This is a genomic window from Cobetia sp. 2AS, assembly GCF_029846355.1.
Lineage (GTDB): Bacteria > Pseudomonadota > Gammaproteobacteria > Pseudomonadales > Halomonadaceae > Cobetia > Cobetia amphilecti.
The window spans coordinates 1-230,686 of the sequence record NZ_JARWKQ010000005.1; the positions used below are offsets into that span (position 1 = coordinate 1).

Annotated in this window: 194 protein-coding genes, 1 tRNA gene and 1 other RNA gene (1 of these 196 cut by a window edge); 93 read left to right on the forward strand and 103 right to left on the reverse strand. The window is 63.0% G+C overall.

Features of this window, described 5'->3' with window-relative positions:
• Positions 1-149 precede the first annotated feature (149 nt).
• Positions 150-3,092: an FAD-binding and (Fe-S)-binding domain-containing protein gene (locus QD356_RS13325; RefSeq protein WP_225996591.1), complete on the reverse strand. Its 2,943-nt coding sequence runs from the start codon at positions 3,090-3,092 to the stop codon at positions 150-152.
• A 436-nt stretch (positions 3,093-3,528) separates the two neighbouring features.
• Here QD356_RS13325 and QD356_RS13330 point away from each other — a divergent pair, with 436 nt between their 5' ends.
• The 3 genes from QD356_RS13330 (at position 3,529) to QD356_RS13340 (ending at position 8,314) form a co-directional block, all read left to right on the forward strand.
• Entirely contained in the window at positions 3,529-4,299 is a 771-nt protein-coding gene (locus tag QD356_RS13330; protein ID WP_192838977.1) for an FCD domain-containing protein, read from the forward strand.
• A gap of 83 nt (positions 4,300-4,382) precedes the next feature.
• Entirely contained in the window at positions 4,383-6,782 is a 2,400-nt protein-coding gene (locus tag QD356_RS13335) for an ATP-binding protein (protein ID WP_192838978.1), read from the forward strand.
• Entirely contained in the window at positions 6,779-8,314 is a 1,536-nt protein-coding gene (locus tag QD356_RS13340) for a sigma-54 dependent transcriptional regulator (RefSeq protein ID WP_225996592.1), read from the forward strand. The genes QD356_RS13335 and QD356_RS13340 overlap by 4 nt, the downstream gene beginning before the upstream one ends.
• 71 nt (positions 8,315-8,385) lie before the next feature.
• Here the strand turns inward: QD356_RS13340 and QD356_RS13345 are convergent, their stop codons facing one another.
• From QD356_RS13345 to QD356_RS13355, 3 genes are all read right to left on the reverse strand, one after another.
• Positions 8,386-9,093: a metal-dependent hydrolase gene (locus QD356_RS13345; RefSeq protein ID WP_052384803.1), complete on the reverse strand. Its 708-nt coding sequence runs from the start codon at positions 9,091-9,093 to the stop codon at positions 8,386-8,388.
• A 270-nt stretch (positions 9,094-9,363) separates the two neighbouring features.
• A complete protein-coding gene (locus QD356_RS13350) occupies positions 9,364-9,906 on the reverse strand; it encodes a gamma carbonic anhydrase family protein (protein WP_153636693.1) in 543 nt (180 codons plus the stop codon).
• Positions 9,907-10,103: 197 nt separating this feature from the next.
• Positions 10,104-11,447: a sodium-dependent transporter gene (locus QD356_RS13355; protein WP_054556322.1), complete on the reverse strand. Its 1,344-nt coding sequence runs from the start codon at positions 11,445-11,447 to the stop codon at positions 10,104-10,106.
• 270 nt (positions 11,448-11,717) lie between these two features.
• On the opposite strand from QD356_RS13355, the gene prlC reads away from it, so the two are divergent.
• A complete protein-coding gene (gene prlC, locus QD356_RS13360; protein ID WP_192838979.1) occupies positions 11,718-13,766 on the forward strand; it encodes an oligopeptidase A in 2,049 nt (682 codons plus the stop codon).
• Positions 13,767-13,913: 147 nt separating this feature from the next.
• A complete protein-coding gene (locus tag QD356_RS13365) occupies positions 13,914-14,165 on the forward strand; it encodes a YheV family putative zinc ribbon protein (protein WP_043335719.1) in 252 nt (83 codons plus the stop codon).
• 135 nt (positions 14,166-14,300) lie between these two features.
• On the opposite strand, the gene sodC is transcribed toward QD356_RS13365, so the two are convergent.
• Together sodC and metF are read right to left on the reverse strand one after the other, a co-directional pair.
• Positions 14,301-14,870 (reverse strand): superoxide dismutase family protein, encoded by a 570-nt coding sequence (gene sodC / locus QD356_RS13370; protein ID WP_192838980.1) that lies wholly within the window; start codon positions 14,868-14,870, stop codon positions 14,301-14,303.
• Between the two features lie 159 nt (positions 14,871-15,029).
• Positions 15,030-15,881, reverse strand: coding sequence for a methylenetetrahydrofolate reductase [NAD(P)H] (gene metF / locus QD356_RS13375; protein WP_192838981.1), 852 nt, complete (start codon positions 15,879-15,881; stop codon positions 15,030-15,032).
• 385 nt (positions 15,882-16,266) lie between these two features.
• Here metF and QD356_RS13380 point away from each other — a divergent pair, with 385 nt between their 5' ends.
• A complete protein-coding gene (locus tag QD356_RS13380; protein ID WP_054556323.1) occupies positions 16,267-17,196 on the forward strand; it encodes an AEC family transporter in 930 nt (309 codons plus the stop codon).
• A 3-nt stretch (positions 17,197-17,199) separates the two neighbouring features.
• Here QD356_RS13380 and QD356_RS13385 read toward each other — a convergent pair whose 3' ends face one another.
• From QD356_RS13385 to QD356_RS13395, 3 genes are all read right to left on the reverse strand, one after another.
• Positions 17,200-18,075, reverse strand: coding sequence for a UDP-2,3-diacylglucosamine diphosphatase (locus tag QD356_RS13385; RefSeq protein ID WP_225996593.1), 876 nt, complete (start codon positions 18,073-18,075; stop codon positions 17,200-17,202).
• Between the two features lie 178 nt (positions 18,076-18,253).
• A complete protein-coding gene (locus tag QD356_RS13390) occupies positions 18,254-19,402 on the reverse strand; it encodes a diguanylate cyclase (RefSeq protein WP_192838982.1) in 1,149 nt (382 codons plus the stop codon).
• 210 nt (positions 19,403-19,612) lie between these two features.
• Positions 19,613-21,088 carry an NCS1 family nucleobase:cation symporter-1 gene (locus QD356_RS13395; RefSeq protein ID WP_192838983.1) on the reverse strand — a complete coding sequence of 492 codons (1,476 nt, stop codon included), beginning with the start codon at positions 21,086-21,088 and terminating at the stop codon, positions 19,613-19,615.
• Positions 21,089-21,461: 373 nt separating this feature from the next.
• Between QD356_RS13395 and QD356_RS13400 the strand changes: the two genes are divergently transcribed.
• Positions 21,462-22,202, forward strand: coding sequence for an aspartate/glutamate racemase family protein (locus QD356_RS13400; protein WP_192838984.1), 741 nt, complete (start codon positions 21,462-21,464; stop codon positions 22,200-22,202).
• Positions 22,203-22,301: 99 nt separating this feature from the next.
• On the opposite strand, the gene QD356_RS13405 is transcribed toward QD356_RS13400, so the two are convergent.
• The 3 genes from QD356_RS13405 to metK form a co-directional block, all read right to left on the reverse strand.
• A complete protein-coding gene (locus QD356_RS13405) occupies positions 22,302-23,573 on the reverse strand; it encodes a sodium:proton antiporter (protein WP_192838985.1) in 1,272 nt (423 codons plus the stop codon).
• 153 nt (positions 23,574-23,726) lie between these two features.
• The gene (locus QD356_RS13410) at positions 23,727-24,230 is read right to left on the reverse strand and encodes a M48 family metallopeptidase (RefSeq protein ID WP_318833291.1); all 504 of its coding nucleotides are present in this window, start codon (positions 24,228-24,230) and stop codon (positions 23,727-23,729) included.
• Positions 24,231-24,363: 133 nt separating this feature from the next.
• Positions 24,364-25,584: a methionine adenosyltransferase gene (gene metK, locus QD356_RS13415; protein WP_043335733.1), complete on the reverse strand. Its 1,221-nt coding sequence runs from the start codon at positions 25,582-25,584 to the stop codon at positions 24,364-24,366.
• 508 nt (positions 25,585-26,092) lie between these two features.
• Here metK and tkt point away from each other — a divergent pair.
• The 8 genes from tkt to QD356_RS13455 all read left to right on the forward strand — a co-directional run bounded on the left by tkt (position 26,093) and on the right by QD356_RS13455 (position 35,065).
• Complete coding sequence (gene tkt / locus QD356_RS13420; protein WP_043335737.1) at positions 26,093-28,087, forward strand: transketolase; 1,995 nt, start codon at positions 26,093-26,095, stop codon at positions 28,085-28,087.
• A 461-nt stretch (positions 28,088-28,548) separates the two neighbouring features.
• Positions 28,549-29,658: a glyceraldehyde 3-phosphate dehydrogenase NAD-binding domain-containing protein gene (locus tag QD356_RS13425; RefSeq protein WP_225996594.1), complete on the forward strand. Its 1,110-nt coding sequence runs from the start codon at positions 28,549-28,551 to the stop codon at positions 29,656-29,658.
• Complete coding sequence (locus QD356_RS13430) at positions 29,655-30,818, forward strand: phosphoglycerate kinase (protein ID WP_192838987.1); 1,164 nt, start codon at positions 29,655-29,657, stop codon at positions 30,816-30,818. The genes QD356_RS13425 and QD356_RS13430 overlap by 4 nt, the downstream gene beginning before the upstream one ends.
• A gap of 119 nt (positions 30,819-30,937) precedes the next feature.
• Positions 30,938-32,002: a class II fructose-bisphosphate aldolase gene (gene fba, locus QD356_RS13435; RefSeq protein ID WP_043335741.1), complete on the forward strand. Its 1,065-nt coding sequence runs from the start codon at positions 30,938-30,940 to the stop codon at positions 32,000-32,002.
• Positions 32,003-32,187: 185 nt separating this feature from the next.
• Positions 32,188-32,562, forward strand: a complete 375-nt coding sequence (locus QD356_RS13440; RefSeq protein WP_043335744.1) for a translation initiation factor Sui1 — start codon at positions 32,188-32,190, stop codon at positions 32,560-32,562.
• Positions 32,563-32,613: 51 nt separating this feature from the next.
• Positions 32,614-33,066: a YbaY family lipoprotein gene (locus tag QD356_RS13445; RefSeq protein ID WP_192838988.1), complete on the forward strand. Its 453-nt coding sequence runs from the start codon at positions 32,614-32,616 to the stop codon at positions 33,064-33,066.
• A gap of 92 nt (positions 33,067-33,158) precedes the next feature.
• Positions 33,159-34,079 (forward strand): nuclease-related domain-containing protein, encoded by a 921-nt coding sequence (locus tag QD356_RS13450; RefSeq protein WP_192838989.1) that lies wholly within the window; start codon positions 33,159-33,161, stop codon positions 34,077-34,079.
• 149 nt (positions 34,080-34,228) lie between these two features.
• Complete coding sequence (locus tag QD356_RS13455; protein ID WP_107335810.1) at positions 34,229-35,065, forward strand: hypothetical protein; 837 nt, start codon at positions 34,229-34,231, stop codon at positions 35,063-35,065.
• 109 nt (positions 35,066-35,174) lie between these two features.
• Here QD356_RS13455 and QD356_RS13460 read toward each other — a convergent pair whose 3' ends face one another.
• The 6 genes from QD356_RS13460 to glnA all read right to left on the reverse strand — a co-directional run bounded on the left by QD356_RS13460 (position 35,175) and on the right by glnA (position 44,149).
• The gene (locus tag QD356_RS13460) at positions 35,175-36,926 is read right to left on the reverse strand and encodes a BCCT family transporter (RefSeq protein WP_043335751.1); all 1,752 of its coding nucleotides are present in this window, start codon (positions 36,924-36,926) and stop codon (positions 35,175-35,177) included.
• Between the two features lie 418 nt (positions 36,927-37,344).
• Positions 37,345-38,682 carry a deoxyguanosinetriphosphate triphosphohydrolase gene (locus tag QD356_RS13465; protein ID WP_043335753.1) on the reverse strand — a complete coding sequence of 446 codons (1,338 nt, stop codon included), beginning with the start codon at positions 38,680-38,682 and terminating at the stop codon, positions 37,345-37,347.
• A 151-nt stretch (positions 38,683-38,833) separates the two neighbouring features.
• A complete protein-coding gene (ntrC, locus tag QD356_RS13470; protein WP_043335756.1) occupies positions 38,834-40,243 on the reverse strand; it encodes a nitrogen regulation protein NR(I) in 1,410 nt (469 codons plus the stop codon).
• Positions 40,240-41,334 carry a nitrogen regulation protein NR(II) gene (gene glnL, locus QD356_RS13475; protein ID WP_264158090.1) on the reverse strand — a complete coding sequence of 365 codons (1,095 nt, stop codon included), beginning with the start codon at positions 41,332-41,334 and terminating at the stop codon, positions 40,240-40,242. The genes ntrC and glnL overlap by 4 nt, the downstream gene beginning before the upstream one ends.
• A 263-nt stretch (positions 41,335-41,597) precedes the next feature.
• Positions 41,598-42,290 (reverse strand): DUF4124 domain-containing protein, encoded by a 693-nt coding sequence (locus QD356_RS13480; RefSeq protein ID WP_225996596.1) that lies wholly within the window; start codon positions 42,288-42,290, stop codon positions 41,598-41,600.
• Positions 42,291-42,742: 452 nt separating this feature from the next.
• A complete protein-coding gene (gene glnA, locus QD356_RS13485; RefSeq protein WP_192838990.1) occupies positions 42,743-44,149 on the reverse strand; it encodes a glutamate--ammonia ligase in 1,407 nt (468 codons plus the stop codon).
• 643 nt (positions 44,150-44,792) lie between these two features.
• Between glnA and typA the strand changes: the two genes are divergently transcribed.
• The 3 genes from typA to rnk all read left to right on the forward strand — a co-directional run bounded on the left by typA (position 44,793) and on the right by rnk (position 48,794).
• Positions 44,793-46,601 carry a translational GTPase TypA gene (gene typA, locus QD356_RS13490; RefSeq protein ID WP_043335760.1) on the forward strand — a complete coding sequence of 603 codons (1,809 nt, stop codon included), beginning with the start codon at positions 44,793-44,795 and terminating at the stop codon, positions 46,599-46,601.
• A 650-nt stretch (positions 46,602-47,251) separates the two neighbouring features.
• Positions 47,252-48,142 carry a WYL domain-containing protein gene (locus QD356_RS13495; RefSeq protein ID WP_043331776.1) on the forward strand — a complete coding sequence of 297 codons (891 nt, stop codon included), beginning with the start codon at positions 47,252-47,254 and terminating at the stop codon, positions 48,140-48,142.
• Between the two features lie 238 nt (positions 48,143-48,380).
• Positions 48,381-48,794, forward strand: a complete 414-nt coding sequence (gene rnk / locus QD356_RS13500) for a nucleoside diphosphate kinase regulator (RefSeq protein WP_192838991.1) — start codon at positions 48,381-48,383, stop codon at positions 48,792-48,794.
• Positions 48,795-48,800: 6 nt separating this feature from the next.
• Here rnk and QD356_RS13505 read toward each other — a convergent pair whose 3' ends face one another.
• Positions 48,801-50,414 carry a coniferyl aldehyde dehydrogenase gene (locus QD356_RS13505; RefSeq protein ID WP_225996597.1) on the reverse strand — a complete coding sequence of 538 codons (1,614 nt, stop codon included), beginning with the start codon at positions 50,412-50,414 and terminating at the stop codon, positions 48,801-48,803.
• A 253-nt stretch (positions 50,415-50,667) separates the two neighbouring features.
• A tRNA-Arg gene (locus QD356_RS13510) sits at positions 50,668-50,744 on the reverse strand.
• A 144-nt stretch (positions 50,745-50,888) separates the two neighbouring features.
• Between QD356_RS13510 and QD356_RS13515 the strand changes: the two genes are divergently transcribed.
• Positions 50,889-51,383: a c-type cytochrome gene (locus QD356_RS13515; RefSeq protein WP_192838992.1), complete on the forward strand. Its 495-nt coding sequence runs from the start codon at positions 50,889-50,891 to the stop codon at positions 51,381-51,383.
• A 30-nt stretch (positions 51,384-51,413) separates the two neighbouring features.
• Here QD356_RS13515 and rep read toward each other — a convergent pair whose 3' ends face one another.
• The 4 genes from rep to pyrE all read right to left on the reverse strand — a co-directional run bounded on the left by rep (position 51,414) and on the right by pyrE (position 55,458).
• Positions 51,414-53,495: a DNA helicase Rep gene (gene rep, locus QD356_RS13520; protein ID WP_054556336.1), complete on the reverse strand. Its 2,082-nt coding sequence runs from the start codon at positions 53,493-53,495 to the stop codon at positions 51,414-51,416.
• Positions 53,496-53,550: 55 nt separating this feature from the next.
• Positions 53,551-54,024, reverse strand: coding sequence for a tRNA (uridine(34)/cytosine(34)/5-carboxymethylaminomethyluridine(34)-2'-O)-methyltransferase TrmL (gene trmL / locus QD356_RS13525; protein WP_192838993.1), 474 nt, complete (start codon positions 54,022-54,024; stop codon positions 53,551-53,553).
• A gap of 143 nt (positions 54,025-54,167) precedes the next feature.
• On the reverse strand, positions 54,168-54,728 hold the full coding sequence (locus QD356_RS13530; RefSeq protein ID WP_192838994.1) for a YfaZ family outer membrane protein: 561 nt from the start codon (positions 54,726-54,728) through the stop codon (positions 54,168-54,170).
• A gap of 55 nt (positions 54,729-54,783) precedes the next feature.
• Positions 54,784-55,458 carry an orotate phosphoribosyltransferase gene (pyrE, locus tag QD356_RS13535; RefSeq protein ID WP_107335804.1) on the reverse strand — a complete coding sequence of 225 codons (675 nt, stop codon included), beginning with the start codon at positions 55,456-55,458 and terminating at the stop codon, positions 54,784-54,786.
• An 86-nt stretch (positions 55,459-55,544) separates the two neighbouring features.
• On the opposite strand from pyrE, the gene QD356_RS13540 reads away from it, so the two are divergent.
• Entirely contained in the window at positions 55,545-56,312 is a 768-nt protein-coding gene (locus tag QD356_RS13540; protein ID WP_043331765.1) for an exodeoxyribonuclease III, read from the forward strand.
• 184 nt (positions 56,313-56,496) lie between these two features.
• On the opposite strand, the gene rph is transcribed toward QD356_RS13540, so the two are convergent.
• The gene (gene rph, locus QD356_RS13545) at positions 56,497-57,243 is read right to left on the reverse strand and encodes a ribonuclease PH (RefSeq protein WP_043331764.1); all 747 of its coding nucleotides are present in this window, start codon (positions 57,241-57,243) and stop codon (positions 56,497-56,499) included.
• A 194-nt stretch (positions 57,244-57,437) separates the two neighbouring features.
• Here rph and QD356_RS13550 point away from each other — a divergent pair, with 194 nt between their 5' ends.
• From QD356_RS13550 to QD356_RS13560, 3 genes are all read left to right on the forward strand, one after another.
• Positions 57,438-58,301: a YicC/YloC family endoribonuclease gene (locus tag QD356_RS13550; RefSeq protein ID WP_192838995.1), complete on the forward strand. Its 864-nt coding sequence runs from the start codon at positions 57,438-57,440 to the stop codon at positions 58,299-58,301.
• 24 nt (positions 58,302-58,325) lie between these two features.
• Positions 58,326-59,183 carry a DUF3883 domain-containing protein gene (locus tag QD356_RS13555; protein WP_199852280.1) on the forward strand — a complete coding sequence of 286 codons (858 nt, stop codon included), beginning with the start codon at positions 58,326-58,328 and terminating at the stop codon, positions 59,181-59,183.
• 99 nt (positions 59,184-59,282) lie between these two features.
• On the forward strand, positions 59,283-59,711 hold the full coding sequence (locus QD356_RS13560; RefSeq protein ID WP_054556341.1) for an organic hydroperoxide resistance protein: 429 nt from the start codon (positions 59,283-59,285) through the stop codon (positions 59,709-59,711).
• A gap of 93 nt (positions 59,712-59,804) precedes the next feature.
• Here the strand turns inward: QD356_RS13560 and QD356_RS13565 are convergent, their stop codons facing one another.
• On the reverse strand, positions 59,805-61,385 hold the full coding sequence (locus QD356_RS13565) for a BCCT family transporter (RefSeq protein WP_054556342.1): 1,581 nt from the start codon (positions 61,383-61,385) through the stop codon (positions 59,805-59,807).
• A gap of 253 nt (positions 61,386-61,638) precedes the next feature.
• Complete coding sequence (locus tag QD356_RS13570) at positions 61,639-63,294, reverse strand: BCCT family transporter (protein ID WP_192838996.1); 1,656 nt, start codon at positions 63,292-63,294, stop codon at positions 61,639-61,641.
• A 265-nt stretch (positions 63,295-63,559) separates the two neighbouring features.
• On the opposite strand from QD356_RS13570, the gene QD356_RS13575 reads away from it, so the two are divergent.
• The gene (locus tag QD356_RS13575) at positions 63,560-64,597 is read left to right on the forward strand and encodes a GlxA family transcriptional regulator (RefSeq protein WP_192838997.1); all 1,038 of its coding nucleotides are present in this window, start codon (positions 63,560-63,562) and stop codon (positions 64,595-64,597) included.
• 136 nt (positions 64,598-64,733) lie between these two features.
• Here the strand turns inward: QD356_RS13575 and QD356_RS13580 are convergent, their stop codons facing one another.
• Positions 64,734-65,921 carry an MFS transporter gene (locus tag QD356_RS13580; RefSeq protein WP_153636713.1) on the reverse strand — a complete coding sequence of 396 codons (1,188 nt, stop codon included), beginning with the start codon at positions 65,919-65,921 and terminating at the stop codon, positions 64,734-64,736.
• 583 nt (positions 65,922-66,504) lie between these two features.
• On the opposite strand from QD356_RS13580, the gene gmk reads away from it, so the two are divergent.
• The 4 genes from gmk to QD356_RS13600 all read left to right on the forward strand — a co-directional run bounded on the left by gmk (position 66,505) and on the right by QD356_RS13600 (position 70,726).
• Positions 66,505-67,161, forward strand: coding sequence for a guanylate kinase (gene gmk / locus QD356_RS13585; RefSeq protein WP_052384319.1), 657 nt, complete (start codon positions 66,505-66,507; stop codon positions 67,159-67,161).
• 385 nt (positions 67,162-67,546) lie between these two features.
• Positions 67,547-67,798: a DNA-directed RNA polymerase subunit omega gene (gene rpoZ, locus QD356_RS13590; RefSeq protein WP_043331755.1), complete on the forward strand. Its 252-nt coding sequence runs from the start codon at positions 67,547-67,549 to the stop codon at positions 67,796-67,798.
• Positions 67,799-67,910: 112 nt separating this feature from the next.
• Positions 67,911-70,076, forward strand: coding sequence for a bifunctional (p)ppGpp synthetase/guanosine-3',5'-bis(diphosphate) 3'-pyrophosphohydrolase (locus QD356_RS13595; protein WP_192838998.1), 2,166 nt, complete (start codon positions 67,911-67,913; stop codon positions 70,074-70,076).
• Positions 70,077-70,336: 260 nt separating this feature from the next.
• Positions 70,337-70,726 (forward strand): RidA family protein, encoded by a 390-nt coding sequence (locus QD356_RS13600; RefSeq protein ID WP_043331752.1) that lies wholly within the window; start codon positions 70,337-70,339, stop codon positions 70,724-70,726.
• 227 nt (positions 70,727-70,953) lie between these two features.
• On the opposite strand, the gene QD356_RS13605 is transcribed toward QD356_RS13600, so the two are convergent.
• Positions 70,954-71,841, reverse strand: coding sequence for an SDR family oxidoreductase (locus QD356_RS13605; protein WP_043331750.1), 888 nt, complete (start codon positions 71,839-71,841; stop codon positions 70,954-70,956).
• Between the two features lie 71 nt (positions 71,842-71,912).
• On the opposite strand from QD356_RS13605, the gene QD356_RS13610 reads away from it, so the two are divergent.
• The 4 genes from QD356_RS13610 to QD356_RS13625 all read left to right on the forward strand — a co-directional run bounded on the left by QD356_RS13610 (position 71,913) and on the right by QD356_RS13625 (position 76,406).
• On the forward strand, positions 71,913-72,878 hold the full coding sequence (locus QD356_RS13610; RefSeq protein ID WP_052384315.1) for a hydrogen peroxide-inducible genes activator: 966 nt from the start codon (positions 71,913-71,915) through the stop codon (positions 72,876-72,878).
• Positions 72,875-75,016 (forward strand): ATP-dependent DNA helicase RecG, encoded by a 2,142-nt coding sequence (gene recG, locus QD356_RS13615; RefSeq protein WP_192838999.1) that lies wholly within the window; start codon positions 72,875-72,877, stop codon positions 75,014-75,016. Before QD356_RS13610 ends, recG begins: the two co-directional genes overlap by 4 nt.
• Positions 75,017-75,204: 188 nt before the next feature.
• A complete protein-coding gene (locus QD356_RS13620) occupies positions 75,205-76,113 on the forward strand; it encodes a hypothetical protein (protein WP_192839000.1) in 909 nt (302 codons plus the stop codon).
• On the forward strand, positions 76,110-76,406 hold the full coding sequence (locus QD356_RS13625) for a hypothetical protein (protein ID WP_192839001.1): 297 nt from the start codon (positions 76,110-76,112) through the stop codon (positions 76,404-76,406). Before QD356_RS13620 ends, QD356_RS13625 begins: the two co-directional genes overlap by 4 nt.
• A gap of 61 nt (positions 76,407-76,467) precedes the next feature.
• On the opposite strand, the gene yccS is transcribed toward QD356_RS13625, so the two are convergent.
• Positions 76,468-78,720, reverse strand: coding sequence for a YccS family putative transporter (yccS, locus tag QD356_RS13630; RefSeq protein ID WP_192839002.1), 2,253 nt, complete (start codon positions 78,718-78,720; stop codon positions 76,468-76,470).
• A gap of 190 nt (positions 78,721-78,910) precedes the next feature.
• Between yccS and QD356_RS13635 the strand changes: the two genes are divergently transcribed.
• A complete protein-coding gene (locus tag QD356_RS13635; RefSeq protein ID WP_192839003.1) occupies positions 78,911-79,327 on the forward strand; it encodes a hypothetical protein in 417 nt (138 codons plus the stop codon).
• Positions 79,328-79,480: 153 nt separating this feature from the next.
• Here QD356_RS13635 and QD356_RS13640 read toward each other — a convergent pair whose 3' ends face one another.
• The 3 genes from QD356_RS13640 to QD356_RS13650 form a co-directional block, all read right to left on the reverse strand.
• A complete protein-coding gene (locus tag QD356_RS13640; RefSeq protein WP_054556348.1) occupies positions 79,481-79,837 on the reverse strand; it encodes a hypothetical protein in 357 nt (118 codons plus the stop codon).
• 173 nt (positions 79,838-80,010) lie between these two features.
• Positions 80,011-80,286 (reverse strand): HU family DNA-binding protein, encoded by a 276-nt coding sequence (locus QD356_RS13645; protein WP_024952843.1) that lies wholly within the window; start codon positions 80,284-80,286, stop codon positions 80,011-80,013.
• Positions 80,287-80,536: 250 nt separating this feature from the next.
• Positions 80,537-81,736, reverse strand: a complete 1,200-nt coding sequence (locus QD356_RS13650; RefSeq protein ID WP_192839004.1) for an FAD-dependent oxidoreductase — start codon at positions 81,734-81,736, stop codon at positions 80,537-80,539.
• 339 nt (positions 81,737-82,075) lie between these two features.
• Between QD356_RS13650 and QD356_RS13655 the strand changes: the two genes are divergently transcribed.
• The 4 genes from QD356_RS13655 (at position 82,076) to phoR (ending at position 85,834) form a co-directional block, all read left to right on the forward strand.
• Positions 82,076-82,633, forward strand: coding sequence for a chorismate lyase (locus QD356_RS13655; RefSeq protein ID WP_279878196.1), 558 nt, complete (start codon positions 82,076-82,078; stop codon positions 82,631-82,633).
• Positions 82,634-82,700: 67 nt separating this feature from the next.
• The gene (gene ubiA, locus QD356_RS13660; protein WP_192839006.1) at positions 82,701-83,591 is read left to right on the forward strand and encodes a 4-hydroxybenzoate octaprenyltransferase; all 891 of its coding nucleotides are present in this window, start codon (positions 82,701-82,703) and stop codon (positions 83,589-83,591) included.
• A gap of 223 nt (positions 83,592-83,814) precedes the next feature.
• A complete protein-coding gene (gene phoB / locus QD356_RS13665; protein ID WP_043331741.1) occupies positions 83,815-84,504 on the forward strand; it encodes a phosphate regulon transcriptional regulator PhoB in 690 nt (229 codons plus the stop codon).
• 7 nt (positions 84,505-84,511) lie between these two features.
• Entirely contained in the window at positions 84,512-85,834 is a 1,323-nt protein-coding gene (gene phoR / locus QD356_RS13670; protein WP_043331740.1) for a phosphate regulon sensor histidine kinase PhoR, read from the forward strand.
• A gap of 202 nt (positions 85,835-86,036) precedes the next feature.
• Here the strand turns inward: phoR and cysZ are convergent, their stop codons facing one another.
• The 6 genes from cysZ to QD356_RS13700 form a co-directional block, all read right to left on the reverse strand.
• Entirely contained in the window at positions 86,037-86,765 is a 729-nt protein-coding gene (gene cysZ, locus QD356_RS13675; protein WP_192839007.1) for a sulfate transporter CysZ, read from the reverse strand.
• A 196-nt stretch (positions 86,766-86,961) separates the two neighbouring features.
• Complete coding sequence (phoU, locus tag QD356_RS13680) at positions 86,962-87,687, reverse strand: phosphate signaling complex protein PhoU (protein ID WP_043331737.1); 726 nt, start codon at positions 87,685-87,687, stop codon at positions 86,962-86,964.
• 219 nt (positions 87,688-87,906) lie between these two features.
• A complete protein-coding gene (gene pstB / locus QD356_RS13685; protein WP_084589238.1) occupies positions 87,907-88,752 on the reverse strand; it encodes a phosphate ABC transporter ATP-binding protein PstB in 846 nt (281 codons plus the stop codon).
• Positions 88,749-90,554, reverse strand: coding sequence for a phosphate ABC transporter permease PstA (gene pstA / locus QD356_RS13690; protein ID WP_192839008.1), 1,806 nt, complete (start codon positions 90,552-90,554; stop codon positions 88,749-88,751). The genes pstB and pstA overlap by 4 nt, the downstream gene beginning before the upstream one ends.
• A complete protein-coding gene (locus tag QD356_RS13695; RefSeq protein WP_192839009.1) occupies positions 90,551-92,827 on the reverse strand; it encodes an ABC transporter permease subunit in 2,277 nt (758 codons plus the stop codon). Before QD356_RS13695 ends, pstA begins: the two co-directional genes overlap by 4 nt.
• Positions 92,828-92,940: 113 nt before the next feature.
• Positions 92,941-94,041 (reverse strand): phosphate ABC transporter substrate-binding protein, encoded by a 1,101-nt coding sequence (locus QD356_RS13700; RefSeq protein ID WP_213115068.1) that lies wholly within the window; start codon positions 94,039-94,041, stop codon positions 92,941-92,943.
• A 455-nt stretch (positions 94,042-94,496) separates the two neighbouring features.
• Between QD356_RS13700 and QD356_RS13705 the strand changes: the two genes are divergently transcribed.
• Positions 94,497-94,931 (forward strand): acyl-CoA thioesterase, encoded by a 435-nt coding sequence (locus QD356_RS13705; RefSeq protein ID WP_054556356.1) that lies wholly within the window; start codon positions 94,497-94,499, stop codon positions 94,929-94,931.
• 190 nt (positions 94,932-95,121) lie between these two features.
• Here the strand turns inward: QD356_RS13705 and QD356_RS13710 are convergent, their stop codons facing one another.
• From QD356_RS13710 to hexR, 3 genes are all read right to left on the reverse strand, one after another.
• The gene (locus QD356_RS13710; protein ID WP_043331733.1) at positions 95,122-96,222 is read right to left on the reverse strand and encodes a TRAP transporter substrate-binding protein; all 1,101 of its coding nucleotides are present in this window, start codon (positions 96,220-96,222) and stop codon (positions 95,122-95,124) included.
• Positions 96,223-96,441: 219 nt separating this feature from the next.
• Positions 96,442-98,664 (reverse strand): DNA helicase II, encoded by a 2,223-nt coding sequence (uvrD, locus tag QD356_RS13715; RefSeq protein WP_043331731.1) that lies wholly within the window; start codon positions 98,662-98,664, stop codon positions 96,442-96,444.
• A gap of 173 nt (positions 98,665-98,837) precedes the next feature.
• Positions 98,838-99,704 (reverse strand): transcriptional regulator HexR, encoded by an 867-nt coding sequence (gene hexR, locus QD356_RS13720; protein WP_043331730.1) that lies wholly within the window; start codon positions 99,702-99,704, stop codon positions 98,838-98,840.
• 166 nt (positions 99,705-99,870) lie between these two features.
• On the opposite strand from hexR, the gene QD356_RS13725 reads away from it, so the two are divergent.
• Complete coding sequence (locus QD356_RS13725; protein ID WP_043331728.1) at positions 99,871-100,095, forward strand: hypothetical protein; 225 nt, start codon at positions 99,871-99,873, stop codon at positions 100,093-100,095.
• A 605-nt stretch (positions 100,096-100,700) separates the two neighbouring features.
• Here QD356_RS13725 and QD356_RS13730 read toward each other — a convergent pair.
• Together QD356_RS13730 and QD356_RS13735 are read right to left on the reverse strand one after the other, a co-directional pair.
• Positions 100,701-102,068: a sodium-dependent transporter gene (locus QD356_RS13730; protein WP_043331727.1), complete on the reverse strand. Its 1,368-nt coding sequence runs from the start codon at positions 102,066-102,068 to the stop codon at positions 100,701-100,703.
• Positions 102,069-102,418: 350 nt separating this feature from the next.
• Complete coding sequence (locus QD356_RS13735) at positions 102,419-103,321, reverse strand: DUF72 domain-containing protein (protein ID WP_192839010.1); 903 nt, start codon at positions 103,319-103,321, stop codon at positions 102,419-102,421.
• 230 nt (positions 103,322-103,551) lie between these two features.
• On the opposite strand from QD356_RS13735, the gene QD356_RS13740 reads away from it, so the two are divergent.
• A complete protein-coding gene (locus QD356_RS13740) occupies positions 103,552-104,238 on the forward strand; it encodes a YitT family protein (protein ID WP_192839011.1) in 687 nt (228 codons plus the stop codon).
• Here QD356_RS13740 and rluF read toward each other — a convergent pair.
• From rluF to argC, 23 genes are all read right to left on the reverse strand, one after another.
• Positions 104,235-105,575: a 23S rRNA pseudouridine(2604) synthase RluF gene (gene rluF, locus QD356_RS13745; protein ID WP_192839012.1), complete on the reverse strand. Its 1,341-nt coding sequence runs from the start codon at positions 105,573-105,575 to the stop codon at positions 104,235-104,237. The two genes, QD356_RS13740 and rluF, sit on opposite strands and share 4 nt — an antisense overlap.
• Positions 105,576-105,744: 169 nt before the next feature.
• Positions 105,745-107,592 (reverse strand): glutamine--fructose-6-phosphate transaminase (isomerizing), encoded by a 1,848-nt coding sequence (gene glmS / locus QD356_RS13750; protein WP_192839013.1) that lies wholly within the window; start codon positions 107,590-107,592, stop codon positions 105,745-105,747.
• Between the two features lie 11 nt (positions 107,593-107,603).
• Positions 107,604-108,383, reverse strand: coding sequence for a DeoR family transcriptional regulator (locus QD356_RS13755; RefSeq protein WP_043331724.1), 780 nt, complete (start codon positions 108,381-108,383; stop codon positions 107,604-107,606).
• Between the two features lie 221 nt (positions 108,384-108,604).
• Positions 108,605-109,975 (reverse strand): bifunctional UDP-N-acetylglucosamine diphosphorylase/glucosamine-1-phosphate N-acetyltransferase GlmU, encoded by a 1,371-nt coding sequence (gene glmU / locus QD356_RS13760; RefSeq protein ID WP_192839014.1) that lies wholly within the window; start codon positions 109,973-109,975, stop codon positions 108,605-108,607.
• 327 nt (positions 109,976-110,302) lie between these two features.
• Positions 110,303-110,725, reverse strand: a complete 423-nt coding sequence (locus QD356_RS13765; RefSeq protein ID WP_054556360.1) for a F0F1 ATP synthase subunit epsilon — start codon at positions 110,723-110,725, stop codon at positions 110,303-110,305.
• A gap of 29 nt (positions 110,726-110,754) precedes the next feature.
• Complete coding sequence (gene atpD, locus QD356_RS13770; protein ID WP_043331716.1) at positions 110,755-112,128, reverse strand: F0F1 ATP synthase subunit beta; 1,374 nt, start codon at positions 112,126-112,128, stop codon at positions 110,755-110,757.
• 56 nt (positions 112,129-112,184) lie between these two features.
• A complete protein-coding gene (gene atpG / locus QD356_RS13775) occupies positions 112,185-113,051 on the reverse strand; it encodes a F0F1 ATP synthase subunit gamma (RefSeq protein ID WP_043331714.1) in 867 nt (288 codons plus the stop codon).
• A 67-nt stretch (positions 113,052-113,118) separates the two neighbouring features.
• Positions 113,119-114,663: a F0F1 ATP synthase subunit alpha gene (gene atpA, locus QD356_RS13780; RefSeq protein WP_043331712.1), complete on the reverse strand. Its 1,545-nt coding sequence runs from the start codon at positions 114,661-114,663 to the stop codon at positions 113,119-113,121.
• 16 nt (positions 114,664-114,679) lie between these two features.
• On the reverse strand, positions 114,680-115,222 hold the full coding sequence (locus QD356_RS13785) for a F0F1 ATP synthase subunit delta (RefSeq protein ID WP_043331710.1): 543 nt from the start codon (positions 115,220-115,222) through the stop codon (positions 114,680-114,682).
• 13 nt (positions 115,223-115,235) lie between these two features.
• Positions 115,236-115,706, reverse strand: coding sequence for a F0F1 ATP synthase subunit B (locus QD356_RS13790; protein ID WP_043331708.1), 471 nt, complete (start codon positions 115,704-115,706; stop codon positions 115,236-115,238).
• Positions 115,707-115,770: 64 nt separating this feature from the next.
• A complete protein-coding gene (gene atpE, locus QD356_RS13795; protein ID WP_011508579.1) occupies positions 115,771-116,019 on the reverse strand; it encodes a F0F1 ATP synthase subunit C in 249 nt (82 codons plus the stop codon).
• Between the two features lie 101 nt (positions 116,020-116,120).
• Positions 116,121-116,984: a F0F1 ATP synthase subunit A gene (gene atpB, locus QD356_RS13800; protein WP_043331706.1), complete on the reverse strand. Its 864-nt coding sequence runs from the start codon at positions 116,982-116,984 to the stop codon at positions 116,121-116,123.
• Between the two features lie 9 nt (positions 116,985-116,993).
• Entirely contained in the window at positions 116,994-117,398 is a 405-nt protein-coding gene (locus QD356_RS13805; RefSeq protein WP_043331819.1) for an ATP synthase subunit I, read from the reverse strand.
• Positions 117,399-117,803: 405 nt separating this feature from the next.
• Positions 117,804-118,751, reverse strand: coding sequence for a ParB/RepB/Spo0J family partition protein (locus QD356_RS13810; protein ID WP_043331703.1), 948 nt, complete (start codon positions 118,749-118,751; stop codon positions 117,804-117,806).
• A gap of 18 nt (positions 118,752-118,769) precedes the next feature.
• Positions 118,770-119,537 (reverse strand): ParA family protein, encoded by a 768-nt coding sequence (locus tag QD356_RS13815; protein ID WP_043331702.1) that lies wholly within the window; start codon positions 119,535-119,537, stop codon positions 118,770-118,772.
• 149 nt (positions 119,538-119,686) lie between these two features.
• Positions 119,687-120,337 (reverse strand): 16S rRNA (guanine(527)-N(7))-methyltransferase RsmG, encoded by a 651-nt coding sequence (gene rsmG / locus QD356_RS13820; protein ID WP_043331700.1) that lies wholly within the window; start codon positions 120,335-120,337, stop codon positions 119,687-119,689.
• Positions 120,334-122,256 carry a tRNA uridine-5-carboxymethylaminomethyl(34) synthesis enzyme MnmG gene (gene mnmG, locus QD356_RS13825; protein WP_054556362.1) on the reverse strand — a complete coding sequence of 641 codons (1,923 nt, stop codon included), beginning with the start codon at positions 122,254-122,256 and terminating at the stop codon, positions 120,334-120,336. The genes rsmG and mnmG overlap by 4 nt, the downstream gene beginning before the upstream one ends.
• Positions 122,257-122,273: 17 nt before the next feature.
• Positions 122,274-122,558, reverse strand: coding sequence for a hypothetical protein (locus QD356_RS13830; protein ID WP_192839015.1), 285 nt, complete (start codon positions 122,556-122,558; stop codon positions 122,274-122,276).
• Between the two features lie 1,073 nt (positions 122,559-123,631).
• A complete protein-coding gene (locus QD356_RS13835; RefSeq protein WP_054556363.1) occupies positions 123,632-124,378 on the reverse strand; it encodes an amino acid ABC transporter ATP-binding protein in 747 nt (248 codons plus the stop codon).
• Between the two features lie 109 nt (positions 124,379-124,487).
• Positions 124,488-125,159, reverse strand: a complete 672-nt coding sequence (locus QD356_RS13840; RefSeq protein ID WP_107335776.1) for an amino acid ABC transporter permease — start codon at positions 125,157-125,159, stop codon at positions 124,488-124,490.
• 150 nt (positions 125,160-125,309) lie between these two features.
• Positions 125,310-126,017, reverse strand: a complete 708-nt coding sequence (locus QD356_RS13845; RefSeq protein ID WP_225996613.1) for a transporter substrate-binding domain-containing protein — start codon at positions 126,015-126,017, stop codon at positions 125,310-125,312.
• A 303-nt stretch (positions 126,018-126,320) separates the two neighbouring features.
• Entirely contained in the window at positions 126,321-126,674 is a 354-nt protein-coding gene (erpA, locus tag QD356_RS13850) for an iron-sulfur cluster insertion protein ErpA (protein WP_043331693.1), read from the reverse strand.
• Positions 126,675-126,821: 147 nt separating this feature from the next.
• The gene (argC, locus tag QD356_RS13855; protein WP_192839016.1) at positions 126,822-127,865 is read right to left on the reverse strand and encodes an N-acetyl-gamma-glutamyl-phosphate reductase; all 1,044 of its coding nucleotides are present in this window, start codon (positions 127,863-127,865) and stop codon (positions 126,822-126,824) included.
• A gap of 253 nt (positions 127,866-128,118) precedes the next feature.
• Between argC and QD356_RS13860 the strand changes: the two genes are divergently transcribed.
• The 6 genes from QD356_RS13860 (at position 128,119) to QD356_RS13885 (ending at position 135,136) form a co-directional block, all read left to right on the forward strand.
• Complete coding sequence (locus tag QD356_RS13860; RefSeq protein WP_192839107.1) at positions 128,119-129,870, forward strand: chloride channel protein; 1,752 nt, start codon at positions 128,119-128,121, stop codon at positions 129,868-129,870.
• Between the two features lie 169 nt (positions 129,871-130,039).
• Positions 130,040-130,471, forward strand: coding sequence for a protoporphyrinogen oxidase HemJ (gene hemJ / locus QD356_RS13865; protein ID WP_043331686.1), 432 nt, complete (start codon positions 130,040-130,042; stop codon positions 130,469-130,471).
• Between the two features lie 14 nt (positions 130,472-130,485).
• Positions 130,486-131,325 carry a hydroxymethylpyrimidine/phosphomethylpyrimidine kinase gene (locus tag QD356_RS13870; RefSeq protein ID WP_192839017.1) on the forward strand — a complete coding sequence of 280 codons (840 nt, stop codon included), beginning with the start codon at positions 130,486-130,488 and terminating at the stop codon, positions 131,323-131,325.
• 251 nt (positions 131,326-131,576) lie between these two features.
• Complete coding sequence (gene hemL, locus QD356_RS13875) at positions 131,577-132,869, forward strand: glutamate-1-semialdehyde 2,1-aminomutase (RefSeq protein ID WP_043331681.1); 1,293 nt, start codon at positions 131,577-131,579, stop codon at positions 132,867-132,869.
• A 211-nt stretch (positions 132,870-133,080) separates the two neighbouring features.
• Positions 133,081-134,601 (forward strand): bifunctional aminoglycoside phosphotransferase/ATP-binding protein, encoded by a 1,521-nt coding sequence (locus QD356_RS13880; RefSeq protein WP_225347450.1) that lies wholly within the window; start codon positions 133,081-133,083, stop codon positions 134,599-134,601.
• Positions 134,602-134,725: 124 nt separating this feature from the next.
• On the forward strand, positions 134,726-135,136 hold the full coding sequence (locus tag QD356_RS13885) for a hypothetical protein (protein ID WP_192839018.1): 411 nt from the start codon (positions 134,726-134,728) through the stop codon (positions 135,134-135,136).
• Positions 135,137-135,286: 150 nt separating this feature from the next.
• Here QD356_RS13885 and QD356_RS13890 read toward each other — a convergent pair whose 3' ends face one another.
• The 7 genes from QD356_RS13890 to QD356_RS13920 all read right to left on the reverse strand — a co-directional run bounded on the left by QD356_RS13890 (position 135,287) and on the right by QD356_RS13920 (position 141,325).
• A complete protein-coding gene (locus tag QD356_RS13890) occupies positions 135,287-136,393 on the reverse strand; it encodes a hypothetical protein (protein ID WP_192839019.1) in 1,107 nt (368 codons plus the stop codon).
• 312 nt (positions 136,394-136,705) lie between these two features.
• Complete coding sequence (locus QD356_RS13895) at positions 136,706-137,194, reverse strand: hypothetical protein (protein WP_131431072.1); 489 nt, start codon at positions 137,192-137,194, stop codon at positions 136,706-136,708.
• A 362-nt stretch (positions 137,195-137,556) separates the two neighbouring features.
• A complete protein-coding gene (locus QD356_RS13900; RefSeq protein WP_054556370.1) occupies positions 137,557-138,390 on the reverse strand; it encodes a CsgG/HfaB family protein in 834 nt (277 codons plus the stop codon).
• A gap of 26 nt (positions 138,391-138,416) precedes the next feature.
• The gene (locus QD356_RS13905) at positions 138,417-138,830 is read right to left on the reverse strand and encodes a curli assembly protein CsgF (protein ID WP_192839020.1); all 414 of its coding nucleotides are present in this window, start codon (positions 138,828-138,830) and stop codon (positions 138,417-138,419) included.
• A 76-nt stretch (positions 138,831-138,906) separates the two neighbouring features.
• Entirely contained in the window at positions 138,907-139,410 is a 504-nt protein-coding gene (locus QD356_RS13910) for a CsgE family curli-type amyloid fiber assembly protein (protein ID WP_192839021.1), read from the reverse strand.
• A gap of 11 nt (positions 139,411-139,421) precedes the next feature.
• Positions 139,422-140,105, reverse strand: coding sequence for a LuxR C-terminal-related transcriptional regulator (locus QD356_RS13915; protein WP_043331668.1), 684 nt, complete (start codon positions 140,103-140,105; stop codon positions 139,422-139,424).
• Between the two features lie 581 nt (positions 140,106-140,686).
• Positions 140,687-141,325, reverse strand: coding sequence for a LuxR C-terminal-related transcriptional regulator (locus QD356_RS13920; RefSeq protein ID WP_052384307.1), 639 nt, complete (start codon positions 141,323-141,325; stop codon positions 140,687-140,689).
• A gap of 482 nt (positions 141,326-141,807) precedes the next feature.
• Here QD356_RS13920 and rdgB point away from each other — a divergent pair, with 482 nt between their 5' ends.
• The 4 genes from rdgB to rlmJ all read left to right on the forward strand — a co-directional run bounded on the left by rdgB (position 141,808) and on the right by rlmJ (position 146,327).
• On the forward strand, positions 141,808-142,428 hold the full coding sequence (gene rdgB / locus QD356_RS13925; RefSeq protein ID WP_192839022.1) for an RdgB/HAM1 family non-canonical purine NTP pyrophosphatase: 621 nt from the start codon (positions 141,808-141,810) through the stop codon (positions 142,426-142,428).
• Positions 142,428-143,627 carry a radical SAM family heme chaperone HemW gene (gene hemW, locus QD356_RS13930; RefSeq protein WP_192839023.1) on the forward strand — a complete coding sequence of 400 codons (1,200 nt, stop codon included), beginning with the start codon at positions 142,428-142,430 and terminating at the stop codon, positions 143,625-143,627. The genes rdgB and hemW overlap by 1 nt, the downstream gene beginning before the upstream one ends.
• 85 nt (positions 143,628-143,712) lie before the next feature.
• Positions 143,713-144,375 (forward strand): OmpA family protein, encoded by a 663-nt coding sequence (locus tag QD356_RS13935; protein WP_043331663.1) that lies wholly within the window; start codon positions 143,713-143,715, stop codon positions 144,373-144,375.
• Positions 144,376-144,602: 227 nt separating this feature from the next.
• Entirely contained in the window at positions 144,603-146,327 is a 1,725-nt protein-coding gene (gene rlmJ / locus QD356_RS13940; protein ID WP_192839024.1) for a 23S rRNA (adenine(2030)-N(6))-methyltransferase RlmJ, read from the forward strand.
• 126 nt (positions 146,328-146,453) lie between these two features.
• On the opposite strand, the gene QD356_RS13945 is transcribed toward rlmJ, so the two are convergent.
• The 6 genes from QD356_RS13945 to rpmH all read right to left on the reverse strand — a co-directional run bounded on the left by QD356_RS13945 (position 146,454) and on the right by rpmH (position 154,263).
• Positions 146,454-148,271, reverse strand: a complete 1,818-nt coding sequence (locus QD356_RS13945; RefSeq protein WP_225996599.1) for an ABC transporter transmembrane domain-containing protein — start codon at positions 148,269-148,271, stop codon at positions 146,454-146,456.
• Positions 148,268-150,163 carry an ABC transporter transmembrane domain-containing protein gene (locus QD356_RS13950; protein ID WP_192839025.1) on the reverse strand — a complete coding sequence of 632 codons (1,896 nt, stop codon included), beginning with the start codon at positions 150,161-150,163 and terminating at the stop codon, positions 148,268-148,270. The genes QD356_RS13945 and QD356_RS13950 overlap by 4 nt, the downstream gene beginning before the upstream one ends.
• Positions 150,164-150,314: 151 nt before the next feature.
• Positions 150,315-151,733, reverse strand: coding sequence for a tRNA uridine-5-carboxymethylaminomethyl(34) synthesis GTPase MnmE (mnmE, locus tag QD356_RS13955; RefSeq protein ID WP_192839026.1), 1,419 nt, complete (start codon positions 151,731-151,733; stop codon positions 150,315-150,317).
• 210 nt (positions 151,734-151,943) lie between these two features.
• Entirely contained in the window at positions 151,944-153,608 is a 1,665-nt protein-coding gene (gene yidC / locus QD356_RS13960) for a membrane protein insertase YidC (RefSeq protein ID WP_192839027.1), read from the reverse strand.
• 119 nt (positions 153,609-153,727) lie between these two features.
• Positions 153,728-154,117, reverse strand: coding sequence for a ribonuclease P protein component (gene rnpA / locus QD356_RS13965; RefSeq protein ID WP_052384306.1), 390 nt, complete (start codon positions 154,115-154,117; stop codon positions 153,728-153,730).
• Positions 154,118-154,128: 11 nt separating this feature from the next.
• Positions 154,129-154,263 (reverse strand): 50S ribosomal protein L34, encoded by a 135-nt coding sequence (gene rpmH / locus QD356_RS13970; protein ID WP_043331656.1) that lies wholly within the window; start codon positions 154,261-154,263, stop codon positions 154,129-154,131.
• 887 nt (positions 154,264-155,150) lie between these two features.
• On the opposite strand from rpmH, the gene dnaA reads away from it, so the two are divergent.
• The 4 genes from dnaA to gyrB all read left to right on the forward strand — a co-directional run bounded on the left by dnaA (position 155,151) and on the right by gyrB (position 161,586).
• The gene (dnaA, locus tag QD356_RS13975; RefSeq protein WP_043331654.1) at positions 155,151-156,638 is read left to right on the forward strand and encodes a chromosomal replication initiator protein DnaA; all 1,488 of its coding nucleotides are present in this window, start codon (positions 155,151-155,153) and stop codon (positions 156,636-156,638) included.
• A 145-nt stretch (positions 156,639-156,783) separates the two neighbouring features.
• Positions 156,784-157,887, forward strand: coding sequence for a DNA polymerase III subunit beta (gene dnaN / locus QD356_RS13980; RefSeq protein ID WP_043331653.1), 1,104 nt, complete (start codon positions 156,784-156,786; stop codon positions 157,885-157,887).
• 176 nt (positions 157,888-158,063) lie between these two features.
• Positions 158,064-159,149: a DNA replication/repair protein RecF gene (gene recF, locus QD356_RS13985; RefSeq protein ID WP_192839109.1), complete on the forward strand. Its 1,086-nt coding sequence runs from the start codon at positions 158,064-158,066 to the stop codon at positions 159,147-159,149.
• A 19-nt stretch (positions 159,150-159,168) separates the two neighbouring features.
• Positions 159,169-161,586 (forward strand): DNA topoisomerase (ATP-hydrolyzing) subunit B, encoded by a 2,418-nt coding sequence (gene gyrB / locus QD356_RS13990; RefSeq protein ID WP_192839028.1) that lies wholly within the window; start codon positions 159,169-159,171, stop codon positions 161,584-161,586.
• Positions 161,587-161,745: 159 nt separating this feature from the next.
• Here the strand turns inward: gyrB and QD356_RS13995 are convergent, their stop codons facing one another.
• The 5 genes from QD356_RS13995 to glyQ form a co-directional block, all read right to left on the reverse strand.
• On the reverse strand, positions 161,746-162,675 hold the full coding sequence (locus tag QD356_RS13995; protein WP_192839029.1) for an alpha/beta fold hydrolase: 930 nt from the start codon (positions 162,673-162,675) through the stop codon (positions 161,746-161,748).
• 155 nt (positions 162,676-162,830) lie between these two features.
• On the reverse strand, positions 162,831-163,343 hold the full coding sequence (gene luxS / locus QD356_RS14000) for an S-ribosylhomocysteine lyase (RefSeq protein WP_043331647.1): 513 nt from the start codon (positions 163,341-163,343) through the stop codon (positions 162,831-162,833).
• 137 nt (positions 163,344-163,480) lie between these two features.
• Positions 163,481-164,110 (reverse strand): D-glycero-beta-D-manno-heptose 1,7-bisphosphate 7-phosphatase, encoded by a 630-nt coding sequence (gene gmhB / locus QD356_RS14005; RefSeq protein ID WP_153634999.1) that lies wholly within the window; start codon positions 164,108-164,110, stop codon positions 163,481-163,483.
• A 376-nt stretch (positions 164,111-164,486) separates the two neighbouring features.
• Positions 164,487-166,556 carry a glycine--tRNA ligase subunit beta gene (gene glyS / locus QD356_RS14010; RefSeq protein ID WP_054556379.1) on the reverse strand — a complete coding sequence of 690 codons (2,070 nt, stop codon included), beginning with the start codon at positions 166,554-166,556 and terminating at the stop codon, positions 164,487-164,489.
• A gap of 2 nt (positions 166,557-166,558) precedes the next feature.
• Complete coding sequence (gene glyQ / locus QD356_RS14015; RefSeq protein ID WP_107335756.1) at positions 166,559-167,515, reverse strand: glycine--tRNA ligase subunit alpha; 957 nt, start codon at positions 167,513-167,515, stop codon at positions 166,559-166,561.
• A gap of 169 nt (positions 167,516-167,684) precedes the next feature.
• Between glyQ and rfaD the strand changes: the two genes are divergently transcribed.
• The 3 genes from rfaD (at position 167,685) to QD356_RS14030 (ending at position 170,716) form a co-directional block, all read left to right on the forward strand.
• A complete protein-coding gene (gene rfaD, locus QD356_RS14020; RefSeq protein ID WP_054556380.1) occupies positions 167,685-168,641 on the forward strand; it encodes an ADP-glyceromanno-heptose 6-epimerase in 957 nt (318 codons plus the stop codon).
• A gap of 147 nt (positions 168,642-168,788) precedes the next feature.
• Positions 168,789-169,808 (forward strand): lipopolysaccharide heptosyltransferase II, encoded by a 1,020-nt coding sequence (gene waaF / locus QD356_RS14025; RefSeq protein WP_192839030.1) that lies wholly within the window; start codon positions 168,789-168,791, stop codon positions 169,806-169,808.
• Positions 169,805-170,716: a hypothetical protein gene (locus QD356_RS14030; RefSeq protein ID WP_192839031.1), complete on the forward strand. Its 912-nt coding sequence runs from the start codon at positions 169,805-169,807 to the stop codon at positions 170,714-170,716. Before waaF ends, QD356_RS14030 begins: the two co-directional genes overlap by 4 nt.
• Before the next feature lie 178 nt (positions 170,717-170,894).
• Here the strand turns inward: QD356_RS14030 and QD356_RS14035 are convergent, their stop codons facing one another.
• The 4 genes from QD356_RS14035 to QD356_RS14050 form a co-directional block, all read right to left on the reverse strand.
• On the reverse strand, positions 170,895-172,028 hold the full coding sequence (locus tag QD356_RS14035) for a glycosyltransferase family 4 protein (RefSeq protein ID WP_192839032.1): 1,134 nt from the start codon (positions 172,026-172,028) through the stop codon (positions 170,895-170,897).
• A gap of 2 nt (positions 172,029-172,030) precedes the next feature.
• Positions 172,031-172,876, reverse strand: a complete 846-nt coding sequence (locus tag QD356_RS14040; RefSeq protein WP_082388690.1) for a glycosyltransferase family 2 protein — start codon at positions 172,874-172,876, stop codon at positions 172,031-172,033.
• A gap of 72 nt (positions 172,877-172,948) precedes the next feature.
• Positions 172,949-174,955, reverse strand: a complete 2,007-nt coding sequence (locus QD356_RS14045) for a DUF3413 domain-containing protein (protein WP_192839033.1) — start codon at positions 174,953-174,955, stop codon at positions 172,949-172,951.
• A gap of 177 nt (positions 174,956-175,132) precedes the next feature.
• Positions 175,133-175,921 (reverse strand): 3-deoxy-D-manno-octulosonic acid kinase, encoded by a 789-nt coding sequence (locus tag QD356_RS14050; RefSeq protein WP_192839034.1) that lies wholly within the window; start codon positions 175,919-175,921, stop codon positions 175,133-175,135.
• Between QD356_RS14050 and QD356_RS14055 the strand changes: the two genes are divergently transcribed.
• The 3 genes from QD356_RS14055 to waaA are packed head-to-tail and all read left to right on the forward strand — an operon-like array spanning position 175,920 to position 179,838.
• On the forward strand, positions 175,920-177,083 hold the full coding sequence (locus tag QD356_RS14055) for a glycosyltransferase family 9 protein (RefSeq protein WP_084589231.1): 1,164 nt from the start codon (positions 175,920-175,922) through the stop codon (positions 177,081-177,083). The two genes, QD356_RS14050 and QD356_RS14055, sit on opposite strands and share 2 nt — an antisense overlap.
• Positions 177,083-178,513: a bifunctional D-glycero-beta-D-manno-heptose-7-phosphate kinase/D-glycero-beta-D-manno-heptose 1-phosphate adenylyltransferase HldE gene (gene hldE / locus QD356_RS14060; RefSeq protein ID WP_043331637.1), complete on the forward strand. Its 1,431-nt coding sequence runs from the start codon at positions 177,083-177,085 to the stop codon at positions 178,511-178,513. Before QD356_RS14055 ends, hldE begins: the two co-directional genes overlap by 1 nt.
• Before the next feature lie 2 nt (positions 178,514-178,515).
• Entirely contained in the window at positions 178,516-179,838 is a 1,323-nt protein-coding gene (gene waaA / locus QD356_RS14065; RefSeq protein ID WP_192839035.1) for a lipid IV(A) 3-deoxy-D-manno-octulosonic acid transferase, read from the forward strand.
• 136 nt (positions 179,839-179,974) lie between these two features.
• On the opposite strand, the gene QD356_RS14070 is transcribed toward waaA, so the two are convergent.
• Complete coding sequence (locus QD356_RS14070) at positions 179,975-180,751, reverse strand: DeoR/GlpR family DNA-binding transcription regulator (RefSeq protein ID WP_054556386.1); 777 nt, start codon at positions 180,749-180,751, stop codon at positions 179,975-179,977.
• 319 nt (positions 180,752-181,070) lie between these two features.
• On the opposite strand from QD356_RS14070, the gene QD356_RS14075 reads away from it, so the two are divergent.
• Together QD356_RS14075 and QD356_RS14080 are read left to right on the forward strand one after the other, a co-directional pair.
• Positions 181,071-182,339 carry a NupC/NupG family nucleoside CNT transporter gene (locus QD356_RS14075; protein WP_043331634.1) on the forward strand — a complete coding sequence of 423 codons (1,269 nt, stop codon included), beginning with the start codon at positions 181,071-181,073 and terminating at the stop codon, positions 182,337-182,339.
• 349 nt (positions 182,340-182,688) lie between these two features.
• Complete coding sequence (locus QD356_RS14080; protein WP_082388693.1) at positions 182,689-183,543, forward strand: outer membrane protein OmpK; 855 nt, start codon at positions 182,689-182,691, stop codon at positions 183,541-183,543.
• Between the two features lie 119 nt (positions 183,544-183,662).
• Here QD356_RS14080 and QD356_RS14085 read toward each other — a convergent pair whose 3' ends face one another.
• The gene (locus QD356_RS14085) at positions 183,663-184,382 is read right to left on the reverse strand and encodes a DUF3157 family protein (protein WP_192839036.1); all 720 of its coding nucleotides are present in this window, start codon (positions 184,380-184,382) and stop codon (positions 183,663-183,665) included.
• A gap of 9 nt (positions 184,383-184,391) precedes the next feature.
• On the reverse strand, positions 184,392-185,063 hold the full coding sequence (gene rpiA / locus QD356_RS14090) for a ribose-5-phosphate isomerase RpiA (RefSeq protein WP_054556388.1): 672 nt from the start codon (positions 185,061-185,063) through the stop codon (positions 184,392-184,394).
• A gap of 237 nt (positions 185,064-185,300) precedes the next feature.
• Between rpiA and ilvA the strand changes: the two genes are divergently transcribed.
• Positions 185,301-186,824, forward strand: a complete 1,524-nt coding sequence (gene ilvA, locus QD356_RS14095) for a threonine ammonia-lyase, biosynthetic (RefSeq protein ID WP_279878201.1) — start codon at positions 185,301-185,303, stop codon at positions 186,822-186,824.
• 760 nt (positions 186,825-187,584) lie between these two features.
• Here ilvA and QD356_RS14100 read toward each other — a convergent pair.
• From QD356_RS14100 to QD356_RS14110, 3 genes are all read right to left on the reverse strand, one after another.
• Positions 187,585-188,301 carry a 5-formyltetrahydrofolate cyclo-ligase gene (locus QD356_RS14100; protein WP_192839037.1) on the reverse strand — a complete coding sequence of 239 codons (717 nt, stop codon included), beginning with the start codon at positions 188,299-188,301 and terminating at the stop codon, positions 187,585-187,587.
• A gap of 22 nt (positions 188,302-188,323) precedes the next feature.
• A non-coding RNA gene (gene ssrS, locus QD356_RS14105) (6S RNA) lies at positions 188,324-188,506 on the reverse strand.
• Between the two features lie 73 nt (positions 188,507-188,579).
• Complete coding sequence (locus QD356_RS14110) at positions 188,580-188,957, reverse strand: cell division protein ZapA (RefSeq protein ID WP_064503224.1); 378 nt, start codon at positions 188,955-188,957, stop codon at positions 188,580-188,582.
• A gap of 260 nt (positions 188,958-189,217) precedes the next feature.
• Here QD356_RS14110 and QD356_RS14115 point away from each other — a divergent pair, with 260 nt between their 5' ends.
• From QD356_RS14115 to QD356_RS14130, 4 genes are all read left to right on the forward strand, one after another.
• Positions 189,218-189,859, forward strand: a complete 642-nt coding sequence (locus tag QD356_RS14115) for a UPF0149 family protein (RefSeq protein WP_192839038.1) — start codon at positions 189,218-189,220, stop codon at positions 189,857-189,859.
• A 134-nt stretch (positions 189,860-189,993) separates the two neighbouring features.
• Positions 189,994-191,337, forward strand: a complete 1,344-nt coding sequence (gene pepP / locus QD356_RS14120) for a Xaa-Pro aminopeptidase (protein WP_192839039.1) — start codon at positions 189,994-189,996, stop codon at positions 191,335-191,337.
• A 4-nt stretch (positions 191,338-191,341) separates the two neighbouring features.
• Positions 191,342-192,604, forward strand: coding sequence for a 2-octaprenyl-6-methoxyphenyl hydroxylase (gene ubiH / locus QD356_RS14125; protein ID WP_192839040.1), 1,263 nt, complete (start codon positions 191,342-191,344; stop codon positions 192,602-192,604).
• Positions 192,605-192,795: 191 nt separating this feature from the next.
• Positions 192,796-194,121, forward strand: a complete 1,326-nt coding sequence (locus QD356_RS14130) for a UbiH/UbiF/VisC/COQ6 family ubiquinone biosynthesis hydroxylase (protein WP_153635012.1) — start codon at positions 192,796-192,798, stop codon at positions 194,119-194,121.
• 212 nt (positions 194,122-194,333) lie between these two features.
• Here the strand turns inward: QD356_RS14130 and QD356_RS14135 are convergent, their stop codons facing one another.
• From QD356_RS14135 to gpmI, 3 genes are all read right to left on the reverse strand, one after another.
• Positions 194,334-195,728: a S41 family peptidase gene (locus QD356_RS14135; RefSeq protein ID WP_279878146.1), complete on the reverse strand. Its 1,395-nt coding sequence runs from the start codon at positions 195,726-195,728 to the stop codon at positions 194,334-194,336.
• A gap of 226 nt (positions 195,729-195,954) precedes the next feature.
• The gene (locus QD356_RS14140) at positions 195,955-197,124 is read right to left on the reverse strand and encodes a peptidoglycan DD-metalloendopeptidase family protein (protein ID WP_043331626.1); all 1,170 of its coding nucleotides are present in this window, start codon (positions 197,122-197,124) and stop codon (positions 195,955-195,957) included.
• A 118-nt stretch (positions 197,125-197,242) separates the two neighbouring features.
• On the reverse strand, positions 197,243-198,805 hold the full coding sequence (gpmI, locus tag QD356_RS14145; protein ID WP_043331623.1) for a 2,3-bisphosphoglycerate-independent phosphoglycerate mutase: 1,563 nt from the start codon (positions 198,803-198,805) through the stop codon (positions 197,243-197,245).
• A 444-nt stretch (positions 198,806-199,249) separates the two neighbouring features.
• Between gpmI and QD356_RS14150 the strand changes: the two genes are divergently transcribed.
• From QD356_RS14150 to QD356_RS14200, 11 genes are all read left to right on the forward strand, one after another.
• On the forward strand, positions 199,250-199,669 hold the full coding sequence (locus tag QD356_RS14150; protein WP_043331622.1) for a rhodanese-like domain-containing protein: 420 nt from the start codon (positions 199,250-199,252) through the stop codon (positions 199,667-199,669).
• Positions 199,670-199,794: 125 nt separating this feature from the next.
• Positions 199,795-200,298: a protein-export chaperone SecB gene (secB, locus tag QD356_RS14155; RefSeq protein ID WP_043331620.1), complete on the forward strand. Its 504-nt coding sequence runs from the start codon at positions 199,795-199,797 to the stop codon at positions 200,296-200,298.
• 165 nt (positions 200,299-200,463) lie between these two features.
• Entirely contained in the window at positions 200,464-201,210 is a 747-nt protein-coding gene (locus QD356_RS14160; protein ID WP_192839041.1) for a 16S rRNA (uracil(1498)-N(3))-methyltransferase, read from the forward strand.
• A gap of 212 nt (positions 201,211-201,422) precedes the next feature.
• A complete protein-coding gene (gene gshB, locus QD356_RS14165) occupies positions 201,423-202,394 on the forward strand; it encodes a glutathione synthase (protein WP_192839042.1) in 972 nt (323 codons plus the stop codon).
• 108 nt (positions 202,395-202,502) lie between these two features.
• Entirely contained in the window at positions 202,503-203,417 is a 915-nt protein-coding gene (locus QD356_RS14170; RefSeq protein ID WP_192839043.1) for a TonB family protein, read from the forward strand.
• A gap of 15 nt (positions 203,418-203,432) precedes the next feature.
• Entirely contained in the window at positions 203,433-203,990 is a 558-nt protein-coding gene (locus tag QD356_RS14175; RefSeq protein ID WP_043331610.1) for a YqgE/AlgH family protein, read from the forward strand.
• Positions 203,983-204,438 (forward strand): Holliday junction resolvase RuvX, encoded by a 456-nt coding sequence (gene ruvX, locus QD356_RS14180; RefSeq protein WP_054556397.1) that lies wholly within the window; start codon positions 203,983-203,985, stop codon positions 204,436-204,438. Before QD356_RS14175 ends, ruvX begins: the two co-directional genes overlap by 8 nt.
• A gap of 98 nt (positions 204,439-204,536) precedes the next feature.
• The gene (gene pyrR / locus QD356_RS14185) at positions 204,537-205,070 is read left to right on the forward strand and encodes a bifunctional pyr operon transcriptional regulator/uracil phosphoribosyltransferase PyrR (RefSeq protein ID WP_192839044.1); all 534 of its coding nucleotides are present in this window, start codon (positions 204,537-204,539) and stop codon (positions 205,068-205,070) included.
• Complete coding sequence (locus QD356_RS14190; protein WP_192839045.1) at positions 205,067-206,119, forward strand: aspartate carbamoyltransferase catalytic subunit; 1,053 nt, start codon at positions 205,067-205,069, stop codon at positions 206,117-206,119. Before pyrR ends, QD356_RS14190 begins: the two co-directional genes overlap by 4 nt.
• Positions 206,116-207,381, forward strand: a complete 1,266-nt coding sequence (locus tag QD356_RS14195) for a dihydroorotase (RefSeq protein ID WP_192839046.1) — start codon at positions 206,116-206,118, stop codon at positions 207,379-207,381. Before QD356_RS14190 ends, QD356_RS14195 begins: the two co-directional genes overlap by 4 nt.
• 299 nt (positions 207,382-207,680) lie before the next feature.
• Complete coding sequence (locus QD356_RS14200) at positions 207,681-207,866, forward strand: tautomerase family protein (RefSeq protein ID WP_043331603.1); 186 nt, start codon at positions 207,681-207,683, stop codon at positions 207,864-207,866.
• A gap of 289 nt (positions 207,867-208,155) precedes the next feature.
• Here the strand turns inward: QD356_RS14200 and serA are convergent, their stop codons facing one another.
• Positions 208,156-209,406 (reverse strand): phosphoglycerate dehydrogenase, encoded by a 1,251-nt coding sequence (gene serA / locus QD356_RS14205; RefSeq protein WP_043331602.1) that lies wholly within the window; start codon positions 209,404-209,406, stop codon positions 208,156-208,158.
• A 321-nt stretch (positions 209,407-209,727) separates the two neighbouring features.
• On the opposite strand from serA, the gene xseB reads away from it, so the two are divergent.
• From xseB to QD356_RS14230, 5 genes are all read left to right on the forward strand, one after another.
• Positions 209,728-210,012 carry an exodeoxyribonuclease VII small subunit gene (gene xseB / locus QD356_RS14210; RefSeq protein WP_043331600.1) on the forward strand — a complete coding sequence of 95 codons (285 nt, stop codon included), beginning with the start codon at positions 209,728-209,730 and terminating at the stop codon, positions 210,010-210,012.
• Positions 210,012-210,944: a farnesyl diphosphate synthase gene (locus QD356_RS14215; protein WP_192839047.1), complete on the forward strand. Its 933-nt coding sequence runs from the start codon at positions 210,012-210,014 to the stop codon at positions 210,942-210,944. Before xseB ends, QD356_RS14215 begins: the two co-directional genes overlap by 1 nt.
• 12 nt (positions 210,945-210,956) lie before the next feature.
• Positions 210,957-212,879, forward strand: a complete 1,923-nt coding sequence (dxs, locus tag QD356_RS14220) for a 1-deoxy-D-xylulose-5-phosphate synthase (RefSeq protein ID WP_192839048.1) — start codon at positions 210,957-210,959, stop codon at positions 212,877-212,879.
• Positions 212,880-213,118: 239 nt separating this feature from the next.
• Entirely contained in the window at positions 213,119-213,748 is a 630-nt protein-coding gene (locus tag QD356_RS14225) for a glutathione S-transferase family protein (protein WP_192839049.1), read from the forward strand.
• Between the two features lie 674 nt (positions 213,749-214,422).
• Positions 214,423-215,724 carry a DUF4172 domain-containing protein gene (locus QD356_RS14230; protein WP_192839050.1) on the forward strand — a complete coding sequence of 434 codons (1,302 nt, stop codon included), beginning with the start codon at positions 214,423-214,425 and terminating at the stop codon, positions 215,722-215,724.
• Positions 215,725-215,882: 158 nt separating this feature from the next.
• Here QD356_RS14230 and QD356_RS14235 read toward each other — a convergent pair whose 3' ends face one another.
• Together QD356_RS14235 and ribA are read right to left on the reverse strand one after the other, a co-directional pair.
• On the reverse strand, positions 215,883-216,692 hold the full coding sequence (locus QD356_RS14235; RefSeq protein ID WP_192839051.1) for a hemolysin III family protein: 810 nt from the start codon (positions 216,690-216,692) through the stop codon (positions 215,883-215,885).
• A 135-nt stretch (positions 216,693-216,827) separates the two neighbouring features.
• Positions 216,828-217,463 carry a GTP cyclohydrolase II gene (gene ribA, locus QD356_RS14240; RefSeq protein WP_043331593.1) on the reverse strand — a complete coding sequence of 212 codons (636 nt, stop codon included), beginning with the start codon at positions 217,461-217,463 and terminating at the stop codon, positions 216,828-216,830.
• A 324-nt stretch (positions 217,464-217,787) separates the two neighbouring features.
• On the opposite strand from ribA, the gene hemE reads away from it, so the two are divergent.
• The 7 genes from hemE (at position 217,788) to QD356_RS14275 (ending at position 225,362) form a co-directional block, all read left to right on the forward strand.
• Entirely contained in the window at positions 217,788-218,885 is a 1,098-nt protein-coding gene (gene hemE, locus QD356_RS14245) for a uroporphyrinogen decarboxylase (protein WP_043331592.1), read from the forward strand.
• 109 nt (positions 218,886-218,994) lie between these two features.
• The gene (locus tag QD356_RS14250) at positions 218,995-219,381 is read left to right on the forward strand and encodes a VanZ family protein (RefSeq protein WP_192839052.1); all 387 of its coding nucleotides are present in this window, start codon (positions 218,995-218,997) and stop codon (positions 219,379-219,381) included.
• A 287-nt stretch (positions 219,382-219,668) separates the two neighbouring features.
• On the forward strand, positions 219,669-220,532 hold the full coding sequence (speE, locus tag QD356_RS14255) for a polyamine aminopropyltransferase (RefSeq protein ID WP_043331591.1): 864 nt from the start codon (positions 219,669-219,671) through the stop codon (positions 220,530-220,532).
• 430 nt (positions 220,533-220,962) lie between these two features.
• Positions 220,963-221,988: an amino acid ABC transporter substrate-binding protein gene (locus QD356_RS14260; RefSeq protein WP_153635024.1), complete on the forward strand. Its 1,026-nt coding sequence runs from the start codon at positions 220,963-220,965 to the stop codon at positions 221,986-221,988.
• A 241-nt stretch (positions 221,989-222,229) separates the two neighbouring features.
• Positions 222,230-223,420 (forward strand): amino acid ABC transporter permease, encoded by a 1,191-nt coding sequence (locus QD356_RS14265; RefSeq protein WP_043331589.1) that lies wholly within the window; start codon positions 222,230-222,232, stop codon positions 223,418-223,420.
• A 10-nt stretch (positions 223,421-223,430) separates the two neighbouring features.
• A complete protein-coding gene (locus tag QD356_RS14270; RefSeq protein WP_043331588.1) occupies positions 223,431-224,555 on the forward strand; it encodes an amino acid ABC transporter permease in 1,125 nt (374 codons plus the stop codon).
• Positions 224,556-224,633: 78 nt separating this feature from the next.
• Positions 224,634-225,362 carry an amino acid ABC transporter ATP-binding protein gene (locus QD356_RS14275; protein ID WP_043331784.1) on the forward strand — a complete coding sequence of 243 codons (729 nt, stop codon included), beginning with the start codon at positions 224,634-224,636 and terminating at the stop codon, positions 225,360-225,362.
• Positions 225,363-225,505: 143 nt separating this feature from the next.
• On the opposite strand, the gene QD356_RS14280 is transcribed toward QD356_RS14275, so the two are convergent.
• Positions 225,506-226,054, reverse strand: a complete 549-nt coding sequence (locus tag QD356_RS14280; RefSeq protein WP_192839053.1) for a hypothetical protein — start codon at positions 226,052-226,054, stop codon at positions 225,506-225,508.
• A gap of 335 nt (positions 226,055-226,389) precedes the next feature.
• Between QD356_RS14280 and QD356_RS14285 the strand changes: the two genes are divergently transcribed.
• A complete protein-coding gene (locus QD356_RS14285) occupies positions 226,390-228,333 on the forward strand; it encodes a methyl-accepting chemotaxis protein (protein WP_192839054.1) in 1,944 nt (647 codons plus the stop codon).
• Between the two features lie 256 nt (positions 228,334-228,589).
• On the forward strand, positions 228,590-229,018 hold the full coding sequence (locus QD356_RS14290) for a host attachment protein (protein ID WP_043331587.1): 429 nt from the start codon (positions 228,590-228,592) through the stop codon (positions 229,016-229,018).
• A 144-nt stretch (positions 229,019-229,162) separates the two neighbouring features.
• Here the strand turns inward: QD356_RS14290 and QD356_RS14295 are convergent, their stop codons facing one another.
• Positions 229,163-230,110, reverse strand: coding sequence for a LysR family transcriptional regulator (locus tag QD356_RS14295; protein ID WP_192839055.1), 948 nt, complete (start codon positions 230,108-230,110; stop codon positions 229,163-229,165).
• Between the two features lie 286 nt (positions 230,111-230,396).
• Here QD356_RS14295 and QD356_RS14300 point away from each other — a divergent pair, with 286 nt between their 5' ends.
• Positions 230,397-230,686, forward strand: the beginning of a protein-coding gene (locus QD356_RS14300; protein WP_043331585.1) for a ferredoxin--NADP reductase. The gene runs 487 nt beyond the window's last position; 290 of the gene's 777 nt are visible here — the first part of the coding sequence; it begins with the start codon at positions 230,397-230,399; its stop codon lies beyond the right edge, outside the window.

The following is a 230,686-nucleotide window of genomic DNA, read 5'->3' on the forward strand; positions in this document are numbered from 1 at the left end:
GCAAAACAATCGCCTGCAAACCTCTTTCACCGCTGGTAACGCCATGCGTCCCCGGCAGCGGATGCGTACTTTACGCACGAACCGCCGTGAGGGCAAGGGCTTTTTCAAGAGATTGTCATCAGGGTGTCATGCATCTCGAACACCTCCCATCACCTTGGTGCCGATGCTCTATCGACCAGACCGAGAATCGATTGATAGCTGAGCCCGGAGTGCTCACTCAGCCCTATCTCGCAGGTGCGCGAATTGGAAACCCCGTAGTCGCAATCGGCCACTACCTCCTTCAGTCCCTTCAGCGCCGAGGCATTGAGCTCCGGTGTACTGAAGCCCTTGTCGCCGGCGAAGCCGCAGCAGGTGACCTCTTCCGGCACGACGACTTCACTGGCGCACTGCCGCGCCAGCGCCACGAACTGCTCTGCCAGCCCCATGCGGACACTGGAGCAGGTGACATGCACCGCGACTCTCGCCTTGAGCGGTGTGATCGAGAGATAGGGCAATAGATAGTCGAGTACCAGCTGCACCGGCTCGACCAGAGTCAGCGACACCTCGAGATGCTCGCCCGCATAGGCCTGAGCCTGTGCCAGGCACGGACTGGTATCACAGAAGATCGGCAGCCGTCCGCCGTCGCTCGCCTCCACCAGCGCCGCTGCCAACTCGGCGGCCTTGGCATCTCCCGCCTCGAACTGCCCCTTGGACTGGAAGGCCATGCCACAGCACAGCGCATCCACCCCTTTCGGCAGCACGACCTCGAAGCCTGCCTTGTCCATCAAGGCCAGCGCCATCTCGGTGACACTGCGCGGATCGCGATCATCAGCAGCGACCCCGAAGACACGCGTGGCGCAGGACGGGAAGTAGACGACATGCCCATTGGGCGCTGCACTGCGCCCCAGTGGCTGTGCGAGATGCTTGAGATAATCACGCGCAGCGGCGGCCGGCATGCTGGGAGTCCATTGCTGCACCCTGTCACCGGACACCTTGCGAGCGGCCTGGGTCAGGCGACGCATGTTGCGCGTACCGACGGCGCCATGCAGCCCATCCGCCAGCCTGAGCACGCCACGCATGCCACTGGTGACACGTGTGAAGTGCTCGCCGGCCCAATGCGCCACCTTCATCTTGCCTGGATGATCGGCACCGGCGTTCTCCTCATGACGCAGCCCCCGGATCAGATCACCGGTATTGATGCCGACCGGACACTGGGTCGCGCACAGGCCATCGCCCGCACAGGTCTCCATGCCCTGATAGGCATATTCCTTCCTGAGCACTGCCAGCTGGTCGCGCTGTGCATCATCCGGCGCCTCGAGCGCTGCCAGGCGTGCGATCTCCCGTCGGATGACGATGCGCTGGCGCGGCGTCAGGCTCAGGTTCTTCGACGGACAGACCGACTCACAGAAACCGCACTCGATGCAGCGGTCCACCAGCGGGTCCGCCGCCGGCAATGGCTTGAGGTTTTCCAGATGCAGGCGAGGATTGCGCGTCAGGATCACTTCCGGGTTGAGCAGATTGTCCGGATCAAAGGCCTCCTTGATACGCCACATCAGGGCATAGGCATCCTTGCCCCACTCAAGCTCTACATAAGGCGCCATGTTGCGACCAGTGCCATGCTCGGCCTTGAGCGAGCCACCATATTCCTGCCCCACCAGCTGCGCGACGTCATCCATCAGCGCCTGATAGCGCGCCACCTCGCCTTCGCGTTCGAAGCCCTGCGGGAAGACGAAGTGAAGATTGCCCTCCAGCGCGTGGCCAAACAGGATCGCCTGGGAGTAACCATGCCGCTGGAAGACCTCCGTCAGCGCACCGACGCCTTCCGCCAGCCGCTCGATGGGGAAGGCGACATCCTCGATGATCACGGTGGTCCCCAGGTCACGCACTGCACCGACCGCCGGGAACAGCCCCTTGCGGATCTTCCAGTACAGCGCATAACGCTGCGCATCCTGAGTGAAGGCCCACGACTCGCAGGTCTCGATGCCTTCCAGCACGCGGGCAACCTCGGCCATGCGCGCCTCCAGCTCCTGATGATGCGCGCCCCGCACATCCACCAGCAGCGCGACCGCCTCTTCCGGCAGGGTGCGCAACACGTCCGGCATGCCCGGTGCGTCCTCCACGGAGCGCAGCGCCGCGCGGTCCATCAGCTCCACCGCCGCGACCGGTGCCGTCTTCAGCAACATGGTGGCGCGACAGGCCGCATCGATGTTCGGGTAGTACACCAGCGCCGCCGCCTTGTGTGGCTCCTCGATCACGGTGCGATAGGTAATGGAGGCGATGAAGCCCAGCGTGCCTTCCGAACCGATCATCAGATGCTTGAGGATCTCGAGACCATCGGCATAGTCGACCAGCGCATTGAGACTATAGCCGGTGGTGTTCTTGAGCCGGTACTTGTGGCGGATGCGCTCGGCCAGCTCAGGGTCGGCGCGCACACTGGCCGCCATGCGCTCCAGCTCCGCGAGCAGACCACCATGACTGGCGCGAAAGGCCTGCACGCTCTCCGGCGACGCCGTATCCAGGCAGGTGCCATCGGCGAGAATGACGCGCAGGTCCTCGACGGTGCGATAACTGTTGTGTGCCGTGCCGCAGCACATGCCGGACGCATTGTTGGCCGCGATACCGCCGATCATGCAGCTGTTGATCGAAGCCGGGTCCGGGCCGATCTTGCGCCCGAAGGGTGCCAGCAGCTGATTGGCACGCGCCCCGATCACCCCCGGCTGCAGGCAGATGCGACTGCCCTGCTCCAGCACCTGCGCCCCTCGCCACTCACCGCCCAGCTGGATGAGCACCGAATCCGTCAGCGCCTGACCGGACAGCGACGTCCCTGCCGCACGGAAGGTCACCGGCAACTTGCGCGCTCGGCACTCGCGCAACACATGCCCCAGCTCCTGCTCGTCATGCACCCGCACCACCAGCTGCGGCACCAGCCGATAGAAGCTGGCATCCGTGCCGTAGGCCAGGGTGCGCAGCGGATCATGGATCAGGCGCTCACCGGGAATGTGCTGCGCCAACGTCTCGCGCAGAGCGTCATAGGCAGCAGCACGCGCCTGGGGTGAGGCATGCCCGCCCATGGCAGGGTGAGCAGTGGAGTCAGGGGCAGCAGCGACGGTCATGGCCAGTCTCTTTATCAGTCAGGATGTCTTTCAGGGTATCAGTCAGCACGGATCACGCTTACGAGGACTCGGGGGTTGGCGCACCCTTGGGTCAGGCCTTCCGATAAATTGGTCATACCAATTTACCCTTCTGTGCTTCGGCATAATCTAGGCGTCGCCTCGAAAGGGGTCAAACATCATGTAGTACAAGGTATCTAGACATTGGTCAAAGCAGCTTCATTGCATAAAATTGGTCTTACCAATTATTGATAGCACTCATCTCCCACGCGAGGCGTGGTTATCACACATATTGGTAAGACCAATGTCGGCTGTGGCGTGGAATGCCCACGGGCCACACTGATCATCGGCAGCGCCGCAAGCGCCCCTCTCTTGCATGCCGCGCTCTGGCTTTCCAGCGTTCGGTGCCGCCTTTCACCTTTGCCGCAAGGACACTTCCATGCGTTACGCCCCCGTCCGCCAACCCCGTATCGCCGATGTACTCACCGAGCGCCTCGAAAGCATGATCATCGAAGGCAGCCTGAAACCCGGCGAGCGCCTGCCACCGGAGCGCACCCTGGCCGAGCAGTTCGAGGTCTCGCGCCCCTCCGTGCGGGAGGCCATCCAGAAGCTGGCCGCGCGCGGACTGCTGACCTCACGCCAGGGCGGCGGCACCTATGTCTCTGAAGAGCTGGCGCGCGCCTGGTCGGACCCGCTCAGCGCGCTGCTGGGTCGCCACGGCGAGTTCAATCTCGACCTGCTGGAATTTCGCGATGCGCTGGAGGGCATCAGCGCCTACTACGCCGCCATGCGCTCCACCCCTGCCGACAAGGCAATGCTTCGCCAGCGCTTCGAGGACCTGGAGAAGAGCTTCGAGGGACGTGACCCGGAGCGCGAGGCCGGTGCCGATGCCGCCTTCCACCTCGCCATCGCCGATGCCGCGCACAACGTGGTGCTGCTGCACTCGATGCGCAGCCTGTTCCAGTTGCTGGAGAAGAGCATCGTGGCCAACCTGCGCCACCTGTTCGAGAAGCCGGAATCACGCCCGCGCCTGATCCAGCAACACCGCAGCCTGTTCGAGGCGATCATGGAAGGCCGCGCCGAAGATGCACGCAACGCCGCCCATGAGCATCTGGTATTCGTCGAGGATTCGCTGCTGGAACTGGAACGCGCCGAGACTCGTGCCCAGCGCGCCTTGCGCCGTGCCCAGGCGGCGCCGGATGACTCATGACACTCCGTCATGACGCTCTGGCTGAATATGAAGATCCGGATATGCAGTGCTTGAGATGAGGGCCTTAACATGAAGGCTTGCCGATGAAGGACACGCGCCTGCCCCAGCTGTGGCGTCTCGTACTGGCGGTCGCGCTACCGCTGGGGCTGATGCTGTGCGTGTGGCAGGCGGTCTCGATGGCGCGCAGCCAGGGTCTGGAGCGCCTGGGGCATGAGGCAGACAACGAACTGCGTCTGACCGCCGCCAGCCTGCGCGGACAGCTGAATCGCCACGCCTATCTGCCCAGACTGGTGGCAGAGAATGGCCAGCTGCGCGACTTTCTCGATCACCCAGAAGACCCCAGCGCGGAAGTGGCACTCAATCAGCGACTGGACCGCATGCGTGAGCTGGCCGGCATCTCGGACCTCTATCTGGTCGATGACACCGGCACGACCATCGCCGCCAGCAACTGGCGTTCCGCCAATACCTTCATCGGCCAGAACTATCGCTTCCGCCCCTACTGGCAAGACGCCATCAACGGCGGCGAGGGGCGCTTCTACGGGCTGGGCACCAGCTCCGGTGAGCGCGGTTACTTCTTCAGCGCTGCCGTCACCAGCCCGCAGGGCCGACGTGGCGTGGCCGTGGTCAAGGTGCAGATAGAGGCGCTGGAGGCGGCGTGGCTCGACCAGAATGCCGACATCATGGTCACTGATCCGCATGGCGTGATCTTCATCGCCAGCCAGGCGCAGCGGGTATTGCGCACGCTGGAGCCACTCAGCGAGGAGACACGCAACCGGCTGCTCGACACCCAGCGCTATGCCAATCAGCGCCTGCGCCCGCTGCGCCTGCATCACCGCGAGGCGCTACCGGAGCTGCTGGGCTCGTCCTTTGAGTCGCGCCGAGACACGACCTCCATCGAGCTGTTGCAGCTGACACCGGGGGATCTCTGGCAGCACGCCTGGCTGAGCCTGTCCCAGCCACTGCCGGACATCGGCTGGCGCCTGCATGTGCTCAAGCCACTGGCACCGCTGCGCAGCGGTATCTGGCAAGCGGCCGGACTCGCGGCCGGTGGCTATGCCTTGCTGTGTCTGCTGGCAGGGCTGGGCTGGCAGCGACTGCGCATCCTGCGTGAGCGTCGCCTGTTTGCCGAGCGCGAGCGCCAGAATCTCGCCAGTAGCCAGCAACGGGTGCGCGGCATCATCGACCGCACTCAGGCTGGCCTGTGCATCCTCGATGAGCGGGTCCGGCTGGTGTATCTCAATCCGACGGCCATCGCGCTGTTCGGCTCGCCCTTGAGTGCCGATGCCTCACCGGACGACTCACCCCGCCAGCCCAGCGCCCGCGAAGGGCGTGATCTGCGCGAGCTGTTCCTGCCGGCCGAGCGCCACCTGCTGGACCGCCTGACCCAGGCCCGCTCCGTCGGCCCACTGGAAGTGCATGGCCTGCGCGAGGGTGTCGCGGTGCCACTGGAGCTTTCCTGCTCTCCGCTGCCCAGCCCCAACGGTCCGCGCTGGCTGGTCACGGTCTTCGATGTCAGCGAACGCCGTGCCCAGGCCGAACAGCTCGCCCAGGCACGCGATGCCTTCGAGCAACGGGTGGTCGAACGCACCCGCGACCTCGCCGCCAGCAACACGCGCCTGAGTGCCGAAGTCGAGGAGCGCACCCGCGCCGAACGCGAGCTGCGCGAGACGCGTGATGAATTGATCCAGACCGCCAAGCTGGCGGTACTGGGGGAACTGGCCGCCGGCATCAATCACGAACTCAATCAGCCATTGGCCGCCATCCGCGCCTATGCCGAGAACGCGACCGCCTTCCTCGCCCGCGCCCAGACCTCCCAGGTCGAGAGCAACCTGCGCCAGATCACCGAGCTGACCCAGCGCATGGGCGAGATCAGCGCGCAGCTGCGTCAGTTCTCACGCAAGAGCGGTGACCGCCTGGAAGCCATCGATCTCACCACCAGCCTCGACTACGCCCTGCGCCTGCTGCATGCACGTTGCGAGGCACTCGGCGTGGCCCTCATTCGCGAAGCGAGTCCAAAGCTTGACCGGGTGCGCGCCGAGCCGGTACGTCTGGAGCAGGTGTTGGTCAACCTGATCGGCAATGCACTGGATGCGCTTGCCGACATGCCCCCCGAGCGCACGGAGCCCCCCAGCATCCAGCTCAACCTGCATGAGCAAGCGGGCAGCGCCGGCAATCAGGTCGTGCTGGAAGTCCACGACAACGGCCCCGGCCTTGAGCCATCGCAACTGGTGCGCGTGTTCGAACCTTTCTATACCCAGCGCGCCGACGGCCAGGGGCTCGGGCTGGGGCTATCGATCAGCGCGCGTATCGTCGCCGACCTCGGCGGCACCCTCGAGGCGCATCCCTCGCCGCTGGGTGGCGCACTGTTCCGGCTGACGCTGCCGGCACTCTCGATACACTCACTTGCGACGCCCTCACATCAGCCGTCGCCCTCACAACCCCCGATGCCACCCACCGCCAACCATTCACAGGAGCCGTCATGAGCGACGTCACGAATACCGACATGCAGGTGCTGGTGGTGGATGACGAACCGCACCTGCGCGACAGCCTGAGCCAGAGCCTGATGCTGGCCGATTACCGCACTCGCCCGCTGGCCAGTGCCGAGCAGGCACTGGCGATCCTGCGCGCCGAAGCGCCCTTCGAAGGTGTGGTGGTCACGGACATTCGCATGCCGGGCATGGATGGCCTGAGCCTGCTGCACGCGACGCATGCCGTGGATGACGAGCTGCCGGTGATCGTGATGACGGGGCATGGCGACATCGATACCGCCGTCGCGGCCATGCAGGCCGGTGCCTGGGATTTCATCGAGAAGCCCTTCGATCGCGAGCGCATGCTCGATGGCGTGCGGCGTGCGGTGGCCGCTCGCCGGCTGGCGCTGGAGAACCGCTCGCTGCGCGAACAGCTGGATACCCAGCGCAACAGCGCCGGCCCCAGGCTGGTCGGCAGCAGTGACATCATGCAGCGCCTGGATGCCCAGGTATCACGCCTGGCGGTGGTCGATGCCGACACCCTGCTGTATGGCGAGACCGGCGCCGGCAAGGACCGTGTCGCCCGCTGCCTGCACGAGCGCAGCGCCCGCGCCAGCAAGCCCTTCGTGGCGCTCAACTGTGGCGGCATGCCGGAGACGTTGATCGAGTCGGAACTGTTCGGCCATGAGAAAGGCGCCTTCACCGGTGCCAGCGAGCGCCGCATCGGCAAGCTGGAACACGCCGACGGCGGCACCCTGTTTCTCGATGAGATCGAATCGATGCCGATGTCGTTGCAGATCAAGCTGTTGCGGGTGCTGCAGGAGCGCAGCATCGAGCGGCTCGGCAGCAATACGCCACGCCCCATCGATATCCGCGTCATCGCCGCCACCAAGCGGGATCTGCGTGAAGCGGCCAGCGCCGGCGAGTTTCGCGAAGACCTCTACTACCGCCTGAACGTGGTCACGCTGTATCTGCCGCCACTGCGCGAGCATGCCGAGGATATCCTGCAGCTGTTTCGGCACTTCGCGATTCTGGCCAGTGAACGCACCAGTCTGGAAGTCCCGCCGCTGGATGCCACCACCCTGCAGGCGCTGCTGGCGCATGACTGGCCGGGCAACGTGCGTGAGCTGAGAAACTGTGCGGAACGCCATGTGCTGCTGGGCGGGCTGGAGGGCAACATCGGCGACAGCATGGCGGAAGGGCGACCGCTCACCGCGGGCACGAGTGGCCCGGCCGTGAACAGCACGGAAGCCGCAAGAGAGGCGGTCAGAGAAGGCATCACCGCCGGCATGGGCGAGCGGGATGCATCAGGCGAACCGAGGGACTCAGGCGAGCTGGGGGAACTGGAGTACAACGTGAAGGCAGCCACGCAGGCGCAATCGCTGCCGCAGCGCATGGAGGCGTTCGAAGCCGCGCTGATTCGCGAGGCCCTGGCGGCCAGCAAAGGTCAGGTGGTGATGGCCTGCGAACAGCTGGGACTGCCGCGCAAGACGCTCTACGACAAGCTCAAGAAGCACGGCCTGAGCGCCGAGCCCTATCGTGCCTGATGCATCACAACCAAGGCATCACAACCAAGGCATCGCAACGGAGATTCGCGCCGGCCTTCAGCCAGACGGCATCAGACGCCGGCCATCAGCCGTGACAGGCCTGCACCAAACACGGACAGCGGCCCCTGCAGGTGCATGATGTCCACCAGTACCGACAATGGTGGCAGCCAGGGCGTCATGGCGGCAATCACCGCCACCATCGCCAGCGAGTTGCCCGGCTCACGATAATCGAACAGCTTGAAGGCGGTGCCGAAGCTGCGTTTCAGGCGTGCCCCGACCATGTCGACGCTGTACATCTCATCGAGCAGCAGGTGGATCATGGCGCCGAACAACAGGGCCGCACCCTGCCACCAGGCCTGCTCTTCACTCTGGCCCAGCACATGCAGGCTGGCAGCCGTCACGCCCAGCGAGCACAGCAGTGACGCCAGCAGCGAGTGCCAGATACCGCGATGGACGGTGAAGCGCTTGAAGATGGCGCTGGCCACATAGCGCACGCCCAGATAGGTGGCGCCGCCCGCCATCATCAGCGGCCCTGCCAGCAGGCGGTCCTGCAGCAACAGCACGCAGGCCATGGTCGCCAGTACCGCAAACAGCGTGAACAGGATACGGATGGCGCGCGAGTTGTCGGAGTCGATATCCGGCAGGATACCGCCGAAGGTGGTCAGGCTCGCCAGCGGAACCCCCTCCGCCAGCGACCACAGGCCGCCCTGCCAGCCCGCCGCCGCGACGATGCCGCCGGCGAAGGCCGCTACGGTGATATGGGTACGAAAATTGGCCATGAAATACGGGTCGCGAGCCCTCGACGATGTCACTGGACCAGACGCCACACGCTGGCACTGGATATACGTCCAGATTATGACGCAAGCATTTCATGAAAAACAATGGCTTGTCCTGGTTTGTGCGCACCACTGCCACCTCTGCCTTCTGGATCTTGTGAAAAACCGACCCTGGCTTGCGGCAAATCCGGCCCTGAAACGAGCACTCCCCCACCGGCCTGAGCCGACGGGGGAGTGATCATTGCTGCGTCTGCCAATCTCCGCAATGGAGGTTCAGTCAGCGTAGTCTTCGGCCAGATGCTGATCCTTCAGCTTGACGTAGTTCACCGCCGAATAGGTGAAGAACTCACGCTCACTGTCCTTGATCGGGCGCAGCGCCTTGGCCGGGTTGCCGGCATACACATGCCCACCCTCGAGACGCTTGCCCGGCGGCACCAGCGCACCGGCCGCGATGATGACTTCATCTTCCACCACCACGCCGTCCATCACGATGGCGCCCATGCCGACCAGCACGCGGTCGTGAATGGTGCAGCCATGCAACACGGCCTTGTGACCGATGGTGACGTCATCACCGATTTCCAGCGGATAGCCGCCCGGATTGAAATCACTGGCGTGGGTGATATGCAGTACCGCGCCATCCTGCACGCTGGTGCGCGCGCCGATGCGGATACGGTGCATGTCGCCGCGAATCACCGCCAGCGGCCATACCGAGCTGTCATCCCCGAGGGCGACATCACCCAGCACCACACTGGCCGGATCGACGAAAACCCGCTCGCCCAGTCGCGGCGTCAGGCCCTTGAAGGATCTAATGCTCATGCCTTACCTCCTGAATTAGGCAACCAGCCTACTGCGCCAAACACCGGGATGCCAATAGCGCAACGGCCTGACTCGCGTTGCGATGTTTTCGACACCCCGTCCCGACGCCCCGCTTGCCGGCTCAACATGCCCCGCGCACCGCGCCGCGCCGTGCGCTGACTCAACGCAAGATTCACGTACCGATTACGCAAGCGCGCTTACTTGAAGAAGCTCCAGCCCAGCACGACGACGACCAGCGGAATCGAGATCCAGCGCAGCACCCAACGCCAGGTGCGGAAGAAGCCACGCGAGGTGCCGAGGCCTGCCAGCGCACGATTCTGCGGCATCACCCAGGCCGCGAAGATGGCGATCAGCAGCCCGCCGATCGGCAGGAAGAAGTCCGGCGGAATCGTCGTCACCGCATCGAAGACATTCATCTCGCCCAGCACGTGCACGTCCTTGAGGCTCGAGAAGGACAGCACCGACAACAGCCCCATCGCCCACACCGAGACACCGACCACCAGCGCCGCGTGGCGACGCTTGAGACCCCAGCCCTCCAGCACCTCGACGATGGGCTCGGCGATGTTGATCGAGCTGGTCCAGGTCGCCAGCAACAACAGCAGGAAGAACAGCGCCAGCAGCACGCTGCCACCCGGCAGATTGGCGAAGGCGATCGGCAGGCTGACGAACATCAGGCCGGGGCCGGAGGCCGGGTCCATGCCCTGGCTGAAGACCGCCGCGAAGATGGCGATACCCGCCAGCAGCGCCACACCGATATCCAGCGCCGCCACGGCGATCGCGGCCGTCGGCAGGCTCTGGCGCTCCGGCATGTAGGCGCCGTAGGCCATCAGGGCACAGGCACCGACCGCCAGAGTGAAGAAGGCATGCCCCATGGCATTGAGCATCACGTCCAGCGTGATGGCACTCGGGTTGGGCATGAACAGCCAGCTCAGCGCGGGGCCGAAGCCGGGCGTGCTGATGCTGTAACCGGCCAGCGCCAGCAACAGCACGTAGAGCAGCGGCATCATCAGGTTGTTGAGGCGCTCGAGCCCGGAAGAGATGCCGGCGGCCACCACGCTCATCGTCATCAGCATGAAGACGGTGTGGTTGAAGGTCATCGTGACCGGGTCTTCCAGGAAGGCACCGAAGGAAGCGCCGATCTCCGGCGGGCTCATGCCGCTGAAGTCACCCTTCAGCGAATCGACCAGATACTCGATCGACCAGCCCGACACCACCGAATAGAACGACAGGATGAAGAACATGGTGATGGCGCCGAACAGTCCCAGCCAGCGCCAGTGCGGGGTGCGGCCACCGCTGACGGCCAGATGGGCCAGCGCCTGCATCGGTCCGCGGCGTCCGGCGCGCCCGATCATGATCTCGGCCATCATCACCGGCAGCCCCAGCAACAGCACGAAGCCGATATACAGCAGCAGAAATGCCGAACCGCCGTTCTCACCGGTCATATAGGGGAAGCGCCAGATATTGCCCAGCCCGACGGCGGCGCCGGTCACGGCCAGAATGAAGGCTCGGCGACTGCCCCAGCGTTCGGTGGTTTCGCTCATGTCTGCTCTCGTGGTCTCGGTACGGGGAAGGATACGGGCCCCACTCAGGGGCCAAGGCCAGCAAGATAGCAGCCGTACCGGCCTCGGCCAATGCGACATGCGCGTGGCAACGCCCGCCTATCGAGGCGATAGATTGAATAACACGCGCCGAGGCCTCACATTCTAGGTATCCCCGCGGCAGCGGTGACGCCGTTTTCACGGCGCTATTGATGCGCAAGTTCTCCTTTACCGCTCACCGCTGCCGCCCACCCGAATGACGCGAGGTACATGATGTCGATCAATCCCCTGCTGGAACGCAACACCCTGCCCCCCTTCGACACCCTCAAGGCCGAGCACGTCGAGGACGCGATCAGCGAACTGCTGGAGCACAACCAGCAGGAGATCGAACGCCTGATCGAGGCCACCCGCGATGACACGCGCTGGGACAACTTCGCCGCGCCGCTGGAAGCGCTGGGTGATCGCCTGAGCCAGGCCTGGTCGCCGGTCTCGCACCTCAACTCGACCATGAACTCGCCCAAGCTGCGCGAGGCCTATCAGGCCTGTCTCGCCAAGCTGTCGGCCTACTCCACCTGGGTGGGCCAGAACAGCGACCTGGCCGCGGCCTATCAGCGCCTCGCGGACAGCGATGAGTTCGCAAGCCTCGATGAAGCCCAGCAGAAGGCGATCACCAACAGCCTGCGCGACTTCCGCCTCGCCGGTGTCGACCTGCCGCAAGACAAGAAGCAGCGCTACGGCGAGATCCAGGCGCGCCTGTCCGAGCTCTCCAACACCTTCTCCAACCATGTGCTGGATGCCACCCAGGCCTGGCACAAGGATGTCGGCGAAGAGGCGCTGGCGGGCGTACCGGAAAGCGGCCTTGAAGCGCTCAAGGCCAATGCCGAAGCCAAGGGCCTGGAAGGCTATCGCATCACCCTGGACTTCCCGAGCTTCTTCCCGGTACTCAGCTATGCCGACAACCGCGAGCTGCGCGAGGAGGTCTACACCGCTTTCGTCACGCGCGCCTCGGAGAAGGGTCCCAACGCCGGTGAGTTCGACAACGGTCCGGTGATCGAGGAGATTCTGGCCCTGCGTCAGGAGCTGGCCGCGCTGATCGGCTTCGACGACTACGCCTCGCTGTCGCTGGCGACCAAGATGGCCGACTCGCCGGCGCAGGTCATCGCCTTCCTGGATGACCTCGCCACCCGCGCCGTGCCGCAGGCGCGTGAAGAGTTCAACGAGCTGGCGGCCTACGCCACCGAGAGCCTCGGTATCGACGACCTGCAGCCGTGGGATGTCGGCTACGCCAGCGAGAAGCTGCGCGAGTCGCGCTACGCGATCAATCAGGAGCAGCTGCGCCCCTACTTCCCGGCGCCGCAGGCCATCGACGGGCTGTTCGAGGTCGTCAACCGCCTCTACGGCATCACCTTCAAACAGCGCGAAGTGCCGGTCTGGCACGAGGACGTCAGCTACTACGAGGTGATCGAGAATGACACCCCGATCGCCGGCTTCTATCTCGACCTCTACGCGCGTGAAGGCAAGCGAGGCGGTGCCTGGATGGATGAGTGCCGCGTCCGTCGCCGCCGCGAGGATGGCAGCCTGCAGTTGCCGGTCGCCTACCTGACCTGCAACTTCACCCGCCCGGTGGGCGATCGCCCGGCGCTGCTGACCCACGATGAAGTGGTCACGCTGTTCCACGAGTTCGGTCACGGCCTGCATCACATGCTGACCCGTCAGGAAGTCGCCGAAGTCTCCGGCATCAACGGCGTGGCCTGGGATGCCGTCGAGCTGCCCAGCCAGTTCATGGAGAACTTCTGCTACGAGCGTGAAGGGCTGGATCTGATCGCACGTCACGTCGACACCGGCGAGCGCCTGCCCGATGACATGCTCGAGCGCCTGCAGGCAGCCCGCAACTTCCAGGCGGCGATGACCATGGTCCGCCAGCTGGAGTTCTCGCTATTCGACTTCCGCCTGCATCATGAGCTCGACAAGCCGTCGGCCAGCGATGTCCAGGCACTGCTCGACGAGGTGCGCAGCAAGGTCGCCGTGGTGCCGGCGGTCGAGTTCAACCGCTTCCAGAATGGCTTCAGCCATATCTTCGCCGGCGGGTACGCCGCGGGTTACTACAGCTACAAGTGGGCCGAGGTGCTATCGGCGGACGCCTTCAGTGCCTTCGAGGAAAGCGCGGTCTTCGATACCGCCACCGGCCAACGCTTCCGTGACGAGGTACTGGCTCGTGGTGGCTCGCGTGACGCCGCCGAGCTGTTCCGCGCCTTCCGTGGCCGTGACCCGCAGGTCGATGCCCTGCTGCGTCACTCCGGCATCGGTGCCCAGGCGGCCTGACCTCGCCCCGTCTCGTGATGGCGCAAGCCTGACCACGAGCTGCTGACCATGCGCCCCTGACCTTTACCGGTCGGGGGCGTATCATATGGCGCATCATCCGCCCGAGGCGGGATTGCCAGACCTACCCTGACCCTGACTGGAGGCACCATGTCTACCATCAAGCGCTTCATCGCCGGTGCCGTCTGCCCGCGCTGCGGAGCAATGGACCGCCTGCGCACCTGGGAGCAGAACGAGACCCGCTACCGTGACTGCGTGTCCTGCGACTTCTTCGAACAGCAAGCCATCGAGGAACCGCCGACCCTCGCCGAGATTTCCACGCGCGTGAGCGACCCCCGCGAGACGCCGGCGAGCGATGAGGTTCAGCCGGTGCGCATTCTGGACCCAGGCAAGCTGCACTGACATCTGCTGTAGCGCTGCGACATGAAAAAGCCCCGCCAATTGGCGGGGCTTTTTCATGTCATCTCGGCAGGATGATCAATCGACCACAGACCAGACTACCGCAGATATTTCGATCACCGTTCAATCGACCATCGTTCAGTCGACCACACCGCAGGCAACGCGCGAGCCGCCACCGCCCAGCTTGGGCGTATCGGTGTAGTTGTCACCACCGGAGTGGATCATCAGCGCATGGCCGCTGAGATCGCTTTCCTTGAGGCGCGGTGCCAGCACCGGCAGCGCGATCTTGCCATCGGCATCGACGCTCAGTGCCGGAAGGTCACCGAGATGGCCATCACCGTAGGGGCCCTGGTGGGTGCCGGTCTCTTCTGGATCGAAGTGGCTACCTGCCGCGGCCGCGGCGACGGTCTCGCCCTCCTTCTCGGCCGGTTCGCAGCTGGCATTGGCATGCAGGTGGAAGCCGTGGATGCCGCTCTCGAGCCCCTCGATCTTCGGCGTCAGCAGCAGACCATCATCGGTATCCTCGGCCATGACACTGCCGACGGACTCACCGACGCCATCACTGCTGACGCGATGCATTTCCACCTCGGTGGCGGCCTGGGCGACGCCGCCGAACAACCAGGCGCCGAGCGCCACCGTCGCGGCGGTCTTGAGGGACTTTCTGGACGAGGTCGTAAAGGATGCCGTGTGCTGTGTCTCGTGATTCATGAGCAATCTCTCCATCACTGAGGCCGGCGTCACTGCCGACGCCTTGAGTGGCTTGCGGGCCGCTGTCACAAGCGGCTACCCGTCAGACCTCAGGGCGAGCGACGCCACATTCAATGCCGCTGTGCCAATTACTTGTCGCGCACGCTCGGAACGCATGACTCAACGAGAAGAGATCCCCAGATTTTCCAGCACCTTGAGACACGGCTCGGCCTGATTGAGAGTATAGAAGTGCAGGCCCGGCGCGCCGCCATCCAGCAGACGCTGACTCATGCGCGAGATCACCTCGGTGCCGAAGGCCTGGAGGCTCTCGCTGTCATCGCCGTAGCTCTCGAGCTGCCGGCGTAGCCAGCGCGGGATGTCCGCCCCGCAGGAATCGGAGAAACGCGCCAGCCTGGTGTAGTTGGTGATCGGCATGATCCCCGGGATGATCGGCTGCTCGATGCCGGCGGCACGCGCGCGCTCCACGAAATGGAAGTAGGCATCGGCATTGAAGAAGTACTGGGTGATGGCGATATCGGCGCCGGCCTGCATCTTGCGCGCGAAGTTCTCGAGATCGCTGTGGTAGTTGTCGGCCTGCGGATGGCACTCCGGATAGGCCGCCACCGCGATCTCGAAGTGATCGCCGGTCTCCTCGCGCACGAACTCGACCAGCTCGTTGGCGTAACGCAGCTCGCTGCGCGAGCCCATCCCGGAGGGCAGGTCCCCGCGCAACGCCACCAGGCGCTTGACGCCCTGCTCGCGATATTGCGCCAGGATCTCGCGCAGCTCGCCGCGGTCACTGCCGACACACGACAGGTGCGGCGCGGTACAGATGCCGCTGGCGCTGACCGACTGCACGGTGTTGAAGGTACGCTCACGCGTGGAGCCGCCCGCGCCATAGGTGACGGAGAAGAACTCCGGCTCCAGCGCCGCCAGCTGATCGCGAACCCCCTTGAGCTTTTCACGCCCGGCCTCGGTATTCGGCGGAAAGAATTCGAAGCTGATCCCTGACGGATGTTCGCTTGCACTCATGGGGCGGCCCTCGTGGTCGTCGTGTCCGGCATTGATGTCGTTATCGCCGCACACTTCGCGGTGTGCGTGCAGCAATACACGTCCGGCGCGTCACGCCACCGCCCCTGTACTGCATGTCGAGCATTCTGACCGCCGCCGCCGACCCCGGCCAATGAAAGGTTTTCGCCTCAACTTCAATACCATTCATATAAGAAAGTGCGTGTTTATAACCATTGCCGACAGTGGCGTCCTGCCCCTCAGTCCTGCCCCCTCACCCCGCGCGCAACCACGCGATCCGCAGCCGGATCAAGGAAAGGCGCAATGCGCGACATTCATGGGATGACGCTGACAGGGGCCACACGGCATGATGAGCCAAAAGGACAATGACGCTTCACAAGGAACCGTGATGGACCACATCGATCTGCAGCAACCGCTCTGGATGTTGATCACCTTCGTCGCCCTCGGCGCCCTCTGTGCACGCCGCCTCGCGATCGACCCGCGCCCCATCGCCACCTTGCTGATCTACGTGATCGCGCCGCTGACCTTCTTCCGCGGGCTGGTGCTCGGCGAGCCATCGCTGAGTGATCTGGGCCTGACGCTGGGACTGTTCTCGCTGGCCAGCAGCATCTGCCTGCTGGTGCGCCCGCTGGCCGCGAAGTTCTTTCCGCCGCAGGAAGCCGCCCTGCTCGCCTTCTCCTCGGGCACCGGCAATACCGGCTACTTCGGCCTGCCGGTCGCGATGCTGTTGCTGCCGCCGGAAGGCGTGACCCAGTACCTGTTCTGCCTGCTCGGCATCACGCTGTATGAGTTCACGCTGGGCTTCTACGTCAGTGCGCGCGGGCAGTTCTCGATGCGCCAGAGTCTGGTCAAGATCGTGCGTCTGCCGCTGATCTACGCCTTTCTGGCCGCTCTGCTGGTGGGGACGCTGGGGCTCGAGGTACCGGGGGCGGTGATGGAGGGACTCGACTACTTCAAGTACAGCTACACGGTGCTGGGCATGATGATCATCGGCATGACGCTGGGCGGTGTCAGCCTGCGCGAGATCGACCCGCGCTTCATTCTCGCGGCAACCGGCCTGCGCTTCGTGATGTGGCCGCTGCTGAGTCTGGGCAGCGTGATGCTGCTGGGCAGCCTGTTCGCCCTCGACCCGGTGCTGGCGCAGGTGTTGCTGCTGCTGGGCGTGGTGCCGATGGCCGCCAATGTGGTCGTGCTGGCCATCGAACTGAATATCCAGCCGGCCAAGGGCGCGATCGCGGTGATGCTGACCACCCTGGCGGCGCCGCTGATCATCCCGCTGTATCTGTCATGGATGCTGGCGATCAGCGGCCTGGGGTGAGGCTCAGGCGCCAGCCATCTCGGGCGTGACGGCATCGGGCGTCGCGGCCGGCGCCGGACGCGGCATCAGATGGCGCGGCGCCGTCTCGAGGATCTGACCCTGCCAGTCGATCAGGTGCAGCGCGCCTTCGGCATCTTCCGCCAGCGCGGTGCAGTGCTCGACCCAGTCGCCGTCGTTGCAATAGAGCACGCCTTCCTCGACCCGGAAGCCCGCCTGGTGGATATGCCCCCCGACATAGCCATCCAGCCCTTCGAGACGCGCCTGGCGCATGGCGGCTTCCTCGAACTGGGCCACATAGCGCTGGGCGGTGCCGCTACGACGCTTGAGCGCACTGGCCAGCGACCAGTACGGCAGCCCGAACATGCCACGCGCGCGGTTGCACCAGCGATTGAGCGACAGGATGAAGCCGTGCATGCCATCGCCCAGCTTGAGCAGCCACGGTGCGATGCGCACATGGGTGTCGAATTCATCGCCATGGGAGACCAGCAGGCGACGACCACTGCTGGTGGTATGGATCGCACGCCGCTCGATGCTCACGTTGTGCAGCTTCAGACCACACAGGCGACGGAAGGCGGCATCATGATTGCCGGGAATGTAGATGACCTCGCAGCCGCTGCGCGCCAGACGCAGCACCCGCGCCACCAGCGCCTGCTGGTCCTTGTCGAGCACTGCACGCTTGCGCATCGCCAGCAGGTCGACGATATCGCCGACCAGATACAGGCGTTCGGGACGCACGCGGCGCAGCAGCCTTGCAAGCAGCGCCGCCTGGCAGTCCGGAGTTCCCAGATGCACATCGGAGATGAACAGCGTGCGAACCTGACCGAGAGCGTCGGGAGCAGGCGGCATTTCAGCACGGGGAGCCGATTGCAAAGCGGTCATGTCAGTCACCTCCGGGTTGCCAGGCAAAATCGACAGGCGAGGCCCAGATGGCCCCTGTCGTTGCCCAGCAAGACTGAGGGGAGGCGATGACATACCCGTAACAGCGACATGAAAAAGCGATGACAGCCAATGCCATCAATCACTTGCAACATGGCAGAAGGAAAGATCGCGGGCTTTCTCACGCCTGAGGATCGTTGGCCCCCGCCATGGCTCGCCGCCGAGCGCGCTTCTGACGATACATGCGGTCATCCGCGATATGGATCAGATCATCGACATCCACATCGCCCTGCAATACCGGGTCGTGGGTGACGCGGCCGATGCTGACCTCGACCGGGAAGGGGATTTGCTGCTGCAGGCGTTGCTCCTGAAGATGGCGCATCAGCTGGGTCGTCGCCTGCTGGCTGGCCATATCACAGGCACCGGGCATCACGACCAGAAATTCATCGCCGCCCAGGCGGCATGCCAGCCCGTCTTCACCGGCCGCCAGGCCGACACTCCGGGCCACCAGCTGGATCAGGCGATCACCCTCGGCGTGCCCGAAACTGTCGTTGACGTGCTTCAGGCGGTCGACATCCACGAACAGGATCGACATGCATTGCCGGGTGCTCGTGCTCTCGGCCAGCATCCGCTCGAGAAAATCGAAGCCGAAACGGCGATTGGGCAGCCCCGTCAGCAGATCGTGATTGGCACGGTATTCCAGCTCATGCTGCTGCGTGAGCAGCTGCTGATTCATGTGGCTGAGCTCGGCGTTGCGCACCTCCAGTGCCCGGCGCAGCTTGACGGTACGCAGGAAGGTGGAGCTGCGGGCGTGCGCCAGCGCCGGCGCCATGATCATCGTCGCGATCATATAGGCACCTCCCGCGCCGGCAAGGTCCTTGAGCGAGAGCGGGCTCAGCCATAGAAAGAGCGGCAGATAGCCCAGTATCAACGGCAGACTACTGACCAGCTGGTACCGCCAGCCCCACACCAGCCACGCCGGCATGGCGATCAGCATGGAGGTCGAGAAGCTCAGGTTCCACAGCGATAGCGTGATGGCATCCTGGATCATCGTCGCGCCGAAGCAGAAATACAGATTGGCGCAGACGGCGCCGAGCAATGCGATATCGTCGGGCCGACGTGGCTGGCGACGCAGTAGCGTCACACACAGCACACAGACACCGAGAAGCAGGAAGCGCCCGAGCCACAGGGTCGGCCAGGCGTCAGGGACCTGGAAGTAGTCGAACAGCAGAAAGCACGCCAGACCCGCCATCGCGAACAGCACGAAGGTATGATTGAGTCGCGCCCGATAATGGCGAGACTCCTCATCCTCCATCTCACTGCATGGCATGAGGTGATCATGGAACGACACGGCACGTCCTCTCGGAAAGCTGGGGCATGGCCTCATGCTACACCTGCCGCCAGCCTCCCCCTATCCCGTCGGCTCGCGTCCCGCCAACGCTACTGCCACGTGTCCTGGCGGCGAGATGCACTCAGGGCCCGATACCGGGAAGGTACGGGCCCTGAACGTCTCGACGTGACTCGCGCCTTTCGCCTGCGGTCAGACGACCTTGCCGCGTGAACCAGCAGGCACATAGATGCGCGCGGAAGCGGCATCTCCCAGCCAATATCCCGAGAAGAGGCCATACAGCCCTGCCGCCATCAGGCCGCCGATGAACAGCGTGAAGTGGGTGATGTCACCCAGCGGCAGGAAGCTGATGACCAGCGTCACCGCCGAGGAGGCCAGCAGCGCCTTGACCGCCGCGACATTGACGCCCTTCTCGAAGAAATATTCGCCCTGCGCGCTGTCGGTGAACAACGCCCGGGTGTTGATGCCGCCCTTGTTGACCAGATAGTGATCGAACAGGATCACGCCATACACCGGGCCGATGGCCGCGGCGAGAATGCCCACGGTGTACTGGATGATTTCCGGATTGTTGAACAGATTCCACGGCGTGATGAAGATGGAGCCGACGGCGGCCAGCATGCCGCCCATGCGCCAGCTGATGCGGGACGGGGCCACATTGGAGAAGTCGAACGCCGGTGACACGAAGTTGGCCACGATGTTGATACCGATGGTCGCCAGCACCAGGGTCAGGATACCCAGCGCTGCCGCGACACCATTGTCGATGCGGGCGACGGTCTCCATCGGGTCATGCAGCATCTCGCCGAAGATGGGCTGGGTGCCGGACACCACCACCACGGTGATGACGGCAAACAGCAGGAAGTTGACCGGCAGGCCCCAGAAATTGCCGCGCTTCACATCACCGGGAGTAGCGCAGTAGCGCGAGAAGTCTCCGAAGTTGAGCGTCGGCCCGGCGAAGTAGCCCGCCACCAGAGCCGCGGCGATCACCATCTGCCACAGGGCGTCGCTGCCCGAGAGCGTCTTGCTGCCCAGGGTGAAGCTGATGTTGTCCCAGCCGGCCTGCCAGACGATCCAGCCCGCCAGCGCGAACATCACCACATAGACCGCTGGCCCGGCGAAATCGATGAAGCGGCGCACCGCATTCATGCCCCACCAGAACACCAGTGCCTGCAGCACCCACATGAACAGGAAGCAGTACCAGCCCAGCTGCGAGAGCCCGAACAACTGGGTCTCGGTCAACCCTTCCAGTGACGGCACGTAACGCAGCAGCACCAGCATCAGGGCATGCGCCGCCAGATACGTCTGGATGCCGTACCACACCACCGCGATCAGCCCGCGGATGATCGCCGGAATGTTGGCACCATAGATGCCGAAGGACTGACGGCATACCACCGGGAAGGGCACCCCCGTCTGCTGGCTGGGTCGCGAGATCAGATTGGCGAACACCTGCACCACCAGAATGCCGACCAGCATCGAGACCAGAATCTGCCAGCTGGCCAGCCCCAGAGTGAACAGGCTGGCGGCGAAGACGTAGCCACCGACACTGTGCACATCGGACATCCAGAACGAGAAGATGTTGTACCAATTCCAGTTCTGCTCGCAGGGGGCGAGGTCCTCGTTGATGAGCCGCTTGCTCGCGTTGCTCAGATCAGGGGGAATCTGGGGTGTCATTGTTGTCTCCAGAGGGGCTTGTGGGCCATCGGCCAGTCACGAGGCGGCATGCCTCGCCATACCCTCCCCTTATCAACAAGCGTGCCAGTGAAACACTTGTTGCGGATTTTCAATCTTCCAGCGTTTTTCCCAAGGCCCTCTCTGCACGACGTCCCTGCCAGCAACGCCATGTACGTGGCGACTCCTGAGACATCGGGCACCATCAACTTCCGCTGTATTAGCCATATGCACCACAGAAGTGCGCTGACGATGAAACCAACGTTGCGGCAGTGGGTATCACCGGACTGGCACGGATGCTGCTCGCGTATTGTCCACTCTGCTCGAACGTCTCACCCAACCCTGCCAGCCGAGCCCATCACAGGAGACACGCGCCATGTTGCGCCTCAAGGTCATCAATCCCAACACCAGCCAGACGATGAGCCAGCAGATGGCGCACTCGCTGCAACGACAGCTCGCGGATGACGTCCGGCTCGAGGTACTGACCGCCGAGCATGGCGCCCCCAGCATCGAGACGGCCGTCGAGGAAGCCATGGCGGTGGTCGCGCTGCTGAATCTGATCGCCCGTGATCGTGAGGGCCTGCTGGACACGCCCCCCGCCGATGGCTATCTGCTGGCCTGCTTCGGTGACCCCGGCCTGGAGGCTGCACGTGAGTTGAGCCCCGTGCCGGTGATCGGCATCGCCCAGGCCGCCATGCACATGGCCACGCTGGCGGCTCCCTCCTTTGCTATCGTCACCAGCATGACCAGCACGCTGCCGATGTCCGAGCAGCTGCTGGAGCGCTATGCGATGCGTCCGCTGTGCAAGGCCCTGCTGGCCTGTGACGTCCCGGTACTGGCGCTTTCAGAGGCGCGCACTCCCCCGCAGGCGCTGCTTGAGAGCTGTGAGCAGGCCAAGGCCAGCGGTGCCGGCAGCATCGTGCTGGGCTGCGCCGCGATGGGCCCGCTGCGCGACGCCATCGCTCGGGATATCGGTCTGCCGGTGGTCGACCCGCTGCTGGCGGGACGGGACCTGCTGCTGACATTGATGCGCCAGCCCGCCGTCACCCGCGCGGCACCGGGCGGCGAGGCCAAGCCGCTCAGCGGCGTCTTTGCCCGAGGCCTGGCGGCCCTTTGACCCGCAGGCGAGCCGCCCTTGGCTGGCGCCTCGCGACCGAAACGAAAACGCCCCCTCACTGCTGCCAATGAAGGGGCGTTTGCATTGGCCGACTCTGACTCAGTGCTTGTCGTTCGACTCTCCCGAGCGGCTGCGATCGCCGACCACCGCCGTCACCAGCTTGCCGATGCTCAGCCCCTGCACGAGGATCGAGAACAACACGATGATGTAGGTGGTGACCACCAGCGGCTCGCGGAAGTCGCCTTCGGGAATCGCCAGTGCCAGCGCCACCGAGATGCCGCCGCGCAGGCCACCCCAGGTGAGCACGCGCGTGGTGCCGGGGCGGAAGGTGTACCAGCGACGCAAGAGGCTCAGCGGAAGACCGATCAGCGCCAGGCGCGAGAGCAGGATCACCGCCACCAGCACCAGCGCGATGCCGATCGAGGTCAGCGTGATCGGCATCAGTACCAGTTCGAGGCCGATCAGCACGAACAGCACCGCGTTGAGAATCTCGTCGACCAACTCCCAGAAGCCGTCCAGATAGCGGCGAGTGTTGTCGGACATGGCGCCATCACGCGCCATGTTGCCGATGATCAGCCCCGCCACCACCATCGCGATGGGGCCCGAGACGTGCAGCGCCGAGGCCAGCGCATAGCCGCCCAGTACCAGCGCCAGACTCAGCATCACCTCGACCTGATACTGGTCGATGCTGCGCATCAGCTGATAGACCAGCGCACCCAGCGCCAGCCCGAGCAGGATGCCGCCGCCGGCTTCCTCGAGGAACAAGAGCCCCATGTGGCCGAGCTCGACCTCACCGCTGCCGGCCGACGCCGCACTCAGCAGTGCGGTGAACAGCACCACCGCCACGCCATCATTGAACAGCGACTCGCCGACGATGCGGATCTCCATGTCGGCAGGCGCGCCGGCACTGCGCATGATGCCGAGCACGGCGATCGGGTCGGTGGGCGAGATCAGCGCACCGAACACCAGGCAATACAGGTAGGGCACCTCGATACCGGCCCACTGGAACAGCCACCAGGCGGCGGAGCCGATCACCAGCGTCGAGATCAGCACGCCCAGCGTGGCCAGCAGGCCGATGGAGCGCCGATAGGCCTTGAGGCGCGAGAGGTCCACGTGCAGCGCGCCGGCGAACAGCAAGAAGGACAGCATGCCGTCCATCAGCAGGCTGTTGAAGTTGATTCGGCCCAACCAGTCTTCCGCGGTATCGGCCACGACGGTGGTCACCGCGAAGTGATCGAGCCCGATCACGCCCAGCGACAGCACCAGGCCGATGGCCATCACGCCGATGGTCGGCGGCAGGCGCAGGACGCGATGATTGAACCACATGCACACGGCAGTGATGGTGATGAACAGTGCAGCGAGATTGAGCATCCGAAAACGGTCCTTTGCAGTGGCGCCGATACCCCTGATGGCATGACGTCCTTGTCATTCTTTCCAGTTCTTCTGTCGCGTGAGCGGCCGCGTGGCTGTCTGAACTGAGCGTGACTGTCCAGAGCGGCTCATGGCTACCAGAACGGAGCGCGGCTACCAGAGATCGCCGTGGCGTTCACGGTGGCAGAGATAGAGACGCAGCTCGAACTCACGTTGATGATACTCCGGCTGCATGTGACAGCAGAGCCGGTAGAACGCCTTGTCGTGGGACTTCTCGCGCAGATGCGCCAGCTCATGCACCACGATCATGTTGAGCAGTGGCTCCGGCAGCCGACGGAACAGCGACGAGATACGGATCTCGTTCTTGGCCTTGAGCTTGTTGCCCTGCACCCGCGACACGAAGGTGTGCAGCCCCAGGGCATTGTCGATGACGTGAATCCGGTCGTCGTAGATCACCTTGCTGATCGGCGCCGAGCTGCGCAGATACCGATTCTTCAGCGCCATGGTGTAGTCATTCAGCGCCCGCGCACCCTGCAGCTGATGAGGCTCGGGATACTTGCCGAGAAAGAAGGCTGCCGTCTTGCCCGACGCCATCAGTTCACTCGCCTGCTGTTGGATCTCGGGGGCGTAGCCCTTGAGATAGCGTAGATCAGCCACTGGGCATCTCTCCTGTTGCTGTCCGAAGGAGGGCCAGAGACAAGAAAACCCGCCGAGGCGGGTTTTCTTGTCATGGCGCCGAAAGCGAGGGGCGAGACGTCCGCCACCTGCCAGGCCTGTCGAGCTGGCGAATTTACAGGCCAGCGGCAGCCTTGAGGCCAGCGGCACGATCGGTCTTTTCCCACGGGAAGGCGGTGAAGGTTTCGGTCTTCTGCTCGCCGCTCACGTCGGTCCAGCTGTAGCTGTGCTCGAACGGCTCACGACCGAAGTGGCCGTAGGCAGCGGTCAGCTGATACATCGGGTGCGCCAGGTCCAGCATGGTAGTGATGGCGTACGGACGCAGGTCGAAGTGCTCGCGCACCAGCTCGACGATCTTGGCATCGCTGATCTTGCCGGTGCCGAAGGTGTTGATCGAGACGGAGGTCGGCTCGGCGACGCCGATGGCGTAGGAGACCTGGATCTCGCACTTGTCGGCCAGGCCGCTTGCGACGACGTTCTTGGCCACGTAGCGACCGGCATAGGCGGCGCTGCGGTCGACCTTGGACGGGTCCTTGCCTGAGAAGGCGCCACCACCGTGACGGGCCATGCCGCCGTAGGTGTCGACGATGATCTTGCGACCCGTCAGACCACAGTCACCCACCGGGCCACCGATGACGAAGTTGCCGGTCGGGTTGATGTGGTATTCGGTGGTCTCGGACAGCCACTCGGCCGGCAGCACCTGCTCGATGATCTCACGCTTGACCATCGCGCGCAGGTCTTCCTGGGACACTTCCGGGTCATGCTGGGTCGACAGCACGACGGCTTCGACGGCGACCGGCTTGCCGGCTTCGTCGTAGCGGAAGGTGACCTGGCTCTTCGCATCCGGGCGCAGCCACGGCAGCATGCCGTTCTTGCGCAGTTCCGCCTGACGCTCCACCAGACGGTGAGCGTAGTGGATCGGCGCCGGCATGAAGGAGTCGGTCTCGTTGGTGGCGTAGCCGAACATCAGGCCCTGATCGCCCGCGCCCTGATCTTCCGGCTTGGTGCGATCGACGCCCTGGGCGATATCGATGCTCTGCTTGCCGATCAGGTTGAGGACACCACAGGTCTCGCCGTCGAAGCCGACGTCGGAAGAGGTATAGCCGATATCGGTGATGACACGACGTACCAGCTCCTCGAGATCCACCCACGCGCTGGTGGAGATCTCACCGGCCACGATGGCAACGCCTGTCTTGACGAGCGTTTCGCACGCGACGCGTGCCTGCTTGTCGCGCGCGATGATGGCATCGAGCACGGCGTCGGAAATCTGGTCGGCAATCTTGTCCGGATGCCCTTCGGACACGGACTCGGATGTGAAGAGTGAGTATTCGCTCATTGGTCCTCGACCCTCTTTTCGGATGCGGGGATGATTCGGCCACTGACGGCAGACTGCGTTGACGACCGAGTAGAAACACGCTTGCGGCGCACGATGAAGCTCAACACGGGCGGTTGAGCCTCGGGGGGGCGAGTTTACACGCCACTTATGTGAGTTCCTAGCGCAATGGGGCGCGTGGAGCCGTCCAATCGAGACCTTTTTGCGACAAGCGCTGCACACAGGGTAATAAGCCGTTGCCACCTTTGGACGAGCGCACATCCCGGATGCGATTTGCCGCGCCCTGTCATCTCGGTGACAATACCCGCCCGGAGATCACGCTCGGACGCGAGTCCGCGCGTACAAGGTTCACGCGACGCACTGTCCTTTCCGGCGCACTGTTTCAGGCGCACAGTCCTGAAGGAGACCCAGGCAGCAGCATGCCCTGGCTCTCGGGATGCACTGAGCGTCCGGCGCAGCACGCCGTGATTCATTGCCCCACTCTTGACGCCCGCAGGCGAGGAGCTACTGCATGCCTTCCCGTTTTGACCTGGCCAACGCCATCCGTGCACTTTCCATGGACGCCGTTCAGAAGGCCAAGTCTGGCCACCCCGGCGCCCCCATGGGCATGGCCGACATCGCTGAAGTGCTCTGGAACGACCACCTCAAGCACAACCCGGCCAACCCGAACTGGGCCGATCGTGACCGCTTCGTGCTGTCCAACGGCCATGGCTCCATGCTGCTCTACTCCCTGTTGCACCTCTCGGGTTATCAGCTGAGCCTTGAAGACCTGCAGAACTTCCGCCAGCTGCACGCCAAGACCGCCGGTCACCCGGAATACGGCTACGCGCCGGGCATCGAGACCACCACCGGCCCGCTGGGTCAGGGTCTGGCCAATGCCGTCGGCATGGCGATCGCCGAGAAGACACTGGCGGCGCAGTTCAACCGTCCGGGTCACACCGTCGTCGACCACACCACCTGGTGCTTCCTGGGTGACGGTTGCATGATGGAAGGCATCTCCCACGAGGTCGGCTCGCTGGCCGGCACCCTGGGTCTGGGCAAGCTGATCGCCCTGTATGACGACAACGGCATCTCCATCGATGGCGAAGTCGAAGGCTGGTTCACCGATGACACCGCCAAGCGTTTCGAGTCCTACGGCTGGCACGTCGTCTCCAACGTCGACGGCCACAAGCCGGAAGAGATCAATGCCGCCATCGCGCTGGCCAAGAGCCACGACGACAAGCCGAGCCTGATCATCTGCAAGACCGTGATCGGCTTCGGCTCCCCGAACAAGGAAGGCACCGAGTCCTGCCACGGCGCGCCGCTGGGTGACGACGAAGTCGCTGCCACCCGCGAGAAGCTGGGCTGGACCCACGCGCCCTTCCACGTTCCGGAAGACATCTATCAGGGCTGGGACGCCAGCGAGCGCGGCGCCAAGCTCGAGAGCGACTGGGATGCACGCTTCGCCCGTTACGCCGAAGCACACCCGGAACTGGCCGCCGAGTTCACCCGTCGCCTGGAAGGCAAGCTGCCGCACGCCCTGACCAGCGAGAAGATGATCGAGGATGCCCAGGCCGCCGGCGACAGCCCGGCCTCGCGCAAGGCCTCCTTCGAATGCCTGAACCAGCTCGGCCCGCAGCTGCCGGAACTGCTCGGCGGCAGTGCCGACCTGGCTCCGTCCAACCTGACCTTCTGGAAGGGCGCCCAGGCGATCACCCGCGAAGACTTCAGCGGCAACTACCTGCACTACGGTGTGCGTGAGTTCGGCATGGGCGCGATCATGAACGGCGCCGGTCTGCACGGCGGTTTCATCCCGTACGGCGCGACCTTCCTGATCTTCATGGAATACATGCGCAACGCCGTTCGCATGGCCGCCCTGATGGGTCAGCAGGCCGTCTACGTCTTCACCCACGACTCCATCGGTCTGGGCGAAGATGGCCCGACGCACCAGCCGATCGAACAGCTGACCAGCCTGCGCACCACGCCGAACCTGTCCACCTGGCGTCCGGCGGATGCCGTGGAGACAGCGGCGGCCTGGGATGCGGCCATCAAGCGTCACTCCGGCCCGACCGCGCTGATCCTGTCGCGTCAGAACCTGCCGCACCAGAACCGCGACAAGGCCCAGCTGGCCAACATCAGCCGTGGCGGTTACGTGCTGAAGGACGCCGCCAACGGCCAGCCAGAAGTGATCCTGATCGCCACCGGCTCCGAAGTCGGCCTGGCGATGGATGCCGCTGCCGAGCTGGAAGCCGCCGGTCGCGCCGTGCGTGTCGTGTCCATGCCGGCCACCGACCTGTTCGATGCGCAGGACGCGGAATACCGCGAATCCGTGCTGCCGTCTTCCGTCACCGCGCGCGTGGCGATCGAAGCCGGTCATCGTGACTACTGGTTCAAGTATGTCGGCCTGAACGGCGACATCATCGGCATGGAGACCTTCGGGGAATCTGCGCCGGCTGGCGACCTGTTCAAGCACTTCGGCTTCACGGTCGAGAACGTGGTCGAACGCGCCAACAAGCTGCTGGGCTGATCACCGCCTGACCCACCCCGTCGATGACGGAGTGGATGCAGATCGACGCCGCCGCCTCCCGCTGGGAGCGGCGGCGTTTTCGTCTGTGCGACACTCGGGGAGCCCTCAAGCGTCACCGGCTGTCGCCTGTAGTCGACGTGGCTCACACGAGTCGCGGCTTGATGACACGATTCATCCTGCATGAGCGGTCATTCTCCGGCGATCATGCCCACGACAGACAGCGCAGACGGCGACTACACAACCCCGCCAGTTGGGTAGTGTGACTACGTGTCCTTAGACGAAAAAAACCAGAAATCAGGCGCTTGCGCGCCTTTCGCTCCCTCCGCCCAGCAAAGCGATGCGCTACCATGGACCCCCTGAAAAACACTCGGAACACGACATCCTTGAACCACCAGCCGCCTCTGCCCACCGCCGACGCTCCCCAGGGAGACAAGGCGTCCCGACGCCAGGGAAACGCTCCCTTGCGAGTGGCCATCAATGGCTACGGACGCATCGGTCAGTGTGTACTGAGAGCGCTGGTAGAACGTGAAGCACGCGGTGAGGCACTGCCGCTGGAAGTGGTCGCGATCAACGAGCTGTCAGATCTGGACACCATCACCTATCTGACCCGCTACGACACCACCCACGGCCGCTTCCCCGGCACGGTGGAACAGCGCGACGGCCAGCTGGTCGTCAACGGCCATGCGATCAGCATCCTGTCCGAGGCCAATCCAGATTGCCTGCCCTGGCGGGCATTGGGGATTGACCTGGTGCTGGAGTGCTCCGGCAGCTTCAAGGACCGCGCCACTGCCGAGCGGCATCTGGCGGCAGGCGCCGGCCGGCTGCTGTTCTCCCAGCCCGGCGATACCGACGCCGATGTCGATGCCACCATCGTGTGCGGCATCAACCAGTCGGCGCTGGCCCCCGCCGAGGCAGGGCAGGCAGGCAGCGGCATGCGCATCGTCTCGGCGGCGTCGTGCACCACCAATTGCCTGATTCCGATTCTGACGGTGCTGGAAGAGGCCTTCGGGCTGGAGCGCGGCGTCACCACCACGGTGCACTCGGCGATGAACGACCAGCCGGTGATCGACGCCTACCACCAGACGGACCTGCGCCTGACGCGCTCGGCGATGAGTTCGATCGTGCCGGTGGACACCGGCCTGGCCAAGGGCATCAACCGCCTGATGCCGCACCTGGAAGGACGCTTCGAATGTCTGCACCTGCGCGTGCCGACCATCAACGTGTCCTGCATGGACATGTCCATCGAGGTGAAGCGGGACGTGAGCGCGGATGAGGTCAATGACCTGCTGCGCGAGGCCTGCGCCCAACGCCTGCAGGGCCTGATGGGATTGAGCGAGGAGCCGACGGCTTCCATCGACTTCAACCACGATCCGCGCTCGGGTATCGTGGATGCGACCCAGACCCGTGTTGCCGGCGGCCGGCTGATCAAGATGCTGTGCTGGTTCGACAACGAATGGGGCTTTGCCAATCGCATGCTGGACGTCGCCACCCATTGGCACGCCTGCGAGATGACAACGCCTCTGGCGAGGGAAGCTCTCTCCACCGATTCACGACCAAGGAACCCGTCATGAACGTGCAAACGATGACCGCCCTCGACCTGTCCGGAAAGCGTGTGCTGATCCGCGAAGATCTCAACGTGCCGATCCGCGACGGTCAGGTGACCAGCGATGCGCGCATCCGTGCCAGCCTGCCGACCATCAAGGCGGCACGTGACGCCGGCGCACGCGTGATGCTGATGAGTCATCTGGGCCGCCCCACCGAGGGTGAGCCGGAAGACCAGTTCTCGCTGGCACCGGTCGCGGCACATCTGGGCGAGCTGCTGGGCAGCCCGGTGCGCCTGATCAACGACTACCTCGACACGACACCGGATGTCGCCGAAGGCGAGGTCGTGCTGCTGGAGAACGTGCGCTTCAACAAGGGCGAGAAGAAGGACGAGGAATCCCTGTCCCGCGCCTACGCCGCGCTGTGCGATGTCTACGTGATGGATGCCTTCGGCACCGCGCACCGTGCCCAGGCCTCGACCCATGGCGTGGCACGCTTCGCACCCGACGCCTGCGCCGGCCCGCTGCTGGCCGCAGAACTGGAAGCCCTCGAGAAGGCACTCGCCGCACCGCGTGCACCGATGGTCGCCATCGTCGGCGGCTCCAAGGTCTCCACCAAGCTCGACGTGCTCAAGGCGCTGTCCGACAAGTGCCATCAGCTGATCGTCGGTGGCGGCATCGCCAACACCTTCATCGCGGCGGCCGGTTACAACGTCGGCAAGTCGCTCTACGAGGCTGACCTGCTCGATACCGCTCGCGCACTGATGGACAAGGTCGAGATTCCGCTGCCGACCGACGTCGTCGTCGCCACCGAGTTCTCCGACAAGGCCGAAGCCGTCGTGCGTGCCGTCGCCGACGTCCAGGACGACGAGATGATCCTGGATATCGGTCCGGAGACCGCCTCGCGCTTCGGTGCACTGCTCAAGGACGCCGGTACCATTCTGTGGAACGGCCCGGTCGGCGTGTTCGAGATCGAACAGTTCGCCAACGGCACCGAGCAGCTGGCGATGGCCATCGCCGAGAGCGACGCCTTCTCCATCGCCGGCGGTGGCGACACCCTGGCGGCCATCGACAAGTACGACGTCGAGTCGCGCGTCTCCTACATTTCTACCGGTGGCGGCGCCTTCCTCGAATACGTGGAAGGCAAGGTACTGCCGGCCGTTGCGGCATTGGAAGCCGCAGCAAGCTGAACCCGCCTGTGTCCTCATTGGCGCAGGCTTAGAGTCACGGCCACAAGGTCGCTCCCCGTCAGCTGACGGGGGGCACCCGACGCTTCTCCACTCGATTCCTCAAAAAGACAGGTGATGTCATGGCATTGATCAGCATGCGCCAGATGTTGGACCACGCAGCCGAGTACGGATACGGCATCCCGGCGTTCAACGTCAACAACCTCGAGCAGATGCGCGCCATCATGGAAGCCGCCGATCACACCGATTCTCCGGTGATCGTCCAGGCCTCCGCCGGCGCACGCAAATACGCGGGCGCGCCGTTCCTTCGCCACCTCATCCTGGCTGCGGTGGAAGAATTCCCGCATATCCCGGTGGTCATGCACCAGGATCACGGCACCTCGCCGGCAGTCTGCCAGCGCTCCATCCAGCTGGGCTTCAGCTCGGTGATGATGGACGGCTCGCTGGGCGAAGACGGCAAGACCCCGACCAGCTACGAATACAATGTCGATGTGACCCGCCGCACCGTCGAGATGGCCCACGCCTGTGGCGTGTCCGTCGAAGGCGAGCTGGGTTGCCTCGGCTCGTTGGAAACCGGCATGGCCGGTGAAGAAGACGGCATCGGTGCCGAAGGCAAGCTGGACCACGACCAGATGCTGACCGACCCGGAAGAAGCCGCCGACTTCGTCAAGAAGACCCACGTCGATGCCCTGGCCATCGCCATCGGCACCTCCCACGGCGCCTACAAGTTCACCAAGCCGCCGACGGGTGACACCCTGTCCATCCAGCGCATCAAGGAAATCCACGCCCGCATCCCCGAGACTCACCTGGTGATGCATGGCTCTTCCTCCGTGCCGCAGGACTGGCTGGAAATCATCAACGAATACGGCGGCAAGATTCCGGAAACCTACGGCGTGCCGGTCGACGAGATCGTCGAAGGCATCAAGCACGGCGTGCGCAAGATCAACGTCGACACCGATCTGCGTCTGGCCTCTACCGGTTCCATCCGTCGCTTCATGGCGCAGAACCCGTCTGAATTCGACCCGCGCAAGTATCTGAAGGAATCCGTGAAGGCGATGCGCGACATCTGCATCGCCCGCTACGAAGCCTTCGGTGCCGCCGGTCATGGCAGCAAGATCGACCCGATCAACCTCGAAGCGATGTTCGAGCGTTACAACCGTGGCGAGCTGGACCCGAAGATCAACTGATCGGGCGGCACCCGCCAAGGTCTCCCTGCCTGCCCTCACGCGAGCAGGCAGGGAATGAAGAGAAAGGCGACCCTTCGGGGTCGCCTTTTTTATGCGCCTCAGGGTGCCAGCCTCTCGCGCACGCAGGTATCCTTTCGAGATTCCGTTTGGCATTGATCATTCATCACCGTATCGCAGGAGACATCATGGCCTCGCTCAAGGATCAACTGTCCGGGCTTGTCTATTCCACCGAACATGGCGCAACCTGCCCTGAGTGTCGGCGTGCCGAAGCCGAGTGCGAATGTGCCGACCTCGCCGAGCGTGAACGCCTGGCAAGCCTCGATGGCGTGGTGCGTATCCGTCGCGAGACCAGCGGTCGCAAGGGCAAGGGCGTGACCACCGTGAGCGGGATTCCGCTCGCCGAGAAGGAACTCAAGGCCCTGGCCAAGACTCTCAAGCAGCGGTGCGGCACTGGCGGCAGCCTCAAGGATGGCATCGTGGAGATCCAGGGCGATCACCGCGAGACGCTCAAGGCTGAACTCACGCGGATGGGCTATACCGTCAAGCTGGCCGGTGGCTGAACGACTGCTGCGCGCACCTTTGCCTTCCATCTCGCTGCACAAGGGATTTCCATGCTGAACTTCATCACGCCACGCCGGCCTTCGGCTCGCACGCTCTCGCTCTCTGGCCTGCTGCTGGCCACGCTCGGGCTGGGTGGCTGCATGACCGGCCCGGACTTCACGCAGCTGGAGGCGCGCGTGGTGCCGCAGCAGGCCTTCACGGCACCGCCGGGTGCGATGCTGGAAGTGCGCCTGGTGGATGTCTCCCGCGCCGATGCCGAGGCCGGGCTGATTGCCAGTACCCGCTATGGCGGCCTGCGTGAAGGGCCTTTCCCGGTCAGCCTGCAGTACGATCGCAACGCCATCGAGGAAGGCCATCGCTATGCGCTGCAAGCCGATGTGCGCAGCGAGGGTCGCCTGTATTGGATCAATGACAGCGCGGTGCCGGTACTGGGTGACGCCAGCACCTCGCAGGGCGAGGTCGAGATCCCGCTCACGCCGCTGCCGCGTGCGCTGGGCCACTGATGGCGCGCTCGCCCGGCCCGATCAGTACGTTCGACTTGACCAGTACGCTCGACTTGACCAGTAGGCCCGTCTCTCACCGATAGGACACCCCAATGGATTGGCTGGAATACCTGTTACCTGTCTTCTTCCTTACCCCTCTGGGTGCCATCGCGCTGGTGGTGCTGGGCATGCGCGGTCTGCATGAGCGGCGCATCCAGTCGCCGCTGACCCGCCGCCAGCTGCGTGAACCGGGCCAGAGCCTGCGTGACCGTCTCGACGAGGCCTTCCAGGCGCTGTTTCTCGACGGGGCGCTCGGGCCGCTCATCACCTTGAGTCCGCTGGTCTACGGCATGGGGCGCATGGTATTCGGTGAAGAGCAGAACTGGCTTGAGTGGGCCGCCTACGGTCTGGCCTGTGCGCTGCTGGTGCTGGTGTTCGCGCTGCGCCTGACGCGACACTTCCAGCGCATCCGCAAGCTCAAGCTGGGGCTGGCCTGCGAGCTGTCCATCGGTCAGGAACTCGACCAGCTGATCCGCCCGGAACAGCTGACCAGCATGGTCTATCACGACGTGCCGGCCGATGGCTTCCATATCGATCATCTGGTGGTCACCCCCGCCGGCGCCTACGCCATTCGCACCAAGGCGCGCTCGCGGCCGCTGGATGCGCTGGGCGCACTCAAGGATGAGGTCAAACTCAAGGATGGTCGCCTGTACTTCCCGGGCTATCGCGAGCGCAAACCACTGCGCGAGACACGTACCGCACGCGACTGGACGGCCGCTTGGCTGAAGCGTGAATGCGGTGTCGACGTGCCGGTGAAGGGGCTGCTGGCGCTGCCGGGCTGGCAGATCGTGCGCGAGGGGACCCAGCGCGAGGATGACCCCGAAGTCGTCAATGGCGAGGGCCTGGCCGAGTGGCTGAGCACCCATTGCATGGCCCCGGAAGAGGGTTGCCCGACCCTGGATGACGCCCTCAAGCAGCGCATCAACGAGGCGATTCTCGACCGCGTCCAGGCCGAGCGCCTCGCCACCAGTTGATCCTCCGCCATGCTCCGACCCCTCGGAGCATGGCCGCGCCAGACAAAGGCTTGCCAAGGCGCCCCGCCCGGCGTTAAATACACGCCGGTCCAGCCTTGGCAACCTTATCGCGCTATCGCAATGATGGCGCTCTTGGCGACATATCCCGCATGAAACTCATCACCTTCGACGCTTTTCGTACCCTCGGCATTCCCGGTGTTCGTTATATCAAGCCGGAGCGCATGCTGGATCACCTCGACGAGATCCGCGCCGCCGATATCCTGCTGTTTCCCGAATACTGGCAGATCACCACCCTGGTCTACGGCCTCGGCAAACGCATCTTCCCCAGCCTGCCCAGCTACGCGATCGGCCACGACAAGGTCGAGCAGACGCGCGTCTTTCAGGCCATCTGCCCGGACAACGTGCCGCCGACCGAGATTCGCGGCGCCAGCCGTCAGGCAATCGACGATATCGAGGCGCGCTTCGGCTATCCGCTGATCGTCAAGGAAGTCAAAAGCTCGATGGGCGTCGGCGTGAAGCTGATCCAGTCGCGTGGCGAACTGGAAGCACATGCGGCGGAGCATCCGGTGCTGTATGCCCAGCCGCGCCTGGAGATCGACCGCGACCTGCGCATCGTGGTGGTGGGTGGCGAAGTCATCACCGCCTACTGGCGCGTCACGCCGCTGGGCGGCTATCGCTCCAATGTCAGTCAGGGCGGCGAGACGGCCTACGACAATATCCCGGCCCCCGCCATCGCCCTGGCCCTGCACCTGGCCGAGGCATTGAGTGTCGATCATGCCGGCTTCGATATCGCGATGGTCGATGGCCATCCGCTCGTGTTCGAGTTCAACCGCCTGTTCGGCAATCAGGGCATCCCGGACAGCTCGCGGCGCATCGGTGCCGCCATCCTCCGCCATCTGGCGCTCGACAGCAGCGACAACGACCCGACGCCACCGCTACTGACGCCGCGCCGGGTGCGCCGCGCGACACTCGAGGAAACCGGCTGACGCCTTGCGGGCGTACGCCCTTGCCTGCCCTGAACGACAAGACGCCGCCCAATGGGCGGCGTCTTGTCGTCTGACACTGGCCGTTCAACCGGCCAGGCGGTTCATCTCCTCACAGGCGTGAGGGACGGCTGTGCGGGTCGCCTTCGATATGATCCTTGGGCGGGTCCTGCCGCGGCTTGCCTGCTGCCGGCACGTCCTCGTCGGGTATTTCCCAAGTGCCGTCTTCAGTCCAGGGGTCGTCTGCCGGGAACTCCTCGATGTTGATTTCCTTGACCGTGTAATCCGGCTGGTAGCGCAGGTCATAGTGCGCGGCACGCACGATGGAGATGCACAGCATCAAGGCCACTGCCAATAGCGGCACACCCCCGATGATGGAGGCCGTCTGCAGGGTCTCCAGCCCGCCGATGAACATCAGCACGATGGGCATGAACGACAGGGCGAAGGCCCAGAACAGGCGGTTCCAGCGCATCGGCTCTTCATCGACTTCCTTCTGGACCACAGCGGCCAGGATGTAGGAGATGGAGTCGAAGGTGGTCGCGGTGAAGATCAGCGCCAGCAGCGTGAAGGCGAAGATCACCACGTAGTCCAGCGGCAGCGTGTGCAGCATCGCGAAGATGGCCGCGGTCGGGCTCTGGTCATTGAGGATGGTGACCACGTCCAGCTCACCGGACAGCTGCAGGTAGAGGCCGTAATTGCCCATCACCATGAAGAACAGGAAGCAGCCCATGGTGCCGAAGAACATCGAACCGGCGACCATGGCGCGGATGGTGCGGCCCCGCGAGATACGCGCGATGAACAGCCCCACGCTGGGCGCGAATACCAGCCACCAGGCCCAGTAGAAGATGGTCCAGTCCTGCGGGAAGTGCGTGTCCTCGAAGCCCTTGAACTCGGCGAACGGCTCAAGCCAGGTGGCCATGTGGATCAGATTGCTCATCACGCGGCCCAGCGCATCCAGGCCGGTATTGGCCATGAACAGGGTCGGCCCCGCGATGAAGATGAACAGCAACAGGCCGACCGCCAGCCAGAAGTTGATGTCTGACAGCAGCTTGATGCCCTTCTTGAGGCCCACGTAGGCGCTGTAGCCGAACAGGGCGGTACACACCAGCAGCACCACGATCTGCGTGGTCAGCGACTTGGGCACTCCGAACAGCTCGTGCACCCCCTCGTTGATCATCGGCGCCGCCAGACCCAGGGTGGTAGCACCGCCGCCCAGCATGCCGAAGATGAAGCTGATATCGATCAGCTTGCCCAGCCAGCCATGCGCCAGCTTTTCGCCCAGCACCGGCATCAGCGCCTCGGAAATCTTCAGCACGCTGTGGTGACGCACGTAGTAGAAGTAGGCAATCGGCACGGCGGGAATCAGGTAGATCGCCCATGCCAGCGGACCCCAGTGGAAGATGCCGTAGGCCGCGGCCCATTCCGCTGCCTCCGGTGTCTGGCCTTCCACATGGAACGGGGGCGACTGATAGTAGTAGACCCACTCGATCATCGACCAGTACAGGATGGAGGCCCCGATACCGGCACAGAACAGCATCGCCGCCCACGACACGATGGAGAATTCGGGCTTCTCCTCGGCATCACCGAGCTTTATCTGACCGATGTCGCTGAAGATGATGTAGATCATGAAGCCGCCGGCCCCCACGCCGAGCAGCAGATAGAGCACGCCGAGCTTGCTGGTGACGAAGTTCTTGGCCGCCGATACCCACATCGCGCCCTGCTCGGGGAAGATGACCAGGGGCAGCGTCACTGCCAACAGCAGGAAGATCGAGCCGAAGAAGGTCGGCTTGTCGATCATGTCGAAGGGCTTTTCCGGCCGATCGCCCGCCGCCCTGGCGGATACCTTTCGGGTTTCCTTGCTCATATATAAGCCTCATTTATCGTTATTGCTATGCATGATAACAGCTTATCATGAGTGATTGCGATACACGCATCCCCACTGCGTACAATCCTAGTACAACGATCCAAGCGGCTACGTAAAGTTAATTTAACGCAAGCAAGTCATTTATTAGCGCTTGGCAGGCCTTGGCGTTCAGGCCAAGAGAAGAGCAGGAAGCACGACGACAGGGCTGGCAGCGACAGGCAAATCAGCGGGGAAGACACAGCCAGAACAGGCAGCGCAGAGGTGGATAGCAGCAGGAGAGAAGGCCCATAGGGGTAAGACGCAGGAAAAGCGGCAGATGTCAGGCCGGAGAGCAGGCACCCACCAGGGAACGGCACGGCTGCCGTTCCCTGGTGGATGTAATCAGGCTTGAGATGATCGAGCTGATGGCGCCTCGGGCTCAGTCGCCGCGCAGACGGCCGCCCATCTCCTGGGCGAGATCCACCGCGAAGTGGTCCGTCATGCCGCCGATGAAGTCGAGCATGCGCCGATAGCTGCGGTAGAGATCCCAGTCCTTGGTCGGCGTGTTCTCGCCGATCAATGCCAGCACACGTTGATGCTTGAAGCTGGAGCGCCCCTTGGTATGCAGCTCATGCGCAGCGCCGATGAAGGCCTCGAGCAGGATACCCAGCGTGGTGTAGGCGCCAATCTCCAGCTTGGCCTTGCGCTCGTTGCGGAAGATCTTCTGGCGCGCCAGATTCTTGGCTTCCCGCACGCCCCAGCCGAGGTCGGGGTGGCAAAGGTCGAGCAGGTCTTCACTGAGCGTGCCGGCCAGCAGTTCCGTCTCGCGCTGCACGAAAGCCTCGGCGACATCATTGACGGCACGCTCCATCGCCGCGCCTCTCAACGCCGCCACCTTGCGCCGCTGGGAGGTGCCGCGGGCGACCATCTCCTGATATTCGCGCGGCTCGCCACCGCTGATGCCGGTGAGAATCTCGAACACTTCCTCGAACTGCAGGATGCCCATCTCGAGGCCATCTTCCAGGTCCAGCAGCGCATAGCAGATGTCATCGGCGGCCTCGACCAACCACGCCAGCGGGTGACGGCACCAGCGGCCATCGGCCCGTGCCAGCAGCCCGCAGCGCTCGGCGACCTGATCCAGCAGCACGCGCTCGCTCTGATAGCAGCCGAACTTGCCGCCGGCCGTGGCGTGCTCCACCGTCCACGGGTACTTGAGCAGCGTGCCCAGCGTCGCTGCCGTCAGGCGCATGCCGCCATGGAACTGGTTGTATTCGATCTGGGTGACGATACGAAAGCCCTGGGCATTGCCTTCGTAGGTGAGCAGGTCCTCGCGCTCGGCATCGCTCAGCCCGGCCAGCCGACCGTGATCACTGGCGGCCTCGGCAGCGAACCAGTCGCGGATAGCGTACTCCCCGGCGTGCCCGAAGGGCGGGTTGCCGATGTCATGCCCCAGGCAGCCGGTCTGGACGATGACGCCGAGATCCGACGGCGTGATCCAGTCGGGCAACTGCTCCTTGAGCTTCTCGCCGACCATCATGCCCAGCGAACGGCCGACGCAGCCGACTTCCAGCGAGTGGGTCAGACGCGTGTGGATGTGGTCATTGTCGGTCAGCGGGTGGACCTGGGTCTTGCGCCCCAGGCGACGGAAGGAACCCGCGAACACGATGCGGTCGTGGTCCTTGTGGAAGGGAGTCCGCCCCATCTCGCGCGATACGGTGCCCGGTGCGTCATGCAGGCGACTCGGTTCCAGCAGTCGCTCCCAGCTCATTGATGACATCAGGCAACTCCTTGGCAGACGCCGTGTACTGGCGTCGGCGAGCAGATAACAGGTGAATGACGCGCATAAAAAAAGAGAACAGGGATTGTGGCACCCTGCTCTCTTTCTCTCCAGACCGCTCAGGCTGTCCCCTGACCCGCTCAGGCTGTCCTCAGTCCTCGGCCAGCGCCGGCAGCAGCACCTTGAGCTTGCGGGTCAGGGTGTTGCGCCCCCAGCCCAGCAGCTCGGCGGCTTCGCCCTTGCGACCACCGGTATGCTTGAGGGCCGTCTCGATCAGGATGCGCTCGAAATCGGGCACCGCCTCTTCCAGCAGATGGGTGTGGCCGGCGGCGAGTGCGCGGTCCGCCCACTCGCGGAAGGCACCACGCCAATCGCCGGAGGCCGCCTCGGTGCCGCTGGCATCGCGCAGCTCCGGCGGCAGGTCCTCGATCATCACTTCACGTCCCGAGGCCATCACCGTCAGCCAGCGACAGGTGTTCTCGAGCTGGCGCACGTTGCCCGGCCAGTCGAAGCGCGTCAGATGCTTCTCCGCGGCCTCCGTCAGTACCTTGGGTTCGGTCGACAGTTCACGCGCAGCCTCGCCCAGGAAGTGGCTCATCAGACGCGGAATGTCTTCGCGACGCTCCGACAGGCGCGGCAGATGCACGCGAATCACATTGAGGCGGTGGAAGAGATCCTCACGGAAACGCCCATCCTCGACCAGCTTTTCCAGGTGCTGGTGCGTCGCGGCGATGATGCGCACGTCGACCTTGACCGGCGTGATGCCACCGACACGATAGAACTCGCCATCGGCCAGTACGCGCAGCAGACGGGTCTGGGTCTCGGCGGGCATGTCACCGATCTCATCGAGGAACAGCGTGCCGCCATCGGCCTGCTCGAAGCGCCCGCGGCGCAGCGCCGTGGCGCCGGTGAAGGCGCCCTTCTCGTGGCCGAACAGCTCCGATTCCATCAGGTCCTTGGGAATCGCGGCCATGTTGAGTGCGATGAACGGCTTGGCGGCGCGCGGCGAGTGCTGATGCAGCGCCTGGGCCACACGCTCCTTGCCGGTACCGGACTCACCGTTGATCAAGACGGTGATATGCGACTGAGACAGGCGGCCGATGGCGCGAAAGACTTCCTGCATCGCCGGCGCTTCGCCGATGATTTCCTTGGTCAGCCCTTCCGGCACGGCGGCGGGCGCCTTGGACTCACGGGCATGTGCCACGGCGCGCCGTACCAGCGCCAGCGCCTCATCGACATCGAACGGCTTGGGCAGATATTCGAAGGCGCCACCCTGATAGGAGGCCACGGCGCTGTCGAGGTCGGAATGCGCAGTCATCACGATGACGGGCAGGTCCGGGTACTTCTCGCGCACGCGCGCCATCAGATCGAGGCCATCGGTTCCGGGCATGCGGATATCGGTGATCAGGACATCCGGGCACTGACGCATGATGCTGGCTTCGGCCTGATCGGCCCGCTCGAAGGTTTCCACCTCGAGGTCGGGTTGTGCCAGAGCGCGCTCCAGCACCCAGCGAATGGCACGGTCGTCATCGACGATACAGACGCGGGCAGTCTCGCTCATGTGTGATCTCCAGAAGTGCCGGCTAGCGGAATGAGTAATCGAAATTCGGTATGGCCGGGGCGCGAGTCACACTCGATCAGCCCCTGATGCTGGTGCAGGATGCCCTGGGCGATCGACAGCCCGAGCCCTGAGCCTTCGGCGCGCCCCGAAACCATCGGGTAGAACAGCGTCTCGCGCAGGCTCTCCGGAATGCCGGGACCGTTGTCGATGATCGCCAGCTCGCAGACCAGCCGGTGGCGCTCGTGGCCCAGCGTGAACTGACGACGAGCACGGGTCCGCAGCGTGATCTCGTAGGGGGCGGCATCGGGCTGCGGTGAATCGGGCTGTGGCTGCTCATTGAGGGCCTGGGTGGCGTTGCGCGCGATGTTGAGCACCGCCTGGATCAGCTGGCCTTCGTCGCCGATCACCTCCGGCAGGCTCGGGTCATAGTCAGCGCTCAAGGTGATGGCGCTGCCTTCCGCCTGCAGCAAGGCCCGCACCCGCTCGGTCACCGCATGCACATTGACCGGCGCCTGCAGCGGCGGCCGGTTCGGCCCGAGCATGCGATCGACCAGATCACGCAGACGGTCCACCTCCTCGATGATGATGCGCGTGAACTCCACCATCTGCGGTTCGGGCAGGTCACGTTCGAGAAGCTGGGCGGCGCCACGAATGCCGCCAAGCGGATTCTTGACCTCATGCGCCAGCCCGCGTGTCAGCACCTTGACCGCCTCCTGGCGGGCGATCAGCGCTTCTTCGCGCGAGATCTGCATCAGGCGGTCACGCGGCTCTATCTCGACCAGCAGTTCATTGGCGCTGATGGGCGTCGCGGTGAAATCCACCGTCAGCGCTTCATTGGCCGCGTTGATGATCTCGGCCTCACGCTGGGTGTAGGGGTGCTGTTCCTCCAGCGCCTTGCGCAGCACATTGATCAGGGTGTCATCCAGCCCGGTCATGTTGTCGGGCGTACTGCCCTTCACGCGCACCAGACTCACCGCCAGCAGCGTCTCCGCGGCGGGATTCATCCAGACCATCTGCAGCTGTGAGTCCAGCACCACCACGGCAGTGTTCAGGTGTTCGAGCAGTCGTTGATGCATGGGTTTGTTCGCCATCTGCAGTACGTCTCCCTGTTCTGCAATAACCGCGCCAGTCTGGTGCAGGCACCGAGAACACGGCGTCCGATGCTGTGCAACCATTTCTGGCCCCTCATATTGGCACCAAAATGGTGCAGACGAAAAATCGTGCTCGAGCTCGCGTTGCCTCACTCCGCCACCAGATGGCCCGATATCGACTGGCCCAGACACGAAAAAGCCGCCCGAAGGCGGCCTGTCAGCGAAGGAGAAACGCACGAAGAAAGCAGGCCGCCCTTACGCTGCTAGCCTCCGCCTGCATTGGCAGGATTGTTGGGGTTGCGAGGCAGATTGACGCTGGCGCGCTGCACATAGACCACCTTCGGCTCGCTGGTCTGGCGTACGCGACCGGTGGAATCCAGTAACTCCGCCTGGATGACATGCTTGCCACGCTCCAGCGCCGGCACCATGAAGACGGTGCTGTGCATGGCGGATTGAGATGGCGCGCCGTCCACGGTCACGCGCACCTTGTCTTCCGGGCGCAGCTTGGGCTCGATCCCCAGGCGTACCGCCAGATTGCCCGCCTGCCCAGTCTGCAGCGTTTCCTCGTTGGACGGGCTCTGGATGGTGAAGGTGGTATAGCCACGGAAGGCCACATCCACCGCAGGTGCCCGGGTGCGGGTGCTCTCGCTGGATGAGGCAGTACTCACGCGCGACGGCGTGCTGCGCCGCGGCGGCAGGGATTCCGTCGACGGCACCACGCTGAGCGGCGTCAGCTGCACCTTGCTGCCGCCCGCAGGCTGATCACTGAAGACCACGTTGCCGTTGGCATCGACGTGACGATAGACCTGGGCCGCCTGAATATCGAACGACAGGCTCGACAGCATCAGCGTCGCTGCCAGCAACAGGCACTGCAGTGGCTCGGGGCGCGCTGCTGGCAGTACACGCGAGTCAGTCGCGGGGTTGGCGACGCGCAGGGAGGATACGAAGGGCCACATCCGAAGATTCCTGAAGAGAGTCATGGGAGGCCAGAAGCCGCAGGCAGCTCCAGCGGGTTGGGTCTATCGGCAGGCGATCCTGCTGCCTGATGACAAGGCTAACAAGTTACAAAGCTTATCGCGTTGATGCCAGCATTTGGGGCCTTCGACAAGATGCCTGTGGGCATTGACTGTCACGCAAGGCTACCACCGCGCCCTGCATATCTGTCAGCAGCATGGCCGATCCCAGGGAAAAGGATCAGGGGCAGAGCAAAGGATCAGAGCAAAGAGATAGAACGAAACAGGGCCATAATGAACAACAGGGCCACAACGAAAAACAGGGCCACACCTGTCGGTATGGCCCTGCTGTCGTCATCGTCGTGGGCTTGCCTTCACCTGGAAGGCACCTCCGTCAGATGGCGTGGCTAGCGAATGGCTGCCTCAACCTCTGCAGCGCTTGAACGCTGCTGTACTTAGACGCTGTAGTACATGTCGAATTCGAGCGGGTGAGTCGCCATGCGCAGGCGCTGGACGTCTTCGCCCTTCAGCTCGAGGTAGGCATCGATCATGTCGTCGGTGAAGACGCCGCCCTGGGTCAGGAACTCACGATCGCCGTCCAGCGCGGTCAGGGCCTGTTCGAGGCTCTCGGCCACGGTCGGGATGGACTTGGCTTCTTCGGCCGGCAGGTCGTAGAGGTTCTTGTCCATCGCGTCGCCCGGGTGGATCTTGTTCTTGATACCGTCGATACCGGCCATCAGCATCGCGGAGAACGCCAGGTACGGGTTGGCCGTCGGATCCGGGAAACGCGCCTCGACACGCTTGCCTTTCGGGCTGGCGGTGTACGGGATACGGATGGAAGCGGAACGGTTGCGGGCAGAGTAGGCCAGCATGACCGGCGCTTCGAAGCCTGGCACCAGACGCTTGTAGGAGTTGGTGGACGCATTGGTGAAGGCGTTCAGGGCACGAGCGTGCTTGATGATGCCGCCAATGTAGTAGAGGGCCATTTCGGACAGACCCGCGTACTCGTCACCGGCGAACTGGTTGTCGCCATCCTTCCAGAAGGACTGGTGAACGTGCATGCCGGAACCGTTGTCTCCGACCAGCGGCTTGGGCATGAAGGTCGCGGACTTGCCGTAGGCGTGAGCCACGTTGTGGATCACGTACTTGAGTTCCTGAACCTCATCAGCCTTCTTGACCAGGGTGTTGAACTTGACACCGATCTCGTTCTGGCCGGCGTTCGCCACTTCGTGGTGGTGAACTTCGACTTCCTGACCGATGGCTTCCAGGGTGTTGCACATGGCAGCACGGATATCGTGGAAGCTGTCGATCGGCGGGACCGGGAAGTAGCCGCCCTTCAGACGCGGACGGTGGCCCAGGTTGCCGCCTTCCGGCGTGGAATCGGTCGCCCAGGCACCTTCTTCGGAAGAGATCTTGAACATGGAACCGTTCATCTCGTTCTTCCAGTGCACTTCATCGAAGATGAAGAATTCCGGCTCCGGGCCGAAGAAGGCGGTGTCGCCCAGACCGGTGGACTTCAGGTATTCCTCGGCGCGCTTGGCGACGGAGCGCGGATCACGCTCATAGCCCTGCATGGTGGCCGGCTCGATGACGTCGCAGCGCAGCACCAGGGTGGTGTCTTCGGTGAACGGGTCGAGGAAGGCAGTACCGTCGTCCGGCATCAGGATCATGTCGGATTCGTTGATGCCCTTCCAACCTTCGATGGAGGAACCATCGAACATCTGGCCGTTCTCGAAGAATTCCTCATCCACTGAACGCGCCGGGATGGAGACGTGCTGCTCCTTGCCCTTGGTGTCGGTGAAGCGCAGATCAACCCACTTGACTTCGTGTTCTTCAATCAGGGCAAGTGTCTTCTCAGCCATGGTAATTCTCCGATGGAGCCGGCGGCTCTGGTTACAGTTGGTGTCAGCGTTGTCTGGGGGTTATTGCTCTATTTTGTAAGCCTTTTCTCTCATGGTCGGCGTCGTTATGCCAGCCATCAGACAGGATGCTCTAACAATGCAGCGAGCGTGCCAGAATGGCGCACGCCTCATCGGCCATTTCAGTAAGCTCATGAATATGCTGAAAAAAAACATCACCATCTTCATGCATCAAGCGCAAAAAACCGACCAAAGATGAGCCGACAAGGTGCAAAAATTCTTATCGCGCAGTGCAGATTCATCATTTGAGTGCACCAAAAAACGCCATTGCTCTACATTGGTGCAAAATGCTGAATGCGCGGTATTTCTCCACTCCCACTCGATGATCACGTCAGCATCACATTGCGGTCATTTCTTCCTTCCCTCCTCGCGTTTGCCTCAATCCACAAGTTTTTTTCGTCCGCGACAAGGAGGCGGAAAAGACTTGAGAGACAATCATTTGGGCACTTCAGGCCAGTTGAAGGCACTCGCTGACTCGCCTCGTGAATGCACGATGCTGGCAGGAGGCATGCCATGCCCCCTATAATGCGCCCCAAATCACAAGCGCCCGGTACGCGAGCGCCCATTTTCCGCACAGGTTCCCGTCGTGATCGAGAAACTTCGCAACATAGCCATCATCGCCCACGTTGACCACGGTAAAACTACCCTGGTCGACAAGCTCCTGAGTCAGTCCGGCACCCTGGACCGCAAGGCCGAGGGTCAGGAACGCATCATGGATTCCAACGACCAGGAAAAAGAGCGCGGCATCACCATTCTCGCGAAGAACACCGCGATCCAGTGGAACGACTACCACATCAACATCGTGGATACCCCCGGGCACGCTGACTTCGGTGGCGAAGTCGAGCGCGTGATGTCCATGGTTGACTCCGTGCTGCTGCTGGTCGATGCCGTAGATGGCCCGATGCCGCAGACTCGCTTCGTGACCCAGAAGGCATTCGCCCAGGGCCTGAAGCCGATCGTCGTCGTCAACAAGATCGACCGTCCGGGCTCTCGTCCTGACTGGGTCGTTGACCAGATCTTCGATCTGTTCGACAACCTGGGCGCGACTGACGAGCAGCTCGACTTCCCGATCATCTACTGCTCTGCCCTCAACGGCATTGCCGGTATGGATCCGGAAGACCTGAAAGACACCATGGACCCGATGTTCCAGTCCATCGTCGACATCGTCGAGCCGCCGAAGGTCGAGCTGGACGGCCCGTTCCAGATGCAGATCTCCGCACTGGACTACAACAGCTACGTCGGCGTCATCGGTCTGGGTCGCATCAAGCGTGGCGCTGTCAGCCCGGGTCAGCAGGTTTCCATCATCACCAAGGAAGGCGCTGTCCGTAAGGGCAAGATCGGCCAGGTCATGACTCACATGGGTCTGGACCGCGTGCAGACCGACAAGGCGACTGCCGGCGACATCGTCTGCATCACCGGTATCGAGAACCTCGCGATCTCCGACACCATCTGCGACACCGCCACTGTCGAGGCGCTGCCGCCGCTGACCGTCGATGAGCCGACCGTCTCCATGACCTTCCAGGTCAATGACTCTCCGTTCGCCGGTCAGGACGGCAAGTTCGTCACCAGCCGCAACATCCGTGAGCGTCTGGACCAGGAGCTGATCCACAACGTCGCACTGCGCGTCGAACAGGGCGAGACGCCGGAGAAATTCGTCGTCTCCGGTCGTGGTGAGCTTCACCTCTCCGTTCTGATCGAATCCATGCGTCGTGAAGGCTTCGAGCTGGCCGTGGGCCGTCCGGAAGTCATCATCAAGGAAATCGACGGCAAGAAGCAGGAGCCGTACGAAGAAGTCATCATCGACTGTGAAGAGCAGCACCAGGGCTCCATCATGGAAGAGCTGGGCTACCGCAAGGGCGAGCTGACCAACATGAACCCGGATGGCAAGGGTCGTGTGCGTCTGGACTTCATCATCCCGTCTCGCGGTCTGATCGGCTTCCGTGGTCAGTTCCTGACCCTGACCTCCGGTACCGGCATCCTGACCAGCCGCTTCGATCACTACGGTGACCTGAAGGAAGGCGCAGGCGTCGAGCGTCGCAACGGCGTCATGATCTCCATGGTACCGGGCAAGGCGCTGTCCTACGCCCTGTACACCCTGCAGGAACGCGGCAAGCTGATCATCGGTCACGGTACCGAAGTCTATGAAGGCATGCTGGTCGGTATCCACAACCGCGCCAACGACCTGGTCGTCAACCCGACCAAGGCCAAGAAGCTGGATAACATGCGTTCTACCGGCAACGATGAAAACATCGTGCTGACGCCGCCGATCCGCTTCACCCTGGAACAGGCGATCGAGTTCCTGGATTCCGATGAGCTGGTGGAAGTCACTCCGCTGCACATCCGTATCCGCAAGAAGTACCTGAAAGAGAACGAGCGCAAGCGCGCCAGCAAGTAAGCTGGCCCAGCCTGCCCCCTGCCTGATGGCAGGGGGCATCGTGCTCAAACGCAAAAGACCCGCCAACTCGGCGGGTCTTTTGCGTTTGAGCACTTTTCGCTGTTGCCGCAAAGGGCAGCATGACCATCTCTCTAATACTTATGAATGTCATTGCAGGAAGTGCGTCGCTATTAGGGCTCGCAGAATAAGGGAACTTTGCGCGATACCTTGGCCTGAGGCATCTCTAACACTTAAATGAGAGTTATATGACGCATATTCGTGTTGCGCATATAGCGTCTTCATCCAGAGCATGCCACTCGCGGCCAACGCCCCTGCGCAACCTAATGTCTTGATCTGTTGATAGCGCGCAATCACACGACACCGAGAGAGGATAAATCGTCGAATTCTAATGATGCGTCGCGTTTGAACGACGCAAAAACGAGACGTCGATGCGCAGTCACTAGGGTCAACGCAACGGAGCAGGTATCTTCTGCCGGAGCTTTCTTTATGCATATCCTGCAGTTAACGAAGACTTGTTCGCCACACGCCACCCGGAGCAGGGTCCTCTTACCGATCCTCGTGAGCACTCGCCATGTGTCGCCATTGCCAAGCCAGGTGTGTGCAATGCGTCACGAATACGCTCCAGAAGACCCGTTTGAAAGGATTCAGCAATGAGCATCAAGCAACGCCTCGAAGTCCTGCCATGGGACACGCTGGCGCGTTACCGCCTGATCGAGATCATCGCCTTGTGGGAGGGGCGAGTCACTTCGCGTCATCTGGGCAACGCCTTCGGTATCGCCAGACAGCAAGCCTCGCGCGTCATGAAGACCTACCGCGAGACGGTCGCCGAGAACAATCTCGAGTATGACCCCGTCATCAAGGGCTACCGTCCATCGGCAAATTTCTGCCCCATGCTGACGCGGGGTGAAGTCGATGAATACCTGCAATTGCTGGGCAATCACGACAATCTGAATCCGCATTTCACCGGGCTGGGACTAGGTCAGGCAAACACCGAGGCCCTGCGCCTGCCGTCACGCAGCGCCAGCCCGCCGGTGGTCAGAGCCTTGATCGAAGCCGCCAGTCAGGGCGCGCGTCTCGAGGTGACCTACGCCTCTCTCAACTCTCCCCAGGGGGAGGAGCGTATCCTGTGTCCGCATACGCTGGTCTACGCCGCTGGCCGCTGGCACGTGCGTGCCTTCTGCGAGAAGAACCGGGCTTTTCGCGACTTCGTGCTGTCTCGATTCCGCGCAGTGCCGGAGCTATTCGGTGAAGCCCTCGAGGGCAGCCAGCGCGAGTGTGATGAAGGCTGGGAGACGCGAGTCACCTTGAAGCTGGGTGCCGACCCGCGCCTGACCCCCGCCGAACGCGGCCTGATTGAACAGGACCACGGCATGGTGGATGGCGAGCTGCACCTGCCGACACGCGGCGCTCTGGTCCAATACGTCCTGCGCGAGCTGGGCATCAATCCAGACCATCTGGAAGAGTCTCCGCGCGCCCAGCAGCTGGTCGTGCTCAATCGCGACGAGATCACTGACTGGCTGTTCGTCAGCTCCAGCGCCTAACGCGGGAGTGAGTGGGCCTCCCCCTGCTCTCTCCCGGCTCTTCCAGTGCCCACCCCCTGTCCAGTCAATGCCCTCGCACTGACCACAAGTTGCCTGAATGGGCTATCCATCGTCGAGCGAAGTTTATATGATGACTTCTGCACACAGTCCTTCGCCCTTCCCGGCGGAGGACTGTTTTTTTGGTGTCCAGCAAGGCCTTGCTCGCAAGGGGCTGACACCACGACTGACAGGAGGTCTCATGGCCACACTTCCCTCGATCATCATCAATCGCCTGGACGCCGAACGCCTCGAGCGCCTGATTGATCGCGTTGCCGCCACCGACCGTCAGGTGGCAGAACAGCTTGAGGACGAGCTGGAGCGCGCCGAGGTCGTCGAGCCTCACGAGGTGCCCGCCGATATTGTCAGCATGAACAGCCGCGTGGAGTTCACGGACCTGACCCGCCAGCAGACTCTGATGCGCACGCTGGTCTATCCGCATGCATTGCCCGGCCAGCAGGATGGCCTGTCGGTGCTGGCGCCACTGGGAGCTGCCCTGCTCGGTCTCAAGGTCGGCAGTCTCATCGAGTGGCGGCTGCCGGATGGCAGCCTGCATGAGGTGCGTATCGAGGCGCTGCATTACCAGCCGGAAAGCGCCGGCGACCTGCACCGCTGACAGCGCCTAGCGCATCAGCAGACGGCGAATCAGACCATGGATGGCGCGCGCTGTCGGCCCGTCTGCATAGGGCGGGTACATCAGCCGCGCGCCATTCATGCGCCCCTTGGCGAAGATTCCCTTGGCCTTGCTGAGTGTCTGGAAACCTTCCTTGCCATGATAATGGCCCATTCCGGACGGCCCGATGCCGCCGAACGGCATGTCATCCTGCGCCACATGCAGCAGGGTATCGTTCAGGCACATTCCGCCCGCATGCGTGCCTTCGGTGACGCGCTGCTGTTCGTGCTTGTCGTGGCCGAAGTAATACAGTGCCAGCGGCCGGGGCCGGGCGTTCACATAGGCCATCGCGACGGATAGCGCATCCGCCGCTGCATCCAGCAACCTGCCCTTCTCGCTCGTCTCGCTATCCGCCTCATCCGCTGCCCCCGCGACCGCCAGGCCGACGATCGGCAGTAGCGGGCCGAAGATTTCCTCCTGCATCACGCGCATCTCATCGGTCACATCGAGCAACGCCAGCGGCGGCATCAGACGCTTCTCGACCAGCGCCGGGTCATTCCAGTCGGGGCTGTCGACCAGAGGCCTGAGCGTCGCGCCCTTCGCCAAGGCGTCCTCGAGCACCTCTCGCAAGCGCTGGTACTGACGCCGATTGATGATGCGCGAATAGTCCTGCGTCTCGCAGAAGCGAGGATAGAAGCGCTGGAAAGCCTCGCCCAGCGCCGTGACCAGCAGCGGGACCTGGTCGTCACTGCACAGCACGTAGTCCGGCGCGACGCAGGTCTGGCCGGCATTCATGCCCTTGCCGAAGGCCAGCCGCCCTGCCGCTTCACGACGCTGCGCCTCATCCGCCATCAGCTCACGCGACATGATCACCGGCGACTTGCCACCCAGTTCCAGCGTCACGGGGGTCAGGTTGTCCGCCGCGGCACGCATCACATGCTTGCCGACCGTCGTGCTGCCGGTGAACAGCAGGTGGTCGAAGGGCAAGGCCGAGAAGGCCGCCGCCACATCGGCCTCACCCGTCACGACGGCCACCTGCACCTCATCGAAGGCATCGAACAGCATCACACGCAGCGCCTCGGCGGTCTCGGGGGTGAACTCGCTCATCTTGATCATCACCCGATTGCCGGCACTCAGTGCGCTGATCAAGGGGCCGATCGCCAGATAGAGAGGATAGTTCCAGGGCACGATGATGCCGACCACGCCCAGCGGCTGATAGACGACGCGCGCAGAGGCCGGCTGGAAGGCGGCGCTGACATGACGCTTCGAGGGCTTCATCCAGCCCTTCAGATGACGGCGTGCATGACGAATACCTTCATAGCTCGGTACCAGTTCGGCCAGACGCGTCTCATGGGCGCTGCGGTGGCCGAAATCGGCGCTGATCGCCGCGATCAAGGCCTCCTCGTGTGACTTGAGCGCATCACGCAGCGAGGTCAGCCAGGCCAGGCGCTCGTTGGCGCTGGGCATCGGTGACAGGCCGTACGCGGCTCGCTGGTCTTCCAGCAGCGCCTGCATGCGAGCTATCTCGGCCTCTCCCTCGTGGTCTGATGAGGCAGTCGCAGCGTCTGAGGTGGCAGGCAGGTCGTCAACAGCACGGGGGTCTACAGGGGAAGCAGGCGTCATGAGGACATCCAGTGAGGGCCGGCGAAGCCAGCAGCGAAGACAGACAGCCACGAGTATGGCGTGCCAGGCGACAGCGGCCGGCGCGAGGAGAATCACCAGCGTGGCTCATCCCGTTTTAGAACACTCGTTTGATGGCGTCAAAGAAAGTCGCCTGCGCCGCTGCCGCGCACCGCAATGCAAAAAGCCCCCGCACCGTGAGGTACGAGGGCTTTTCGGGTGTCGACCGGCAATGGCGCCGGTGACGGGAATTCGTTGGCGCGCCCAGCAGGATTTGAACCTGCGACCCCTGCCTTCGGAGGGCAGTACTCTATCCAGCTGAGCTATGGGCGCGCATGCCAGGGTTGCAGTGAACCGAGGCGCGCTTATGGTAACGTCTTGATTCTACGATGTCGAGATATCCCGCCAGCCACGCGGTTGCTGCGCCTCCGGCGAGCGCTATACTGGCTCGATACACAGCCCCAAAAGGTGCACGCCATGCAAGCTCGCCGGCCAGCCGCTTTTCCCCACAAGCGCTCTTCCCTGTCACTTTCATTGAGCGCGATGCTGTTCAGCGTGCTAGTCAACGCGTCCGCACAGGCCGCAGACAACTCCCGCGAGGCGATTGCCGAGCGACTCAAGCCGGTGGGCGAGCTATGCGTAAAAGGTGATGCCTGCGCCGGTGATGGCTCAGCAGCGAGCTCGCAGCCGGCGGAGAGCGGCGCTGGCGGGCAAGCCAATGCCGCCAGCGCGATAGACGGCGAGAAGGTCTACGGTGGTATCTGCATGGCCTGTCACACCACTGGCGCCGCCGGTGCCCCGCGTCTGGGCGAGGCCAGCGACTGGGAAGGCCGCCTCGCCAAGGGCGACGAGACGCTCTACACCCACGCCATCGAAGGCTTCAATGCCATGCCGGCCAAGGGCGGCAACCCGGCGCTTTCCGATGAGGAAGTGAAGGCCGCGGTGGATTACCTGCTCGATTCCGTGCGCTGAGTCTCAGCGCACAGTACCCGACAATCAACATCAGCCCAGCAGCGAACGCAGGCCCGCGATGGCATCCCGTCCGCGGGCGACCTTCTTCTCCTGATCCTGCGGCTTGTCGGCCCGCCCTTCCCACTCGAGGTCTTCCGGGGGCAGCTCATCCAGGAAGCGGCTCGGCACGCAGTCCATCATCTCGCCGTAGGTCTTGCGCTGGCGCGCCAGCGTCAGCACCAGGGTGCGCCGCGCCCGAGTGATACCCACGTAGGCGAGGCGGCGCTCCTCCTCCACCGTGTCCATCTCGATGGAGTTGCGGTGTGGCAGCAGATCTTCTTCCAGCCCCAGCACGTAGACATGCGGAAACTCCAGGCCCTTGGAGGCATGCAACGTCAGCAGCTGCACGCGGTCCGAGTCATCTTCCTCGGCCTGCTGCTCGAGAATGTCGCGCAGCACCAGGCGTGAGATGGCCGCCGCGACATCGCCGGTCTCGGTATCACCGATCATCGCCTCGCTGCCTTCCAGCTCCTCCACCTCTTCCTGCGGATTGCCGCTGATCGACTTCTCGAGCTGATCGACCAGAATCCAGACGTTGGCCATGCGCCGCTCGGCGATCTTGGGTGCACTGGCGTTCTGGTACAGCCAGCCTTCGTAATCCACCTCGCGGAACAGCTCACGGATCGCGCTGATCGACTGGCCGGCGTCCATCTCGCGGCGCACGCGGTCCAGCGTATGGGTGAAGCGGCCGAGGCGGTCCAGCGCCCGCTCGCTGAGCTGCTCGCGCAGGCCCATCTCGCTGCAGGCGGCGTAGAGCGACACGCCACGCCCGGTGGCGTAGTTGGCCAGCTTCTCCAGCGTGCCCGGCCCGACTTCCCGCCGCGGCACGTTGACGATACGCAGGAAGGCGTTGTCATCCGCCGGATTGATCAGCAGACGCAGATAGGCCATCGCGTCCTTGATCTCGTTGCGCCCGAAGAAGGAGGTGCCGCCGGAGAGCTTGTAGGGGATCTGGTAGTGCTGCAGCTTCAGTTCCAGCAGGCGTGCCTGGAAGTTGCCGCGATAGAGCACCGCGAAATCACGCCATTCGGCGCCTTCCTTGATGCGCCGCGTGAGGATCTCCCCCGCCACGCGCTCGGCCTCGGCCTCTTCGTTGCGATTCATGATGATGCGGATCGGGTCGCCATCGCCCATCTGCGACCACAGTGTCTTGTCGTAGACGTGAGGGTTGTTGGCGATCAGGGTGTTCGCCGCGCGCAGGATGATGCCGGTGGAGCGATAGTTCTGCTCCAGCTTGATCAGGTTCAGGCGCGGGAAGTCCTCACCGAGAGTGACGAGGTTCTCGGGGCGCGCGCCGCGCCAGGCGTAGATCGACTGGTCATCATCGCCCACCACCGTGAAGGTCTGGCGCTCCTGCATCAGCATCTTCACCAGCAGGTACTGGCTGATGTTGGTGTCCTGATACTCATCGACCAGCATGTAGTGGATGCGCCGCTGCCAGCGCGCCAGCACCTCGGGATGATCACGGAACAGCACCACGGGCAGCAGGATCAGGTCATCGAAGTCGACCGCGTTGTAGGCCTTGAGATGCCGGTTGTAGGCCTCGTAGATCACCGCGGCGTACTGGGCGTCTTCATCCTCGGCATGCGACAGCGCCGCCCCGGGCAGGATCAGATCATTCTTCCAGGTGGAGATCTGACTCTGCACCGCGTTGATCTGCTCGGCGTCGGTGTCGGCTTCCTTGTGCATCAGCTCCTTGATCAACACCTTGGCGTCATCGGTGTCGAACAGCGAGAAGCCCGGCTTGTAGCCCAGCGTCTTCAGCTCGCCGCGGATGATGGTCAGGCCGAGGGTGTGGAAGGTCGAGACGATCAGCCCGTGGCCCTCGCGGCCCTTGAGCATCTTGCCGACACGCTCCTTCATCTCGCGCGCCGCCTTGTTGGTGAAGGTCACGGCGGCAATGTTGCGTGCCTTCATGCCGCATTCCTGCACCAGATAGGCGATCTTGGTCGTGATCACGCTGGTCTTGCCTGATCCGGCACCGGCCAGTACCAGACAGGGGCCATCGATGGCGCGCACGGCTTCCTGCTGGCGGGGGTTGAGCTTGGCGAGGCGATCACGGATCTCGGTCATCACGGTGTCCTGCTGGGCGAGGGGAAGTGGGTCATCTCAAACGCTATGCGTCAGATCAATCGAGCTGCACGGCGCCGGCGAAATCCAGCTGACGCCAGCTTTCATAGACGACCACGGCAACGGCATTCGACAGGTTCATGCTGCGACTGTCAGCCAGCATCGGCAGGCGCAACACCTGCTCGCGGGGCAGGCTGTCGAGCATCGCCTGTGGCAGGCCGCGTGTCTCGGGGCCGAACACCAGCGCATCACCGGCCTGGAAGCTGGCCTCATGCGGTGCGGTACGGCCACGCGTCGAGAGCGCGAAGATGCGCGAAGGCTTCACGGTTGCGACGAAGTCCTCGAGGCTGGCATGACGCTGCACACGCGCCCACTCATGATAATCGAGACCGGCGCGGCGCAGGCGCTTGTCATCCAGCTCGAACCCCAACGGCTCGATCAGATGCAGGCGGTAACCGGTATTGGCACACAGCCGAATGATATTGCCGGTATTGGGCGGAATCTCGGGCTGATAGAGCACGATATCGAGCATGAGCAGACTCGCGGCAGAAGGCGAAAACAGGGGGCTGGCCGGCGATGCTCACCTGGCCATGACAACGCAAAGCGGGCCCCGAAGGGCCCGCCATCTTACCGCAATGCGTGACTCACGCGGAGCACGCGTTGCCGATTACATACTCAGAACTGCAGGCGCATGCCGACCAGCGGGCCGGAATCCAGCGTGCGTTCGTCACGGTTCTCGAAGTCGGCCTTCACCTTGCGGTAGCCGACATAGCCTTCGACGTTGTCGATGACCTGATACCGTGCGCGCAGGCCGTATTCATAGCTGTGCTCGAGGTCGTTGCTGGTCGCGACGTCCGGGGTCACGTAGCCGTAGCCGCCCAGCGAGACGCGCGGTGCGCCCGGCAGGTAGTAGTAGCCGTAGCCGCCGAGGCCCAGACCGCCGCCGTCACCGTGGTCGGTGTCGTACTGGCTCCAGCGTGCGCCGAGGCCCACGTCGTATTCGCTGGTGCGCTCGGTGCCCAGCAGCTGGACGTGACCGGCAGTGACGTCGTCGTGGTCATCGCTGGACAGGATACCGCCGCCGAGCTGGACGCCATTGCTGATCTCGCCATTGATTTCGCCCTGAACGGCTTCAGTATTCAGGTTGAGGTCAGCGTTGCCGGCCATGGCCGGGGCGGACAGACTGGCCGCGAGGATGGCTGCCGAAAGGCCGAGAATGTTACGGTGAGCTGTCATGTATGCACCTCTGTACGTGACTGGGAAGGTAATGCTGCGCGGGTCATGAACGCTCTCAGGCGCCCTGGAGACCGTATTGCGCACGGTAGTCGCGAATCGCGACCGCATGCCCAGACAGTTCCTGCTGTGCGTATTGTTCCAGATATTCGAGCACCTGGTCGAGCGTCACGATACTGACCACGGGCATGGAGAAACGTGCCTCCACTTCCTGAATGGCGCTGTTCGCCTTCAGGCCTCCCTGACCATCGGGAGCGCGCTCCTGACGGTCCAGTGCGATCACGACGCCCGCCGCCTTGGCACTCTCGGCGTGGATGATCTCCATCACTTCGCCGATGGCGGTGCCGGCGGTGATGACATCATCGATGATCATCACGCGGCCTTCGAGGGGCGCGCCGACCAACGAGCCCCCTTCACCGTGGGTCTTGGCTTCCTTGCGATTGAAGGTAAACGGCATGTCACGATCATGATGATCCGCCAGCGCCACGGCCGTCACGGCGCCCAGCGGGATACCCTTGTACGCCGGGCCGAACAGCACATCGGCTTCCAGGCCTGATTCGACGATGGCACGCGCGTAAAAGCGTCCCAGACGTGCCAGGGCCTGTCCGGAGCGGAATAGACCAGCATTGAAGAAGTAGGGGCTCACCCGCCCGGACTTGAGCGTAAACTCGCCAAACCGCAGCACGTCCTGCTCGATGGCAAACTCAATGAACTCCCGCTGGTAGTCCTGCATCCGATATCACCTTTGAATTCGTTAGCCATTTACCAAATCGTCTAAAGCTCGGGTATCATACAGGCGCGACGAACCAGGGACCACGTATGAAAATCGCTACAGTTAACGTCAATGGTATTCGAGAAGCGGTCAGCCGCGGCTTCCTCGACTGGCTTGCCAGTCAGGACGCCGACGTCGTCTGCATCCAGAACCTCAAGGCCAAGAGCTTCGAGCTCGACGACAGCATCCTCTACCCGGAAGGGTACGAAGGCTACTTCCTGGACGCCGAAAAGGACGGCTTCTCAGGGGTTGGCCTCTATTGCCGCCAGATTCCCAAGGCCATCATGTATGGACTGGGCTTCGAGCAGTGCGATAACGAAGGCCGCTACCTGCAGGCCGATTACGACCGATTCAGCATCTGCTCTTTCCTGATGCCTGACGGCAGTGATCCGGCTGCCAAGGGCGCCTTCATGGAGCAGTACCAGGAATACCTCAGCAAGCTGCGCCGCAAGCGTCGTGATTACATGATCTGCGGCACCTGGCATGTGGCCCACAAGACTGTCGACCTCGCCAACTGGTCCGACAATCAGATGACGCCGGGCTTCAAGCCGGAAGAGCGTGCATGGATGGATCAGGTCTTCGGCCCGATCGGCTTCATCGACGCCTTCCGCGAAGTCAATCGCGATGCCGACCAGTACTCCTGGTGGCCAGCGCTGGACAGTGACCAGCCGCGCGCCCGTCAGGAAGGCTGGCGCCTCGACTATCAGGTCATTGACCCGAACCTGCGTCGTCATATCAAGGACGCCTGGATCGACACCGATGCCACCTTCAGCGAGTTCGCACCGGTCATCGTCGAGTACGACCTCGAGCTGTGATGCACGCTGTCACCCCTTGAGCGTTCAGCCTCGGGCCACCCTGCCAGTCGCATGATGTGCCTTCGGGCACTGACGAAAACGCCCCCATCGCGCAAGCGGTGGGGGCGTTTTCTGTCTGGCCTCAAGCGCTCATGACATCGCCCTCATGACATGGCTCTGATGGCACAGCGCTGGGCCGCAGAACTCAGGCGTCGGCCGGCATGCCGAGTGCGGCGCGCTGCGCGGCGAACAACTGCTCACCGGTACGCTCGGCGAGATCCAGCAGGGCATTGAGCTCGGCGCGATCGAAGGCCGCGCCTTCTGCGGTGCCCTGTACCTCGATCAGCCCCTTGCCTTCGGCCATCACGACATTCATGTCGGTATCGGCCTTGCTGTCTTCCGGATAGTCGAGATCGGTGACCGGCACGCCCTTGTAGATGCCGACGGACACGGCACTGACCAGGCTCACCAGCGGGTCGGTCTTGATCTTGCGCTCACGCTGCAGGCCCTGCAGCGCGTCGACCAGCGCCACACAGCCACCGGTGATAGCCGCGGTACGCGTGCCGCCATCAGCCTGCAGCACATCGCAATCGATGGTGATGGTGTATTCGCCCAGCTTTTTCAGGTCCACCGCGGCGCGCAGCGCACGGCCGATCAGACGCTGGATCTCCACCGTGCGGCCACCCTGCTTGCCACGCGCCGCTTCACGATCATTACGGGTATGGGTCGCACGCGGCAGCATGCCGTACTCGGCGGTCAGCCAGCCCTTGCCGGAACCGCGCAGCCAGCGCGGCACGCCCGCCACGACAGAGGCGGTGCACAGCACGCGGGTCTCCCCGAACTCCACCAGCACCGAACCCTCGGCGTGACGAGTGAACTCACGGGTCAGGCGGATCTCGCGCGGCTGCTCCGGGGTACGGCCACTGGGACGGGTCACGTTGGCTTCGCTCATGGGGATTCCTTGTTGCAGTATTCGGGAGGCCAGAGTCTACACGCCGCAGCCACGGGCGACGACCTTCGCGCCACACGGGCCAGACCGGCCCCTGATCACTGGGCGCTCAAGAGCGGCACGCGTACACTTCAGGCTATCAGCGCGGTCGCTCATACGCCGCCCTCTTCTGACAGCCAACCGACAAGGAGCACGTCATGGTCCACAGCATGACCGCCTTCAGCCGCCAGACCCATGAAGCCGACTACGGCACCCTGACGCTGGAGCTGCGCTCGGTCAATCAGCGCTATCTCGAACCGCACTTCCGCCTGCCCGACAGCCTGCGCGAACTCGAAAGCACCTTCCGCGAAGGCCTGCGCAAACGCCTCAATCGCGGCAAGGTCGAACTCTCGCTGCGCTTTGACGCCGAAGCCGGTGCCGACAGCCTCGCCGTCGATGCCAGACGCCTGGGCGAACTCAGTCGCGTGCTCGCCGAAGTCGGTCAGCACTGCCCGGACGCCCCGCAGCCCTCACGCCTCGCCCTGCTCGACTACCCCGGCGTACTGGTACGCGAAGGCGCCGATCAGGAGCGTATCAAGGCCGATGCCCTCAACCTCTTCAAGCGCGCGCTGGACGAGCACATCGAAGGCCGCGCCCGCGAAGGCGAACGCCTCGCCGAGCTGATCAGCGCACGCCTCGATGGCGTCGACACCCACGTCGCCGAAGTCCGCCGCCTGATGCCAGACATCCTCGCCCGTCAGCGCGAGAACCTGCTCGCCCGCCTCGAAGAAGTCCGTGCCACCCTCGATCCGCAACGCCTGGAAGCCGAACTGACTCTGATGGCCCAGAAGGCCGATGTCGACGAAGAGCTCGACCGCCTCGACACCCACGTCGGCGAAGTCCGTCGTCAGCTCACCCAGAAAGGCCCCATCGGCCGCCGCCTCGACTTCCTGATGCAGGAACTCAACCGCGAAGCCAACACCCTCTCCTCCAAATCCGTCGTCGCCGACACCACCCGCTGCGCCGTCGAGCTCAAGGTGCTGATCGAACAGATGCGTGAGCAGATTCAGAATATCGAGTGATATCCCGCCAAAGGAGTTAGCCGGATGAGCAGACCCGAACCATGGAGTGGTGAAGAAGTCACAGCGATTGTCGAAACGTACAAGAAGATGCTGGTTGCAGAACTGTGTGGCCAGCATTACGTGAAAACAGACCACAATCGTGAGCTTGCCGAGAAATTAAATAATCGCTCAAAGGCTTCTATCGAATTTAAGCATCAAAACATCAGTGCCGTACTACGAGATGCTGACTGCCCCTATATCAATGGCTACAAGCCGATGAGCAATTATCAGGGCATGCTGGTCGATGTTGTTGAGCGCCACCTACTTCGTACTGAGCTATTCGATCAGGCAGCACGCAATGCAGCAGACCGGCCAGTCATTGATGCGCCGGCCCCAAAAGATACTTCCATTATTGTCACACCGCCGGAGTCTAAAACACCTCAGACCAGCGTGCAGGAAGCCAAACAGCGTTACGCGACGCCCACGCCGGTTAAGCGCGACTACTTGGCGCGAGAAGCCCGCAACCATGCTCTAGGGAGTGCTGGCGAGCGCTTTGTGGTGGCCTTTGAAAAGATGCGCCTCAGAAAAGAAGGCCACACATCGCTGGCCGAGAAGGTCGAGCATGTGGCGGAAACCCAGGGCGATGGATTGGGCTATGACGTCCTGTCTTTTGATGCGGATGGACGAGAGCGCTGGATCGAGGTGAAGACGACGGCATTCGCCAAAGAGTGCGCTTTTTTCATCACGCCAAATGAACTCAAATGCTCGCAAGCCAATCCTGAGCACTACCATCTTTTCCGCATCTTTAGCTTCTTAACCCAACCCAACATGTACTGCTTGAGGGGGGATCTTTACCCGCAATTGACGCTCAATCCGCAAAGCTATCGCGCACATCTACTGTGAATGGCTGGCTCCCGTGTCCTAGCAATTGAAACTCAGCCCCACAGCCACAATCTTGTTTCCATCCCTCGGCTGAGGGCTTTTCCGCTCAAGGAGTCAGGCATGTCTATCGAACAAGTGCTGTACCGTGCAGAAGCCACTACCACTGGGGGGCGTGAGGGCAAGTCGCGTTCTTCCGATGGGGCGCTGGATGTCACCCTGAGCACGCCGAAGGAGCTGGGCGGTGGTGGCGGTGAAGGTACCAACCCGGAGCAGCTGTTCGCGGCGGGTTACTCTGCCTGCTTCATCGGTGCCATGAAGCACGTGGCCAGCACTGACGGCGTGACGCTGCCGGAAGGCCTGGAGATCACCGGCAAGGTGGGCATCGGCCAGATTCCGGCCGGTTTCGGTATCGAGGTGGCGCTGGATATCAGCCTGCCGGGCATGGACAAGGCCGAGGCGGATGCGCTGGTCGAGAAGGCGCACCAGGTGTGCCCGTACTCCAACGCGACGCGTGGCAACATCGATGTGACGCTGAACGTCAGCGTCTGATGGCTGACGACTGATCGCCAGACACGAAAACGCCGCCCCTCGGGGCGGCGTTCTTGATGGTGCGACACGCTCATGGCTTTCGAACGGAGTCGATCAGACGCCCTGCTCGCGCGCCATGCGGCGGGCAATCAGCGGAGCGTTCCACAGGCTGGGCAGCAGAATCAGCGACACCGGCACGGCGGTGACGACGATGAAGGATTGCAGCGCGTTGATGCCGCCATCGCCCATCGAGATCAGCAGCGCCGCGACCACGCCCATCATCAGGCTCCAGAACACGCGCACGCCGCGCGGCGGATTGTCGTGGCCGCTCATCACCATCGAGACTGCATAGGTCATCGAGTCACCGGTGGTGGCGACGAACAGCGTGGTCAGCACCAGGAACAGCACCGAGATGGTGAAGCCGAACGGCAGTTGCTGGGTGATGGCGATCAGCGCTGCCGGCAGATTGAAGCCGGTGAACGGACCGGAGACGCTGCCCGGGTTGCTCAGCTCGAAGGCCAGGCCGCTGCCACCGATGATGGTGAACCACAGGCAGGTGACCAGCGGCGAGATGACCGCGATCAGCAGCACCATCTGACGCAGGGTGCGGCCACGCGAGATACGCGCCACGAACATCGCCATCAGCGGACCATAGCCGATGAACCAGCCCCAGAAGAACAGCGTCCAGCCATTCAGCCAACCATCGTCACCCCGGAAGGAAGACATGGCGACGAAGTCACCGACGTAGCGCACCAGGCCCTGCGGGAAGGCTTCGAGCAGGAAGCCGGTCGGGCCCATGATCAGGATGAACAGCAGCAGCGCGCCGCCGAGCAGGACGTTGGTGCTGCTCAGGAACTGGATGCCACGGGTCACGCCGCTGACGGCGGACAGGGTGTAGATGACGGTCAGCACGAGCAGCAGCGTGAGCTGGGTCGCGTAGGTATCGGGAATGCCGAACAGCGCATTGAGGCCATAGCTGACCTGCAGACCGAGGAAGCCGATGGGGCCGACGGTACCGGCCACCACTGCCAGCACGCAGCAGGCATCGACCAACGCACCGATGGGGCCACGCATGACGCGGTCGCCGAACAGCGGATAGAGCAGCGTGCGCGGCTTGAGCGGCAGGCCCTTCTCATAGTGCAGGTACATGAAGATGATGCCGGTCAGGCTGCCGAGCATCGCCCAGGCCAGAAAGCCCCAGTGCATGAAGCTCTGCGCCAGCGCGTTGTAGGCGGCATCGGCATTGCCTGTCGGGGCGTCCGCGCCGAACACCGGCGGCGGCGAGGTGAAGTGAGCGATCGGCTCTGCCGCTGCCCAGAAGACACCACCACCCGCCAGCAACGTGCACAGGATGATGGCCATCCAGCGCAGCGTCGAGATATCCGGCGCCGCCAGCCCGCCCATGCGCACCCGTCCGGTACGGCCGATGGTCAGCACGATGGCGATGACGAAGGTCGCCAGCATCAGCGCTTGCCAGTAGGCACCGAAGTATTGGGTCGAGACACCGAAGGCACTCTGGATGAGCGCGGAGACAGCGTCGAGATCCACCAGTGCGGCGATGGCGAACAGTGCCAATACGCCACCACTGATGATGAAGACGGGCCAGTCGATACCTTGCGGGGTGTGGGCGGGTTCAGCGGGGGGATTTACCGGTGTGGCGGAGCCGGACGAAACAGTCCGGGAAGAATCCGTCATTAGTCAGCCTCTGGGCATGATCTGAGTGACGGTGCAGTGTATCAGCCGTAAAACGCTGAACTATGACACAAGCCGTTGTTTTTACACCTATGTAACGCGACGTATCACCAAGCCTACAGCCGTTTTACATCCGGGCATCGGTGATAACAACTCATGACCTCCCTCGGCTGCCCTCTTCGGGCCATGCCAGACTGATCCGTGCATGACGACATGAAAAGGCCGCCCGAGTGGGCGGCCTTTTTCACTCAGCCAGTTACAGCCCTTGCTCACGCGCCATCTGCCGCGCGATACGCGGCGCATTCCACAGACTGGGCAACAGCACCAGCGAGACAGGCACCGCGGTCACCACGATGAAGGATTGCAGCGCATTGATGCCGCCATTGCCCATCGAGATCAGGATCGCCGCCACGACCCCCATGATGAGGCTCCAGAACACACGCACGCTGCGTGGCGGGTTGTCGTGCCCACTCATCACCATCGAGATGGCGTAGGTCATCGAATCCCCGGTCGTGGCCACGAACAGCGCCGACAGAATCAGGAACAGCACCGACATGATGAAGCCGAACGGCAGCTGCTGGGTGATGGCGATCAAGGCCGCCGACAGATTGAAGCCGCTGAACGGGCCCGAGACGCTGCCCGGGTTTTCCAGCTCGAAGGCCAGGCCGCTGCCGCCGAGAATGGTGAACCAGACACAGGTCGCGAGCGGCGACAGGATGGTGATCAGCAGCACCATCTGACGCAGAGTGCGCCCCCGCGAGATACGCGCAACCAGCATCGCCATCAGCGGACCGAAGCCGATGAACCAGCCCCAGAAGAACAGCGTCCAGCTATCCAGCCAGCCGCTGTCGCCGCGGAAGACCGCCATCGGCACGATATTGTCCAGGTAGTCGACCATGCCCAGCGGGAAGGCCTTGAGCAGGAATTCGGTCGGCCCGAAGAGCACGATGAAGAACAGCATCGCGCCGCCGATCAGCACGTTGGCACTGCTCAGGAACTGGATGCCACGCATCACGCCACTGACGGCGGACAGGGTGTAGACGAGGGTCAGGATGGCCAGCAGTACCAGTTGCGTCGCGTAGGTATCGGGAATGCCGAACAGCGCATTGAGACCATAACTGACCTGGATGCCGAGGAACCCGACCGGCCCCACGGTGCCCGCGATGACGGCCAGTACGCAGCAGGCATCGACCAGCGCGCCGATCGGCCCACGCATCACGCGTTCTCCGAGCAGCGGATAGAGCAAGGTGCGCGGCTTGAGCGGCAAGCCCTTCTCATAGTGCAGGTGCATGAAGACGACACCCGTCAGGCTGCCCAGCACCGCCCAGCCAAGAAAGCCCCAGTGCATGAAGCTCTGCGCCAGCGCATTGTAGGCCGCATCGAGATTGCCGACCGGCGCATCCGGCCCGAAGACGGGCGGCGGCGAGGCGAAGTGCGCGATGGGCTCTGCAGCGGCCCAGAACACGCCACCACCGGCCAGCAGGGTGCACAGAATGGTCGCCATCCAGCGCGGTGTGGAGATGTCAGACGTCGCCAACCCGCCCAGTACCACGCGCCCCGTGCGCCCGAAGGTCATGCCGACGGCGACGAGGAAGGTCACGATCATCAAGCCCTGCCAATAGGCACCGAAGTAGGTGGTCGAGAAGTCGAAGGCATGATTGATCAGGGCCGACACGCCGTCCAGGTCGATGAGCGCGGCGGCGACGAACAGCGCCATCACGCCTCCACTGAGGAGGAAGACCGGCCAATCCAGACTGCGGGAGCTGTTGAGCGCGCTGAGTTCGGAATCAGGAAGTGAAGCTGCTTTATCAGAAGAGGATGCGGTGTGATCAGCAACAGATGCGGCGTGATCGGAAAGGGGAGCTGCTTGGGTTGCGGAGCCGGACAAGCCAGTCCGGGTGGTATCCGTCATTAGTCAGCCTCGGGGCATGATCTGAGTGACGGGGCAGTCTAACAGGCGAGAAAGCGCCGAATATGACACAAGTGATTGTTTTTACACCTATGTAACGCGACGTATCATCAAGCCAACAGCCTCATTACATGCCTGCCACCCCGTAACCGTCAGCGAGAGGCTCGCCGCGGGAGCGCGCAGCTGCGAGGATGGAGTCACACGGTGACGGCCCTGCCGGTCGCCTTCGATCCACTGCCGCTCGCGGCCCCTGCAACGAACGCAAGCCATGACCTCGCCCCGTCGCCGCGACTTCACCCCCGCGATGAAGCGTCGCAACCAGCATCTGCTCAAGGACGTGACCTGTGCCCAGAGCGCACCGCTCAATGTCGCCTTCATTCTCCTGCAGCATTTCTCGATGCCCGCCTTCACCAGCGCCCTCGATGTGCTGGTCACGGCCAATCTGCTCCGCGATATCCCCTTCTATCGCATTCACACCTTCGGGGTGACGGCGGGCAGCGTGCGCAGTGATCTGGGCATCGACATCATGGCCAGCGCCGGGCTCGAGTCGCTGGGGCAGGCGCAGATCGACATGATCATCGTGTGCGGCGGCTACCGGGTGCAGCTGGACGAGATTCCCTTGCTGAGCGAGGTCTTGCGGCGAGCCGACCACCAGGGCTGTCGCCTCGGCAGCCTGTGGAATGGCAGCTACTTTCTGGCGGCCGCCGGGGTGATGGCGGGCCATCGCTGCACCATCCATCCCGAGAATGCGGCGCTGTTCAGCGAGTCATTCCCCCAGCTGGAGCTATCGCGTGCCCCGCTGGCGGTGGAAGCGGCGCGCTTCAGCTGCACCAATGCCGGCAGCGCGCTGAACATGATGCTGGAAGCCATGCGCCAGCGTCACGGCGATGACCTGGCGCGCAGTGTCGAGGAAATCCTCGCCTGCGAGCGCCCCGCGACGCCCAGCCCCTGGCATCCGGACCAGACGCTGCCCGCGCCGGACAGCCAGCACCCGGAGGCACTGCGCACCATCCTCGAGCTGATGAGCAGCAACCTCGAGGAGCCTTTGAGCATGAGCGAGATCTCGCACTGCGTGACGCTGTCACGCCGCCAGATCGAGCGCCTGTTCACCCGCCATCTGGATACCACGCCCTCGCGCTACTATCTGGAGCTGCGCCTGACCCGGGCACGCCAGCTGCTGACACAGGGCAACGCCAGCATCACCGAGGTCACCGTGGCCTGTGGCTTCGTCAGCACCACCCACTTCAGCCACTGCTTCCGCGATTACTTCGGCATGTCGCCGACGCGAGCGCGTCAGCAGCGCTGACGGTGCCCTGTCGCTGACGTGCCGGCGCCGCTCCACAGACTTTCCGCCACTGAAACGCAAGACGCCGCCCCGAAGGGCGGCGTTCTTTCGTTGAGCTTGTGCTCACGGGGCTTTCTTGCCTCGCTTCAGGCTCACATCAGGCAGAAGCCGTCTGCAGCTCGCGGCGCTCATGACGCTGACCGAGCAGGAAGACGATCAAGCCCGCGATGGCCATCGCCACCCCGACCAGGCCGATGGAGGAATGCGACGGGCCATAGGCGAAGGCCATGCCGCCACACCAGGCGCCCAGCGCATTGGCGATGTTGAAGGCCGCATGATTGAGCGTCGCCGCCATGGTCTGGGCGTCTTCCGCCACATCCATCAGGCGCATCTGCAGCGCCGGTGCCAGCCCGATGCCGGTGCCGACCAGCCCGACGAACAGGATGCCGCTCCAGACACCATCGGCGGCGAAGTAGAAGCCGCCCTGCACCAGCGCGCTCCAGATCAGCACGGCAGGGATGGTGCGCATCAGGTCGATGTCCGCGGCACGGCTACCGATCAGGTTGCCGATGATGGTGCCCACCCCGAAGACGGCCAGCACCATCGGCACCAGATTCTGGGACAGCCCGGCCTGGACGTTGAGCGTCTCCACCGCATAGCTGTAGACACTGAACATGCCACCGAAACCGATGCAGGCGATGCCGAGGGTATAGAGCACCCGCGGCTTGATCAGCGCGGCCAGCTCGGTGAGCGGAGTCGCATCCTGATTGCCGGCCTGATAGGGCACGAAGCCGCGCACCAGCAGCGCCGTGGCCAGTGCCAGCAGGCCGACGACGAGGAAGGCGGAATGCCAACCGAACAGGCTGCCGAACCAGGTCGCCGCTGGCGCCCCGATCAGAATCGCCACCGTCAGGCCCATCATCACGCGGCCGACGGCCCGCCCGCGCTCGCCGGCGGGAGCAGCATCCGCCGCCACCAGGGCCGCGACGCCCAGATAGACACCATGCGGCAGGCCGGCGATGAAGCGCAGCGCGGCAAAGCTGGTCAGCGACGGTGCCAGCAGGCTGGCCACGTTGCTGACCGCGAACAGCAGCATCAGGCCGATCAACAGCCCGCGACGCGGCAGGCGTGCGCCCAGCGCCGAGATCAGGGGCGCACCGACCACCACGCCCATCGCATAGGCACTGATGGCGTAGCCGACCTGTTGCGAGGACACATTGAAGTCCGCCGCGATGTTGGGCATCAGGCCCATGATCACGAATTCGGTAGTGCCGATGGCAAAGGCACCGAGCGCCAGCGCCAATTCGGCGATGCGCGGATGGCGCGCAACGGGGGAGGCAGACATGTCCGGGTCTCCTGAAACTTGAAAAGGGGGTATCACCCGTGGCCGTACTCAGCCGTGGCGCCGCTGTCAGGGGCAGGCCACGGCTGACATTGCCCGCGCATGGCTGGCGCTACGCAGGGCAAAAGACCACGCGCCATTCATCATCAGCCGGAAGGCGGGAATGAATGGCGCGCGGGACAGGTAACGGGTGATGCGCTCGTGCGCGGCCTCTCTGGCGGAGGCCTGCGGCACGTCTGGCGCTGCTCTATCGACTTATGTACGCGTCTGGCAGGGCGCGAGGGGAATCACGGGAGTGCGCAAGCTCAGGCCAGCGTGGCGAGGCGGCGGCAAACCGTGTGTCCCTTCAAGACCCCAGGCCGGCGCGAGAACTTGCTGACGCGAGAACTGGCCGACGCTTGAGTGATAACTGAAATATACGACCATTGTTGCAGATAACGCCACGCCAACCCAGCCACTTCGCGACGACAACTGTGATGCCCGAGCTGCAACATTGCATCATGGGACTGTCATGCGCGCGTGCAGCGGAAGCGGGGTGGATTATGCGATAATGCCGCGATTCAGCGACAGCAAGCGGATCACTTCCATGTCTTCGACTTCTTCAGCATCTTCCTCGGCGGCCAGCAACGCACGTGGCACGCTCTACATCATTTCCGCGCCGTCCGGCGCCGGCAAGACCACCCTGGTCAAGGCACTGCTGGAGCGCATGGACGGTATCGGCGTGTCCGTCTCGCACACCACCCGTGGCCAGCGCCCGGGCGAGCAGGATGCCGTCAACTACCACTTCGTGGATGTCGATCACTTCAAGACCATGATCGAGCAGGGCGACTTCTTCGAGCACGCCCAGGTCTTCGACAACTTCTATGGCACCTCGCGTCCGGCGGTCGAAGCTCGCCTGAGCAAGGGCGAGGACGTCATCCTCGAGATCGATTGGCAAGGCGCCCAGCAAGTGCGCGCCCAGGTGCCGGAAGCCGTCTCCATCTTCATCCTGCCGCCATCGCGTGAAGCGCTGCTCGAGCGTCTGTCCGGCCGCGGTACTGATGGTGAGGACGTGATCGCGCGTCGCATGCGCGATGCGGTCAGCGAGATGTCCCACTACGACGAATACGACCTGATCGTCATCAATGATGACTTCGAGCAGGCCCTCGACGAGCTGTGCGGACTCGTCAATGCCCAGCGTGCGCGTCTGCCGCGCGTGCAGCATCGCCACGCGGCACTGCTCGATTCCCTGCTGGCCGACTGATGACGGCGGCGGGAATCCGGCTGCTCGGTCAGACCCTCAGTCAGCCGTTCGGTCAGCCTGACAGTCGGGCAGGACTTGCCGGCTTTCGTCCTGATCATGCGCGCTGTGGTCGCGTACGCCGCCGACAGACGCGCCAGGCGAAGGAGTTGATCGCGCCTGACTTGTCATGCAACAACGGCGTCGAGTAGACTCGATTCCCTTTCAGAATCATTGGCCGCTGAGCCGTCTCGCCCCTGGCGGGCCGGCTCAGCGGCATTGTGCTTGCGTCGTGTGCGAGATACTGTCAGATGATCAGGGTAAGTGACCCCTAGCGGTCGCGGCACTCTGCGCTGATTACACGCCGACAGCGAACCCCGAATATCCCGCTATTGATAGGTGCACCGCCATGGCTCGCGTAACCGTAGAAGATTGCCTCGAGAACGTCGACAACCGCTTCCAGCTGGTGATGATCTCCACTCGTCGTGCCCGTCAGCTGTCACGCGGCAGCCGCAACGCTCAACTGCCGTGGGAAAACGACAAGCCCACCGTCCTCGCCCTGCGCGAAGTGGCGGCCGGTCTGGTCGGTCGTGACATCCTGAACGAGCCGGTCGAAGCTCCGATCCAGCGCAAGCCGGTAATGCCGCAGATCGAAGACTGAGCCCACGCTCAACCTGCCGACTGCATGTGTGCTTCCGCACCTCTGCCACTCCCGCCCTCGCGGCCGGAGCACGGGGTGCGGGCCCGGAATCACTCTGAGCCAAGGCCGCTGAATGTTCACGATCGATGACCTGGCAGACCGCCTGGGCGGTTATCTTCCCGAGGAAGAGATCCGTCAGGTTAGGCGCGCCTTCTATTACGCCGAGCAGGCCCATGATGGCCAGCGCCGGCGTTCCGGTGAGCCCTATGTGACCCACCCGCTGGCGGTGGCGAACATTCTCGCCAACATGCACATGGACCATCAGAGCCTGATGGCCGCCATGCTGCACGATGTCATCGAAGACACCAGCGTGACCTTCGAGGCACTGGCAGGCCAGTTCGGCGAACCCGTCGCCCTGCTGGTGGATGGCGTCTCGAAGCTGACCCAGATCACCTTCGAGGACAAGGCCGTCGCCCAGGCCGAGAACTTCCAGAAGATGGTGCTGGCGATGTCCCAGGACATCCGCGTCATCATCGTCAAGCTGGCCGACCGTCTCCACAACATGCGTACCCTCGGTGCCCTGCGCCCCGAGAAGAAGCGTCGCATCGCCCGTGAGACGCTCGAGATCTACGCCCGCGTCGCCAACCGTCTTGGTATCAACACCATTCGCGTCGAGCTGGAAGACCTTTCCTTCCAGGCGCTGCACCCGATGCGTTCCGAACGCATCAAGCGTGCCGTCACCGCCGCGCGTGGCAATCGTCGTACCCTGATGCGCGAGATCCAGGCCAGTCTGCAGAACGCGCTGGAGCGCGATCAGCTGCCCGGCTCGGTGATCGGTCGTCAGAAGCATCTGCTGTCCATCTATCGCAAGATGCGTGACCAGCAGAAGCCCTTCAATGAATTGATGGACGTGTTCGGCTTCCGCATCATCACCGATGACGTGGACAGCTGCTATCGCATCCTCGGCGTGGTGCACAATCTCTACAAGCCGGTGCCGGGTCGCTTCAAGGATTACATCGCGATCCCCAAGGCCAACGGCTACCAGAGTCTGCACACCACGCTGTTCGGCATGAACGGCATGCCCATCGAGGTACAGATCCGTACCCGCGAGATGGAAGCGATGGCCAACAACGGCATCGCGGCGCACTGGCTGTACAAGGCCGGCCAGACCGACCGCCCCATCGGCGCCGGCAGCCATGCGCGTGCCCGCGAATGGGTGCGGGGTCTGCTCGAGATGCAGCGCCATGCCGGCAACTCGCTCGAGTTCATCGAGCACGTCAAGAACGACCTCTTCCCCGACGATACCTACGTGTTCACCCCCAAGGGCGACATCATGGAATTGCCGCGGGGCGCGACGGCGGTCGATTTTGCCTATGCGGTGCACACCGATGTCGGCAACAGCTGTATCGCCTGCCGCATCGATCGTCATCTGGCACCGCTATCCTCGCCGCTGGAGAGTGGCCAGACCGTCGAAGTCATCACCGCGCCGGGCGCCAAGCCCAATCTGGCGTGGCTCAACTTCGTCACCACGGCCAAGGCGCGCTCTGCCGTGCGCCATTACCTCAAGCATCAGCAGCGCAGCGAATCCGTGACCCTGGGTCAGCGTCTGCTCAACAAGGCGCTCTCCGGGCTGGACTCTTCCCTCGAGCAACTGCCGCCCAGGCGTCTCGATACGCTGGCCGCGGAGCTGGAGCTGGAAGGCGGGCGTGATGACCTGCTCGAGTCCATCGGGCTCGGCACCCGCGCCGCCTACAGCGTGGCCCAGAGCCTTCTGAGCGACACGACCAGCGCCACGGCGCAGCAGCCCAAGTTCTCGGCCAAGGACGGCAACGTCCAGGCGGAGAACAGCGGCAACAGCCCGATGCAGGTCAGCGGTGGCAACAGCATGGTCACCAGCTATGCGCGCTGCTGTCACCCGCTGCCCGGCGAGCCGATCATGGGCCATCTGTCAGCCGGCAAGGGGCTGGTGGTCCATCGTCAGGAATGCAGCAACATCACCGAACTGGCCAGCGACCCGGAACGCGTCTTCCCGCTGACCTGGGCCGATCAGGTCGAAGGCGACTTCACGGTGGCGCTGCGTATCGAGGCACAGACCCAGCGCGGCCTGATCGCCGAGCTGGCCGAGCTGGTCACCGATGCCGAAGCCAATATCGAGCGCATCGGCATCGAGGAACGCGACGCCCATCTGGCCATCGTCAATCTGACGCTGGCCGTGCGTGATCGCATTCATCTGGCGCGCATCATCAAGCGCATGCGCAACCTGTTGCACGTGGAGCGAATCACCCGCGTCCTCAGCTGATCTACCGTACTGGCCGCGTCGTCCGCCACTGGCGGGCGGCGCGGTTTTTGTTTTCAAGGCTGCCGCAGAGCGGCCATCGGACACGTTCTTCTGAACACCCGTGTCGCGGCCAAGACCGACTGCAGTGCAGGACCTGACCGCGACCGAACTCGCCGTGGACGGCGAGACCCTATAACCACAATCGTAACCCGCTGCTGAAGGCCGCCACCGCACAACACTCGCAACCGGCAAGGCTTGAGCGCAGTCACAAGGAGCATGTCATGAGCAATCGCGCGATCATCAACACCGACAAGGCCCCTGCTGCCATCGGTCCGTATTCCCAGGCGATCAAGGCGGGCAACACCGTCTATCTGTCCGGCCAGATTCCGCTGGACCCGCAGACGATGGAAGTCGTCGAAGGCGGTATCGAGGCACAGGCGCGTCAGGTCTTCACCAACCTGAATGCCGTGTGCGAAGAAGCCGCCGGCAGCCTGGGCGACATCGTCAAGCTCAACCTCTACCTGACCGATCTGGACGACTTCGCGCGCGTCAACGCGGTGATGGAAGAGTTCTTCACCGCGCCCTTCCCGGCGCGTGCCGCGGTCGGCGTCAAGGCGCTGCCCAAGGGCGTGGCCTTCGAAGCCGAAGGCGTGATGGTCATCGGTGACTGAGCACCCGCTCACTGACGATGGCAGGTCACCCGCGAGAAGTGGCTGACGCAGAGACGACAGTGCCCGCCCCGGGATTCCGGGGCGGGCACTGTCAGTTGGCGCTTCATCTGGGCACTGCGTCACTCAATAACTGGCCGCTCGTCAGCCAGTCTCGGCGAGCAACTTATCCACACCCGGTCAAACGACTCGAGGCACAACCGCATGTGGATAAGTGAAAGCGGCAGTGATCAGCGGCCCGACAATTCGCTCTTCGGCACCGTCACGCCGTGCTCCTTGAGCACCTCGGCATAGCCTTCGCGGAAGGTCGGGTAACGGAAGGTGTAGCCGCTCTCGAGCAACAGGGCATTGCCGCAGCGCTTGCTGGAACGCCGCCGCAGCGGTGACTGGATCACCTCGGTGGACTCGACCTTGAGCTGACGCGCCAACCAGGCCATCACTTCGTGCAGCGGTGCGCCATCGCAGTCGGTGGCCAGATAGATCGGCTCGACCGGCTTGCCCTCGAGGCTAAGCGCGATCAGGTGCGCCAGCACGCCCGCGCAGTCGTCACGGTGGATGCGGTTGGAGTAGAGTGGCGGGTTGCTGGCGGCGATGCGACCATCACGCGCCTGGCGAATCAGCATGTCGCGGCCCGGCCCGTAGATGCCGGAGAAGCGCACCACGGTGCCGTTGAGCGAGGAATCGAGCAGTGCCTGCTCGCCTTCGCGCATCAACTGGCCCGAGAAGCTGGTGGCATCGGTGGGCGACTGCTCGTCGACTTCCTCGCCATCCTTCTGGGCGTAGACCGAGGTCGAGGACACGAACAGCACGCGGGTCGGCGGTTTGGCGCGCGACTCGAGCTCCGTCACCAGCGCCCGAATGCCGTCGACGTAAGCGGCGCGATAGGCCTCTTCGTCGAAACGGTCGGCGCTCAGCACATGTACCACCGTGTCGGCATCTGGCAAGCTGGCCAGTGCACCTTCGGCAGTGATGTCCAATGCCAGCGTCTCGATGCCGAGATCCGCAAGCTTGGACACATCGCGCCTGACACCAATGACGTGCTGACCGGCCTTGAGCAGTTCGCGCGCCAGCGCGCTGCCAACGTCGCCACAACCGAGGATGAGACTCGTCTTCTTCACCTTTGCCGTGCTCCTTGGTAAAACGAATCGGTACCCACCGCATCCCAGGATGCCAGTTCCGGGCAGGAATCATGACTCTAACAGAACTCCGCTACATCGTAACCTTGGCCCAGGAGCGTCATTTCGGACGCGCCGCAGAGCGCTGCTTCGTCTCGCAGCCCACCCTGTCGGTGGCCGTCAAGAAGCTTGAGGAAGAGCTGGGAGTCGCACTGTTCGAGCGTTCCAAGTCCACCGTACAGGTCACACCGCTCGGCGAGAAGATCGTTCAGCAGGCTCAGCGCGTGCTGGAGCAGTCCAGCGTGATCAAGGAACTGGCCAATTCCGGCAAGGATCAGCTCTCCAGCCCGTTGCGCATCGGCGCCATCTATACCATTGGACCGTATCTTTTCCCGCACCTGGTGCCGGAACTGACGCGGCGTGCGCCGAAGATGCCGCTCTACATCGAGGAAGGCATGACCGGCGACCTGCGTCGCAAGCTGCGCAATGGCGAGCTGGACGTGATCATCGTCGCGCTGCCGTTCACCGAGACCGACGTGCTGACGAAGATCCTCTACGAAGAGCCCTTCGAAGTCCTGCTGCCGGCCGGCCACCCCCTGCTCGAGCAGGACAGCATCGCCAAGGAGCAGCTGATCAACGAGCGTCTGCTGATGCTCGGCGAGGGTCACTGCTTCCGTGATCAGATTCTCGAGGCCTGCCCGGCCATCGGCAATCAGATCAACAACCCCGAGAATACGCTGATCGCCGAAGGCGGCTCGCTGGAAACCATCCGCCACATGGTCGCCTCCGGTCTCGGTATCACCGTGCTGCCCTACTCGGCGACCGGTACCGGTCATTACGAGAGCGGCGTGCTCGAGACGCGGCCCTTCAAGGACCCGGCCCCCAGCCGCAGCGTGGCGCTGGCATGGCGGGCCAGCTTCCCGCGCCCCAAGGCCATCGACGTGATCAGCCAGGCGATCGCCGAGTGCTCCAATCGTGCGCGCCAGAGCAATGAGAACGGCATGCAGGGCTCCGCTTCCCAGAGCCACGAACCGGCATGAGCAGGGCGGGCACGGAAGCCTCATCTGCCGGGCCCGCCAGCGCCGGTGCCTTCGCCACCGGCGCGCTGGCCCAACCGCTGGACAGCCTGAGCGGCGTCGGCCCCGCGCTGAGCGAGAAGCTGTCGCGCCTCGGACTGGAGCGCGTCGCAGACCTGCTGTTCCATCTGCCGCTGCGCTATCAGGACCGGACCCGCGTCACGCCCATCGGCACGCTCAAGAGCGGCATGGAAGCGGTGGTCGAAGGCGAGGTGACGGCCTGCGACATCGTCAAGGGCCGCCGCCGCAGTCTGCTGGTGCGCCTGCGCGATGGCAGCGGCATCCTCAGCCTGCGCTTCTTCCACTTCTCCCCCGCCCAGCAGCAGCAATTCCAGCGTGGCCATAGCGTGCGCTGCTTCGGCGAGGCACGCGCCGGGGCCACCGGCCTCGAGATCTACCATCCGGAATACCGCCTGCTCGGCCAGGGTGCCGCGCCGGTGGAAGACCACCTCACGCCCATCTATCCGGCCACCGAAGGCCTCAATCAGGCGCGCCTGCGTGCCCTGATCGCCCAGGCGCTCAAGCAGCTCGAGGAAACGCCCCATGAGCTGCCGGACCTGATCCCCGAGGCGCTGCGCACGCGCTTTCGCCTGCCCGGCGTGATCGAGTGCCTGCGCTTTCTTCACGAGCCACCGCCGGATGCGCCCGTCGACCAGATGAGCGACGGCGTGCACCCGAGTCAGCGCCGCCTCGCCCAGGAAGAATTGCTCGCCCACCAGTTGAGTCTGCGTCAGGTGCGCGCGCGGATCCAGCAGGATGGCGCGCCCTCGCTGAGCGCCAGTGGCGGCCTCAGCACGCGCTTTCTCGCCCAGCTGCCCTTCTCGCTGACCGGCGCCCAGCATCGCGTGCTGGAAGATGTGCGCCGCGACCTGGCGCGCGAAGTGCCGATGTTGCGTCTGGTGCAGGGCGATGTGGGCTCGGGCAAGACGGTGGTCGCCGCACTGGCGGCGCTGATCGCGATCGGCGGCGGCTGTCAGGCGGCCTTGATGGCGCCCACCGAGATTCTCGCCGAGCAGCACTATCGCAACTTCCGCGAATGGCTGGAGCCATTGGGCATCGAGGTGGCGTGGCTGGCCGGCAAGCTCAAGGGCAAGGCGCGGCTGGATGCCAAGGCCGCCATCGCCGATGGCCGGGCACGCATGGTGGTCGGCACGCATGCGCTGTTTCAGGCCGATGTGACCTTCCAGCGTCTGGGGCTGGCGATCGTCGATGAGCAGCACCGCTTCGGCGTGCATCAGCGCCTCGCATTGCGGGCGAAGGGGGAAGCCGGTGGCCTGACACCGCACCAGCTGATCATGACCGCGACGCCGATTCCGCGCACCTTGGCGATGAGCGCCTACGCCGACCTCGACCTGTCGGTGATCGACGAGCTGCCGCCGGGACGCACCCCGGTACAGACCGTCGCGGTGGCCGACCCGCGCCGCCCCGAGGTGGTCGAGCGCATCCGCGCCGCCTGCTCCGAGGGTCGTCAGGCCTATTGGGTGTGTACGCTGATCGAGGAATCCGAGGTGATGACCTGCCAGGCCGCCGAGGTGACGCGTGACGAGCTGACCGAGGCGCTGCCGGAGCTGTCCATCGGCCTGGTCCATGGCCGCATGAAGGCGGCCGAGAAGGCCGAGGTGATGGCGGCGTTCAAGGATGGCGAGCATGACCTGCTGGTGGCGACCACGGTGATCGAGGTCGGGGTCGATGTGCCGAATGCCAGCCTGATGGTGATCGACAATCCCGAGCGTCTCGGCCTGTCGCAGCTGCACCAGCTGCGTGGCCGTGTCGGGCGTGGCAGCACCGAGAGCTTCTGTGTGCTGCTCTATCATCCGCCGCTGTCGCAGCACTCCAAGCAGCGCCTGGCGGTGATGCGCGAGACCACCGACGGCTTCAAGATCGCCGAGAAGGACCTCGAGCTACGCGGCCCCGGCGAAGTGCTGGGCACGCGTCAGACGGGGCTGGCGGGGATGAAGATCGCCGATCTCGAGCGTGACAGTGACCTGATCGCCCCGACCACCACGCTGGCCGATGCCATCCTCAGCGAGGCCCCGCAGGCCGCGGAGCCCTTGATTCGCCGCTGGCTGGGCGAGGCGGCCGGACAATACGGCGCCGTCTGAGTGCTAAAAATGTGTAACCTAACGCCCTTGAGCTACTATTTCTAAAATCATATAGATATTCAGTAAGCACTGGATATCTATTATAACTACATGCATAATATTAAGCTAAAAAAATTCGTGAACATAATACCAGCACATTTACATGAGATATATATGAGAAATTCACCTGTAATCAAAGAGGGGTTTGAGTGAGAAAATTCTGGTATTATATTTTTGCAAGCTGTGCATTCGCAAAAGTACTTAACTCAGGTTTTTTACGCATTATCATCCCTCCTGTCGTTGCACTATATTATGGCATCCTCGATATATGGGGCGAGGACTGGAAGGTAATAAAGAACAACATAGACCTCCATGAGACAATCTTTTGCTTTCTTGCTATTTCAACGATATTCATCGTTGTCTTCAATGCAGTTTCTGAAAAAATAAAAGCCACTATCGAAGATAAAGTACTTAAGCTACAAAAAAGCATGTCGGCCTACTGCAACGATTTAGTAAAAGCAAAATCTAAAATGGTAAAGAATAAGGCTAAACATCTAAAGCCGAAGGGCGATCCCTTTAAGCTACTAATTAACCCGAATGATCAGTTAGAAAGATCTATTGATGAAATGCAGAGATTGCTAGAAAATGGATTTGAAGTAAGCCGTCATAAAATTGGTATCACCATCATAAGTTTTAACAAAGAAGAGGGGAAGTGGAAATATTTGTTTAAAAATAATCAAACTCGTCAGCATACCGCTGCGCAAGTAATAATGGAGCGTAACTCAACAGCGAATTACTGCCATAAAAAAGGTGAAAGCTTATTTATATCAGATATCAGGAAAGGACTAAAGGAGCAGGTTTTTTATGCTTCAGATAGATCCAAGGAAGCTGTAATTGGTTCTTTGTATTGCAGACCAGTAAATATACTTGTAAACAATATAAGTTTCGACTATATTTTTACTGTTGCCGTGTATGGAGAATTCCTATGTACACCATACGATGCTAATCAATGTGAAGCCTGTAATTACATACTTGATGACATAGCAAATCGTATAGAAATGGAGTTATACTTACTCTCAGTACAGGAATATCGAGCTAAAGGAGGCGTCTTTAAATGAGCAAAATCCTTATGAGCCAGCCTGATGAATTTAGTTACAAAAAAGGCCTAAAGGTATTTCGTGATATTGCTGTTAAAAAATTCATGACGACAGTTTACTCCATTGAAGAAAAAGAAGATAACAATAATTACACTATAATATTGGGAATCAACAAGAAAGACAATCCGAACTTAGAATGGCAAAAGTGTTTTGAGTATTTGCAGCCGAGCAAGAACGAAAACCACTTAGCAAAATCAAAAGTTAAACATTCAAAGTATCAAGTATATAAAATCAACAAACGCGATGATGTATAGAAAATCAAAAGAACACCTAAAAGCAAAGTTTTAGTTTACAAAAACAATAGTGTTCATAATGTTAGCCACCACGGCTGGCCTTGATCAGCTGGGTGCCGGCGCTTTCCAGCGGCTGCAACAGCCTCAGCACCAGAATCAGCTGTGACAGCGCCAGGCGTCCGGTAGTGGATTCGACCTGCTCGACCTCGGCTTCCAGTGCCGCGATCTCATCTTCGCTGTCCAGCGTGACGGCGATCTCACCGCCCGCCTCCAATTGCTCTCCCAACGCCGTCAGCTGCTGACTCAGGCGCTCGCCATGGCGCAGCAGCGTCTCGATGCCGCTGCTGGCCGAGGCGGTCGATTCCAGTTCGCCACGATGCGCTGCCAGTGCCGAGAGATAGCCGAGCACGGTATGCGCGTGGAGCAGGAAGCCGAAGCCCGGCTCGACATCGCGCCGGAAGTGGCCGGGCTCCTTGCGCGCGGTGGCCAGCAGATTGGAGAAGGCCGCGTCGGCGTTGTGGGCATTGCGGCGTGCCAGACGGTAGGCCAGATCATCGCGCTTGCCATGGCGGTACTGCGACAGCACCTCGCCCAGATAGCGGCCGCTGGTCTTGAGGCTGACGCCGGCCTGGCGATAGAGCTTGCGGCCCTGCCAGTCCGGCAGGATCAACACCACCGACAGCCCGGCCAGCAGGCCGCCGACCAGCGTATCGAACAGGCGCGGCCAGATGAGATCGAAGCCATCGCCGACCTGGTTGAAGCACGCCAGCACCATCAGCGTGATGGCGGCGGTGGCCAGGGTATAGCGCGAGCCACGCGTGGCGAAGAACAGCACCCCCGCGACCACGGCGATCCCGGCCTGGATCGTGGGCGCCGGGAACAGACTGATCAGCGCCCAGCCGGCGACCAGACCGATCAGCGTGCCCAGAATCCGCTGCGCCAGCGTGCGGCGCGTATCGCCGTAGCTGGGACGGCACACGAACAGCCCGGTCAGCAGAATCCAGTAGCCCTGGGTCGGGTGCACTGCCAGCAGCACGCCATAGCCGGCCACCAGCGTCGCGGTCAGGCGCAGCGCATGGCGGAAGATCGGCGAGCGCGGCGTCAGGTGGCTGCGGATACGCTCGAACATGTCGCGCGTGCCGTGGGGCGAGCGGTCCAGCAGGCTGTTGTCGCTTTCATTGCTGACGGCTTCGAGATCATTCAGGCGCGCGATCTGACCTTCGATCAGACGCAGGTTGCTGGCCAGTGCCTCCAACGCCTGCATCAGATGGTGCCACTCGGGCCGCTGCTGTTGCTTGAGATAGACGAGCGAGGCGTTAAGGTCTTCCAGCGCCTGCTGGCTGTCACTGGCATCGAAGGGCTGGCGCATCAACAGCGCCTTGCCGAGCCCGCGACAGGCGCGCCCCTGCTGCTCCAGCAGGCGCTGACAGCGGAACAGGATGTCGTGATGGAAGAAGGCGTCGGTGAGCTGGCCGTAGGGATAATGGCTAGAGCTGGCGCGCTCGTGGAGGTCCTGGGCGATGAAGTAGAGGCGCAGGTAGCGGTCGAGCTTGGTGGTATCGCGCCGCCCGGCGAGACGCCGGAAGACCATCTCCTTGGTCTGGTTGAGCGCCACCACCACGCGACCGTTCTGCTCGGCCAGCGCCAGACGCCGGGCAGACTGGTCGACATTGCGCAGCGGCTCGAACAGCTGCGCCTTGAGAATCAGGTAGCGCCCCAACTCACGGTAGAGCGTCGCCATGCTGTGCTTGAGCGGCTGGCGCGAGAACAGCGCACACCACACGACCGAGAGCAGGCCATACCAGGTCGCCCCGACCACCAGCAGCAACGGCTGAACCAGATTGATGCCCAGCCCCGGCTCACGCAGCCATTCGGGCAGGCTGCGCTCCATCACCGCGATCTGACCATCTCCATGCTGCTGCTCGAGGCTGATCATGGTGTAGACGGCCAGAATCAACGAGGCGCGCGCGATGGCGCCGTAGCGAGCATCGATGGCGCCCAGCATCGGCATCGCGAAGGTGGCCAGCGCCAGCCCGATCACGAAGGGCAGCGGCATGCCGAACAACAGCTCCACCGAGACGGCGGCGATGCTGAAGCAGGCCAGCGTCATGCCCAGCGCGCGCAGTCGACCGCGCCAGTGATCATCGGTTTCCGCCAGCCCCGAGGCGATCACGCCCAGAAACAGCGGAATCACCACCGCCATCTCGTCGAGCCAGAACCCCACCGCCATCACGCCACCCAGCGCGATCAACATGCGTAGCGAATAGCTGAAGGCATCCAGCGTCCACAGACGACGCAGGGAGTGCATGAGGGAGTCCAGGAGAGAGCGTGTCATGAAGTGTTCCGTGACCAGGGCGCCGGGCAGCGCATTAGACTTTAGATTTATATCGCTAGCATAACACCCCGTTCTGCCGTGTCCGAGAGCCAGGGCGCATGCAAGCGTTGGCAGGCGCGTCGAATGTCGAATCGCCACGACGTGCCACTCTGAAGACTCCTGACCTCATTGGCTTTCATGGAGAATACCGATGCATCCTCTTATCGAACGCGTCACTGGCTCCCTCGGGCTGTCACCGGAAATCGCCGAGCAGGCGGTCGGCATGGTTCTCAAGTTCGTGCGCGAGCAGGGGCCAGATGGCCCGGCCGCCTCACTGCTGGGCGCCATTCCGGGGGCGGAAGGCCTGATCGGCAGCGCAGGCGAGGAAGCCGCCGAGTCCGGTGGCGGTGGCCTCATGGGCGGCCTGATGGGCGCCGTCAGCGCCTTCACCGGAGGTGGCGGTGGCGGTGCGCTGGAACTGGGCCAGAAGCTGATGGGGCTGGACCTGAACATGGACCAGGCGCGCGGCGTGGCCGATGAGACGCTGAGTTATGCCCGCGAAGAAGCCGGCGATGGCGTGGTCGATCAGGTGCTCGAAGGCATTCCGGGCCTCAAGCAGTTGCTGTGACGCCTCGAGGGCGTTGAGAGGGTCTTCTCGAACAGCCCCTCGCAAGTAAAGGCTCGCAAGAAAGGCTCGCGACAACTGCTCGTGACAAAACAACGCCCCGCTGATTCTCTCAGCGGGGCGTCTTTCGTTCATGCAGGCACGGCACAGGGTCATTCAGCGAATGCGCTTGAGCAATGACTGCAAGCGGTTGAGCTGGGCCGAATCGCCGACCAGACGCACGCGCTGGTCCATCAGGCCTTGCAGGAAGGCACGCGGCGAGGGCTTGAGCAAAAAGGCCACCGCACTGTCGCTATCAGCGAAGCGCAGCTCAAGCTCGGTATCCACCGGCAGGCCACTGCCCGTGGTGACGCCCGCGTGGGACATGCGGTAGTGACGCGCGATGCTCATGTCTTCGGTCGCGACGCCCCAGTCCAGTGGACGCTTTTCCAGCTCGGCACGAAATTCGGGGTCGCGCTTGAAGGCCCGCTTGAGCAGCAGACCCAGCACCCACAGCAATATCTTGAGCTTCATGGTGTCATTCCTTGAATCGCGAAGCGTCGGTCACGCAGGCCATATGAAAATGCCACCGGCCCCGCAGGGCGGAACCGGTGGCATCAGCATGACAGCCGACAGGGCTTTTGATGACGACGATTGGAAGCCATGGCGACAGCCACCCCGGGTCTGCGCTGAAGCACGAGCCGAGGTTACTTGGTCACTGCATCCTTCAACGACTTGCCGGGTTTGAAGGCAACGGTCTTGCTGGCCGGGATGGTCAGCGGCTTGCCTGTCTGAGGGTTCTTGCCGGTACGCGCCGCACGCTGGCGCACGGTGAATGACCCGAAACCGATCAGTGAGACGTCATTGCCTTTGGCCACGGTATGAGTGATCTCGTCGAGAATCACGTTCAGTACCTGACTGGCCTTGTCCTTGGATAGATCCGCACGCTCGGCGATGGCCGCAGCGAGTTCTGGCTTGCGCATGAAAAGCCCTCCTGGTTTGGCATTCTGCACGGGCGGCCAAGCCGCCGTTTCCATTGTTGTTCTTGCACTTGCTAGCGGTGGCGTATGGCGGCGACGCAATCCGCTCCCGGCAAGCTTTGCCGTATCAAACCTGTCGATGGCAGCAACCTGTCAGACGACGCCCGCTGAGCAGCATGTCTGACGGAGCATTCACTATCGTGCCTGACCGCGCTGGCAGCAAGGGATTTACGACCATCGATCATGGCATCGCCTAGCCTAGCAACGGCGGCGCCTGCCGCGCCAGCTCGACTTTCCTGCGAACGGCGGCGCCTGTCAACGCATATCCAATCAAGCGTTCGTTCATATCCAGTGCACGCGCTTCGAGGTCATCGCCTTCACCGTTGATTTCCCAGCGCGCCACGGCCGAACGCGGCGGATAGGCCACCACCGGCAAGGCCGGTGTCTTGACCAGCACCGGCCACGCCTTCCAGTCGAGCACGCTCGGCTCGCCACACAGGTTGGCTGCCAGGGTGCGCGCAGCCATCTGCAGCGGCTGGACATACATGGCATTGACGCCCTCGACACTGGCGCAATCGCCCAGCGCCCAGATATGCGGCTGGGAGGTGGCCAGGTGACGGTCGACACGGATGCCATCACCACCGGCGCTCAGACCCGCGGCCTGCGCCAGACGAATACGCGGCGCCAGCCCGGTGGCCAGCAGAACCACGGAGCCCGTCAGGCGACGACCGCTCTGCAGTCGCACCTCGACCGGCGCAGCCTGACGCTCGGCCTCCTCGCCCGAGCTTGCGGCGATGGTCTCGACCATCTCGCCCTGGCGACGCGTCACACCGAGCCCATCCAGCGCCGCGCCCAGACGCTGCCCCAGCGCTTGCGGCAGCAGCCCATCCAGCGGAGTTTCCTCCGGCGCGACCAGCGTGACGCGGTGGCCGGCCGCCGTCAGATCATTGGCGTATTCACAGCCGACCAGTCCGGCACCGACAATCACCACATGCCCCTCTTCCCCGCGCTCGCGGGCCTTCGCCAGCGTCGCGCAGAAGGCCGCATAGTCGTCGAGGTCATTGATGCTCTGCACGCGTGAGGCCACTTCCGCGGCGACGGGGAAGGGACGACGCGGCGCGGCGCCGAGTGCCAGCACCAGCTCGTCATAGGCCAGACACTCCTCGCCCAGCCATAGCTGGCGGGCATCACCGTCGATGGCGGTGACGCGTTGATGGGTACGCAGCTCGGCATTCAACTCGTCCACCAGCGCCACCGGCGCCTGACGCGACAGGTCGGTGGCCGACATCTTCTTGGCGAAGGCGGTGGACAGCATGGGCTTGGCGTAATCGTGGCCGCTATCCTGGCTGATGAGGATCAGCCGGCTGTCCTTGTCACGCGCACGCAGCGCGCGCGCCAGACCAATGCCCGCCATGCCGGTACCAATGATGACAAGGGTGCGAGGGTCGCGCATGGCACCATCTCCTGAGATCGATCCGAGGGAAGCGCTGATGAAAGAGCGCCAGCAGCGTCCGTCATGAACGCCGATGAATGCGCCCAGCATACCAGCCCGCCAGCAGTGCAGGCATGCCTGAGCGGGAGGCCTTGCCGCCCGGCCATGCTAGACTCGCCATTTCGTCATCCTGACAGGGAATTCACCGTGGTCCGATGCCCAGCAGGCGAGCCTCATCGCGCAGCGCTCACGCCACAGACCTCCACCTGTGAGGCGCCTCATCCGTCAGCCGAGTCCCTGTGCCAGCCTGCGCCTCGCTGGCCTTCGCCCACGCGCGCGGCACCCGCTGCTTCGGCGGCGGTGCGCCGCCATTGGCAGCCGGCTGCCGCGCTGCAGGGGGTCATGCCAGCCGGCTGGTGGGCGTGGCTCTCCTCGACGGACTCGCTGACCCAGCGTCTTGCCAGCACCATGCAGCAGCAGGATGAACGCGATGACCAGCCCATCCAGGGCCTGCGCGTGCGCCTGCTGCTGCAGGACACCGGCCCCGCACGGCTGGATGAGGCGCGCCTGCTGGGCATCGGCCCACGCCGGCATGTCTGGCGACGCGAAGTGGCACTCTGTCATGGCGATACGCCATGGGTGATCGCACGCTCGCTGGCGGCGCTGGACCTGGCCCACGGTCATCGCCTCTCGACGCTGGGCGAGCGCTCGCTGGGCCATTGGCTGTTTCGCCAGCCCGACCTGACCCGCAGCGCCATCGATGTCAGCCGCGCCCCGCTGGTGCTTTCGAGCCCCAGGCCGCTGGCCCGCACCACCAGCCTGTGGATGCGCCGCTCGATGTTCTCGCATGGTCGCTTCAAGGTGCTGGTGCAGGAGGGCTTCACACCGGCCTTCCAGCACGCGCTGCAGCTGGCCTGAGCCTTGCGGCCGACTGGCCTCGTTTCCCTCTCTTCCCTTGCCCACTACCACCCGCCCAGGAGCCCCGATGACCGCGTCATCCACTTCCGCCGCTTCGCGTCCTTCCAGACTGGCCGACTACCTCGCCCTGACACGGCTGGACCGCCCCATCGGCACCTGGCTGCTGATGTGGCCGACCCTGTGGGCACTGTGGCTGGCGGCAGATGGCATTCCCGAGCGCACGACCCTGCTGATCTTCATCGCCGGGGTCTATCTGATGCGCGCCGCCGGCTGCGTCATCAACGACTACGCCGACCGCCATTGGGACAAGCATGTCGAGCGCACGCGTGATCGGCCGCTGACCTCGGGTCGCATCTCGGAACGCGAGGCGCTGACGCTGTTCGGGGGGCTGGTCGCGGCCGCCTTCGTGCTGGTGTGCTTCACCAACCTGACCACGGTGCTGCTGTCGATCGTCGCCGTGCTGCTAGCGGCCAGCTATCCGTTCATGAAGCGCTTCCATCATCTGCCTCAGGTAGTGCTGGGCGCCGCCTTCGGCTGGGCGATTCCGATGGCCTTCGCCGCGACGCTGGAGGAGGTACCGACCTACGGCTGGTGGCTGTTCGCGGCCAACCTGATGTGGACGGTGGCCTACGACACCGCCTACGCGATGGTCGATCGCAACGACGACCTCAAGGTGGGCATCAAGTCCACCGCCGTGCTGTTCGGGCGTGCCGACAAGCTGATGATCGGCCTGTTGCAGCTGGGCATGCTGGTGGTGTTGATCGGCATCGGCCTGCACTTGGCGCTGGGCATCTTCTACTGGCTGGGGCTGGCTGCCGCCGCCGTCACCTTCGTCTGGCAGCAACGTCTGATCCGTGAGCGTGAGCGTGCGCCCTGCTTCCAGGCCTTCCTGAACAATCATTGGACGGGTCTGCTGATCTTCGCCGGTATCGCCCTGGCGACCTGGCCGATGAGCTGACTCCTGCATAAACATTAGTATTATTTAATTTAAAGCGACCCCTGCCCTCTGTTGCTCCCCAGCCCACGGTTCATGCCTGCCTGCCGCGCCTCCAAGGCGGCTGGCAGGCTTGGGTGCAAGCTGCCATGCTGGCAGTTGTCATCTCGTTGTCATATAAGCGGGTTGTAATCGTCATCGACTTGTCATTCTGGCGCGTGCGCCGACTGCTGCATGGGATCTAGCGATGAGCTCCAAGACCGTACTGATTGTCGACGATGAATCCTCGATTCGCGAGATGATCGCCGTTGCCCTCGAAATGGCGGATTACCGCGTGCTGGAGGCAGACAATGCCCAGGACGCCCACGCCATCGTCGTCGATGAAAAGCCCGATCTGCTGTTGCTGGACTGGATGATGCCGGGCACCAGTGGCCTGGAGCTCGCGCGGCGTCTCAAGCGTGACGAGACCACCTCGGAGCTGCCGATCATCCTGTTGACCGCCAAGGGCGAGGAAGACAACAAGATTCAAGGCCTGGAAGCCGGTGCCGACGACTACATCACCAAGCCCTTCTCGCCGCGCGAGCTGGTCGCCCGTCTCAAGGCCGTGCTGCGTCGCACCACTCCCAAGGGGGTCGAGGAGGCGGTGGAAGTCGAAGGCCTGATGCTCGACCCGGCCAGCCACCGCGTCACCGCCCACGGCAACTCGCTGGATGTCGGCCCGACCGAATATCGCCTGCTGCAGTTCTTCATGACGCATCAGGAGCGCGCCTACACGCGCAGCCAGCTGCTCGATCAGGTATGGGGCGGCAACGTCTATGTCGAGGAGCGCACCGTGGACGTGCACATCCGTCGCCTGCGCAAGGCGCTGGGCACAGGCCATCAGCATCTGATCCAGACCGTCCGCGGCACCGGTTACCGCTTCAGCGCTCAGGCCTGAGGGATTCATGCGCTATTGGACCAACGAGCTATGGCGCCTCGGCTACCTTGCCGGTGGCTTCGGCCTGATCGGTGGCCTGCTGGGCCATCTGGGCTGGGGCCTGGCGCTGGGCCTTTCGCTGTATCTGTTCGTCCATCTCAAGCACTTGAAGAGCCTCTACACCTGGCTGATCACCAATCCCCATGAAGAGCCGCCGCCCGGCGATGGCGTCTGGGGAGACCTGCTCGATCGTCTCTACCGCTACCAGAAGGGCCAGCGACAGGCTCAGGAGCGACTGCGCAGCATCCTCAACCGTATCCAGGAATCCTCCGAGGCCATGCGCGACGGCCTGGTGATGCTGGACAACCACGGTGACATGGAATGGTGGAACAGCGCTGCCGAGCAGCTGGTCGGTCTCAAGGCCAGCCACGACCGCGGCCAGCACATCACCAACTATCTGCGTGACCCCGTCTTCATCGACTACTTCAACCGGCTGGCCTACCGCGAGCCGCTGACACTCCAGTCGCCGCTGTCTGACAACCTGACGCTGCAGATCTCCATCACCCTGTTCGGTGACAACGAGCGTCTGGTCATGCTGCGTGACGTCACCCGCCTCTATCGCCTGGAAGAGATGCGCCGCGACTTCGTGGCCAATGTCTCCCATGAGCTGCGCACGCCGCTGACGGTACTGGCCGGCTATCTCGAGACCTACTCCGATTACGCCGATGACCTGCCACCGCGCTGGCAGCGTGGACTGGGCCAGATGCAGAGCCAGACCGACCGCATGCAGCATCTGGTCGAGGACCTGCTGACCCTGTCACGCCTGGAAACCGACGAGCTGTCCGACAATGGTCGCTGCATCGACATGAGCGCCCTGCTCGGCCATATCCGCGACGACGCCGAAGGCCTGTCCCAGGGGCGCCACACCTTCTCCATCGAGGCCGATGCCAGCCTGTCACTGCGCGGTGAGGAGCAGGAACTGCGCAGCGCGATCTCGAATCTGGTCTTCAATGCGGTGCGCTACACCCCCGAAGACTGCCATATCACCCTGCGCTGGAAGGCGGATGACCAGGGCCTGCTGGTCGAGGTGGAAGATGATGGGGATGGCATCGACCCGGTGCACCTGCCGCGCCTGACCGAGCGCTTCTACCGCATCGACAAGGGCCGCAGCACCGCCACGGGAGGCACCGGCCTCGGGCTTGCCATCGTCAAGCATGTGCTGATTCGCCATCAGGGCCATCTGGAGATCGACAGCCACCCCGGCGAGGGTGCGCGCTTCCGCTGTCACTTCCCCGACGAGCGCGCCTGTCAGGCGAGCGCTCCCCAGGCCAGCAGTGCGCTAGCCCAGTGATGGGCTGAATCAGTGATGATCTGACCCGGACGCCAGCCCAACGCAGAACGCCCCGCAGCCACCTCGACAGGAGGCGACTGCGGGGCGTTTCGTTTGGTCAATCAGACGACGCTGCGGCTATTTCAGCGACGTGCCAACCTAGCGACGAGTCAGTTCAGCGACGAATCAGTTCAGCGACAAGCCAGCTCTGCGACAGGCTGTCTCAACGACGCGGCGCCGGCAACTGACGGTAGTGGCTCTGCCACATCAATACCGCCCCGGCGACGGCGCCCGGGATGAACAGCAGATTGGCCAGCGGCACCAGCGTCATGACGAACACCGCGGCGCCGAAGGTCAGTGAGGGCCACCAGCGCGCCTTGAGGCGCTGCTTCATGTCACCGAAGCTGACCTGATGGTTGTCCATCGGGTAGTCGAGGTACTGGATCGACATGCTCCAGGCCGAGAACAGTCCCCACAACAGCGGTGAGAGCAGGTTCAGGCCCGGAATGAAGCCGATGATGAACAGCGCGATCATGCGTGGGATGAAGTAGCCCAGCTTGGCCATTTCACGCCCCAGCGAGTCGACGCCGATCTTCATCAGGCCACGGTCATCGTCGATCAGGGTGCCATCCAGACGATGCTCGACCTTCTCGGCCAGAATGCCGTAGAAGGGCGCGGCGATCAGATTGGTCACCAGGCTGAAGGTGAAGAACACCACCAGCAACAGACTCACTACCAGCACCGGCCAGATCAACCAGCTGAGCCAGTCCAGCCACGTCGGTACCTTGAGCATCCAGTAATCGATCCAGCCACCGAACTGGTTGAACAACACCCACAGCGTGATGCTGTAGAGCACCAGGTTGATCGCCAGCGGTACGAATACGAAGCGGCGCAGCCCGGGGGTATAGACCATGCGGGTCCCGCGGACCAGCGCCGATACGGCATCAATCATGCGACGTCCTCGTCATCTCAAAAGAACCGGCCAGCCAGCGGGCTGGCCGGAGCCACACCCTAGCACTCCCGCCTGCGCGGCGCAGCTGTCGGCCGCCTGACACCGCTCGCGCTCCCACGACGCAATCGCCCCGCGACCTGCCGGTGGGCAGGTGCGGGGCGAAAGAGGCGACACAGGGGCAGGGAAGCGCGTCAGCTCACTTCTTGTCCAGGTCCTGCGGCTTCAGGTCATGGGTATCGGTGTGACGCACGTCCACGCCCTTGACCAGGAAGATGACGTACTCGGCCAGGTTGTCGGCGTGGTCACCGATACGCTCCAGCGCACGCAGAATCCACATCACGTTGAGCACCGGCGTGATCTGGCGCGCGTCTTCCATCATGAAGGTCATCAGCGAGCGCATCGCGCTCTGATATTCCAGATCCACCGAGGCGTCTTCACGCAGTACCTTGAGGGCAAGGTCGGTATCGAAGCGCGCGAAGGCCGTCAGGGAGTCACGCACCATGCTGCGCACGTGCTGGCTGAGATGACGCACCTCGACCATGCCGCGCGGGCTCTGGCCGTTCTCGACCAGCGAGATGGCGTTGCGTGCGATCTTGCTCGATTCATCACCGATACGCTCGAGATCGGAGGTGGCGCGGATGACGGCCAGCACCAGGCGCAGGTCGGAGGCCGCCGGCTGACGGCGGGCCAGCACCCGGGTGCACTCGTCATCGATCTTGAGCTGCATGTCGTTGACAGCCTTGTCGTTGTCGCGCACCCGCGTGGCGGTTTCACTGTCGCCTTCCAGCAATGCCGTGACGGCATCCTGCAGCTGCTTCTCTACCAGTCCGCCCATGGCCAGCAGGTGTGTCTTCAGTGCATCCAGCTCGTGATTGAACTGCTCTGAGATATGCTTGCCGTGCGAATCGCTGGTGATATCCATTTCCCTCTCCCGGAAAGTCGCCCACCGAGTCAGGGGGCGTGACATGAATGACGTGACAAGTATGGCCCACTACTGACTGACACAGCGGGCTCCCCCTCAGCATGCCGACACTTGATTGCAGTTATGTTTCACCCATGGCGCAAAGGCGCTATCTGGCCGCCATCGTCAGCAATATCAGGGCGAAAAGGCTACTTGGCTACACGCTCGCGCCTGAGAGCGCTAACCGAAACGCCCCGTGATGTAGTCTTCCGTCTGGCGGCGCCGCGGGTTGGTGAACAGCTGATCCGTCGGGGCGAATTCCACCAGGCGGCCCTCATGCAGGAAGGCGGTATCATCCGACACCCGCGCGGCCTGCTGCATGTTGTGCGTGACGATGATCAGTGTCAGGCGCGAGCGCAGCGAACGGATCAGCTCCTCGATCTTGAGCGTCGAGATGGGGTCCAGCGCCGAGGCCGGTTCATCCAGCAGCAGCACCTCCGGCTCGACCGCCAGCGTCCGCGCGATCACCAGCCGCTGTTGCTGGCCACCCGAGAGCCCCAGCGCGCTGTCGTGCAGACGGTCCTTCACCTCTTCCCACAGCGCCGCGGAGCGCAGGCAGGATTCGACCTTGTCATCGAGGTGGCGCTTGTCATTCTCGCCGACCAGCCGCAGCCCGAAGGCCACGTTCTCGTAGACCGACATCGGAAAGGGATTGGGCGTCTGGAAGACCATGCCGATCCGGCGGCGCAGCATCGGCACGTCCACGCCGCGCGCATGAATGTCCTCGCCCTCGAGCAGCACCTTGCCGGAAAGACGTGACTGTTCGTCGAGATCGGTCATGCGATTGAAGGTACGCAACAGACTCGACTTGCCGCAGCCGGAAGGGCCGATGAAGGCCGTCACGCGCTTGCGCGCGATCTGCAGACTGACATCCTCCAGGGCGCGGCGTGTCTGGTTCTCCTTGCCGACACGTGCCTGATAATCGAGGCTCAGGTGGCGGGTTTCCAGGCAGATGTCCTCTGCCGGCCGCGCAGGCGTCTCCTGAAGAAACAACTGAGGCTTGGGCTGTTCAGAGTCACGCCTCATTCGGTGGCTCCCTTGTAACGTTGTGCCAGCATGTGACGCAGGCGAATGGCACTCAGATTGAGGCATAGAATCACGACCACCAGCACCAGCGCGGTCGCGTAGACCAGCGGCCGACTGCTGAAGGCGTCGCTGCTCTGGAAGGCCAGATCATAGACCTGATGCCCCAGATGCATGAATTTGCGGTCCAGATGCAGCCACGGGAAGCTGTCATCCAGCGGCAGGTCCGGGGCCAGCTTGACCACTCCGACCAGCATCAGCGGCGCGACTTCACCCGCCGCACGCGCCACGGCCAGAATCAGCCCCGTCATCAGCGCCGGCGAGGCCGCCGGAATCACCACGCGCTTGAGCGTTTCCAGGCGTGTCGCCCCCAGCGCCAGCGCGCCTTCGCGCAGACGACGCGGCACGCGCGCCAGCCCCTCTTCCGTGGCGACGATCACCACCGGCAAGGTCAGCAGGGCCAGCGTCAGCGAGGCCCACAGAATGCCACCGGTCCCGAAGGTCGGCGTCGGCAGCCGCTCGGAGTAGAACAGCTCGTCAATTCCGGCGCCCAGCCCATAGACGAAGAAACCGAGACCGAATACGCCATAGACGATGGAGGGCACCCCGGCCAGGTTGCGCAGCGCGATGCGCGTCAGGCGCGTCAGGCGCCCCTGATGAGCCACCTCGTGCAGATAGAGCGCCGCCATCACGCCGAAGGGCATCACCATGATCGACATCAGTACCACCATCAGCACTGTGCCGAAGATGGCGGGCCAGACGCCACCGAAGCCCTCGGTAGGCGCGCCGGCCACGAAGTCACGGAAGCGCTTGAACGTCATCATCAGCCGGCCGCTGAAGCCCATCGCATTGGGCCGCCAGGCATTGCGGATATCATCGAGCGCGATGCGGCCTTCGTAGCCGCCATTGCCGCCCAGCAGCAACTGACCGCCCGCCAGGGCGTCACGCAGGGCACTCAGCTGACCTTCACGCTCGATGAAGGCGCTGCGCACCTCTTCCAACTCCTCCAACTCCTCCTGCATCTCCTGCTCGAGCTCAGCATCCTCATGAGTCTGTGCCGCGTCACCGCCAGCAGTGGCGCTGCGCCGGGATGCCAGAGACTGCTGCAGCGCCTGATAGCGACTGCTCAAGGCTTCACTGTCCAGACGTAGCGCCTGCAGCTGGCGGCGCTCGCTCTCGATCATCTTCAGGCGGGCAAACAGTGGCTCGGCGTCTTCGGACAAGGGCCGGGCAGGCCCGTCGCCGACATCGGGCGTGTGGTCCATCTCCCCCGTCATCGGGTCACTCAGCGCCCGTGGCATGCCGTAGAGAGTGCGCCCGTCGCGCATTTCCAGCATCACCGCCTGGCTGGGGAAGGTCATCCTGTCGAGCAGCGTCTCCGGCAGCCACTGCCAGCTGGCCGCGGCCCCGTCACGCGAGGATGTCTGCAGCAACCACCATTGCTGGCGAGCGTCATCCCCCTCGCCCGAGGTAACACGGCGCATCTCCTCGTGCATCAGTTCGCCGAGCAGATGGCGATTGTCGGCCGCCGGCTCACCGCGCGTGGTGGTCAGGGCCGTAGGACTCTGGCCCGGCTGTGCCGTCAGCTCCACCTCGACCAGCCGTGAGGGCCAGAAGTGACTGAAGGAGCCCACCACCAGCAGGCTGAGCAGGCCCAGCACCAGTACCAGCGAGACACTGACCGCCATGGCATTCAGCCAGCCCCACGGGCCGCCGTCGCGCCAGTAGCGCTGCAGGCGTCCGACCAGTGGCTCGCGCGGGCGCAGCAGTGAGGAGCTGGCGCGATTGGTGTCAGGGTGACTCATCCCCAGCTCCCCTGATTGGGTGGCGTGAAGCGCTGTCGCAGCACTTCCGCCAGCGTATTGACCACGAAGGTGAAGACGAACAATGCCAGGGCAGCGAGGAACAGCAAGCGGTAGTGGCTGCTGCCGACCTCGGCCTCCGGCAGCTCGATGGCCAGGGTCGCGGCCAGTGAACGCAGGCCCTCGAACAGGCTGGCATCCACCAGCGGCGTATTGCCGGCCACCATCAGCACGATCATCGTCTCACCGACAGCGCGCCCCATGCCGATCATCATCGCCGAGAACAGTCCGACGGCGGCGGCAGGCAGGATGACGCGGCGCAGACTCTGCCATGGCGTCGCGCCAAGCGCCGCGGAGCCAGCGGCCAGACCGCGCGGCACCGAGGAAAGAGCATCCTCGCTGAGCGTGAACAGGGTCGGCATCACCGCCAGCCCCAGCGCCATGCCGGTCACCAGGGTGTTGCGCTGGGCGTAATCGATGCCGTAGTGGCTGAACAGCCACTGACGGAGGTCGCCGTCGAACCACCACTGCTCGACCTGGCCGGCGATGGTCACATCCAGCCACAGCAGCACGAACAGCAGCGGCAACAGCCCGAAGGCCGCCATGTTTTCCGGCAGCAGATTGCGCCATACGCGCGGCGACAGGGTCCACAGGAAGCCGGCCACCATGGTGCCCAGCGGAATCAGGACCAGCCCCAGCAACACCGCCATCAGCTCACGCTCGACGAAGGGTGCGACCACCAGCGCGGCGATGAAGCCGATCACCACGGTCGGCAGCGCCTCCATCATCTCCAGCAGCGGCTTGATGCGGGAACGCTGCCGCGGCGCCATGAAGCAGGCGACATGGATGGCACAGCCGAGCCCCAACGGCACGGCAAACAGCAGCCCGACCAGCGCCGCCTTGAGCGTGCCCCACATGATGGGCACCAGCGACAGACGGGGTTCATGGGTACCGGTGCTCTCCAGCTGCCAGATCCACTCCGGCGCTGCGCGTCCCTCATACCAGACCTTGCCGAAGATGGCGTCGAGCCCGACGGCCTGATGCGGATCGTGTATCGCAAGCCCCGCATAGGCCTTGCCGAGCGCTCCCAGCGGCGCATCCTGAGCGAGCTGGCCGGGCAGCCTCGCCTCCCGGGCCGCCGATGCCAGCAAGCGGCGGTCATCATCGTCAAATTCCAGCGCCACGCCAGCCGCGACCCGGGCGGCATCCAGCCAGTCCAGTACCTGACGGCGACGCTCGCTGGTGGCCAGATAGAGGCCAAGGCGGCCGTTGGCATCCAGCGCGGCAAAGCCGAGGCTGTGATGGGCGGCAGCCATCGTCACCACCGGCGCCGACAGGCCACTGTCAAAGACGCCAGCCTTGACCAGCGGCTGCGCGTGCGCCGGCAACAGGTAATGGCTCAGGCCACCTCCGGCGTCCCCGACGATCAGGCTTCTGCCGCCACGCAGGACGCTGATCGCGGTGATCGCCGGCGATGACGCGGAGGCAGAAGAGCTCATAGCGTGATGTGCCAGCTTGCGCGCCAGCGGCTTGGTCCCGGTGGAGGCCTCGCTCAGCTGCCACTGGGTGAAGCCATCGCGGTCAGCGGTGACCAGCAGACGCCCCTGCTGCGAAGACAGCCTGGCCGTGCCCGGCAACCACTGCTGCTGCCACTCGGAATGGGGAGTCTGGCTTGCTGCATCGTCATCCAGCGCGTCGGCGGAGGCGTGTGGAGATGACAAGGCCAGACGCGCCAGCCACAGGCCATCGCCCTCCTCGAACGGAATGCGCAGCCACAGCTGGTCACGGCTGAGCACCAGGCTTGCCTGGCGGCGCTCAAGCCCTGCGGGAACCTCGATGGCACTGCCGCGCAGGCGCACGCCAGTGGCGGACTGCTGAACCACCTGCAGGCGATCATCCGCGAGCCAGACGCCCGCCAGTGGCGAGGTGCGCGAATCCGCCGTCGAATCGTCACTGGCCAGCACGGGAGGCAGCCCGTCACGCGCGGCAAGCGGCATGTCAGGCAAGGCGCTCAGCCAGTCAGGATCGGACAGCCAGTCAGGATCGGTCTGCGCGGCAGGCATCTGCTGGTCGCTCACTTGCTGTTCGAGCGCCTGCTGAGGAAGCGACGTGACGCTGGCGGGCTTGAGCAGCGGCCACGACACGCTGACCAGATAGGCCAGCATCACGACGACGATGACCATCACGCCCAGCCCGGCCGCTGTCAGCCACAGACTGGCAAGACGGTCATGCCGCAGACGACGACGCTGCATTCGGGAGGCATCAACTGCCGACATGAAATATCACCACGAAAGGATTTGCGCCCTGGAGTGTCGACTCCGCAGACGCATGAAGCGGGTATGGCACCGAGATTATGTCCAAGTGATGACAGAGAGATGACAAAGGCGAATCAAAGGGCATCCACATCCTCCAGCCCCAATTGCTGACGCCAGTGCAGCAGCTGCTTTTCCGGCAGTGGCACATAGCCACCGCGCAGGATGGCCTGCTGGCCCTGGCGCGACATGATCAATGACAGGAAGGCCTGCTCCAGCGCCGGGAGCGGCTCGTCAGGCACGCGATTGACGTAGATGTACAGCGCGCGGGTCAGCGGATAACGGCCATCGCGAATGCTGGCCCGGCTCGGGAAGACGGCGTGGCCACCCGCCTCACGGCTGACGGACAGCTGCTTCACCAGCGGCGAAGAGGTGCTGAAGCTGGCATAGCCGATGCCATTGGGCGAGGAGCCCACCGCACCGATGATGGAGGCCGAGCCCGGCTGTTCACTGACATCGAGGCGGAAGTCACCATCGCACAGCGCGATACGGCGGAAGGCGCCGTAGGTGCCCGAGGTGGCACTGCGTCCGAAGCGCGTGATCTGGCGGTCATTCCACTCATCACTCAGCCCGAGCTGGCCCCAGCGATTGGCTGCCTGGCCACCACAGTTGTGCGTGGCGGAGAAGATGGCATCCAGCTGCGCGATGCTGATCTCCTCCAGCGGATTGCTGCGATGCACGATGATGCCCATCGCATCCAGCGCCACGGGCACGCCCAGCGGCGGATAGCCGAATTCACGCGTGAAGTCCTGACGCTCCTGATCGCTCATCGGACGCGACATCAGGCCGATGCGGGTGGTGCCGGCGATCAATGCCGGCGGTGCCGTCGAGGAGCCCGCGGCCTGCAGCTGCACGCGCACCCCCGGATGATAGCGGCGCAGCTGGGCAGCCCAGCGTGTCACCAGCACCGACAGGGTATCGGAGCCCACCGCCGTCAGGTTGCCCACCACCCCGGACACCGGGCGATATTCGGGCACCTTGTCGGCCAGTGCCGGAGCCGAGAGCGTCGAGAGCCCCAGCAGGCAGGCAAGCGACATCAGCCGCAGCGACGGCAGCCCTGAGCGCAGGCAGGGCACGCATGAGGAGGGCGCATATGAGGAGGACACGGATGACCCGCGACGCGACGCGAACACGGCGCGAAAGCCTGAACGGACAAGCGACCCGACGGAAACTGACATGGCGACTTCCCACCAGAGAATGAACAAGATGACGATGCGACACGGAGCTGGCCACGGCTTGCCACGCCTGTGGCGACGGGCAGGCGACGGTGGATCAGGGCGGCCTGTGCAGCATGGCGAAAGACAGCGAGTATCCGTCATTGCTGCGTTGAGGAACGATACTCCATGCTGCAGCGCAAAAAATCTCCTGACAGCCCCTTGTCAGTGAGGACAGTGCTTTGTCCGCCGGAGTAGGATACAGGAGATGATGAAGCCGCTGCGGCTCATCCGCCATGGCCTGCGTCGCACTGATGCTATCGATGGCACCCGGTGACTTTCTTCGGCGATTGCCGAAGTCCCCTGTATAAGGCCCCCTGTGCAAGGCAGCGCCCTGCGCCAAAAGACGCACCTTTTTCAGATGGAAGGGTGCAGAAATGAAATGACCATTTTATAACAACAAGATAGCGAGTCATGACATGCAAGCTCTGGATGATATCCCGACGCCGAACGGCACACTGACGCTCAAATTGATCGCCCAGCGCCAGGACACCAATCTCTATGGCGACATCAGCGGCGGCTGGCTGATGCACCGCATGGACGAGGCCTGTGAGCTGGCCGCCGGGCGCGTCGCCCACGGTCGCACTGCCACCGTGGCCGTCGAAGGCCTCGATTTCCTGTCGCCGGTGCGTATCGGCTCGGTGGTCAATATCTTCACTCAGGTGGCCGAGGTCGGGCGCAGTTCGATCAGGCTCGCCGTCGAGGTCTGGATCCGCCCGCCGCAGGAGCGCAATCAACACGCGCTGACCAAGGTGACCGAAGCCTGCTACGTGATGGTGGCGCTCGATGACAATGGCCGCATCCGTGCCGTACCGGAGCAGGCCAGCACCGCCATCATCGAGGAGCAGGACTGATCCTGAGCAGGACTGAGCCTGGCGCCTCGCCTCTCTTCCTGTCAGTCACACGCCAAGAAAAAGCCGCCCTCAGGGGCGGCTTTTTCGTCAACAATCAGTCACGCACTCAGACACGCACTCAGACACGCACTCAGACACGCACTCAGACAGTCCGGCAGACAGTCCGGCAGGCAGTCCGAAAGAGACTCACTCAGGCTTCGCCCAGCACCCGACCACGCGCATCCAGATAGGCTTGCTCACCGATACGCGACCAGGGGGCGACCTGCTGCTGGAAGGCGCGGTAGGACTCATAGACGCGCCTGGCGTCCTCGTCCTTGGCAATGAACTCGTCCAGCACCTCATTGGAGGCATCGAACAGCGCCGCATAGACGTCCTGAGGGAATTCACGCAGCTCAACACCGTGCTCCTCGACCAGCGAGGTCAGCGCAGTGGCGTTGCGCAGCGCGAATTCATCCACCATGGCGTGATTGGCGATTCTGGCCGCCTGGATCACCACCTGCTGCAGGTCTTCCGGCAGTGCCTGCCAGGCCTCGAGATTGACGGTGCCTTCGAGGATGGCGGAAGGCTCGTTCCAGGCCGGCGAGTAGTAATACTTGGCCACCTGATGCAGGCCGAAGGCCAGATCATTGTAGGGGCCGACCCAGTCGGTGGCATCGATCACGCCGGTTTCCATCGCGGTGAAGATCTCGCTGCCCGGCAGATTGACCGCGCTTGCGCCGATGCGATTCATCACTTCGCCCGCCAGCCCCGGCAGGCGGATCTTCAGGCCCTTCATGTCCTCGAGACTGTTCACTTCCTTGTTGAACCAGCCGGCCATCTGGGTGCCGGTGTTGCCCACCGCCAGCGGCTTGAGGTTGTGGCGCGAGTAGATCTCGTCCCACAGCTTCATGCCATCGCCGTGATACAGCCAGGCGTTGGTCTCGGTGGTGTTCATGCCGAAGGGCACGGCGGTGAAGAACTGGGCCGCGGGCACCTTGCCCTTCCAGTAGTAGGAGGCCGAGTGGCCCATCTGGGCGGTACCGGAGGACACGGCATCGAAGACTTCCAGCGCCGGTACCATCTCGCCGGCACCATAGACCTTGACCTGCAGGCGACCACCGGAGAGCTGGCCGATCAGGCTGGCGAATTCATTGGCACCGGTGCCCAGTGCCGGGAAGTTCTTCGGCCAGGAGGTGACCATCTTCCAGTGGATGGTCTCGCCCTCGGCGGCATTGGCGGTGGACACGAAAGGCGCGGCGGCGAGACCGGCAGCACCGGCCCCCAGAGCAGAGAGAAAACGGCGGCGTTGCATGGGACTTTCCTTGTTCGAGTTGTGGGCAATGCATGACGCGGCATCAAGACAGCAGATTGTCTGCCACTATGCCGCGTCCCATGGATGGCCCACAACTGCACCAAGGCCGTAATGGCGCACGAATACCGCGCCCGCTGCTCCGCTCTACACCTCTTGCCAGCGCCTGCTGTCAGCGCCTGCTGTCAGCGCCTCATGGCTGCGTCTGCCATCAATGCAGGATCAGCTCAGCACTTCCAGCTTGGCAAAGCCCAGCACCAGCCACTTGTCGCCTTCGCCCTCGAAGCTGATCTGCACGCGCGCGCGCTCGCCCTGGCCTTCGGCATTGATGACCACGCCTTCCCCGAACAGCGGATGCCGCACCAGGCTGCCGAGCGAGAGTGCCGGCATGTCGCCATTGGCCTCGACACTCTCCTGGCGCGGGCCGGAAGGACGACGATTCGGCGTGGCGCGCTGGGTCGAGACCGGACGCGAGACCTGGCCACGCAGACGCACCTCTTCCATCAGCTCTTCCGGCAATTCACGCAGGAAGCGCGACGGCCGCTGGAAGGTCTCCTTGCCGTGCATGCGACGCAGCTCGGCGTAGGTCAGGTAGAGGCGCTGCATGGCACGGGTGACACCGACGTAGCACAGGCGACGCTCTTCCTCGAGACGCCCCGGCTCTTCCAGCGACATCTTGTGCGGGAACAGCCCCTCCTCGACCCCGGCGACGAATACCACCGGGAATTCGAGCCCCTTGGCGGAGTGCAGCGTCATCATCTGCACGCATTCCTCGCCTTCGGCGGCTTCGTGATCGCCGGCATCCAGCGCGGCTTCGGCGAGGAAGGGTTCCAGCGCCTCGGCCCCTTCGCTGGGGGCTTCCGGGTCCATGCGCTCGCCCTGACTGAAGGCGCGGCAGGCGTTGACCAGCTCCGAGAGGTTCTCGAGGCGCGCCTGGCCCTTCTCGCCCTTCTCGGCGGCGTGATGCTCACGCAGGCCGGAGACGTGGATGACGTGCTCGACCAGCTCATGCAGCGCCATGCCGGCGGTGTCGTTGTCGAGGCCATCGATGATGTCGGCGAAGGCACGCACGGCGGTGGCGGCGCGTCCCTTGAGGGCGCCATCGGAGACCGCATCGCTCATCGCCTGCCACATGGTCAGGTTGCCGTAGCGTGCGCGCTCGCGCAGCTGCTCGACGGTGCGCATGCCAATGCCACGCGCCGGCACGTTGATCACGCGCTCCAGGGCGGCATCGTCCTCGCGGTTGTTCATCAGACGCAGGTAGGCGAGCGCGTTCTTGATCTCGAGACGCTCGTAGAAGCGCTGGCCGCCATAGATGCGATACGGCATGCCCTGGCGGATCAGCGTCTCTTCCAGCACGCGTGACTGGGCGTTGGAGCGATACAGGATCGCGATCTCGTCGCGGCTGTAGCCATGCTCATTGACCAGCTCACGGATGGTGTCGGCGATGTAGCGCGACTCGTCGATATCATTGAAGCCGGCGTAGACACGAATGCGCTCGCCGCGACCGCTGTCGGTCCACAGCTCCTTGCCCATGCGCCCGCCGTTGTGGCTGATCAGGGCGTTGGCGGCCTCCAGAATGGCGCTGGAGGAGCGGTAGTTCTGCTCCAGACGCACCACGCGGGTGTTGGCGAACTCCTCGGTGAAGCGCTGGATGTTCTCGACCCGCGCGCCACGCCAGCCGTAGATGGACTGGTCATCATCGCCGACCACGGTCATGCACTCGCGATCACCGGCCAACAGCTTCAGCCAGGCGTACTGCAGGGTGTTGGTATCCTGGAACTCGTCGACCAGCAGGTGGGCGAAGCGCTCGCGGTAATGCGCCAGCAGATGCGGCGTATCGCGCAGCAGCTCCAGCGAGCGCAGCAGCAGCTCACCGAAATCGACCAGGCCGCCGCGTTCACAGGCGAGCTGATAGAGCTCATACATCTCGACCATCTTGCCCATGTAGGCATCGCCATGGGTCTGCACCTGATGGGCGCGCAGACCTTCCTCCTTGCAGCCGGCGATGAAGTACTGGACCTGCTTGGGCGGCCAGCGCTCGTCATCGACGTTGTGCTCCTTGAGCAGCCGCTTGACCATGCGCAGCTGGTCATCGCTGTCGATGATCTGGAAGTGCTCGGGCAGGCGCGCCTCCTGCCAGTGGGTGCGCAGCAGACGGTGACTGATGGAGTGGAAGGTGCCGACCCACATGTGGCGCAGGCTGCTGCCATTGAGCGCCTCGAGACGCGTGCGCATCTCCCGCGAGGCCTTGTTGGTGAAGGTCACCGACAGGATGGCGTAGGGCGAGAACTGGTATTGGTCCATCAACCAGGCGATGCGGTGAACCAGCACGCGGGTCTTGCCGGAACCGGCCCCCGCCAGTACCAGCATGTTGCCCGGCGGCGCGGACACGGCCTCACGCTGATGCGTGTTGAGGTGATCGAGGAGGGGCGATTCGGACATGCAGGGCTCACCACAGGGCAGAGGAGTCGAGGAGCGGAGCAGCGTGAGATTCGCTGCCCCTGTTCAGGCATCCACCTTATCACAGCGGCCTGCCCTGCTCTTCCCCGCGCCGGCCTTCCTTGCACATACGTGCCTTGCACTTGCCTTCAAGACAGATGATGCCCGGGTAGTGCTCAGTGGGTATCGAAGTCGTGGTCGTCGATGCGCAGGGTGGCGAGGCTCTTCTTGACCGCCTCCAGCTGCTCCTTGAGCTTGGGTCCACGCGCCTTGGCGACACCGACCGCCAGCGTATCGACGATCACCAGGTGCGCGATACGCGAGCTCATCGGGGTGTAGATCTCGGTGTCTTCGTGCACATCGATATGCAGCGGCAGCGTGACTTCATCCGCCAGTGGCGAGCCACTCGGACACAGCCCGATGACGGTCGCGCCGGCGTCCCGCGCCAGACGCACGCTGGCGATCAGCGCCTTGGTGCGGCCGGTCTGGGAGATGGCCACCACCACGTCGCGCGGCCCCAGCGTCACCGCTGACATGTTCTGCATGTGCGGGTCGGTGTAGGCGGCGGTGGAAATCTGCAGGCGGAAGAACTTGTGCTGGGCATCGTGAGCCACGGCACCCGAGGCACCATAGCCGTAGAACTCGACCCGACTGGCGGAGGCCAGCGAGTGGATGGCGCGCGCGACGGCTTCGGCGTCCAGGCGGTCACGCACCGACAGCAGGGTGCCGATGGTGGAATCGAACAGCGAGTGCGAGAACTCGGCCACGCTGTCGGAGTCATTCATGGAGAACTGGGCGAACTGGGTGCCGGTGGCGAGGCGTTGCGCCAGCTGCAGCTTGAAATCCTGGAAGCCGGCAAAGCCCATTGCCCGGCAGAAACGCACGACCGTCGGCTCACTGACCGATGACTCGCTGGCCAGATCGACGATCCGCATGTGAATCACTTCCTCCGGATGGCGAAGGACATAGCGTGCGACCTTTTGTTCAGAGCGGCGGAAATTCTCCATCCGGCTCCTCAGGTCGTCGAAGATGGCATGGCTCACGGCACACTCCTTGCAGACTTCATGGGCATGCCTGAGCTTACGTCATCCCCCCAGGGGTGTCGCCTGCACAGGCAGGCGATAGTCACAATTTTGTCAAGTGAGCTATAGTAAAACGGTGTGGCGCCAGTGAAAGCCCACATCCTTTGGATGCCATGGAGGTCGAATCATGCGTAATTCAGAGCAGGTAGATACGCTCAAGAAAGAGCTTCTCGATATTTTCATGACTCTCGGTGCCGACGAACATCAGGCCCGCAAGAAACAAAGCGCAGTCCGCCATCTCCGCGCCCGTCGTGGAATAGAATTGCACAACGAAATCAAGCGCCTAAGCGAGGATTTAAGCGACATCGAAGTGCTGGAAATGGATACTGAAAGCGATATCGACACCCACTGATTCCAGGCGGGGAGGCGATACGCTCCCCGCCGATCAGTGATGTTTTCACGCTCTGATCCGCCAGGGTTCGGGCTCCATGCGACACCCTCCACCATCTCTTTCGAGCATGGTCGTACCCCCCTCTCCCGCAATTTCAGCATCACCACCCCTGACTGAAGTGCCTTCTGCGCTGTCATGCCCGGTGTCCTGCTCATCAATCCCGAAATATTCGTTTTTTCTCACCTCATTTTCCGCCCCACCGCTCTTCTTTTGTTTGTCACATTTCTCCTCTATCGCGTGCCGCCATCATCCTTGATGCACCATTTCAGTGCATATCCGCCGCCATGCGCCTCTCAATACCTGAAACCAGGCTCACGCCTGATGGCGACTTTCCCTCTCGGAAAGGATGAATCTTCTACGTCAAACGAATGACAGACGACGGCCACGCAGCGCAGCGCTACCCAGCCATGACACCTGCCAGGCAAGCACGCGACCGGGTTGAGATTCTCCAGGCTCAGAAACAGGAAAGGCCCGCCGGATGGCGGGCCTTTCGCATTGCCTGCCATGACAGGCCTGAGGCATGTCATGGCAAGTGTTTCACGAGATCTCTCTAGACCTCTCGAGACCTACAGGCTGGACGCGAACACCACGACCACACCGATCGGGGCGATATAGCGCGCCACGAAGCTCCACAGCGAGAAGGCCGAGTCGCTCATGTTGAGCTGGCTGCGAACTTCGTCACGGCCCATGAACCAGCCGACGAAGACGATGGTCGCCAGACCGGTCAGCGGCAGCATCAGCTTGCTGGTCGCGTAGTCGAGCAGGTCGAAGATGGTCATGCCTTCGAACTTGGCGAACATGCCCAGCGGCGCCACGTCACTCCACAGGTTGAAGGACAGGATGGTGGCGATGCCCAGCAGCCAGGTGGCGATACCCGCGACCCAGGCCGAGCCGACGCGCGACATCGGCGTCTTCTCTTCCAGCCATTCGACGATGGGCTCCAGCAGCGAGATGCCCGAGGTCCAGGCCGCGAATACCAGCAGCACGAAGAACACCACGCCGAAGACTTCACCGCCCGGCATGTGACCGAAGGCCAGCGGCAGGGTCTGGAAGATCAGGCCCGGGCCCGCGGCGGCGTCAAGGCCGTTGGAGAACACCACCGGGAAGATGGCCAGGCCGGCCAGCAGGGCGATGACGGTATCCAGCACCACCACGACCAGCGCGGTACGCCCGATATTGACGTCATCGGACAGGTAGGAGCCGTAGGCCATCATGATGCCCATGCCCAGTGACAGGGTGAAGAAGGCATGTCCCATGGCCGCCAGCACACCATCCTTGTCGAGCTTGGAGAAGTCCGGCGTCAGCAGCCAGGCGGCCGCATCAGCGAAGCCATCGGTGGTGGCGGCGTAGCCGACCAGCACGATCAACATCACCGCCAGCAGCGGCATCAGGATCTTGGCGGCGCGCTCCAGGCCACCGGCGACTCCGCCGGCCACGACCAGGATCACCATCAGCATGAAGGCACTGTGCCAGGCCAGCAGTGTGGTCGGGTCCCCCAGCAGACCGCCGAACAGGCTACCGGCCGTGTCAGAGGTCAGGGTTTCGAAACTGCCACTGGCCGCGTCGGCGATGAAGGCCAGCGCCCAACCGCCGATGACGCTGTAGAAGGACAGGATCAGGTAGGCGCCGAGCACGCCGGCCACCCCGATCAAGACCCAGGCGGGACTGCGTTTGAGCCGGGCACTGATGTGGCTCATGGTCGAGATGGGGTTCTTCTGCCCCAGGCGACCCAGCAGCCATTCCGACATCAGGATCGGCAGACCGATCAGCAGGATGCAGATCAGATAGACGAGGACGAAGGCACCGCCGCCGCTCTCACCTGTCATGTAGGGGAATTTCCAGATATTGCCCAGACCGACGGATGAACCGACGGCAGCCAGGGTAAAGGCCAGGCGAGAAGACCACTGTGCGTGGGAATGCGGTTTGGATGACATGTGAATCCCTGATTCGTCGCGAGGGTGCCAGTCGCTGGTAGCGACTTCGGGCACCTTGTTGTGCTTGTTGCATCATGCTGCCAATGCGGACGGATCATCCGTGGCCAACACGATGGCGTCGCAGGATCACTGCTGTGGTGCTCCCGGCATTCACGCCGACCGGGTAGGTCGTGGGGAATGACAGGCAAGTGCCGATAGGCACGCCGGAACGGGCAGACTGCCCATCTCCGGTAAATATCGCCGCGGTAACGGCAACATGTGGCTAAAGCTACTCGATTGAGGGGCCATCTGCCAGCAAGCCACCATCAGACCATGGCCTCACAGGAGAAACCTCACGGCCAGGTGGAGCGTCAGAACAGGCTGCCCTGCCCCTCGCCCGGGAAGGCCCCGATCAAGGGGCGCTCCAGTTTCGCCAGCACCTGGTTGGCCAGCAGGCGTGCCAGCGCGGGTGCCGCCTTGTTGTCCGGTGTATGCACGAAGAGGAACGGGCTTTTCCCCTGACTTATCCACAAGAAAAGTCGCTCTACCCAGGGAGCGAACAGTGCCCGGTTGGTAGCTTCATCGTAATGACCGATGAAGCGCACCACGGGATGTTGTCCGCTGGAGAACACATGCAATGGGCGGTGAGGCTTTTCCGAGCGCGCCACCGCAAGGCCCGGATGCGCGGTGGTAGGGCCACTGAAGAGTGGACGCACATCCAGCATCACGCGATCGACTGCGTGAGTTATCAACAAGCGATTCAACTGTCGTTCCGCCTCGCCCTTGGCGAAGAATACCGGGTCACGGGGCTCCACCGACCAGGCAAACCCTGCTCCCTTCACCGACTGCAGGAATTGCTCGAGGTGTGGCAGGACTTCCGCCCCGAGGTCACGCGGCAGCTGAATCATGATCGGACCGAGGCGGTCCTTTATCGGTGCCAGGCAATCGAGAAATTCCGCCAGCTCGTGCTCGATGCCCTGCAGGCGCAATTCATGAGTCAGTCGGCCCGGCAACTTGAAGCAGAAGCGAAAATGGGCCGGCGCCTGACGTGCCCAGCTGGCGATGGCAGCAGGCGTGGGTTGGGCATAGAAACTGGTATTGCCCTCGACGCTATCGAAGACCCGGGCGTAATCCGCCAGATGTTCCCGCGGGCCGCTGCCCGGCAGCAGGCTGCCGCGCCAGTCGTCATTGGCCCACATCGCGAGCCCGAGATGAAGATGCCCCGCCGAGCGGGAGGCATCCGACGGTGCGGAGGCTGCATGAAAATGGTGCATGAAGAGGCCAGAACTAGAGGAATATAAGGGTCAAAGAGCCAACGAGCCGAAGAATATCGTCCGCCAGAGCGACGTAAGCACAATAAAAACTGTCATCACGGCGTGCTATGGTCCGCATCCTGCATGACACGTCAGCAGGCGGTCCACCCACCGCCCTGACTCCGCTTCCTGCCAGCCACAAGCCGCGCCGGAAGACACTCTTGTTGACTGCCCATACCCCGGAGCCTGTCATGACTGCTTTCCAACGACTCATTCTGCGCGCCAGCGGCAGCCGCTCTCGCGCGGCAAATGCCATCACCCTGCGCAGCCTGATCACGCTCATCGAGGGCTGCCTGCTGGTGGCGCTCGGCGTACGCCTGTTGCAGGCCGGTGGCCTGCTGGTCAGTGGCACTGCCGGCATGTCGTTGCTGGGTGCCGACCTGACAGCACTGAGCTTCGGCAGCCTGTTCTTCCTGATCAACCTGCCCTTCTACGGCCTGGCCTGGAAACAGCTGGGGCTGAATTTCACCCTGCGCACGCTGGGCTGCGTCAGCCTGCTCTCCGTGCTGTCCGATGTACTGGCGGTCAGCTTGCCGCTGGGTGCCGTCAGCCTGCCGGTCGCGGCGATTGCCGCAGGCCTGTTGATCGGCCTGGGCATCACGCTGCTGTTTCGCGAGAACGCCTCGCTGGGCGGCCTGAACATTCTGGCGCTGCATCTGGAGCGACGCTTCGGCATCCATGCCGGTCGCACCACCTTCGCCTTCGACCTGCTGCTGATCGCGATCGCCGCGCTGGTCTACCCCTGGCCACAGGTCATCTGCTCGGCGCTGGCATTCGCGACACTGTCCTTCGTGCTGGGCCGCTACCATCGCCGCACGCCTCAGACCGCACAGCCTGCCTTACCGGCGCATGACAAGCAGGTACAGACGGCTCACTAGCGGCGACCGCGTCCCCCGTTGGAGGAACCGCCACCCTTGTACGAGGCGCCCTTGCCAGCCGGGCTGTTTTTCCCCGAGCTCGTGTTGCCGTAACTCTTGCTGCCGCCGCCCTTGTTGGCAGCGGTCTTGCTGTTGGCAGAGCCCTTGTTGACAGAGCCCTTGCTGTTGGCCGCGCCACGCTCATTGCGGCCATCGCTGGCATTGCCACGCGTGCGCGGCTTGAGGCCGCTGGCAAGCTTGCCGGCGCCGCCCGCACTCTTGCTGGCATTCCTGCTGGAATTCCTGCCGTCGCTTCTGCCTTCCTGATTGCCACGCCCCGTGGTGCGCTCGTCAGAACGCTCGCGACGCCCTGCGCCCTCTTGCTTGGCTCCTGCCTGAGTAGTGCCTGAACGCTGGCCCGGATGGCGTTGATCAGCACCGCGCTGACGTGTCTCGCGTTTATCTGAACTGCGCTGACGTGTGTCGCGCTGGCCGGAGCCGCTCTTGCCGCCTTCCTGACGCCGAGTCCCGCTACGCCGCCCAGCATCCGTATCCTGGGCGGCGCGCTGATGGCGCGCGGCCGTCGCGTGCTGGGAAGGAGGCGGTGCCGCCGCCAGGCGCGAGGCTTCCTCAGTGCCGCTGGAGCCCTCGATCATCTGCTGGATATCCGCCATCTCGCGCTGGGTGAGATACCGCCATTCGCCGACTCCCAGCCCGTCCAGGCTGACATTCATGATGCGCACCCGCTTGAGCTTGAAGACCTCATAGCCCAGCGCCTCACACATGCGACGGATCTGACGGTTGAGGCCCTGGGTCAGGATGATGCGGAACACATAGGTCGAGATCTGCTCGATGCGACACGGCTGGGTGATGGTGTCCAGAATCGGCACGCCAACGGCCATGCGCTTGAGGAAGTCGCCGTTGATCGGCTTGTCGACCCGCACCACGTATTCCTTCTCGTGGGCATTGCCGGCACGCAGGATCTTGTTGACGATATCGCCGTCACTGGTCAGGAAGATCAGGCCATCGGAGGGCTTGTCGAGGCGACCGATCGGGAAGATCCGCTTGGGATGACCGATGTAATCGATGATGTTGCCGTCGACATGGCGCTCGGTGGTGCAGGTGATGCCCACCGGCTTGTTGAAGGCAAGGTAGACCGCTTCCTGTTTGGCTTTCAATGGCTTGCCATTGACCAGCACCTCATCGCCCGGCGCGACCTTGGTGCCCATTTCGGGCACGACACCATTGATGGTCACTCGCCCTTCGGCGATGTAGCGATCCGCCTCGCGTCGCGAGCAGAAGCCCGTTTCGCTGATGAACTTGTTGAGGCGGGTAAGCGATGCGTCGCGATCAGTCATGGCAGGTCACGTGCGTGCGCCGGGCGATGAACGCGCAGCGGACGGAAGGGGATAAGAAGGCAGGCGCACAGGATACCAAAAACGGCAGCCCTGAGGCTGCCGTTGGCACAATGAGACTGGGCTCATCTGCTGCTGCGCCAGATATGGCGCAGCCGTCTTGCATCGCAGATCACTCGACCGTGACACTCTTGGCCAGGTTGCGCGGCTGATCGACATCGGTGCCCTTGAGCACGGCGACGTGATAGGACAGCAGCTGCAGCGGCAGGGTGTAGAGAATCGGCGCCAGCACTTCGCTGACATGCGGCATGCGCAGCACGCGCACGCCTTCGCTCTCTTCAAGGCTGATGTTCTCGTCAGCGAACACGTAAAGCTCGCCGCCACGCGCGCGCACTTCCTGCAGGTTCGACTTGAGCTTCTCGAGCAGCTCGTCGTTCGGCGCCACCGCCACTACCGGCATGTCGGCATCGACCAGTGCCAGCGGGCCGTGTTTCAGCTCACCCGCCGGATAGGCCTCGGCGTGGATGTAGGAGATTTCCTTGAGCTTGAGCGCGCCTTCCAGTGCGATGGGGAACTGGGTGCCACGCCCGAGGAACAGCGCATTGTGCTTGTCGGCGAAGGCCTCGGAGAGGCGTTCGATCTCGCTGTCCATGGCCAGTGCCTTGGTGACCAGCGACGGCAGCTGACGCAGCTCGCGCACCACCTCGGCTTCACCGGCCTCATCACCGCCACGCACACGACGCAGCGACAGTGTCAGCAGCATCAGGCCGACCAGCTGGGTGGTGAAGGCCTTGGTGGAGGCGACGCCGATTTCCGGGCCGGCCATGGTCATCAGGCTGAGGTCTGATTCCCGCACCAGCGAGCTACCCGGGACGTTGCAGATCGCCAAACTGCCGAGGAAGCCACCCAGCGACTGGGCATAACGCAGCGCGGACAGCGTATCGGCGGTCTCGCCGGACTGGGACAGGGTGACGAACAGGGTGCCATCGGCGACCACCACCGGACGGTAGCGGAACTCGGAGGCGACCTCGACCGCCGCCGGAATGCCGGCCAGACGCTCGATCCAGTAACGCGCGACCATGCCGGCGTGGTAGCTGGTACCACAGGCGACGATCTGCACCTGCTTGACCTGGCGGAAGAGGTTTTCCGCCTCGCTGCCGAAGCTGCGCACCAGCACGTGATCACCATTCAGGCGGCCTTCCAGCGTGGCGGCCAGCACACGCGACTGCTCATGGATTTCCTTGAGCATGAAGTGACGATAATCGCCCTTGGAAGCGGCATCCTGCGCGTGCTCGAAGGTCTGCACCGGACGCTCGTTGGCCTCGGTGACCAGACGCTCGCCCTGTTCGAAGATCTCGATCTGCTCGGCGGTCATGCGCACCAGATCGCCTTCCTTCAGGTAGATGAAGCGATCGGTGACCTGCAGCAGCGCCAGCTGATCGGAGGCCAGGAAGTGCTCGTCGATCCCGACACCGATCACCAGCGGGCTGCCCTGACGCGCGCCGATCAGCACGTCCGGCTGGGCACGATGCACCACGCCCAGCGCGAAGGCGCCATCGAGCAGCGCCACGGCCTTCTGCACCGCGGTCAGAAGGTCCTGACTCAGGGTGTATTCCCGCGCCAGCAGGTGGGCGACGACCTCGGTGTCCGTCTCGGAGATGAAGACGTAGCCCTGGCCTTCCAGCTCGCGCTTGAGGGTCTCGTAATTCTCGATGATGCCGTTGTGGACCACGGCCAGGCTATCGCCGGACTGGTGCGGGTGGGCATTGGCTTCGCTCGGCGCGCCATGGGTGGCCCAACGGGTGTGCGCGATGCCGACACGGCCCTTGAGCGGAGCCTCCTCGAGGCGGCTCTGCAGCGCCCCGACCTTGCCCAGCGCACGCACGCGGTTCAGGCGGCCTTCTTCGGAGAGGACGGCCATGCCCGCGCTGTCGTAGCCACGGTATTCGAGGCGGTGCAGGCCCTCGAGCAGGATGTTCTGGACGTTACGACTGGCGACGGCGCCGACGATGCCACACATGAGCGATCTCCTTATGCAGTTGCTGGCTCGATGAGCGGGGCGATCAACACCTCGACGCCATGAGCACGAATCTGGTCACGCGCAGCATCAGGCAACGCGTCATCGGTTATCAGGGTACTGACGCTGGACCAGGCCAGCTCCAGGTTGGGAATGCGGCGGCCCAGCTTGTGGGATTCCGCCATCACCACCACTTCACGCGACACCTCGGCCATCACGCGCGACAGGCCGATCAGCTCGTTGAAGGTGGTGGTGCCACGTTCGAGATCGAGACCATCCGCGCCGAGAAACACCTGATCAAAGTCATAGCTGCGCAGCACCTGCTCCGCCACCTGGCCCTGGAAGGAATCGGAGTGCGGGTCCCAGGTGCCACCGGTCATCAGCAGCACCGGCTCGTTTTCCAGCTCGCGGATGGCATTGGCCACGCTCAGCGAGTTGGTCATCACGATCAGGTCATCCCGGCCCTTGAGCTCGGGAATCAACACCACCGTGGTGGTGCCACTGTCGATGATGATGCGCTGGTGCGCGCGGATACGGCTCGCGGCGAGCCGGGCGATGGCCTGCTTGGCGGCGCTGACCGGCTCGTCATGCACCAGCAGCTCACGCGGCATGGCCACGGCGCCGCCATAGCGTCTGAGCAGCAGGCCACTCTTCTCGAGGAAGGCCAGGTCCTTGCGGATGGTGACCTCCGAGGTGGCAAGCTCCCGCGCCAGTGCCTCGACACTGACCTCACCGTCACGCGCCAGCTGATCAAGGATCTGGTGACGCCGTTGTGGTGTCAGTCGCTTTGACATCGGGGACTCCCATAAAGTTTCGAACCGAAAGATAAGAGAGATGAATCGAAACATCAAGTGAAAGACGCTAGAGGATGAGGCGATTCACTCCCGGCAGGTCGTCCAGCACAACCGGCCGTGACGAAAAACGGGGAGACACCTGTCGGTGCCTCCCCGCTGGTGATGCTCATCTCCCCTCAGGGGCAAACATCGCTACCACTGCTGCCGATCACAGCTGCCGATCACTTCTTGGTCGGACGCGGCCATTCCGGCTTGTCGATACGCTTGCCACGCGCCACGCTCAGCGCGCCCTCGGCGACATCGCGGCTCAAGGTAGAGCCGGCACCCACGGTGGCACCGGCACCGATCTTGAGCGGTGCCACCAGCGCCGAGTTGGAGCCGATGAAGGCATTGGCGCCGATTTCGGTGCGGAACTTGTTGGCACCATCGTAGTTGCAGGTGATGGTGCCGGCGCCGACATTGACGGCCTCACCGAGGGTGGCATCGCCGACATAGCTCAGGTGATTGATCTTGGCATCGACACCGACCTGGGCATTCTTGGTCTCGACGAAGTTGCCGATGCGTGCGCCACGCGCAAGCTCGGTGCCCGGACGCAGACGCGCGAACGGACCGACATTGTTGTCGCCTTCCAGCACGGCGCCGTCGATGACGCTGTGCGGCGCGATGTTGGCACCGGCACCGATGGTGGCGTTGCGGATCACGCAGTGGGCACCGATGACCACATCATCCGCCAGGGTGACCTCGCCTTCGAAGATGCAGCCGACATCGATGCTGATGTCAGTGCCGATGGTCAGCTTGCCGCGCACGTCGATGCGTGACGGATCGGCCAGGCTGGCGCCTTCGGTCATCAGGCGGTTGGCCTCACGACGCTGGAAGGCACGCTCGAGATCGGCCAGCTGCAGGCGGTTGTTGACGCCCTGCACTTCCTCGACCGCCGCCGGCTGGGCGGTGGCGATGTTGACGCCTTCGCTGGCCGCCATGGCGATGATGTCGGTCAGGTAGTACTCACCCTGGGCATTGTCGGCGGACAGCGCCGGCAGCCAGCGCTTGAGCTGGGCACCGGTGGTGGCGAGGATACCGGTGTTGCCTTCCTGGATGGCCAGCTGCTCCGGCGTGGCATCCTTGTGCTCGACGATGGCGCTGACGCGGCCTTCGGCGTCACGCACGATACGGCCATAGCCTGTCGGGTCTTCCAGAATCACCGTCAGCAGGCCCAGAGTCTGCTCACTGACTTCGGCCAGCAGCGCTTCGAGGGTCTCGCGACGAATCAGCGGCACATCGCCATACAGGATCAGCACCTTGCCATCACCGATGGCGTCCAGTGACTGGGCCACGGCGTGACCGGTGCCCTTCTGCTCTGCCTGCACCGCGAAGCTGGCACCGGTATCGGCCAGCTGCTGCTGGACGCGCTCACCACCATGACCGATGACGACATTCAGATGCGCACCGTCCAGGCCTGCAGCGGTGTCAGCCACATGACGCACCATCGCCTTGCCTGCCAACGGGTGCAGCACCTTCGGCAATCTGGAACGCATGCGGGTGCCCTGGCCTGCGGCAAGAATGACGACGTCGGTACGCTCTGCGCTGCTCATCGGTGAACTCCTGTAGAAAGCGGGTCTTCATACCTGAAGCCCTGAAAATAGTGGCGCCATGATAGCAGCTGATCCGTGACCTGCCAGTGACGAGGTTTACCCACGGGACTGTCGCCGAGAACAGACCCGAGAAAGTAGCAGTGCTCCCGCAAGGGCTCTCAGCCAACCGGCTCAGCGCTCAAGGTGCTGACGGATGAGCACGCTCAACCTTGAATCGCGCCAGGCTACCCCAGCGGCAAGACTGTCCATTCCCAGGTGATGAGCACAAAAAAAGGCGACCCGAAGGTCGCCTCTTTCCTGTCACTGGCCGTCATGGCCCAGTGCATCTCAGCGCGTGTGACGACGCATCTGCTGCACGGTGCGCAGCTTGGCCATCGCCTCGGCCAGTTCGGCCGTGGCGCGTGAGTATTCCAGTTCGGAAGCCTGGTCGTTCATGGCCTTCAAGGCCACTTCCTTGGCTTCCTGGGCTGCCGCCTCATCCAGATCGTCGGCACGTACTGCGGTGTCGGCGAGGACTGAAACGAGGTTCGGCTGCACTTCGAGGAATCCGCCACTGACGTAGTAGATTTCCTCGGCCCCACCCTGACGCTGAACGCGAATCGGGCCGGGTTGCAGCTCGGTCAGCAGCGGAGCGTGACCCGGCATGATGCCGAGGTCACCTTCGCTGCCGGCAGCCACGAGACGCTCGACCAGGCCGGAAAAGATGCCTTTCTCAGCGCTGACGATGTCGCAATGGACGCTCATAGCCATACCTGTTTCCTCATGCCTGAACAGGGAAATTACATGCCCTTGGCTTTCTCGACAGCTTCGTCGATGGTGCCGACCATGTAGAACGCCTGCTCCGGCAGTGCGTCATATTCGCCGTCCAGGATACCCTGGAAGCCGCGGATGGTGTCCTTGAGGGACACGTACTTGCCCGGCGCGCCGGTGAAGATTTCCGCAACGAAGAACGGCTGTGACAGGAAGCGCTGGATCTTGCGCGCACGTGCCACGGTCTGCTTGTCTTCGTCAGACAGCTCGTCCATCCCGAGGATGGCGATGATGTCTTTCAGCTCCTTGTAGCGCTGCAACACACCCTGAACGTTACGGGCAGTGTTGTAGTGCTCTTCGCCAACGACCAGCGGGTCGAGCTGACGAGAGGTGGAGTCGAGCGGGTCAACGGCCGGATAGATACCCAGCTCGGCAATCTGACGGGACAGTACGACTGTCGCGTCAAGGTGCGAGAAGGTGGTCGCCGGAGACGGATCGGTCAAGTCATCCGCGGGGACGTAGACGGCCTGCACGGAAGTGATCGAGCCAGTCTTGGTAGAAGTGATGCGTTCCTGCAGGACGCCCATCTCTTCCGCCAGAGTCGGCTGATAACCTACCGCGGACGGCATACGACCCAGCAGTGCGGACACTTCGGTCCCCGCCAGGGTGTAACGATAGATGTTGTCGACGAACAGCAGAACGTCACGACCTTCGTCACGGAACTTCTCGGCGATGGTCAGACCGGTCAGTGCCACGCGCAGACGGTTACCCGGCGGCTCGTTCATCTGGCCATAGACCAGGGCAACCTTGTCGAGAACGTTGGATTCCTTCATTTCGTGGAAGAAATCGTTACCTTCACGAGTACGCTCACCCACGCCCGCGAACACGGAATAACCGCTGTGCTCGGTGGCGATGTTGCGGATCAGCTCCATCATGTTGACGGTCTTGCCGACACCGGCGCCGCCGAACAGACCGACCTTGCCGCCCTTGGCGAACGGGCAGACCAGGTCGATGACCTTGATGCCGGTTTCCAGAAGCTCGTTGGACGCTGCCTGTTCCGCGAAGCTCGGGGCTGCACGGTGAATCGGCATGTGCTCTTCAGCACCCACGTCGCCAGCTTCGTCGATCGGCTGACCCAGCACGTTCATGATGCGACCCAGAGTCGCCGTGCCGACCGGCACGGAGATCGGAGCACCGGTGCTCTCAACTGCGAGACTGCGCTTGAGGCCTTCGGTCGAACCCATTGCGATAGTACGGACCACGCCGTCGCCCAGCTGCTGCTGGACTTCGAGTACGGTCTCGCTATCGGCGACGTTCAGGGCGTCGTAGACCTTGGGCACTGCGTCCCGCGGAAACTCGACGTCAATCACCGCGCCGATGATTTGTACGATACGTCCGCTCATTCCTGGTTCCTCTTAAACCTGCGATTGAAACCTGCTTGCCTGTTGCCACGCTGTCATCAGACGGCGGCGGCACCGGATACGATCTCGGAGATTTCCTGAGTGATCGCTGCCTGGCGGGCCTTGTTGTAGACCAGCTGAAGGTCGTCGATCAGGTCGCCGGCGTTATCGGTCGCACTCTTCATTGCGATCATTCGCGCTGCCTGTTCGCAGGCGATGTTCTCGACCACGGCCTGGTAGACCTGGGCCTCGACATAGCGCTTGAGCAGCTTGTCGAGCAACGAGACGGCATCCGGCTCATACAGGTAGTCCCATGTAGTGGGACCGGTTTCTTCGTCATTCAGATCAGCTTCGAGAGGAAGCAGCTGACGCACGACCGGCTTCTGCGTCATGGTGTTGACGAACTCGTTGAACACCACGTACAGACGGTCGAGGCTGCCCTCGTCGAATGCGTCCAGCATGGCCTTGACGCTACCGATCAGATCCTGGGTACCCGGGGAATCCCCGAGACCGGACTTGGCGGCAAGCAGGTTGCCACCGTAGTTGCGGAAGAAGGTACCGGCCTTGGAGCCGAGGGCACAGAAGTCCACCTCGACACCCTGGTCGCGCCAGCTTTTCGCATGCTTGGTGACAGCCTTGAACAGATTGGCGTTCAGGCCACCACACAGGCCGCGATCACTGGAGACCACGATATAACCGACACGCTTCACATCGCGTTCCATCAGATACGGATGGCGATATTCCGGGTTGGCCCGGGCGATGTGTCCTACAACCTTGCGGATCTGATGAGCATAAGGCTGGCTGGCCGCCATGCGATCCTGCGCTTTACGCATCTTGGACGCAGCCACCATTTCCATGGCGCTGGTGATCTTTTGCGTATTTTTGATGCTCCCGATCTGGGAGCGAATCTCTTTTGCAGCTGCCATAGCGATCTGCCTTATTCATGCCACCCGAAGGGAAACGACAGGGCCCGGACTGGCCGGGCCATGCCACTTACCAGCTTTGAGTCGCCTTGAACTTCTCGACGCCAGCCTTGAGACCATTCTTGATCTCGTCATCGTAGCCGCCGGACTGATTGATCTTGTCCAGAAGATCCGCGTGCTCGGAGCGCATGAAGTCCAGCAGCGCCTTCTCGAAGCCCAGCACCTTGGCGACGTCGACGTCGTCCAGGTAGCCTTCGTTGGCCGCGAACAGCGAGATCGCCATGTCGGCCACGGACATCGGAGAGTACTGCTTCTGCTTCATCAGCTCGGTGACACGCTGACCATGCTCGAGCTGCTTGCGGGTCGCTTCGTCCAGATCAGAGGCGAACTGGGAGAAAGCTGCCAGCTCACGGTACTGAGCCAGTGCCAGACGCACACCACCACCCAACTTCTTGATGATCTTGGTCTGAGCAGCACCACCGACACGGGAAACAGACAGACCCGCGTTGATGGACGGACGGATGCCGGAGTTGAACAGGCTGGTCTCGAGGAAGATCTGACCGTCGGTGATGGAGATCACGTTGGTCGGAACGAACGCAGACACGTCGCCACCCTGGGTCTCGATGATCGGCAGCGCAGTCAGGGAGCCGGTCTTGCCTTTCACTTCACCCTTGGTGAACTGCTCGACATAATCGGCGTTGACGCGTGCGGAACGCTCAAGCAGACGGGAGTGGAGATAGAAGACGTCACCCGGGTAGGCTTCACGGCCCGGCGGACGCTTGAGCAGCAGGGAGATCTGACGATACGCCCATGCCTGCTTGGTCAGATCGTCATAGACGATCATCGCGTCTTCACCGCGGTCGCGGAAGTACTCACCCATGGTGCAACCGGCGTACGGTGCCAGGAACAGCATGGCAGCCGGGTCGGAAGCGCCAGCAGCGACGATGATGGTGTGTTCCATCGCGCCGTGCTCTTCGAGCTTGCGCACGACGTTGGCAATGGTGGACTGCTTCTGGCCGACGGCGACGTAGACGCAGGTAATGCCCTTGCCCTTCTGATTGATGATGGCATCAATCGCGATGGCGGACTTACCAATCTGACGGTCACCGATGATCAGCTCGCGCTGACCACGGCCGATCGGCACCATGGCATCGATGGACTTCAGACCTGTCTGCACCGGCTGGTCGACCGGCTCACGGGCGATGACGCCCGGAGCGACCTTCTCAACCGCGTCAGTCAGCTTGGCGTCGATCGGGCCTTTGCCGTCAATCGGGTTACCCAGCGCGTCGACCACACGGCCGACCATTTCCGGGCCTACCGGCACTTCGAGGATACGACCGGTGCACTGCGCGGTCATGCCCTCTTCGAGCTGGAGGTAGTCACCCAGAACGACAGCACCGACGCTGTCGCGCTCAAGGTTAAGCGCCATACCAAAGACGCCACCCGGGAATTCAATCATCTCACCGAACATGACGTCTGCGAGGCCGTGGATCTGCACGATGCCGTCGGAGACGCTGACGATGGTGCCCTGATTACGGGCTTCGGATGCGACGTCAAGCTTTTCGATACGCTGCTTGATGATGTCGCTGATCTCGGAAGGATTCAGTTGCTGCATGCCATGTCCCTCGGACTCAGGAGTTCAGTGCTTCGGAAAGCCGGGCCAGCTTGCCGCGCACGGAGCCGTCAATGACGGTATCTCCGGCACGGATGATGACGCCGCCGAGCAGCGTACTATCCACCTGAGTGGTAATGGAGATGTCGCGGTTCAGACGCTTGCGCAGGGCAGTGGCGAGCTTTTCTTCCTGCTCACTCTCCAGTGCAAAGGCAGACACCAGGGTCACCTCGACACGCTGTTCCTGCTCGGCCTTCTGGGCCTCGAACAATTCGGCCACGGAGGGCAGGGCCGCAAGGCGGTCCTGCTCACCGAGAGTCCGGATGAAGTTGCGGGCGCTGTCATCCAGCGCCTCACCGCACACGTCCAGGAAGGTGCCAACCTTGTGCTCGGTGGAGAGCTTGGGGTTGTCGAGCACCGCCTTGACGTTTGCGTCGACAGCGACGAGCGCCGCTGTCGACAACATGCCGGACCAGGCCTCTAGCGCCTGCTGGCCGCGTGCAAACTCGAACGCCGCCTTGGCGTACGGGCGAGCCGCGGTGGAGGTAGACGTTTCAGCCATGGAATCAGTCTCCTCAGAGCTCGGCAGCGAGCTTGTCAATCAGCTCGCGGTGCTTGGCTTCGTCGATGGAGGATTCCAGGATGCGCTCGGCGCCGACCACTGCAAGAGCAGCGACCTGACCACGGAGCTCGTCCTTGGCCTGGTTGATCTCCTGGGAGATTTCGGCACGGGCCTGCGCAACGAGACGCTCGCCTTCCGCACGTGCAGTTTCACGTGCTTCCTCGATCATCTGGTTGGAGCGCTTATGGGTCTGCTCAATGATGCGTGCTGCTTCATCCTTGCTTTCCCGCAGAGTCTCGGTGGCTTTTTCCTGCGCCAGTTCGAGGTCACGGGTAGCACGGCTGGCAGCATCCAGACCATCTGCAATCTTCTTCTGACGTTCTGCCAGAGCCTGTGTGACCGGCGGCCAGACATACTTCATGCAGAAATAAACGAAGACCGCAAAGGCGATGGCCTGACCAATCAGGGTTAAGTTCAGATTCACGCCAGCACCTCTCGCTTCACGATTGTTGGGTCAAAAACACGGTAGGCCGGAGGCCAGCCGATGTTTAACCGACAAACGGGTTGGCGAAGGTGAAGAACAGCGCGATACCAACACCGATCATGGTCACGGCATCCAGCAGACCAGCGACGATGAACATCTTGACCTGCAGCTGCGGGATCATTTCCGGCTGACGCGCTGCGCCTTCCAGGAACTTGCCACCGAGGATACCGAAACCGATGGCGGTGCCCAGGGCGCCCAGGCCGATCAGCAGGGAGACGGCGATAGCGGTCATGCCAAGAACTTGTGCTTCCATTGTGGAACTCCAGTTTTAGTCAAGTTTAAGTCAAGGGTTGAGGGTGTGAGCAGAGCTCGGAAATCTTGCCCCACGCCACGGATGGCGTGGGGCGAATTACATCAGTGGTCTTCGCTGGCCATGCTCAGGTAGACGATGGTCAGCATCATGAAGATGAATGCCTGCAGGGTGATGACCAGGATATGGAAGACCGCCCACGGGAAGTGCAGGGGCAGCTGCCAGATACCGACCAGCGAGATCAGGATGAAGATCAGCTCGCCTGCATACATGTTACCGAACAGACGCAGCGCCAGAGAGATCGGCTTGGCGATCAGCGTCACGAACTCAAGCAGGAAGTTGACCGGAATCAGCGCGATCTGTGCCAGCTTGTTCGGGGTGTTGAACGGGTGCAGCGTCAGTTCGGCCAGGAAGCCCTTGAGGCCCTTGACGCGAATGGAATAGAAGATGATCAGCGCGAACACGGACAGTGACATGCCCAGCGTGGCATTGATGTCAGTGGACGGCACCACCTTGAAGAACACGTGAGCCGGATCGGCGCCGAACATCTCACCGACCTTGGCAGCAACGCCAGGCAGCCAGTCGACGGGGATCAAGTCCATCAGGTTCATCAGGAAGATCCAGCAGAAGATCGTCAGTGACAGCGGTGCGATCAGGCGTGAACGACCGTGGAAGGTCTCACGCACGGACTGATCGACGAACTCGACCATCAATTCGACGAAGTTCTGCAGACCGCTGGGAACGCCAGTGGTGGCGGACTTGGCGACCTTGCGGAACAGGCACAGGAAGATCAGGCCCAGACCGATGGACCAGCCCATGGTGTCCAGGTGGATGGCCCAGAATCCCATGTCGGCCGCTTCCTGAGCGCTGTGCGCCAGTGACCATCCGTGTTCCGGGTGGTTGCCGTACGTCAGATTCTGCAGGTGGTGCTGAATATATTCGGAGGGACTCGGGTTGGTGCCTGCCATGACTCTGCCTCAGGTTCGTGTGTACGGTGTTCGCTTCACCAGCCAGGGGCCCAGCCAGTGAACCGCCATTGCCGCCACGTAAGCGCAAAAAAATAAAGCGGGGTTTGAGGGCGGCACTGCAATGAAGAAGAACGCAAACAATACGGCCGTCAAACCGAACTTACCGGCCTCGGCCTGATAGAAGGCCTTGACCATTGCCTGGGCGTAGCGTGCACCGGTCACACGCAGTGAACGCCAGGCGAAAAACAGATTGGGCAGCAGGCAGACCAGCCCACCACACAGCGCGGAAAGCGCCGCACCACTGCCTTTCATCACTCCCGCCAGCAAGACGGCAATCACGATGACCAGCGCCTGGCCCCAGAGCAATCGAGCCACCTGAGGGCGTTGTAGAGCAGCGGGTGTCGTCTTGTGCATCTTGGACCTGTGTCTCGCAATGATGGCCTTCGCCATTTCTGGCGCTGCGCTGGACACAGCCCGGGAGCAAACTCGCCGGATTATAGGGGAGCGCTTCACCGCCATCAACCAAACGACAAGCTAAATTCCTTGATCTTTCGCAAGCTTACGACCAAAGCCTCACTATCTTGCGGGAAACCGATGACAGTTTGCTTACGTTGACAGTCGCTTGCGGTGCGAGCGACACAGGGTTGCATGAATCACAACCTGACGTCAGCAACATCCTTCAATATCTTGAATGTCAGATGCATTTCGCGCCCCTGCGACAATGAGTCACAGGGGCGCGAAAGAGGATCGTGATCCGTCATGCGGAAAATTGCCGCCAGGGGAGGTGTGACGCACGGTCAGCCCTCCCCTGCTCACCCACTAGTGGATATGGCCGAGAATGCCGTCCAGCTCATCCAGACTGGTGTAGGAGATGGTGACCTTGCCCTTGCCGCTCTTGCCATGACGGATATTGACGGCAGCGCCCAGTTGCTCCGAGAGGCGCGTTTCCAGACGCTGGATATCGGCGTCCGGTCGCGCCGGTGCCGGCTTGGGCTGCTCCCCCTTCTGCACGCTTTTCACCAGCGCTTCGGTCTGGCGCACGGTCAGCTCGCGCTCGACGACTTCATGGGCCAGCTTGCGCTGGCGTGCCGGGGTCAGGCCGATCAGGGCACGCGCATGGCCCATGTCGAGCTCACCGCGCTCCAGCAGGGTCTGCACTTCCTGTTCCAGCGTCAGCAGTCGCAGCAGGTTGGTGACCTGGGCGCGTGAACGCCCGACCGCGTCGCCCACCTGCTGCTGGGTCAGCTCGAATTCCTCGAGCAGGCGCTTGAGCGCCAGGGCTTCCTCGACCGGATTGAGATTCTCGCGCTGGATGTTCTCGATCAATGCCAGCGCAAGCGCGATCTCATCGCTGATGCCTTCGCGGACGACGGCGGGAATGGTATCCAGCTCCGCCAGCTGCGAGGCACGCCAGCGGCGCTCTCCGGCGATGATCTCGTAGCGCCCCTCCCCCACCGGCCGCACCACGATGGGCTGCATCACGCCTTGAGCCCGGATGGAATCCGCCAGCTCCTCGAGCGCTTCCGGCTGAATGTCACGCCGTGGCTGATACTTGCCACGCTGCAGCTGCCCGAGCGGCAGGCGCTCGAGGCGCTCGCTGGGCAATTCCGCCGTGGCAGCGGCCGGATTCGCGGCCAGCGCGGCATCCGGTGACGCATCGATGGCGTCGCCATCGACAGCTTCTATATCGGCTTCGACATGGCGGCGGCGGTTTCCGGCGCCAATCAGGGCATCCAGGCCCCTTCCCAGGGCACGCTTACGCGTCATGGACCTTCCTCGGTGAAGTTACAGCGAGAGACGACGAATCAATTCCTTGGCGAGCACCCGATAGGCCTGGCTGCCACGCGACAGACGCGCATACTTGGTCACCGGCAGGCCGTGGCTCGGCGCTTCCGCCACCCGCACGTTGCGCGGAATGGTTGCCTTGATCAGGGTATCGCCAAAGTAATCGGAAAGTTGCTTGCTGACATCGCGGGTCAGACTGTTGCGAGCGTCGTACATGGTACGCACGATCCCGAACACGTCGAGGGCCGGATTCACGTTGCCTTGAATCTGCTCGACGGTATCGAGCAGCGCTGACAGACCTTCCAGCGCGTAGAACTCGCACTGCAGCGGGATCAGCACGCCATGGGCGGCGGTCAGGGCATTGACGGTCAACATGTTGAGCGAGGGCGGGCAGTCGATCAGTACCACGTCATATTCCGCGGCGATCGGCGCCAGAGCTTCCGTGAGGCGGCGCTCACGCCCCTCGACACCGAGAAGATCGACCTCGGCGGCGGTAAGGTCGCCATTGCCGGGCAACAGGGCGTAGCCGGCATCGGGACAATCGAGAATCACGTCACTGGCACGCAGCTCGCCCAGCAGCACATCCAGCACGCTGCCTTCGAGGTCGTGCTTGTCGATGCCGCTGCCCATGGTGGCATGGCCCTGCGGGTCGAGATCGATCAGCAGAACGCGGCGATCGAGTGCCGCCAGCGACGCCGCCAGATTGACGGCAGTGGTGGTCTTGCCGACGCCACCCTTCTGGTTGGTCAGCGCGATGATCTTGGTCACGAGCGACTTCCTTGGTTCCTTGAGAAGCGGGGCCATTGGCACCAGCCACATGCTCACGAGGACAGATCAATGATCTGCCCTCGTGAAAACATCAGGCTGCCTGCCTTTTGCGCCCGGCACAATCCCTGCGCACGCCTTGAGGCGCTTTATCAGTCGCGCTTGAGGCGCAGAAGGTGACGCTCCCCTTCCTCACCCGGCACTTCCAGCACCAATGTCTCGACCAGCGAGACACCCATCGGCAGGCGGGCAATCTCATCACTGGGGATGCGCCCTTTCATGGCCAGCCATTCGCCGCCCTCGGCGAGCACGGCCGCCGACAGATTGACGAAGGCATCGGTATCGGCGAAGGCACGCGAGATGATCTGTTCGAACGGCGCGCCATCATAGGCTTCGATACGGACCTGGGTCGGGCTCAGATTCTTGAGGCCCAGCTCATGGCCGGCCTGAATCTGGAAGCGCACCTTCTTGCCATTCGAATCCAGCGGCACGACGGCGATGTCGGGACGCATGATCGCGATCACGATGCTGGGCAGGCCCGGGCCGGCGCCGACATCCAGAAGGCGTGGCCCACTGATATATGGCAGCACACTGAGGCTGTCGAGCAGATGGCGAGTCACCATCGCCTCCGGCTCACGTACCGCGGTGAGGTTATAGGCGCGATTCCACTTGTGCAACAGCACCAGCAACGTCATCAGCTGGGCGTGCTGTTCCTCGCTCAGCGCCACTCCCATGGCGCTGGCACCACGACTGAGCAGCTGAGCGCAACGTTCACGCTGTGTCTCGTTGAGCGTCTGGCTCATTGCGCGGCCCCCGTGTCAGCCGTTGCGGCATCTGCGGGTGTCTCCGCCTTGATCAGCTGACGCTTCTTCAAGTGAATCAGCAGGATAGAGACAGCTGCCGGGGTGACACCGGAAATGCGACCGGCCTGGGCCAGCGTCGCCGGGCGCGCTTCGTTGAGCTTCTGCTTGATCTCGTTGGAGAGACCATCGACGGAATCATAATCGAGGCTGGTCGGCAGTTCGGTGTGCTCGTGACGGCGCAGGCGGTCGATCTCTTCCTGCTGACGCTGGATATAGCCTGCGTACTTGGCAGTGATCTGCACCTGTTCGGCGATGCGCCAGTCGTCGACCCCCTCCCCTTTCAGGCCTGCCACATCCGGATACTCGAGCTCCGGACGCTTGAGCAGCTCCATCAGGCTGGCTTCGCGCTTGAGCGGCGAGCTGAGCTTGTCGCTCAACGGGGCCAGCTCCGGGCTCTTCGGCGTCAGCCAGGTGCTCTCGAGACGCGCGGTCTCGCGGGCGATGGCTTCACGCTTGCGATCGAAGGCTTCCCAGCGGGCGTCATCGATCAGGCCCAGCTCGCGACCCTTGGCGGTCAGACGCAGATCGGCATTGTCCTCACGCAGCAGCAGGCGATATTCGGCACGCGAGGTGAACATGCGGTACGGCTCGCGCGTGCCGAGGGTGATCAGGTCATCGACCATCACACCGGTGTAGGCCTCGTCACGCAGCGGATGCCAGGACTCGTCGTCAGTGGCGCGCAAGGCGGCATTGACGCCCGCCAGCAGCCCCTGGGCACCGGCCTCTTCATAGCCGGTGGTGCCATTGATCTGACCGGCGAAGTAGAGGTTCTTGATGAAACGCGTCTCCAGGGAGTGATGCAGGTCCTGGGGATTGAAGAAATCGTACTCGATGGCGTAGCCGGGACGCGTGATATGCGCGTTCTCCATGCCACGGATCGAGCGCACCACCTCGAGCTGCGTATCGAAGGGCAGCGAGGTGGAGATGCCGTTGGGATAAAGCTCATGGGTATTCAGGCCTTCCGGCTCGATGAAGACCTGGTGGCTGTTCTTGTCGGCGAAGCGATGCACTTTGTCCTCGATGGACGGGCAGTAACGCGGCCCGATGCCATCGATGACGCCGGAGTACATCGGCGAGCGGTCGAGATTGGCGAAGATGATCTCGTGAGTGCGCTCGTTGGTGTGCGTGATGTAGCAGTTGACCTGCTCCGGCTGCATCTCACGGCTGCCCATGTAGGACATCACCGGACGCGGCGTGTCGCCTGGCTGGGCTTCCATCTTGCTGAAGTCGACGCTCTTGGCATCGATGCGCGGCGGGGTACCGGTCTTGAGGCGATCGACGCGGAACGGCAGTTCACGCAGACGCGATGCCAGGCCATTGGCGGGCGGATCACCGGCACGGCCACCGGCATGGTTATCCAGGCCGATGTGGATCACGCCGCCGAGAAAGGTCCCGGTCGCCAGCACCACCGTGGTGGCGTGGAAGCGGATCCCGGTCTGGGTGACGACACCCCGCACGGTCTCGCCTTCGACGATCAGGTCTTCCGCACCCTGCTGGAACAGCGTCAGGTTCGGCTGGTTTTCCAGCACGTTGCGGATCGCGGCCTTGTACAGCGCCCGGTCAGCCTGTGCACGAGTGGCACGCACTGCCGGCCCCTTGCGGGCATTCAGGGTACGGAACTGGATACCCGCCATGTCGGTGGCCAGGCCCATGGCACCGCCCAGCGCATCGATCTCCTTGACCAGATGGCTCTTGCCGATCCCGCCGATGGCGGGATTGCAGGACATCTGGCCCAGCGTCTCGATGTTATGGGTCAGCAGCAGGGTCTGACGGCCCATGCGGGCAGCAGCCAGTGCGGCTTCCGTACCGGCATGACCGCCGCCGATGACGATCACGTCAAAGCGGTTCGGGTAATCCACGTTGGCACCTCGGGGTATCACGAAACTTGGGTGAAGCGCTGTTCGCTGGTTGGCGAAGCAGGCAAATCGGCCAGACAGGGCGATGAATCGATGCCTGGATGAATCAAGAACTGCCAGACGGCATGGCGAATGATGTCCGTCGCCGAAGGCATGTGCTCGACCGGTGAGGGAGCTTGCAAGCCAGCAGGATGACGTCCGGGCCGCACAGTATAAACCGCCTGTGGGTAAGCGTCAGGAGTTTTCCACAGCGCCTTGCCCTGGCAGGCCATGAGCGAATGCCCGGGTTGTTTCTTCTGGGGCATCAATCCACGCCGTGACGATTCACGAGTCTTGCGGATACGACGCGTCGATTTTCCGGCGAGGGATGCGCTACCCAGACAGCCGTTCGTTATCCCGAACACTTCGGATTCGGCGAGTTCACGTCAGGTCGATCGTGAGGTCTCGGTCCGTCCTTCGGGTTTCCGGATAACAAGATTATATAAAGAAAAGAAAAAGGGGTTCTGTTGATGTTGTAACTACTGTTGTGGACAAAATCAGTGGGAAATCGACTTTATCCGTTACAAATCAAAAGCTTACGATGTTGATATAGTTGGGGAGAAAATGCGGAGTACCTGAGGACGCCACCGGTCGCTTCCTGTGGATGAAATGCACCCTTGTCCACAGCCCCGATTATCCCCTGATTCATACCGAGCTGGTACCCGACTTTTCTGCCCTGCTGTGCACAAGAGGCGTTGTTACCCACAACCCCTAGTGCTGCATGGCCTGACGGCAAGAAGGCCGCGGATAATGCCGGAAAATGTCCACAGAGGCAAATGTCGATTTCCTGCGCTGCCCAAGGCTGTAGACAGCCATGGGATAAGTGGTGCGTGAATGGCTACAGCCCTCGCCAATGGTGCCAATGACGCGACGCGCCCCAGCCTGTGGATACTTTTTCGCTTGTTTTGCCCATGTCGCCCGCTGAGATTGCCTGAACGCTGTCCCGGCGGCTGACGGTGCACGTTATCCTCGTGTGGTTTTCCGGCTAGGCCCCTGATTTATCCCTGTTTTTCACACGCTTAAGCGACGCCTCAGCGAGGACTGTCAGGCGGGGAAAGCGTCATTCGTTCGAGCGCCAAGGCGTGTTTGCGTGACCTGGCAAGGGGGTGGCGGGGGCAAAAAAATTCGTTTTTTTCTTCTCGAAATGCCGACAGATGGCGTGGAGGGAGAAGATTTTTCATCGTTTGGCGATCCGCAGAGCTCGCGAGGGCCTCTGAGGACAAAAAAATGCCCCGACCTGACGGTCGGGGCATGCCCGCTGCACGCATGGCAGCGGGTAGGGTCATCACGTGCTCAACGCTTGTCTGACCAGTGGCTCAGCGAGCTTTGTGGAAGGCGCTCAGTGGGACAGTACGCGGGCCAGGAAGCTCTGGGTGCGTGGATGTTGCGGCGTATCGAAGACCTGCTCTGGCGTGCCTTCCTCGACGATGCTGCCCTGATGGATGAACACCACCCGGTCTGCCACTTCACGGGCAAAACTCATTTCATGGGTGACGATCATCATCGTCATGCCTTCGCGGGCCAGCTTGCGCATGACATCGAGTACCTCGCCGATCATTTCCGGGTCCAGTGCCGAGGTGGGCTCATCGAACAGCATCAGGCGCGGTTCCATCGCCAATGAGCGGGCAATGGCCACGCGTTGCTGCTGGCCGCCGGAGAGTTGCCCCGGGTACTTGTCGGCCTGCTCGAGGATATTGACCCGCTCGAGCAGCGTATCGGCTTGCTGCTCGGCCGCCGGTCGTGAGGTACCGCGCACCTTGATGGGGGCCAGGCTGACGTTGTCACGCACGCTCATGTGCGGGAAGAGGTTGAACTGCTGGAAGACCATACCGACTTCGGTGCGTATCGCCTTGAGCGCCCGGTGGCTCTTGCCGTGGGGGATCAGCGAATGCCCATCCACCTCGATGTTGCCGTCCTGAAACTCCTCCAGGCCGTTCACGCAGCGAATCAGTGTCGACTTGCCGGAGCCACTGGCCCCGATGATCACCACCACCTCCCCCTGGGCGACCTCGAGCTCGATGTCCTTGAGGACATGCAGGCTGCCGAAATGCTTGTTGAGCTTGTGCATCTTCACGATGGCAGTCATGGGGCGCTCCGAACCGGCGCTGCATGCCGGAAGGTCGTCAGGGAAATGAGATCAGGCTGAAGGAGAGAGGGCGCGGCTATATCCGTCGCGTGTGGGGGGCAGAGAGACATCATTGGCCCACCAACCCGCGGCGCTCGAGCATCCGCAAGCCAAATGACAGGCTGAGGGTGATCACCAGGTACAACAGCGCCACCATGAAGTAGGTCTCTAGCGCATTGAAGGTCGTGGCGATGTAGATCTGCCCCTGACGCACCAGCTCACCGACGCCGATCACCGAGAACAGCGAGGTGTCCTTGATCGAGACGATGCCCTGGTTGCCCAGCGCAGGGATCATGCGGCGCAGCGCCTGAGGCCAGATGACATAGCGGAAGGTCTGCGGGGTGGAGAGGCCGAGTGACAGGCCGGCTTCCCGCTGGCCACGGGCGATGGACTGTACGCCACCGCGCACGATTTCGGAGATATAGGCCGCCGAGTTCAAGGCGATCGCGGCAATGCCGGCGGTCAGGGCATCGATGGGGCCACCGATGATCTGCGGCAGACCATAGAAGATGAAGAGCACCTGGACGAGCACCGGGGTGCCACGGAAGATCTCGATATAGGCGGTGGCGACCCAGCGCAGGAGGCGGCTAGGAGACAGGCTCAGCAGTCCGAACAGGATGCCGAGCACGAAGCCGATGGCGAGGCCACCGAAGGAAATGGCGAGGGTCCAGGGAATGCCCTCGAGCAGGTAGGGCACCGAATTGAGTGCGGCCTGCCAATCAAACTGGAACTGAACGTCCACGGGGGGCTCCTTGGCACGAACCTCTCATGCGCCGCTGGGCGCGCCGGAGGTTCGAGACGACCGACATTCCGGCAGGCTGTCGCTGCCGAAATGTCGTGATGATGATCTGCACTACGCGACGTGGGGCGTCTGAGACGAGTCGAAAGCGGCTTACTGGCTGTCGCCGGGCATGGCGCCGAACCACTTCTGGTAGATCTCGGCATAGCTGCCATCGGACTTCATCTCGGCCAGCGCCTTGTTGGCGGCCTCGGTCCACTCGCTGCCTTCGGTGAAGGCGATGCCGTATTGCTGGCCTTCATAGAGCGGCCCCACCGTCTTGACGCGTCCATTGCCCTTGGTCTTGGCGAAGTAGCCGACGTTGGGGGCATCGTAGAAGACGGCATCGACGCTGCCGGACATCAGGGCCATGTACATGTCGGCACTGCCCGGGTAAGGCGTGATGGTGGAGTCACCAAGGTTGGCGGTGAGGTAGTCGTAACTGGTGGAGCCGATCTTGGTGCCGATCTTCTTGCCTTCCAGGCCCTCGATATCCTCGATGTCGCCGTTGTTGGCCGAGGTCAGAATCTGCAGGCCGGAGTCATAGTAGGGGTCGGTGAAGTCGACGATCTTCTCGCGCGCCTCAGTGATGGTGATGCCGGCGATGGCGACATCGACGCTACCGGTCTGCACGGCGGGGATGATGCCATTGAAGTCCATGGTCTTGAGGTCGATATCGAAGCCGGCGCGCTCGCCGATGGCATTGAGGATGTCGATATCGAAGCCGACCATCTCGCCGCTTTCCTGGTCGAGCATCTCGAAGGGCACAAAGCTCGGGTCGGTCGCCGCCTTGAGGGTGACGGCATGGGCAGCGCTGGCCATGAAGGTGGCGGCCGCGAGGCCAGAGAGGGAGGCCAGCAGGTGAGATCTGCGCATTTTACATTCCTCTTTATATTTAGATTTTAGGATGTATAGCGTTTTTAGATTGACGAGCACACCGGACCCCGTCAAGTCTCCCGGCGCTGCCATGCGGCGAAGCGAAGCTTGCAAGCCACTGAGATGACGAAAAAAATCGCCCCCTACCGGTTCCCGGTAGGGGGCGATCAGGCGCCAGCAAGGCGCCAATGTCGTGCGCAGGCGTGTCAGCCCTGACGGTCAGACACACTCTGGTCTGACCCTCAATGATCAGACCATGAAGGAAGACCCGCAGCCACAGGTGCTGGTGGCATTGGGGTTCTGGATCATGAAGCGGGCGCCCGCCAGACCTTCCTCATAGTCGATCGTCGAGCCGACCAGATACTGGTAGGACAGCGGGTCGATCACGATGGCGGCTTCGCCCAGCTCGACCACGGTGTCGTCATCGGCCAGATCGGTGGCGATATCGAAACCGTACTGGAAGCCGGAACAGCCGCCGCCAGTGACGTAGACCCTGAGACGCAGCTCCGGGTTGGCTTCTTCCGCGCGCAGCGCTGCAATCCGGGCGCTGGCGCGCTCGGACAGGTACAACGGCGTGGGGATGAAGCTTTGTGCTTCGCTCATGCGGGCCTCCTGGAAGGAGTCGGAGGCCGGACGCTGAAGATAGCGCCCGGCACGGTATAGAGAACGGAATGACGCCTATTATCCCTATATCCGAGCAAAAGGGTCAACTTTGTCTGACGTGCTGCCTTGCGGGCGTACGCTGGCGGTTCAGGGCATCATCGCCGGCGCACCGATCCCCATCATCTCATCGAGACCGAACATCAGGTTGAGGTTCTGGATGGCCTGACCTGACGCGCCCTTGACCAGGTTGTCGATCACCGACAGCACCACCAGGGTGTCGCCGTTGCCCGGGCGATGCAGGGCGATGCGGCACAGGTTGGTGCCACGCACGCTGCGCGTCTCCGGATGGCTGCCCAGCGGCATGACATCGACGGCGGGGTGATCGGCGTAGCGCTGCTCGAACAGCGCCTGCAGATCCTCCAGCGTGCCGCTGAAGCCGCTCAGACGCGGATAGAGGGTGGAGTGGATGCCGCGGATCATCGGCGTCAGGTGCGGGACGAAGGTCAGACCGACCGCGCTGCCGGCTGCCAGGTCCAGCCCCTGGGTGATTTCCGGCAGGTGACGATGGCCGGAGGCGCCGTAGGCCTTCATGGACTCGCCGGCTTCACACAGCAGCGAGCCGACCTTGGCACCGCGACCCGCGCCGGAGACGGCGGACTTGCAGTCGGCGATGATGTTGTCGGTCTCGATCAGGCCGGCTTCCAGCAGCGGGATCAGCCCCAGCTGCACGGAGGTCGGGTAGCAGCCCGGCACCGCGATCAGGCGCGCTTCGCGGATGGCATCGCGATTGACTTCCGGCAGGCCGTAGACGGCTTCGCCGAGCAGCTCCGGCGCGCCATGTGGCTGGCCATACCACTCGGACCAGAGGTCGGCGTCCTTGATGCGGAAGTCCGCGGACAGGTCGATGACACGCGTGCCGCGTGCCAGCAGATCGCCGGCCAGGGCGTGAGCGACACCGTGAGGCGTGGCGAAGAATACGGCGTCACAGGCGGCCAGCACGTCGGCATCCGGCTCGCTGAATGCGAGGGTGTCGTAGTGGCCGCGCAGATTGGGGTACATCTCGTCGACACGCACGCCCTTCTCGCTTCGCGAGGTGATCACGGTCACTTCCACCTGCGGGTGGCTGGCCAGGAGCCTGAGGAGTTCCACTCCGGTGTAACCGGTGCCGCCGACGATACCTACCTTGATCATGCTGCCTCCCCGCCTTCGGGCGGTGTCCTGTTGATGCGAGATGTAATCTTGTGTCCGATCTGCTGCTGCGACCTTTGGTGGCCTGTGCGCGAGACAGGCGTTGCGCCATGCTGTGCCGAGGTTGTCGGATTGCGCACGGTCGCGACGGTTCGCAATCGATATGATACACAGGTGTCAGGCGGGCAGTAATGCGCTGCCGACATGGATGTCCTCTGTCATTGCCAGTGCCTTCAAGGAGTCGTGAGTGTCACGCCTGACGCGTCCGCATCTGCCTCGTCCCAGTCTCGACAATTTTCGGCGCAAGCTGGCGGCGGTCGATGCACTCCCGCAACTGTGTCTGCTGGGGCTGGTGGCAGGGCTGCTGACCGGCTCATTGATGGTCGGCTTCCGCCTGCTGTTGAGCGCCGGTGCCCTAGGCTTCATGCCCGATGACAATCCGGAGAACTTCGAAGGGCTTGCTCCCTGGGTGCGCGCCTCGCTGCCGCTGCTGGCGGTGCTGGTGATCGGCATCGTACTGGGGCGACAGCATCCGGCGCAGCGCAAGCTGGGTATCGGTCATGTCATCGAGCGCCTGACCTACCATCAGGGCAAGATGCCGCTGCGTGCCTGGCTCAATCAGGTCGTGGTCGGGGTCGTGAGCGTGCTCGGTGGTCTGTCGGCAGGGCGTGAGGGCCCGGCGATCCACCTGGGTGCCGGTGCCTCGAGCTGGATCGGCGAGCGTCTCAAGCTGCCCAACAACAGTCTGCGCGTGCTGGTCGCCTGTGGCACGGCGGCGGGCATCTCCGCCTCCTTCAATACGCCGATCGCGGGTGTCATCTTCGCCATGGAAGTGGTGATGATGGAGTACACCCTGATGGGCTTCATGCCGGTGATTCTGGCCTCGACCACCGGCGCGGTGGTCACGCAGATGGTCTACGGCTCGGCGCCGGCCTTCGCGGTGCCCTCCCTGCTACTGCATTCCCTGCTCGATCTGCCCTGGGTCATCGTCACTGCACTGGTCATCGGCCTGCTGGCGGGGGGCTTCGTGCATCTGGCGCGTCAGCAGGCGCGCGTGGCACACCTGTCATGGGGGATGCGCATGGCGCTGGTCGGGGTCTCGACGGCCGCCGTGGCGTGGTGGTATCCCCAGGTGCAAGGCATCGGCTATGACAGCCTGGCTCAGCTGCTCGACGGCCAGCTGGCGCTGGATATCCTGTTGGCGCTGGTGGTCGGCAAGCTGGTGCTGTCGGCGCTGTGCGTGGCCTGTGGCGTGCCGATCGGCATCATCGGCCCAGTGGTGGTGGCGGGTGCCGCTGCCGGGGCCTTGATGGGCATGCTGGGCGGCTGGCTGTTGCCGGACCAGGCCTCGGACATCGCGCTTTACGCCCTGCTCGGCATGGCGGCGATGATGGGGGCAGTGCTTCAGGCGCCACTGGCCGCCCTGATGGCACTGCTCGAATTGACGCATTCGCCGAATATCATCCTGCCCGGCATGCTGGCGGTGGTGGTGGCAGGCCTGACCTGTCGTCAGCTGTGTCACTGCCAGGGCTTCTTCATCTCGACGCTGACGGCGCAGGGCCTGCATCCGCTTCAGCAGCCATTGATGCAGGCGCTGTCGCGGGTGGCGGTGCCGGCGGTGATGGAGCGCTCGCTGGTCAGCGTGCCGCGCCGCATCACGCGTGAACGCGCTCGCGCCCTGCTCGACAGCAAGCCGGTCTGGCTGGTGGTCACGCGCTCGACGCCGGAAAAGCCGATGGTCGCGCTGCCGGCGGCAGATCTGGTGCGTGTGCTGATGGATGAGCACTGGCGGGAGCAGGAGGAGCTCGACCTGCTCGAGATCCCCGCTCAGCGTCTGGATCTCGCGCCCATTCATCTGCAGGCTACCTTGTCCGAGGCCTATGAGCGGCTGCTGCCCAGCGATGTCGATGCCCTCTATGTCGAGCACACCACCGCACCGATGATTCGCAAGATTTCAGGTATCATCACGCGGGATGCAATAGAGAGCTACTATCGCTATACGCCCTGAAGCGCACCGTAGCAGCTGTCTCCTCGGCGCGAATTCGCTCTGCGCGCGCCTGGCCGCGACCGCATACCGCATGGGCCTTGGCGGTGCCACATGCCATCGTGGCGATCCGATTGCTTCATCCGCGCGTCCACTTTCTGACCTTCCCGACCCTGACTGACGGAGCTCCCCCATGTATCTGTGGATCAAGGCTTTCCATCTGATTGCCGTAGTGTGCTGGTTTGCTGCCCTCTTCTATCTGCCCCGGCTGTATGTCTATCACGCCCAGGCGCGTGATGCCGGCGACCACAAGGCCATCGAGTACTTCAAGACCATGGAGCGCAAGCTCTATCGCGGCATCATGATGCCGTCGATGATCGCGACCCTGGTGCTGGGGATCTGGCTGCTGGCGCTGGTGCCGAGCTTCATGAGCATGGGCTGGATGCATCTCAAGCTGACCATGGTCGTGCTGCTGGTCGGCTATCACCATGCCTGCGGCCTGTATCTGAAGCAGTTCGCCGCCGATACCTGCAAGAGAACCTCGCGCTACTTCCGCTTCTTCAATGAAGTGCCGGTGCTGATGCTGGTGGTGATCGTCATCTGCGTCATCGTCAAACCGTTCTGAGGGATGGTTCAGCCATGACCGAGTGCTCAGCGCAACTGCCCTACGTGCTGGTATTGGCGGGGCATGATCCCAGTGGCGGCGCGGGTCTGATCGCCGACAGCGAGGCGATCCGTGCCGGTGGCGGCTGGGCGCTGACGGTGCCGACGGCACTGACGGTGCAGAACTCCTGCAATGTGCAGGCGGTGATCCCGCAATCGGGCGAGTCGATGCTCGCCATGGCCCGCACCCTGTGTGAGGACTTCCGCCCGGGCGCGCTCAAGATCGGTCTGCTCGCCAGCGAAGCGGCGCTCACGGCGTGTGTGACGCTGATCGAGGAACTCCGGCAGCGCTGGCCGGGGTTACCCGTGGTGTGGGATCCGGTGCTCAAGGCGGGCGGTGGGCTGGAGCTTTCCACCGAGTCGCTGATCCATCAGGCGCGTGAGAGCTTGCTGCCGCACGTGGATGTGCTCACGCCCAACCGCGCGGAGCTTGCGCGGCTGGCGGCCTGCCCCACGGGGACGGGCGACGGCCAACTCGCCGAGCATCTGCTGGCGGCAGGCGCCGGGGCCGTGCTGGTCACTGGTACTGATCCTGTCGAGCGCGATGCTGATTCGCTGGCTGAGCCGTCGGTGATCCATCGTCTGTATCGCCGTGACCACGCCACGCTCGCACTGGACTGCCCGCGACTGACGGGCAGCTTCCATGGCAGCGGCTGCACGCTGGCCTCGCACCTGGCGGTGCGTCTGGCACGCGGCATGACGCTGCCGTCGGCATGGCAGGCTGCCCAGCAGGCCACCTGGCAGAGTCTCGTCGATGGCCAGCAGCATGGGCGAAAAGGCGCGCTGCCTGAGGCCCAGTTTCTGCCCTGGCGATAGCGCTATTGCCCCTTTCGATGCCGGCACCCCTTGCGCTCGCGCGGCTGCAACTCACCCGTGAGTCGCGTTAAGCTGTCGCCATCGATGGCATTCGGGTTATCCACACCCCCTTGCCGCCCCGAGGCTATCGGGCCGTTTCATCGCTTGTGGACAAGCTGCATTCACGTTATCCACAGCGTCTTTGTGTCTGATCCCCCTTTTCTCCATTTTCGCGGCCGATGGGCCGCTCGCCGCTTATCAAGAGGTATGTCATGACCACGTCCGCTGCCCAGTTCGAACGCGCCAGCCGTCATATTCCCGGTGGCGTCAACTCGCCGGTCCGCGCCTTCAAGGGACTGCATCGTCCGCCGGTGTTCATCGACCATGCCAAGGGCGCGTATCTGTTCGATGTGGAGAACACGCGCTATATCGATTACGTCGGTTCCTGGGGACCGATGATCACCGGCCACGCCGATGAAGATGTGCTCAGTGCCGTGCGCGAGCGTCTCGAAAGTGGCCTGTCCTTCGGCGCGCCCACCGAGATCGAATCCGAGATGGCCGAGCTGATCTGCGAGATGCTGCCGAGCCTCGACATGGTGCGCATGACCAACTCCGGCACCGAAGCCACCATGTCGGCGATCCGCCTGGCGCGGGGCTTCACCGGTCGCGACAAGATCGTCAAGTTCGAGGGCAACTATCACGGTCACTCCGACTCGCTGCTGGTCAAGGCCGGCTCCGGCGCGCTGACCCATGGCGAGCCCAGCTCCCCGGGCGTGCCGGCCTCGCTGGCCGAGCACACCATCACGCTGGACTACAACGACGCCGAGGGTGTGCGCCGTTGCTTCGCCGAGCTGGGTGACGAGATCGCCTGCATCATCGTCGAGCCGGTCGCCGGCAACATGAACTGCATCCCGCCGGTTCCGGGCTTCCTCGAAAGCCTGCGTGAAGTGTGCGATGCCCACGGCAGCGTGCTGATCCTCGATGAGGTGATGACGGGCTTCCGCGTCGCCCTGGGCGGCGCTCAGGCGCATTACGGCATCACGCCGGACCTGACCTGTCTGGGCAAGATCGTCGGCGGCGGCATGCCGGTGGGTGCCTTCGGCGGCAAGCGCGAGATCATGCACCACCTCTCGCCGCTGGGGCCGGTCTACCAGGCCGGGACGCTGGCAGGCAATCCGCTGGCGATGGCCGCTGGCGTCGCGCTGCTGCGCAAGCTCAAGGCGCCCGGCTTCCACGCTGAGCTTTCACGCAAGGTCGAGATGCTGTGTGAAGGTCTGGAAAGCCGTGCCAAGGCGGCAGGCATCCGTCTGATTACCCAGCATGCCGGTGGCATGTTCGGTGTCTTCTTCACCGATGACGCTGAGGTCAGCAATTTCGCCTCCGCCACGCGCTGCCGTCAGCAGGATTTCGTGACCTTCTTCAACGCGATGCTCGCCGAAGGCGTCTATCTGGCGCCCTCCGCCTATGAAGCCGGCTTCATGTCCGCGGCGCACACTGATGCTGATATTCAGGCCACGCTGGATGCGGCTGAGCGGGTCTTTGCGCAGATGTCCGCATCGAACTGAGTGCGACGCGAGACAGTACCTGAGTCCGCGGGTTGGCCAACGCAGACAGGAACCCGCTCGGCAGGCTGCCGGGCGGGCTGCCATCCGGTACACTTGTCGCCAACGATAGCGATTGCGCTAATGACCTTATAGCCAGCTTGCCTTAGCGGAGACGACCTTGAGCCAGGCCTTGATTCGAGCCCTTCACACAGCCGATTGCTTCGATCACCCCGTGAAGGATATCGAAGTGCACGAGACGCATATCTCGTGGATCGTGCTGACCGGCGACTACGCCTACAAGATCAAGAAGCCGCTGGATTTCGGCAGCTTCCTGGATTTCTCGACCCTTGAGCGCCGCAAGCTCCTGTGTGAACAGGAAGTGCGCCTCAACCGCCGTCTGGCACCGACGCTGTACCTGGATACCGTGGCGATCTCGGGCACGCCCGAAGCTCCGCGCATCGGAGACGACAGTGCTGTCTTCGAGTACGCGGTCAAGATGCGCCAGTTCTCCAATCGCCATCTGTTCAGCGCCCTGCAGGCCAGTGGCGAGCTGTCGCTGGAATTGCTGGATGATCTGGTCGACCAGCTGGTGGCCTTCCACGAGCAGGCCGAGCGCATCCAGGGCGATAGCGAGCTGGGTAGCCCGCAGATGGTCAGTCGTACCATCGACAACGAGTTCGAGCTGATTCGTCCGCGCCTCGGTGATGATGCCGAGGCCATCAAGCGACTCGCGCTGCTCAAGCAGTGGACCGAAGAGACCTTCCAGCGCCTTAATCCCGAGTTCGAGCGTCGCTGGCAGGAAGGCTTCGTGCGTGAGACTCACGGCGATATCCACCTGGGTAACGCCGTGCGCCATGAAGGCCGTGCCCTGTTGTTTGACGGCATCGAGTTCAATGAAGAGTTGCGCTGGAATGATGTCGGTTGTGATCTGGCCTTCCTGGTGATGGATCTTGAAGCGCGTGATGAGCAGGCCTTTGCCCATCATGCGCTCAACCGTTATCTCGAGCTTTCCGGCGATTACTCGCTGGTGCGTCTGCTGCCGTACTACAAGATCTATCGCGCACTGATCCGGGCCAAGGTGGCGATGATTCGCTATCACCAGCCGGACCTGTGTGAAGCGGATCGCGCCGATGTGCTGGCCGAGTACGAGCGCTATATCGGGCTGGCGGAGCGCTATAGCGAGATTCGCTTCCCTTACATGATCATCGGTGTGGGTGTCTCCGGCAGCGGCAAGAGTCGCTTCACCGAAGAGATGGTGCGTGAACTGGGCGGCGTGCGTATTCGCAGCGATGTGGAGCGCAAGCGCCTGTATGGCTTTGCGGCGGATGCCGATACCGAGTCGGGACTCAATGGCGGCATCTATACCCCCCAGGCCACCCATGCGACCTACGAGCGACTCTCGAATCTGTCAGCCACGCTGCTGGAATCGGGTATCCCCGTCTGCATCGATGCCACCTGCCTGAAGAAGGTGCAGCGTGATCGCCTGCGTCATGAGGCAGAAGCCCGTGGCCTGCCGGTGCTGATGATCAGCTTCGAGGCCGATGACGAGACTCTGCGCAAGCGCATCATCAAGCGTAGTCAGCGCAGTGGCGAGGCTTCCGAAGCGGGTCTGGAAGTGCTCGACAAGCAATTGGCCAATCGCGAGCCATTTGCGCCAGAAGAGCATGGTCAGCTGGTCCATATCGACACGACAGCGCCCAACGCCAATGTCACCTTGGCTCGCCTGATTCGTGAGCAGCTCAGGCTGCATTGAGACGAGCGATCGTTGTCATGGGGCATGGCGGGATGACCGCCATGCCCTTTTTTTTATTGCATAGTGCGCTCCCGAATGAGCCTCGGCTTTGGTTGGGAAGCTATGCATCTGGAAAGGAAATATCATGCGCCAACAATGGGTAAATACCGCCGCCGCTGCCATCAGTCTGGCACTGCTCGCGGGCTGCTCCAGCCAGCCGACAACCGCTGATCTCATGCGCGGTCAGGCTGAGGAAGCCAAGGCCGTCGCCAAGGTGCGTGATCAGCTGGCCGATAATTGGGAGAGCGGCAAGTCTCTGGTGGCCGCGGGTGAGAAGCAGATCGTCAATGGTGAGAATCTGGTCAATGATGGCGAATCCAATATCGCCAAGGGCCAGTCGCTGATCGACAAGGGCAATGGTCAGATCAAGAAGGGCAAGGCGCGGATCGCCAGCGGTAACAAGCAGGTCAGCAAGGGCCGCCAGATGGTGGATGAAAGCCTTGAGAGTTATCGCAAGTCCTTCCCGGAGAATTCCGTGACACCGCCAAAGAAGTAACTTGCCGCTGCGATAGACGTTTCGCAGCTGGTACTGGAAGGCCGCTGACAACCCTGTCAGCGGCCTTTTTCATTATATGGTTCCACCGGGTGGAAAAACGAAAAACCCCGCTTGCGCGGGGTTCTGTAAGATATCCTGGCTGGGGCGTGATCAGTACTGCATCACGTTGGCTACGTTGCCACCGCCAGTCTGGGTCACGCTGGAGGTATTCATCGCACCTGACTGTGTCACGTGGGCACTATTGGTCGCGAAGCTCAGGAAACCTCCACCCTGTTGGAGAATTTCTGAACGATGGCCACTGCCTGACTGAATGACGTGGGCATGATCATAGGCGCCGCTCTGGGTGATCAGAGAATCGCTGTTGCTGCCAGTTTGAACAACGATGGCCGCATTTTTATAGCCACTCTGAACATTAATGGCCAGGTTGTTTTCTCCGCTCTGACTGATATCGGAGTACTGCAGCATATCGGACTGTGTCACTAGTGCGGTGTTTTGCATCCCGCTCTGATTGATCAGAGAGTCGTGTGAGCTACCCTCCTGAGTCACACGTGCGACCTGTAAATCACCTGCTTGAGTAACGGTAGAGTCACTGCGCGAACCGGCCTGGTCGACGACGGCAATACCCATAGTGCCTGTCTGTGTCACGGTCGAGTTATGGAAGCGCCCATCCTGGGTGACACGAGCGCGGTTATATTCTCCTACCTGCAGGACATCAGAATCATGCTGGTAGCCTGTCTGAGTGACACGTGCGATGGCATGGCTGCCCTGCTGGGTAGCGCTGGATTTGTTGAACACGCCCTCTTGTGACACGACTAGCAAGTTTTCACGCCCAGCCGGCGAGCCACTGGCGCCCTGCCAAGAGGAAGATTTGTTTGCAAGGCCTTGCTGCGTGATACGCGCGGTATGCTTGTAACTTTTCTGGTTCATATCGACAGTGTTACGGACACCCTTTTGATCCACGATGCCAGTATTTGTGCTGCTATATTGGGTGGTTTTTGCGCGGTTTCCACCACCGACCTGATTGATGCGGATAACATGATTGACACCGTTCTGATAGGTCTTGGCCTTGTTGAAAGCACCTGTCTGATCGATATCACTGTTGTGGTTGCTATCGAGAGACCCGCCATTACGTGATGTCTGGTCAACATTGGCCATGTTCATGAAGCCAGTCTGATCGACATCTGCGGTGTTGTTGTCTGCCATCGCCTGAGAGGTAAAAGCAATCGCGATAGCCAGCAAGCTCATTTGAATTTTCATGGTTTGTTCCCTTGTGTAGATCATTTTTTGAGTTGTGTTTTTATTATTGACTTGCTTCTGGTCATGCATCCCCTGACATGATGGCGGTCTGGTTTTCGTGATCCGCGACATCATGTTGTACTGCTACTGCTCTTTTATGGCCTTGCCAGGAGGTTGTATTCGTCATGCAGGACTCTTGACTACATGTAAGTGAGAACCTCTCCTGGCTATGCAAAATTCGTATTGGCGATTCGATGAAAGCTGATATTCAGCCACCACCTTCACAAGCATCATCGTCATATAGCGATGTCATGCGAGCCATCGTGGTAAAGATCACTGTTGTATGACCTGGACACGCATATGGCCCCGTGAATATTGAGTGATACTTGCCGGTACCTGACTACTGGCCTGTTGTAGAAGCGTGGCGCTTCCCCCGATGCCTGTCTGCTGAATGCTGGCGCTTTGCCCAACACCTTGCTGAATGATCAGCGCATCATGATATTGGCCATGCTGAAGAATGCTTGCCTCATGCAGGGCACCCTCTTGCAGCGTGTATGCCGTGTTTCCATTGCCATATTGGTCGACCCCTGCTTCATTCAGGACACCGCTCTGGTCAATCAATGAGGCGTTGCCATTGCCATGCTGAACGATCATCGCCGAGTTATAAGCGCCAGATTGCTCGATGACCGCCACTGAGTGGCTGCTCCCCAATTCGGAGGTGGTCGCCAAGTCATTGGCCAACACCCACAAGCTGAGTGTCAGTGATGAAAAGAAAAGGCAGGCCTGTAGCATTCTTCTTTGTTGATGCTTTGCCGAAGCCATGGCGTGAGTCCATCCAGGTGACCGTCTAAGTGCACTAACTATTGGTCTTTATCGAGGCCATCACCATCAGTCCTTTTCGGGTTTATGAGGGCTAGAGATTGCTACTCATAATGTCTTGGCCAATAGCGGTGAGTAATGACAAAGGGTGGCCAGATTTTCAGCACCGTACAGGGAGGTATTACTGTTGACGGTATTAGGCGCATGATATTTCATGCTTTGTTGTTTTATTTATTTCTTATGTTTTGCGCAGACACGAAAAAAGGCAGCCACCTCTTGTGAGGTGACTGCCTTTTAAGGAAGAGAAGAGATAAACACCGCGAATACCACGATGCTCTCTTCGAGGTCTTGAATGTGGGTCGACTCTACAACATCGGGGTCGGGGCTTGCAGGTAATCCATCAGCTCTGATGTCTGAAGGCTGTCCGGGTCCTGGAGAACCCAGAGCTGGCGTTCGACGCCTTGCGCAATCAAGTGAATCACGGCAGATTCGATGGCGGACATGACCGCCATCTGTACGGGTTCATTACTGGTATACCCCGCCTCCATCTCCAGCAAGCGACTGAAATCGATGAAGCGATATACGCCCGCCCTCAGCTCGCGTGAGTAGATCGTCTTGCTGGTATTGACGTTGGCGATGACCTGCCCCGTGGTGATATCGACAGCACGCAGATTGACCGTCACCTGGTCTACCTGATACTGACCAGAGGCGCCGATCCCGAAGTATTCCGCGCCCGCCCCGCCTGTTCTGACATTGGAGTCGAAGGCGATGATGCCACCCTCGAACAGCAGGTTGGCGGCTTGCAGCGCGGCAAGATCATTCTGGCCCGTGCGTTCCATGTTGGCGCGGATGATCTTGCGCTCTGTCAGCAGGTTCTGCAGTCCCACGCGCTCGAGGGGGATGAACCAGCCGGAGTCCGACAATGCGGCGCTCAGCATGGCGGCGCCGCCCTGGGTGACCGCCGTAGAGAAGGTACTGGCAGGGGCAGGCCGGTACTGGCCCGTCTGGTCACGGAAGTCATAGATGGCGACCGGAATACGTCCGGCGGGAGGCGGCAGACTGATCAGATCCTGATAGGTGGCGGTTCTTGGCATCAAGGTGCTGGGCACCCCTTCAAGACCCTGGGTATTGGCGACCATCGGCGCACAGCCAGCAAGCGCCAGGCTGGCAACGGCCAGCATGGAGGTGAGTGTCTTCATTGAGCGAACCCTTCATCAGTAGCGGATCAGAATGTATTGCCTGATGTGCCGAGGTTGATGACGGTGGTTTCACCTGTGGCGCGGTCAAGCACCTGCATGGAGAAACCGCCATTGCCGTTACTGATGACTTCGACACGCAGCTGAGCGCTGTCGATCACGCTGGAACGGCCGGGTTCTGTGGAATCGACAGCATCGGTGATGGCATCGGATACCAGGCTATTGCGCAGGTCGCTGATGAAAAGTTCTGTTTCGGAAAGACTATCGAAGGAGTAGGCATCAGGATCCTCGTGGGTGTCCTGGGCCTGGGCCTTGCCAAGCAGGTAGCTGCCATTGAGTGGATTGCCACCGAAACTCGGGTTGATGGGCTGATAGATGAGTTCACCGGCATGTAGCGGCATCGCCGATAACAGCAACGACACCGCGAGTGTCTGATGCTTCATGATGTTCCCCTGTTCCCTTGCGTATTGTCAGGGTCTCCGTGTCCGGAGCCCATTTATTATGTCGGTCTTCAATACATCAGAATTCGTCACCGGCCATGTCCGGGTCGTTGCGCAGGGCTTCCATGACCTTGCGACGCAGGAACTGGTCGGAGACGCTTGATACGGCGGCGCTGGCGTACATATCCACGTCATTCAGGCGCGGAGGGAGCGTCGCTTCATACAGAACGTTGTTGCCTTCGGTGATCCAGATGAGGCTGCCCCAGCGTGCTGAGGGGCGTTCATGGATGCTGAGGGATGTGTTGCGGATGGCTGGGCTATCGAGGCGTTGCTGGCTGAACTGGCGGAAGAAGGTCTTGCCGATCATGGTCATGGTGCGATCGATCATCACGCCGCTGAGACCGTCGGAGAGCGTGGGGCGCGCGCGCTGGATAGCGACCCCATCTTCCCCCTGACGGCGAGCCTGCTGCTCTTCACTGGCAACGGATACCTCGGGTCGCACCGCCTCCGGCGCGGATTGCGCGAAGGCGGGCGACAGACTGAAGCATGTCAGTCCCCAGGCGACCACCTGGCGGCTTGTCATGCCCCGACCGTTCACGACATCTGTGCTCTGCGAGCGATGCGTGGGGTGCGCGAGACAGGCATTGCCAGGTTCTGACGTGCCCAGTTCATGGCCTGAATGCGGTTATGCACCTTGATCTTGCGGAAGATGTTGTAGAGATGTGACTTGACCGTGTGTTCACTGACGAACAGCTGGTCAGCAATCTCGGTATTCGAGGCACCCGTGCCCAGCAAGCCGATGATTTCCACCTCACGCTGGGTCAGACCACAGACCGGGCGATAGGCGTTGAGCTGCTGACGGCGATAGAAATCCAGCAGGCGGGTCATCAGCGGTCGGGACATCCACATGTCGCCTTCCAGCAGTTTCGCGATGCCCTTGCTGATCAGTGAGAGGCTGTCCTGTCGGTAGAACACGCCTTGAAGATGGGTGCTGACCAGCAGGCTGGCAGCTTCCTCTTCATCACTGATGTTGATAGCGGCCAGCTCTGCGCTGGCATCCTGGCTGGCATCTGCATCCCAGCGTTGCATCGTGCCTTCATCGACGTGGTCGGTGTCCAGCAGCACTATCGTTCTTTCTGCCTGCCCGGGTGTGTAATCCTCGTCGGGGCTTGCGGAAGCCACCTGACACTCAAGCTGCTGGCGAATGTAATCCATGAAAAGCGCTGACTGCGGATTGCAGTCAGTCACCAGCAGCACCATTGCGTTCCCTGTAATCATGGTGCGAGACCTCTGAGTTGTCGTACCGATTTTCTTGGCGGAGCCATATCTGAAGTGTGGTTGGGTGAGTCGTGTAGCACTGCACTCATTCACGTCGGGCATTACGCGCTGAGCACCTTTATAGGATTGCGCGATAGTGGGGATAAGGCAACCTCTAATCAGTACTTGCTAAAATAACCAGTTTATCCTTCCCCTCCAGTCCTGATTTGACCCAGAAAAAGAATAGGAAAAACAGTACGTAAACCTGATGAAATTAGCGCCGGTCATGATGACCCTTCTCGAGAGTGCAATGAAAACCAGACCTTTGCGCTTTTTTTACCAAGCTTTCCACTGGTCCAAAGGTACCACAGATCTAATGCTGGAAGGCTTCTCTTCAATGTCATTATGTAACCGGGCTTGTCTTTTTGTATCCCCGCATTCGAGGGGTGTCAGGAATGCGACGCAGTACTGCGCATGAGTCATTTCACTCTTGAAAAGTGAAGCGCTTACTACGCGTAGCCGGCGTGAGACATGCTCTGTCGCTGTGGTGACCTCACAGATCCACCTGCTGGAAGAGATGCTCGTCCAGCGTCACCTGAGCCTCAGGATTCCGGCTCCGTCGTACGCTTGGGGATGTAAAGGTTGAGGTGCTCGTGGGCCCACTGGATTGCCTGATGGCGGTTGTGGACTCTGATCTTGCGAAAGATGTTATATAAATGAGACTTCACGGTGTGCTGGCTCAACATCAATCTATGCGCGATATCTGCATTACTTTGCTGTGATGCAATGAGTGACAATATTTCCAGTTCCCGTTGTGTCAGTCCCATGACAGGCTGGAAGGCAATCTGTTGTTGTTGACGATAATGACGGATCAATGTCTGCATGATATTGCGAGTCAGCCAGTTTTCATTCTCGAGTATCTTGCCGATACCCTTGCTGATTTGTTCAAGGCTGTCCTGGCGATAGAAGATTCCGCTGAAAGGAATATTCAGAAGTAGTGAGATGGCATCGTCTTCATGTTCGACATTGAAGGCAGCGATCTTGTCGATATGGCTCCATCGCATCATCTGGGCCAGACTGCACTGGGTGCTGTCGATCAGCACCAGGCAGGGAGATGACGGCAGTGGGGCTTCATGGTGGCAGGCCTCGACGACACATTTCAGTGTCTCTTGCAGGTACTCGACGAACAGTTCGGTCTGCGGTGAAGGGCTTGTCACGAACAGGACTCTGGTAGCAGTCATGGGGCGCTCCTGTCGCAAGCGTTTTGGGGGGCTCATCATCAGCAGGCTGAGGCGGAGACATGAATCCACGGTGATTCGATGGTTGTCTTGAAGTCTAGTCGAGTGACACCTGGGGGCTGGCGCTGCGCATAGTGTTAGATGGCATAACGCACATTTCTTTTATTTCCCACTTAAAGGCTATACAAAACATCGAGTTACGGGATTTTTTCGGTTGATGTTTACTTGCTTGAGCCGCGAGGCACAGACAAATCCTGCACAGGCATTAGCCCGCGCTGAGGCAGATAGCCTGTATCGGCCTGTCAGTCATCAAGTTGAGCACATGAGTGACATCGGCCCATGACATCATGGATCTCAGTCGTGCCTGGCGCAGACCCCTCGTGTGTACGCACCGGACTCACGCGCTAGAATGGGGTGCTGCAAGCGCCTTGCCCGTGTGACTCACACGCGGCCGCATTCTCGTTGTTCCTATCCCGGAGATTCACATGTCCGCTTCTTCTCTCGTACTGGCCAGTGGCAATGCCGGCAAGCTACGTGAATTTTCCCACCTGCTCGCACCGCTGGGGATCGAACCGATGCCTCAAGGGCAGCTGGGAGTGAGTGACGCCGAAGAGACAGGGCTGACCTTCGTCGAGAATGCGTTGATCAAGGCGCGCCACGCCGCACAGGTCACCGGCCTACCGGCATTGGCAGATGATTCCGGGATCGAAGTCGATGCGCTGGGCGGGGAGCCGGGCATCTATTCCGCACGCTTTGCCGCGCGGCGTCAGCAAGGTAGCGGTGATGGTGACAACAACGCCGCCCTGTTGGCAGCGCTTGAGGGCGTGCCTGAGCAAGCGCGTACGGCGCGCTACTGGTGCGTGCTCGTCTATCTGCGCCATGCGGCAGACCCGGTGCCGATCATCGTTCAGGCCAGTTGGGAGGGGCGTGTCCTTGACGCGCCTCAGGGCGAGGGTGGCTTCGGCTATGACCCGCTTTTCTGGCTGCCGGAACATGGCATGACCGCCGCGGCCCTGGAGGCCGAGACCAAGAACCGTCTCAGCCACCGGGGACGTGCGATGCAGCAGTTGCTCGAGGCGCTTGCCGCGCAGAGCGGTCAGGCGTGATGTCCGCCGCGAACCTGCCGCCTCTGTCGCTCTATATTCACGTGCCGTGGTGCGTGCGCAAGTGCCCCTACTGTGACTTCAACTCCCACGGGGTCGGGCGTGATGCCGGCTTGCCTGAAGAGGAATACATCACGGCACTGCTGGCCGATCTCGATCAGGACCTGCAGTTGCTGCAGGGCCAGCCCGAGCGTGAATTGCACAGCATCTTCATCGGCGGCGGCACGCCGAGTCTGCTGAGCGGGGCGGCTTACCAGCGACTGTTCGATGGCCTGCGGGCGCGCATGACGTTCTCTGCCGACTGCGAGGTCACGCTGGAGGCCAACCCCGGCACGCTGGAGCAGGGCCGTTTTGCCGCCTATCGTGCCGCCGGCATCAATCGCTTGTCATTGGGCGTGCAGACCTTCCAGCCGGAGCAGCTCGAGGTGCTGGGGCGCATCCACTCCGCTGAAGAAGCCGGGCGCGCGGTGGCCAGCGCACGGGCGGCGGGCTTCGACAATTTCAATATCGATCTGATGCATGGCCTGCCGGGCCAGACATTGGAGACGGCGCTGGATGATATCCGGCGTGCCCTGGCACTCAAGCCGACCCATCTGTCCTGGTATCAATTGACGCTGGAGCCGAATACCGAGTTCTATTCGCGCCCGCCGGTACTGCCGGAAGATGACCTGCTGTGGGATATCCAGGATCACGGTCACGCCGAGCTGGAGGCTGCCGGTTTCCGTCGTTACGAGATTTCCGCCTATGCCCTTGAAGGGCGCAGCGCGCGTCATAACCTCAATTACTGGAAATTCGGTGATTACCTGGGCATCGGAGCGGGCGCGCATGGCAAGTTGACGTTGTTGAAGACCGACTCGGCAGGGAACTTGAACGGCGAGTTGCAACTCCAACGTCGTTGGAAAAGTCGTCAGCCTGAAGCGTACTTGCGCAGGATGCAGGACCCTCGCGGGTTCGTGGCGGGTCAGCAGGAAATTGACCGCGATGAGCTGGCGCTGGAGTTCATGATGAATGCACTGCGCTTGACCGGGGGTGTCAGCTTCGAGGATCTGCGTCGCACGACCGGGCTGGATCGCGAGGCATTGGAGCCGGGCCTGAGCCAGGCGCGCTCGCGCGGGCTCATCGTTGAGGATGACATGCTGTTGCGCGCCACGCCCCAGGGCTTATTGTTCCTCAATGATCTGCTGGCCATGTTCGACACCTGATTGATCAGGCATTATCGGAGGCATGACGATTATTTGCGCAATTGTCGTCTTGCCTTTAATGAGTGTGTAGATAGGGAGCGTTACCATGAAGAAGTCTGTACTCCTGGCCCTGCCGTTGGCAGCCGCCGTCGCGATGGCGGGTTGTTCCACGACCAACCCGTATACCAATGAGCAGCAGACCTCCAGTGCGGCGAAGGGTGCCGGCATCGGTGCGGTCGTCGGCGCAATCGCCGGGGCGACCAAGAGTGGTAACCATCGTCTCGACAAGGCGCTGATCGGCGCCGCTGCGGGTGCCGCCGCGGGCGGTGGTATCGGCTATTACATGGATGTTCAGGAAGCCAAGCTGCGTGATCAGCTGCAGGGCACCGGTGTCAGCGTGACCCGTGTCGGCGACCAGATCATCCTCAACATGCCGTCCAACGTCACCTTCGGCTCCGACTCCAGCACCCTGTCCGGCCAGATTCAGCCGGTCATGGATGGCGTCATCACCGTGCTCAAGGAATACGACGAGACTCGCGTCAACATCGCGGGCTATACCGATTCCACCGGTGCCAGCAATTACAACCAGAACCTGTCCGAGCTGCGTGCCCAGGCTGTCGGCAACTATCTGGCCAGTGGTGGCATCGCCTTCAACCGTCTGAACATGCGCGGTTATGGTGAAGCCAGCCCGGTGGCATCCAACGACACCGCCTCCGGGCGCGCCCAGAACCGTCGCGTCGAGATCACGCTGACGCCGATGGAAAGCTGAGACCCATCAGCTGTCATGGCGACATGATGGTGAATGACCACGAGGCCTGCGCATTTGCGTGGGCCTCGTTGCTTGGCAAGCACGGCTTTTGGGGTGACAAGTGATCATCTCTGCTATCCTTCAGCCCCTTCGGCGGCCTTGTCTGGTTTTCCTCTCGTCGCCGCCCCCCGATTTCTATCTGCTGCCTCGCTGGATGTGGCAGATATCGCCGTATCAAGGAGGCGCTCTTGCTCGCCTATCAGCACGCCTATCACGCTGGCAATTTTGCCGACCTGCACAAGCACCTGCTCGCCACCACCCTGGCCGAGCAGCTATTACGTAAAGAATCTCCCGTTACGTTTATCGACACTCACGCCGGTCGTGGCTGGTATCCGCTGGCGGCCCGCGAGACGGAACAGCTGCGCGAATACGAGCAGGGCGTTCTGCCGTTGTGGCAGGTGCGTGATCGCTGGTTGACCGATGCAGGTGAGCCGAAGTCCCCGTCAGCTGACAAGCCGCTGGCTCGCTGGCTGGCACGGCTGGCGGACATGCAACCGGATGCCGCCAAGGGCAGCGCCAGCGAGCTGAGCGTCTATCCCGGTTCGCCCTGGTGGCTGAGCCAGTCGCTGCGTCGTGGCGATCGCCTGTTGGCCTATGAGCTGCATCCGGGCGAGATCTACCACTTCGATCAGGCACCGGTGCAGCGTGACAGCCTCGGCAAGGTCATGCGTCGTCAGCAGGATGGTCTGTCCGGTCTGTTGGCGGCCGTGCCGGTCACCACGCCGCGCGTCGCCGTGCTGATCGACCCCAGCTATGAGCTGAAGAATGATTACCGTGATGTCGCCGAGGTCGTGGTCGAGACCCTGCGCAAGTCACGTCATGCCACCATCATGATCTGGTATCCGCTGCTGCCGGCGGGTCGTCAGCATGATCTGCTCGAGCGTCTCAAGAAGCATTCGCCGGCACCGATGTGGCGCAGCGAGCTGACGATCGATTCGCCGGAAGGCGAGCACGGCATGTACGGCTCCGGCATGCTGGTGATCAACCCGCCGTGGCAGTTCGATCGTCAGTTCTCCACCGCCATGCAGGAAGTGGTCGAGGTGCTCAAGGGCGCGCTGCCGGCTCCGCAGTCGGTTGCCGTCGAGCACAAGGGCCTGTGGTGGCTGTCGGAGGAAGTCGCCCGCGAACGCAACGAGCCCAAGCCGATGCCGCGTGAGCGCCTGCTGTCGCTGCGCAAGCTCAACCAGAAGGTCAAGCGCGACAGCGATGTCGAGGTGACCCAGGCCAAGCCCAAGCGAGAGAAGCTCAAGCGCGGTGAAGGCTGGGCCAAGCCTCGCGTGCGCAATGACAGTGCGACGCCCAAGGCCAAGGGCAAGCGCCATTCCGCGACTGCCAAGCCCAAGACCAGCATCAAGGCGCAGGTCAAGGATGAGGTGCATGGGCATTCCGCGCCGAGCCAGAAGCGCGTCAGCGAGAAGCCTGCCGAGCGCAAGTCGACGGCTGCTGTCGAGCCGACTCGTCCGCGTGGCAAGGGCGAGACGGCAGGCAAGGGGGCAGGCAAGGATTCTGCCAGCTGGAGCGACTGGTCCTCCAGCGTGCCGGGCAAGGGCCGCCGCGAAGGTTCCACGCGGGTCAGCATGCGCAGCACTCCGGCGATCGGTCGTGATGGTCAGGTCAACCCGAACAGCACGACCAAACTGCCCAGGAAGTACGCGGCCAAGCAGCGTCCTGAAGACAACAAGGATGTCGGCAAGCCGCTGGATGCGCGTGAAGCGCGTGCCCTGCGTGAGAAGCAGGAAAGCAATGCCATGAGAGGCAAGGCTGCCAAGGGCGGCGTCAGCAAGGAAAGCTCTGGCAAGTCAGCAGCTGGCAACGACAGCTCTGGCAAATCAGCGCCTGGCAAGACGAATTCTGGCAAGGCAGCGCCTGGCAAGAAACAGGGCAACAAGCCACGCGGCCCGCGCAAGCCGTGATGGCTGGTGTGAATGCAGAACGCTGAGCGCCATATCATGAGCTCGGATTGACAACGCCCCCACCGGCCATGCCTGTGGGGGCGTTTGCATCGTGGGGCGTTTGTATTGTGGTGACCAGTGGCCTGATCAGTGCGCGATGTCTTCTTGCCATAACCGCCGATAGAGGCCGGGTTCTGCCATCAGGGCATCATGGCTCCCCAGCTGGGTGATGCGGCCCTGTTCCAGCACCAGCAGGCGGTCCGCATCGCGCACCGTGGCCAGCCGGTGTGCCACCACGATCAAGGTCACTTCGCCGCGCAGTTCATGCAGCGCCTGCTGCAACAGGGCTTCGGTATGGCTATCGATGCTGGCGGTGGCCTCATCCAGCAACAGCACGCGTGGCGTCGTGACCAGTGCGCGTCCGAGCGCCAGCAATTGGCGCTCTCCCGTGGAGAGACTGAGGCCGCGCTCGCCCAGCAAGGTGTCGAGCCCCAGCGGCAGACTATCGACCAGCGGCGCCAGGTGCGCTTTGTGCAGGACCCGTGACAGGTGCTGCTGGCTGATCTCACGACCCAGCAGCAGGTTGTCGCGCAGTGTCGTGGCGCGGATGAAGGGCTCCTGCGGAACGACGGCTATCGCGGTAGCGCGTTGTTGAGCCGACCACTCCATCAGCGGACGACCATCCAGCAGCAGCTGAGACGCCGGGGCAGGGCGCTGCCCGCTGAGCAGATCGAGCAGGGTGGACTTGCCGCTGCCCGTCGGGCCGACCACGCCGAGAAACTCACCGCTCTCGATGGCAAGCGTCAGGCCATTGAGGGCCGGGCCCTCCGCACCCTGATGGCGGAAACTCAGCTGCTCGAGCTGATAGTGACCGCTCGCTATCACGGCATTGTCCGTGTGCCCACGCGTGGCTTTCCTCGCGGCGCGCGTGTCTGGCTCAGGCATCTCGCGTGGCCGGTCCAGCACCTCTTCCAGCCGGCCTGTCGCCACCAGCGCCGACTGGAAGACCTGCAGTCGCTGCGTGATCTGGATCAGGGGCTCGCTGATGCGCCCCAACCAGGCGATGAATGCGTAGAGCACCCCCAGTTCCGCACCGCCCCCCAATTCGCGCAGCCCGAACACGGCGACCAGCGAGAGCGTGATCAGCATCGCCATCAGGTCGATGGCCGAGCGCAACAGCAGTCCCGACACACGCACCGTGCGCATGCGCGCCTGATACTGAGAGACGTTGAGGTGGTGATAGCGCTGACTGAAGCGTTCGGTCTGGTCGCTTGCCTGCAGCACACTCATGCCGCCGATCGCCTCGGCGATTCTGGCATTCTGCAAGGCACGCAGGCGGCGCACCTCGCGTGCAGCGCGCCCGGAGAAGCGCTGATACAGCCAGATCATGCCGATGGAGAGCGGCACCAGCGCCGTCGCGATCATCGCCAGGGTGCCATCCATCAGGGCCATCGCCGACAGGATGCCGATCAACAGCACCACATTGCCGATCAGTGTCGCCAGCACCCCGATATACAGCTCCTTGAGCGACTCGGTGTCGTTGGTCACGCGGGCCACCAATTCACCGGCGGCGATATTGTCGAGGGTCGATAGTGGCTGGTGCAGAAGGTGTGTGAAGACTCGCTCACGGATGTCGCGCACGCTGGCGAGGGCCAGGCGGGCAAAGCGCAGCTGCTGGAAATAGCGTCCGGCGGCGGCGCCCAGCTGGGTGATCACGTAGATGGCCACCAAGCCTGCCAGGGCCTCGGGAGCGAGGTTGCCGGGAATCAGGTAGTCATCCAGATAGCGCTGGGTCAGCCATGGACCGAGTACATCCAGTACGGTCGCCGCGATCAGGATCAACAGCGCGCGCAGGACCTCTGCGCGGCGCCTGCCCAGCGGTTGCCAGAGCAATGCCAGGCGCCGTCGGCTGAGCAGGCGAGTGCCGCTGAGGGTGTCGGGTCGTGTCGCGGCATCGTGGCTCATGAGCGCTCCGCCTTGGCATCGTCTTCGCGGTTGACCTGCTGGGCCTGCCATAGGCGCCAGTAGGCGCCGCGGGCGGCCAGCAGACTGGCGTGATCGCCCTGTTCCAGGATGCGCCCATCCTCGAGCACCAGGATCTGCTGGCAGGCCTGCACGGCAGACAGGCGATGGGAATTGATGATCAGCGTGCGCTTGAGGCCGTGGTGATCGGGTTGCTGCAGGCGCGCGAGAGTCTTCAGCAGGGTGCGTTCGGTGACCTGGTCGACCGCCGACAGGGTGTCGTCCAGCAGCAGGATAGGCGCCTCGCTGAGCAGGCTGCGTGCCAGTGCCAGCCGCTGACGCTGGCCGCCAGAGAGCGTGATGCCTCGCTCACCCACCAGCGTTTCCAACCCCTGGGGGAGGCGGCGCAGATCTTCCTCGAAGGCTGCTGCGCGCAGTGCCTCTCGAATTCGCTCGTCGGAGGCCTCGGGGCAGGCGAGGGCGACATTGTCGGCTACCGAGAGCGCAAACAGGAACGGGTCCTGGGGGACCAGTGAGAACTGCTGGCGCCAGGCAGGTAGTGTGTACTCACTCGCTTCTCTGCCACCGAGCGTCAGGACCCCTTGCTCAGGCGTCAGAGGCCAGCTGCGCGACAGCAGACGCAGCAAGGTGGACTTGCCACTGCCGGTCGCGCCGACGATCCCCAGACTCCCCCCTGCCGCCACCTGCAGGGAGAGGGGCCCCAGAGCACGTTGCTGGCTGCCCGGGTAGTGGAATTCATTGATTTCAAGGCGTAGTGAATGATCACTGACCTCGTCCAGAGTGCCGCTGTCCTCAAGGGCTTGTGGCGCGGCGTGGAAGGTAGCCAGCCGCCGTGCGGCTGCCGCGCCGCGCTGCAGGATATTCAGGCACCAGCCAAGCGCGAACATCGGCCAGATCAACTGCGCCAGATAGAGCGTGAAGCTGGTCAGTTGGCCCAGGGTGATGGCGTCATCCAGATAGCGCCAGCTACCCACGCCCAGCGTCAGCAGCGTCGCCGCCGAGAGTGCAATGAACACCACCGGATCAAAGGCCGCCTCCAGCTTCTGGACGCGATAATCGACGGCTTCGGCGGCGGCGGCACGCTGCGAGAATCTTGCGCCTTCATCCTCCAGCAAGGCATGGCTTCTGAGCATGCGAATGCCGGCGAAGGCTTCCTGGGTCTGGTCATTCAGGTCCGAGAAGCGCTCCAGCGATTCGCGGAAACGCTCTCCGATCCGTCGCGAGATACGTGCGAAGGCCCAGGCCATGAAGGGGAAGGGCAACAGGGCGAGCAGCGTCAGTGGCACATCGATGGCGATCAGCATGATGCCGAGCACCAGCACGAAGGTCATGGCGCCATCGACGCTGGACAGCACGCCTTCCGCGGCGGCCATCTCCACGGCATCGATGTCCTGACTGGCGTGCGCCATCAGGTCTCCGGTGCGGTGGCGCTGATAGAAGCCGGGGTCCAGGCGCGTCAGCTTGGCATGGAAGGCATCACGCTGCTCCGTCCCCAGCTGATAGGCGGTGCCGAACAGCGTCACGCGCCAGGCATAGCGCAGTGCATAGAGCGCGAGCCCCGCGCCTACCAGCCACAACAGGCGGCTCAGCAAGGCGTCGTGGTCGAGGCTGCCATCACGCAACGCATCGATGGTGGCGCCGATCGCCCACGGCAACAGCAGATTCAGCCCCGCGACCCCGATCAGGAACGCGATGGCCAGCAGATAGCGGGGCCAATGGCGGGTGAAGAAGTCGAGCAGCAGGTGGCGCAACGGGGCCTCGGGGAGAGGCCCGGAAGTCAGTTCGGCGGCGGGGGCCGGCGGGGGAGAGGCGCTGGAGTCACGGGACTCGCGATGGGCATCCTGCGGTCTGTTCGATGTCGCGCGTCCCGCCATGTCGGCTCCCGGTCTGCCCCTGCCCGCCTCCGCCACTCGGAGGGGTCGGCAGAGGCAGTATAACGAGAGGGAGACAGCCAGACGCAAGCACTGTCGGCAAGAGAGCCCGCCTGTGGGCGGGAGTCAGCTCGGCGCGATCACTTCGGTGCGATCACTTGCCGATGCAGAAGCTGCCGAAGATTTCCCCGAGCAGGTCATCGGCAGAGAATTCACCGGTGATCTCGGACAGCGCCATCTGGGCGGCGCGCAGGTCTTCGGCCAGCAGCTCGCCGGCGCCGGCGCCATGCAGCTGGGCCTCGCCGTTGTCGAGAGATTCGCCAGCGCGTTCCAGCGCATCCAGGTGGCGGCGGCGGGCGCTGAAGCGCCCCTCTGCCGTGCCGGTGAAGCCCATGATGTCCTTGAGGTGATCGCGCAGCGCATCGAGGCCCTGATTGTCGCGCGCCGAGATGCGCACCACGCTGGCCTGGTGGCGTGCCAGCTCGGCATCGCCATCCTGTGTTGCGGTGATGGCGGTCAACCCCGGCGACTCGCCGCTGGTGTCGATCTTGTTGCGGACCAGCGTCAGGCGGGACGGGTCCGGCAGGCGCGCGACGAATTCCGGCCAGATCTCCATCGGGTCCGTCGCCGAGGTGGTCGCGGCATCGACCAGCAGCAGGACGCGGTCCGCCTTCTCGATCTCGTCCCAGGCGCGCTGCACGCCGATGCGCTCGACGGCGTCCGGCGTGTCGCGCAGCCCGGCGGTATCGATGATATGCAGCGGCATGCCGTCGAGATGGATGTGCTCACGCAGCACGTCGCGGGTGGTGCCTTCGATATCGGTGACGATGGCGGTGTCCTGCTCGGTCAGCGCATTGAGCAGGCTTGACTTGCCGGCATTCGGGCGGCCGGCGATCACCACCGTCATGCCCTCGCGCATCAGAGCGCCCTGGTTGGCAGCGGCTCGCACGCCCACCAGCTCGGCCTTGACCTCATCGAGGCGCGCCGCGACATGGCCGTCGGCCAGGAAGTCGATTTCCTCTTCGGGGAAGTCGATGGCGGCCTCGACGTAGATGCGCAGCTCGATCAGGCGCTGCACCAACGCGCTGACGCGCGTCGAGAACTCGCCCTTGAGCGAGCGCAGCGCATTCTCGGCCGCCGCACGTGAGCTGGCGTCGATCAGGTCGGCGATGGCCTCGGCCTGGGCGAGATCCAGCTTGTCGTTCAGGAAGGCGCGCTCGCTGAATTCACCGGGGCGTGCCAGGCGTGCGCCCAGCTGCACGCAGCGCTCCAGCAGCAGGTCCATGATCACCGGGCCGCCGTGCCCTTGCAGCTCCAGCACGTCCTCGCCGGTGAAGGAATTCGGGCCCTGGAAGTAGAGCGCGATACCTTCGTCGAGGGCGATGGGGTTGCCCTGGGTATCGAGTCCCATGAAGGCGCCATAGTGGGCGCGGCGTGCCGACGGGCATTGGCCCAGCATGGCCTGGGCGATGGCCTGACAGGCCGGACCGGAGACACGGATGATGCCGACGCCACCACGGCCGGGCGGAGTGGCCAGGGCCGCGATGGAGTCAGGCTGGTAGGCGGTAGACATGCACAAACCTCGGGCGCGAAGCCGGAATGAAGATGAAGGAGATGGCCGCTATTGTCGCGGCTGGAGGCCTGTGACAGCAAGCGGGGTGACGGGAAAGGCGCCTTGCGGCGGGAGTGTCGGCGCAGCCCCCGGAATCAGGGTCCTGAAACGCCACGACCCCCGCCGAGGCGAGGGTCGTGGGTGAGTCATGTCAGGCGAACCTGAAAGGCATCATGCGCCTTTCTTGGTTGGCTCGGCATTCTCGATCTGACGGGTGATGACGTACTGCTGAGCGATCGACAGCGTGTTGTTGACGATCCAGTACAGCACCAGACCTGCCGGGAACCACAGGAAGAAGAAGGTGAAGACGATCGGCAGCATCTTCATGATCTTCGCCTGGGTGGGGTCCGGAGGCGTCGGGTTCAGCTGCTGCTGGATGAACATCGTCAGGCCCATGATGATCGGCAGGATGAACAGCGGGTCCTTCACTGACAGATCCTGGATCCACAGCATGAACGGCGCGTGGCGCAGTTCGACGGATTCCATCAGCATCCAGTACAGGGCGATGAAGACCGGCATCTGGATCACGATCGGCAGACAGCCCCCCAGCGGATTGATCTTCTCCGTCTGGTAGAACTTCATCATTTCCTGGGAGACCTTCTGGCGGTCGCTGCCGTACTTCTCCTTGATGCGCTGCATCTCGGGGCCCATCTTGCGCATCTTGGCCATCGAGCGGTACGCGGTCGCGGACAGCGGGAACAGTACGACCTTGACCAGAACGGTCAGCAGGATGATGGAGGCACCCCAGTTGCCGACCAGCGCGTGGATGTGCTCCAGCAGCCAGAACAGCGGGTTGGCCAGGAACCACAGCCAGCCGAAGTCGACGACCAGTTCCAGGTAGGGAGCGGTCGCTTCCAGCTGGTCCTGATCCTTCGGGCCGACGAACAGGGTCGCGCCGAGCTCAGCCTGCTGACCCGCGGCGATCTGGGTCGTCGGGCTCGCGAAGGCGGCGACATTGCGGTTCTGCTTGTCGACGTTGGCGTAGTAGAGGTTCTTCTGGTTGTCAGCCGGCACCCAGGCAGACACGAAGTAGTGCTGGATCATGGACACCCAGCCACCCTGGACGTCGACATTCTTGAAGCTGCCGTCCTGGATGTCTTCGAAATCGACCTTCTGGTAGTGGTTCTCTTCAGAAGAGAACGCCGCCCCCAGATAGGACTTCATGCCCATGCCGCCACCGGAGGTCGGGTCCGCGCTGTTGTCACGGGCCAGCTGACCGATGAAGCGAGCATTGACCGGCTGCTGTGACTGGTTGTCCAGCAGGTAGTCGACCTTGATCTGGTAGCTGTCCTGGCTGACGGTGAAGCGCTTGATGACCGCAACACCATTGATGTCGGCCTTCAGGTCCACTTGCAGGCTGTCGTCACCCTCGGCAAGGGTGTAGCTGTTGCTGTCGGCAGAGAAGGCGATACGGCCCTTGTGGCCATCCAGCTGCAGGCCGGACTTGGCAACGTAACTGCGTGACTGATTGTCGGACAGCAGCACGAAGGGCGACTCGGAAGCGTTGTTCTGCTTGTGCTCGAGCAGCGCTGCATAGACCACGTCACCGCCCTGCGGATCGATACGCAGGTCCAGCACGTCAGTCTTGACTTCAATCAGGTTGTTGCTCGGGGTGCTTGCTGCGCTATCCGGCGTGGAGAGGCCGGTATCGCCATTGGCAGTCGTGCTGCTGCTTGGGGCTTCAAGGCCTTGCGCAGTGGCATTGGCGGCCTGAGAGGCAACCTGGGGAGCCTGTGTTTCCGCAGTCGGCTGGTCGTAGTCCTTGTTCCACTGGACCACCATCAGATAGGCGACAACCGCAAGCGGAATCACGAGGAGTAATCGTTTGACGTCCATGGTGTATACCCGTTGGAGGGTGAATCAATCTGGCGGGGAGTCAGATGAGTCCGGTCACGAACGGTAGGGCGTATAACGAAAAAAACGCCACATGCCGGACGCACCGGGCAGGTGTCGCGTCAGGCAGGTGGCGTTGACTTGGCCGCTTTCTGGCGTCTGGCGTCCTTCTCCAGACGAGCCCACATGCCGTCCAGCTGGCGATGCAGAGTCTCGTTGTCCAGCTCGGTCACGCCTCGCTTGGCCAGTACGACGATGTCGACGGCCGGAAGGCGCTGCTGGCGGAGGCGAATGGATTCGCGCGTCAGACGTTTGAGGCGGTTGCGATCTACGGCACGGCGCACGTTCTTCTTGCTGAACACCAACCCCAGGCGGGCATGTCCCAGGTCATTCGGACACGCCAGGGCCAGAAGCCCCTTGCCGTGTACCTTGAGGGTGGTGTGATCGAAGACGTGCCGGTAATCCCCGGCAGTCAGCAAGCGAAGCTGCCGGGGAAATCCCTGACGGGACATCCGGGCCTCGATCAGGCGCTCAGACGCTTACGGCCTTTCGCACGACGACGCTGGATGACCTCACGGCCACCTTTGGTCGCCATACGAGCACGGAAACCGTGTGTGCGCTTGCGCTTCAGGACGCTCGGCTGAAATGTGCGTTTCATAGCTGCTTCTTCCCACGTGGTTGTTTGGAAAAGGTCAACGAATGTTGCCCTGTATCCACATGAGGACAGGGCAGATTGGTCAGGGGCAGAGATTCTAGTGAATCTGCAAGTGGCTTGCAATGTCGCGTTGGAAGTTGTCCACAGCCCGTTCGCGGCATTTGACGACAGATATCGTCTACGCCGCCCGCCATATGGCGCTTCGTGTCTCACGCGGATCACGTGCAAGACAGGCCTTCGGGCACAAAAAAATTCGATTTGGCGTCCTTGAGCCTACAGGCACCGCTCGCCAGGCAAGCGATCAGCGCTTTTTCAGCGCTCAGTGGGGCTGAGTGATTGGCATCGCCCGCCATGGCGATGCGCGGAAAGGGGGCAAGTCCTGTGTTCGGTCGTGAGCCTCAAGGATTCGCGTTTCTGGCGAGTGGTTGTGCACTCCCGACCCTGGCGTGTCAGGCGCGCCGAAAAGTCGCAGTGGATAACCCGGGATTCTGCCGACGCGATCACAGCCCCTCGCACCTCGCGTGATTCGAAGATCGCGGGGCTGCTGTCATTACTACAAGAAAGTAGTCCTGAATAACTAATAACTATTAAGGAAGGCAGTTCCTGTGGATAACCTGTTTTTTCCTATCTTGCTCAATTGCATGTCGATAGGACAGCTCTGGCGATAAGTGGTGGGCAACCTGCGTTCAGCCTGTGCATGGCCATGTGCATAACTATCGTCTTGTCCACAGTCGAAATCTTGTGCGCGGATGCTCCCCAGCCTGTCCCAATGCGGATACTTGAAGAATACCGATGTTGTCCACAGTGCTTTTTGCGGCAGATGTCGTGTGGATAACTCGTGGCTTGGCCTATACAATGGCCGCCCCTTCGACAACTGGATGTGAGGTCGCGTGTCGCTCGCACTTTGGCAACAATGTCTTGACGCCCTGCAAGACGAGCTGAATTCACAGCAGTTCAATACCTGGGTTCGTCCCCTGCAGGCTGAGGAAGGCGACAGCGGAGAGCTGTGCCTGCTCGCCCCCAACCGCTTCGTGCGTGATTGGGTCAATGACAAGTACCTCAAACGAATTCACGAGCTGCTGCGTGAGCTGGCACCGGGCAAGCCGCCCAAGGTCGAGCTGAGCGTCGGTAGCCGCCGGACCGTCTCGAACCCGCGTCCGGAAGGCGCGGCTGCGTCGCCGGTATCTGCCCAGGCGCAAGCGCCGGGCCAGATGCCGAGCCCGCGTGCCCCTTCCGTGCATACGCCACCGCGGGGCAATTTCGCGGAAGAGCGTGAGATGGCCGGCGATGGCGCCCGGGAACAGGCACCGCGTCGCAACACGCGTCAGGTGCAGGTAGAAGGTAGCCTCAAGCATTCCAGTGGCCTGAATCCGAATTTCACCTTCGAAACCTTTGTCGAAGGCAAGTCCAACCAGCTGGCCCGCGCGGCCTCGCGTCAGGTCTCCGAGAATCCCGGCGGCGCCTACAACCCGCTGTTCCTGTATGGCGGCGTGGGTCTGGGCAAGACCCACCTGATGCACGCGGTGGGCAATCATCTGGCCAAGCAGGGCGGCGAGAATGCCAAGGTGGTCTACCTGCATTCCGAGCGCTTCGTGGCGGACATGGTCAAGGCACTGCAGCTCAATGCCATCAATGACTTCAAGCGTTTCTACCGTTCGGTGGATGCGCTGCTGATCGATGACATCCAGTTCTTCGCTGGCAAGGAGCGCTCCCAGGAGGAGTTCTTCCACACCTTCAATGCGTTGCTCGAGGGTGGTCAGCAGATGATCCTGACCTCTGACCGCTATCCGAAGGAGATCAATGGGGTCGAGGAGCGTCTCAAGTCACGCTTCGGCTGGGGACTGACCGTCGCCATCGAGCCGCCGGAGCTCGAGACGCGCGTCGCGATCCTGATGAAGAAGGCCGATCAGGCCAAGGTCGATCTGCCTCACGATGCCGCCTTCTTCATCGCGCAGAAGATCCGCTCCAACGTGCGCGAGCTGGAAGGGGCCTTGAAGAAGGTCATCGCCGACTCCCACTTCATGGGGCGCGCGATCAATCAGGACTTCATCCGTGAATCCCTGAAGGACCTGCTGGCACTGCAGGACAAGCAGGTGGGTGTGGACAATATCCAGCGCACCGTGGCCGAGTACTACAAGATCAAGATTTCCGATCTTCACTCCAAGCGCCGCTCGCGCTCCGTCGCCCGTCCGCGTCAGGTCGCGATGGCGCTCGCCAAGGAGCTGACCAACCACAGCCTGCCGGAAATCGGCGATGCCTTCGGCGGGCGAGACCACACCACGGTGCTGCATGCCTGTCGCAAGGTGGCCTCGCTGCGTGAAGAGAACGCCGATATCCGCGAGGACTACAAGAATCTGCTGCGTCTGTTGACCAGCTGATCGAATTGCAGCGGCAGGTCGGGTTGGCGACAATCACGCTATCGGCCTGCTGTGCTCCGGGCTTGCCTGTCGCGGCCCCGAATTTCTTTTGCGTGCGCGCTGCCTGTCAGCGAGCATTGCCCCGTTTCCAGAGAGTGGAGTCTCCATGAAATTTGCCATTTCGCGTGAAGCCCTGCTGCGCCCGCTGTCCCTGGTGGCGGGTGTCGTCGAGCGTCGCCAGACACTGCCGGTGCTGTCCAATGTGCTGCTTGAAGTGTCCGATCAGCAGCTGTCGCTGACCGGGACTGACCTTGAGGTCGAGCTGATCGGGCGCGTCGAGCCCAGCCGTGTCGATGAGCCGGGTTCCGCGACGGTGCCGGCGCGCAAGCTGATGGATATCTGCAAGTCACTGCCCGAAGGCAGCGAGATCATTCTCGCGCTGGAAGAAGGGCGTGCCATTCTGCGCAGCGGTCGTTCACGCTTCACCCTGTCGACCTTGCCGGTGGCCGAGTTCCCGAACATCGATGATGGTCAGGGCGATATCACCGTCAGCCTGCCGCGCGGCACCCTCAAGCATCTGATTGACGCGACCTCCTTCGCGATGGCGCAACAGGATGTCCGGTATTACCTCAACGGCATGCTGCTGGAACTGACCAGCAATCTGGTACGTACCGTGGCGACCGATGGTCACCGCCTGGCCGTCTGCGAGCAGGCCGCTGACATCAGCGTGCCGGAAGCGCAGAAGCTGATCATCCCGCGCAAGGGTATCCTTGAGCTGACGCGCCTGCTCGACGGCAGCAATGAGCTGATGACGTTGACGGTCAGCGGGACGCACGTGCGTGCCCAGACCGGCGACTTCACCTTCACCTCCAAGCTGGTGGACGGCAAGTTCCCGGATTACGAGCGCGTTGTCCCGCGTGGCGGTGACAAGGTCATCGTGGCCGAGCGTGCCGAGCTGCGTCAGGTACTGTCGCGCACCGCGATTCTCTCCAATGAGAAGTACCGTGGCGTGCGCCTCTATCTGGAGGCAGGCAACCTGCGCGTGCTGGCCAACAACCCCGAGCAGGAAGAAGCCGAAGAGAATATTGCCCTTGATTATCAAGGGGCTGGCCTCGAGATCGGCTTCAATGTCGGTTACCTGATCGATGTGCTGGGAGTGCTGGATGCCGATCGCGTACAGCTGACGCTTTCCGATGCCAACAGCTCAGCGCTGCTGGAAGAGCCGGGTGGCGGCGATGCGCGTTACGTAGTAATGCCGATGCGTCTGTAATATCGTAATTGCTATTTAAATCAGTATCTTGAATCGTAATTGCGACGCAATTGACGCGCGCAATCGCAGAATGAGCCTCGACAACACCCGCCATTTTCACTCCTGAATGGCGGGTGTTGTCGTATTTGAGCCCCGAAGGCGGCCATGGCTCTTTTTCTCTATCGAATGAGGCCGTCATGGCGCTTGAACGACTCCAATTCCAGAATCTGCGCAACCTGGCGACAGTCGATATGGCGCCGGGAAATGGGGTGAATCTGGTCAGTGGTGCCAATGGCAGTGGCAAGTCGAGTCTGCTGGAAGGTATCCATGTGCTGGGGCTGGCGCGCTCTTTCCGCACGCACAAGCTCAAGCATGCCATTGCGCATGACACGGCGGGAATGACGCTGTTTGGCCGCCTGGCGGGCGAACCACCGCGTCCCCTGGGGGTAAGGCGTGATCATGCCGCAGATGGGCTGGAGATGCGGCTGGATGGCGAGAAGGTCGAGCGAGTCGCCCAGCTGGCTCAGGCCTTGCCGTTGCAGCTGATCAACCCTGATGCCTTCCGGTTGCTGGAGGGTTCACCTTCTGCCCGACGAGAGTTCCTTGATTGGGGTGTGTTTCACGTGAAACACGACTTCTTCGACGTCTGGCGCCGCGTGCGTCGGGCGCTCAAACATCGGAACGCACTGCTCAGGCATGGTAAGATGGACGTTCAGGCACTTAACGTCTGGGATCGAGAGTTTGCTCACTGGAGCGAGCGTCTTGATGCCCTGCGCATGGAATATATGCAGGCGCTGGCGCCTCTGTTTCAAGCCACGCTTGCCGAGCTGATTGATTTACCCGAGCTGACTCTGCGCTATCAGCGCGGTTGGGATGCCAAGCGCCCTCTGGGCGACGTGCTGGCAGCAGGGCGCGACAGTGATAGCCATATGGGCTTTACCCAGACTGGCCCACAACGCGCCGACTTGCGTATTCGCCTGGGGCGACGCCCTGCAGTCGAGGTGTTGTCCCGCGGCCAGCAGAAGCTGGTGGTCAGCGCTCTCAAGCTGGCTCAGGGTCGCTTGCTCGAAGAAATGAACGGACGTACCTGTGTCTACCTGATCGACGATCTGCCGGCGGAACTGGATGGCGAGCATCGCCGTCTGTTCTGCCAGCTGTTGGCAGGCCTCGAGTGCCAGGTCTTCGTGACCTGCGTCGAACCCGAAACATTGGATCGGGTATGGTTGCCGAACACTGATGTCAGGATGTTTCACGTGGAACACGGGCGACTGCACACGGAATGATTTCACGACGGAGAAGCCAATGAGCGAACAGGCTTACGACTCATCAAGCATCAAGGTCCTCAAGGGCCTGGATGCCGTACGCAAGCGCCCCGGCATGTATATCGGTGATACCGATGACGGCACGGGGCTGCATCATATGGTGTTCGAGCTGGTGGATAACTCCATCGACGAGGCGCTGGCCGGTCACTGTAGCGAAGTCCGGGTCGTTATCCATGCCGACGAGTCAGTTTCCGTCAGCGACAACGGTCGTGGTGTGCCGACCGAGATCCATGAAGAGGAAGGCGTCAGCGCAGCGGAAGTCATCATGACCGTGCTGCACGCAGGCGGTAAGTTCGATGACAACTCCTACAAGGTCTCCGGCGGTCTGCACGGTGTGGGTGTCTCGGTCGTCAACGCGCTATCCGAAGAGCTCAAGCTGACCATCTGGCGTCAGGGCAATGTCCACGAGCAGATCTATCGCCATGGCGAGCCGCAGTCGCCGCTGGGCATCGTGGGCCAGACCGAGAAGACCGGTACCCTGGTGCGCTTCAAGCCTTCCCCGCTGACCTTTGCCAATATCGAATTCCACTACGAGATTCTGGCCAAGCGTCTGCGCGAGCTGTCCTTCCTGAACTCCGGTGTCGCCATCCGTCTGATTGACGAGCGCAGCGGCAAGGAAGAGCTGTTCCATTACGAAGGTGGCCTCAAGGCGTTTGTTGACCATATCAACACCAACAAGGCGCCCTTGAATCCGGTGTTCCATTTCGAGATGGAGCGCGAGGATGGCATTGGCGTCGAAGTGGCGATGCAGTGGAATGAAGGCTTCGCCGAGAATATCTTCTGCTACACCAACAATATTCCTCAGCGCGATGGCGGGACGCACCTGGCCGGTTTCCGTGCGGCACTGACGCGTACGCTCAATAGCTATATTGAGGCGGAAGGTCTGCTCAAGAAATCCAAGGTCGGTACGACCGGGGATGATGCCCGTGAAGGCCTGACCGCGATCATCTCGGTCAAGGTGCCGGACCCGAAGTTCTCCTCGCAGACCAAGGACAAGCTGGTCTCTTCCGAGGTCAAGACAGCCGTCGAGCAGGAAATGGGCCGTCTGTTCTCCGAGTATCTGATCGAGAAGCCCAACGAAGCCAAGGGCATCGTCAACAAGATGCTGGATGCGGCGCGGGCGCGTGAAGCCGCACGCAAGGCGCGTGATATGACGCGTCGCAAGGGCGCCCTGGATATCGCAGGTCTGCCGGGCAAGCTGGCTGACTGTCAGGAGAAGGACCCTAGCCTCTCCGAACTGTACCTGGTCGAGGGTGATTCCGCTGGTGGCTCTGCCAAGCAGGGGCGTGATCGTCGTACCCAGGCGATCCTGCCGCTGAAGGGCAAGATCCTCAACGTCGAGAAGGCGCGCTTCGACAAGATGCTGTCGTCTGCCGAGGTTGGCACGCTGATCACCGCGCTGGGTTGCGGTATCGGTCGTGAAGAGTTCAACCCCGACAAGCTGCGCTATCACTCCGTCATCATCATGACGGATGCCGACGTCGATGGTTCGCACATCCGTACGCTGCTGCTGACCTTCTTCTTCCGTCAGATGCCGGAGCTGATCGAGCGCGGTCATATCTTCATTGCCCAGCCGCCGCTCTACAAGATCAAGCGTGGCAAGCATGAGCAGTATCTGAAGGACGAGCAGGCGCTGCAGGACTATCTGACCGCCACGGCGCTGGACGGCGGCAAGCTGCACGTCAACGCCGATGCCCCGGGTATCGCCGGCGCTCAGCTGGAAGCACTGGTCAACCAGTATCGTGGCGTGATGAAGCGCATCGAACGTCTGGCGCGTGTCTATCCGTCTGCCGTGCTGCGCAAGATCGTGCACGCTCCGCATCTGGATGAGGCCGCACTCGCGGACCAGTCTCAGGTGCAAGGCTGGATCGACGGTCTCCAGAAGGAAATGGATGACCTGATTGCCTACGAGGGTGGCCCGCACTACAGCTTCACTCTCAGCCACGACGGCGAGCGCAATCTCTATCTGCCGGCGGTGACGCTGACGGCACATGGTGTCAGCAGCGATTACCTGTGGGATGTCGACTTCTTCAAGTCCGCCGACTACCGCGAGATGAGTGAGCTGGGCAACATGCTGGAAGGCCTGCTGGAAGTTGGCAGCTACGTCTCGCGCGGTGAGCGCAAGAAGGAAGTCGTCACCTTCTACGAAGCGCTCGACTGGCTGATGAAGGAAGCGGCACGTGGCTTCAGCATCCAGCGCTACAAGGGGCTGGGTGAGATGAACCCGGATCAGCTGTGGGAAACCACCATGGATCCGGAGTCCCGTCGCATGCTGCGTGTGACCGTCGAGGATGCGATCGGTGCCGATCAGATGTTCAACACCCTGATGGGTGACGAAGTCGAACCGCGCCGTGACTTCATCGAGCGCTTCGCGCTGGTGGCCAACCTCGACGTCTGACGGTGTTGAGCTAGCGCTTGGCTGATGTCTTGCCAAGCCGGGCCAGAAAAACGGCCCCTGATCTTCGATCAGGGGCCGTTTTTGCATGTGCGTGTTGCCGCAATCAGGGGCAAGGATAACATCGAGGAGTAGGGCTCGGTCACGGCCGAGGGTGTCGTCTCAGCCGGTGCGTTGCTCGGCCAGCCAGGCGGTGATTCGCTCTGCCGTGATGGAGGACGTCGCAAGCCCCAGGTGATCAATTGTCTCGAGGACTTCCACCTGCGCCGCGGGGTGGTGGGGTTGCAGACATTGAGCAAGGCGCTCGGCATGAAACGCCTCGTCATGCTCGCCGATCAGCGCCAGCACTGGCAGCTGATGATGGGCGAGCGCCTTGAGGTCACTTTGATAGTCGTGAGGATTGAGGCCCGTCATCAGGCGCCACGAGTAGGCGTCGGTGGTATGTGCATCGCGGTACTCTGGCGGGATATTGAAGCCAAGGACCTCAATATGATCCAGGCGATGGATGCCGAGCCGATTCAGCAGCGCGCAGGCCAGCATTCGCGCGATACGCGGCTGCGCCCAGCGCGAATCACGGCGCATGTTGGGCGCGAGATGATGCAGGTACGGTGCCAGCAGTATGACGCCGTGCAGCGGAATGTTGGCAAGCTGGCGCTGGCAGACAGCGGCCGAGAAGCGCAGTGCCAGGCCGCCTCCGGCAGAGTGGCCAGCGACAATGATTCTGGCATCGGCTGGTATCTCGAGCGACAGGATCAGGTCCTCGAGATCTTCCTCGAGCTGAAGCAGGTGGTCGATGTCGCCACGTCGCTGCGGGGCTGGGCCGTGGCCGCGCAAGTCCGGCGTATGCACGTGATGACCAGCTTCAGCCAGGCGCGTTGCCAGCGATGCGAGATAACGGCTGTCAGCGCTGGAGCCATGCAGCAGGATGAGGTGTGAGCGGCTCCCTGACATGCCTGCTGCGGGATAATGGCGACAGCCCAGGCTGCTGTCATCGCGGCAGCGGTAGGGGACGAGTTCATTCGGCGCTGACCACGCTTCCTTGTCTGCCAGGAAGGTCGTGAAATCAAAGGCATGGCTGCTGGAATCTGGCATTGGCTACACTCGCTCGGATGTCACGTCATGAAAAAAGCCCGCTATCTGATCCGGTCAGATAGCGGGCTTTTTCGTTCAAGTGCTCGGCGCACTCGACAGGCTGATCAAGCACCGTGCCTCAAGGCTCGATGTCTCAAGGCTTGCTGCCTCAAGACTCAGTGCGCCTGATTGAGGAAGCCTTCATCCAGCTTCAGCTCGTCATTGCGGTTGACGCCGATATCGCGAGACAGGATGTTGCTGGCGATCTGCTTGGCTTCTTCCAGAGAGTGCATCTGTGCGGTGCCGCACTGATAGACGTTGAGCTCCGGAATCTCTTCCTGACGCGCCACGTTGAGCACGTCCTGCATGGCAGCAGACCAGGCTGCGGCAACGCGAGCTTCTTCCGGTTCACCGATCAGGCTCATGTAGAAGCCGGTACGGCAACCCATCGGTGAGATATCGATGATCTCGACGTCATCACCGTTGAGGTGCTCGCGCATGAAGCCGGCGAACAGGTGCTCGAGGGTGTGAATGCCTTTCTCGGAGAGAATCTCTTCATTCGGCACGCAGAAGCGCAGGTCGAAGACGGTGATGTTGTCGCCTTTCGGGGTGCCCATCTTCTTGGCCACGCGCACGGCAGGCGCCTTCATGATGGTGTGATCGACAGTGAAGCTATCCAGCAGTGGCATGTGAAGCCTCCAGCATGAGGAAGTGAGACAGGCAGGCAGTCGCCCGCCCGGATTCATGTCTGAAGGGTAGCATATCGCCGCTACTGATTAGAGAGGCAAGCGCGCCGTGCGCAGGGTTATCAGAGGGTAGGCATGCCTCACAGATAGCTTTCGGCAGCGGCTTCACAGCTCACGCAGCGGCGCTGGGACTTTCCCGGCTCACCATCCGACATGGGGTGGTTGAGCTCACCATCGAGCAGGCGGTTGGTGAAGTCGGCCAGGTTGGCCACTACCAGCACGTCCTTGAGCCCCTCGCCATCTGCCAGCGTCTTCTGGCCCTTGCCGGTCATCACCAGCGCGGCGCGACAGCCGGCCTTCTGGCCCGCGATGAGGTCACGCAGGCTGTCGCCCAGCATCCAGGCCCCTTCGAAGTCGGGAATCTGCAGGGCATCCTGGATCTGGTGGAGCAGACCGGGTTCCGGCTTGCGGCAATCGCAGCCGTCGTCCGGGCCATGCGGGCAGTAGGCAATGTGAGCGATATCGCCACCGGCTTCCTTCACCAGCTGCATCATCTTGGTGTGCATCTGGTCGAGTTCGCGGTGGCCGAAATGGCCACGGGCGATGCCGGACTGATTGGTCGCCACGGCCACGGTATAGCCAGCGCGGGTCAGACGGGCAATGGCCTGGATGGAAGTGGGGTATTCGATCCACTCCTCGGCGTTCTTGACGAAGGCATCGGAGTCTTCATTGATGACACCATCACGGTCGAGCACGATCAGTTTTTGCATGGTCAACTCTTCACTTCAGGGCAGTCAGGGGCGTCAGCCGGGCTGCTTGTCAGGGGTCGCCGCTTTGCCTGGGAAATTGTGAGCCGAGTCACAAGATGACGCTCGCACGTGGGGATGGGCAAATGGCGCCGAGTGGTCGAAGTGCGTGGTGCGACAGGCTGCCGCGCTTTTCGAACACTGTTTCTATACTGGAATACTAGTGCGACCTAGGTAGGGGATCAAGGCAGAAATTGTGACATCGCTGCCGTGTTGCGTGAAATCCTGTCACGCAACACGGCATTTCGGGGCCGCGGATGCAAAAGAACCCCGCCGTGGCGGGGTTCTTTTGCAGAGACTGCGCGTTACCGATGTCAGAGACACCGTGGATCGGCAGTTCTTATTGGGTCAGCAGACTGATGTCGGCCACACCCATGAACAGGCCTTGCAGACTGGCCAGCATCGCCAGACGATTGGCGCGCACGGCGGCATCGTCGGCGTTGACCATCACCTGATCGAAGAAGGCATCGACCGGCTCGCGCAGGCTGGCCAGTGCATCAAGGGCCTCCTGGTAGCGCGCCGCGGCGAACAGCGGTGCCACTTCCGCACCACGTGCCGTCAGGGCGTCTGCCAGTGCCTGCTCGGCCGGCTCGCTCAACAGGCTCGCATCCACCTCGGTGCGACCATCGTGCTCGGCCTTGGCGAGGATGTTGGAGACGCGCTTGTTGGCTGCAGCCAGAGCAGCGGCTTCCGGACGTTCGCCGAAGGCGTGCACGGCACGCAGACGACGTGCGAAGTCCAGCGGATTGCTGATCTTCAGGGTACGCACGGCCAGGTACAGCTCGGCACCCATGCCTTCATCGCTGGCCCAGGCGCGGAAGCGATCGAGCATGTACTCGAGCACGTCCTCGACCAGTCCTTCGGCCTTGGGCAGATCACGATGCTGCTCGGCGCTGACGGTCAGCAGCTCGCGCAGGTCGAGGTCCAGCTCACCCTTGATCAGGATGTTGAGCACCCCGATGGTGGCGCGACGCAGTGCGAACGGGTCCTTGGCGCCGGTCGGACGCTGACCGATGCCGAAGATGCCGGTCAGGGTGTCGAGACGGTCGGCCAGGGCAATCGCCATGCCTGCCTTGGTCGTGGGGATCGCATCGCCGGCGAAGCGCGGCAGATACTGTTCTTCCAGCGCGAGAGCGACGGTGGCATCTTCGCCATCGTGACGGGCGTAGTAGTGGCCCATGATGCCCTGCAGTTCCGGGAACTCCAGCACCATCTCGGTGACCAGGTCGGTCTTGGCCAGCTGTGCGGCACGTGCGGCGTGGTCGACATCGGCACCGATGCGTTCCGCGATGTGGCGTGCCACGGCTTCGCTGCGACGGGCCTTCTCGGCCATGCTGCCCAGCTTCTGCTGGAAGACGACGCTCTCGAGCTTCTCGCGACGCGATTCCAGCGTGCTGCGCAGGTCGGTCTCGTAGAAGAAGGCGGCATCGCCCAGACGCGGACGAATCACCTTCTCGTTACCGGAGATGACCTGTTGCGGGTCCTTGCTCTCGATATTGGAGATGGTGATGAAGGCCGGCTTGAGCTTGCCGTCGTTGTCCAGCAGGTGGAAGTACTTCTGGTTGGCCTTCATGGAGGAGATCAGACACTCCGCCGGCACTTCCAGGAAGCGCTCGTCGAAGGTGCCCGTCAGCGCCACCGGCCATTCCACGAGGCCGTTGACCTCGTTGAGCAGGGCTTCCTCGATGACGGCGTTGGCACCATAGACTTCCGCCTCGGCCTGGACCTGTTCGCGGATACGCTCACGGCGCACCTCACGGTTGGCCAGCACGCGGGCATCTTCCAGCGCGTCGAGGTAGTCCTCGGCGTGCGCCAGCGTGATGGCCTGCGGCGCATGGAAGCGGTGGCCGAAGGTGGTGCGACCGGAGTCGAGGCCGAGCACGCTGGCCTCGATCACTTCGCTGCCGTAGAGCGCGACCAGCCAATGCACCGGACGCGAGAACTCGATGCGTGAGGCACCCCAGCGCATGTTTTTCGGCACCGGTAGGCGAGCCACGACCTGCTCCAGCATGGTCGGCAGCAGGGCGGAGAGATGCTCGCCCGGCTGGGTGTGACGATAGCCGAGCCAGGTGCCCTTGTCGGTTTCCAGCTCGATCAGGTCACTGACTTCGACACCGCAGGAGCGGGCGAAGCCCTGCACCGCACGGGTCGGTTCGCCATCCTTGAAGGCGGCGGCCTTGGCCGGTCCGCGCTTCTCGATCTCGCGGTCCGGCTGGCGCTCGGCCAGGGATTCGATCATCACCGCCAGACGACGCGGTGTGGCGTAGGCACGTACCTGACCGAAGGCGACTTCGGCGTCGCGCAGGCCATCGGCGAGGCCGTTGGCGAGGCTGTCAGCGAGTGCGTCGATGGCGCCCGGCGGCAGTTCTTCGCAGCCCAGTTCGATCAGCAGGGTATTCACGGAGGCCATGCTTACGCGTCTCCCTCGGTAGTGGTGTCATCGGCGGCGAGCAGCTCATCACGCAGCGCCTGCGGGGCCAGCGGGAAGCCGGCGGCCTTGCGCGAATCGTAATAGGCGTGGGCCACATCACGGGCGAGAGTGCGCACGCGCAGGATGTAGCGCTGACGCTCGGTGACGGAGATGGCGTGACGCGCATCCAGCAGGTTGAAGGTATGTGATGCCTTCAGGACCTGCTCGTAGGCCGGTAGCGGCAGGTTGGCGGTCAGCAGCTTCTGGCATTCGCTCTCGCAGTGATCGAAGGCAGCGAACAGCTCCGGCACGGCAGCGTGCTCGAAGTTGTAGGCCGACTGCTCCTTCTCGTTCTGCAGGAAGACGTCGCCATAGGTCACGACGGAGCCGTCCGGCGCGGTGGTCCAGATCAGGTCGTAGACGCTGTCCACGTCCTGCAGGTACATCGCGATGCGCTCGAGGCCGTAGGTCAGCTCGCCGGTGACCGGAAAGCATTCGATGCCACCTGCCTGCTGGAAGTAGGTGAACTGGGTCACTTCCATGCCGTTGAGCCACATTTCCCAGCCGAGGCCCCAGGCGCCCAGCGTCGGAGATTCCCAGTTGTCCTCGACGAAACGGATGTCGTGGACCAGCGGGTCGATGCCCAGACGCTCCAGCGAGCCCAGATAGAGCTCCTGCAGGTTGGCCGGTGACGGCTTCATCACCACCTGGAACTGATAATAGTGCTGCAGGCGATTGGGGTTTTCGCCGTAGCGGCCGTCGGTGGGACGGCGGGAAGGCTGCACGTAGGCAGCGTTCCAGGTTTCAGGACCGATGGAGCGCAGGAAGGTCGCCGGGTGGAAAGTCCCCGCGCCAACCTCCATATCCAATGGTTGCAGGATGATGCAACCCTGTTCGGCCCAGTATTGCTGCAGGGCCAGAATCAGGCCCTGGAAGGTTTTCACGTCTGGCTGTGTCATTGGTGAAGCCCGTTGGCCCATGAATTCGAGAACTGCCGAGTATACAATCCCCGCTTATCGGGTTATAGGCCGCAGACGAAACCGAGAGCGTGCCATTTCCAAATTCTGATGTGTCGCGTTACTGAACGCGCGCGTTGCCTACAAGCCTCTAGAGGCTCTGGGAGCTCAAATGATCGTCGTTACCGGAGGCGCCGGTTTCATCGGTGCCAATATCGTCAAGGCACTCAATGACCGCGGCCGTACCGATATCCTGGTGGTGGATGACCTGAGTGACGGCACCAAGTTCGTCAATCTGGCGGACCTGACCATCGCCGATTACCTCGACAAGGACGACTTCCTGATTCGCGTCCAGTCGAGCCTGATGGGCGAGTACGCCGAGTTGCCGAAGATCGAGGCGATCTTCCACGAAGGCGCCTGCTCGGACACCACCGAGTGGGACGGCCAGTTCATGCTCGAGAACAACTTCGAGTACTCCAAGGTGCTGCTCAACTTCTGCGAAGCGAACCAGATTCCCTTCCTCTACGCGAGCTCCGCGGCGACCTATGGCGACAGCCAGGTCTTCAAGGAAACGCCGGAGTTCGAAGGTCCGCTCAACGTCTACGGCTACTCCAAGCTGCTGTTCGATCAGCACGTGCGCCAGCGCTGGGACAGCCTGACCACCCAGGTCGTCGGCTTCCGCTATTTCAATGTCTACGGCCCGCGTGAGCAGCACAAGGGCAAGATGGCCAGCGTGGCCTATCACCATCACACCCAGGTGAAGGCGGGCGAGAATCCCAAGCTGTTCGGCGCCTACGATGGCTACGATGCCGGCATGCAGAGCCGTGACTTCGTCTATGTCGGTGATGTGGTCGACGTGAACCTGTGGTTCCTCGATCACCCGGAAGCCTCCGGCATCTTCAATCTGGGTACCGGTCGCGCCGAGCCGTTCAAGGCGATCGCCGAGACCGTCATCGAGTACTACGAGAAGGGCGAGATCGAGTACATCGACTTCCCGGAAAACCTCAAGGGCCGCTACCAGAGCTTCACGCGTGCCGATATCGGCAAGCTGCGCAAGGCCGGCTGCAACGTCGAATTCAAGACCGTTGCCCAGGGCACGCGCGCCTATCTCGAATGGCTGAATCGCTGAGTCCGAGCACGTGTGGACTGAGCGCGTGTGGACCGAGCACGTGTGGACTGAGTACGTGTGGACTGAGGGTGAGCGCCTGCCTCGCAAGGGCGATGGGGCAGGGCAAGCGCACCCGCAAGGAGGGTTGGCCGTGAAGAGGAGCAAGGCATGAGTGAGCGCATTCTGGTGGTCGGGCCCAGCTGGGTCGGCGACATGGTGATGGCGCAGAGCCTGTTCATGACGCTGAAGCAGCGCTCGCCCGGCTGCCGGATCAGTGTGCTGGCGCCCGCCTGGTCGCAGCCGATCATCGAGCGCATGCCCGAGGTCGAGGAGGCACTGGCGTTGCCGGCGGGGCATGGTGACTTCGCCCTCAAGGCGCGCTGGCAGCTCGGGGGTTCGCTGCGTGGGCGCTTCGACCGCGCCATCGTGTTGCCGCGCTCGTGGAAGGCAGCGCTGGTGCCGTTCTTCGCGCGCATTCCGGTGCGCGTCGGCTTCACCGGCGAGCAGCGCTACGGCCTGCTCACCGAGTGCCGCAAGCTCGACAAGTCGGTGCTCGATCAGACCGTCAAGCGCTTCACGTCGCTGGGCCTGCCCGTTGAGGAGGCCAATCCGCCGGCGGGCATCCCGGAGCCCGCTCTGGTCACAGACAGCGCCAATCAGCTGCGCTTGCGCGGCGAGTTGGGACTGGTGGCGCCGCCGGCGCCCATCATCGGCATGATGCCCGGGGCGGAATATGGCCCGGCCAAGCAGTGGCCGCTGGCGCACTTTCGCGCGCTTGCCGAGTCATTGACTCGCCAGGGGGCCGAGGTGCGCATCTTCGGTGGCCCCAAGGATATCGCGGCGGGGGAGGAGATCGCCCAGGGGCTTGCGGGCGTTCACAACCTGTGTGGCAAGACGCGGCTGGCGGATGCGGTGGACCTGATCGCCGAGTGTCGGGAAGTGGTCAGCAATGACTCCGGCCTGATGCATGTGGCGGCCGCGGTAGGAGCCCGTATCCAGGGCATCTACGGTTCCTCGTCGCCGCATTACACGCCGCCGCTGACGGCCAATCGCGAGATCCACTGGCTGGCGCTGGAGTGCTCACCCTGCTTCAAGCGCGTCTGCCCGCTGGGGCATACCAATTGCCTGAATCATATTGCTCCCGAGCGACTGTTGACGGCGATCTCGCTGGATGAGGATGCGCGGTGAACCTGCCGAGAAACCGTACGACGGATGATCTGATCCACCCGCGCATGCGCGGGGCCATGCAGCGTGCTCAGCGGATCGAGGCGCTGCGTGCCTGGTGCGAGCACCACCTGATACTGCCGTTCAGTCGTTGCTGGTTGATGCGCTGGAAGCGCCAGCGTGCACGCCACCAGTCCCTTGAACGCCGTGGCCTGCCGCGTCATGCGCTGGAAGACGTGATGGGGCAGGAGGCGTTGACGGTCTGGGTCAATCCGCGTGAGCTGGTGCGCGACGTCAATTTCGGGCGTGACAAGCGCAACCGGCCTTCCTCCAACGCCTTCATCTGGGATGGCGACTGGGACCTGCGGCGCGGCGCCTTCCGCTTCGGTTCACGCTCGCGGCTGATGCGGGACCTGATCGAGCATGGCGATGACCTGACGGCGACGGAGCGCTATCAGCACTTGAAGGCCTTGCTGGAAGCGGGCAAGCCGTGGTCGTCACCGCGTGATGGGCTGTTGATGGATAGTGAGGAGCAGATTCTCGGCTATCTGCGCTGTTATCGCGGTTATCTGCAGGACATGGCCAGCAATGGCTTTCGTCAGGGGGTCACCAAGGACGAGATGGGCGTCGCGGTGACGCGTGAGGGTCGCCTGCTCAAGATCAACCGTGGTCTGCATCGTCTGGCCATGGCGCAACAGGTCGGCGTGCCCAGCGTGCCCGTCGTCATCAAGGCGGTACATCGTGAGTTCTGGGACAGGGTGACCGCTGGTGCCGAAGGCGATGAGGCCCTGCAGCGGCTGCAGGCTGCGCTACGGGAGTGTCGCCCCGAAAGCGAACCAGGTCCGCTGGATCCCCGGACATATCCCATGTTGAGTGTGGACGAAGGCTGGCCGGATCTGCGTGGCCTGGAGGACGCTGGTTCGCGCGCCTGAGTTGCTGACCTGCTGTTTGGAAAAACGAAAAAAGCCCTGTTTCATTGTGATGTTTCACATGAAACAGGGCTTTTTTTATTCTCTAGCTGGGCGATAGGTGCCTAGATGATAGGTGCCTGGACGATAGGTGCTTGTGGGCCAGGTACTGGGGCGATAAGTGTCTGAGATGACAAGCGGTCTAGCGTGCCAGCCGCTGATAAAGCCCCAGATAGGCCTCGCCCATGGCGCAGGGAGTGAAGCGTGCCAGATGCCCCCGCGCCCCCGCGACTAGCCGCTCCCGACGTGGCGCATCAGCGACGAGTGCCACGATGGCGGCAGCCAGTGCCTGTGCATCGCCGGTGGGCACCAGCACGCCGGTGCTGTCGTCATGCACGATATCGGGGATGCCATCCACATCGCTTGCGATGATCGGGACGCCGTGATCCATCACGTCGAGCAGAATCGAGCCGAGACCCTCGTTGCGTGACGGAAAGGCGAACAGATCGAAGGCTTCCAGATAGTCGCCGACATTGGTGTGGAAGCCTTCCCAGACCAGATTGTCGAGATCGGCACTTTCCGCCTTGAAGGCCGCCTCGTCCTCGCCGGCGCCCAGGCAGACGAACAGCAGCTGCGGGTGGCTGTCGCGCAGCCTGCGGGCCGCCTCGATCAGCACTCGCTGGCCCTTGTGGCGGTCCACCAGGGCGCCGACATGCCCGATGACAACACGATCTCCTGCGGGAGTATTGCCGAAGCGCTGGCGTAGCTCGGCCACGGCTTGCTTGTCGCTGGGCAGATGGGCGAGGGTGCTGGGGATCAACGCCGTCTCACCCCATTGGCGATCCCGCAGGTGAGATTCGATCACCGACGAAATCGCCACCCGGCAGGCGGCCGCGCGATAGGTCAGGCGATTGAACGGCTTGTCCTTCACCGGCTGGGGCACTCGGCGTGTCAGCAGGTAAGGCGTGCCGGTGAGGCGCTGATGCAGCCATGCCCAGTGCACGGCCTTGGCTTCGTGAGCATGCACGATATCGGCGCGGGGCTGGCCGAGGTGGCCCTTGAAGCGTCCGCTGATCTCGATCACTTCCACCGTGACGGCAAGCTCAAGCGCCGCCAGTTCGCTGATCAAGGGCGAGCCCTGCAGACACACCAGTGACTGGCGGATCGACGCGCCGGCTTCGCCGTTCTCCCCCGGGCTTGCGCGTCGCGCCAGGTCCGCGATCAGATTGAGCGTCTGGCGCTCACCGCCGCGAAAGCCGCGTGCCAGATTGACATGGCGTACGTGAAGCGGGCGCGTCACACCTCGCGCGGCAGTCGGCTCACAGCTAGAGGTCATGGTCACCATACCTTGTTGAAATCTTCGGCCTCACGCACCTTGGCGTCGCGCTGGAATTCCAGCAGCTTGGCGTATTTCAGGTAGGCATTGACGCTGGCCGACAGCGCCACCGAGAAGCCATCGACGCCATCGCGGAAGCCAGCCTGGAAGACGAACTTGCGCATGAAGGCATTGCTGGCATGCAGGAAGGGAGTGAAGGCGTTGGCGCGTTTTCCCTTCTGATACATGATCTTGGCGGCGCGGTTCGAGAAACGGCCACTGGCCTTGACGAACAGTTCACCAAGATTGGCGAAGCTGTAATGCTCGAGATCGGCGTCCAGCTCGCAGGGATGGTTGGCCTGCACCGAGCTGTGCTGACGCGAATCGCGGAAGGCGAGTTTCTCGCGGTCATACAGGCGCAGGCAGTAATCGGGGTACCAGCCGGCATGCCGCACCCAGCGTGAGCCGATGAAGTTGCGACGGCGCAGCGCGAAGCCGTCGTGGGGCGTGCTGTCGAGTGCCAGTTCCCGGATGGCGCTGACGGCACCGTCGGTCAGGCGCTCATCGGCATCCAGAGACAGCACCCAGCGGTGGCTGGCATGGCTCGGCCCGACATTTTTCTGCGGCCCGTCGCCCAGGTAGGGTTGATCGATCACCACGGCGCCCATGTTGCGCGCCAGCTCGCAGGTGGCATCGGTGGAGCCGGAATCGACCACGATCAGCTCATCGCAGACCTGAGCCAGCGAGCGCAGGCAGTCCTCGATGTTGTGGGCTTCATTGAGGGTGATGACACAGCCGGTGATGGGCACCGCGGTGCGCAGCTTGCCATCGGGTGAAGGGGCGGCCGAGGCCTCGTCGCTCGTGTTCATGATGGTCTCTGTCTGAAGAGCGCCTGTAGCACGACGGGGTGGGGCAGGCGCCGATGGGACTTAGTGGCAGGCTCAGTTCGCGTAGAAGCGGCGCATGGTCTCCATCACTTTCATGACGGGGTTGGCGCCTTCGCCGAGCGCCTGCCGACGATTCATGTCGCCATCGTACACTGCATAGCCGCCGGTGCCTTCCAGTGCGTAGATGCGATCGCGCTGAATGATACCGAAGTCCTGATAGCTACCGGAGAGCACCCATTCGTTGTCGACCTCTGGTTGATGGTCGAGAGTGCGCAGCAGGTCATGGCCCATGCTGTAGTCGCTGGGGGGATTGCTGATGCCCATCACATGGCGTAGCAGTGTCGGGACGACATCATAATGCGCGGTGACGGGAGGCAAGGGCAGCTGGCTTCCATAGTGACCGGCAGGAATGCCGGGGCCGCGCAGAATCAGCGGTACCTGGGTCTGGTAGCGAGTGAAGTTGCCATTGTGTCCCCAGAAATTCTTGCCGCTGTCATTGAACTCCTGAGCATGATCACCGGTGACGACCAGCACCGTATTGTCCCACTCGCCGTGTTCTTTCAGGTCCTGAATCACACGCGCCAATTGCCTGTCCAGATGATACAGCGAGTTCAGATACAGGTTGCGCACAGGCGTCGGGTCGGTGTCGGGACCCAGTGTCAGATAGTCCATGCCGGTGGCGCTGGGCTGGAAGGGAGTACTGGCACCTCTGGGTAGCGAGTATCCATGCGGAGCATCGTAGAACAGCACGCCCAGCCACGGTTTCAGCGCATGAGCGCCCTGCTGCAGCGCTGTCTGGCGGCGCTGGGCCTGCCAGGCGAGCCAGTCGGTCGTCATCACGCGGTCCCGCATGGCGGGACTGTCGCCCAGTGTGCGCAAGCGCAGATCTGGCACTTTCGGGAAGAGGCTGCGGTCCAGGCCGACACCATTGAAGCTTGCCGAGGAGAATAGCCCCAGCGGCCACTGGCGCTGCAGTGCCTGATTGACCAGCACGCTGCCCAGGCCGTCATTCTCCATCGGGGTGACGTAATTGGCGGTCAGGCCGGATAGCAGGCTGAAGAAGCCGGTGCGGGTGCTGTTTCCACCGGAGATGTGATCCGGGAAGTGCAGACCATCCGCCAGGGCAGCGTGCAAGTGGGGCATCGCCTCGGCAGTGAAGCTATCGGCGCGCCAGGAGTCGATCACCAGAAACAGGATGTTGGCAGGCTGGCCGTCGACACCTCTGCTGGTGATGACATCGTCATCCTGTTTAAGCGGTACGGCAGGATAGGCCAGCGAACCCGCCCCGAAATTCTGGATATGCACCTTGGCCGCTTCTGCAGTCCGGGCATCCAGCCACCCGTGGTCTTCCATGAAGTCGCGCGCTGTGGCGGGGAACAGCAGCGGGAAGGCGGGCGCTTCGCGTGTCACCTGCAGGTTGTGATGGGCATCTGACACGATGTGCTGGATGTGGCTTGCCAGCAGCATGAGGAACAGCAAGGCATGCAGCCTGCCTGTCGGCAAACGGTGAGCGCGCTTGACCGCCGCAGGCCCACTCAGTCGATAAGCCAGCCCGCAGCAGAGCGCGATCAAGCCGAGCAGGGAGCATGCACCCAGTAGCCAGGTCGTGGCATCGAACTCGAAGATTTCACCGTTGCTGTCATTGAGGAACATCGACAGCATGAAGCCGTTGAGATGGAAGCGGTACTGGGCATAGACGAGGCTGTCGATGATCAGTGCGCTCAATGCACTGCCGGCCAGAATGCCCGCGGGAAGCCACAGCCAGCGGCGAGCGCTGCGCGCGGGCAATATCATGCCGAGCAGGCCAACTGGCAGCCACAGTAGTTGGGCAAGCAGTCCGTAGTGACCCAGCCAGGTAGTGGCCAGGTAGGCCCAACCGCTCAGGCTGGCGGCACTCACTCCTTGCGGGAGTGGGGTAAAGGGCAGATAGCGGGTCGCGACCAGCCAGATCAACACCAGGATGGCGAGAGAGAAGGTGGCGCTGTCGCGAAGATAGCGGCGGCGGCTGTCACGAGGTCGGGCGTTGGCGGGCGCAGGCGAGTCAGGGGTCTTTGCGGTCATCGGTCATATCCGGCGGATAGGAAAAAGCGCGATAACCCATCAAGCGTGGGGAGCGGCAAGATAGTTATCATGCATAATATATTGTTAGCATGATATCTTGTTTTGCGCGCCGGATGACCACTTTGTCAGTAATAGAGTTGAACGGAGCGTCAGCAAAGAGTGGAACGGAGCGGGCGCCTACCCTTGATAGGCGCTGCGGATGCGGGCCAGGCACGCCGCATGATGTGTCGGGGTGAAGCGGGCCAACGAACGGCCCAGGCGGGAGAGATTGCTCTCGCGCCAGCGTGCATCCGTGGGAGCCTCGGCATGCAGCTGGCAGCGATCGAGATCGATCACGTAGACGCGTTCGCTTTCATCGATCAGCAGGTTGCGTGCGTTGAGGTCGACATGCTCGAGCCCGGCGTCATGCACGGCGCGAATGGCGTGACCTGTCGCGTCGAGCAGGCGAAGCAGAGCCTCGGGCAGCTCGGCCCCGTCATGCAGGTGCTGTGCTTCGAGGGCGATCAGGTCATCGGCGAAGGCGCGTGCGCCGGGAATCAGCACCGTGATCAGGGCGGCCTCGTAGGTCAGGCCATGCCGCCACACGCAGGCGCCGACGGGCTCTGGCACCGGCAGCCCCTGGCGATACAGACGCTCCGTCAGGCGCAGTTCGGCGAAGGCGCGGGTGCGCTCAAGGCCGGTATAGAGGTAGCGCTGACTGGCGAGCTTCGCGATCAGGCCGCCGCGACGATAGGGGCGCAGTGCCCAGCGGCGAGCCGGTGACGCGGTGGTATTGGCGGGTTGCAGTTCGGCGGGCAAACGACAGACATCAAGGAACAGACTCGCCCCGCGCCCCGGCGCTTCGCCGGTCACGGCGTCGTGTTCACGCCAGAACGATGGCATGAACCAGTCCGGCGTCATTTGTGGCGCTGTTTCGCCATCATATAGAATGTGGGCATTCTCATTTCGGAAAACTGCCATCCGCATGAAGCATCCTCTCCCTGCCCAGCCCGCACATATCTGCGTGCTCCGGCTCTCCGCTCTCGGCGATGTCTGTAATCTTGTGCCAACGGTACGCGCCTTGCAGCGTCAGTGGCCTGAGGCCCGCATTACCTGGATCGTCGGCAAGGGGGAGCACAGTCTACTGTCCGGCCTGACCGGGGTCGAGTTCGTGGTCTATGACAAGTCCACCGGTCTTGCGGGCATGCGCGCCATCTGGCGACAGCTCAAGGACACGCACTTCGATGTCCTGCTGCACATGCAGCAGGCACTGCGTGCCAGTGCGCTGTCGCTGGGACTCAAGGCCAAGGTGCGTATCGGTTACGACCGTGCGCGCGCCAAGGACTGGCAGTACCTCTTTACCTCCCATCAGCTGGCCCCGCGAGAGCGCGCCCACGTGCTGGAGTCGTTCATGGACTTCGCGCGTACGCTGGGTGTCGAGGACTGCCGTCTCGACTGGCGTCTCGATGTGCCGCCCGAGGCCTACACCGAAGCCGCACGCGTCACCGGTGAGGCGCCGTATCTGATCATCAGTCCGTGTGCCAATCCGCGACTGCGCAACTTCCGCAACTGGTCGCCGGAAGGCTATGCAGCGGTCGTCGATCATGCCTGGCAGCAATATGGCATCCGCAGCGTGATGACCGGTGGCGGCAGCCCGCAGGAACGTGAAATGGGCGCGCGCATCAAGGCGCTGGTCAGCGAAGGCGCGGTCATCGATGCCATCGGTGGCACCTCGCTCAAGGGCCTGCTGGCGATGATCGATCGCGCCGTGGCGGTGATCGCGCCGGACTCCGGCCCGGTGCACATGGGCAATGCGCTCAACACCCCGGTGATCGGTCTGTACGCCACCACCAATCCCGAGCGCGCGGCGCCGTACTGCTGGCAGCATCTGGTGGTCAATCGCTATCCGGACGCCGTGAAGACCTATCTTCACAAGCAGATGGACGAGATCAACTGGGGCCAGCGCGTGCGCCATCAGGACGCCATGAGCCTGATTCGCGCCGAGGATGTCATCGCGCGCCTCGCTGAGCTGCTGGCGGACACCGATGGCGTCATTCGCGGCCAGAGCTGCGAACGTCTGCCGGTCGCGGCTGTCTCCTCTACGGATACCACTTCTTCCCAATCCCCCTCTGCACGCGGAGACGCCTGATGAAGCTTGATCTGACTGCGCTTGAACAGGCTCGCCTGCTGGTCGTGGGTGATGTGATGCTCGACCGCTACTGGCACGGTGGCACCTCACGCATCTCGCCGGAAGCACCGGTACCGGTGGTACGAGTCGGCGAGAGCGAAGACCGCCCCGGCGGTGCCGCCAACGTCGCGCTCAACATCGCCTCGCTCGGCGCACATGCAACCCTCGCGGGTGTGGTCGGTGAGGATGACAACGCCGCCATCCTCACGCGCGCGCTGGAAAACGCCAATGTCATCACGCGCTTCCAGGCCAGTGACAGCGTGCCGACCATCACCAAGCTGCGCGTGATGAGCCGCAATCAGCAGCTGCTGCGCCTCGATTTCGAGGAGCCGCTGCACGAGGTGGATACCAGCGCGCTGGTGAGCCAGGTCGAGGCCGAGCTGGGCGCCAGTGGCGTGATGATTCTCTCCGACTACGGCAAGGGCTCGCTGAATCAGGTCGAGGCGCTGATTGCCGCTGCGCGTGCGGCGGGCAAGCGTGTGCTGGTCGACCCCAAGGGCAGTGATTTCTCGCGCTATCGCGGCGCCAGCATCATCACCCCCAACCTGACCGAATTCGAGACCATCGTCGGGCCGTGCCGCAGCGATGAGGAACTGGCCGAGAAGGGCGAGGCACTGCGTGCCGAGCTCGAGCTGGAAGCCCTGCTGGTGACGCGCAGCGAGAAGGGCATGACTCTGATCCGCGAGGGCTATCAGCCGCTGCACCTGCCGACGCATGCGCGTGAGGTCTACGACGTCACCGGCGCCGGCGATACGGTGATCGGCGTGCTGGGTCTGGCGTTGGCAGCCGGTCACGCCTTCCCGGAAGCCGTGATGCTGGCCAACCTGGCCGCGGGTCTGGTGGTCGCCAAGCCGGGTACCGCGACCCTGTCGGTGGCAGAGCTCTACACCGCGCTGCACGGCGACAAGCTGGCGGAATTCGGCGTGATCCAGGAGTCCGCGCTCATCCCGGCAGTCAAGGCCGCCCAGGCACGCGGCGAGCGTGTGGTGATGACCAATGGCTGCTTCGACATCCTGCACGCCGGTCACGTGGCCTACCTGCAGGAAGCGGCACGCCACGGCGATCGCCTGATCGTGGCCGTCAACGACGACGACTCGGTAGCACGCCTCAAGGGGCCGACACGCCCGATCAACCCGGTGCTGCGCCGCATGCAGGTGCTGGCGGGCCTCGGTGCGGTCGCCTGGGTGGTGCCCTTCAGCGAAGACACCCCGGCACGCCTGATCGAGGCCGTGCTGCCGGATGTGCTGGTCAAGGGCGGCGACTATCGTCCCGAAGAGATCGCCGGGGGAGAGGCAGTGATCGCCAATGGCGGTGAAGTCCGCGTGCTCGGTTTCGAGGACGGCGTCTCCACCACCGCGATGATCGCCACCATTCTCGATCGCGAGGACTAGGCGTGAGCCTTGCCTGCGGCCTCTACAGCACCGCGCTGACCCTGCTGTCGCCCCTCATCTGGCAGCGGGTCTGGCGCGAGCACGATGCCCAGCACCCGCGCCTGGAGCGGCTGGGTATCATCCCCTCCACGCCGAGCACCACGCCCGACAGTGAGCGCCCCATCTGGCTGCACGCCGCCTCGCTGGGCGAGGTGGTGATGGTGGCGAGTCTTGTCGAGGCACTGCGTCAGCGCTACCCACGGCGCCCGCTGGTGCTGACGACCATGACAGCCACCGGCGCTGCACAGGCTGCACGTCTGCTGCATACGCCGCAGGGCTCGTCAGAGCTGGCCCCGGCCCGCCACCATTACCTGCCGCTGGATTTCCCGCTGAGTGCGCGGCGCTTCGTGCGTCGGCTGCGTCCGGCGCTGGCGATCATGGTGGAAACCGAGCTGTGGCCCAACCTGATGGCCGCCTGCGCGCGGGATGACATTGCGCTGTGCGTCATCAATGGCCGCCTGTCACCGCGCGCCTTCCAGCGCTATCGCAGGATCGGCGCCCTGATGCGCGACAGTCTTGCCCACGTCAGTGGTCTGTCGGCCAAGTCGCAGCAGGATCTGGAGCGTTTCATGGCGCTTGGCCTGCCGCCAGCGCGTGGCACGGCCGTCGGCTCGCTCAAGTTCGAACTGGAGATTGCTGAACAGGTCATTGCCGATGGCCAGGCGCTGCGCCAGTCATTCGCGCAGCGGCCGGTATGGATCGCCGCCTCGACGCATGACGGCGAGGATGGCCAGATACTCGCGGCGCATGCCGCGGTGCGTGACCAGCATCCTCAGGCCTTGCTGCTGTTGGTGCCGCGCCATCCGCAGCGCTTCGAGGCAGTGGCCGCTCAGGCGGCACAGTGGTGTCAGACGCGCGGCGAGAGCAGCCTGCGGCGCAGTGCCATGTCAGAGAGCGGCACCGAGGTGGCTGACGCCGCATCGGTGCTGGTCGGTGACAGTCTCGGGGAATTGCTGACGCTGTATGCGGCCAGTGATATCGCCTTCATCGGCGGCAGTCTGGTGCCCATCGGCGGGCACAATCTGCTCGAGCCCGCTGCGTTGGGGCTGCCACTGCTGAGTGGCCCATCGCTGGACAACTTCAGCGAGATCGCCGAGGTGATGACCGCGGAAGGCGCGCTCCAGGTCGTTGCGGATGACGCGGCATTGGCCGAGGCGGTGAATGCGCTGTTCTCGGATCAGGCCGCGCAGCAGATGGCAGGCCAGGCGGCCAGTCAGGTCGTGGAGCGCAACCGTGGCGCGCTGAGTGGCACCTTGGCGATGCTCGAGCACCACCTGCCGCTGTGACGTCCCCGCGCACGCAAAGTGTGCATTGACTGTCTGGTCAGACAGAAAACGCCGCACAATCGTGCGGCGTTTTCTGTTTGTCAGTGGTCTGGCGCTGCGAGTGGCCTGACTCCTTCCTGTGAAGCAATCGACAGGCTCAGCAGTCGACAAGCTCCGCCGTCACGCCCATTTCTGCCTCCAGCGCCCCCAGACAATCACGTGCAGCGGGGCTGGCATTGCTGATCACCACATCAAAGTCACTCAGCGGGGCGATGAAGGCGGGGCGCACCATCTCGAACTTGCGCGCATCGACGATCAAGAAGCGCTGCATCGCGCTTTCCAGAGCGGCCTGCTTGGCCGCGACCTCATGAAAATGGAAGCAGCTGACGCCTCGCTCGGCATGCACTCCGCCCGCCGAGAGAAAGGCCTTGTTGATGCCGAGACGGCGGATGGCCTCCGGCATGTCGGTGGCGGTGAATGACTGGGTGGCCGGGTGAAACAGCCCCCCCAGCATCACCAGCCGCACCCCGGGCAGATGGCCGACCGCATTGGCCACATTCAGGGCGCAGGTCACCAGGGTCAGCGTCTGCTGGCGGTCGATGGCGGCTGCCAGATGGACCAGCGTGGTGCCGCAATCCACATACAGGGTGTCGCCGTCCTCGATATGACTGGCCAGCTGCTGGCACAGCGCTTGCTTGATCGGGGCGCTGGCGTCGATCTCGCGATCCAGGCGATAGACGCTGCCGGCGGATGAATCGACCAGCAACAGGCGGCCACCCAGAATCTCCAGCAGTCCGTTGCTGTGCGCCACGTCGCGACGAATGGTCATCTCCGATACGGCGCATAGCTGTGCGGCGTCGCTCAGTTGCAGAGGGCTGCCTTCGCGCAGAATGGCCTGCAGGCGGTCGAGTCGGGCGGCGCTGTGATTGTTCATGCGGCTTTTGTCCTTTGGTGCCGGTTCCGATGAGGGAGCGTTGGCGCAAAACTGGGCGGAAGCGCCACGTCCCACGTCAGAAGCAGATGATAAACCACTGACACACAGGGAGAACCTCAAAAATGCCCCTGACATTGCCAGTCTGGCACTGGAAGACAAGAGGGCGTGAGGTAAAACGGACGTATTGACTATTTGGTCAGGCTGTGACTTTTTGAACATGGTGAGAATGCAGGATAACACTGCACGACGTTGAGAACGGGTCGTCGCAGCCCTGCACGCAGCACCCATAACAACCACAAGAACCCTCAGGATCTTCCCAATGAATCCCCTCATGAGTCTCGTCGGGATGGCTTCGCTCATCCTCATTGCCGTGGCGCTGTCGTCGAATCGACGCGCCATTCGCCTGCGCACCGTGGGTGGTGCCTTTGCCATCCAGCTGGCCATCGGCGCCTTCGTGCTCTACACCTCCTTCGGTCAGGGAGTGCTGGCCGGTGTCTCCGGTGCCGTCAGTCAGGTGGTCAACTATGCCGATCAGGGCATCAACTTCCTGTTTGGCAGCCTGGCCAATCCGGGCAGCGGTGTCGGCTTCATCTTCGCGGTCAAGGTGCTGCCGATCATCATCTTCTTCTCATCGCTGATCGCGGTGCTCTACTACCTCGGCATCATGCAGTGGGTGATCCGCCTGCTGGGTGGCGGCCTGCAGCGTGTGCTGGGCACGTCGCGTACCGAGTCGCTCTCGGCCACGGCCAACATCTTCGTCGGTCAGACCGAGGCGCCGCTGGTGGTCAAGCCGTATCTGGCCAGCATGACGCGCTCCGAGCTGTTCGCGGTGATGTGCGGTGGCCTGGCCTCCGTCGCCGGTTCGGTGCTGGGCGGCTATGCGGCGCTGGGCATTCCGATGGAGTACCTGGTGGCGGCATCGTTCATGGCCGCACCCGGCGGGCTGCTGTTCGCCAAGCTGCTGTTCCCGGAGACGGAGAAGCCGGACGACTCGATCGCCCTCGCCGATGCTGCCCTCAAGGATGATGATGCGCCCTCCAATGTGCTGGACGCTGCGGCCTCCGGTGCGTCTTCCGGCCTCAAGCTGGCGGCCAATGTCGGGGCGATGCTGCTGGCCTTCATCGCGCTGATCGGCCTGATCAACGGCATTCTCGGCGGCGTGGGTGGCTGGTTCGGCATGGACACGCTGAGTCTCGACATGATTCTCGGCTGGTTGTTCGCGCCGCTGGCCTTCCTGCTGGGCGTGCCGTGGAGCGAGGCGACCCTGGCGGGTTCCTTCATCGGCCAGAAGCTGGTGGTGAACGAGTTCGTCGCCTACATCAATCTGGCGCCCTACCTCAGCGGTGACAGCATCGTCGCGGCCACCGGCGCGGTGATGACGCCCTACACCATGGCAGTGCTGTCCTTCGCGCTGTGCGGCTTCGCCAATCTGTCGTCGATCGCCATCCTGCTGGGGGGGCTGGGCAGTCTGGCACCGACACGCCGTCATGAGATCGCAAGCCTGGGGCTCAAGGCGGTACTCGCCGGCACGCTGTCCAATCTGATGTCGGCGGCGATTGCCGGTTTCTTCCTGGCGCTGGCGGCCTGATGCATTCCTCGCTCTCCGCTCGGTCAGTCGACGGGAGCCATCCTGCCGGCATGCGCCGGGCGGCAAGCGAGGAAACATCGGGACGTCCTCTCGGGGAAGCCGAGGGTGACAAGGTGCCTGGCGAGAGTGTGAAAAGGTTCACATTGTCGTCGAAGGCACGTTGATCACCCCCGAAATGTCGCTCTGTCGTTTTTGCGAGGAAGTGCTAACATCGCCGCCTTTCCAGACTGGGCCCCGTGCGAGTTTCACTCCCGCGCCTTCGTCGGACTTCATAGCGACAAGACCCGCTCAGCGGGCAAGACCACAAGAATTCGAACAGTCTCAACATTCAGGACAGGATCGTTACGCGATGACCATGCTCAAGACCCTCGCGGCCAGCACTCTGGCTGCCACTACGCTGCTGACCGCTGCAGCACCGGCGCAGGCTACTGACTTCAATGGCGATATCCACGCCAATGATTACAAGTGGCTGACCTTCAACCTGATGCGCAGTGAAGACAACCGCCTGCCGTTCCGCAACAGCGAAGATACCTACCTGGAGATGGAGTTCGGCGGCCGCTCGGGCATCGTCGATCTCTACGGGTATGTCGACTTCTTCGACCTGCTGGACGACAGCTCCGATGACCTGAACGACGGCGACAACTTCTTCGCCAAGCTGGCGCCGCGCTTCTCGCTGGACGCCATGACCGGTTATGACCTGTCGTTCGGCCCGGTGGATGAGCTCTACATCGCCACCGTCACCAACATCGGTGACAACGGCGCATTCGGCGGTCTGTGGGAGCACTACGTCGGTCTGGGCAGCGATGTGCAGGTGCCGTGGTTCGGCAAGATGGGCTTCAACCTCTACGCGCGTTACGTGCGTGAGAACTACGGCGGCGAAGACGAGAGCAAGTGGGACGGCTACATGGCCTCCACCAACTGGTTCAAGCCGTTCGTCAACTTCGATGATGGCAGCTTCATCGCCTATCAGGGCTACCTGGACTACAAGTTCGATGCCGACGAAGTGGGCAGCCAGGCGGGCCGCAGCGTCAACAGCATGGAGTGGTTCAACGGCATCTACTACCACACCCAGCGCTATGCGATCGGCTATGGCCTGAAGTACTACAACAACATGGCGTTCTTCACCGATGGCTCCACTGCCACCGGCGTTCGCCAGGACACCACTGGCTTCGGCAACTACTTCAGCATCAACTACAAGTTCTGATCACCGCTTCGCTCTCGCGGAGCGACCGGCGCTAAAACAGAAACGGGAAGCCCCTCAGGGCTTCCCGTTTTTCGTCTGGCTGCTGTGGCATCTGACACCTGAAATCCGGCATCTGATGATCAGCGGAACTCCACCTCGGTGACTTCCACGCGCACCAGCTGGCGTGACCACTCGCCCTCCGGCAGCGAGACGCGTACCTCGCGGCTATCGCGTGTCTGGCCGGGGCGCAGGTAGGTCTGGGGCAGGCGATATTCCCCGACCCACAGTGGCACCTCACGCGTCGCGAGCAGATGGCCATCATCGGCATACAGGCGCAGTCTGGCCTGCACGCCGATGACACTCTGGCCGGCCGTGTTGTCGAGACTGAACTGCAGAAGCGCCTCGTCATCCTCTTCGCTCACCGAGGACAGGCGCGCGACCAGACCATCGCGGTGGCCTTCACTCAACAGCCGCGGATTGGCCAGCGCGCTGCTGTTGAGGCGTGACGCGCTGTCAGGCGCTGCGTTGCTGGCGCTGGCAGAAGCTGCACTGACTGATGGTGAGGCCGAGTCGCCAGCCGGAGCGACCGCCGCCGTCACCGGCACGGCCGTCGAGGTCGGCACCAGCGCGCTGCCAGCCTTCACTGAGGGCTGTGTGGCCGGGGCGGAAGCGGCCTGCACCTCATCCAGCTGATATTCCCAGCTGTGGTCCGGCTTGAGCAGGATCTTGACGCCACTGTCGAGCGTCACGGTGACGGGCTGGCTGATCGGCAGGCTATCGGCCAGCGCCAGCGGACTTGCGCTGGCTGCCAGCAGCAGTGCGGTCGCCAGGCGCAGTCGTGGGCGCAGATTCATCGTCATGCCAGCTCCTCAGGCAGTGATGCGTTCGACGCCACTTTCGCGTCCCACCAGCAGCACATCGGCACCGCGTGCCGCGAACAGACCATTGGTGACGACACCGACGATGGCGTTGATGCGCGCTTCCATGGCGATCGGGTCCTCGATCAGGAAGTTGTAGCAATCGAGGATGCGGTTGCCGTTGTCGGTCAGCACGCCATCGCGGTAGACCGGGTCGGCGCCCAGCTTGACCAGCTCACGCGCGACATAGGAGCGCGCCATCGGAATGACTTCCACCGGCAGCGGGAAGCCGCCGAGAATATCCACCTGCTTGGAGCCATCGGCGATGCACACGAAGCGCTCGGCGCAGGCCGCGACGATCTTCTCGCGGGTCAGCGCGGCGCCGCCGCCCTTGATCATCGCCAGGCGCGGGTCGATCTCGTCGGCACCATCCACGTAGACCGGCACGGTGCCGACATGGTTGAGTTCGAAGACGTCGATGCCATGGCCCTTTAGGCGCTCGGCAGTGGCTTCGGAGCTGGCGACGGCACCGGCGAAGTCGTGACGCACTTCCGCCAGCGCATCGATGAACAGATTGGCCGTCGAGCCGGTACCGACGCCGATGATGGTGTCGCGGCTCAGCAGTGGGCGAATCTCGTCAAGGGCGGCGCGGGCCACGGCCTGCTTCAGCTCATCCTGGGTCATGTGATACCTCGGGTCGGTGGGGCGGTGGTGAAAGTGGGCATTGGCGCGGTCTTCCCTGCGTGGCCAGCAGTTTACCGCCGGCAGGCACTGGAAAACGGCTTGACGTGAAGCGCAACGCCGGAAAACGCCACATTATAACGGCAAACCCGGCGATGGCGCTGGACGCTCTCGCCAGCGGTCTGATAACAATGGGGGTTCGGTCGCGCTCATGCGGCCCGCGCTGTGACACATCAGGACATTCCTATAATGCTCGAACATTACGTCAAGAAAATCCTGTCGGCTCGTGTCTACGAAGCCGCCCATGAAACCCCGCTCTCGCCGGCACCCTTGTTGTCGCGTCGTTTCGGCAATCACATCTTCATCAAGCGTGAAGACCTGCAGCCTGTCTATTCCTTCAAGATTCGCGGCGCCTACAACAAGATGGCCCAGCTGACGGATGAACAGAAGGCGTGTGGCGTGATTGCGGCCTCGGCCGGCAATCATGCGCAGGGCCTGGCGATGGCGGCCAAGCTGATGGGCGTCAAGGCAGTGATCGTGATGCCGCGCATTACGCCGGAAATCAAGGTGCAGGCCGTGCGCGAGCGCGGCGCGCGGGTGATTCTCAAGGGCGACGCCTTCCCCGAGGCACTGGCCCACGCGCGTACCCTGATGGACGAGCACGGCTATACCTTCATCCCGCCCTATGACGACCCGGATGTCATTGCCGGTCAGGGCACCGTCGGCATGGAAATCCTGCGTCAGCACCCCGGCAAGATCGATGCGATCTTCGTGCCGGTCGGGGGCGGTGGTCTGATCGCCGGTGTCGCGGCCTACGTGAAGTACCTGCGCCCCGAGATTCGCGTCATCGGGGTCGAGGCGGAAGATGCCGCCTGCCTCAAGGCGGCCATGGAAGCCGGCGAACGCGTGGTGCTGGACCAGGTCGGCGTGTTCGCCGAGGGCGTGGCGGTCGCGCAGATCGGCGCGGCACCGTTCGAGCTCATCCAGCACACCGTCGATGAGGTCATCACCGTCAATACCGACGAGATGTGTGCAGCGGTCAAGGATATCTTCGAGGATACGCGCGCCGTTTCCGAAACCAGTGGCGCACTGTCTCTGGCGGGCCTCAAGAAATACGTCCAGCAGTCAGGCGCGGAAGGGGAGACGCTGGTGTGCATCAACTCCGGCGCCAACACCAACTTCGATCGCCTGCAGCACATTGCCGAGCGCACCGAGCTGGGCGAGCAGCGTGAGGCGATTCTGGCCGTGACGCTGCCGGAGCGCCCGGGGGCCTACAAGCAGTTCTGCAAGGTGATCGGCAAGCGCATGGTCACCGAGTTCAACTATCGCTATGCCAACCCGGAGGAAGCGCATGTCTTCGTCGGCGTGCAGGTCAAGCCGGGCGGTGAAGACCGCGCCGCTGTGGTCGAGAAGCTGCGTGAGGCGGGCTATGCGGTGGAAGACCTGACCGACAACGAACTGGCCAAGCTGCACACGCGTCATCTGGTCGGTGGGCGCACGACCAGCGATCTCGAGGAAGAGGTCTATCGTTTCGAGTTTCCGGAGCGTCCCGGCGCCCTGATGAATTTCCTCACCCACCTGCCGGCGGACTGGAATATCTCGCTGTTCCACTACCGTAACCACGGCGCGTCGCATGGCCGGGTGTTGATCGGCATGCAGATCCCCAATGGCGACCGCGTGCGGGTCGAGGAATATTTCAATGAGATCGGCTATCGCTTCTGGAAAGAGAGCGACAATCCCGCCTATCGCCTGTTTCTGTCCTGAGCGAGGCAAGCGATGGGGCGATGATGGCTATATGAGTCATTTGCGTTGAAGGCGGCGAGCTGAGGCGCAGCTCATCATGCTTCATTGGTCACATTCGTGGATAGAAAAGCCCCGGCCTTCGCGTGGAAGGCCGGGGCTTTTTCATGCGTATCCGGCGGGCATGCCGCAGGAAATTCCACATTTCATGCCAGGCGCGAAAAAGAACGGTGTTTTTGATGGAAGCCCTTGTCGGCTGGGGCGAGCAGACATCAAAAGCTGCGTGGAAAAGCGTCCATTCAAACGATTGCATGGTGATTGTCATACAGAAGTCAGATGCCTATCATCTGGTCACTGTCAGGAAGACAGTCATCGACAACCGTCACGCGAAAGCCACTGACGATATAAGAAGAAGCCCGCTCTCATGAAACGTAAGCCCGATCTGGTCATGGCCCTGGTATTCATCTTCGGGATTGGTGTAGTGGCAACCGGCTACGCCCAGACCGTAATGGGTTCCTGAATCCTGCGCTGCTGCCCTCACCGGCGGTAGCGGTGCTGCTGGCGTCAGTCTCTCTGGCGCCACGCACCCATGCCATGACCCTCCTGCCAGGCTTTCCAGCGTTTCTGCTCCCGGCTTTCCAGCTCCCCGACTCCCCTTAAGCTTGACCCTCGTCTGGCTTCACTGCGTTGCTGCTTCGCCTCCTCACAGATAGCCCCTTTCTGTCTGCTTTCACCCTCGACATCTCGCGGTCGTGCCATCGATCTCGTCATAAAGCCTGTCGCCTCATTCGGCACGGGCAGGGCGCACGACTTCGCGATCACTGACGATGGCGTCCAGCGGGATATCCCAGGGCTGTACCGGCAGGGCGGGGACCTTCTGACAGTGGTGGGCGAGACCGATCAACAGTGGCCGTGGGCCGGGACGGCGGGTAAAGGCGAAGCTGCGATCATAGAAGCCGCCGCCCATGCCGATGCGAGCCCCGTGCCCATCGAAGCCGACCAGCGGCATCAAGACGACATCCAGCGCCCAGGCAGGCAGGCGCCGTGCCTTGGAAGCACCGTGACGGGTGTCCGGCTCGGCGATGCCGAAGCGGTTGCTGACCAGGGGTGTCTGATCGTCGTAGCGCACGAACCATAGCGAATTGGCCGCGAACGGACGCAGTACCGGTAGATAGACCTTCGCCCCTCGTCGCTGCAGCCAATCGCACAGGCGCGTGGCATCGATCTCGCCATCGTAGGGCAGATACAGGGCGACGTGGCGGGCGCGCAACAGTTCCGGCAGCCGTTTCAGCTGACGCAGGAGCGCATCTTCGGCTTGCAGACGAATGGCAGGTGGTAGCTGACGGCGGCGTTGGCGCAGCAGACGGCGAAGCGCACGGCGGTCGGCCTGAGGGTGATCGAGCTCGCTGGGCAGTGCCCAGAGCGTGGTATCGAGTGCTGCAGAAGGGAGTGGCGAGCGTGGGCTCGCGGGTGCGGCATAGACCGCGGGGGGCTTGCGCATGCCTGACAATCTCCGTCAGACAGGGTTCTCCAAGGTGCCGGTGTTACCGGGGGCCCTTGAACCCAGCGGTTCAAGGTGGGTAGTCCCGCGCAGCGCATCAGGCGTTCCGACGCACGGACATGCACACAGCACTGCGCAGTGGACTCCCTGGGAATAGCTTATAAGCTCGAGGGACATCGGCAACTGTCGTACACCCCAGAGAACTCATTCAGTCTACCAAACCCCGCCTGCCTGCCCAAGGGCTAATCCTGTCGGGAACAATCTGTTGCCTGAATGTATCAGTTGTTTGATTCTGAAGCGTTTTTACGCTCAGCAGCGCGCGCCTTCGCCTGATCGGCATAGTCGGCTGGCAGCTGACTGAGCGCGGCATCCAGTTGACGGTCCAGCGCGGTGAGGCGAGTCTCGAAGTCGCGCTGCAGGGCGCGCTCGCTGTCACGGCTGTTGATCAACTCATGCGAGATATTGAGCGCTGCCATCAGGGCGACCTTGTCGGCGCTGATGGTGTTGCCGCGCTGCTGGATGCCTTGCATGGCGAGATCCAGATAAGCCGCCGCACGGGTCAGGCCATCTTCCTCGCCGGGCTGACAGCTGACGGTATAGCTGCGGCCGAGCAGGCTGATCTCGGTGGTATTGCGTGGGGTGGCGGAATCGCTCATGTAGATCCTCTCGGGCCTTGTCCGGCGTCATCCAGATTGATGCCGACGTCCTGCTGTCAGTGCGTCACCGTCGCAGTCAGGACGGCAAGCCAGAAGGAGGGCCAGTGCGGTAAGATGGGGGCATTCTCGAGCCACTATAGAGAGCCGCTTCTGGAGGGTCAACGCGCCGCGCGGCGCGGCTGCCTTGTGCTGCAGCACATCCTTCAGATGCCATTCTCCCGCTACAGAACCACTTCTCACTGACTCAATGGGGCCGCATCATGGCGATCATCAACGATACCTTCGACTTCTCGCTCATCGCAGACCACTTCCTGGCTCACGGCAGCCTCAACAATCCCTCCTTCCTCGATGGTCAGCTGGTGGCCGCACTGGCGCTGGATGACATCAGTGCCGAGGATTGGCTGGCGCGCGTCTGCGCCTCGCTGGGGGTCGAGCAACCGGCCACCCGTGAAGCCGGTGAAGTCTTCCTCACCTGGCGCACGCGCAATCAGGAGCGCCTGGCCGCCAGCGAGATGAGCTTCGAGCCGCTGCTGCCGGATGACATGTTCTCGCTGGCCGAACGTGGTCAGAGCCTGCGCGAATGGACGCTGGGCTTCCAGGAAGAGCTGGCCGGTGCCGATGACGATGTCCGCAGTGGCTGGAGTCAGGTGCTCAAGGATGCGCTGAGCGATGTCGAAGCCATCTCGAGTGGCCTCGCCAACGCCGAAGACCTCGACGACGACAACGCCGAGGACGAGGCCGATCTGTTCGCGCTGGCTGATCATGTGCGCATGGCGGCCTTGCTGCTGTATACCGAGCAGCACCCGGGCAACCCGAACGTCGAGAAGCCCAGCGATGACCAGCTGCCGGAAGGCGGTCTCGAGGGCAGCCTCGGCGTCAGCTCACGTACCGATACCCACTGAATCGATGGTCACCCACCGCTTGCGCCGCGTCTGATGCAAGGCTGGTACAAGAGGGCGGGTGACCCCATCTACAGCATCACGCCTGTTTGTCACTCGAACGCGCCATGCCCGGCGGGTTCTCGACGGAGATTGCCATGACTGCCCCAGCCATCCTGCCCGCACCTGCTGCCCTGACGGCAGAGGATTTTCGTGCACGCCGCCAGCGCCTGATCGCGCAGCTGCCGCAGGGGGCTGCCGCATTGGTGGTCTCGTCGGGCCTGGCCCAGCGCAACCGCGACAGTGAATACAGCTTCCGTCAGAACAGCGACTTCCACTATCTGACCGGTTGGCCGGAACCCGAGGCCGCCTTGCTGTTGCTGCCCGGGCGCGCCGAAGGGGAGAGCGTGCTGTTCTGTCAGGAGAAGGACCCGCTGGCCGAAGCCTGGACCGGCATCCGCATCGGTGCCGAGGGTGCCGTCGCCACGGCAGGCTTCGAGCAGGCCTTCACCAATGAGGCCCGTGATGAGGTGATGGCCAGCCTGCTGGATGGCCGCGAGCGTCTCTATGTGCTGTTCGAGGATGATGAAGCTCTGGCGCTGGCTCAAGCGCTGCGCGATGAGCTGGCCGCCGCGGTGCGTCGCGGAGCACGGCCGCCGGCCGCCTTCGAGGATCTCGCGCCGCTGCTGCATGAGCAGCGCCTGATCAAGGATGAGCGTGAGCTGGCACTGATGCGTCACGCCGCCGAGATTTCCGCGCGCGCGCATGTGCGTGCGATGCAGATCAGCCGTCCCGGCCTGCACGAGTATCATCTGCAGGCCGAGATCGAGCATGAATTCCAGTGGCAGGGGGCGCCGGCTCCGGCCTACACCAGTATCGTCGGGTCGGGTGTGAATGCCTGTGTGCTGCACTACATCGAGAATCGCGCGCCGCTGGAGGATGGTCAGCTGGTGTTGATCGATGCTGGCGCCGAGTACGCCCTGTATGCCGGCGACATCACGCGTACCTTCCCGGTCAATGGCCGCTTCAGTGAGCCGCAGCGCCGTCTGTACGAGATCGTGCTCAAGGCCCAGGAGCGCGCGGTGGCCGCCGTGGCGCCGGGTGCAACGTTGGTGGGTATTCACCAACAGGTGGTGCATGACCTGACCACGGGGCTGGTCGAGCTGGGCCTGTTGCAGGGTGAGGTCGAGGAATTGATCAGCAGCGATGCCTACCGTCGCTTCTATCTGCATTCCACCTCGCACTGGCTGGGGCTGGATGTGCACGATGTTGGCAGCTATCGCGAAGCGGGTGAGCCGCGTCCGCTGGTGCCGGGCATGGTGCTGACCATCGAGCCGGGCCTCTACATTCCGCAGGACGGCGACATTCCTGCCGAATATCGCGGGATCGGCATTCGCATCGAGGACGACGTCGCAGTGACTGCCGAGGGCCACGAGGTGTTGAGTCATGGCGTGCCCAAGTCCGTCGAGGCCATCGAGGCGCTGATGCGCGCGGAGGCCTGACGCCATGAGCGAGCCTGAAGCCATGAGCGGGCGTGATGCCGAACACTTCGACATCGTGATCATCGGCGGCGGCCTGGTGGGCGCCAGCCTGGCCTGTTCGCTGGCGCCGCTGATGGAACGTGTGGCCGACGAGAAGGGCCGTGAGGCCGCAGCGTTGCGTGTCGCCGTGATCGAGGCCAATGAGCTGCCCGCGGCGTCAGCAGATGCCCGGCGCTTCCAGCCCAGTTTCGATGCACGTGCCAGCGCCATCGCGGCGGGCTCACGCCAGCGGTTCACCGCCTTCGGGGTCTGGGAGGCGATGTGCGAGCACGCCACGCCGATTCGCACCATCCATGTCAGTGAGCGCGGCCACCTGGGCGCGACACGCATGCGGGCCTCAGAACTCGAGGTAGCCGCGCTCGGCCACGTGATTCCCAATGCCTGGATGGGCCAGGTGCTGCATCGCCAGCTGGCTGAGCTGCCGCTGGCCTGGTATTGCCCAGCGCGCGTGGCAGAAATCGCTGTCACGGCGCAAGGCCATCGCCTCACGCTCGAGGATGGTCGCCTGATCGAGGCTGAGCTGACCGTGCTGGCGGATGGCGGTCGCTCCGGGCTCAAGGAGCGCCTCGGTATCCACAGTGCGGCGCAGGACTATGAGCAGCACGCCTTGATCGCCACGGTGGAGATGAGCCAGCCTCACCAGGGAGTCGCCTACGAGCGCTTCACCAGCGAAGGCCCGATGGCCCTGCTGCCGCTGGCCGGCAAGCGCATGGAGCTGGTCTGGACGCGCTCCCCCGCTGACACGGAAAGCCTGATGACGCTGCCCGACAGCGACTTCCTGCAGGCACTGCAGCGCGCCTTCGGTGAACGCGCCGGACGCTTTCGCCGCGTCGGGCAACGCCACGCCTATCCGCTGTCGTTGGTGCGTGCCAGCGAAGGCACGCGCCCCGGCCTTGCGGTGCTCGGCAATGCCGCTCACGCCCTGCACCCGGTGGCAGGGCAGGGCTTCAATCTGGCGCTGCGCGGCGTGACCGACCTGGTCGCGGCCATCGAGGCGGGCCTGACGCGTGGCGAGTCGCCGGGGGCCACCAGCGTGCTGAGTGACTTCGAGGAGCGACGCGGCGCGGATCGCGACAATGTGGTGCTGTTCAGCGATGGCCTGATCCGCCTGTTCGGGGTCGAGAGTCGCTGGCTGGGGCATGCACGGGCAGCGGGCCTGATCGGGCTCAATCTGGTCTCGCCGCTCAAGCGCCTGTTGGCCAGACGCTCGATGGGCATTGAGCGCTGAAGTTGGTGGGCGCTCGCTGACTTGGCTCATTGGCAGAGCCTCGCAGGCAGGGCGTCACTGACAGGGCCTCACTGACAGCGCCTTGGTGTCGAGCCACGCGACGGGGCTTCGAAATCAGGGCACGAGATTGGTCTTCGAGATCAGGCTACGAGACTGAACTACGAGACAGAAAGACGAGACAGGGAGCAGGCATGAAGGACGGTCGATCAGCAGGTAGCGCACATGACGCCGATGTCGCCATCGTCGGTGCCGGTATCGTCGGTGCCACCCTGGCACTGCTGCTGGGGCAGGCGGGACTGCGGGTCATGCTGGTCGAGGGGCGTGAGTCCGCGACCCGCTGGCAACCTGATAGCGCTCCCGAGCCACGGGTGAGTGCATTGACGCCAGTCTCTCAGCAGCTGTTGAGCGGTCTGGGCGTGTGGCCGACGATCGCCGCCAGTCGCCTGATGCCCTATACCGGCATGCAGGTGTGGGACGCGGAGGGCAATGGCGAGATCCAGTTCAGTGCCGAGGACAGCGGTGTGCCGGTACTGGGGCATATCGTCGAGAACCGGGTCACGCTCGCCGCGCTGGAGCAGGCCATCGATGCCTGCCCGGCAATCACGCGCTGCTTCGGGGCGCGTGTGGCAGGCATGGCACTGCCACGCTCAGGTGCTACATCGGTAGTGAATGCTTACCAACTCGATGAGGCAGAAGCGACCAGCCTGACGCTGACCGATGGCCGGACAGTCACCGCGGCGCTGGTGGTCGCGGCGGATGGTGCGCGCTCACGGCTGCGCGAGCTGGCCGGGATCGCCACGCGGGAACACGACACCGGCCAGGTCGCGCTGGTGGCCACGGTGCGCACCGAACTCGCGCATCAGGCCGTCGCGCGTCAGCGCTTCCTGCCGACCGGGCCGCTGGCCTTCCTGCCGCTGGCCGTCAATGACGCCCTGGCTCAGCCGGCCGAGGGAGCCTCGGCCGCAGAGCGGCATTGCTCCATCGTGTGGTCGACCACGCCGGAGGAGGCCGAGCGGCTGCTGGCACTGTCACCGGCGGCATTCTGTAGTGAGCTGGAAGACGCCTTTGAAGGTCAGCTCGGCGCCATCGAATGGGCGAGTGAGCGCTTCAGTTTCCCGCTGCATCAGCGCCACGCCGAAGACTATGTGCTGCCGGGGCTGGCGCTGGTGGGGGATGCTGCGCATGCCATTCACCCGCTGGCAGGGCAGGGCGTCAATCTGGGTTTGATGGACGTGGCGGTGTTGGCAGACGAGCTGCTGGCAGGACATCGCCGCGGGGTGGCGCTTGGCGACGAGCGCTGGCTGGCGCGCTATCGCCGCCGGCGTCGCAGCGACAATGCCATGATGCTCAAGATGATGGATGGCTTCCGGCTGTTGTTCGGCAGTCGTCAGCCGGGCGTGCGTCTGCTGCGCAACTTCGGGCTTGGTTTCGTCGACGGCCAGGGCGAGTTGAAGCGTATCCTGATGCGTCAGGCGATGGGGCAGCGGGGTGAGTTGCCCGCCAGCTGCAAGCCGTAACAAGATTGAAGGTGATGTAGTGTCTGTGCTGTCGGGTATGTGAGCGCCAACTATCATTGCTTGGGCGCAGGATTGGCCGATCGCTGTCACACCTGTCGCTATATGCCTCTATGCAAGTGCGCATGTCATGCCCCCCCTGCAACGACAAGGCCCCGCCAGATGGCGGGGCCTTGTCGTTGTGGCCTGATGATCGGCAGGTCATGGCGTGATGCTTACTCGTCGCTTGTGGGCACGGTGGCCTTGAGCGCCGCACTGCGCCCCAGCACGTTCATGCCCTTGAGCAGATTGAGCGCCTCACCCAGCTGATAGTCGCTTTCCGCCACCACCGGGCTGTCGGGCGCCTTGCTGCTGGCGGACTCGCTGGCGGCGTTGGCATTGTCGAGGCGCCCGTCGAGGTCTGCCTCGCGCACGCTGAAGTCACGTCGCGTGTCGCGCTCGAGGCGGCCTCGCACGACCTCGACATCCGGGCGAATGCCCTCGGCCTGGATCGAACGTCCGCTGGGCGTGAAGTAGAGCGCGGTGGTCAGCTTGAGCCCATCGCCATTGCCCAGCGGCATCACTGTCTGGACCGAGCCCTTGCCGAAGCTGTCGGTGCCCATGATGATGGCGCGGTGTTGATCCTGCAGCGCGCCGGACACGATTTCCGCGGCCGAGGCCGTGCCGCCATTGATCAGCACCACCAGCGGGGTGTCGCCCGCCGGGGTATCGGGCTTGGCCGAGAAGGACAGCTCGCTGTCGGGCAGGCGGCCTTCGGTGTAGACGATGCGGCCGCTGGACAGGAACAGGTCACTGATCTCGACGGCGGCCGAGAGAAGCCCGCCGGGGTTGTTGCGCAGATCCAGCACCAGCCCCTTGAGCGGCTCGCCATCGTTGTCTTCCCGCAGTCTGGCCAGTGCCGTGTGGGCCTCGTCACCGGTCGCGCTCTGGAACTGGCTGATGCGCAGATAGCCATAGCCCGGGTCCAGCAGGCGCTGACTGACGCTGCTGCTCTTGATGATGGCGCGTTCCAGCACCACTTCGCGCGGCATGTCGGCGCCCTCGGACAGAATCAGCAGCCGAATGCGAGAGCCGGCCTCACCGCGCATCAACTTGACCGATTCCGACATCGACAGGCCGTCCAGCGGCGTATTGTCGATCTTGAGGATGACGTCTCGCGGCTGCAGGCCCGCGCGCGCCGCCGGGGTGTCGTCGATGGGGGCGATGACGGTCAGCTGGCCATCGTCGCCGGTGCCGACCTCGATACCGATGCCGCCAAACTCGCCATCGGTATTCTCGCGCAGGTCCTGCCAGTCTTCCTGATCCAGATAGGCGGAGTGCGGGTCCAGCCCTTCGAGCATGCCGCGCATGGCATTCTTGAGCAGCGTGCGGTCATCGACCTGATCGACGTAGGTGCGCTTGATGCGCTCGAAGACCTCGGCGAAGGTGCGCAGCTCATCCAGCGGCAGGTCCGTGCCCTGGCGGGCATCCTGAGCGCTGTCGGATGGCGAGGCGACATCTTCTGCACTGGCCGGCAGTCCGCCACCCAGCAGGGCAAGGCTCAGCGGCACGCTGACCGCCAGCTGACGCAGGCGGCGCGGGGCAGGACGGAACGGCGACATTGCAGACATGCGATTTCCTTCTCGACGGATACTGACTCGACTGGTACCGAAATGCGCTGAGCGCCGGGGCCGGATGTCGAGGCATGGCAGGGGGAACACCGCCCAGCATGCTCGCAGTCACAGGCTACTGCGAGCATATCCCGCGCGAGTGCCTGGCGACTAGCCCGCTGGCTAGCGGTGGCATTCAGCGCTGGCTGACTATCAGACGATGCGCGAGGTGCCGCTGCCAGGCACTTCAGCGGCGCGAGAGCCAGCGACTCGGGTCTGTCGGCTGACCGCTGCGGCGCACTTCGAAATAGAGCGCCGGGCCATCACGCCCGCCGCTGCTGCCGACACTACCCAGCTGCTGGCCGCGTGACAGGCTGTCGCCCGGGCCCACGCTGAAGCTTGCCAGGTGGGCGTAGAGCGTCAGCACGTTGTCACCGTGATCGAGTATCAGCAGGTTGCCATAGCCGCGCATCCAGTCCGCGAAGACCACGCGACCGGCATGCGGCGCCGTGACGGCGGTGCCCTGCGTCGCGCGAATCAGCACGCCATCACGGTTGACGCCCTCGCCACGTCCATAGGCGGAGATCACCTTGCCCGGTGCCGGCCAATCCATCTTGCCCATCGCACGCGTGATGCGGGTCTTGGGTGGCGGCGCGCTCTTGATCGACTTGAGGCGCTTCTCGAGGGTCTGGATCAGCTGATTGGCATGCGCGCGGTCCTGGTCCAGTTCGGCGATCTTCGCCTCATGGCTGGCATAGCGCGCATCCAGCTTGCGCAGCAGGGCGGCGCGTTCATTCTGTTGCGCGATCAGCTGACTGGCCTGCCGCTTGAGTCCTGCCTGCACGTCATCCAGGCGTGTCTGGCGGGCCAGCAGTTGTGCGCGGGTGTCGGCCAGTGACTGGTTCAGCTCGGCCAGGCGCTCCAGCGCCGCACGCCGTGATTCGCTCAGATGGTTCAGATAGACCTGCAGGCGCTCAAGACGTGCGGGATCATCCTGGTTGAGCAGCAATTTCAGCTCAGGCTGACGACCGAGTCGATAGAGGGCGGCCATCTCTTCGGCGACCGCCGCCTTCTGGGCCGTCTGCTGCTGACTGAGGGCTTCACGCTTGCGCGTCAGTGCCACCAGCTGCTGCTTGATGTCATCGCGCTCATCCTCGAGCTTGCCGGTCTGCTGGCGCGTGGCATTGAGCTGACGCTCGATCTTCTCCAGCCCGTTGCGCGTGTCACTGCGCCGTGCTGCCGTGGCCTTGAGCTCGCCCTGCATCGCCTGGATCTCGCGCTTGAGGCGTTTGAGGTCTTCCTGGGAGGCCTGCTTCTTCTGGGTCAGGGTGGCGGTGTCGTCAGCGGCCTGCGCGGTGGTCGCCACCACGGGGCCGAGTGCCAGCGGGGCGAGACTCAGCAGCCAGGCAGACAGCACAACGCCGGAGACTCGGCTCCGGCGCTTGAAGATTCGGGGGCGATCGCCCTGCCCGAGCGGCTTGCTCGGGCAGGGCGAGAGGCACGACGCACCGAAGGGTGCGCCATGCAGCCTGCTATCAGGCCTCGGCATAATCGACCAGCACCTTGCCATCCATCTCTTCCGGCACCGACTGGCCCATCATGGTCAGCAGGGTCGGGGCGAGATCGCACAGACGCCCGTCGGCGGCCAGCTTGGCATCGCGCTGCGTCACGTAGATCAGCGGCACCTCGAAGGTGGTGTGCGCGGTCTGCGGATTGCCGGTTTCCGGGTGCACCATCTGCTCGGCGTTGCCGTGATCGGCGGTGATCAGGCATTCGCCTCCGACCTTCTCCAGCGCCTCGACCACGCGTGCCACGCACTTATCGAGGAACTCGACGGCCTGGACGGCGGCGTCGAACTTGCCGGTGTGGCCGACCATGTCACCGTTGGCGTAGTTGCAGACGATGAGGTCGTAGCCGCCGGACTCGATGGCTTCCACCAGCTTGTCGGTGACTTCCCCGGCGCTCATTTCCGGCTTCTCGTCGTAGGTCTTCACGTCCTGCGGGGACGGCACGAGGATGCGCGTCTCGCCGGGATATTCCTCTTCGCGGCCACCGGAGAAGAAGAAGGTGACGTGCGCGTACTTCTCGGTCTCGGCGATGCGCAGCTGGGTCAGGCCACGGTCGGACACGACCTCGCCCAGGGTGTTGTGCAGCTCGGACGGCGGGAAGGCTGCCGGCGCCGGGATGTCAGCGGCGTACTGGGTCATCATCACCAGGCCGTCGTGGGCCAGCTTGGGCGGCGTGCGCTCGAAGCCTGCGAAGTCCGGCTCGACGAAGGCGCGGGTCAGCTCGCGGGCACGGTCGGCGCGGAAGTTCATGAAGATGGCCGCATCGCCTTCCTGCATGGCGACGGAATCGCCGATGCGGGTGGCGGTGACGAATTCATCGGTCTCGTCGCGCTCGTAGGCGGCAGCCAGACCGGCGACGCCGGTGGCGGCTTCATGCTCGGCTTCGCCGTTGGCGATCAGGCGGTAGGCCTGCTCGACGCGGTCCCAGCGGTTGTCACGGTCCAGTGCGAAGTAGCGACCGACCAGCGTGGCGACACGGCCGTCTTCCAGGCCCAGGCCCGCGAGGTGCTCATCGGCACGCGCGATGGAGGCCTCGGCGCTCTTGGGCGCGGTGTCGCGGCCATCGGTGATGGCGTGGATATAGATGCGCTTGGCGCCCCGCTCGGCGGCCAGGTCAGCCATGGCCAGGGTGTGGTCTTCGTGGGAGTGGACACCACCCGGAGACAGCAGGCCGATCAGGTGCACGGCACGCCCGGCCTTGACGGCGGCATCGATGGGCGCGGTCAGGATGTCATTGTCCTTGAGGGCATTCTCACGCACCGCCTTGGTGATGCGCGTGAAGTCCTGATAGACGATGCGACCGGCACCGAGGTTCATGTGGCCGACTTCGGAGTTGCCCATCTGGCCGTCCGGCAGGCCGACGAAGCCACCATCGGTGTGAATCAGTTCGCTGGGATATTCACGACGCAGGCGGTCCATCACCGGCGTGTCGGCGGCGAGGATGGCGTTGTCCTTCTCCTCTTCGCTGTGACCGTAGCCGTCCAGGATGATTAGGGCGACGGGACGCGGACCTTGTGCTTGAGCTGCCATGACTTCCTCGCTGTGATGACGAATGATCTGGGGTGAGCAGGGGCCGGGATGACAGGATGATGTGCGACGGGCGACGCATCATGCAGCTGTCATGTCCTGCGGCCATGCTGTGGCGCATCCGTGGGGCAGAGCCCTCGGCGGAAACGACATGTAGTGATAAAACTACCTGCTCGTTCTGCCCTCTATTAGAGGGGTGGTAAGGTGCCGAGTGCAAGTGCCGCAAGTGTATCGCCGGGATTGGGTTGCGCTATCGGTGGATCGCCCCGGCCCGGCTGAGCTGACAGCAGCCGGCGCATCGCCCGGCTACGCCTTTTTGATGCCATGCAGCGGCATTCATGCTTGGGCCTGTCATGTATAATGCTGGCTCCGTTACCTCAGGTAGCGGTCTATTTCCTTTGCCGCGTACGCGTCGGCATGCACGTCACAGCGGAGTTAGCCCGTCTCATGATCGAACAGCTGCTTCAGTTCGCGCAGAATCATCCCTTGCTGGTCGGCGCCTTCGTCGCCCTGCTGGTCGCCCTCATTGTCATGGAAACCATGCGTGGCAACCACGGCGTCAGCGTCAGCGAGGCCACGCGACTGGTCAATCGCGAAGAGGGTGTCTTCATCGACATCCGCGACAGCAAGGAATTCAAGGCCGGTCATATCGCCGGTGCCGTCAACGTTCCCAGCAGTCAGCTGACCAGCGAGACCACTCCGCTGGCCAAGTACAAGGAACGCCCGGTGATCATCGTCTGCAAGCACGGCCAGACGGCGGGACCGCTGGTGGCGCGCCTCGAGAAGGATGGCTTCAAGCAGGCCGTCAAGCTCAAGGGCGGCATGGGCCAGTGGGAAGCCGACAGCCTGCCGGTCGTGACTCGCTGAGTCGCAGACTCGCACGTCGCGTGTCTGCCAGCTGTCATTGCCCCGCTGGCTGGGCAAGTTTGCGGGTCTGCTGGAGGCCGGCTCGCAACCAAGAATAAATCTCCGAACCCTCAAGGATATGTCTCATGGCTGAAGAACAGAACGCACAGGCTGCAGCAGGCGCAGAACAGGCTCAGGATCAGCTCCAGTTTGCCCTGCAGCGCATCTACGTGAAGGACGTGTCCTTCGAAGCCCCGAATTCTCCGGCGGTCTTCTCCCAGCCGTTCCAGCCGAAGGTCGCGCTGGAGCTGGATACCGAGCACCAGCAGGTCGGTGAGGAGCTGTTCGAAGTCTCCATCAAGGTCACCGCTCAGGTCACCAATGGCGAAGACAAGACCACTGCCTTCCTGGCGGAAGTCGAGCAGGCTGGCCTGTTCCGTATCGCTGGCCTGTCTGCCGAGCAGCTGGACCACACCCTGGGCGCCTTCTGCCCGAACGTGCTGTTCCCGTATGCGCGTGAAGCCATCGACAACCTGGTCAACCGTGGCAGCTTCCCTCCGCTGATGCTGGCTCCGGTCAACTTCGAGGCCATGTACGCGCAGCGCAAGCAGCGTGAAGCCCAGGGCGCCGCCGAGGCGACCGCTCACTGATCAGTGAGCCGGCCTTGATTGGCCACATGACAGGTACGACCAGCGACGGGCCCCAGTGGCCCGTCGCTGCGTTTTTGGGCGACAATGGCCGCCGCCTTGCCTGCGATGCTGCATCGACTCATCGCGGCCTACTTTCACTGCTTCTTAGTCCGCGAGACCCCGTCCATGGCCATCCGTCTGCACTGCCCCGATCTTGATCTCAATGTCAGCGCTGGGGCGTCCTTCGCGCTCCCCGAGGGGCCTGCACGCCACCTCGGGCTGGTGCTGCGCGCCAAGGTCGGCAGTGAGGCGCAGCTGTTCAATGGCCGTGGGCAGGAGGTGCGCGTGTTGCTGGAGGAGGTGACCCGCAAGGGCGTCAGCGTGCAGGTGATCGAGGCGGTGCCCAATGACCGCGAGGCGCCGCTGGCGGTGCATCTGGGACAGGCGATCTCCAAGGGCGATCGCATGGATTACGCCATCCAGAAGGCCTGTGAGATGGGCGTGGCTGCCATCACGCCACTCTATACCGCGCGGGGCGACGTCAAGCTCAAGGGCGAGCGCGCCGACAAGAAGCTGGCGCACTGGCAGGGCGTGGCGGCCAGCGCCTGCGAGCAATGCGGAAGAAGCGTCGTGCCGGTCGTGCACGCCCCGGTGGCGATGACGCAGTGGCTGGCCGAGCGTGATGAGCCGCTGCGCCTGATTCTGCAGCCGGGCGGTGCCGAGGCGCTGAACGTGGCCGAGGCCGAGGGCGGCGTGACCCGCGCCAGCCTGCTGATCGGCCCGGAAGGCGGCTTCACGCAGGAAGAGGTGGCAGAAGCGGCCGCCGCCGGTTGTGAGGTGCTCGGCCTGGGGCCGCGTATCCTGCGCACCGAGACGGCGCCGGTGGTGGCGCTGACCTTGCTGCAGCAGCGATTTGGTGACCTGCCGCGCTGATCCCCCATCATCTGGCACCTGGGCGGAATTGTTGATCTGCCGGCAACACAGCGTGAGCCGGCAAGGGCGTTTCGCCAGTGGTGAGCAGCACGGCGCTGCTGCATACTTGTCCCATCGCTCCCGCGCCATGGTGTCATGTCGCGACGGGAGTCTCCGTTATCCCCGCTGCCGGCCGCGTTCCGGGCTGGCAGTGTCGTCACAAGGTTGCCTCAATGACTGCTCGCAAGCTCAAGATCGGCGTGGTGATGGACCCGATGTCCAGCGTCGCCTACAAGAAGGACACCACTCTGGCCATGTTGTGGGCCGCCAGCCAGCGTGGCTGGTCGCTGCATTATCTCGAGCAGGAAGACCTCTATCTCGAGAATGGTCGCGCCATGGGCCGGATGCGTGATCTGGAGGTCTACCACGACCCGGACAACTTCTATCAGCTGGGCGAGGTCGTCGCGACTCCGCTGGCCGAGCTTGACGTGATCCTGATGCGCAAGGATCCGCCCGTCGACGAACACTTCCTGAATGCCGTTCACCTGCTGGGCTTTGCCGAGCGGGAAGGTGTGCTGGTGGTCAATCCGACGGCCGCGCTGCAGACCTGCAACGAGAAGCTCTTCGCACAGCAGTTCCCGCAGTGCATCCCGCCGACCACCGTGTCGGCCAACGACAAGGTGCTGCGCGCCTTCCACGCCGAGCATGGCAACGTGATCTTCAAGCCGCTGGATGGCATGGGTGGCAGTGGCATCTTCCACGTCGCCGAAGATGGCCGCAATCTCGGCTCGGTGATCGAGCAGCTGACGCTGCGGGGCACCCGGCAGATCATGGCCCAGCGTTATGTGCCGGAAATCAGTGCCGGCGATACGCGCATTCTGCTGGTGGATGGCGAACCGGTGCCGTTCGGCCTGGCGCGTATTCCCAGCGCCGGCGAGACGCGCGGCAATCTGGCGGCTGGCGGACGTGGCGAATCGCGTGAGCTGACCGACCGCGATTACTGGCTGATCGAGCAGGTCAAGCCGGTGGTGAAATCATTGGGTCTGATGTTCGTCGGCCTGGACGTGATCGGCGACTACATCACCGAGATCAACGTCACCAGCCCGACCTGCGTACGTGAGATCGATACCCAGCGCGGCACTGATATCGCCGGTCTGTTGATGGATGCCATCGAAGCGCGTCTGGCGGCGCAGCCGTCCGTCTGATCAACATCGCGGTGAGGTCGGCACTAGTTGGCTGACCCGCGATGGATTCGCAGTAAACGGCAGGGAAGCCGAAGCTGCCAATGAGGTTCCGTGGACAGGGAGTGGGGTATGGCAGCACCCGTCGAATGGTGGGCAGGCAATCATAGCGTCACCGACCCGATCACCTATGTTCCGGTGACGCGGGTGCATCGCCGTGTGGTGGCATGGGGCGCGGCACTGGCCGTCCATGCCGTCATCGGCTGGTGGTTGCTGGGCAGCGGCCTGCTGACGCCGCCCGAGGTGCCGCCGATGCCCAAGCCGGTGATGCTCGATGTGACGCTGGTCAGCCAGGCCAGCGCCACTGCCGTCGACTCGCAGGTGGTGGCCGAGCAGGACCAGCAGGCCAGTGGCAGCGGGCGCGAGGCGGCGGTGCAGGCCGGGCCAGTCAATCAGGCGCCACCGCAGCCGGGCGAGCAGAGTGCATCCGAGGCCAGCGAGCCGGCCGTGGCAGAAGCCCAGGCCCCGGCCACGCAGGCGCTGGTACTGCCCGAGCGCATCCCCGAGGTCATCGCGACCCAGCAGGCGTCGTCACAGCAGGTGACGCGTTCCGAACTGCTGCCGGATACGCCGGACAACGAACAGCAGGCCAGCGAGCAGGACGTCCAGCGAATCCAGGCCTCCGGCCAGTCGCGTGAGGTGGTGGGTGACACCGCCTCACGCAAGGCGGCGCGTGCCTCGGCCCGCGCGCGCTATATCAATGACTGGACCGGCACGGTGCAAGCATTCGGCAATCAGCACTATCCGGCGCCTGCTCATCTGAGCGGCGAGCTGCGGATTCGCGCCGTCGTGCTGCCCAGCGGTCAGCTTGAGTTCGCGGAAGTGTTACAATCCTCGGGACATGCTGAACTCGACCAGGCGGCTCTGGATACGGTCTACGGCGCGGCTCCTTATGCGCCCTTTGATGAAAGTCTCAAGGGGATGAGCCAGCTGACCATCACCCGCATCTGGCGATTCGGCCCCGGCAACGATTCTGGCGCGCCCTGACGCCTCGGGAGGACCATGCAAAGTCTGCGAGACTATTTCCTGCTGGCGATGCCGCATCTCGATGATGACAATTTTTCCGGCTCGCTCAGTTACCTCTGTGATCATGATGACAAGGGCACCCTCGGTGTCATCGTCAACAAGCCGATCAAGCTGACCATGCGCGGTCTGTTCGAGCAGCTCGAGATCGCTGCCGACAGCTGTGAACGCCTCGATGAGGTGGTCTATTACGGTGGCCCCGTCCACAAGGACCGCGGCTTCATCCTGCATCGCGGCAAGGCCAGCGAGTGGGATTCCAGCCTGCAGGTGACCGACGAGCTGGCGCTGACCACCTCGTTGGACATCCTGAAGGCGATAGCCGGCAACGAAGGCCCTGATGACTTCATGGTCTGCCTCGGCTGCGCTGGCTGGGAGCCGGACCAGCTCACCAACGAGCTGAAGGAAAACAGCTGGCTGATCGTCGAAGGCGACAGCGGCATCCTCTTCGATGCCGACAGCGAGTCCCGTCTCGAAGCGGCTGCCAGCAAGCTGGGCGTCGACATGAATCTGATGTCGCGGGAGATCGGGCATGGCTGAGCGGCAAGTCAGCCGTACGGCGCTGGCGTTCGATTTCGGCACGCGTCGCATCGGTGTCGCGGTGGGTACCGAGATGCTCGGCACCGCGACGCCTCTGGTGCCGCTGCATGTGCGGGACGGCATTCCGGACTGGAATGTCGTCAATCGCCTGATCGAGGAATGGCAGCCCGACCTGTTCGTGGTCGGCCTGCCGCTCGAGCTGGACGGCAGCGAGACACTGATGTGCAGCCGAGCCCGCAAGTTCGGCAAGCGCCTGTATGGCCGCTACGGCAAGCCGCTGGAAATGTGGGACGAGCGCGGCTCCACCAAGGCGGCCAAGGGCTTGGCGCGCGAGCGCGGCCACCGCGGCAATTATCGCGATGATGGCGTGGACGGCCTCGCCGCTCAGCTGATTCTCGAGAGCTGGTTTGCAAGCCAGCGAGGCGAGGGCGACCTTGTCGGTTACTGAATACTCCACCCGCTTCCTTTCCGGAAGCGGGTTTTTTTTGTCTGTTTGCCGCCATCCGGCAGGGAAGATAGGAAGCGATATCCATGCAAGAGTCTGAGATGCACGAAGAACATGAGGCACTGCCAGAGGTCGAGGCACTGCTCGAGGCCATGACCGAGGAGCTCGAATTGCTGTTCGAGCGCCGTGAACTCGATCGTGAACGTCTGATTCCGGTCGGCATTCATACCGGCGGTGTCTGGGTCGCCCAGGCACTGCGTGAGCGGCTGGGGCTGGAAGAGCCCCTCGCGACACTGGATATCGGTTTCTGGCGCGACGACTTCGGCCACAAGGGCCTGCCGGATGGCGGTCAGGGGTCACAGCTGCCGGATATCGAGAATCGCGATCTGCTGCTGGTGGACGATGTGCTGATGAGTGGACGTACCGTGCGCGCGGCGCTCAATGAGCTGTTCGACTATGGCCGTCCGCGCCGCGTGCTGCTGGCCTGCCTGGTAGAGCTGCCGGGGCGTGAGCTGCCGGTGCAGCCGGACGCCCTGGGAGCCAACCTGGCGCTGGCGCCCGGCAAGCGCATCAAGCTGGAAGGCCCCGACAACCTGCGCCTGACACTAGTCGATACCGGCGAGGTGACGGCATGAACCTGTTTGATCTCTCGCAGGCCAGCGCGGATGTGCGGGCTGCCTCGCCGGCACAGGTCCAGCTGGATGAGCAGGGCCGGCTGCGTCACTTTCTGGATATCGAAGGCCTGCCGCGCAGCGTGCTGACCGAGATTCTCGACACCGCCGATCACTTCCGTGGCATCGGCGATGCCGAGGTCAAGAAGGTGCCGTTGCTGCGCGGGCGCACGGTGGCCAACCTGTTCTTCGAGAACTCGACCCGCACGCGTGCCACCTTCGAGCTGGCCGCCAAGCGTCTGTCGGCGGATGTGCTCAATCTGGACATCAAGACCTCGTCGGCCGCCAAGGGCGAGTCGTTGATGGATACCCTGGTCAATCTCGAGGCCATGCAGGCGGATGCCTTTGTGGTGCGCCATGGCGACTCCGGTGCGGCGCACTTCATCGCCAGCCAGATCACGCCGCATGTGGCGATCATCAATGCCGGTGACGGTCGCCATGCGCACCCGACCCAGGCGATGCTCGACATGCTGACCATCCGCCGCCACAAGGGCGAGTTCGCCAATCTGCGCGTCGCGATCGTTGGTGACATCCTGCATTCACGCGTCGCTCGCTCGCAGATTCAGGCGCTCAATACGCTGGGCGCAGCGGAGGTGCGGGTGGTCGCGCCGCAGACACTGCTGCCCATCGGGGTCGAGACGCTGGGCTGTCAGGTCTTCACTGAGCTGGCAGCAGGGCTGAAGGGTGTTGATGTCGTCATCATGCTGCGCCTGCAGAAGGAGCGAATGGATGGCGCACTGCTGCCCTCGGAATCGGAATACTACCGCCGTTATGGCCTGACCCGCGAAAGCCTGGCACACGCGCACCCTGACGCCGTGGTGATGCATCCGGGGCCGATCAACCGGGGTGTCGAGATCGAATCCGCCGTCGCGGATGGCCCGCGTTCGCTGATACTCGATCAGGTCACCAACGGTATCGCGGTGCGCATGGCGGTGCTGTCGATGGCGGTCTCCGGACAGATGAAGGCGCGCGCCGAGCGCAGGGGTGAACGTTCACGAGGAGCTGGCGCATGAAACGCAGCCTGATCAATGCACGGGTGATCGACCCGACCAACGGCCGCGATGGCCAGTACGACCTGCACCTCGACGGCGGTCGCCTGATCGCGATCGGCGAAGCGCCGGCGGATTTCAGTGCCGAGCAGCGCGATGACCTGGCGGGCAAGCTGGTCACGCCGGCCTTCATCGATCTTGGCGCGCACCTGCGCGACCCGGGTCCGCGCTACAAGGGCAGCCTGGTCAGTGAGTCGGCTGCCGCACTGGCGGGTGGCTACGCGACCATCCTGCCGCGCCCCGACACCAGCCCGGTGCTCGACAGCGCCTCGCATATTCGCACGCTGCTGGACCGCGCGCGTGATGTGGCGGGGGTGCGTCTTGCGCCGCTGGGGGCACTGACGCAGGGGCTGGAAGGTGATCTGCTCGCCAATATGGCCGCGCTCAAATCCGCAGGCTGTGTGGCGCTGACCAACCTGCGCCAGCCGATACGCGATCTCGGCGTACTGCGCCGTTGTCTGGAGTACGCGCGGACCTTTGATATCACCGTCGTGTTCCAGGCCCAGGAGGCCGCCTTGGCCGGGCAGGGCTGCGCCCATGAGGGCGCCATTGCCTCACGTCTCGGATTGGCCGGCATTCCGGAATCAGCCGAAACGGTCGCTCTGACCCAGTGGCTGCTGTTGATCGAGCAGACCGGTGTACGGGCGCATGTGTCGCTGCTTTCCAGTGCACGGGCCGTCGAGCTGGTACGTGATGCCAAGGCCAGAGGGCTGGATATCAGCGCGGATGTGTCGATGGCTCAACTGCACTGGACCGATGAGCAGCTGGAAGGCTTCAACGCCAATTTCCATCTGGAGCCGCCACTGCGCAGCGCGGCAGACCGGGATGCGCTGCGGGCCGGTGTGGTCGATGGCACCATCGACGCCATCGTCAGTGATCATCTGCCCCATGAAGCCGCCGCCAAGAGCGCACCCTTTGCAGTATCCGAGCCCGGCATGACCAGCCTGGAAACCATGCTGCCGCTGGGGCTGGCGCTGGTGAAGGCCGAGCTGCTCAGCCTGCCTCGCCTGATCGAGACATTGACGTTCAGTGCCAGACGCTTCGGACTCAAGGGCGGCATGCTGGAAGTGGGCGAGTACTGTGATCTGGCGGTGATCGATATGGAACAGGAATGGCGTGTCTCAAGCGAGACGCTGGTCAGTGCCGGCCATAACACGCCACTGCTTGGCATGCTGTTGAATGGTCGCGTCGAAGAGGTGCTGCTGGGTGATTCCTGCTACGCCTAAGCGGTGTTTCACGTGGAACATGATGCTTGAGATATTAGGCTAAAGCGCGCCAACAGACTGATAGCAAAGTGATTTTTTGAATGACGTATTGAGAGAAATTGGCTGCTTTATTGTAAAGCAGCCAATTTCTTTACCAGCCTATGCCGCGGAGTGGCATCGCTGGGCTGCGCTCATTGCTGCCGGCAGATGTTTCACGTGGAACATTGTCCGCAGCGTCATAAGGCGGCTGTGGCAATAGCGAGCAAGTCGTCTGGCCAGGCACGCTGAAAAAGAGATTTGAACAACAAGGAGAGAAAACCATGCCAATGATTCGTGCGGAATTTCTGACGGGCAAGACACAGGAACAGAAGCGGGAGCTGGTGGAGGCGTTGACTCGCGAGACGGCTCGCGTGCTGGGTGTGCGTGAGCAGTCCGTCTGGGTAGTGCTGCAGGAAGTGGAGCCGGAAAACTGGGCCGTCGCTGGCACGCCATTGTCAGAGCGCTGAGAGAAGAAGTTTCAACTGGCCACTTGTTCTCAACTATCTGATTCAGAGGGTGTTTTACGAGGTATCAAGATGTTCCACGTGAAACATGCCCCTGGTCTTGGTCCGGCATTGCCAGTATATGGAAAACCGGCTGAGGCATGACAGAGGCATGACAGAGGGGCGTGGGACGCAAGGCACGGGACGAGCAACACGCTTGGTAATCCGGAATAAAAAACGCCGCAGCCATTTCTGGCTGCGGCGTTTTCATTTGCCTGCCCTCTGCTCCACGGCCATGAAGCAGAACGCGGACTCAGTTCTCGAAATCAGCTTCCGAGTAGAGGGTCCGGATACGCAGGGTATGGTCGACGGTCTTGAGCGCTTCGAGCGCTTTCTTGCCGTAGGCCTTGTCGACATCGATGACCACATAGCCGACCGTGTTGTTGGTCTGCAGGTACTGGCCAGAGATGTTGATGCCTTCCTCGGACAGCACCTGGTTGATGCGTGACAGCACGCCCGGGACGTTGTCGTGGATATGCAGCAGACGGTGCTTTTCCGGGTGCGCCGGCAGGGCGACTTCCGGGAAGTTGACCGAGCCGATGGTGGTACCGTTGTCGGAGTAGGTCACCAGCTTCTCGGCGACTTCGACACCGATGTTTTCCTGGGCTTCCATGGTGGAGCCACCGACGTGCGGCGTCAGGATGACATTGTCGAACTCGCGCAGCGGAGACACGAACTCTTCGCCGTTGCCTTTCGGCTCTACCGGGAAGACGTCGATGGCGGCGCCCAGCAGCTTGCCGCTGGAGAGGGCTTCGGCCAGGTCTTCGATGACGACGGTGGTGCCGCGTGCCGCATTGATGAAGACGCTGTTCTGCTTCATCAGCGCGAACTGCTGCTTGCCCATCATCCACTTGGTGGAGGGGATTTCCGGCACATGCAGCGTGACGATGTCAGCGCGCGCCAGCAGCTCTTCCAGGCTTGCCACCTGACGGGCATTGCCCATGCCGAGCTTGGTGACGGCATCGTAGTAGATGACGTCCAGGCCCAGGGATTCGCTGAGCACGGACAGCTGGGAACCGATGCTGCCGTAGCCCACGATGCCCAGCGTCTTGCCGCGGACTTCATGGCTGTTCTTGGCGGATTTCATCCACTGGCCACGATGTGCCTTGGCGCTCTTCTCCGGCACGCCGCGCATCAGCATGATGGCTTCGGCCAGTACCAGCTCGGCGACCGAGCGAGTGTTGGAGTAGGGCGCGTTGAACACGGGGATACCGCGCTTCAGTGCGGCTTCCAGGTCGACCTGGTTGGTGCCGATGCAGAAGCAGCCGATGGCGGTGAGCTTCTCGGCAGCGGAGATCACGCGCTCGTTGAGCTGAGTGCGGGAACGAATGCCGATGAAGTGCACATCGCGGATCTTCTCGATCAGTTCTTCCTCGGCCAGCGAGGTCTGAAGCAGTTCGATGTTGGTGTAACCCGCGTTGAGGAAATTATCCACGGCGGATTGGTGGACACCCTCGAGCAATAGAATCTTGATCTTGCTCTTGTCCAGGGACGTCTTGGCCATTGTCGGATCAACCCTCTCGCCGGTCATGCCGGCGTTTCTGTTCGTTTGGTCTTTTTCATGACCTGCTGGCGTGTCACACCTCAAGAAAATGCCAGAGAAACAGCGGGGCGTGCTGTCAACAGGGGAGCAAAGAATATCACAGCCGACGGGGCCTCCGGATGAAATGTCCGCGTGCCGGGCATGAAAAATTCACAGCACAGCCGTTTGATGTGACTCTTCCTCCGTGCGCAGGGGGTGGGCAGCGTCGTGAAGCCCTTCGGGTTATACTGGCGCTCCACACAGAGACACCGGGCCCGCCCGGTCGGATGAGCGAGAGCACCCATGGCCGAAAAGGAAGTGCCACAGGATTTCGCCGCCACCCTGGCCCGTCTTGAAGGGTTGGTGACGCGGCTCGAGGCTGGCGACATGTCGCTGGAAGCGTCACTGGGCGCTTTTGAAGAGGGCGTGAGCCTGGCGCGCGAGGCGCAGCAGCGGCTCGACAGTGCCGAGTTGCGCCTGCAGGCATTGGTGGAAGGCCCGGAGGGGGCGCTGACGCCCACGGCGTTTACGGCGCCCGATGCCGCAGGCAGCATGGCGGGTGAAGCGGACGAGGAGAAGGACTGGTGATGTCAGGTGGATTGAATACGCAAGTCACGCCGACTGCATCGCAGGCCAGCGAGCTGATCCGCTCGGGACAGGCGCGCAGTGAGGCCGTGCTTGAGGCGTTGTTGACTCCCGGCAGTGCGGCGGTGAGTGAGCGTCTCGAGGACGCCATGCGCTACAGCGTGCTGGGTGGCGGCAAGCGTCTGCGCCCCGTGCTGCTGTATGCGGTGGGTCGTGCCCTGGGCTGCGATGAAGAGGCCGCTGACCGCGCTGCGCTGGACGCGGCGGCAGCGGCGCTCGAATTGGTGCATGCCTATTCGCTGGTCCATGATGACCTGCCGGCCATGGACGATGACGACCTGCGGCGTGGCCGTCCCACCGTGCATCGCGCCTTCGATGAGGCGACCGCCATTCTCGCGGGCGATGCCCTGTTGACGCTCTCCTTCGAAGTGATGGCGACGACCGGCCATGTACGGACACCGGCCCTGGTGCGTACCCTGGCCGAGGCCTCCGGGCGGCGCGGGATGGTGGCCGGTCAGGCGCTGGATCTGGAGGCGGTCGGGCAGTTCCGCGAGGTAGAGGCGCTGTCACGCATGCATGCCTACAAGACCGGCGCGCTGATTCGCGCTGCGGTCCGTCTGGGCGGATTGGTGGCAGTCGACGAGCAGGATTCGCGTCTTGCTGCCCTGGAGCGCTACGCTTCGGCTATCGGCCTGGCCTTCCAGATCCAGGATGACATCCTGGACGTGACGGGCGACACCGCAACGCTTGGCAAGACGGCCGGTGCTGACGCTGCGCGCGACAAGCCGACCTATCCCTCGCTGCTTGGACTCGTAGGTGCTCAAGAGCGAGCAGGTCAGCTACTGCAAGAGGCCCTGGATGCCCTGGCACCGTTGGGAGAGGCCGCAGAGCCACTCGCGGTGCTGGCGCGCTACATGATCGAGCGAGACCACTGATTCCTGACGCCTATGAAGCTGTTTGACGAGATACCTCAGGCGCGCCCCGCGACGCCACTGCTCGATGCGGTCGAGACACCTCAAGCGCTGCGCGCCATGAGCGCGGCACAGCTGCGCCAATTGGCTGACGAACTGCGCGCCTACCTGCTGTACAGTGTCGGCTGTACCGGCGGGCACTTCGGTGCCGGGCTCGGTGTGGTCGAGCTGACCGTGGCCCTCCACCATGCGCTGGAAACGCCCCATGACCGTCTGGTGTGGGACGTGGGTCATCAGGCCTATCCGCACAAGATTCTGACCGGCCGTCGTGAAGCCATGTACAGCATGCGCCAGTACAACGGCCTGTCTGCCTTCCCCAAGCGTGCCGAGAGCGAGTTCGACACCTTCGGGGTGGGCCATTCCAGCACCTCGATCAGTGCGGCGCTGGGCATGGCGCTCGGCGCCCGCACGGCGGGTGAGTCACGGCGCGCCTGTGCGGTGATCGGCGATGGTGCCCTGACGGCTGGCATGGCGTTCGAGGCACTGGCGCATGCCGGGCACGTGAAGGCCAATATGCTGGTCGTGCTCAACGACAACGAGATGTCGATCTCCGAGAACGTCGGCGGCCTGGCAAGCTATCTGGCACGTATTCTGGCCAGCAAGCCGTATACCCAGATGCGCGCCAACGGCAAGCGACTGCTGTCGCCCTTGCCGGGTGCGCTGGAGCTTGCCAAGCGTACCGAAGAGCACATGAAGGGCTTCATCAGTCCGGCGACGCTGTTCGAGGAGATGGGCTTCAACTACATCGGCCCCATCGACGGCCATGACCTGCCGGCGCTGGTGCAGACGTTGCGCAACATGCGTGATCTGGATGGCCCGCAGTTCCTGCATGTGGTGACGCGCAAGGGCAAGGGCTTCCTGCCGGCGGAGCGTGACCCGATCGGCTATCACGCCATCACCAAGCTCGAGAAGGCCGCGCCTCAGGCAGCCGAGCAGGCGCCTGCCGTCACCGACGCGCCGGCTCCCAAGCCGCAGAAATACTGCAGTGTCTTCGGCAACTGGCTGTGTGACGCCGCCGCCGCGGATGCGCGCGTCATCGGCATCACGCCGGCCATGCGGGAAGGCTCGGATCTGGTGCGCTTCTCGAAGGAATATCCTGATCGCTACTACGATGTCGCCATCGCGGAGCAGCACGCGGTGACAGTGGCAGCGGGCATGGCCTGTGAGGGCATGAAGCCGGTGGTGGCGATCTATTCCACCTTCCTGCAGCGTGGCTATGATCAGCTGATCCACGATGTCGCAGTGCAGAAACTGGACGTGACCTTTGCCATCGACCGTGCCGGCCTGGTCGGCGAAGACGGCCCGACGCATCACGGCAGCCTGGACATGTCGTTCCTGCGCTGCGTGCCGGAGCTAGTGCTGATGGCGCCGGCCGATGAAGCCGAGTGCCGTGGCATGCTGAGCGCGGCACTGGCGCACCCCGGGCCTGCCGCGGTGCGCTATCCGCGCGGCACCGGGCCGGGGGTGGCCACCGATGCCGACCTGACGCCAATGGCGATCGGTCAGGGGGAATACCGTCGTCGTATCAGTGGCAGCCCCGAGGTGCGTGTCGCCATCGTCGCCGTGGGCAGCATGAACACGCCGGTGGCCGAGGTCGCCGAGGCGCTGGACGCGACCCACTTCAATCTGCGCTCCATCAAGCCGCTGGACCGTGAGGCATTGCTCGAGATCGCCGCGGAGCACGACCTGGTCGTGACCGTCGAAGAGAATGCCATCGCGGGTGGCGCGGGAGCCGGCGTGGCCGAGCTCTACCTGAACGCGGGACTGGCTCAGCCCATGTTGCTGCTGGGGCTGCCGGATGGCTTCGTCGAGCATGGCAAGCCGGTCGAGCTGCTGCGTGATTGCGGTCTGGATGCCGCCGGCATCCGCGCCAGTATCGAGGCTCGCCTCGGCGGCTGATCCTGGTGGCATGCAATACCGAAACGCCTGTGGATGACTCGAGAGTTCGAGTTGTCCACAGGCGTTTTTCGTTGCGTGACTGCCTGCGCCGAGACGGCGAAGGATGCATGGAAACTCCGCGACTTCCCGCCCATGCTGGATGACCATCAAGCCCTCTGCTCAAGCAGCCAGGGCCTGGCTGGCGCGAAAGCCTTCACCTGCGCCAGTCACCACCGCAACGCCACGGAGTGCGCCCGACCATGTTGACTCTCTACAGCTATCCGAATTCCCGCTCGCTGCGGGTCGCCTGGACGCTCGAGGAACTGGGGCTCGATTACCGGATTCATAGTCTGGACCTGAAGGCCGGTGAGGGGCACAGCCCTGAATATCTGGCCATCCATCCCGACGGCAAGGCGCCAGCCCTGGTGGATGGTGAGCTGGCCCTGTTCGAGTCCAGTGCCATTTGTCGCTACCTGGCGGCGCGAGAAGGGCGCCTGCTGCCACAATCGCTGGCCGGGCAGGCACAGATGGATCAATGGCTCAGCTTCCTGACCACCGAGCTTGAGCAGCCGCTGTGGACATTGGCCAAGCACACCTTCGCGCTGCCGGAGGACCAGCGCTGTGATGCCATCAAGCAGACAGCCCAATGGGAATTCCAGCGTGCTCTCAAGGCACTTCAGCGCCGCTTCGATGGTCAGGGCTGGCTGGTGGCCGATGAATTCAGTGTCGCCGATATCTTCCTCGCCCAGACCCTCAGCTGGGCGCAGATGGCCGGGCAACCTCTGCCGGCCGTGCTTGAACAATGGGGCGAAGAGGTGCGGGCGCGTCCTGCCTGCGAGCGGGCCCGCCAGCGCGAGCAACAGGCCGCCGAGGAGCGTCAGCAACACTGAGCCCTGTTGCCGGAAACGTCATCGAACGCCGCCACAGGCCAAGCTGACGGGCTGACCTGTCCTGCATATCCTGTAGTGAAGCCATGAGAGCGCTCTGAGAGCGCGCACACGCCACGAGGCGCCATCCTGATATCAGGGTGGCGCCTTTTGCGTTTCTGGGCCTTAGAGGCGCTTTCAGGACGCCTGACGAGGTTGAGGGGGCGCCCTGCTCGTTCAGCGGCGTCAACTGTCTGGGGCGCGTCCCAGACTGCTGGTGGCGGGCTGACTCAGGTCGGTTAGAGGCAGGCCAGTTCGAGACAGATCAGTTCGAGGCAGGGCGGCGCGAGGCAGGCCCTCGATCGAGGGCGGGTTTCAGGCATCCGGTGGTGAATGATGCGCTGTTTAGACTTTTGCGTATCTATTTATGATTCGATAATTGGATGTTTTCGCCATGATGTCCAAGAATTGATCATGACGAGGGCGAGGGCAGCACTCATGCGATGTGAGTGGCGACATATCCGATGAAAATCATGGGGTTGAGAGGTTTATTAGATTTTCATGACATGATATTGATCAAATCGAGAGCGATGATCGCATCTTGTCTATTTTGCGCATCATCAATTGATTCGATATATGGTTTATTGCGGATCTTTTTGATAAGATGTTGGTGAAAACCTCAATGGGAATAACAACTTATGTGGATCTGGCAGCAGCCTGACTGGCCACAGGGGCGGTTGGAGGTCATGTCCTTGATGGGGCAGTTGGCGGCGACCCAGGCGGTGATGTCGCCGCTGGTCGCTCAGGGGCAGAATCTCTATCCCCGACAACGCCTGCGTCTCGAGGCGACGCTCCTCAGCGAAGAGATGGAAGCCAGTGCCCAGCTGTCCGGCGTGGTGCTCGGGCGGGCGGCGTTGCGTGATGCGCTGTATCAGGCGCTGGGGCTGGAGTCCGGCCATCAGGAGTCACCGCGCGGACCGGCGCCTGGTGTCGACGTCTTCGTGGATGTGACGCTGGAAGTCGTGCGCACGGCATTCCAGCCGCTGACCCGCCAACAGGTGCTCGAGTGGCATCGGCGTCTGGGGCCTTTCCTGCCGCGCAGCAGTGGTCAGCCACTCGGTGCATGGCGCGAGGCGCGCTACGAAGCGGTCAGCGGTCGTTACGGTCTCAAGCGCTTGCGCTATCGCGCCCCGGCGGAGAACCCCGATGCGCTGGACCGGGAGCTGGATGTCTTCTGGCAGCGTCTGGCGACGGAAGAACCGGATGTGGATAACTCAGGGGTGTTGAATGCCCTGCAGCTGCATGCGCACTGGCAGGCGCTCGCACCGCTGGCCTTGGGCAACGGCTTGATCGGGCGCTTGCTGCTGATGCGCTGGCTGACACGAATCGATGCCCTGGCCGCGTTGCAGCAGCAGGGCGAGTTTGTCGGCAAGGTCGCCGAGCGCTGGGAGCCGGAAGCGCTGGAGCAACTCTGCTGGCGCCGCCAGGCGCTGTTCTCGGTGGTGCTCGAGCATCAGGATGAATTGCGCGAGCTGGAGCAGCGTTATCTCGGCAAGCCCCAGACCTCGGCCAGCGGGCATCAGCTGCCGCAGCAGCTGGACCGCGCGCTCAATGGTGAGGGGGAGGACGCACCGCCCGGTGACATGAATGTCTGGGCCGAGTGGTGGCTTTTGCGACTGCGCGACGCCGGCCGTCGGACGGCCTTCCATTACCAGCGCGTCCAGCGCGCCGAGCGACTGTGGCTGGAGCACGCGCGTACGCCGCTGAATGCCCGCCAGCGCGAGCTGGTACTGACATTGTTGGAGCGAGATGACGAAGAGGGCGTGGGGCGCGCCGAATACCGCGCCCTGGTCGATACCTCCGACCCTACCGCCGCCCGCGATCTCGCCGACCTGACCGCGAAGCAGGTACTGGAAAGTTACGGTGTTGGGCGTGGCACCCGGTATCGCTTGCCGGTCTTCGCCCCTCAGGGAGATAGCCCTGTGAGAGACGAGCCCTGAAGCGTCAAAAAAATCGCGAAAAAAAGCGGGAAGGGTCATGACGACCCTTCCCGCTTTTTTGAGGTGGCTTGCCCGTGTTCTCAGTGCCGTGTTCTCAGTGCCGTGTTCTCAAGCCGGTGTGCTCAAGAGCGCCGGCCAGCGTGGCGGACCCGATCACGTCATACGGAATACGGCAGCACTGCGGTATAGATGGCGAAGAAGTGGCAGGTACTGCCGCCAAGCACGAACAGGTGCCAGATGGCGTGATGATAGCGCAGCCGCGTCATCAGAAAGAAGATCACGCCCAGGGTATAGGTGATGCCGCCGGCGACCAGCAGGATGAGTCCCGTCTCGGAGAGCTTCTCGACCAGCATCGGCGAGGCGAACACGATCAACCAGCCCATCAGCAGATAGACGCTCACGCGCAGGGCGCTGAAGCGTTCAGGCCAGCGCAGCTTGAGGAAGATGCCGCCCAGCGCGAGCGACCAGATGATGGCGAACAGCGTCCAGCCGGTCGGGCCGCGAAGATTGACCAGCAGGAAGGGCGTATAGGTGCCGGCGATCAGTAGATAGATGGCGCAGTGATCCAGCAGCTGGAAGGCATATTTCAGGCGTGGATGACGGATACCGTGATAGAGCGTCGAGGCCGCATACAGCACCACCAGAGTCAGGCCGTAAAGGCTGACGCTGACGATCTTCCAGGGGTCGACTTCGGCGGCGAGGCTGGCCATCACGATCAGCACGATCATGCCGACGAGGCCCATGACGGCGCCGATGCCGTGGCTGGCGCTGTGCAGCCATTCCTCCAGCCGGGTATAGAGAGCAGGCGTCGCGGAGGTTTCGCGTGAATTCGCGTCATCGGCAGGCGATGCGCTGGAAGAGGGGGATGCCTGAGGATGTGTCGAGGCGGGCCGTGTTGACGAAGGCTGTGATGACTGAGGTTGCGATGAAGAAGGCTGTGATGATGCAGCCGTTGAGTCTTTGCGCATGGCGATGTCTCCGGCGCGGGTTCGACTCCAGCCTACTCCCTGGCGGGTGATGTCGTCATGTCACGCTCGCTGCGCCAGCCAGTCAATTTGCCTATATAAAGGAAGGGGAGCCAATCAGGCTCCCCCTTTGCGTGGCTACTCGCTGCGCTCGATATCCACGTCGCTTGCCTGGGTGAAATCGTCCAGTGCCATCATGTGGCCCAGCTTGCCCGCCTTGGTCGAGAGATAGTGCTCGTTGTGCGGATTCAGGCCGGTGGTGATCGGCTGGCGCTCACTGATGGTGACACCATCACGCGTCAGGGCATCGACCTTGCGCGGGTTGTTGGTCATCAGCTTGAGAGTGCTGACGCCGAGATGCTCCAGCATCGGCACACAGATATCGTAGCGGCGCATGTCAGCCCCGAAGCCGAGGCGCTCATTGGCTTCGACGGTATCGGCACCGCCATCCTGCAGCTCATAGGCGCGAATCTTGTTGAGCAGACCGATGCCGCGGCCTTCCTGACGCAGATAGAGCAGCACCCCGCGGCCTTCGGCGGCAATGCGCTTGAGCGCTTCCTGCAGCTGATAGCCGCAGTCACAGCGCATCGAGAAGAGGGCGTCGCCGGTCAGGCACTCGGAATGCACGCGGCCCAGCACCGGCGCGCCGTCATCGATGTCGCCCAGAGTCAGGGCGATGTGGTCCTTGCCGGTGGTCTCATCCTCGAAACCGTGCATGGTGAAGGTCGCCCAGGGCGTTGGCAGCCGCGAGGCGGCGATGAATCGAATGGTCACTGTTCACCTCGAACGCCCGGACAATCGCCGGGCTGAAAAAGCGCGGGCATGCGGTGGTCCGGCAATGTCTCGATGAGTCGCTCGAGATACCGGCGGCCAGCATGCAGTCATGTGGCGAGTTTACCAGTCTGTGGCCGATGACTCATCGCTCTGTATGGAAAAGCGTTGTTGCCGCCACCACCACAATGGTCGGATGACGCCAGCAAAGGAACTATAAAGGCGGGGCGATTTGCCAATGCATTTGTTGCATCACCACGATGGGCGGGATTTTTCTCAGGCTCTGATAGAATGCCGAGACATTCCCCGAGCTGATGTGTGATTCCGATGACCTTGAAGAATGATCGCTTCCTGCGCGCGCTGGCCCGTCAGCCGGTCGACCGTACTCCCGTCTGGATGATGCGCCAGGCTGGCCGCTATCTGCCGGAATATCGCGAAGTCCGCGGTCAGGCCGGTGGCTTCATGGACCTTTGCATGGACACCGCGCGTGCCTGTGAGGTGACGCTGCAGCCGCTGGAGCGCTTCCCGCTGGATGCCGCCATCCTGTTCTCCGACATCCTGACCATCCCGGATGCCATGGGGCTGGGCCTTTACTTCGAGACTGGCGAAGGCCCGAAATTCCGCAAGACAGTGCGGACTGCCGAGGAAATCGCGGCGCTGAGCGTGCCGAATGTCGAGCGTGATCTCGATTATGTCATGCGTGCCGTGTCCACCATCCGCCGTGAGCTGAACGGCCGCGTGCCGCTGATCGGTTTCTCCGGCAGCCCGTGGACACTGGCCACCTATATGGTCGAGGGCGGTTCCAGCAAGGACTTCCGTCATGTGAAAGGCCTGATGTATTCCAATCCGGAAGCCATGCATCAGTTGCTCGACACCCTGGCGCAGGCCGTCACCGACTACCTGAACGCCCAGATTGCCGCGGGTGCTCAGGCGGTGCAGATCTTCGATACCTGGGGCGGCACCCTGTCCACGCCAGCCTATCTCGAGTTCTCGCTGCGCTACATGGAGCAGATCGTCGCTGGCCTCAAGCCGGACAGCGAAGGCAACCGTGTACCGGTGATCCTGTTCACCAAGAATGGTGGCCAGTGGCTCGAGCACATCGCTGCCACCGGCTGTGATGCCGTCGGCCTCGACTGGACCACCGAGATGTCCAATGCGCGTGAGCGTGTCGGCCACCGGGTGGCCCTGCAGGGCAACCTGGACCCGAATGCGCTGTTCGGTACGCCGGCCGCCATTCGTGCCGAAGTCGGGCGTATCCTCGATAGCTACGGCCAGGGCCCGGGCCACATCTTCAACCTGGGGCACGGCATCAGCCAGTTCACCGACCCGGGTAACGTCAATGCCCTGATGGACGCGCTGCACGAGCTGAGCCCGGCCTACCATCAGGATGACGCCGCCAATGCGACACCGGTCGCCCGCGGCTGATGGGAGAGCCCGTCATGGCCTTCTCTGCTGCCACCCCTGTTGCTGCCTATAGAAGGTGGCAAGCAGCAGGGCAGCAAGCAGAAGGGCGCCGGCCAGCGGGGGTGTCAGCATGACGCCGGTCGAGCAGCGTCTCATCCCGCGCCGCGGCTGGGCATTCGTGGCGCTGCTGTGCCTGTTGCTGATCCTGTTCGGCACGCTCTCCCCGGGCGTGCCGCATCCGGAGCAGACCTTCCCCTGGGACAAGCTGCAGCATTTCTCCGCCTTCGCGTTGCTGGCGCTGACCACACGGCTGGCGGGCTTGACCAGCTTGATCATCCTGCCGGCACTGCTGCTGCTGGGCGTCGCCATCGAATGTCTGCAGCTGGCGATTCCCTATCGCGGCGCTGAGGTGCTGGATGCACTGGCGGACCTCGCCGGCATCCTCATCGGGCTGGGAGTGTTTCAGTGCGCCAGGCTGATTCTGCATCTGGTCCGCCTCGGGCCGGCCTCTCGCTGAGCCTCTCCTCCGGGCCGCGTGTCATCGATACGCGGCCTGTCTGAAATTGTCATGCATCAACACTTTCCACTCCGGCCGTCTTTGGCTATGGTGCAGCGCCTGCGCCATGTTGGCGCTTGCCCGGCATGTCGCGTATCACGACATCACGCCGCATGGTCTTCATGCGGGCCGTGAACTGCCGGCCTGACGCTGGCGCAGTGCTGATTGGCGCAATTTCCGATGGCCATCGTGCCGTCTCTATCCATACCTTGATATCCCGTCTGTGATATCCAATGCGAGGGTCCCCCATGACCGAACGTCTCGATGGCTCCTGGTTTACTGAAATCTTCGATCGCCACGGCAGCGCCTTCTCGCTCAAGGTCAGCCACAAGCTGCATGACGAGCAGACCCCTTATCAGCACCTCGAAGTCTATGCCACCGAGACCTACGGCAACCTGATGGTGCTGGACGGCTGCGTGATGCTGACTGACCGTGACAACTTCCTCTATCACGAGATGATGTCGCATCCGGCGCTGTTCGCTCATGCAGACCCCAAGCGTGTCGTCATCATCGGCGGTGGCGATTGCGGCACCCTGCGTGAGGTGCTCAAGCACCCGGGCGTGGAGAAGGTCACCCAGATCGATATCGATCCGGCGGTCACGCGTGCCTCCGAGCAATTCTTCCCGGCGCTGGTCGAGTCCAATGACGACCCGCGCGCCGAGCTGCTGTTCGAGGATGGCGTCAAGTGGGTCGACAACTGCCCGGACGAGAGCATCGATGTGCTGATCGTCGATTCCACCGACCCGGTCGGCCCGGCGGAAGGTCTGTTCAAGACTGACTTCCTCAAGCGCTGCCATCGTATCCTCAAGCAGGGCGGCCTGATGGTGCAGCAGAGCGAGTCCCCGCTCTATCACACCGATTCCATCATCAAGGACCTGCGCAACGACATGGGCGAAGCGGGCTTTGATAGCGTCGCGACCCTGCCGTTCCCGCAGCCGGTGTATCCGTCCGGCTGGTGGAGCTGCACTCTGGCGGGCAAGGGCTGTGACGTGAAGTCCTTCCGCGAGGAAGATGCCGCTGCCGCCACCTTCGCGCGTGACTTCTATACCGTCGAAGGCCATCGCGCCGCCCTGGTGCTGCCGCCCTTCATGCAGCGCCTGCTGGAGAAGTGATCTGCATGCACCTTGCGGTGGCAGGGAAGCCCCATCAGGCACGAAAACGTGCCTGATGGGATGAACAAGCGTTGAGTCAGTAAGACCGAGACATTGGTCGCAATCTGCCACTCGCGCCACATCGCTGCACCGCCAACGGCCGTTTCGCAATGAAACGGCCGTTTTTATTTTGCACCGATATGAGGCGAACTGGTCTCGCCATGAGCCTAACTGCGCGGCAATCGCGCGGAATGATCCGCCGCCCCACCCCGAGGCTTTGGCCTATATCACTGGGTTTTAGCGCTTTTTTCAGCGTTGAACGCAGCGGATCACGCGATAGGCGGAAATTGGAACGCGGCTTGCTATTGTCGGTAGGTGCCATGCAATGCATTGCACCACTTCTGACTCGAGGCTGATCGAGCGGACTCCAGACTTTCGCGAGGGAATCACGATGCATAACAACAAGAAGCCACTGCTGATCGCTAGCGCCGCTGTCCTGGCCGCCTCCATGGCGACAGGCGCCAGTGCCGCGACCCTGGATAGCGTCAAGGAAAAGGGCTTTGTCCAGTGTGGCGTCAGCACCGGCTTGCCGGGCTTCTCGGCACCGGATGACGCCGGTAACTGGCAGGGCCTCGATGTCGACGTCTGCCGCGGCGTCGCGGCAGCCGTGCTGGGCGATGCCAGCAAGGTGCGCTATGTACCGCTGACGGCCAAGGAGCGTTTCACCGCGCTGCAGTCCGGCGAGATTGATGTCCTGTCCCGCAACACCACCTGGACGGCGACCCGTGACACCTCACTGGGCCTCAACTTCGCTGGCGTGAACTATTACGACGGCCAGGGCTTCATGGTCAGCAAGGACCTGGGCGTCTCCAGTGCCAAGGAGCTGGACGGGGCAGCCGTCTGCATCCAGTCCGGCACCACCACCGAGCTCAACCTGGCGGACTATTTCCGCCTGAACGACATGTCCTTCGAGCCGGTCGTCTTCGATACCTCCGACCAGACCGTCAAGGGCTTCGAGGCCGGTCGTTGTGACGTCCTGACCTCCGACCAATCCCAGCTCTACGCACTGCGTATCAAGCTCTCCGATCCGGCGTCCGCGATGGTGCTGCCGGAAGTCATCTCCAAGGAACCGCTGGGCCCCGTCGTCCGTCAGGGTGATGACCAGTGGTTCAACATCGTCAAATGGACCCTGTTCGCCCAGATCAACGCCGAAGAGATGGGGCTGAGCTCCGACAACATCGAAGAGAAGAAGTCGGACACCAACCCGAACGTCGCGCGCCTGGTCGGTGCCGATGGCAACTACGGGGAAGCCATGGGGTTGCCGGCTGACTGGGCCTACCAGGTCATCAAGCAGGTCGGTAACTACGGCCAGATGTTCGAGCGCAACGTCGGTACCGGCTCCGCACTGGGTATCGAGCGCGGCTTGAACGCACTGTGGACCGATGGCGGCGTCCAGTACGCCCCGCCGGTTCGCTGATGCGCGGGCTCGCCCTGTACTGCGGGTGGGCCTTGCCCCTCATGACAGGCTGAGCAAGGACGCTGGCCAGGGGAAGTGAGCGTCTTGCTCCACTTCCTCTGGCCAGCGTCATGTGGGCCCCGGTTAATGAGGCCCAGCCTGTTCCTCGTGACCCATTCATCGTGTGCCGAGAGATAACTGATCTGCCGTTCGATAGGACGGCAGGCGGAAGTCGCATAGCTTTCCGGCGGAGATTGCCTGTATGACACAACCTGCTTCTCGCCCGCCGGCCACGGTCAAGCCGCCATTCTGGCGTGACCCGGCCAAGCGGGCACTGATCTTCCAGCTATTGATGCTGGCAGGCGTGTTCGGTGTGTTGGCGATCATCGTCAGCAATACCCTGACCAACCTCGAAAGCCGTGGCATCACCACCGGCTTTGCCTTTCTGGACAACACCGCAGGCTTTGGCATCCTGCAGAGCCTGATCGACTATTCCGAGCAATCCACCTATGGCGATACCTTCATCGTCGGCCTGCTCAATACCTTGTTGATATCCGCACTGGGTGTCATTGCCGCGACCGTGATCGGCTTCGTCATGGGGGTCGCGCGTCTGTCCCCCAACTGGCTGATCTCACGGCTGGCGGCGGTCTATATCGAAGTCTTCCGCAACATCCCGCTGCTGCTGCAGATCTTCTTCTGGTATTTCGCCGTCCTGAGAACCCTGCCGAGTCCGCGTGGCTCGCTGTCGCTGGGCGAGGCGTTCTTCCTCAATGTGCGCGGTCTGTTCGTGCCGGCCCCCATCACCTCCAGCGGTTTCTCGGTGGTGATTGCCGTGTTCGTGCTGGCCGTCGTCGCCAGCGGCATCTTCAGCTACTGGAACCGTCAGCGTCAGGCACGTACCGGTCAGCGCCTGCCGGCGGGCTGGATCTCGCTCGGCCTGATCATCGTGGCGCCGCTGCTGGCCTACTTCGCGATGGGCATGCCGCTGAGCTGGGAGCTGCCGGAGCTCAAGGGCTTCAACTTCCGTGGCGGCATCACGGTCGTCCCCGAGTTCCTCGCCCTGTGGGTCGCGCTGTCGGTCTATACCGCAGCCTTCATCGCCGAGATCGTGCGTTCCGGCATCGAAGCGGTACCGCACGGCCAGACCGAAGCGTCACGGGCGCTGTCGCTGTCCGGTGGCATGACACTGCGTCTGGTGGTGGTGCCGCAGGCGCTGCGCGTCATCATCCCGCCGCTGACCAGCCAGTACCTGAACCTGATCAAGAACTCGTCGCTGGCCACGGCCATCGGCTATCCCGATCTGGTCTCGGTCTTCGCGGGTACCACGCTCAACCAGACCGGTCAGGCCATCGAGGTGATCGCCATGACGATGCTGGTCTATCTGACCATCAGTCTGCTGGTCTCCATGTTCATGAACTGGTTCAACGCCCGCATGGCGTTGGTCGAGCGCTGAGGGTCTGCCCATGTCGATTGAAAAGACCCTGTCACGGGTCACCGAGAAGATGATCGATTCCCGTCCGGCGCCGAGCGACAGCATCGGCGCGGTGGCCTGGTTGCGCAGCAATCTGTTCGCCGGACCGATCAATACGTTGTTCACGCTGTTCGCGCTGTATCTGGTCTATCTGCTGGTGGTGCCCAGCCTGCAGTGGGCGCTGATCGATGCCAGCTGGAGCGGCACCTCACGAGAGGACTGCACGGGGGAGGGCGCCTGCTGGGTCTTCATCAGTGCGCGTCTCGATCAGTTCATCTACGGCTTCTACCCGAGTGAGGAAACCTGGCGGGTCGATATCGTCTTCGCCGTCTTTGCGGCCCTGATCGCCTGGCTGGCGATTCCGAAGCTGCCGGCCAAGGGCTGGGTCGCCATCGTCAGCCTGGCGGTGTTCCCCTTCATTGCCTACTTCCTGCTGCATGGCGGCAGCTTCGGCCTCGAGATCGTCGGTACCCACGAGTGGGGCGGTCTGATGCTGACACTGGTGCTGGCCGTGGTGGGTATCGTGGCGGCACTGCCGCTGGGGATCCTGCTGGCGCTGGGGCGTCGCTCCGAGATGCCGATCGTGAAGAGCATCTGCGTGGTGTTCATCGAGTTCTGGCGCGGCGTGCCGCTCATCACGGTGCTGTTCATGGCCTCGGTGATGCTGCCGCTGTTCGTGCCTGGTGAGGTCAACCTCGACAAGCTGGTGCGCGCGCTGATCGGCATCACCCTGTTCCAGAGTGCCTACATGGCGGAAGTGGTGCGTGGTGGCCTGCAGGCGATCCCGAAGGGACAGACCGAGGCCGGCATGGCGCTGGGGCTGGGCTACTGGCGCAACATGGGGCTGATCGTGCTGCCCCAGGCGCTCAAGCTGATGATTCCCGGCATCGTGAATACCTTCATCGCCCTGTTCAAGGACACCTCGCTGGTACTGATCATCGGGCTCTTCGATCTGCTCGCCATCGTGCAGGCCGGTCTCGCCGACCCCAAATGGCTGGGCTACTCCATCGAGGGCTACGCCTTCGTGGCGCTGGTCTTCTGGGTCTTCTGCTTCAGCATGTCGCGCTACAGCCAGTATCTCGAGCGCCTGCTGCATACCGGTCACAAGAAGCGCTGATCACGGCGCCAAGGAATCTTCATCATGACAACGACAACATCCGCCTCGCAGGGCAACACCGGCGCCGATGAGCGCCCGATGATCGAGCTCAAGGGCCTCAACAAGTGGTACGGCGACTTCCACGTGCTGCGTGACATCAACCTGAGCGTGCGCAAGGGCGAACGTATCGTCATCTGTGGCCCTTCGGGGTCCGGCAAGTCGACGATGATCCGCTGCATCAATCATCTCGAGGAGCATCAGGAAGGCGATATCGTGGTCAACGGCATGCCGCTGACCCAGGACATCAAGCAGATCGAGGCGATCCGTCGCAATGTCGGCATGGTGTTCCAGCACTTCAACCTGTTCCCGCATCTGACGGTGCTCGAGAACTGCTGTCTGGCGCCGATCTGGGTGCAGAAGCGGCCGCGCCGCGAGGCGGAAGCCGAAGCCATGAAGTACCTGGAGCGCGTGCGCATCGCCGATCAGGCCCACAAGTTCCCCGGCCAGCTGTCCGGCGGCCAGCAGCAGCGTGTCGCGATCGCGCGCTCGCTGTGTCTGAGCCCGGAGGTGATGCTGTTCGATGAGCCGACCTCGGCGCTGGACCCGGAGATGATCAAGGAAGTGTTGGATGTCATGGTCGAACTGGCCAATGAAGGCATGACCATGCTGTGCGTGACCCACGAGATGGGCTTCGCCAAGACCGTCGCCGACCGCGTCATCTTCATGGATCAGGGCCAGATCATCGAAGAGAACGCGCCGGAACCGTTCTTCAACAATCCGCAGTCCGAGCGGACCCAGCTGTTCCTCAGCCAGATTCTGGGGCATTGAGGCCACGGACCGACCGGATGCTGTAAGCCGTAAAAAGACAACGCCCCGCGTGATATCCATTACGTGGGGCGTTGTCGTGTGTGAGTCGCAAGGCAGTCAGTGGGTGCTCACTCTTGCTAGATGTCTCTGTATAGGGAGGTCAATCAGAGGCTGGGCTCGGTGCGGCGTACTTCGCTGCTGTTGGTGTCTGGCAGCTCTTCATCGCTGCCCAGGCTTGGCTCCTGCGGCTTGGCCGCGGCCTTGGGCGATGCAGCGGCAGGTGTATCGGCAGATGTCGCCGTCGCCGCTGTGGCAGCGGGCGCTTCTTCGCCTTCGCGCGGCCAGGTGACGCTGCGCGGCTTGCCGACCCAGCTGTCGTCATTGTCGTGCACCGCCGGGCGGCGCGAGATGGAGCGCGTCACCAGCGCCGCGGCATCCAGGGTGTGATTGCCCTCGCGGATGCTCAGCAGGTGATGCGGCGCCATCAGCAACTCGAACAGCAGGCGCGTCATCACGAAGGCCAGCAGGAAGCCGCCGGCACCTTGCGCCAGTACCGGCCACTGCGCGACCAGCGAATTGTCAGGCCCGATGGGCGTCAAGTGCTGCAGCGTCCAGCCACTGGCAGCCGCCAGCAATCCCAGCTGCAGCATCAGGTGAGCGGTGACCAGCACGCGCCGGGGCAGCGGGCGGCGCATCAGGAGCAGATTGCGCATCGAAACTTCTCCGAGAAAAGACCACAGGATGAGGGGAGCGGTGGCAGACGGGCAGGCGGCACCCCGCGTTGGGCGGATGTTAGCACGCACTTCGCCATCGACGTCATGTCCGGGAGTCGCGACGCCAGTGTCGGTTATGGCGACGATGGAGGAGCGTTGCATGCGGCTGGCGGGGTAAAGGAAAGGCCGGGCATGCCGATACAGAGGGCGGCACGTACCGATGATGACGCCGGTACACCGCATGCCTGCATGCCTTGCCACCGAGGGGCAGACCGACGCGCTCTGCGCTGGCGCCCCCGGCCCCCTTCCCGATGGATTTGAACCAAGGAGTGGCGATGTTTGCCTCGTTACGTGCGCGCATCACGTTAGCCTGTGTGGCGTTAGTGCTGGTGGCGCTGGTGGTCGTCAGCAGCCTGAATGCCTGGACCACGTTCCGCAATACGCATGCCGATGAGAGCGACTACCAGCAGCAGTTGCTGAGATCGAACGCCGCCCAGCTGAGCCAGTGGTTCAGCGTGCATATCAACGCGGTGAGCGGCATCGCGGCCAGTAGCCTCGAGAACTTCCCCGATGCCGCCTTGACCCAGGCGATGAAGCAGGGCGACTTCAGCAAGACCTATGTCGGCTTCCCGGATGGTCGCTTCCGTTACTTCGATGGGCGCCCGGGGCGGGCAGGTTATGACCCGCGCCAACGTGGCTGGTATCAGGCGGCGGTGGCGACCGGCAAGCCCGTCATCACGGCGCCCTATGTCGGTGCCACCAGTGGCGAACTGGAAATCAGCGTGGCGGCGCCGGTCTATCGCGGCTCACGGCTGGTCGCCGTGGTCAGTGGTGATCTGCCGCTGGCGTTCATCACCCGAACGGTCGCCGAGCTCTCGCCGACGCCCAACAGCTTCGCCTTCCTGATCGACGATACCGGCACGCTGATCGCCCACCCGGATGATGCCCTGGTGCTCAAGCCGATGAGTTCACTCGCATCGGCGCTGACGCCCGAGACCCTGGCCAGCAGCAATCGCCTGGTGGCCGCTGGCCAGTCGGCACTGGTGGTCGATATCCAGCAGCGTGACTACCGCATGTTCAGTGCCGAGCTGGATTCGGCAGGGCTGGGAGATACCGGCTGGCGTCTGGCGCTGGCCCTGGATGTGGCCGACTCGGATGCACCGCTTTATGCCCAGCTGTGGACCACGCTGGCCATGACGCTGCTGGTGTTGCTGGGGGCCGCCGCCGTGATGTCGTGGATCGCCAGCCGCAGTCTGCGCGGCCTGGCACTGGTGCGTGATGCGCTGGTGGATATCGCTGCAGGCGAGGGCGATCTCACGCGGCGCATTCAGGTCAGCGGGCGTGATGAAGTCGCCGAGATCGGCAATGCCTTCAATCGCTTCGTCTCGACTCTCAATGGCGTGCTCAGCGAGATTCGCCTCGCCAGCGGCGCGGTGCAGACCGCCGCCGCCGAGATCAGCCAGGGCAGTCAGGATCTGTCGTCACGTACCGAGCAGGCGGCGGCCAATCTGCAGGAAACCTCGGCCTCGATGGAGCAGATTTCCGGCACCGTCGCCCAGTCCGCGGACTCCGCACATGAAGCTGACGGGCTGGCCAAGTCGGCCAGTGAGGTCGCGCGTCGCGGGGGTGAGGTGATCGGAGAGGTCGTCACCACCATGCAGGGCATCGATGACGACTCGCGCAAGATCACCGAGATCGTCAGTGTCATGGACTCCATCGCCTTCCAGACCAACCTGCTGGCATTGAATGCCTCCGTCGAGGCGGCACGCGCCGGCGAGCAGGGACGTGGCTTCGCGGTGGTGGCCGGTGAGGTACGTACCCTCGCCCAGCGCTCTTCCGAGGCCTCGCGGGAAATCGCCACGCTGATCAGCTCCGCCAACGAGCGCACGCGCAATGGTGCCGAACAGGTCAGGGTGGCCGGCAGCACCATGAACGAGATCGTCGCCAGCGTGATGCGCGTCAGTGAGGTGATCGGCGAGATCAGCCATGCCACCCAGGAGCAGAATCACGGTGTCGGACAGGTCTCCAGCGCCGTGGCCGAGCTGGACCAGGTGACACAGCAGAATGCGGCACTGGTGGAGGAATCCGCCGCGGCAGCGGATGCGCTCTCCGAGCAGTCGGCGCGTCTGGCCGAGATGGTGGGCCGCTTCCGTCTGGATGGCCCTGCGCAGCCGCCCGCAATGGCGCCGCGCAGCGCAGGCACCCTGTCCGCACAGGGCTCCCGTCCCCGCGCTGCCAGGCCCGTCGCATCGGAGGAGCTGGATTGGCAAGCCTGGTAAGGCCGTCAGCATGCGAGCCTGTCAGTCGCGAGTGTCAGGCATCAGACGCCAGGGCCGCCCTTCGGGGCGGCCCTGGCGTTTTTGGGTTATCTGCTTTCCTGTCGACCTTCAGGCGTCGGGCTGGCGGGGCAGTGTGCGGGAAATGAGCGGCAAGGGTTGAATGTGCGCAAGGGTGCCAGCATGTAGTCAATTGAAAGCGAAGCGATGATCGTCATTCTTCATCAACGACGCCTCACGAGAGACAGGGAGTGTGTAAATGGTTACTTACATCGTTGCTGCCGACGCCGCACGTGCACGTATCTTTGCCCGTGCCGCTGGCAAGGTCACCGAAGTGGAAAGCCTCGTACATCCTGAAAGCCGCCAGCATACCGGTGACCTGAGAACCGGTGGCAAGGGTGAATCCAGCGGCGGGCACGGCAGCCTGCATCAGACTGGCGATGATGGCGCGACCTCCGACAAGCATCAGGACTTCTTCGCCAAGGAAGTCGCGCAATACCTCAAGCAGACGGCCAATGACGGCAAGTTCGATCAGCTGATCATCGCCGCCGCGCCCAAGTTCCTGGGGGCGCTGCGCGACAAGCTCGACAAGCCGGTCGCCAAGCTGGTGACGGAAACCGTCGACAAGGACCTCTCCCACGAGAGCGCTGATGAGATCAAGGCACGTTTCACCGGCTTGACTCACTGATCACTCCCCCGTCATGCAGAGACCAGGACGCCGCCAGCGGAAACGCTGGCGGCGTCTGTGTGAGTGCTCGCTATTCTTGTGAGCCTCATGACGTGAGGAGATAGTGCCATCAGGCTCGGTTGCTGAAGGCCTTGCATGTGCGAATCACGGCACCTGCGGCAGGATGATCTCGTCACTGCGTGAGGCGCTGCCGCTCAGGTTGCGGCAACCGGCGACGAATTCGCGCATCGCCTGGGTGATGAAGCGATCACGATGGTGGACGAAGCGATAGGCGCGCGTCAGCTCCAGCCATGGAGTGGGCAGCTCGACGAGGCTGCCGCGCCGAAAGGCATCTCTCAGCGCGAGGCGCGAGATGCAGCCGATGCCGAGCCCCGCTTCCACGGCACGCTTGATGGCTTCGGTGTGTTCCAGCTCCAGCATGATGTCGAGGCGCTGGGAGACGCTGGTCGAAGGCCCGTCCAGATGTGGGCGCAATGCCTGCTCGAAGGTGCTGCGTGTGCCGGAGCCACGCTCGCGCATGATCCAGCGTGCCGCCAGCAGGCGCTCAAGCGTGACCTCGCCCTGTGCCAGCGGGTGTGACGGCGCACAGAAGATGCTCAGCCGATCACTGACCCAGTGGGTCGCCTCCAGCAGCGGATGCTCCACCTCGCCTTCCACCAGCCCGATGTCCAGTTCGAAGTGCACCAGCTTGTCGATCAGCTGATGGGTGTTGTGCACGTGCAGCTCGACGCGGCTGGCGGGGTGATGGTGCAGAAAGTCACCGATGATCTGTGGCGCAAGATAGTTGCCGATGGTCAGCGTCGCGCCGATCTCCAGCGAGCCGGTGGCGTCCTGCTGACCGAGCAGCTGCTCCAGTTCCTCGGCCTGGTCCAGCAGCGCGATCGCCTTGGGCAGCAGCTCACGCCCCAGGCCATTGAGCCGCAGGCGCTTGCCATGGCGATCGAACAGCCGGCAATCGAACTGACGCTCCAGCTCGGCCAGTGCCGTGCTGGCCGCTGATTGCGACATGGCCAGACTGTCGGCGGCAAGCGAGACATTGTCATGCCGCGCGACCGCCACGAAGACGGCCAGCTGGCGAAGGCTGTAGCGCATTCGACCTCCCGGGGCATGCAGTGAAGGGGCAGAGATGAGGAGGCGAAAGTGAACGCAACGCAGGATTCGCCGTCAGAGCGGGCGGACCCTGCACGATCGAGGTTGAAATGCGATTCATTCGCAACCAATATTGGTAAACTAGATAACCTATATCCAGATAAGCCATTTAACGCATAACCCTGCAGTGACTACAATCGCTGCATAGTTCATTGGGTCATAAGCTGTTATTTGTTTATGCCAATAGAGAATATCGAATTCGAGGGGCCACGCCCCGGGAGGCCATCAGGTGAGCAGTCTGACCACAACCGAAGTCATCGACGTCCATCACTGGAACGATTCGCTGTTCAGCTTCCGCACTCAGCGTGAAGACAGCCTGCGCTTCAAGAACGGCCAGTTCGTGATGATCGGCCTGGAAGTCGAAGGCAAGCCGCTGATGCGCGCCTACTCGATCGCCAGCCCGAACTACGAGGAGCACCTCGAGTTCTTCTCCATCAAGGTGCAGGACGGCCCGCTGACCTCACGCCTGCAGCACCTGCAGCCGGGCGATCAGATCATGGTCTCTCGCAAGCCGACAGG

What these genes read in the sequence shown, in the direction of transcription:
- QD356_RS13325 (WP_225996591.1), bottom strand. Translation starts at nt 3,092, where the DNA reads ATGACCGTCGCTGCTGCCCCTGACTCCACTGCTCACCCTGCCATGGGC.
- QD356_RS13330 (WP_192838977.1), top strand. Translation starts at nt 3,529, where the DNA reads ATGCGTTACGCCCCCGTCCGCCAACCCCGTATCGCCGATGTACTCACC.
- QD356_RS13335 (WP_192838978.1), top strand. Translation starts at nt 4,383, where the DNA reads ATGAAGGACACGCGCCTGCCCCAGCTGTGGCGTCTCGTACTGGCGGTC.
- QD356_RS13340 (WP_225996592.1), top strand. Translation starts at nt 6,779, where the DNA reads ATGAGCGACGTCACGAATACCGACATGCAGGTGCTGGTGGTGGATGAC.
- QD356_RS13345 (WP_052384803.1), bottom strand. Translation starts at nt 9,093, where the DNA reads ATGGCCAATTTTCGTACCCATATCACCGTAGCGGCCTTCGCCGGCGGC.
- QD356_RS13350 (WP_153636693.1), bottom strand. Translation starts at nt 9,906, where the DNA reads ATGAGCATTAGATCCTTCAAGGGCCTGACGCCGCGACTGGGCGAGCGG.
- QD356_RS13355 (WP_054556322.1), bottom strand. Translation starts at nt 11,447, where the DNA reads ATGAGCGAAACCACCGAACGCTGGGGCAGTCGCCGAGCCTTCATTCTG.
- prlC (WP_192838979.1), top strand. Translation starts at nt 11,718, where the DNA reads ATGTCGATCAATCCCCTGCTGGAACGCAACACCCTGCCCCCCTTCGAC.
- QD356_RS13365 (WP_043335719.1), top strand. Translation starts at nt 13,914, where the DNA reads ATGTCTACCATCAAGCGCTTCATCGCCGGTGCCGTCTGCCCGCGCTGC.
- sodC (WP_192838980.1), bottom strand. Translation starts at nt 14,870, where the DNA reads ATGAATCACGAGACACAGCACACGGCATCCTTTACGACCTCGTCCAGA.
- metF (WP_192838981.1), bottom strand. Translation starts at nt 15,881, where the DNA reads ATGAGTGCAAGCGAACATCCGTCAGGGATCAGCTTCGAATTCTTTCCG.
- QD356_RS13380 (WP_054556323.1), top strand. Translation starts at nt 16,267, where the DNA reads ATGGACCACATCGATCTGCAGCAACCGCTCTGGATGTTGATCACCTTC.
- QD356_RS13385 (WP_225996593.1), bottom strand. Translation starts at nt 18,075, where the DNA reads ATGACCGCTTTGCAATCGGCTCCCCGTGCTGAAATGCCGCCTGCTCCC.
- QD356_RS13390 (WP_192838982.1), bottom strand. Translation starts at nt 19,402, where the DNA reads ATGCCATGCAGTGAGATGGAGGATGAGGAGTCTCGCCATTATCGGGCG.
- QD356_RS13395 (WP_192838983.1), bottom strand. Translation starts at nt 21,088, where the DNA reads ATGACACCCCAGATTCCCCCTGATCTGAGCAACGCGAGCAAGCGGCTC.
- QD356_RS13400 (WP_192838984.1), top strand. Translation starts at nt 21,462, where the DNA reads ATGTTGCGCCTCAAGGTCATCAATCCCAACACCAGCCAGACGATGAGC.
- QD356_RS13405 (WP_192838985.1), bottom strand. Translation starts at nt 23,573, where the DNA reads ATGCTCAATCTCGCTGCACTGTTCATCACCATCACTGCCGTGTGCATG.
- metK (WP_043335733.1), bottom strand. Translation starts at nt 25,584, where the DNA reads ATGAGCGAATACTCACTCTTCACATCCGAGTCCGTGTCCGAAGGGCAT.
- tkt (WP_043335737.1), top strand. Translation starts at nt 26,093, where the DNA reads ATGCCTTCCCGTTTTGACCTGGCCAACGCCATCCGTGCACTTTCCATG.
- QD356_RS13430 (WP_192838987.1), top strand. Translation starts at nt 29,655, where the DNA reads ATGAACGTGCAAACGATGACCGCCCTCGACCTGTCCGGAAAGCGTGTG.
- fba (WP_043335741.1), top strand. Translation starts at nt 30,938, where the DNA reads ATGGCATTGATCAGCATGCGCCAGATGTTGGACCACGCAGCCGAGTAC.
- QD356_RS13440 (WP_043335744.1), top strand. Translation starts at nt 32,188, where the DNA reads ATGGCCTCGCTCAAGGATCAACTGTCCGGGCTTGTCTATTCCACCGAA.
- QD356_RS13445 (WP_192838988.1), top strand. Translation starts at nt 32,614, where the DNA reads ATGCTGAACTTCATCACGCCACGCCGGCCTTCGGCTCGCACGCTCTCG.
- QD356_RS13450 (WP_192838989.1), top strand. Translation starts at nt 33,159, where the DNA reads ATGGATTGGCTGGAATACCTGTTACCTGTCTTCTTCCTTACCCCTCTG.
- QD356_RS13455 (WP_107335810.1), top strand. Translation starts at nt 34,229, where the DNA reads ATGAAACTCATCACCTTCGACGCTTTTCGTACCCTCGGCATTCCCGGT.
- QD356_RS13460 (WP_043335751.1), bottom strand. Translation starts at nt 36,926, where the DNA reads ATGAGCAAGGAAACCCGAAAGGTATCCGCCAGGGCGGCGGGCGATCGG.
- QD356_RS13465 (WP_043335753.1), bottom strand. Translation starts at nt 38,682, where the DNA reads ATGTCATCAATGAGCTGGGAGCGACTGCTGGAACCGAGTCGCCTGCAT.
- ntrC (WP_043335756.1), bottom strand. Translation starts at nt 40,243, where the DNA reads ATGAGCGAGACTGCCCGCGTCTGTATCGTCGATGACGACCGTGCCATT.
- glnL (WP_264158090.1), bottom strand. Translation starts at nt 41,334, where the DNA reads ATGGCGAACAAACCCATGCATCAACGACTGCTCGAACACCTGAACACT.
- QD356_RS13480 (WP_225996596.1), bottom strand. Translation starts at nt 42,290, where the DNA reads ATGTGGCCCTTCGTATCCTCCCTGCGCGTCGCCAACCCCGCGACTGAC.
- glnA (WP_192838990.1), bottom strand. Translation starts at nt 44,149, where the DNA reads ATGGCTGAGAAGACACTTGCCCTGATTGAAGAACACGAAGTCAAGTGG.
- QD356_RS13495 (WP_043331776.1), top strand. Translation starts at nt 47,252, where the DNA reads ATGAGCATCAAGCAACGCCTCGAAGTCCTGCCATGGGACACGCTGGCG.
- rnk (WP_192838991.1), top strand. Translation starts at nt 48,381, where the DNA reads ATGGCCACACTTCCCTCGATCATCATCAATCGCCTGGACGCCGAACGC.
- QD356_RS13505 (WP_225996597.1), bottom strand. Translation starts at nt 50,414, where the DNA reads ATGACGCCTGCTTCCCCTGTAGACCCCCGTGCTGTTGACGACCTGCCT.
- QD356_RS13515 (WP_192838992.1), top strand. Translation starts at nt 50,889, where the DNA reads ATGCAAGCTCGCCGGCCAGCCGCTTTTCCCCACAAGCGCTCTTCCCTG.
- rep (WP_054556336.1), bottom strand. Translation starts at nt 53,495, where the DNA reads ATGACCGAGATCCGTGATCGCCTCGCCAAGCTCAACCCCCGCCAGCAG.
- trmL (WP_192838993.1), bottom strand. Translation starts at nt 54,024, where the DNA reads ATGCTCGATATCGTGCTCTATCAGCCCGAGATTCCGCCCAATACCGGC.
- QD356_RS13530 (WP_192838994.1), bottom strand. Translation starts at nt 54,728, where the DNA reads ATGACAGCTCACCGTAACATTCTCGGCCTTTCGGCAGCCATCCTCGCG.
- pyrE (WP_107335804.1), bottom strand. Translation starts at nt 55,458, where the DNA reads ATGCAGGACTACCAGCGGGAGTTCATTGAGTTTGCCATCGAGCAGGAC.
- QD356_RS13540 (WP_043331765.1), top strand. Translation starts at nt 55,545, where the DNA reads ATGAAAATCGCTACAGTTAACGTCAATGGTATTCGAGAAGCGGTCAGC.
- rph (WP_043331764.1), bottom strand. Translation starts at nt 57,243, where the DNA reads ATGAGCGAAGCCAACGTGACCCGTCCCAGTGGCCGTACCCCGGAGCAG.
- QD356_RS13550 (WP_192838995.1), top strand. Translation starts at nt 57,438, where the DNA reads ATGGTCCACAGCATGACCGCCTTCAGCCGCCAGACCCATGAAGCCGAC.
- QD356_RS13555 (WP_199852280.1), top strand. Translation starts at nt 58,326, where the DNA reads ATGAGCAGACCCGAACCATGGAGTGGTGAAGAAGTCACAGCGATTGTC.
- QD356_RS13560 (WP_054556341.1), top strand. Translation starts at nt 59,283, where the DNA reads ATGTCTATCGAACAAGTGCTGTACCGTGCAGAAGCCACTACCACTGGG.
- QD356_RS13565 (WP_054556342.1), bottom strand. Translation starts at nt 61,385, where the DNA reads ATGACGGATTCTTCCCGGACTGTTTCGTCCGGCTCCGCCACACCGGTA.
- QD356_RS13570 (WP_192838996.1), bottom strand. Translation starts at nt 63,294, where the DNA reads ATGACGGATACCACCCGGACTGGCTTGTCCGGCTCCGCAACCCAAGCA.
- QD356_RS13575 (WP_192838997.1), top strand. Translation starts at nt 63,560, where the DNA reads ATGACCTCGCCCCGTCGCCGCGACTTCACCCCCGCGATGAAGCGTCGC.
- QD356_RS13580 (WP_153636713.1), bottom strand. Translation starts at nt 65,921, where the DNA reads ATGTCTGCCTCCCCCGTTGCGCGCCATCCGCGCATCGCCGAATTGGCG.
- gmk (WP_052384319.1), top strand. Translation starts at nt 66,505, where the DNA reads ATGTCTTCGACTTCTTCAGCATCTTCCTCGGCGGCCAGCAACGCACGT.
- rpoZ (WP_043331755.1), top strand. Translation starts at nt 67,547, where the DNA reads ATGGCTCGCGTAACCGTAGAAGATTGCCTCGAGAACGTCGACAACCGC.
- QD356_RS13595 (WP_192838998.1), top strand. Translation starts at nt 67,911, where the DNA reads ATGTTCACGATCGATGACCTGGCAGACCGCCTGGGCGGTTATCTTCCC.
- QD356_RS13600 (WP_043331752.1), top strand. Translation starts at nt 70,337, where the DNA reads ATGAGCAATCGCGCGATCATCAACACCGACAAGGCCCCTGCTGCCATC.
- QD356_RS13610 (WP_052384315.1), top strand. Translation starts at nt 71,913, where the DNA reads ATGACTCTAACAGAACTCCGCTACATCGTAACCTTGGCCCAGGAGCGT.
- recG (WP_192838999.1), top strand. Translation starts at nt 72,875, where the DNA reads ATGAGCAGGGCGGGCACGGAAGCCTCATCTGCCGGGCCCGCCAGCGCC.
- QD356_RS13625 (WP_192839001.1), top strand. Translation starts at nt 76,110, where the DNA reads ATGAGCAAAATCCTTATGAGCCAGCCTGATGAATTTAGTTACAAAAAA.
- yccS (WP_192839002.1), bottom strand. Translation starts at nt 78,720, where the DNA reads ATGACACGCTCTCTCCTGGACTCCCTCATGCACTCCCTGCGTCGTCTG.
- QD356_RS13635 (WP_192839003.1), top strand. Translation starts at nt 78,911, where the DNA reads ATGCATCCTCTTATCGAACGCGTCACTGGCTCCCTCGGGCTGTCACCG.
- QD356_RS13640 (WP_054556348.1), bottom strand. Translation starts at nt 79,837, where the DNA reads ATGAAGCTCAAGATATTGCTGTGGGTGCTGGGTCTGCTGCTCAAGCGG.
- QD356_RS13645 (WP_024952843.1), bottom strand. Translation starts at nt 80,286, where the DNA reads ATGCGCAAGCCAGAACTCGCTGCGGCCATCGCCGAGCGTGCGGATCTA.
- QD356_RS13650 (WP_192839004.1), bottom strand. Translation starts at nt 81,736, where the DNA reads ATGCGCGACCCTCGCACCCTTGTCATCATTGGTACCGGCATGGCGGGC.
- ubiA (WP_192839006.1), top strand. Translation starts at nt 82,701, where the DNA reads ATGACCGCGTCATCCACTTCCGCCGCTTCGCGTCCTTCCAGACTGGCC.
- phoB (WP_043331741.1), top strand. Translation starts at nt 83,815, where the DNA reads ATGAGCTCCAAGACCGTACTGATTGTCGACGATGAATCCTCGATTCGC.
- phoR (WP_043331740.1), top strand. Translation starts at nt 84,512, where the DNA reads ATGCGCTATTGGACCAACGAGCTATGGCGCCTCGGCTACCTTGCCGGT.
- cysZ (WP_192839007.1), bottom strand. Translation starts at nt 86,765, where the DNA reads ATGATTGATGCCGTATCGGCGCTGGTCCGCGGGACCCGCATGGTCTAT.
- phoU (WP_043331737.1), bottom strand. Translation starts at nt 87,687, where the DNA reads ATGGATATCACCAGCGATTCGCACGGCAAGCATATCTCAGAGCAGTTC.
- pstB (WP_084589238.1), bottom strand. Translation starts at nt 88,752, where the DNA reads ATGAGGCGTGACTCTGAACAGCCCAAGCCTCAGTTGTTTCTTCAGGAG.
- pstA (WP_192839008.1), bottom strand. Translation starts at nt 90,554, where the DNA reads ATGAGTCACCCTGACACCAATCGCGCCAGCTCCTCACTGCTGCGCCCG.
- QD356_RS13695 (WP_192839009.1), bottom strand. Translation starts at nt 92,827, where the DNA reads ATGTCGGCAGTTGATGCCTCCCGAATGCAGCGTCGTCGTCTGCGGCAT.
- QD356_RS13700 (WP_213115068.1), bottom strand. Translation starts at nt 94,041, where the DNA reads ATGTCAGTTTCCGTCGGGTCGCTTGTCCGTTCAGGCTTTCGCGCCGTG.
- QD356_RS13705 (WP_054556356.1), top strand. Translation starts at nt 94,497, where the DNA reads ATGCAAGCTCTGGATGATATCCCGACGCCGAACGGCACACTGACGCTC.
- QD356_RS13710 (WP_043331733.1), bottom strand. Translation starts at nt 96,222, where the DNA reads ATGCAACGCCGCCGTTTTCTCTCTGCTCTGGGGGCCGGTGCTGCCGGT.
- uvrD (WP_043331731.1), bottom strand. Translation starts at nt 98,664, where the DNA reads ATGTCCGAATCGCCCCTCCTCGATCACCTCAACACGCATCAGCGTGAG.
- QD356_RS13725 (WP_043331728.1), top strand. Translation starts at nt 99,871, where the DNA reads ATGCGTAATTCAGAGCAGGTAGATACGCTCAAGAAAGAGCTTCTCGAT.
- QD356_RS13730 (WP_043331727.1), bottom strand. Translation starts at nt 102,068, where the DNA reads ATGTCATCCAAACCGCATTCCCACGCACAGTGGTCTTCTCGCCTGGCC.
- QD356_RS13735 (WP_192839010.1), bottom strand. Translation starts at nt 103,321, where the DNA reads ATGCACCATTTTCATGCAGCCTCCGCACCGTCGGATGCCTCCCGCTCG.
- QD356_RS13740 (WP_192839011.1), top strand. Translation starts at nt 103,552, where the DNA reads ATGACTGCTTTCCAACGACTCATTCTGCGCGCCAGCGGCAGCCGCTCT.
- rluF (WP_192839012.1), bottom strand. Translation starts at nt 105,575, where the DNA reads ATGACTGATCGCGACGCATCGCTTACCCGCCTCAACAAGTTCATCAGC.
- glmS (WP_192839013.1), bottom strand. Translation starts at nt 107,592, where the DNA reads ATGTGTGGCATCGTCGGCGCCGTCGCCAGTCGTAACGTCCAGAACATC.
- QD356_RS13755 (WP_043331724.1), bottom strand. Translation starts at nt 108,383, where the DNA reads ATGTCAAAGCGACTGACACCACAACGGCGTCACCAGATCCTTGATCAG.
- glmU (WP_192839014.1), bottom strand. Translation starts at nt 109,975, where the DNA reads ATGAGCAGCGCAGAGCGTACCGACGTCGTCATTCTTGCCGCAGGCCAG.
- QD356_RS13765 (WP_054556360.1), bottom strand. Translation starts at nt 110,725, where the DNA reads ATGGCTATGAGCGTCCATTGCGACATCGTCAGCGCTGAGAAAGGCATC.
- atpD (WP_043331716.1), bottom strand. Translation starts at nt 112,128, where the DNA reads ATGAGCGGACGTATCGTACAAATCATCGGCGCGGTGATTGACGTCGAG.
- atpG (WP_043331714.1), bottom strand. Translation starts at nt 113,051, where the DNA reads ATGGCAGCTGCAAAAGAGATTCGCTCCCAGATCGGGAGCATCAAAAAT.
- atpA (WP_043331712.1), bottom strand. Translation starts at nt 114,663, where the DNA reads ATGCAGCAACTGAATCCTTCCGAGATCAGCGACATCATCAAGCAGCGT.
- QD356_RS13785 (WP_043331710.1), bottom strand. Translation starts at nt 115,222, where the DNA reads ATGGCTGAAACGTCTACCTCCACCGCGGCTCGCCCGTACGCCAAGGCG.
- atpE (WP_011508579.1), bottom strand. Translation starts at nt 116,019, where the DNA reads ATGGAAGCACAAGTTCTTGGCATGACCGCTATCGCCGTCTCCCTGCTG.
- atpB (WP_043331706.1), bottom strand. Translation starts at nt 116,984, where the DNA reads ATGGCAGGCACCAACCCGAGTCCCTCCGAATATATTCAGCACCACCTG.
- QD356_RS13805 (WP_043331819.1), bottom strand. Translation starts at nt 117,398, where the DNA reads ATGCACAAGACGACACCCGCTGCTCTACAACGCCCTCAGGTGGCTCGA.
- QD356_RS13810 (WP_043331703.1), bottom strand. Translation starts at nt 118,751, where the DNA reads ATGACGCGTAAGCGTGCCCTGGGAAGGGGCCTGGATGCCCTGATTGGC.
- rsmG (WP_043331700.1), bottom strand. Translation starts at nt 120,337, where the DNA reads ATGAGCCAGACGCTCAACGAGACACAGCGTGAACGTTGCGCTCAGCTG.
- QD356_RS13830 (WP_192839015.1), bottom strand. Translation starts at nt 122,558, where the DNA reads ATGCCCCAGAAGAAACAACCCGGGCATTCGCTCATGGCCTGCCAGGGC.
- QD356_RS13835 (WP_054556363.1), bottom strand. Translation starts at nt 124,378, where the DNA reads ATGACTGCCATCGTGAAGATGCACAAGCTCAACAAGCATTTCGGCAGC.
- QD356_RS13845 (WP_225996613.1), bottom strand. Translation starts at nt 126,017, where the DNA reads ATGGCCAGCGCTGCCCATGCCGTCACCCTCAAGGCGGCGACCGACCCG.
- erpA (WP_043331693.1), bottom strand. Translation starts at nt 126,674, where the DNA reads ATGAGCGAAGCACAAAGCTTCATCCCCACGCCGTTGTACCTGTCCGAG.
- argC (WP_192839016.1), bottom strand. Translation starts at nt 127,865, where the DNA reads ATGATCAAGGTAGGTATCGTCGGCGGCACCGGTTACACCGGAGTGGAA.
- hemJ (WP_043331686.1), top strand. Translation starts at nt 130,040, where the DNA reads ATGTATCTGTGGATCAAGGCTTTCCATCTGATTGCCGTAGTGTGCTGG.
- QD356_RS13870 (WP_192839017.1), top strand. Translation starts at nt 130,486, where the DNA reads ATGACCGAGTGCTCAGCGCAACTGCCCTACGTGCTGGTATTGGCGGGG.
- hemL (WP_043331681.1), top strand. Translation starts at nt 131,577, where the DNA reads ATGACCACGTCCGCTGCCCAGTTCGAACGCGCCAGCCGTCATATTCCC.
- QD356_RS13885 (WP_192839018.1), top strand. Translation starts at nt 134,726, where the DNA reads ATGCGCCAACAATGGGTAAATACCGCCGCCGCTGCCATCAGTCTGGCA.
- QD356_RS13890 (WP_192839019.1), bottom strand. Translation starts at nt 136,393, where the DNA reads ATGAAAATTCAAATGAGCTTGCTGGCTATCGCGATTGCTTTTACCTCT.
- QD356_RS13895 (WP_131431072.1), bottom strand. Translation starts at nt 137,194, where the DNA reads ATGGCTTCGGCAAAGCATCAACAAAGAAGAATGCTACAGGCCTGCCTT.
- QD356_RS13900 (WP_054556370.1), bottom strand. Translation starts at nt 138,390, where the DNA reads ATGAAGACACTCACCTCCATGCTGGCCGTTGCCAGCCTGGCGCTTGCT.
- QD356_RS13905 (WP_192839020.1), bottom strand. Translation starts at nt 138,830, where the DNA reads ATGAAGCATCAGACACTCGCGGTGTCGTTGCTGTTATCGGCGATGCCG.
- QD356_RS13910 (WP_192839021.1), bottom strand. Translation starts at nt 139,410, where the DNA reads ATGACAAGCCGCCAGGTGGTCGCCTGGGGACTGACATGCTTCAGTCTG.
- QD356_RS13915 (WP_043331668.1), bottom strand. Translation starts at nt 140,105, where the DNA reads ATGATTACAGGGAACGCAATGGTGCTGCTGGTGACTGACTGCAATCCG.
- QD356_RS13920 (WP_052384307.1), bottom strand. Translation starts at nt 141,325, where the DNA reads ATGACTGCTACCAGAGTCCTGTTCGTGACAAGCCCTTCACCGCAGACC.
- rdgB (WP_192839022.1), top strand. Translation starts at nt 141,808, where the DNA reads ATGTCCGCTTCTTCTCTCGTACTGGCCAGTGGCAATGCCGGCAAGCTA.
- hemW (WP_192839023.1), top strand. Translation starts at nt 142,428, where the DNA reads ATGTCCGCCGCGAACCTGCCGCCTCTGTCGCTCTATATTCACGTGCCG.
- QD356_RS13935 (WP_043331663.1), top strand. Translation starts at nt 143,713, where the DNA reads ATGAAGAAGTCTGTACTCCTGGCCCTGCCGTTGGCAGCCGCCGTCGCG.
- QD356_RS13945 (WP_225996599.1), bottom strand. Translation starts at nt 148,271, where the DNA reads ATGAGCCACGATGCCGCGACACGACCCGACACCCTCAGCGGCACTCGC.
- QD356_RS13950 (WP_192839025.1), bottom strand. Translation starts at nt 150,163, where the DNA reads ATGGCGGGACGCGCGACATCGAACAGACCGCAGGATGCCCATCGCGAG.
- mnmE (WP_192839026.1), bottom strand. Translation starts at nt 151,733, where the DNA reads ATGTCTACCGCCTACCAGCCTGACTCCATCGCGGCCCTGGCCACTCCG.
- yidC (WP_192839027.1), bottom strand. Translation starts at nt 153,608, where the DNA reads ATGGACGTCAAACGATTACTCCTCGTGATTCCGCTTGCGGTTGTCGCC.
- rnpA (WP_052384306.1), bottom strand. Translation starts at nt 154,117, where the DNA reads ATGTCCCGTCAGGGATTTCCCCGGCAGCTTCGCTTGCTGACTGCCGGG.
- rpmH (WP_043331656.1), bottom strand. Translation starts at nt 154,263, where the DNA reads ATGAAACGCACATTTCAGCCGAGCGTCCTGAAGCGCAAGCGCACACAC.
- dnaN (WP_043331653.1), top strand. Translation starts at nt 156,784, where the DNA reads ATGAAATTTGCCATTTCGCGTGAAGCCCTGCTGCGCCCGCTGTCCCTG.
- recF (WP_192839109.1), top strand. Translation starts at nt 158,064, where the DNA reads ATGGCGCTTGAACGACTCCAATTCCAGAATCTGCGCAACCTGGCGACA.
- gyrB (WP_192839028.1), top strand. Translation starts at nt 159,169, where the DNA reads ATGAGCGAACAGGCTTACGACTCATCAAGCATCAAGGTCCTCAAGGGC.
- QD356_RS13995 (WP_192839029.1), bottom strand. Translation starts at nt 162,675, where the DNA reads ATGCCAGATTCCAGCAGCCATGCCTTTGATTTCACGACCTTCCTGGCA.
- luxS (WP_043331647.1), bottom strand. Translation starts at nt 163,343, where the DNA reads ATGCCACTGCTGGATAGCTTCACTGTCGATCACACCATCATGAAGGCG.
- gmhB (WP_153634999.1), bottom strand. Translation starts at nt 164,110, where the DNA reads ATGCAAAAACTGATCGTGCTCGACCGTGATGGTGTCATCAATGAAGAC.
- glyS (WP_054556379.1), bottom strand. Translation starts at nt 166,556, where the DNA reads ATGGCCTCCGTGAATACCCTGCTGATCGAACTGGGCTGCGAAGAACTG.
- glyQ (WP_107335756.1), bottom strand. Translation starts at nt 167,515, where the DNA reads ATGACACAGCCAGACGTGAAAACCTTCCAGGGCCTGATTCTGGCCCTG.
- rfaD (WP_054556380.1), top strand. Translation starts at nt 167,685, where the DNA reads ATGATCGTCGTTACCGGAGGCGCCGGTTTCATCGGTGCCAATATCGTC.
- waaF (WP_192839030.1), top strand. Translation starts at nt 168,789, where the DNA reads ATGAGTGAGCGCATTCTGGTGGTCGGGCCCAGCTGGGTCGGCGACATG.
- QD356_RS14035 (WP_192839032.1), bottom strand. Translation starts at nt 172,028, where the DNA reads ATGACCTCTAGCTGTGAGCCGACTGCCGCGCGAGGTGTGACGCGCCCG.
- QD356_RS14040 (WP_082388690.1), bottom strand. Translation starts at nt 172,876, where the DNA reads ATGAACACGAGCGACGAGGCCTCGGCCGCCCCTTCACCCGATGGCAAG.
- QD356_RS14045 (WP_192839033.1), bottom strand. Translation starts at nt 174,955, where the DNA reads ATGACCGCAAAGACCCCTGACTCGCCTGCGCCCGCCAACGCCCGACCT.
- QD356_RS14055 (WP_084589231.1), top strand. Translation starts at nt 175,920, where the DNA reads ATGAAGCATCCTCTCCCTGCCCAGCCCGCACATATCTGCGTGCTCCGG.
- QD356_RS14050 (WP_192839034.1), bottom strand. Translation starts at nt 175,921, where the DNA reads ATGCGGATGGCAGTTTTCCGAAATGAGAATGCCCACATTCTATATGAT.
- hldE (WP_043331637.1), top strand. Translation starts at nt 177,083, where the DNA reads ATGAAGCTTGATCTGACTGCGCTTGAACAGGCTCGCCTGCTGGTCGTG.
- QD356_RS14070 (WP_054556386.1), bottom strand. Translation starts at nt 180,751, where the DNA reads ATGAACAATCACAGCGCCGCCCGACTCGACCGCCTGCAGGCCATTCTG.
- QD356_RS14075 (WP_043331634.1), top strand. Translation starts at nt 181,071, where the DNA reads ATGAATCCCCTCATGAGTCTCGTCGGGATGGCTTCGCTCATCCTCATT.
- QD356_RS14080 (WP_082388693.1), top strand. Translation starts at nt 182,689, where the DNA reads ATGACCATGCTCAAGACCCTCGCGGCCAGCACTCTGGCTGCCACTACG.
- QD356_RS14085 (WP_192839036.1), bottom strand. Translation starts at nt 184,382, where the DNA reads ATGACGATGAATCTGCGCCCACGACTGCGCCTGGCGACCGCACTGCTG.
- rpiA (WP_054556388.1), bottom strand. Translation starts at nt 185,063, where the DNA reads ATGACCCAGGATGAGCTGAAGCAGGCCGTGGCCCGCGCCGCCCTTGAC.
- QD356_RS14100 (WP_192839037.1), bottom strand. Translation starts at nt 188,301, where the DNA reads ATGCGCAAGCCCCCCGCGGTCTATGCCGCACCCGCGAGCCCACGCTCG.
- QD356_RS14110 (WP_064503224.1), bottom strand. Translation starts at nt 188,957, where the DNA reads ATGAGCGATTCCGCCACCCCACGCAATACCACCGAGATCAGCCTGCTC.
- QD356_RS14115 (WP_192839038.1), top strand. Translation starts at nt 189,218, where the DNA reads ATGGCGATCATCAACGATACCTTCGACTTCTCGCTCATCGCAGACCAC.
- pepP (WP_192839039.1), top strand. Translation starts at nt 189,994, where the DNA reads ATGACTGCCCCAGCCATCCTGCCCGCACCTGCTGCCCTGACGGCAGAG.
- ubiH (WP_192839040.1), top strand. Translation starts at nt 191,342, where the DNA reads ATGAGCGAGCCTGAAGCCATGAGCGGGCGTGATGCCGAACACTTCGAC.
- QD356_RS14130 (WP_153635012.1), top strand. Translation starts at nt 192,796, where the DNA reads ATGAAGGACGGTCGATCAGCAGGTAGCGCACATGACGCCGATGTCGCC.
- QD356_RS14135 (WP_279878146.1), bottom strand. Translation starts at nt 195,728, where the DNA reads ATGTCTGCAATGTCGCCGTTCCGTCCTGCCCCGCGCCGCCTGCGTCAG.
- gpmI (WP_043331623.1), bottom strand. Translation starts at nt 198,805, where the DNA reads ATGGCAGCTCAAGCACAAGGTCCGCGTCCCGTCGCCCTAATCATCCTG.
- QD356_RS14150 (WP_043331622.1), top strand. Translation starts at nt 199,250, where the DNA reads ATGATCGAACAGCTGCTTCAGTTCGCGCAGAATCATCCCTTGCTGGTC.
- secB (WP_043331620.1), top strand. Translation starts at nt 199,795, where the DNA reads ATGGCTGAAGAACAGAACGCACAGGCTGCAGCAGGCGCAGAACAGGCT.
- QD356_RS14160 (WP_192839041.1), top strand. Translation starts at nt 200,464, where the DNA reads ATGGCCATCCGTCTGCACTGCCCCGATCTTGATCTCAATGTCAGCGCT.
- gshB (WP_192839042.1), top strand. Translation starts at nt 201,423, where the DNA reads ATGACTGCTCGCAAGCTCAAGATCGGCGTGGTGATGGACCCGATGTCC.
- QD356_RS14170 (WP_192839043.1), top strand. Translation starts at nt 202,503, where the DNA reads ATGGCAGCACCCGTCGAATGGTGGGCAGGCAATCATAGCGTCACCGAC.
- QD356_RS14175 (WP_043331610.1), top strand. Translation starts at nt 203,433, where the DNA reads ATGCAAAGTCTGCGAGACTATTTCCTGCTGGCGATGCCGCATCTCGAT.
- ruvX (WP_054556397.1), top strand. Translation starts at nt 203,983, where the DNA reads ATGGCTGAGCGGCAAGTCAGCCGTACGGCGCTGGCGTTCGATTTCGGC.
- pyrR (WP_192839044.1), top strand. Translation starts at nt 204,537, where the DNA reads ATGCACGAAGAACATGAGGCACTGCCAGAGGTCGAGGCACTGCTCGAG.
- QD356_RS14190 (WP_192839045.1), top strand. Translation starts at nt 205,067, where the DNA reads ATGAACCTGTTTGATCTCTCGCAGGCCAGCGCGGATGTGCGGGCTGCC.
- QD356_RS14195 (WP_192839046.1), top strand. Translation starts at nt 206,116, where the DNA reads ATGAAACGCAGCCTGATCAATGCACGGGTGATCGACCCGACCAACGGC.
- QD356_RS14200 (WP_043331603.1), top strand. Translation starts at nt 207,681, where the DNA reads ATGCCAATGATTCGTGCGGAATTTCTGACGGGCAAGACACAGGAACAG.
- serA (WP_043331602.1), bottom strand. Translation starts at nt 209,406, where the DNA reads ATGGCCAAGACGTCCCTGGACAAGAGCAAGATCAAGATTCTATTGCTC.
- xseB (WP_043331600.1), top strand. Translation starts at nt 209,728, where the DNA reads ATGGCCGAAAAGGAAGTGCCACAGGATTTCGCCGCCACCCTGGCCCGT.
- QD356_RS14215 (WP_192839047.1), top strand. Translation starts at nt 210,012, where the DNA reads ATGTCAGGTGGATTGAATACGCAAGTCACGCCGACTGCATCGCAGGCC.
- dxs (WP_192839048.1), top strand. Translation starts at nt 210,957, where the DNA reads ATGAAGCTGTTTGACGAGATACCTCAGGCGCGCCCCGCGACGCCACTG.
- QD356_RS14225 (WP_192839049.1), top strand. Translation starts at nt 213,119, where the DNA reads ATGTTGACTCTCTACAGCTATCCGAATTCCCGCTCGCTGCGGGTCGCC.
- QD356_RS14230 (WP_192839050.1), top strand. Translation starts at nt 214,423, where the DNA reads ATGTGGATCTGGCAGCAGCCTGACTGGCCACAGGGGCGGTTGGAGGTC.
- QD356_RS14235 (WP_192839051.1), bottom strand. Translation starts at nt 216,692, where the DNA reads ATGCGCAAAGACTCAACGGCTGCATCATCACAGCCTTCTTCATCGCAA.
- hemE (WP_043331592.1), top strand. Translation starts at nt 217,788, where the DNA reads ATGACCTTGAAGAATGATCGCTTCCTGCGCGCGCTGGCCCGTCAGCCG.
- QD356_RS14250 (WP_192839052.1), top strand. Translation starts at nt 218,995, where the DNA reads ATGACGCCGGTCGAGCAGCGTCTCATCCCGCGCCGCGGCTGGGCATTC.
- speE (WP_043331591.1), top strand. Translation starts at nt 219,669, where the DNA reads ATGACCGAACGTCTCGATGGCTCCTGGTTTACTGAAATCTTCGATCGC.
- QD356_RS14260 (WP_153635024.1), top strand. Translation starts at nt 220,963, where the DNA reads ATGCATAACAACAAGAAGCCACTGCTGATCGCTAGCGCCGCTGTCCTG.
- QD356_RS14265 (WP_043331589.1), top strand. Translation starts at nt 222,230, where the DNA reads ATGACACAACCTGCTTCTCGCCCGCCGGCCACGGTCAAGCCGCCATTC.
- QD356_RS14270 (WP_043331588.1), top strand. Translation starts at nt 223,431, where the DNA reads ATGTCGATTGAAAAGACCCTGTCACGGGTCACCGAGAAGATGATCGAT.
- QD356_RS14275 (WP_043331784.1), top strand. Translation starts at nt 224,634, where the DNA reads ATGATCGAGCTCAAGGGCCTCAACAAGTGGTACGGCGACTTCCACGTG.
- QD356_RS14280 (WP_192839053.1), bottom strand. Translation starts at nt 226,054, where the DNA reads ATGCGCAATCTGCTCCTGATGCGCCGCCCGCTGCCCCGGCGCGTGCTG.
- QD356_RS14285 (WP_192839054.1), top strand. Translation starts at nt 226,390, where the DNA reads ATGTTTGCCTCGTTACGTGCGCGCATCACGTTAGCCTGTGTGGCGTTA.
- QD356_RS14290 (WP_043331587.1), top strand. Translation starts at nt 228,590, where the DNA reads ATGGTTACTTACATCGTTGCTGCCGACGCCGCACGTGCACGTATCTTT.
- QD356_RS14295 (WP_192839055.1), bottom strand. Translation starts at nt 230,110, where the DNA reads ATGCGCTACAGCCTTCGCCAGCTGGCCGTCTTCGTGGCGGTCGCGCGG.